This window comes from Brumimicrobium sp. (genome assembly GCF_048268645.1).
Taxonomy (GTDB): domain Bacteria; phylum Bacteroidota; class Bacteroidia; order Flavobacteriales_D; family Crocinitomicaceae; genus Brumimicrobium; species Brumimicrobium ulvae.
Map to the genome: position 1 here is coordinate 288,358 of NZ_JBLWVE010000001.1, position 230,686 is coordinate 519,043.

The following is a 230,686-nucleotide window of genomic DNA, read 5'->3' on the forward strand; positions in this document are numbered from 1 at the left end:
CAATAGCTTATAAGCAATATTTCCAGCAGACAAATTAGGGAAAATAAATGTGTTCACCTTTTTGTTGGCCAATTCAGAGAATGAAAACTTATCCATCATCAGGTCATTGTTAAGCGCAAAATTGGCTTGAACCTCACCATCTACCGTCAATGTCGGGTACTTATCGTGAATAATTTCTACAGCTTTGGCCATTTTTTTAGCATCTTTACCTTCGGCAGAACCAAAGTTAGAATAAGAAAGCAAAGCAATTTTTGGATTCACTTTGAACTTACGAATCGTTTTGGCAACATGATGTGTAAGGTCGGCAATTTCTTCAGCAGTTGGATCAAAATTAACCGTTGTATCGGCTAAGAAAATCGGACCGCGTTTTGTTACCAAAATATACATTCCCGCAACCCTGTCAACATCTTTTTGTGTTCCTACAACCTGAAGAGCAGGTCGCAACACGTCACTATATTTTCTAGTTGCTCCAGAAATCATTGCATCCGCATCGCCAGACTGAACCATCATTGCTCCAAAATAATTTCGTTCCCTCATTATTTTTGATGCTTCATACTCTGTAAACCCTTTACGTTTTCTCAATTCAAAAAACTCTTTTGCATAACGCTCTAATCGTTCTTTTTCTCCTTCGTCTTTTGGATCTACGATTTCAACATCTGGAAAATCCATATTGTACTCTTCGATCATGTTGAGTACTTTGTCTTTTCTTCCCAACAAGATTGGAATAGCAACACCTTCTTCAAATGCTGTTTGTGCCGCTTTAAGAATTTTATAATTATCTGCTTCAGCAAAAACTACACGTTTAGGATTACGTTCTGCTTTTTCAGTAATGGTTCTCACCAATTTATTGTCAATCCCTAAACGATTTTTCAAATTGGCTTCATAAGCATCCCAATCTTCAATTGGGTTTCTCGCCACACCGGAATCCATCGCTGCTTTAGCTACTGCTGGGGCAACATGATAGATCAATCTTGAATCAAGTGGTTTAGGAATAAATTGATCACGTCCGAAAGTAATCCCTCTTTCTCCATAAGCTTCGCTTACTTCTTCTGGAACAGTTTCTTTCGCTAAATTAGCAATGGCATAAACCGCTGCCAACTTCATTTCTTCGTTGATGCATTTTGCACGAACATCAAGGGCACCTCTAAAAATAAATGGGAATCCCAAAACGTTATTCACTTGGTTAGGATGATCAGATCGTCCTGTTGCCATGATCAAATCTTTACGTACAGACATTGCATCTTTGTAGGCAATCTCTGGGTCTGGATTGGCCAAAGCAAATACAATAGGGTTGTCTGCCATAGATTTCACCATTGCTTTAGAAACGACACCACCTCTTGATAAACCAACAAGTACATCTGCCCCTTTGAGCTCTGTCGCTAGATCAGCCGTTTTCTCATGGTGTTCTGCAAAAAACGCTTTATTTCCTTCTAGATTCTCTCTGTCTTTACTCAGCAATCCTTTACTGTCGAACATGAAAATATTTTCCATTTTCGCACCTAGAGAATTATAAAGTTTAGCGCAGCTCATGGCAGAAGCACCTGCACCAGAGATCACAATCTTTACCTCTTCAATTTTCTTATCTGCTAATTCCAAAGCATTCAACAAACCAGCAGCAGAAATAATTGCTGTTCCATGCTGATCGTCGTGCATTACTGGAATATCTAACTCTGCTTTTAATCGCTCTTCTATTTCAAAAGCTTCTGGAGCTTTTATGTCTTCCAAGTTAATTCCCCCAAAAGTTGGAGCTATTGCTTTTACCGTTTGGATAAATAATTCTGGATCATTGGCATCAACTTCAATATCAAAAACATCGATATCGGCGAATATTTTAAACAACAATCCTTTTCCTTCCATTACTGGTTTAGAAGCAGCAGGACCAATATCGCCCAGCCCTAAAACCGCTGTACCATTTGATATTACAGCAACTAAATTTGATTTTGCGGTATATTTATAGACATCGTCTGGATTTTTTGAAATTTTCAAACAAGGTTCTGCGACCCCTGGAGAATATGCCAATGATAAATCACGTTGCGAACTGTAAGGTTTTGTAGGAACAACTTCTATTTTCCCTGGTTTACCTTGTGAGTGATAGTCAAGTGCATCTTGTTTTCTTATCTTAGCCATATGAATATGTTTTTGTAAATCTTTGCAAGGCTGTAAATTTAACAAAAACCAACACATCAAAAGAATTAAAGAGTTCAAAGTATGGCAAAACAGAAAATAATTGTTTTTTCAGGTGCTGGAATAAGCGCTGAATCAGGGCTAGGTACCTTTCGCAATAGTGGAGGCTTATGGGAAAAATACAACATAGAAGAAGTCGCCACCCCCGAAGCATGGGAAAGAGACCCAGCAATGGTGACGGAATTTTACAATATGCGACGCAAACAGTGTTATGAAACAAGTCCTAATGCTGCGCATTATGCAATTGCCGAATTAGAGAAGCAATATCGGGTTGAAGTGATTACCCAAAACATTGATGATTTACACGAAAGAGCAGGAAGCTCCAATGTGACCCATCTTCATGGTGAAATCAGTAAGGTCAAAAGTTCTGGTCCAAATGCGGAAAAACAATATTTCCCACAAGAAAATTGGGAAGTAAAAATGGGCGATGTATGTCCGGAAGGTTATCAACTGCGCCCACATGTGGTTTGGTTTGGCGAGGCTGTTCCTATGTTGGACAAGGCCATTGCTCAAATCGAGGAAGCAGACATTGTAATTGTTGTAGGTACTTCGTTAAATGTATACCCAGCTGCGGGAATTATTTCTTACGCTCCAAGTCAAGCACAGTACTACCTTATCGACCCAAGCGAAGTGAATGTTCCTCTATATTTTAATGTGATTCAAGAAAATGCTTCTATAGGTGTACCTTATTTAGTTGAAAAATTACTCAGCAAAAAACCCTGATCTTTTTTAGACCAGGGTTTTCAATATTACTGTGCGCAATTAACGCAGCAAATTCCTTATTGTTTAATTAATCTTTGAACGGTACTTTTTGAACCACTTTGATCGATGATATTTACAAAGTAAACACCTCTTTTTAGAGCGCTTACATTGACTTGATGGTTTGAACTAGAAATAGAAGCACGTTTAACCTCCTTTCCTAAAGCATCCATAAAGACTACAGTACCACCATTCTTAAGCGCTTCTCCTTCAAAAGAAACAAGATCTTGCGTTGGATTAGGATAAACACTAAATGATAAACTCTTTTCTTTTTGTGTGGAAGCCGTTGAAGAGAACATTACTGTTAGTGAGTCAATTTTATCTTGATTTGCATCCAAAACAAAATACCTCACTGTAGCTGTTCCTGCTCCTCCACCAGTAGTGATTTGAGGCTTAAACAAAACAGAATCTCCATTTTCAATTGTTTTTTCAGGACCAATCCAAGAATCATTAGGAATTGGATAACAAATAAAATCATCACACAACTGAAAAGTAAACCCCTGATTTGTAGAGCTCACCACTTTTCTACTCCAGAAAAAAGTATTGGTTGTACCAACATTTTTAAAATATAATGTTTTCGTCATGATATTATCGTACCCTGAAACGTAAACAGTGTCGCCTGCATAATCGATATTGTCTTCTTGTGCTACAATTTCTATAGCCTGACCAAAACTCAAACTCGCACAGGTGAATAAAGCAATAATTGTGTATAGTATTTTCATTTGTTTTATTTTATTTCTACCAAATATAGGCAAAAGCTGTGAAAGCATCAAAAATAATTGAACAAGGAATATAAGGTGAACATATTAGCATTCCAATAGTGATGTTAAATACATTTAAGAAAATTTAAGAGAATTGTTTATTTTTACCCAAATCAAATTTTAAATTAAAACTATACAATTATGAACAAAATTTTACTCGGAGCTGCTTTATTGTTCGCATCTGGAGTAAGTGCACAAACTTACTTTAATGACGACTTTTCAACAGCTATTACAGACAACTGGACACTTGTTGATAGCGACGGTGACGGTAACAACTGGGGGCTTTTTGACAGTCAAGGACCACAAGGTCAAGTGGCTACCTCTGCTTCTTGGAATCAAGCAGCACTTACTCCAGACAACTGGATGATTTCTAATGCTATTGATTTGACATCTGCAACAGGAACTATTTTATTTACTTGGAAAGCATTTGGACAAGATCAAGATTGGGCTGATGAAAACTACTCTGTGTATGTTGGAACAAGCAACACTGTAGCGGACTTCACTACCAATGGAGCAGATTTCACCGAAGTGATCGGAAATACAAATGATGAATATGTGTCAAGAACTATTGACATTTCTACATCTGCAGGTCAAACAATTTATGTTGCGTTTCGTCACCATAATGTTACAGATCAATTCAGGTTGAATATTGATGATGTAAAGGTTGCTACTCCAGTTGCAAACGACATGGCGGTTACTGGTGTAACTGTAGACCGAAGCATTACAGGAGATAGAACATTTACAGTTTCTTTTAATAACAATGGAACAGATGCTGTTACTGCATTTGACTATGAATGGTCATTCGACGGAAGTACTGCAACAACTGTAAACGTTACAGGATTAAACCTTCAAAATGGTGACTCTCACACTGAAACATTCCAAGTAGCAGGTGTAACTGCTGGAACAAAAGCAATTAGTGTTTCGATTACTTCAACTGATGATGATTCATCAAATGATGATATCTCAGGTACAATTGAATTCTTACCTCCGGTACCACAGTATGTAGCAAATGATTCTTACGGAAACTCATTTGATTTACACTCACGTTTATCTAATGGTCAAGCAATTATCTTAGACTTTATGGCATCATGGTGTGGACCATGTGAGTCTTCAACACCAGCGTTGTCTGAATTAGTTGAGAACAATGGTTCTGGAACTGGAAACGTAGAAGCACTTGCAATAACAGTTGAACAAACTGATAATGCTTCAGTTCTTAACAACTTAAACTGGAATGGTGGATTTTACAACTACCCTAAATTCCCTTATGTTACTGCAAATAACACACAATATGTTCACTATGCATCTAACCACGGATTTAACTCAGGTGGTGGTATTCCATTCTTCGTAATGATTTGCCCTAATGTAACTGACCCGGCGAACAGTGATATCGTAAAATACGATGTTGGATATGGTGCTGGAATGTTTAGCGCATACCAAACCGCTTTGGATCAATGTCCAACGGCTACTATGGATGTAATTGAACTTTCTAACGAAGAAATTAACTTCAACGCATATCCAAACCCAGCGAGCACAGTTGTAAATGTTGAGTTTGAGTTAAACACTCAAAATGAAGTTACTGTTTCTATCATCAACACTGTTGGTCAAACTGTAGCAGTAAATAATTTAGGAACTGTTTCTGGATTGCAAACTACACAAATGGATGTTTCTGCACTTGATGCTGGAATGTACATTGTAAAAGTTAAAACTGCAAACGGAGAGCAAACAAAACGTATCTCTGTTGTTAAATAACTCAGATAATTAATGCACAGTAAAGAGAGGCGATTATTCGTCTCTCTTTCTTTTTGGAATCCAATAGTAAGTGCACGATTCCCAAAGGCTTTTTGACATTTATCTATATATTTGACGTCAACACATTATATGGTATGAATTGTGCTTTAATAATGGTGAATTATAAAACTATAAAATCATGAAAAAATTATCACTTCTTTTAGCTTCGGCTTTTGTCTTTTTAACCTTAACAACTACCGCTCAAGAAAATGACAAAGGGATTTTAGACAAAGTAATCCCCGACATGCAATTAAAAGATATTGAAGGAAAAACCATTCAAACAGGACAGTTAGAAAATGATGGCAAACCAATGATTATTTCTTTTTGGGCTACATGGTGTACACCCTGCAAAAAAGAATTAAATGCAATCCACGATTTATATATTGATTGGCAAGATGAAACTGGCGTTCGTTTAATCGCAGTTTCTGTAGATGACCAGCGTACCGCAAGTCGCGTTGTTCCTTATGTAGATTCTAGATCATGGGAATATCAAATTTTACTTGACCCGAATGGAGATTTAAAAAGAGCAATGGGCGTTAACAATGTACCGCATACTTTCTTAGTGGATGGAAACGGTAACATCGTATATTCACACAACAACTATGCACCTGGAGATGAATACGAATTGTATGATGAGATTTTAAAATTAACTGAAGAATAAAGTTAATCTGAATATTTAGTCTGTTAAAATAGCTTATGAAAACTTCAAAAATACTCACTGGTGCACTTCTGTTATTTGCAGGAGTGAATGCGTTGGCGCAAGGGTCTATTTCAGGGAACATGGAGACAAACTTCCAATACCTTTTGTCTGATGATAAAATCAATGCCATTCAACCAGATGAGAAGGCTTTGCTGAATTCTTATATCAATGTTAACTACCGACTCGCTGGATTTAAAGCAGGAGTAAGATTAGAAGGTTATCTTCCTAGAACATTAGGTTACCCGGACCGATTTGATGGGGCTGGATTAGGGTACCGATATGTTGGATACGAAAATGATTTAGTAGATATTACCGTAGGTAACTTCTATGAGCAATTCGGTTCAGGACTTATTTTTCGTTCATACGAAGATCGTGCTTTAGGTTTAGATAACATGATGAATGGAATCAGCTTAAACTTACGCCCTTACAAAGGAGTAACCCTTAAAACGGTATATGGACGCCAACGTTTTGCTTTTGTAGAGGGTAAAAATCAATATGGCGCAGGAATCGTTAGGGGAGCAGATTTAGAAGTTAACTTTAATGAGTGGTTTCCAAAACTCTCTGACCATAATGTTAGAATTACAGGGGGAGGTTCATTGGTTTCTAGGTTCCAAGAAGACAACAACTCTGAATTTGTTTTACCAGAAAACACTGGAGCATATGGAGGACGACTGGCTTTAGCGTACAAAAAGTTCTTCATTAATGGTGAATACATTATTAAAGAACAAGATCCTTCACAAGACAACGGATACATTTATAATTACGGTAAAGGAATGATTGTGAATGCCGGGTACTCTCAAAAAGGTTTGGGAATTGTTCTTTCGGCAAAATCAATTGACAATATGAGTTTTAGAAGTGATAGAGATGCTGTTCTTCAAGACCTCACCATGGGATTCATTCCTCCATTGACCAAAACACATACGTATAATTTAGTCGCAACGCTTTATCCATACGCTTCTCAACCCAATGGTGAAGTAGCTTTCCAAGCAGACATTATTTACAACATCAAAAGAGGAACTAAATTAGGAGGAAAGTACGGAACAGATATTTCTTTGAACTTCTCTACCGCTTATGAACCCTTAAAAAAGACTTCAGGAATCAACCTTTTGGACTCTTCTCGCGTTACTTATGAATCAAGCCTATTCGACAAAAGTGATTTGTTGTACTGGAGAGACATTAATGTGAGTGTGAAAAGAAAAGTACATAAACAATGGACCATTGAAGCGAGTTACTACAATATTTCGATGAACAACGACGTATTGAAACTCACCGACGAAAAAGGAATTATTGAATCTCATATTGGAGTGTTAGATGTTGAATATAAAATCAACAGAAAGCACACTGTTAGAGCAGAAGTTCAAGGATTATGGACAGTGGACAACAAAGATAGAGGAGCTTGGGCAACAGGATTGATCGAGTACACCATTTCACCCGACTGGTTCTTTAGTGCAATATTCCAATCCAATTATGGAAACCCAGTGAAAGAAGACCGCATTAATTACCCGATGTTGTTTGTAGGGAAAATTTGGGGTGCTACACGTGTTCAAGTAGGATATGGAAGACAAAAAGAAGGATTGTTTTGTGTTGGAGGAATATGTAGATTCGTTCCTGCATCAAATGGTTTATCTTTAACATTTACGCATAGTTTCTAATACATAAAGCGATGAAAAATTTATATCAAATTTTATTCTTTTTAAGCGGAACCGTTTTACTTTTCACCAGTTGTGATAAAGTAGAGCATCCATATCAAAATGTAGCAAGTATAGATCTTGATACAAGCTTATATCCAGATGGAACATGGGAGGATTATTTAGCCAATGAATATCCAGTTTTTACACAAAACACCAATACTGATGTTAACGTTTTAATTGAAGATTATACAGGACATACTTGCATTAACTGTCCAACTGCGGCTGATGTTGCACATGGTATTCATGAAAACAATCCCTCACGAATTTTTGTCGCTTCAATTCATATTGATCCAGGAGCACAAATGGTATTTCAAGAATCGTATCCAGATGACAATAAATACTCTACAGACCATACCAATCCAGATGCCGTTGCTTATGGATTAGAGTTTGCCAATGGTTTTAACTTTTTTGGTAATCCACAAGGAACGATTAATAGAAAAACAGTGAACGGAAATATGTTCGCCTTCACAGGAACTTGGCAAAGTAGAGCAACTGATATTCTCAACGAGAATAATCTAAAAGTGAATATACAGTCTGTTTTTAATTATTATCCAAGTACAAATGGGGGTTATCTTCATGTTGAGTTAGAAAAGAAAACCAGCGAAGCAATTAATATGAATTCAGTGGTTTATGTGATTCAAGATTCATTGGTGGATTGGCAAAAAATGCCAGACAATAGCGACAATGAATTTTATGTACACAGAGATAAACACCTTGGGAGCATTGACAACAACCCTTTTGGTGTGAATGCATTTACTCCTGATGCTGCATCGGGTGATAAAGTAATGTTAGATTATTCGTATAAAATTCCTAATGGGTTAGATGTATCCAATATGCATTTATTGATTTATGTTTACGATACAGATACCTACGAAATCTTACAGGTTATAAAGCAGAAAATTCAAGATTAGTAGAAGTGATGGTAGGCCATTAAAATTGAGGCAGAGTGTCACGTAAGTGCAGAGGTACGTAAAAAAGGAAAAAGAAGCCTATTGAAAGTTACACAGACTTTAGTCGGGAGATTTAAAATTTAACAGTGCATAGCTGCATACAAAACTCTTTCTTTTTCTTTTGTCCTTACTTTCTTCTTTGCGAACCTTTGTGATAACTCAGTGCATCTCTGCTTATTTTTTTCTATTTTTGACCTAATTAACTCAAAAACATCATCCATGGGCAAGATTTTAGTCATTGACGACGAAAAAAGCATTCGCAGAGCACTTAAAGAAATTTTTGAATTCGAAAACTACGAAGTTGACGAAGCAGAAGACGGAAAGGAAGGGCTTGAAAAAGCAACGTCACAATATTACGACGTTATTTTTTGTGATATAAAAATGCCCAAGATGGATGGTATGGAGGTATTGGCCGCCCTTCAAAAAGAAAAAGTAGACAGTCCGGTGATCATGATTTCTGGACATGGAAACATTGAAACAGCTGTTGAGGCAATCAAACTTGGAGCTTTCGATTTTATTGAAAAACCACTGGATTTGAACCGTATATTGGTGACCATTCGTAATGCGAGTGAGAAAAACAACTTGGTAGAAGAAAAGAAAGCGTTGAGAAAAACGGTTCAACGTTTTAAAGGCTCTTCAATCATCGGAGAAACGGATGCAATTATTCAAATCAAAGAAATGATTGAAAAAGTGGGTCCTAGTGAAGCACGTGTACTTGTTACTGGAGAAAATGGAACAGGAAAAGAACTTGTTGCTCGATCTCTGCACGACAATAGTCCACGAAAGGACGAAGCTTTTATTGAAGTAAACTGTGCCGCTATTCCAGCAGAATTAATCGAAAGTGAGTTGTTTGGACATGAAAAAGGTGCTTTTACTTCTGCCGTTAAGCAAAAGAAAGGAAAGTTCGAATTGGCCAAAAACGGAACCTTATTCTTGGACGAAATTGGTGACATGAGCGCATCCGCACAAGCCAAGGTATTGCGTGCACTGCAAGAAAATGTAATTCAAAGGGTGGGTGGAGAGAAAAACATAAAAGTTAATCCTCGCATTATCGCAGCAACCAATAAAAATCTCCGTAAGGAAATCGAAGAAGGTAACTTCAGAGAAGATTTATATCACCGTTTAAGTGTTATTTTAATCCATGTTCCAACGCTTAATGATAGACAAGATGATATTCCATTGTTGGCTGAACATTTTTTAACCATGACTTGTGCTGAACACGGAATTCCAAGAAAAAAGTTTACAAATGACGCGCTGGAGGCCCTTAAAAACACCAATTGGACAGGTAATATTCGTGAATTAAGAAACATTATCGAAAGAATGGTGATTTTATGTGACCATGAAATTACAGGATTTGATGTGAATACCTTTTCGAATCCACGAGGGTAAGCGAGCCGTTTTACAATTGTTTTTCTACCGCTTCCTTCCTTGCAGATTGAAAAGTTAATTTGCTTTATTTCTATTTTCACTTTAAAGCGAATATGTTAAAGGTATTTCGTATTCTTAAAGAAGGATTGTTATTTTTGAGTAAACACTAAGGCTTTATGAATACTATTTTAGGTGCTCAAAAAAAAGACTGGATCTATATTATTTTAGCTCCTGTTTTCGGGTTCGTCATATTGGGCCTCTATTTATTTCTTCTTCATTTTTTGGAAATTCCCAACTCTTCAACAACTTTAGCGTACATCATTTTTTTTATTGCTTATTCTGTCCTCTTTGACATCAACCATTACTTCTCGACTTATTACCGGGTGTTTTTAGACAAAAGCTATTACCAAGAGAATAAGAACTGGATGATTCCAGCATTGTTATTTATCACAATCATTCCTTTAATGGCTTTTTGGTGGATCAGTCATGAGGCCTTTTCATCCAAAGGGTATTATTTCTTTGTCTTTTTTAGAAAGTTTGTTTTAATTCTTGGTTTCTACCACTTGGTTCAGCAAAACTGGGGCTTTATGGCGCTATACAAAAAACAGGCGAATGAACGTAAAACGAAAATTAATTGGGATAAACTATCGGTGTTAAGCGGAAGCTTTATTCCATTAATTCTCCTCAATAGTATTGATCCGATATGGTTTACAGGATCTGAAGTCTATATTTTTGACCCCATTCCAGAAAGAAAAGCAGCAGTTATAGAATGGTGGCATCAAATTGCTTATTTGAACTTTGTTTTTGCCTTTATTTTAGGAAGTATAGCGCTTCTTTTCAAACGTTTTCAGTACCAAATTCCCGCTAAAAACATGGCTTTATTTTGCTTGTTTACCGGTCTTTTAATCTTTTCTATATTAAAGTGGAATGCCGAACTCGTATTAACGACACTTTTGGTCATCGTAAGTTTGATTTTTGTGGTATCCATCATTCAAGCCATTCGATTTCAAATCAGTGAAAAATCCATGAACTGGAAAAAATGGGGTGTATTAATTACGACCTTAATCCTTTATTTCGGTGTTATTCTTTTCCCCATTGAAGGCGATAAATTCATCATTGTTGCGGCCATCACACTTCCCCACAACATACAGTACTTGGCTTTTGTGCCCAGTTTTAGCAAGAAGCAATTTAGCCAAGGAAAAAAAGACCATGGCTTGGCTAAAAAATTAAGTCAAAAGATTGTTCTTCTTTTTCTTCTTGGTGTTGGTTTTTCTTTGGTCTTCGAATTTGGAAGAACTGGAGTGAATCACATCTTACCCGAATCAATGAATGCTACGAAAGTTTTTGTTTCAGTGTTTTTTATCGTTTTGATTTTACATCATTATTATCTGGATGCTGTAATATGGAAATTCAGTAAAGACAAAGACTTAGAAAACACCCGAAAAGGCTAAGCAGGTTTCCTTAAGGAATTTAGAAATAAATACTTATGTTTGTTTACACATACTACAAAGGCGTTCGCTTGCGAATTGCTTTAAAGAACCGAATTTTATATTGATGAATTTTACAAGGCATTCAAATAACTATGCGTTCCTTAAAATGCATTTATTTCCATTAATAGCTGGAGTAAGCTATGCAGTTTCTTGGCATTTTGATGTCTTGTCATTTTTACAATTGGTTTGCTTAGTTCCACTTTTTATTGCTTTTGAATCTATCCGTAATGCTCCACTTAACTGGAAAAAGAAAGGGCTTAAATTAATGCTACTTGCAGTCTTATTTAGAGCTCCAATTGTCGCCATTGATTTGGTGTGGTTATTTGATATTTCAATGGTTGCCTTACTCGTTTTAATCTTCACGGAAATTGTATTATTTACCGCTGTTTTTAGTTTAGTTCTGAATAAAAACATCTCCAATTACGCAATAATATGCCTTTTTATCTTCTATGAGCTCATCATGCAAAACGTAACGCTATTGGTACCATTTTATCAAATGGGTTATGCCTGGGGAAATCACATAGCCTTCATACAATATTATTCTTTCCTAGGAGTAGAAGGAGGTTCAGCACTATTGATTTTGGTTAACTTCGCTCTATTTAAATGGTATACAAACAAAAAACTAAAGGTTTTCTCCGCTGTTTCCATTGTTTTGTTTCTTGGATTAAGTTTATATAGTGTTATTCAATTCTACCAATCTAAAAACCCAGAACCCGATAAAAATGCAAAAATTTCCATTGTTCATAGTCAAATTGAATCAAAAAATGAAGTCTACCGAGACCAACCCATAGCGTTGATAGACAGCGTTGCTGAAGTTGCTGCACCAAATTCACTGGTGTTGTTGCCGGAGGTTTTTTTTAACGCCTTCGGTTGGGTAGAAGGACTCAATGACAATAAAATCATTCAACATATTCAAGAATTAAACAAGTCAAAAGAACAAAGCTATTTAGCTGGTGCATATATTTTTAGTGTCAACAAAACTCCTTCTGTTCAATCGCGTTTTATCGAAGAGTACAACATCCATTATGACAACAATAATATTTCCATCCTCATGGGAGAACGCACAAAAGTGAAGTCAAAAAAGCGCTTTATTCCCTTTTTTGAATACATTCCAGACAATGCGATAGCACAATGGATCAACAACCACATCACTAGTATTGGAGATGACAGAAAAGTTTCTGTTTTGAATCGGGAAGACCAATTCGTTTATCGTGGTAAACAATTGAATACATTGTTGTGTTATGAGAGCGTTTTCCCAATGCTTGTTGCTGCTGCAGCAAAGGACAAAGATTTTTTGGTCATTCATACAAATGAAGACTGGAACAAAAGTCAGATGTTGTCTGATCAATATTTAAAATTAAATAAAGCCAACGCCATTCAAGTTGGCATTCCAGTTTACCGTGTTTCTAACTATGGCTACTCCGCCATAATCAATCCCAACGGAAGTTCAAAAACCGTTTCCAATACCGGTCGATCTTTTACGCTTTTAGAAGGTTTTTTACCCCTCAAGAGTAAAACTTCATTCTACAGCAAGATCATGGGTTATAGTTATTGGTTGAGTGGTTTGTTTTTTATCTATTTTATGTTTTCAGGACTTCTACTTAACAAAGGAAAAACGGCATCACAGAACAACAAAAAGTAGGATTGAAGCTAAGGAATGCGGTACATTTCTAAGAAAAATAGTACTTTGCAAAAAAAGTAGGAAATAGATGTTTTTTAAATCATTATTCGGTAAAAAGCACAAGCCTGAACAAAATATTCCAACAGAAATGAAGTATTTGATTGTAGGATTGGGAAATCCTGGTGCAAAATATGAAAACACACGCCACAACATTGGGTTTAAAGTGGTGGAAGCATTCGCTGAAGAAAGCAACGCAGCTTTTGAGACCATTAAATTGGGCGATGTTGCCAAAGCAAAATGGAAAGGACGTCAAGTTATTCTTTTGAAGCCCTCTACATTTATGAATTTAAGCGGAAAAGCAGTAAATTATTACCTTCAAAAAGAAAAAATAAACCCCGAAAACCTTTTGGTCATAACAGATGATTTAGCGCTTCCCTTCGGGAAATTACGAATGAAAGGCAAAGGAAGTGATGGCGGTCACAACGGATTAAAAGACATTCAAGCGGTTTTAAACACCACCAACTATGCACGATTGAGGTTTGGCGTTGGTGCTGAGTTCAGCAAAGGGAAGCAAGTTGATTATGTGCTAGGTGAATGGAATGATGAAGAAAGAAAAACTTTAGAAGAACGCATCAAAACAGCCACTGAATTCATCAAAGGATTTACGACCATTGGGTTGAATCAAACCATGTCGAACTGGAACAATAAATAAACTTATGGAGGATGCACTTATTCACCTAAAAGAAGAGTGTAATTTCAAAAATCGCCCTCGTTTTATTCGGCATCTCCACGGTGGGGACATCAATACCGTTTATCTCATTGAGGCAGAAGAACAGCAATGGGTCGTCAAGCAAAATAATGCTATTCAATTTCCATTGATGCTTGAAAAAGAGTATCGTGCAATGCAGTTTTTGCATCAAAATAGTCCCTTGTATTATCCAAAAATGTTGTGTCATTTCACAAAAAACGAGCAACAGTTTTTGGTCATGGAATATATTGAAGAAGGTCTGAGCAACAATAAAGCACAACAACATTTAGGGAAAGGGTTAGCGCAACAACACCGTTTGAGCAATTCATCCTTTGGTTGGAAAGAAGACAATTATATTGGGAGCTTAAAACAAGTCAATACATTCAAAGAGAGTTGGAATGACTTTTTTGCTGAAAATCGTTTGCTGTTCCAAGCAGAACAAGCTTTTAATAAAAGATTGTTGGTAGCACAAGACCTCAAACAACTGGAAAGACTGTGTTTGCGCTTAAATGAAATGATACCAACAGAACCCGCTGCTTTACTCCATGGAGATCTTTGGGCAGGAAACTATTTTATTGGACAGAAAAATCAACCTGTTTTATACGACCCAGCAATTTATTTTGGTCACCGTGAAATGGACCTTGCAATGACCCTATTGTTTGGTGGATTTAGCACAGATTTCTACATGACTTATCAGGAAGTATATCCATTGGTTAAAGACTGGGAAGAAAGAGTCAAACTTTTTCAATTGTACCCCAATTTGGTCCACCTTAATTTATTTGGAGCAAGTTATCTAGATGTGGTGAGAAAGACGCTTAAAAAGCATTAAAAACTCCTTAAAACTCCTTAAAGGTAATCTTGATAGAAGTATTCCATTCCTGATCTTCAACCAACTTCATTTCTCCTTCGTAGTTTTCAAAAATGGTTTCTATTAAATCCATACCAAAATTAGAAGTGTAAGTTTCTTTACTGATTCCTATTCCATTGTCTTTATAGTTGATTTCATACTCTTTTTCCCCAATAGCATGAAACGAAATAAAGATTTTAGGTTGAATATTATCTTGATTAAAGGCGTGCTTAAAGGAATTGGTAATCATTTCATTGAGTGCAATCCCAAGATTTATCAAGGTTTCAATTTTAAATGGAATTTCTTCTGAATCCACTTCAAACAACACCCGATGATCTCCAGTATTCTTTAGTTGTTCAATAAGTTTTTCAAGATAAGTTTTAGAATCGATGTCTTTAAATTTTTCTTGTCGGTAAATAGCATCATGTACAATGGCCATGGCATTAATTCTATTCACAGCTTCATCAAAGTTCAACCTCAGTTCTTCATTGTCAAAATTATAAGACTGAAGTCTAAGCATACTGGAAACAATTTGGAAGTTGTTCTTCACCCTGTGGTGAACTTCTTTGAGCAATAGTTTTCGTTCTTCACTTTGTCTGGTGATGTATTTATTTCTTTCTCTAGAAGAACGCAAGCGCAAATAAATAATAAAAAGCGCCACCAGCAATAGCACGAATAACACTCCAAGAAGAATGTAGAGTATAGATTGTCTTTGGTTCTTTTTTTCAATAGCTATAGTTTGTTTAGCCAGTTCTGTTTCTGCCAAAAAACGATCATTTTCGAGTTTTAATCGAATTAATTCTTGTTGCGCTACTTGATCAATCGCATTCTTTTCAATTGCTTGATTTTGTTTCATCAAAAGTTCTTGATAAATAAACGCTTCTTTCCAATTTTCTTGACTTTGGTAAATTTCAAAAATCAACGCTGTAGATTTTCGTATGATCTCATCATTTTTTATCGTCTTTCCAATTTTTAAAGCCTCCTTTGCATAGTCTAATGCCTTTTCAGTATTGTTGTTTTTAGTGTAGTATTTCGCCAGGTTGTTTAAGGTATGGCCTTTTCCAGGTTCAGAGTTGATTGAATTGGCTATTTCATAAGACTCCTCAAAATACTTTAATGCTTCTTTGTAATCTTCTTTTTCAAGGTATACTACACCAATATTATTGAGTATCTGCGCAGTCAATACTTGGTTCCCAGCAGACTTTGTTAATGCAAGGGCTTCACGGTATAAAGACAATGCTAGTTCCAGCTCCCCCATTTCTCTCTTTATTCCACCTAATCCATTAATGATACGACTCAACAATAAAGGCTTATTCATATTTCGAACAATATCCCCAGCTTTTTCTAGATAATTTTGCGCACTTTGAAAGTCTTTTTGCTGCCTATAAATTTTCGCAATATTGCTATAACCTGTAACTATTCCTGTTGAATCGCCCAAGTCTAAAAATATATTTATGGTCTTGTGAAAGTTCTTTAAAGACTCAATTTTGTTTCCTAAAGTAGAATAAATTACCGCTTTGTTATTTAATGCTGTTGCTTCGCTTCTTTTGTTTCCTGTATGAAGATAAATCTCATGCGCATGCGTAAAATCGACCAAAGCATCTGTTAATTGATTGTTTTTATAATGCCAATAGGCAATGTAATCATATACATCTCCAACCGCATTTAATAGTTCAAAGTCTTTAGTTTTAAACTTATTAATTCTTCCACAAAGAGCTTTTGCTTTAGGGATATATTGAATTAAACTATCTATTTCTTGAATAGAATCAAGATAAACTAAACGGGTTAAAGCTTGTTCAAAATGATCTATATTAAGTACTTCTTCTTCCGAATTATTAAAACCAAATAGGGGAACTTTAGCAATGGCTAAATGAGAGCATTGAAAAAATACGAAAAGAAGAAACAACCTGCATTTGTAATGTTTCATATATTTAGTTTCATGTAATCAAGTAGTGAGAAACAAACTTATGTTCTTCGTTAATTAATCATCAATTTCAGGCGCTTCTTCGGGCTTTACCTTCTTAATGCTCAATTTAGTTTTCACATCCCAATTCGCTCTAATTGTAGAAACATCAGTAAACCAAATTATTTCCTCTGGTGTTTCATCTTTAAAAATTGAACCGGTTGACCATTTTCCGTTCCTGTCTTGATCATAAAGATAATAGAAATTATATTTTCCTGCTTGTAAAAAATCAATGCGGTGACTGTTCTTTTCTACGCCATCAAACACAACTTCAATTTTCTTATTAGTGTTTTGATTTTCAATATACAAAATTCCGTATTCAGGAATGGTATCAAATTCAACAATCATGTTTCCTGTTTCTTTTACACCTTGAAGTGTAAAGTCAAGTTTTAAACTATCCACCAAACTAAAATTCTGTCCAGCGATGCCATCGGGAGGAATACTTAAGAACAATTTTTCCTGATTTGTCCTTTCAAAAACAAAAGCAATTTCAGTTGGGGAAATAGTATCCAATTGGAAAATCAAGGGTTTTCTCAAAGAATCTCCTTCTGCAATTGCTTCCATTTGAATTTTATCGTAGTCAACTTTTTGGATTGGCTCATTGAAGCTTAGTTTCAAAGTGTCGTTAGGAGCCAATTGTTTATTCACAAGATTGGTTTCCACATTCAACTTTAATTCTTCCTTAAAAAAGTACTTTTTTGAAATGGTGTCTTTCAATTCACTTGAATGAACTACGGCTTTAAATGTTCCTGATTTTTTTGTCGTTTCATAGAAAGCGGTTAAAGAATCACCTCTTTTATTCCATACCACGTGATTTGGAAAAGGAGACAAAAACTCAAATCGTTCTTCAGATTGCAAAGCACGATTGAAACCTATACACCAACTTGCTGTGGGCAAAACATCATTATTTACAATCACAAGCGCATTGCTTTTCGGTGGCATTAGGCGAATAATTGGACCAACCGTAATTGCCGTATCTAGAGTTGCAGGACCTTTTAAAGCGGCTCTTTTTTCAGTAGCGTCTAAACGGTTGTTTCTGTTTTCATCATCAAAGGCATAAATGTAGAAATCCGCATCTTTTATGTTATGAAAAGTTGCAATTCCTTCAGTGTTTGTTGCTGCATAATACCTTGGTTCGGATTTACTCGTATCGTCCATCAAAGGTGAATTGTATAAGCCTACAGTTATTCCCTCAAGTGGCTTTCCTGTATAGGCGTCATTGACCTGAACAGCAGTTTGCAAAGAATCCAAAAAGTTTCCTGTAGAAAATACATAAGCAATAATAGAATCATTGGATTCTGTAATGTCTTTTACCGCATGATTTAAATAAACAGTATAAGTGGTGTTCTCTGCCCACTTTCCTTCTTTTACAGTTAAAACGAGTGTTTTCTTTTTAATGACGTAGTCTAATTTAACATCGGAAGGTGTTACTTTGATATTTTCTGCGGGTTTATTTAACTCTATAAACTCATCAAAAGGAATACTGATTTGTTGTGGAAAAGTGTTTGTACTTCCCATCGGTGGCTGAACCTTATCTATAATTATTCTTGGGGCAGTGATGTCTTTTTCGCCACCTGTAATAGATCCTACCTGACCACATGAAGTCAATAATAGGGCGACTATTGATATAATTATAAAATAGATACGAGCCATGAACAAATCTTATTTAAGTATTTGGAATCGATCTCATCGAAGGTATTGAGTTCATCATGATCTACATCTAGAACACCTATCACCTCGTTGTTTTGGATTAAAGGAACGACAATTTCAGATTTTGACAAGCTACTGCAGGCGATATGACCTGGAAATTCATCAACATTATCTACTAAAATAGTTTCTGTTTTTTCCCAAGCACTTCCGCAAACGCCTTTACCTTTTTTAATTCGGGTACAAGCAATTGGACCTTGAAAGGGACCAAGCACCAATTCGTCATTAATTACCCAATAAAAACCTACCCAGTAGTAATCAAAGCTTTGTTTTATAGCTGCAGCAACATTGGCAAGGTTCGCAATTGAATTAGGCTCTCCTTCACATAGCGCTTTAAGTTGAGGAAGGAGTGTTTTGTACTTTTCCTCTTTTGTTCCTTTATGAATGTTGAGATCCTCTGCCATTTTTTACCTTTTTCTAGGCATTTTTTTTCTGCCTTTGTGCATTTGTGCCATACGCATTTGGTTACGTGAAGCCACCATTCCCATTTGTTTATTCATGGTACTGATTTGCTCTTTTAGCATATTGTTGGCGTCTAGTTTCTTTGCTTCAGCCAGTAACATTTTCGCTTCATTCTTACGTCCTGTTTGCATGCAAATACCAGCCAACTGCATATTTGCAACCGCTTGGTCTTGTTTAGTTCTCAACCCCATACTCAATCCTTTACGGATCAACTGCTCACATTGTGCAAATCCAAGGTCTTGTTGTAAACCCAACATTCCTTTCAAATAAAGTACGTAGGCATGCTGCTTTTTGGGTAAGAATTGTGGCGATTTAATTCGGTTTAAAGCTTTCCATGCTTTTTCTTGGTTACCCAAACGCATTTGGTACAAAGCAATGATAACATTCTCATTACGCCAAAAGCTCAACCAGATAATTGCTAAAGGAAATATCATGGTGATTCCCCATCCCCAAGATCCGGTGTAAAATAAATAAACATTAAATGCTAATGCCGCTAGGGCAACGATAACTCTGATAATAAATCCAATCATAATTTTAATTAATCAATTGTTGCAATACATTTTAATTCGATGGCGATAGGTGTCGGCAATGACGAAACCTCCACTGTTGTTCTACACGGTTGATTGTCTTTGAAATACTCCGCATAAATCTTGTTATAGGTATGAAAGTCTCTTTTCATGTTGACCAAGAAAACCTGAACATCAATCAGTTGGTCCCAGCTAGAACCAGAAGCATCTAAAATGGCGCGTACGTTTTCAAAAACCTGACGGCATTGTGCTTCGAAGTCGAACTGAATGAAATTTCCGTTTTTATCTAACTCCAATCCTGGAACTTGTGAGTCTGAAGCATCTGATCCAGCTGTTCGTGGTCCTACACCTGATAAAAAAAGTAAATTTCCTGCCCTTCTCGCGTGTGGGTATAATCCAACAGGTTTAGGCGCTTTATTCGTACTAAATTTCTCTTGATTTGACATATCCATTTTCTTTAATTGCACAAATATACGGAATTGTAGTGGCTTGAGTGAAATTTATTGAAATGATAAATCATTAAAGCTTTATGTCACTACGCCATTTCCTTTTATTAATGGTTTTGAATATAATTCTCCACCACCTCTGAAAAATATTGATGTTCTAAAGCCAGCACCTTTTTTTGAATGGTTTCTGCATTGTCTTCTGGAGCTATTTCCACTTTATATTGGGCCAAAATTTTACCGTCATCGTAAACTTCATTCACCAAATGAACCGTCATTCCTGATTCTTTTTCCTTATTGGCAAACACCGCATGATGAACATTCATTCCATACATTCCTTTACCGCCATATTTTGGCAATAAAGCGGGGTGAATATTGATGATGCGTTCAGGATATGCTTGAATCAATTCATTGGGGATTTTCCTTAGGTAACCAGCCAAAACAATGAAATCAACACCCAATTCTTTCATTGATTCAACCAAGAATTCACCATCGTTTGCTCCTTCGTTGTTGATGATCATTTGATCTACGCGATCTACTGTTTTATCCAAGACTCCAGCCCTTTCATTGTTGGTCAATAAAACCACTACTTCTGCATTTTTTGAGTCCTCAAAATAATCAAGTAGTTTAATGGCGTTACTTCCTCCACCAGAAGCAAAAATTGCGATGCGTTTTGTGTTCATGTTGTAAAATTAAGCTTATTTCATGATTCAGAAAGTCCTAAAGAATCAATTTATAAATACATCCAATGGAATACTACACTACTTCAACAGGTTCTTTGTTGTCATCTACAGCAACCATGGTAAAGGTACCATGAACAGCTTTTTCTCTTTTTTGAGAATACATTTCCTCAACAAAAATATCTACTCCAACAACGATACTTGTTCTTCCTACTTTAGCCACATTGGCAATCAATTCTACTAAAGTTCCACTGGGAATTGGCTTTTTAAAATCCACACGATCAGAACTAACAGTCACCACTTTCTGACGACTAAAGCGCGTTGCGCAAATGAAGGCTACCTCATCCATTAACTGAAGGGCTGTTCCTCCAAAAAGTGTATCGTAGTGGTTGGTCGTGTTGGGAAAAACAGCTTTAAAAATTCTTGTTTCTGCTGCCGATTTACGTTCTTCTAGTGTTTTACTCATTTCCTAATATTTCCGAAGCAGCGACTTGCGGTGCTTCAATTTTACTTTTCTTCGGATACTTGGGGTGACTCAATTTATAATAAATAAAACTCACCAAAGCAGCCCCTAAGTCAGCTATGGGGAAAGCCATCCAAATCCCATGGATTCCAAAATACAAAGGCAATACAAGTACCAATGGAATTAAGAATATACCTTGCTTTGTTAATGCTAAAAAAAGTGCTGGCCCGGCTTTTCCAATGGCTTGAAAATAGGCACTAATAATTAAACTCACGGCCAATAAAGGCGTAGCTAAAAATACGGTTCTTATTACTGGAATTGTTTCATTGATCAACTCTTGGTCGGAGGTGAAAAGCCAAGCTATGGTAGGGGCAAATGTCATTAACAGAATGAACAAGAGCATAGAGATTCCAGAAGCCCAAGCGATAGAAATCTTGAGTATTTTTTGTACTCTGTCTTTTAGTCTTGCACCAAAATTATACCCCACAATAGGCACAAATCCTTGGGTAATTCCAAGCACAGGGAAATTAGCGAACATCAAAACACGATTGATTATACCGTAAATAGATAATCCTTGTTCTCCGCCATAGAAATAAAGTGAATTGTTTAAAACAACAGCCAAAACACTAATGACTCCTTGCCTCGCCAAAGTCACAGAACCTAAAGCGCTAATTTCTTTAATAATAGGTAAAGAAGGTTTGCAATATTCTACTGAAATTCTTAAGACTGATTTACCATAAATAAAGTGGCGCAAAGTAAATGCAGCACTTCCCATGTAAGAAATTGTTGTGGCCCATGCCGCTCCTTCTATTCCCATGTCTAATGCTACAATAAATATGGGGTCTAAAATGATGTTTAAAAGCGCTGGAATAATCATGGCAAACATGGCTACACGTGGGTAACCTTCTGCACGAATTACATTGTTACTCATCATTGACCAAGCCAAGAAAGGAACACCTATAAGTAAGATTTTAAAATAATCTCTTGCAGGTGCTTCAATGGCTCCTTTTCCTCCAAAAGCATGGATAATGTCGTCGGTAAAGAATGAACCAATCATGACAAAGAAAATGGCTAAACTAATGGTCATCATAACCTGGTTTCCAAAAGTTTTGAATGCTTTGGGATGGTTTTTATCACCTAATGCTCGCGATAAAACGGAGGAACCCCCAACACCGATAGCCATTCCAATGCTAGAGATTAGAAAAGTAATGGGCAAAACAACTGTAATGGCTCCAATTCCTTCAGGACCAACAAAATGACCAACGTAAATAGTGTCTACAATTGCATATATCGACATCGTTAGGATTCCAACAGCAGCAGGAATCGCTTGTTCAGCCAATAATTTGCTCAAAGGTGCAGTACCAAATTTTTCAGTAGACTTCATTCTCGTATGCTAACACATGTAAGTGAAAAATGTTGACGAATATAATCGATTTTTTGGTGAATTGCGTTTAAAATACTGCTTGACCCGCAATTAATAGGTTTAATTATTGGTGGGAAAATAAGCCTCATACAATTGATCTATAAAACCAAAAGCAAATTTATTTAGGTTTCCTTCTGTGGCTAAAATCATCACGACATCATTTTTCTCTACTTCTTTAATGATGTTAATGTCTTCTATATTTTTGGGAGTGTCAATACTAACTGGATAAACTTGTTGGTTATAATACCAGAACTGCCCATTATCGAATGCATGTCTGGAGACGCCAATATTAAACAATCCCCAATAAAAACTATCAGCAATAGTCAACACACGAGGAGTTGCTGTAGAGGGTTTTTCAGAAAATTTGTATTCAGGATAAGCCATCTCATGGTTTCTGATCCTAAAAAGTAAATTCATTGCTTTTTCAATATCCCCATCAGTATCCCACATTTTTGTTGAGGTTTTCACTTCTCCAATCAATAGTTTTGGGGCCTGAAATTCAACATTGAGGGTATTCACATAATTGATTATAGAATCTGCAACAAGTAATTCTGCATATTTACTCCAATGAATTCCTGTTTTGGCCATCAACGGATAGGCTGAGGTATTTTTATTTTCAATGAAGTATTGATTAAAATCGATGAAGTGCAAGTCTGTTTTTAAAATCTCACTCCTGTAAACTTCATAATTTGTGGTTGTTCTTTCAGTAAACTGGTAACTATCGGGAATAAATTCTGGGTAAAAACTTCCTTTTCCAGGAGCTAAAACAAGCAAAATATTGATCTCTTTTTGTGCTAAAGTATCTTTGATTTTGTTGAGTTTTCTGATCTTTTCCTCAATTTGGTGTGTTCCAATAAAATCTTCTCCTAAATACGATTTAATGTATTGTTCTTCAAACAAATAGTTTTCCTTTCCGATGATCACACCACTGGCCCTAGGATTATTGAATAAAGAAAAATGGAGTTGATTATACGTCCTTACAAATAGAGGTTGGAAGCCCATTTTTTGATTGACATAGGCTTGGTATTCCTCTTGGAATTTTCCATTCCACCAATCTGCTTTTGTGAATGAGGGTTTTTCTAATTGCTTAAAGTCACCTGATAAAGGTTTAACTTCAAAGAAACGAAAGTTTTGCTGCAGCATCGGAATAAACAGCAAAGTCACTATTCCGATAAAGAGGACTTTTTTCAGGACAATATGTTGTTTCTTTTCCCTCATTCCTAAAATCTAAAATAAATAAATGGATTGAATCCTGAGGCGGTAATTGAGCTCAAGGAAAGGGCAAACAAAAAGATGGCTAAAAAAGTAAAAGCAATATTGTATTTAACAGTGTATGATTCTTTCGAAAAAACAAACAACTCTAGCTTTTTCCCAGCTTTGAATGCAGTAAGAAATGAAAAGACAAAGGCAGTTAAAACCCAGAAAACAAAAGAGGGGATTGTATCAATGGCAAAAGAAGAATTGAAGTCGAAGAGTTTAGATAAATAAACACCAACATCATGCATGTTTTCTAAACGGAAAATTACCCATCCAAGCATAACCACTAAAAAAGTAAAAAGGACAGCAGGGACTTTACCTAATTTATTCAAAACGTTAATTAAAAACACACGGTCGAGAATTAAAAACGCTCCATGATATGCTCCCCAGACGACAAAGTTCCATGATGCGCCATGCCATAATCCTGAAAGCAAAAAGACCATCCACAAATTAAAGTACAATCGCGATTTTGAATTTACTTTATTTCCTCCAAGCGGAATATATAAATAATCTCGCATGAAAGCTCCTAAGGTAATGTGCCAGCGTCTCCAAAATTCACTAATGTTTTTTGACACATAAGGAGAGTCAAAATTCTCCGGAAATCTAAAACCCATCATCCTTCCCAAACCAATGGCCATATCCGAGTATCCTGAAAAGTCGAAGTAAATTTGGAAAGTATAGGCGATCATTCCTAGCCAAGCACTCCCCATATTTAGTCCTGATAAATCGCTATTGAAAATCAAATCTGCTTGTTCTCCCATCACATTGGCAATCAATACTTTTTTTGCCAGTCCTATGGTAAACCGATAAAAACCAATCAGTTTATCGTCTATTGTTTCTACGCGATGGGTAATCTGATCGGCGATTGCGCTAAATCGAACAATAGGACCAGCAATCATTTGCGGAAACGACATAATATAAAGCAAGTAATCGCTCACTTTTTCTAGTGGTGGGTGCACTCTTCTGTACACATCTATTGAATAGGTTAAAGTTTGGAAGGTATAAAATGAGATTCCAATAGGTAAGGCTACGGAAGTCCAAGCCAATTGCGTAGCGCCAAGTGATTCAAGCAGTGCATTAACATTTTCTACAAAGAAGTTAGCATACTTGAAATAGAGCAGTAATCCTAAATTAATAAAAATAGACAAGGATAAAAAAAGCTTACGTTGAGGAGGTTTTTTACTTAAATGAATTTTTTTTACCAGGTAAAAATCAATGATTGTAGAGCTGATGATTACGTACACGAAAAGTGGCGCGCCCCAACTGTAGAACGCAATACTCGCAATTAGAATAATATAGTTTTTATATCCTTTTGGGATAAAGTGATACACCACCAAGAACAAAGGCAGGAAGTAGACTAGAAATAAGCTACTGCTAAAAACCATGAGACAATTTTAACAAAAAAAATCAATAAAGCAGCTATTCTACTCTACGGGCTCTTTCTTGAGTGTGAAATAATAATACGTCCCTTCATCATTAGATTTCCGTTCATAAGAACCATCCAATTGTTCAGTGAATATCTCTATCAATTGGGTGCCAAAAGTACTCGAATCATTTTCAATCCAACGCCCATTGTCATAGTAGGTCATTTTGAATCCATCTTCTCCATCTGGAGTTAGGGTTAACTCTATTTTACCAGATGTTTTAAAAGCGTGTTTTAGTGAGTTACTCACCAATTCATTAATGATTAAACCCAAGGGAACAATCCCTTTAGTACCTACACTTTTCAAACTAGAAGTCACTACGTATTCAACATTTCCTTGAGTAGACCCGGTTTCAATAAGATTTTTAATTAATGTAGAGATGTAGTCTTTAATGTCAAGATTCATCAAGGAGTCTTTTTCATAAAGTTTTTGATGGATCAAAGACATGGTCAAAATACGAGTAATGGCATCTTGAAAACTGTTTTTTGCTTCTTCAGATTTTAAATCTCGAGACTGTATCCTTAATAAACTCACAATCACCTGTAAGTTGTTTTTTACACGATGATGTATTTCTTGGAGTAAAACCGTTTTCTCTTTATTCTGATGTTCAACAAGTTGCTTTTCTTTAATTAGATTTTCATAGGCTTCCGTAGAGTGCTTTAAAGCGTAACGATTGATTAAGCTGTATTGGTACATAACAAAGCCGATAAGAAACATGGAAATAGTAAACTCAATTGACATAAAGAATAGAACATCTGGGGTGATTGTTAACCTCAGGTTTGCGGTTCCTGCAAACAAAAAGTTATAATAAATGGCATAAAGTATAGTATTGACGATCAAATAAAATGTTCCCCAAGCATTCCCAAGGGTGAAAAATGCGGTTAAAATTATAACGACCATCCATAAAGCTTCTTGGATATGAAGAGCGTCAGGAATAGTATAAATAGAGATATTCAAAACAACACAAGTTGTTAGAAGGAGTACTTTAACTACTGGTTTATACTTTTTGAAGTAATGCAATAAAACCAAACACGAGCTGGTGATGATCCCAACGGTTAAATAAAATAAAAAAAACCTGTCTTCAGTTAGAAAGGTGTACAATGCCATTGACGAAACAGTCAAGGAAAAGACAATAGTTATACGCCATACAAAACTGAATTTCGCTTTTTCCTGAAAATCAGACAGTACGTTTTTCGGCATTTCTGCGCTATAGGACTCCATAGCTAGTAGTTGTTAAATTGTAACATCTCCCAAAGATAAACTTTTCAGTAAAAAAACCCTTATAATTTATTCAATTTCAATGGTAAGAATTAAAATTAATAATTTGTGCTAGGTCAAAATAACAGGAGAAGACTAAAATAAATAATTTAACAATGAGGACATCTTAATGCCAAGAACTACACCTCTAGCTCATCACCATGACTTTCTCTTCTATTTTTCTTACATTTGTATGTGTTTCACAATTATCTAACATCATAGATGCAAGAAAGAAAGTACAAGTTCGGAACAAAGGCAATTCACGCCGGAGTGGAACCCGACCCTGCAACAGGAGCCATAATGACTCCAATTTATCAAACCAGTACATATGTCCAAGAAAAAGTAGGACAGCATAAAGGTTATGGGTACTCCCGAACTTTGAATCCAACCCGCCATGCCTTAGAAAAAGCCATTGCTGAATTGGAAAATGCCAAATATGGTGCTTGTTTCGGAAGTGGAGTTGCAGCCATTGATGCCTTATTAAAAATGCTTAATCCTGGTGATGAGGTAATCACTACAGACGATCTTTATGGCGGTTCCTACAGGATATTTACAGGTGTTTATGCCAAATATGGTATAAAATTCCACTTTGTGTCCATGAATGATTTGAAGAATTTAAGCCAGACGATCAATAAAAACACTAAACTGATTTGGATTGAAACACCGACCAACCCAATGATGAACATTATTGATATTGAAGCGGTAGCTAAAATTGCGAAAAAAGCGAATATCATGTTGGGGGTAGACAATACCTTTGCTACACCCTATCTTCAATCGCCTATGGATTTAGGTGCAGACCTTGTGATGCATTCAGCGACGAAATATTTGGGTGGCCACTCAGATGTAGTGATGGGTGCTTTGGTAATGAATGATCAATCCATAGCGGATGAAATCTATAGAATTCAAAACAGTTCTGGTGGAATAACTGGTCCTATGGATTCTTTTTTAGTTTTACGCGGATTAAAAACACTTCATTTGCGCATGCAAAGACATTGTGAAAACGGTGAGAAAATCGCTCGTTTTCTCAAAGGTCATCCAAAAGTAGACAAAGTCTATTGGCCAGGTTTTGAAGACCATCCGAGTCATGCCATAGCCAAACAGCAAATGCGTGGATTTGGAGGTATGATTTCTTTTTCAGTAAAAGGGAACGATTTAAAAGAAGCCCATTCCATAATGGAAAGGTTTAAAGTGTTCTCTTTAGCAGAATCATTGGGTGGGGTAGAATCTTTAACCTGTCATCCAGCGACCATGACACATGCTGCTATTCCAGCAAAAGAACGTCAAAAAGTTGGGATTGTGGATTCTTTAATTAGATTAAGTGTGGGTGTTGAAGATGCTGAAGACTTGATCAACGATTTAAAACAGGCCTTAGTTTGATACTTAACATTGATAATAAATATATAATATACAAAAATGGGGTTTAATAAATTTGCAGTAATTGGGGTTGGAAAGTACGGATCTAACATCGCCAGACGTCTTGCTGAAAAAGGAGCTCAGGTTTTCGCCTTCGATAACAACGAAGAGAAAATCGAGAGCATCAAAGATGATGTGGCCTTTGCTGTAACATTAAACAGTACAGATTTCAAAGTGCTTTCTTCTCAAAACTTAGAAGACATGGATGCAGCAGTTGTGGCCATTGGTGAAAATTTTGAAGCCACAGTCCTCACCGCCGTTCATTTAATGGACCTTGGTGTAAAAAGAATTATTGCACGTGCCAATGGAGCAGATCAACGACTGATTCTTGAAAAAATCGGAATCAAAGAAATTCTTACCCCAGAGGATGAGGTAGCTTTTGTAATTCGAGAAAAACTTTTGAACCCCTCCATTTTATCCTTTCTTCAACTCTCTGAAGAATATGAAATTGCTGAAATTAAGCCTCCGAAAGGAACGCTGAACAGAACCATAGAAGATATCGATTTTAGAAATAAATATCAATTGACATTAGTAACCATGAGGCGCGAATACGACATAAAAAAGAAAGGTCAATACGAAGTCGAGCAACATGTAATTGGGGTTCCAAAAGGAGATACCGTGATTGAATCACGTGATACACTAGTTGTTTTTGGAACAGCAAAACATGTACAGCGCTTTATTGATGTAAACGAATCATGATTTATATAATAACCGGAACCTCATCAGGGATAGGGAAAGCCCTGGCAAAATTTTATTTAAAGAATGGAGACCATGTGATCGGAATTTCTCGAAACAACTCCATTTCGCATGAGCATTTCACGCATGTTAAATGCGATTTATCAGATAAAACGCAATTGCATGAGATCGCATTGCTGGAACATGTGGATAAAAGCAATTATCCTATTCGCTTAATTAATAATGCTGGAATTATTGGTGATATTCATCGTTCGCATGAATTAACCCTAACCCATTACGTTGATATGGCAATGGTGAATCTAGTAGCTCCACAATTCCTGTGTAGTTATGTTCTTCAAACCTTTGGTTTTGAAAATGTGGATACAATTATTAACATCACATCTGGCGCTGGTCAACGTCCTGTTCCTTCCTGGGGTGCATATTGTGCTTCCAAAGCCGGAATCGATCTATTTGCAGAGACTTTACACGAAGAAATAAAAGAACTCGGTAAGTCGACGAAAATTTATAATATTGCCCCTGGTGTTGTGGACACCAAAATGCAAACAAACATTCGTGGAAGTGAAGATGAAAACTTTTCTCGACGTCAAGATTTTGTTCAGTTAAAAGAAAACAACGAATTAAGAACACCTGAAGAGGTTGCCCTATTATTAGATGAATTTCTTAACACCGAACACCCAGAGGAAGAAGGGATTATTCACAGAATTTAATCCTTACTTTTCGTATTCATAATGAAATTGAATCCGTTTTATTGGGGTAGATTTTAAGGTATCTTCTTCGTTAAAGAAAAGCAAACTATTTGGAAGGTCATTGTGATAATTAACCTTGGCTATTTCTAAATGCAAAAAGTCCTTGGCAGAAGTTTTTAAACTGTCTAAAAAACCTGTAAATCTTCCCGTGGAATCATATGTATAATGACGCTCGGTAACAAAATCATTCATATAAAAAGATTGACTTTTTAGAACTTTTGTAGGATAATACGTTTTTTCTTCATTCATTGATTTTTCGACTAAGTTTACCAACGCAAAAGAGGAAATATAATCTTTTGGTGATCCATAATAAAATATGTTTTTACCTTTTGGAGTGTAGGATTGATCAATAAATGAAACATTCCAATATGAAGAGTCAAGGATGAAATAATGATGTACTTCTTCTTTACTGCTTTTGTCAAGATAATTTAGAAATGAACTGTCTGATTCCACCAAAACCAATCTTTGATACTGTTGGAGTTCTTGGAAAGTATTGAACAGTGAAAGCATGCTTCTTTTTCTGTACTTCACATTGCTCGAAACTGCAGGGGCTGAATACCCAAAAGAATCCATGTGTGCTTGATAACTAAAAATGAACTCTCCGATTTCTACGCCAGAACTCATTTCTTTCATGACAACCTTTTGAACCTCTCCTTTTGGTCTAAAATCGATAAGGATTTTTCGGTAAGGTAGGGTATCGCTCACTGTGAGAGAAGTATCAGTGAAGTTAAAATTCGTAAACTCTAAAACAACATGGTCAATTCCTAAAGAATCAATCAGTTTGGGAGAGAACCAAACCGGAAAACTCATGTTTTTCCAACCAGATCTATTCATTGCACTCCAATTCACAAGTTGTTCTTTCATCGGTGGAGTTTGAACCTCCGTTATTTGAGTCTTTTCTTCGTTTTGACAAGCTCCTGCAATAAAAAGCAGAGCCATTAAATGGTATATAATATGTTTTTTCATGTACTAAACGTCCAGTTTTTATCGGGAATAACCACATTGTGGTATCCATTGTCTTTTAAATGTTCTTTGAATTTTTCACTTACTTTTTCTTCTCCATGAACTAAAAATAAACGCTTAACTTTCCCCGAATCATTTCCTGATAAATACTGAATCATTTCCTTGTAATCAGCATGTGCACTCAATGATTTAATGTATTGAATTTCTGCTTTTACTTTTCGTTCATCTCCATAAATGGTTACTTTTTTATCACCATTTTGTAGGCGTCCCGCCAATGAATTCGGCTCAGCATATCCCACAAATAAAATAGTGTTTTTTGCTTCCTCGATACCATGATAAATATGGTGCTTGACACGTCCTGCATCAGCCATTCCAGAGGCAGAAATAATAATACATGGTGTATCTAAAGTGTTGATGCGTTGAGAATGGTGTTTCTCTTTTACATAAATCAACTTTTTGAATCCAAACGGATCGCTTCGGGTTCCACTTTTAAAACGTTCTACCTCTCTATTCAACAAGTTAGAATACCTTCGCATGATATCGGTAGCATCAATGGCGAGGGGACTATCGACAAATATTCTAACCTCAGGAAGTAAACCATGCAAATCGAGTTTATTTAATGCGAAAACCAATTCTTGAGTTCGTCCTAGACTAAATGCAGGAATAATTAACTTTCCTCGTTTTTCTTTTAAAGTATGAAGTGCAGTGTTCAATAGCTCTTGCTCTGCATCAATAGTATGGTCATGCAAACGATCACCATAAGTTGATTCACAAATAATATAATCGGCTTGTGGTGGACGTTCAGGGTCTTTCATCAAGGTCGCATTATACCTTCCGATATCAGCGGTGTACAACAAGGTATGTTGTTCGCTAATTTCATCAATTTCTAAGAAAATTGCTGCGCTTCCAAGAATGTGTCCATTGGGAATGAAGCGGGCTTTAATTCCGTCAATAATAGGTACAACTTCATTTTCTTCAATGATAATGAATTGTTCTAATGCCTGTATAGCATCCTCGTGTGTATACAAAGGTTCATAAGCTTCTTTACCTTCTCGACTGTTTCTTTTGTTAGAATACCGAACATCTGCTTCTTGAATATAGGCACTATCACGCAGCATAATTTCACATAAAGCATGTGTTGCCTCAGTACAAAATATAGCTCCTTTAAATCCATCTTTTACAAATTTTGGAAGGAGTCCGGAGTGATCAATATGCGCATGCGATAATAAGATGGCGGAAATAGATTCAGGATCAGCAAAGTCTTCAGAATTCAAAGCGTGGGTTTCTTTTCCCATTCCTTGATACATTCCACAATCTAACATTACTTGTTTATTGTCCCACAACTGAATAATGTGTTTACTTCCTGTAACTGTTTTAGCTGCTCCTGCAAATTTGATCTTCATGTATAGTCCTTTTAGTTCTATATTCCTAAAAGTAAAACAATTGGTTGATTAAAAGAAGAAGAGGGAGACTTTATATTTTAGAACTTTGAGCAGTATTAAAAAGAAAGCAACTGTCTCAAAAAACGAGAGAAATGCAAAGCGTTGAGAATAAGAACAACAGGAGCACACCAAAGTATGTGACTTGGTTCTAAATTTGAAAACAACGCGGCAGTTACCCATTTTTTGAGACACCTACTTCAACCGTTCAATAAAATTAAAACTGTTCGGAGCTCATCTTAATTTTCCATGCTCTCCATAAATCGTAATAACTTTTTGTTTCCATGATAATCACCCCCCCTGTGGTGTCTCCATAAGAAGCTGGAATAGCACTTGTATATACTGTAATTCCACCAATTGCGGAGCTAGGAATGGTTTGTACTTCCCCCGTTTTTACTCCATCAATGTAATGAATAAGGTCATTTCCTCGTGATCCTCTGATCATCATTTGACCATCAGCATCTACCTTTATGTCAGAGTTATGACTAGAAATCAATGTTTTTAAATCATTTTTCGCTGCACTTTTCATTATATCGAGAGCATCTATTCGAGTTTGTCCAACATCATGACTAATTAATGGACGTGTAAGTCCAATAATGTCCACCACTTCTGTTTCAGTCACGTCTTCATGGAGGTTCACCCTTCCTAAATGTGCTACTCCGTCTGTTAGTACGTTGGCATATACAGTATGTGAAATGGTATCACCAAGGTAATTGGCTTTGAGCACATATATTCCAGAAGGAACAGAATTGATGATAAAACGTCCTGATTCATCAGTATCGGCACCAAATTTAGATGCACCTCTTTCTACCCAAACTTTAGCAAAAATTGCAGGGGTGTTTTTTTCAGCTACTTCGAATAACTGTCCTTGGATATCTCCAAAAGACCCTTGTGCCATTCCTAAGTTGGCCATCAAAACTATTGCGATTAAATTTATTACTTTTTTCATGTTTTCTATGTTTTGGTTCGCTATTGTGATGCAGGGTGAGTTGATATTCCATAAACAATTTATAAAAATGTGATAAAAAGAAAAGAGACCCTCTTTTCAGACAGTCTCTTTCGCTAGTAAAATCGATAGGTTTCGATAATTATTTATCGTCTTTCTTTTTTTTGTTTTTGCTCTCCTCCTCTGCTCTTTTCATTGCTTCACCAATTTGATTTGATGCAGTAAATGAGGCCACCATATTGTTCAGCATATCACTTCCCGCTTGCGGAGAGTTGGGCAATAAAATAAGGTTAGTATTGGTTTCTTCACCTATAGACTGTAATGTGTCATAATGTTGAGTAACGACAATTAACGCGGATGCTTCTTGTGAATTGATTCCTACATTATTTAACACATCAACACTCTCCTCCAGTCCGCGCGCAATTTCTCTACGCTGATCGGCAATACCTTGACCTTGCAGTCGTTTGCTTTCTGCTTCTGCCCTCGCTTTAGCAACAATTTTAATGCGTTCTGCTTCAGCTTCAAATTCAGCCGCCACTTTTTCACGCTCTGAAGCATTAATTCTGTTCATTGCTTCTTTTACTTGCTCATCTGGATCAATGTCAGTAACTAAAGTTTTAATGATGTCATAACCATAATCTTGCATTGCTTCATTGAGCTCAGATTTTACGGCGTTTGCAACATCATCTTTGCGTTCAAATACGTTGTCCAAAATCATTTTAGGTACTTCCGCACGCACTACGTCAAAAACATAAGAGGTAATTTGAGACTGTGGATTTTCTAGTTTATAAAATGCATCATAAACCTTGTCGTTTACCACTTGAAATTGAACAGATACTTTTAGTCGAACAAAAACATCATCTTTTGTTTTCGTTTCAACAATCACATCTAATTGTTGGATTTTAAGGTTGATGCGCCCTGCTACTCTATCCACCAAAGGAATTTTGAGTTGTAGTCCAGAGGCTCTAACAGATTGGAACCTTCCAAATCGTTCAATAATAGCAGCTGTTTGTTGTTTAACAAGGAAGAAAATACCATACACTAAAAATACAGCAATGGCAATGAGTACAAAGTTGGAAATTGGGAATTCATTCATAGTTATAAGTTTTAACTCAAATTTACAATAAAAGAAGTCAAAACCCTATATGAAACATAAAATTGATTGATAAAAGGGACTCTAATCATTAGAATAGTGAAGATACATCCACAACAAAGCTAATCAGATGCTTGAAGTACTTATTGAACTATCTTATCCTTAAACTTTCCGTTGGAAACGATCACCTTATTTTCTTTTTTTATGATATGTTTTACTTCAAAATTGAAAACTCCCTCTATTTGGTTCTCTCTTAAGGAAGTGATTTTTAATTCTCCACTTCCTTGTTTTATACCATCATTATCTGCCATATAAAGTTCTGGATCCTTCCAAGAGCTATTGATAGATACTATTAATCCTTTTTCAGCAGGGTCGTCCGAAAAAGAATAAGTCTGACCTTCATCAAATCCATTTGGGTTTTTAAGGGTAATTTGTATTATTGGTCCATCTGGTTTTGTTCCATCTTTATTCACTGTTCTAAATCTTAAATACATAACATTTTCATTTTGAATGCTTATCTCTCCATATATTTCTTCCTTGTAGCACTCAAAATCAACCAGTTTATTATTTTTTGTAAAATTCAAACTTGCACTAGCAACTATAGGTTGAGAACGAGTTTCTCTTTTATTTACTTTAGTTTTTGTGGATTGCTTTGAATCAGTCTTATCGCTTTCACAGGAAACATTGAACAGCATTAACAATGAAACTATTGTTAAGCTCAAGAATTTAAAAAGGACTTTAAAATTGGCTTGCATAATCTTGTGTTTTAGGTTGAATAATTCCTTGAAATTAAAAAATTAAACATAGAAATCACTCGAATTCATCAATAGATTCTAGGAGGCAAGGAAACTCAATAATTACAATCCTTGCATTGTGCTCAATTTGTAATACAGGCCTCTCATTAGAAACAGTTCATCATGGGTTCCTTGTTCTTTGATTTCACCTTTACTTATCACCAAAATTAAATCGGCATTCATGATGGTACTTAACCTGTGTGCGATAACCAATGAAGTTCTGTTCTTCATGAGTTTGTCTAGGGCATCTTGCACCAATTTTTCGCTTTCGGTATCCAGTGCTGAAGTGGCTTCATCTAGAATCATAATTGGTGGATTCTTCAATACAGCTCTGGCAATACTCACACGTTGTTTTTGTCCTCCCGATAACTTATTTCCACGTTCACCAATATTGGAATAATAACCGTCTTCCATGGCTGAAATGAAATCGTGTGCATTGGCAATTTTTGCGGCTTGAATCACATCTTCCTCGGATACATTGTCCATTCCAAATGCGATGTTGTTGAAGATGGTATCGTTGAAGAGGATTGATTCTTGACTTACAATTCCTACTTGATCACGTAAATCGTGTAGTGAAAATTGATTGATGTTAATGCCATCGTAAGTAATCTCCCCTGTGTTAACATCGTAAAAACGTGGTAAAAGATCTGCAATTGTAGATTTCCCACTACCAGACTCTCCTACAAGAGCAACGGTCTTTCCTTTCAACAATTCAAAGTTCAGGTTTTTCAATACCATTTCAGATTGGTAAGCGAACGACACATTTTTAAATTCAATACCTTTTTTCAAAGGTTGGATTTTCACCGGATTTTCAGGGTCAAGTATTTTGTCGTCTGCAGATAAAATTTCTTCAATTCTTTCCTGACTTGCTTTAGCCTTACTTAAGTTGGCACTGTTTTTTGCAATACTCTGCACAGGAACTAAAAGTTGAGAAAAAACAATGATAAAGCCGATGAATTCTTTTCCTGTGAATCCGCTTCCTGCTTCTCCATCCAAAATCATAGAACCACCATACCACACAATGGCAATCATTACCACAGCACCTAAAAACTCATTCAGCGGAGAGGAAATATCTCGTTTTCTAAATGCACGAGTGGATAATCTTTGATGATGTAAATTAATGGCAGCAAATTTTCTTACCGACTCATCAGTAGCATTGAATGCCTTTACAATTCTAATTCCCCCTAAGTATTCATCTAAAAATGAAAACAATACGCCCAATTGTTTTTGACCTTTACTAGCTGTACGCTTTAGACTCTTTCCGATTTGAGAAATAATCAGTGCAGAAAGCGGCAATAAAATAAAGGAAAACAATGTTAAGGCAGGACTCCAATACACCAGAACACTTACGGTGATAATTACGGATAACGGATCTCTAAACACCAACTCCAACACAGCTATAACCGCTACTTCAATTTCATTCACATCATTGTTCATGCGTGACATTAAGTCTCCTTTTTTCTCTTCCGTAAAGAAAGAAATTGGTAAACCCATTGATTTTTTAAACAACTTATCGCGGTAATCTCTCACCACTGCCATTCTCAATTGAGATTGGTGATAAATGGCCAAATAACGAAACAAACTTTTAAAGAAAAACGCAATCACTACAGTAACACATACAAATAGCAAAGCATATTTTGGATCCTCCTGGGCCATTGAAGTCATGAAGTAATTGTATGAATCGCTTAAAAACTCAATGTATGCATTTATTCCCTCTCCTTCTAAGGTAGGTTTGCTCACTATTTCAACTTCCTCCGAAGGAAAAATAACTTGTAAAAATGGAACAAAGAGCACAAGAGAAAGGAGGTTGAAAATTACATAAAGAAGGTTGAAAACAATGGTTGCAATTGCTCTCCCTTTGTATAAAAATGTGGCCTTAAATATTGTTGATAATTGTTTCATCCTTGGCAAATATAGGATTATTTCAAGTTTAAATGAGTGGTAGTTTAATAAATTGTGCAGCAGAAACCGGTCTTAAATATCAACCCGTGGTTTAATGTAAGTCAACAATAATAAATAAACACTGTTCAAGTGTTTACGATTATCATTACTTTTGTAGTATGGGATCAATAAGACAAAACAAAATTGAGAAGGTTATTCAGGAGGAAGTTTCCAAAGTATTCCAACAGAATGCCCGTGAACTGTGCTTAGGCGCAATGGTTACAGCTACTGTAGTGCGTGTCACACCTGACTTAAGCTTGGCACGTGTTTACTTAAGCATTTTTGCTGGTCCACCAAAAGAAGAAGTATTACACAACATTCAAGTCAACAAAGGGAAAATCCGTGGCGATGTTGGACGCAGATTAAAAAATATGCGCCACATTCCAGATTTGGCTTTTCACATTGATGATTCATTAGATTACGCTGAAAAAATCGATGAATTGTTAAAAAAGTAAGCCATGAATGTTGCTCGATTCATAGCGCGAAGGTATTTTAAAGCAAAGAAGTCTCGAAATGTAATTAATCTCATCACTAAAATTAGTGTTGTTGGAATTGCCATTTCGACTGCTGCTTTAGTGATTCTTCTTTCAGCGTTTAATGGGATTGAGCAAATGGTGGTAAAACTATACAGCGATTTTGACCCTTCGATTAGTGTGCGGTCTGCGAAAGCAAAAACCTTTAATCAAGGGTTTATAGATTTAGAGAAGATTCGTGCTGCTGAAGGTGTTCAAAACACCTCTCGTGCCATTGAAGAAGTCATTATTTTAAAACACGAAGACAAGTGGGTACATGCCCAAATGATAGGTGTTGACACAACATTTCTATCGATGTCTAAAATGAGCGAGCACTTGGTCGATGGAGTTCCGCAACTGTATAATGAAGAAGGTGTTCCTCAAGCAATTTTCGGGGCTTATTTATTGGATAAACTAGGTGGATACATTCCTGTTTCTAATAATTTCCAAGAACAGATTACTTTTAACGTTCCACTGCGTGAAGGTAAATTAAGACCTGGAAAAAACCCTTTGAACGTTCGTATTTTAAATGTTTCTGCACGCATGAACTTTAACCGTGAAGTGAATGCTGAAAAAGTGGTCATTCCTTATGATTTGGCCAATGAATTATTAGAATATGGTGAAGACATCACAGCTCTTTATATTGAGGTAAATGAAAAACACAAGCTCAACACAGTAAAGCGTGAAATCCAATCAATAGTGGGTGAAGATTTTGAGGTTAAAACCAACTTTGAAAAAAATGAATTGATTTTCAAAACCAGTCAATCAGAGCGTTTGATTGTTTATTTCATTTTGGTCTTTATTTTCATCTTGGCTTCCTTTAATCTAATTGCATCAATCACCATGTTGTTTGTAGAAAAGAAAGCAGACATCACGACTTTATATAGTTTAGGAGCCGATAAACGTACACTCTTTAACATTTTCTTCTTTGAAGGATTAATGATCGTAAGTCGTGGGGTAATTATCGGACTCATTATCGGATACACCGTTTCCTTTGCTCAAATTTATCTTGGTATAGTGGCCATGCCTAGTGCTCCAGGCGAAAGTTTTCCTATGCAAACCACATGGAGTGATGCATTTATGATCATCGCTTCAGTCTCTGTACTTGGGTTTTTCGTTTCCTATTTCCCAACCAAAATATTGGTCCATAGACACGAGAAGTTGAATCAATAAAAGAATTCTTAGGCAAGAACGAGTTATTCGAGCAATAACTCTTAAATTTGCACTTTCTAAATAGATACATTATGTTGGAAATTACAAGGATTAGAGCTGAAAAAGACATCCTTATCGAAGGATTGAAAAAACGTGGCGTGGATTTTAGTCCACAACTTAACGAGATTACTGCGCTTGATGAGTCATGGCGTGCAAAAAAATCTGAGATGGAATCCGTTCAATCCGAAAGTAATAAGATTTCAAAGGAAATCGGAAAACTAATGGGTGCTGGGAAAATAGAAGAAGCAAATGCAGCAAAAGAACAAACAGCACAGTTTAAGCTTAAAGAGCAAACGCTTAAAGACGAAGTTTCGAAGTTAGAAGAGCAAATTCAAGAGTTGCTTTACGATATTCCAAACGTTCCTCAAAACATCGTACCTGCAGGGAAATCTGAAGACGATAACGAAATTGTTGAAGAGGTCGGACAAAAAGTACAGTTTTCAGGGACACCTTTACCACACTGGGAGTTGGCCAAAAAATATGACATCATTGATTTTGAATTAGGAGTTAAAGTAACTGGTGCTGGATTTCCATTTTACAAAGGGAAAGGAGCAAAACTACAACGCGCATTGATCAACTTCTTCTTAATGGAGGCAGACAAAGCAGGTTATACTGAGTATATTCCGCCATTGATGGTGAATGAAGCAAGTGGGATTGGAACTGGACAATTGCCAGACAAAGAAGGTCAAATGTACCATGCCACAAAAGATAACTTATTTTTAATTCCAACTTCAGAAGTTCCATTAACCAACATCTACCGTGATGTTATTCTACCAGGCGAAGACTTTTCAATTAAAATGACAGGCTATACGCCTAACTTTAGAAGAGAAGCAGGTTCATATGGAAGTGACGTACGTGGATTAAACCGTTTACATCAATTTGATAAAGTGGAATTGGTTCGCATAGAACACCCTGACAATTCTGAAAAAGCTTTAGAAGAAATGGTAAACCATGTAAAAGGTTTACTTGAAAAACTAGGATTACAATACCGTATTTTACGTTTGTGTGGTGGAGATTTAGGATTTACTTCTGCAATTACCTATGATTTTGAAGTATTCTCTGCAGCGCAAGAAAAGTGGTTGGAAGTAAGCTCAGTTTCTCTTTTCGAAACCTTCCAAGCCAACCGTTTGAAATTGCGTTTCAGAAATGCAAACAAGAAAACCCAGCTTTGTCATACCTTAAATGGAAGTGCACTTGCATTGCCAAGAATTTTAGCTGCTTTACTTGAGAATTATCAAACTCCAGAAGGAATTGAAATTCCAGAGGTATTAGAAAAGTACCTTAACTTTAAGATCATTAACTAAGCAAAAAAATCTTTGCTTTCAAAATACTGTCCAGGCCACATCGGTCTGGACTTTTTTGTTTAATCTTCTGAGGCTAAATAGAAAAGACTGCAGTAATAAAATCCTTTATGTGACAAAAGTAACTGTAAAAGCATGTGCTAGTCCTTAACTTTGTAACAGAATTGAAATTAAAAACTAAAGATATGAGCAATAATAGAGTAATTATAGATGTACGGTCCGAAATGGAATTTATGGGAGGAAATGTAGCGGGAAGTATCAATATTCCATTACAAGAGGTTCCAAACCGATTAGAAGAATTTAAAGCTATGGAAAATCCTATTCTTTGCTGTGCATCAGGTAACAGAAGTGGTCAGGCAGTTCAATTTTTAAAGTCCCATGGCATCGAATGTGAAAACGGCGGGGGCTGGATGGAAGTAAATTACAAAATGGCGCAACAACAATAAATATGGGATTTTTCAGTAGATTATTTGGAGGAGGACCAAAAGTAGACTTCGCAGAATTAAAAAAGAACGGTGCCATCATCTTGGATGTTCGTTCGCCAGGGGAATTCAAAAGCGGACATATAAAAGGTGCTAAGAACATTCCATTACAAGAACTCAATAGAAAGTTAAGTGGTTTGAAAAAAGACAGAGTAATTATTACATGTTGTGCTTCTGGAAATCGAAGTGGAAGCGCAAAGAACATTCTTAAAAACGCTGGTTATGAAGTTTATAACGGTGGTGGATGGAGAAGTCTGAACAATAAATTATAGTCGTGTTTATAATATAGAACTCAGCCAGGTCATAGAGATCTGGCTTTTTTGTTTTCTTCCTTTAAGTGATTAAAATTTATTGTATTTTCGATCTTTTATAGCACCTCTTAATACAGTATTGTCTACACAAAAATGAAAAGTATAAAGGAATTACATGATGAATTCGAAAGCATTGACGGAGACCGCGTTAAATCAATGATTTCATTTTATGAAAACAATATATCTTCAATTGACGCCATAGACACGACAATTGAGGAAAATTACAGCCTTAAGTTAAGATGGCTTTCTGAATATGGATTAAGTTTGGGTGCTGATGGATATTATACAGAGGCAACAGTAGCTTTAAAAAATGCAATAGAGATGTTTAAAAAGCTACCTGGGATGGACCAGAAAAAGCTTTACGAAAATCATTATTACGAAACCTTACTCTTTCATTATGCCGCTGCCCTTTGGGAAATAAGAAAAGTCAAGAAGTCAATTGAGGTATTTAAAACCTTGGTCCTTCATTATCCAAAAAACGAAAAATACAATACTTGGTTAATTGGTTTGAAGGTCGAGACTCTTAGAAAAGTAACCAATCCCATTTGGATTACTGCAGGTATTTGGTTGATCGGTAATTACACTTTTTTCAATCAGTTAAACCCTGACTCGCAGTTAATTTTAAACTATTTTGGAGTTCTTTTGTTGTTGGTAGGAGGAGCATTAGAGTTATATGTTTATTTACTTAATCGAAAAAAAAGAGCAGCTTAAATTAAGCTTTATTAAAGCCACTCGATCGCCGAAACCAGTTATAAAGAATTACCTTTGTCTTTTGTAAATAAATTTCAATTATGGAAGAATACACCTTACATCTCATTGAATCACTAGTTGTAATTATTGCTTATTTTATATTAAAATACGTAACTAAAAAAGCAACGATTAGAGCCGCTAAAAAGTTTTCCAAATCGAAAACCCGAGTAAAAATCATAAAGAAGATTATCCAACTGATTTTAATTACCATCAGTTTAACTTTACTTTTCTTTATTTGGGGAGTTGAGCAATCTGAACTCTTGTTTTTTGTGTCTTCTTTACTGACGGTTTTAGGTATTGCGTTTTTTGCACAATGGTCAATTATTTCAAACATTACAGCAACCCTCATCATCTTCTTTAATCACCCTGCAAAAATTGGAGATGAGATAGAGATATTTGATGTAGATCACCCTGTAAAAGGAAAAATAAGCGATGTCGGTATTTTTTTTGTCACCGTAAAAAGTAAAGAAGGAGGAATGATCACAATTCCAAGTAACTTATTCATTCAAAAAATGATTACGAAAAAGGGAAGTAAAAGACCTAATAAGACTGATATTGATATTTAAACTAGACTTTTCGTGTTGTACTGAACCTTAACGTAAAAAAACCCCGTCAATTGACGAGGTTTTAAAACTATTAAATAGTGTAATTGCTTATTCTGACTTATCCCCTTTGGGTTTTAGATCATTCGACTCAGCACCACTTTGATCACTTTCGCCGTTTTCTTCATCTATTTCTTCACCTTTTAGGTAATTCGGCAATTGCATTCCTGCCATATTGAACATTTCTTGAAGCGGTGGAACAGACTTATACATTCCTGAAATGAAGTTAGAAGTAGAGGTTTGCCCCTCTTTTCCTCCTCCATTTTCCCATACTGTAATCTTATCAATCTTAATGTTTTTAATGGCTTCAGCTTGTGTTTTTACTAACTCTGGTAGTTTATCTGCAACTAAAAGTAAAACCGCATCCTTAGAATTATTACCCGCAGCTTTCACAATCTGATCTAAACCTTCTGCTTGTTTAGTAAGAATTTCATAAAGTCCTTTCGCTTCTGCCTCTTTCTTCATGAAAATAGCGTCTGCTTCCCCTTTTGCAATTCTTCTGATCTGTTCTGCTTGCGCCTCCGCATCAATCTCTATTTTTTGTTTATCAATTCTTGCCGGAACAATAATATCAGCTCCTTGCTCAGCTTCTTTACGTTTTGCTCTGGCTTCCTCTGCAATTTTCTCCGCTGCATAGGCCTCTTCTAATGCTTTCGCCGCTTGAACTTTCTCTGAAGCAATGGCAATTTTCTCTGCCTCTGCTTCTTTAGATCTTCTGGCTGCATCTGAATTTGCAATTTGAATTTTCGCTGTATTCTCTCCTTCCACGGCATGAGCATTGGCTGCCGCTACTTGAATACGTTGATCTTGTACGGCCTGTGCTTCCCCGATAGAACCATCCCTGTCTTTTTGAGATACAGAAATCTTCGCATCGTTGATTGCTTTGGCTGCGGCTTCTTTCCCAAGTGCTTCGATATATCCTGACTCATCGTGAATGTCAGTAATGTTCACGTTGATCAATTTCAAACCTACTTTTTTCAACTCGGCTTCAACACCATGCGTAATGTGAGATAAAAACACATCTCTGTCAGAATTAATTTCTTCAATATCCATCGAAGCTACAACCATACGCAGTTGACCAAAAATGATCTCTTGTGCTAAATCCTTAACCGATTCTAAAGTAAGTCCTAATAATCTTTCTGCTGCATTTTGCATTACACTTGGTTCTGTAGAAATACCAATTGTAAATCTTGAAGGAACGTTCACTCGAATGTTTTGCTTGGATAATGCATTGGTTAAATTCACCTCGATTGACATGGGTGTTAAATCCAAAAATTCATAATCTTGAATGATAGGCCAAATGAATGCCGCACCACCATGAATACATTTTGCAGATTGTCCGCCACCTGTTTTTCCGTAAACCACAAGAATCCTATCCGATGGACAACGCTTGTACCTTCTCATCATAGAGAAGAAGAAGACAAATAAAATCAATACTACCGCGGCAACTAAATAGATTCCGTTGAATAGCTCCACTTGAGCAATTAATAAGTTCATAGGTTATTTGGTTTTTGAAAGGGTTTCTACTAATAATAGTTCGGCACTTACTATATCGATTACTTTTACCACAGTACCGGTGGTCAACATTATATTTTCATCTGTAATAGCGTCTAATTCTCTAAAAGAACCTTGAACACTAATTTGTACTTTTCCTGTTTTAGAGCGATTCGGTCCAATGGGTAAATAAACTTCTCCTACTACACCAATGGCGTTTTTAATCTTTAAAGTTCCGCTTTCTGCAAGCTTATTCATAAAGTAAAATAGTGAAGAAGTAATCACCATCATGATTAATCCAGCAATGGAAGAAATCATTAAAACAATTCCATTGGATAAACCAGACCCAATCAATATCACACCTGTCCAGCCAAAAATAGTGAAAAAGGCAATTAAATTTTTAAACGTAAAAAACTGAAAACCAACTCCTCCATCGTCGGCTTCAAAGTCTGTAGCATCCGCTGCCATATCACTGTCCATATCTCCACCAACAAAGGTCATGACCAGAATAATACCCAATATTAAGGAGCCAATTATGGCGATGATCCAATAGGTTTGTTCATAGAGGGTTAGTCCCTTAAAAAGCTCTTGCATAAGTAGTCATTTTCATTTTTAATGAATTTAAACAACCAAAATAGTCAATTTATTGAATATCTGTTGTGATTTATACGTGACATTTAATATAAAAAAATAGTCCTTACTGTTTCCTTCTGCAAATTGAAGTGTTGTAATTTGAATTACAAATATGGATAAACGATGAATCGTGTTTTATTAATTTTGCTTGAATTCACTTATTTAGAAAAAGATAAATTACCTATCACAGGGTTTTCTAGCCAAATAAGTACCAAAATTTGTCAAATCCATCTATTTGTACTATTTTCTATGCTTAAAAATTTAAACAAAACAGATGTCGATAAAAGTTACAAGAAAGGACAATACTTCAAAATTTTTCGGGTTGGTTGTTAACAAAACAGTGTTTTTTACTGCCATTGCTGTTATTATTTTTAGTGTTGGTTTTACCCTTGTTTTTCAAGAACAAGCAGATCACTATTTTGGAATCGCACAAACCTATGTGTCGGAACATGGCGGATGGATTTACACTTTAGCGGTAAACCTCTTCATTGTTTTTTGTCTCTACATGGCCTTTAGTAAATTTGGCTCCATACGAATAGGAGGAAGAAAAGCCACACCAGAATTTAGCCGTTGGGCATGGTTCGCAATGCTCTTTAGTGCAGGAGTAGGAAATGGATTGGTGCTGTTTAGTATAGCCGATCCTGTTCGCGACTTTTTAAATCCACCCCGATTAGCGGGAGAAGATCCTGTAAACATTGCACAAGAAGCCATCAATTTTTCTTTCCTTCACCATGGAATTCATGGATGGGCTATTTATTCAGTAGTGGGATTATCCTTAGCGTATTTTACATTCAATCGAAAGATGCCTTTGACCTTGCGTTCCGCTTTTTACCCTATTCTTGGGAATAAAATTTACGGATGGATGGGTGACCTAATCGACATTATGGCGGTAATCACCACTCTTTTTGGGTTGGCCACCACCATAGGGTTTGGTGTAGGTCAAATTAACCAAGGATTCACTCACGTCTTTGGTATTCCAAGTACATTATTCTATCAAATGCTGATTATTCTTGCCGTTACATTGGCCGCCACATTATCTGCATTTACAGGGTTGAATAAAGGAGTTCAATTTTTGAGTAAACTTAACATTCGCGTTGCCTCCGCTATCTTTTTATTGGTACTGATTTTAGGACCTACCACTTATATTTTAAGTGCATACATTCAGAACGTGGGAAGTTACTTGGTCAACTTTATTGATATGGCCACCTGGACAGAATCTTTACGTGGTACCGATTGGCAAAAAACCAGAACCATTATGTATTGGGGATGGTGGATTTCATGGTCTCCTTTTGTGGGAACATTTATCGCTAGAATTTCAAAAGGAAGAACGGTAAAAGAATTTATTCTGGGGGTGTTAATTCTACCTTCTGTAGTTACTTTCTTATGGTTTAGTGCATTTGGAGGAATTACAATGAGAGACATCATCAATGGAGATACTGCGATGATTGCAGCTGTTGGAGAAGATATTTCAACCGCTATTTACGTCTTCTTTGATAAGTTCCCACTGGCAATGGTGTTGAAAGTGCTCGGCCTAATCCTCATCAGTAGTTTTATTATTACTTCTGCCGATTCAGGAGCTTTAGTGATTGACAGTATTACTTCAGGTGGAAAAGAAAAAACACCAAAATATCAAAGGGTAATTTGGGCCGCAGCAACTGGAGTGGTTGCAGGAGTTCTAATGTATGGTGGAGGATTAAATGCCTTACAAACCGCAGTTACAATTTCAGGACTCCCTTTTGCAATAATGCTCGTGGTCATGTGTTTCTCCTTGTTTTCTGGAATGAAAGAAGACTATAGTAAAGCTGAACGGAAAGAAAAATTAATTGAACGAGAAGATTACAGAAAGAATATCCTTCAATTAATAAATAAGGACCGTGAAGAACGTAACCTAGACAAAATCAATCCTAGCGACAAAAAAGGTATACAGCAGATTGATGAACAAAAGTTAGACGATAAAACCGAAGAAAATGACTAGAAAGAAAAATTTAAAAACAGACTTAAGAATTATGGTGGCCATGGATTTATCGGAAATGGATGCCATTTTGCTCAATTACGTTAGTTTTCTGAGCAAGGTTTGGGGAATGGAACACATCTACTTCATTCACAACATCAAACACTATAAATTAGACAGTTTACAGGACAGCTTTTTGGAAGAAGAAATTTCAATTGAAAACATCATTGACAAGGAACTCACCCGATCGATAGAAAAACATTATTCTGGTGCAGTTCCACATACTGTTTTACTGACCACGGATGATTATACAGAAAGTATTCTCACGCATTTATCTAAAGAATATAAAATAGATATTCTACTCACTGGAAACAAAAACGAATTACAAGGAACTGGAGCATTGAACCAAAAACTTGTACGTATGATGGATGCGAATGTCCTCTTGGTGCCAGAAAAAACAAGACATCAACTAAAAAGAGTGCTCATTCCTACTGACTTCAGTTCTGAATCTGCTCAATCTTTCGCTGAAACACAAACCTTAATTGCTAGTTCTCAAGGAGAAATAGAAGCTTTGCATGTCTATAATATTCCTTCGTTTTTCTTTCCTTATATCAATACAGAAAAGGCTATTGATAAAACTAAAAAGAACCTCAAAGAAAAGGTAAAACAGTTCAAAAAAAGATATAAGATTGCAGAAGAAATTCCTTTTAAATCCATCGATAGAAAAGATTTGTCGGTCGTTGAAGCCATTGAACTGCATGCAGAAAAAGAAGACTTTGACATCATTGTCGTTTCAGCACGAGGAAGCAGTAAAATTGCCTCGTTGTTTATTGGAAGTGTGACCAATGATTTATTGATTCGAAATAGAAATATGCCGTTGTTGGTGATTAATTAAAACACCTTTGCTTCGAGAGCCTCAGCCAGCGGTGTTCCGTAATAAGTAAAAGCATAGGTTAAAATTTACTGTTTGTTATCTCCAATTTTATTCAGTGCAAGCAGCTACTGAGGTGACTGAGGCTCTCGAAGTCCCGAAGTCCCCTTTATAAAGCTCTCCTAGTTACGATTTACTGCTCACGATTTGCAAGCCAACAATGGAAATAACCAAAGTCATCAGAAAAAACATGCGCCAAAAAGTAATTGGCTCCTTAAATAAAATGATTCCTCCGATTACTGTTCCGATTGCTCCGATTGCTCCCCATACAGCATAGGCTGTTCCTACAGGAATGGCATGTTCGCCTCCCATGGCTTTAAACAATAAATACATACTGATGCTCACACAGACGGCAAAGGCAATCAGCCACATCCATAATTCTTTTCCAGATGATTGCTGTGCTTTACCTAAGCTTATAGCAAATCCGGTTTCAAATAAACCTCCTATAATCAATATAATCCAATTGATGCTCATGTTGTATTTTCTGTCGTTGTTTAATGTGGAAAAGATAGTAAATTATAATAACACTTCGCTAACTAAACCACTATGAACCAAAAGTACCATAGGTTTACATGAGAAAAAATTCTATAGTTAACAAAATAGATTAGATGTTAGATGTTAAACATTTTTGTCTAACGTCTACTGTCTGATAAGTTTTTAGAAGCCAAAGCGAGATGCACTAATCCCGAGGCCTTTTGGGAGCATAGTTTTAACTCTTTCTGAGAGCGATAAAAAGTTATTTTCTTTTCAAACGGATAGTTTGTGGCGTTTTCTTTAATTTCTCAATTTACAAAAAGACTATTTTGGTAAAAATTCTAAAAAATTGACGTTTTCGGTCATATTTTCATCAAAAAATGCGATATTATAGGTATCAGTTTAAAACACTGACCAAAATCATAAAAATCCAATAGATGAAAATTAAAAAAGTACTTGTCGCCAATAGAGGTGAAATTGCAATTCGAATTTTTCGTTCATGCACAGAAATAGGTTTAAGAACGGTAGGAATTTACACTTTTGAAGACAGGTATTCTTTGCACCGATACAAAGCGGATGAAGCGTATCAAATTGGAGAAGATGATGACCCAATTAAACCTTATCTTGATATTGACAAGATTATCCAAGTGGCCAAAGAAAATAAGATCGATGCCATTCATCCAGGATATGGATTCTTATCTGAAAATGCAGATTTTGCTCAAGCCTGTGAAGACAATGGAATCATCTTTATTGGTCCTGATGTTTCTGTTTTGAGGTCATTGGGAGATAAAGTCATGGCGAAAAAAGTAGCCATTGATAACGGAATTCCAATTATTGAAAGCAATAAAAAAGACCTAACTTCGGTTGATATTGCAATTGAAGAAGCTGAAAAAATTGGATATCCTGTCATGTTAAAGGCAGCATCTGGTGGTGGTGGACGTGGAATGCGGGTAATTCACACCAAAGCAGACTTAAAGCAAGCTTATCCAGATTCGAAACGTGAAGCCAAAAGTGCATTTGGAGACGATACCGTATTTATTGAGAAATATGTGCAAAATCCAAAACACATCGAAATTCAAATTCTCGGGGATGAACACGGAAATTTAGTGCACATGTACGAACGCGATTGTTCGGTACAGCGCCGTTATCAAAAGGTAATTGAATTTGCACCATCCGTTCATTTGAGTGAAGAAGTAAAAGAAAATCTGTATAAATATGCCTTGGCCATCGGTAAAGCGGTAAATTATAGCAACGCTGGAACGGTAGAGTTTTTAGTAGACGAAGACCAAAGCATCTATTTTATTGAGGTCAACCCTCGAATTCAAGTAGAGCATACAGTAACTGAAGTGGTAACGGGAATTGACATTGTAAAATCACAAATATTCATTGCAGGAGGCTATAAATTATCGGATGAACAAATCAAAATTTACAGTCAGGATGCCATTAAAATCAACGGTTTCGCTGTTCAATGTAGAATTACAACAGAAGATCCTAAAAACAATTTTAAACCTGATTACGGAACCATTACAACCTACAGAAGTGGGAGTGGATTTGGAATTCGATTAGATGCTGGTAGTGTTTACCAAGGCGTAACGGTTTCTCCTTTCTTTGATTCTATGTTGACGAAAATTACTGCCAACAGTAGAACTTTGGACGGAGCGTGTCGTAAAATGAGACGTGCTTTGGCTGAATTTAGAGTACGTGGTGTAAAAACCAACATGGCGTTTTTAGACAATATTCTAAATGACCCCACATTCCGCGAAGGAAAAGTAACGGTAAATTACATTGCCAATACGCCTGCGCTTTTCAACATCAAAGAACCCCGAAACAGAGCAACAAAAATGCTTAATTTCTTAGGAGATGTCATTGTGAATGGAAATCCTGATGTTAAAATCATTAATCCCAACAAAAAACTCATCAAACCACAAATTCCAAAATTTGATGGGCAAGCTGCTTATCCAAAAGGAACCAAGGACTTATTGACAGAATTAGGTCCAGAAGAGTTTTCAAAATGGTTGAGCAAGGAAAAGAAAATTCACTATACCGATACCACCATGCGTGATGCTCACCAAAGTTTGTTGGCCACGCGTATGCGAACTTACGATTTAGAAAAAGTAGCGAAAGGTTTTGCAATGAATCACCCAGAGGTCTTCAGTATGGAAGTTTGGGGTGGAGCAACTTTCGATGTGTGTATGCGCTTCTTGAAAGAAAATCCGTGGGAACGTTTACGTATTTTACGTGAAGCCATGCCCAATGTACTTTTACAAATGTTGTTGCGGGGTTCAAATGGTGTTGGCTATACGGCTTATCCTGATAATCTAATCGAGCGCTTCGTAAAAGAAGCTTGGGAAAACGGAGTAGATATTTTTAGAATTTTTGATTCTCAAAACTGGATGAAATCGATTGGACCAGCAATCGAACACGTACGAAAAAACACCCAAGGATTGGCAGAAGGTTCTATGTGTTATACTGGCGATATTTTGGATCCAAAAGCAGATAAATATACTTTGAAGTACTATTTAGACCTTGCCATAGAGATTGAAAATGCTGGAGCGCATATTTTGGCCATAAAAGATATGGCAGGATTGTTAAAGCCTTATGCAGCAAAAGAATTAATTACTGCTTTGAAGTCAGAAATCAAGATCCCAATTCATTTACATACACATGACACCTCATCGGTGCAATCTGCAACTTATCTCAAAGCCATTGAAGCAGGTGTAGATGTTGTTGATGTTGCATTGGGTGGATTAAGCGGCTTGACTTCACAACCGAATTTCAACTCTATGGTTGAAGCCATGCGTTTTCAAGAACGTGAAAACAAAATGGACATTCAAAAACTAAATGAATATTCAACCTACTGGTCAGATGTACGTGATTACTATTATCCATTCGAATCTGGATTGAAATCTGGAACTGGAGAGGTTTACAAACACGAAATTCCTGGTGGACAATATTCCAACTTGATTCCACAAGCGGAGTCTTTAGGATTAAGGGATCGATTCACAGAAATTACAGATATGTATGCAAAAGTGAATGCACTTTTTGGAAATGTAATTAAAGTAACCCCAAGTTCGAAAGTTGTTGGAGATATGGCGCAATACTTAGTGAGTAACAACATCACTATTGAAGAATTTATGGAAAAAGGAGAAACATTATCCTTCCCAGAATCGGTAAAAAGCTTTTTCAAAGGAGATTTAGGTCAACCCGTTAGTGGATTTCCAAAAGACATTCAGAAAATTATTTTGCGGGATGAACAACCGTATACTGATCGTCCGAATGCACACCTAGAACCCATCGATTTTGGTAAAGAGTTTGCAGAATTTAAAAAAGAATTTGGTGATGGAATGGACAGAGCTCTTGAAATCACCGACTTCTTATCGTATAAATTGTATCCTAAAGTATTTACTGATTTGTATGATCATTACCTCAAATTTGGAAAAGTGATGCAAATTCCAACGAAAAACTTCTTCTATGGTATAAAACCAGGTGAAGAAATTATTGTGGAACTAGATAGAGGAAAAACACTCTTGATTCAATTAATTTCTATTACAGAAGCTGATGATGAAGGTGAAAAGAAGGTGTTTTTCAAAGTAAATGGACAAACGCGTAGTACGAACATTAAAGACAATTCTATTGCTGTTGAAAAAATCGTGCATCAAAAAGTAGATAAAAGCAATCCGAATGAGGTTGGTGCGCCACTTCAAGGTTCTTTGTCTACAATTTTGGTAAAAGAAGGCGATACCGTTGAAAAAAATCAAGGTTTGTTTGTCATCGAAGCCATGAAAATGGGAACTACAATTTGCGCCAATACCGATGGGAAAGTCAAAAAGATATACCTTAAAGAAGGAACCATGGTACACAGTGATGATTTAGTTGTGGAAATGGAGTGAATCTAATATTTACGATGAATCGTAAATATTAGATAGGGAGAGGTTGGAGTATTAAGGTAGATCGTTAACCCTAAAAGCTAAATACCAACTGTACTATTTTCGGGTAATTGAACCGTTCGAAAGCACACGGAAAACATTTTGTTATCTTTGCACAAGGTCTGAAACATTTAATTAATGCAAAATATGTCTTTCACTTTGTTTACGTCAAAAGCTACCCTCCTTTTATTTATTGGTTTTTTAATATCGGGTGCTATCAACGCTCAAGAGCTCTATCAACCGCGTAGTGTTCAAAATGCTTATAAAAACGGTACACGAGCTTACGACGGAAATCCAGGAGAGAAATACTGGCAAAATCGTGGAATATATGAAATGCACATTCAAATTGATCCTCCCAATAGGAAAATAATAGGTGAACAAAAAATCACGTACACCAACAACAGTCCTGATACTTTAAAAAGACTGAATTATAAACTAATTTTAAATCACCATAAACCTGCAGCGCCAAGGTTGAGGACAGTTACCAATGACTACTTAACATCAGGAATGCACATCAATTCATACACAGAAAACGGTGTTCAACGCAAGTGGGAAAATAATGAACGTGACGGGATCAATAAAGTCATTCAATTGGCAGAGCCACTTGCACCAAACTCAAGTATTGAACTTACGTTTGACTGGCATTTTGATGTTTCCAAGCAAAGTGGACGAGAAGGAGCAATTGATTCAACCACTTTCTTCTTGGCTTATTTTTATCCTCGCGTAGCCGTGTATGATGATTATGAAGGTTGGGATTTTATGCCTTATGCAGGATCTCAAGAGTTTTACAATAACTTTAACGACTATTCATTTGAAGTGACTGTTCCCAAAAACTATATTGTTTGGGCAACGGGAGACCTCATGAACCCAAGAGAAGTACTTCAAAAGAAATACGCTGATTTATTAGAACAATCAATGACTTCAGATGAGGTGATTCGTATCATGACGCAAGAGGATGTAAAAAACAAAGCTGTAACCATGCAAAACGAAACCAATACGTGGAAGTGGAAGGCAGACAATATTACAGATATCACTATAGCTACAAGTAACCAATACAATTGGGATGCAGGAAGTGTGGTTGTCGATTCAGCAACTGGAAGGAGGGCTAGTTTCCAAGCGGCCTACGATGCACCTTCGAAGGACTTTAAAAACATGGTCAAATACGGAATGAATACCCTGTCTTGGTTTTCAAATCACATTCCTGGAGTTCCTTACCCATTTTCAAAGATGACTGTTGTTAGGGGTTTTGCCAATATGGAATATCCTATGATGGCCAATGACAGTTCAAATGATGATGAAAAATTTACACGTTTTGTGATGCAACACGAAGTGGCTCATACCTATTTTCCTTTCTATATGGGAATCAATGAAACCCGTTTTGCCTTTATGGATGAAGGTTGGGCAACGGCATTTGAATATTTTATAGGCATCGAAGATTTAGGGTATGAACAGGCAACAGAAAACTTTAAACGTTTCCGAGTAGAAAGATGGAGCAATAATACTTCGTTGGAATTAGACCTTCCCATCATTACCCCTTCAAATATAATGAGTGGACTAGGTGCAGGAACAAACAGCTATGGAAAAGCAGCCTTGGGTTACTTGGCCTTACGTGATTACTTAGGTGACGAAATGTTTTTGACGGCCCTTCATGGATTTATGGACCGATGGAACGGAAAACATCCTATTCCTTGGGATATGTTTTACTCTTTTAATGACATCACAGGAGAAAATCTGAACTGGTTCTGGAACAATTGGTTTTTCAGTAATAACTATATGGATATTGCGATTTGTAAGGTGAAAGTTGGTGGTAACTCTGCAAAAATCCAAATCAATAACATTGGAGGAATGGCTGTGCCATTTGATGTTGTTGTTGAATTGAAAAATGGTGATACGAAAACCTTCCACCAAACTCCAGAAGTATGGAAAGATGATTTAAGCGCTGCCACAATAAAGCTAAAAGACGTAAAAGACATTGTTCAAATTAAATTGGACGGAGGAGTCTGGATGGATGCGGATCTAGAAAATAATGTTTGGGAAAAGAAAGACTAAGGTCTTTCTCAGTATTGAGTTTGAGATGCGAGTTTGAAATGTTACGAACTATCATTTGCATAAAAACCATACTCTTTTGTGTTGTTCTACCAATATTTGTAAGATTGAATTTTAAATCAAAATAAAGTTCTCATTTTATTGATTATTATCTGTCGAAAAGATTTCTCGGCGTTAAGCGCCATCGAAATGACAAGTTTCAAGAGAAGTCAAGGGACAAAAAGTTAAAGGCTGAGAATCCCAAGATGAATACGATTGATTTTAGGGTGTTGCAGTATGGTGAGTTTTTGAGGGGGTGATTTCTTTCCTCATTCTCACACTGTTTCTCGCTCTTTTTTAAAACAATATTACACAGAGATACACGGAGGGTTTTCACAGAGCTACGCTGAGTGTTCACACTTGTGCCGAGTTTGCCGAAGTAGAGATTCGCAGAGGAAAAAGAGAAATGTTGGGATATGGATGATTATCCTCATTCTTGTTTCTCGTGCTTATTCAATTATTCAACACATCCCACTCATCAATAATTTTATTTCCTCTGGTGATCATCAATTTACCAAATTGCAAGAATACAAATTCACTTTGGTGAGGACGTAAAAACACAAAATCATCAACGTCTAAGGTTGCAGTCATAGGAGCATTAACCATTGTTTGATTAGTGGATGCTCCAAAAAACGAGTTCAGTTGTAATTCTTCTGGAAAAACATAATCCGCTTTCCAAAAGCCTCCATAAATAAAAAAGGATTGAGCGTTTTTTCTATTGATGAAACGCAATATCGTTTTAAATTTTTCTAAACCTGGAATAGTGGTGTCTTTCATTTTTTTCAGCACAGGAGTTGCAATAAAACATGCTGGACTATAATTGTTTAATGTTGGAACATCAAAGGTGGTTGGCTTGACAAAACATGAACCTGAGGCAATATCATTTAAAGGTGAGGATGAGGTGTTATGTAAACGAACCGTTGGACTTCCTGCACCGTTAAAAGTCAGATGATCATTCCAAAGTTCTGGAAATTGTTCTTCAACCATCTTTTTGCAATCATTATAGAAATCATTGCTCGCGCTCAAAGATTTTTTTTGAGAACGAAGAATTTTTGGAACCTTCACTACATGTGGATCATAGCCCATAAAGCCACTAAATTCTACTTTTCCGCCTTTAGCTTTTATAATTTCTAAAACATCTTGTACTTCACTTATTGTTTGAAATCCTCCGCGATGTAACCCGACATCAATTTCTAAGTTTAGTCGGAGCGGTTGATTTAACTCTTCTGCTAATTTCAAGTATTCCAAAGCACGTTCCTTCGTATCAACTAGCCATTGAATTTGAGTAAATGGATTAAATTCAGTTTCGCTTTTTGAGAAATTATTAAAGAAGAAGGCCGCAGTTTTTATCGGCATGGGTTTTCCTAAAAGAATGTCAGCATTACGATCTAAAACTGTACTCAAATGACTTAAAAAAGGTTGATGGAAAACCATAAAACGATTCGTGGACATCTTATCTGCCACATAGTTCAATAAGTTGGGTGAAGGCAATGACTTAACCACCACGCGGAACTGCGCATTCGATTTTAAGTCAGTTTTAAATAATTCAATATTTTTATCTACCCTGTCAAGATCAACCATTAAAAACGGTATAGCTCGATGATGTTTTTTTAACGTTACATTAAGCTGTTCAAAATAGTCCTTATTGCTCTCCTTTTTCATCATCCAATCAATTGCTTTATATAAGGGCTTGTGAAAATTCCATCTGGGTCTTGCTCTTTTCTGATCTTATTAAACTCAGGATATTTTGGGTAAAGGTCTATGACATCTTGCTGCGTTAATGTATGTGATTTCCCCCAATGCGGACGACCTCCATAAGCCCTGAAAATTGCTTCTAAAGCTTTAAAATACTCGGTATTGTCTTTTTTATTGTAAACATGACAAGCAATATAAGCAGAATCGCGGCCATAAGCTGGGCTCATGTAAATATCGTCTGCTTTTACCCACCGACTCTCTATTGGAAAATGAATAGCGAATTTTTCAGAATTAACTAACTGCACAATTTCTTTCATCACGTCTTGATAGGCTTCAGCAGGCACATTATATTCCATTTCTGTAAATTTAACCAAACGCATGGTTGCATATACTCTGTGACTATAATTTAACTTTTTCATGGTCGGTACGGCCTTAGCTACGATTTTAGAGACCATTTTATTTTTAGATGGGAAAGTTTTGGCAAATGCACACAGCGCTTTGAAGGTATAATTCTCTAAAAATAATTCTGATGCATAATTCAAGTAAGTATCCTTATCAGGCTCTCCACTTTCTGCAATATTTGTCGTTTTGGTCCAAACCGTTTGGGTGTATGGAAACCAATAATATTCAAAATTTCTATTTTGACGGTTTCTTTCCGATATGCTTGACATTACTTCCTCAAGTTCTTCCTTTCTATTCGTAACCAGTAATTTGTAACTCGGAACACATTGTAAGGTAATTTCTGTGATTACTCCCAAAACCCCCAGAGAAACTTGCGCTGCTTTAAATAGTTCAGGGTTTTCTGTTGGAGAACAAGATTTGATTTCTCCTTTTCCGTTGATCAATCTTAAAGCAATTATTTGGGTGCTAATTGTTCCAAAATCCGTCCCCGTTCCATGGGTTCCAGTACAAATTGTTCCTGCAATGGATTGGGCGTCAATATCACCAAGGTTTTCCATGGCAAGACCTTCTTTCCATAAAAGCTCTCCCAGTAATTTCAATTTAGTTCCCCCTTTTACCGTGACCTGACATTTCTTCTTATCAACACTAACCAATCCTTGGTATTCATCCAGGCTTAATAATATTTGTTCTGTTTTACACAACTCCGTAAATGAATGCCCGGTTCCTATTACCCTAATTTTATTCCTATCATTGGCCGCTTTTAAAACCAAGTTTTGAATATCAAGCTCTGTGGACGGAAACGCAATTTGATTTGGCGTCCATTCCACATTTTCTGCCCAATTTTTTCTGTGGTTTTTTGTCATGTTTTTTTGGGTTTAGGGTGATGGTTTTCAGCTAATAAATTCGCTACTATCCTATAAAGTTAAGCAATAATTTGAAATGAGATTGATTGAGTTGAGGATGATTTATTCTTCGAGGCGCATGCAATCGTTGCAGTGTTTTTTAGGTGATGTTATAAACCTTTAATACTTAAGCTGTATAGTTCGAGCTAATTCCTTAAACTCACTAATTTCTAGTTTTAGGTCGTTTTTCGCAATACCCATAAGAGTAAATGAATTGTCCCCCTTAGCTAATGTTAAAAGATATACTATTACATCTTTTTCATTCATTTTACCTGCAACTTCTAATTCAAACGCCTGTATATTATTTAGTACCAAACTTCTCTCCGATAACAATTTTTCATATTCAAAGCCATTATTTGTTAGACCAATTATTGCTTGTTGAGCTAGACCTTCGACAGTAAATCCCACTTCAAAAGGTAATTCAGAGACTACAAGAGATAATTCATCCCATTCTGATGTTTGTTCACCATATTTTGTAAATATATACATGCTCGATGAATGCTGAGCAAATTTGTAAGGACTTTTGTCAGTGTTAAGCTTAAACTTAGCAATTTTCAAAGAATTTATCTTTAGTGTTTTATCATATTTAACACTATTCAATGCCTGCTCAATTTGTTTAATTGAAGATTTATCTCCTATTGGAGCCATTCCAGTCATCATTGCTGAAAAAGTTGAATCTCCGAATATCAATGCTGTGAAGTTCATTCCAGAACTTTGAATTTGCACCTTTTTTGCTGAAAATCCTTGAATTTTATACTCCTTGAAACATAAAACGGTATCTGCTTTACTCTTCCAGTTGGCTTCAGTGAAAGTAGCGGCATTTGAAGAAAAATTGCCACCTCTTAAATCCATTACGATAATTCCAACGTTTTCGCTTTTTTCTATCCCTGTTGTTGACTTAGAAATTTTGAAACCACCAGGGATTACCAAGAAAACTCTTGAACCAGGTATATTCTTAAGTTCTGATTCTTGCGATAGAACTAGCTGCAAGAGAAAAACTAATGATAAAGTTAAAGTGTATTTTGTCATTCTTAGTGGCTTCTAACGTTTGAGGCTTTGCAGCAGCCTGTTTTTAAATGTTAACTCGAAGATACAAACATTTCTTTTACATGAATATAAAAATCGTAGGGTTGCACAGGCTGGCGATAAGGGCTGTTTTATAGCTGGACCTTCATTTTTTCATTCATCATAAATTCTATACCAATTCTTTTTAATCTTCCAGTTGTTTTCTGGTTTATTTATTATTCGTTTTTCATATATATTTATAGCTTCTGGATTGTCGGTATAAATAAAGTGTATTGAAGGGGAGTCGAAGTAATTTCGAAAAACCCAAAATGTCACAGTGATATCATTAGTCTCTTGGTTTCTAACAATCCCAATCTCGTTACCACCATTAGAAACAACTGGAAATTTATATGGTAATTCATAGACCCATCCGTTTGCTTTCACATTAAGATTTAGTTGATCATTTTTTACAAGATTGATAATTTCTGTTCTTCTATTCTCGAGTAAAAACCAATCGATTTTTTCAATTACATTACTTGTTGTTGTATGAAAAAAAGTCAAAAGAAAAAGTGTTGCAAATGTCAAGAATTTTAAAACTCTAAACTCAGTTAAGCGCTTTATCTCGTATAATAACTTTCCGAGTTGAAATAGTGCCACTATAAGTAAAATGAAACTAAGTCCGAACCAAATTAATGCTAAAAAAAAGTATGGTATGAAATAATAGTTTACAATGGTCAAGATTATCCATGCAACCACTGTCCATATAAGTCCTTTTTTAGTCATTGGTTTGTCTCTCTGTGGTTAGCCTACAACGTTTTGCAGCTACCCGAAGGTGGCGATTTCGAAGCGATTCACTGTCAACCAAGCATAAACTTTGATAGAAGCACAAAGCTTGATTTAACCATTGAACCGCCACTTTTGGGTAGGTGCTGTTAGCGGTAGTGGTTCTCTTTTCGTCCATGCGTCTATCGTTAAATTTGTCCACCAAAGTTGTTTTTTATTTCAGGAAATTCTGCCAAGCAAGGTTTAATCCGTTCATAAACTACTTGGTCTGTAAAGTCTTTGCATTCATTATGTGTTGCTAGACACAAATAGTAATTGACATTGTCCTTTTGAGCAAATACAATCCACTCGCCAGTCTGCTTTTGGGGTTTTCTGAATTTACTTTCGTATAAAATTTTTGTCAAGAGAACTGTTAATGATTTCTTTTGAGCAATCTCTTTTGGGAAGTCATTTAATAGTCCAGTGAAAATTTCTTCAAGTAATCTGTTTTGAAAAGACACTTCGTCATTTTTGCCATACTTTTCTTTCCAACAGTTCACCATATTTTGCGCAATAAAAGTGTTGGAGTTATGATGAATGTGTTTTAATCCAGCAAGAGTTCCATTTTTATTAAATGGTCTCACATTCATTTTGTGTCCTTGGTCAACAAGTTCAATTATGTCAAGCATTGTCGGGAAATGGTAATGATGTATTTCATTGCCAAATTTTTCAAATATCTGTAAGCTGTGTCTTGTTAACTGATGAACTAATACAGAACTACACTTGCCAAATTTCACTTTTACTTTTAGTCGCTGTTCTACATCTTCTTTTGCTTTTTGAAAAACATCTGGTGAGATTACATTTTGCTCAAGACGGTCTTCTACAAATACACCGTTTACTGTGTGTTTATTTATAATTTCTGAGACTGGTGTCGTGATTGGAATGAAACTCATATTGTTTATGTAGATTCTGTATAAATAAATGTTGGTTCAGTTTTTTTTAGTCCGAAATACCAACGCTTTCTTTCTATATTGTCTAACGCTGAAAGCAGTTCAATATATCCCTGTGTCTTTGAAAGTGATTCAAATTTTAAATTTTTCCCTTTAAGATTTCCTAAATCACCACAAATACCATTGTAAAAATTTAAAATCGCTTTGTCTTTAAAATCTGGTTGCTTTATTTTTTCTTTTGAGCCAACCTCACAATACCAAACATCAAAAGTCCGTTCATAAATTTTTCCATAGCCGGGAAACAATTCACCGTCTCCAAATCCATTCTTAAACCATTCGTCTGATTTCCTTCTAACCAAAGTCCAACCTTTAGGAACATTTATAACCTCCTCAACTTCTTCAATTTCTTCTTCTGTTTCTAAAGCTCTATCAGTTTCTATTCCTGTTGGTGTAAATTTGGTTAACGCAAAATACCATCGTTTTCTATTCTTATTGTCTAATCCTGTATAGAGGGCTTCATATTCTTTGGTGTTATGCAATCTTTCTAAATACACCCCTTCCCCAGTTATTTCAGAGCGCATTTTGTTTATGTTGTTTTGGATAGAAGTTTGGGTCATATCTCTTTGTCTATCCTTAGGTTCGTAGTGCAAAGGGTTTCGGTCGTAGAATTTTTGAATATCTTTTTTGTCTTTAAAACCGATGTCGCAATACCATACATCAAATTCTCTATCGTATAGTTTTCCATAACCTGGAAATGTTTCACCTTCACCAAAACCAAGTTCTTTCCACCTGTCCGATTTTCTTCGCACAAGTTCCCACTTTGTGGTGTCGCTACTTTCTACATTGTCTGTTTTCGCATTTGTCGTAACGGTAAACTGAACCGCTCTTTGCGATGGTCTGCTGTTTGGCGTTTTGTCTCCGCCCTTTTGTCGGGCAGTATAGGCAAACAAAATTATTGCCGCTAAAATTAACACTATGTAAATCATCTATACTCTTTTCTGTTTGTCAAAAGTCTGATTGGTTTATGAACCAATGTTTGGGTTTGCACTGTCTCCTACCATTACCGCTAACAATCGGCTATCGACCATGGTCTATTTCCAACCTATACGTTTCATTCCAAATATAATAATTCCTGTCTACTTAATTCAAGGTAAACAAATCTAAACCTTAGATTTATAGGATATATATTTAAAAATACAGCGAACTTTAACCGTATAATTATACGAATAATCTATGCTTAAGTATTCTTCTATTGAATCACCGATTTAGTTTTATAAGCATAAAGCCTATGGCTTATGGCCTATAGCTTATAGCTTATAGCTTATGGCCTATAGCCTATGGCTTATAGCTTTTAGCCCAAAATTAAAACCCTTATCTTTGCCCATTACCAAAGCGTCATATCTTTTATGAAAATCGATAAGTTTGTCATTGCCATCATCATCAGTATCGTCATCGCGTACTTTTTTCCGCAACTCGGTGCAACAGACAGTCCCGTTCCTTTGGACACGATTGCAGGTTGGGGAATTTCACTCATCTTCTTTTTCTACGGATTAAAGCTCTCTACTGAAGCCATTAAAAGTGGGTTGAAAAATTGGAGACTACACATCGTTGTGCAAGCAAGTACATTTGTCTTATTTCCGTTGATTGTGGTAGTGTTTTATCCATTGGTCAAAGACACCAACCATGAAATCTTATGGCTTTCCTTACTTTTTATGGCGGCCTTACCTTCTACCGTTTCTTCGTCTGTGGTAATGGTTTCCTTGGCCAAAGGGAATATTCCAGCAGCGATTTTTAATGCGAGTATTTCTGGAATTATTGGAATCATCATCACGCCCTTATGGATGACCTCTTTTATTCAACAAGCGGACATTGCTTACGATTTCTCAGCGATTTATATCCAACTTGGAACAGAAATTCTATTGCCGCTTATCTTAGGACTATTGCTTCGTAGATACCTTGGGACATTCGCCCGTAAGCATGGACGATCTTTGGGTCTTTTCGATAAAACCGTAATTCTGCTTATCATCTATAAAAGCTTTGTTCATTCTTTTGAAGAAAACGTTTTTACAAGTGTTAGTCTCGTAGATTTACTCTTGATGACTGCACTCGTTATCGCATTGTTTTTCCTTGTTTACTTCATTACTGGCTGGATTGGAAAGCGTTTAAACTTTAACCGAGAAGACAGAATTACTGCACAGTTTTGTGGAACCAAAAAGTCACTTGTACATGGAACCGTTTTTTCTGAAGCTTTATTTGGTCATACCAGTATTATGGGATTGATGTTATTGCCTTTGATGCTATTTCATGCCATTCAAATTCTCATCATTAGTGTAATCGCCACAAAAATGGGTGTGGAAGAAACAAAAAGGCAGATTGAAAAAGGAAGAATTTTATAAAATTCTATACTAGAAACTTGTTTTGATTAAAAAAAAGAGCACTTTTACTAAATAAATCCCGTAAAAATGAAAAACTTAACTTTTACCCTCTCGTTTCTCCTCTTAACTACCTTTTCTTTTACACAAGAATGGAAGACCCTCGATGAAGAAAATTACCTTATTGAATATCCTGAAAATTGGGAAGTCAATACCTCAGGAGCAATGAATACACAAGTCATTTTATTTAGCCCTATCGTTTCTAAAGAAGACTTATTCCGTGAAAATGTAAATTACATTATACAAGATTTATCTGAGTATAAAGTGAATCTAGATCAATATGTTGAGGCTTCAGAAAAACAAGTCGAGACTTTAGTCGTAAATGGAAAAATTCTTGAAAGCGAAAGACTAGAAAATAAAAACGGAACTTATCATAAACTCATCTATACAGGGACTCAGGGATTGTTTGATTTACAGTTTATGCAGTATTTCTTTGTCAAAGACAACATCGCTTATGTACTGACATTCACATGTGAAATTGATCAAGTTGAGTCTTATCAAAAAACTGGAGAACGAATATTGAATAGTTTTTTGCTAAAATAATTTTAGATTGAAAAGATTATCATTAAATCATATTTTTACACTTATTTCTTAATTTTGCACACCAAATAACACTTCTTATGAAAATAAAAAATCTATTACTGATTGCATGTCTATGTTTTAACGTTTCATTTTTTGCTCAAACTCCGAGTGAAGATTTTGAGATTGCTTGGTCAAACCATAAAAAATATAAAAACACCTTAAAGCTTATTGGCGCTAAAAAAACAGATGAAGGGTACTTGGTATTCAATAAAGAAACCATAAAAGGTCCTGGAGGATGGAGGTATTTTATTGAGTCTTATGATAACAAGATGAATTTCATTCGAAAGTTTGATATTTCTGAGCAAGTAGATGAGAAGAATTATAGGATTCAAGACATAATCAACTATGGAGATGATTTTTTATTGATTTCTACACGTGTTTTTAAAAAGGAAAAAAGAAAAGAAACCTATATTCAAAAAATAGGTGAATCTCAAAGCAATATAATTGGAAAAAGGGTCAAAATAAATAATGAAGTTCTGTACAAAAAGAAGGGGCATTCTTCATATCATTTGACCACTTCTCCAAACGACAAATATCTTTTGTTTCAAATCATTCCTTATTACACCAAAAAACGTCCAGAAAACATGAGTTTAATTCTACTCGATGAAGATTTAAAAATCTATTGGGAAGAGGAGAAAGTGGAAGTTTTAGGAGTATCTCCAGATGGAAAGCTAAGGTTTCAGATTAAGAACATTGTTTTAAATGATCTAGGTGAAGTTTTTATCATTGGTAAGGAAGGTGCAAAAACACCATATTCAAGACATCTGCATACGGGCAGTCGAATTAATCTGTATGAAGATAAAGACCAATTCTATAAAATATACAAATTGGTTGAAGGAAACTATACAGGTGAATCGATCACCTTAGACAAACAAGGATTAAAAAGAATGGACATTCAAGTATCTAAGAACAATACACTTCATTGTTTGGGGTATTTTACTGAAAACCCAAAGGAAGCAGAGATAGAAGGGGTGGCTTCTTACATTATTGATTCTGATTTATCTGAAATAATAACAGAGCAGTTTTATTTGTTTGATGAAGATTTTTACTCAATTGATGTTTCAGGGAAGTCTGATAGAAAAGCGGATAAAATGCGTAAGTCAGAAATCAATCGTTTTGATGATTTGGTCAATGAAGAAATCGTACAAAACGAAGATGGTTCAATGGCTTTAATCGGTGAAATACAATATTCGTATACTTACACCAGTGGGTCTGGAGACAATCAAACAACAAAAACTAAATATGTTTACGGATCAATTGTTGTTTCAAATATTGATGTGAATGGTGAAGTCACTTCTAATACACAAATTAAGAAATCAACTACGTTCTCTAGACCAAGTCCAAAACACAACCTCATGATTAGCTTAAATGAGGATTTTTACCGTATAACCTCATGTAGAAGATCAGATTTTGACGATGCTGACCCCAATAAAAACCAAAAAGACAAATTTTTAAAAGTCATTAAAATCGATGCCAATGGAGATCAAATCGAAGAAGCATTAGTTGAAATACAAAAGGCTCCTAATCATAATAAAACTGTAATTAAAGGTGTTGATACAGATGGAATAGTGTTACCTAACAACGACATATTACTCCTTGTAAATCACAGCAAAAAAGAATATAAAATACTTTTAATCAAACCATTGTAAGACCATTAGTCTAACATAAACATACTGTGAAATGCCCTAAATAAGTTTATTTTAGGGCATTTCTTGTAGGCTACATTTGATATAGAGAATTACAAACGATTAAAAATAAATATTAACTTTAATCACTTAATGAAGGAAACAGAGTTCATCAATCAGAATAAGAACAAGTGGAACAGATATGAAAAACACTTGACTTCCTCTTCGACTAATCCCGAGGAGATTCGTGAATTGTACACTGAACTCAATAATGACCTAAGTTATGCGCAAACTTTTTATGAAAAAAGAACAGTACGTGCTTACCTCAATTATCTTGCGCAAAGCGTCCACCGACAATTGTACAAACAGAAAAAAGAGCCTTTTTCTGTTATTTGGCAAGCATGGACTATAGACTTACCGCTTGAAATATATAGGGCTCGCAAAAATCTACTTTTCGCACTCATTTTATTTCTTATTTATGCAGTAATTGGTGCTTTTTCAACACATCAAGACATTAATTTCGCAAAAACAATTTTGGGGCGTCATTATATTCAATTAACTGAAGATAATATTGCTTCTGGAAATCCATTGGGAATTTATGGTGACACCTCTCAAGGAACTATGTTTGTTCAAATCACACTGAACAATATCCGGGTTGCACTGATGTGTTTTTTTGGCGGAATTTTATTCTCCTTAGGAACTCACGTTATCTTGTTTAATAATGCCATAATGGTGGGTGTATTTCAATACTTTTTTAAAATGAAAGGGTTATTGCTCACTTCTTTTTTAACTATTTGGATCCACGGAGCGTTTGAAATTTCTGCCATCGTAATTGCTTCTGGTGCTGGTTTTACACTTGGTCATGGAATTTTATTTCCAGGAAGTTACACGCGTCTACAAGCCCTTCAAATGAGCGGCATGAGAGGAATACGTATTATGTTGTCGCTAATTCCTATTTTTATCATCGCAGGATTCTTAGAAAGTTATGTAACAAGAAACTACCAAGTTCTGCCCGATTGGTCAAAATGGATGATTGTCCTTTTTTCTTTTGCAATGATCTTGTTTTATTATGTTATTTATCCCCTTCTAGTTGCACGTAAATACCCTGAAAAAGTACATGCTGCACCACAGGTTAATGCCTTCGAAAAAGTTGATTTTAAGCCTTATAAAATCAGAAAAAACATTCAAATTTTTCGTGAAAGTTTTCAATTGTTCTTTGTCAAGTTTAGCTTTTTCTGGAAAGGAATAATCCGCACAGCTTTTCCTCTAATTGCAATTATTCTTGTGTATCAGTTTTTTTCGCATTACTCAGACCTAACTGTTCTATACGCTTATGATTGGTCTGGTCAACTTTCAATACTGTTTGGAAATCCGTGGGGTGTTGCTTACAATGGTTTATCAGATACATTGGTTGCTGTTTTTTGGCTGTTTCCCATTACTTTTATTGCATTATCAGTGTTTTTTAGTCTTTATTCTACGGAAAATGAATTTTCAACTCCACTTTTCACTCATTATGTAAGACAACGGTTTTTTAAAATGTTTATCGCGCTGTTGCCCATTTACTTCTTATTGATAGTACTTCCGTATTTCATAATTATTCCATCAATTTTAATTTTCCCCTTTTTTATTCTTGCACCTGCAAGCGTTGGTTTAGAAGAAAAACCAGTTTTAAAAAATGGATATGTTGTCTCTTCTAAAAAATGGAACTCGAGCATAGTTATGTTAATTGTACTCTGTTTAACTACCTTCTTCTTTGCACAACCTTTTGCTTTTGTTGTTGGTGATATGGGAGATTTATTGGATTGGTTCATTGATTTTTTACTGCCTATTTTTGCTGAATTTACAGCAGACCCTATTGTTTGGACGAATGTCATCAGGCAATTGGTTTATGTTAGCTTTATCGTGGTAATTCTTCCCCTCTTTTTTATCGTTTTTGCCTTACTTTTTTATTCTGTCAAAGAAGAAAATGAAGCTATAGGATTAAAAGCAGCATTCCAACAATTTGGTCAACGCAGTAGAATTAAAGAAACAAACGCCGATTTTGAATAGCTTTTCAATAAAATATCGTTTCCTCTGGGTGATTCTTGCACTGCTGCCTTTATTCATTATGGGTCAAGACGAAACGTTTGATCAACGTTGGGAAGAATTGAATGAAGGAATTCAATACAAACCTTCGAAGCGTCCAAAAGGACCAGAAAAGGATTATATTTCTCCGCAACAATTCAATGAAAGTAAAGCCCTTCAAAATAAGGTAAACAAATCTGCTACAGACGACGAAATAATCACTTCGAGAGAAAAGCGTTTTGCAAATGGGTCTGACAAAGGAGTAAAAAAACACATCAAAGATGAAAACGATCAAGGAATAGAAGATTTATCTACTCCTGATACAGACGCACCTAAAGTAAACCCTCCAGATTATGACGGTCCTGACTGGGATTGGGGAGATGGTTCATTGATAAAGTTCTTTTTAATCAGCATTGCAATCCTTTTGCTCGTCTTTTTAATTTATCATTTCTTCTTTAAGAACGCCTCAAAACCTGATCAAAAAATTGGCGCTTATATTTATGATGAAGACAATGAAATTAATCCTGAAACCATTCAAAAAAGCAAGTTAGAAATAGACCTTGATCAAGCTATTGCTGCAGAAGATTATCGTACGGCTATACGAATTTACTACATTATGCTTTTGAAGGCATTGATAGAACGCAACTGGATTAAATGGGCAAAAAGAAAAACAAACTCACATTATAGTATAGAAATGAGTACGCAAGAAGAAGCTACTAATTTCAATAAAGCTGTTTTAATGTACGAATGGAGTTGGTATGGAAAAAACTTACCCAACAAAGCCACTTTTGAACGTTTCTCCACATTTTATTCTGATTTTTTAAACCGTCTGAAGGATGAATAGAAACCGAATGCTCTACCTCATATTTGCGGTTGTGCTTGTGGGCGCATTGTTGGTGGTATTTCTTAATGCTGGAAGTAAATCAACGCCTTCAACTCAACAGCAGCATAAGAAAGCATTTACTTCTTCTAACTGGAAAGTTGATTTAGCTCTTGAGGACAAAAATCCTTATGGTTTATACGCATTTAGAGAGTTGGCCGTTGCTGATGGCCGTTTTACCGTCTTTAATGATTATTCTAGTTACCAGTTACTGGATTCTATTACGAGGCTTGATTCCTCAATTATGATGTATATTGGTTTAGAATTCATGCTTACAGATGAAGAAACTGACCTATTACTTCAAGGTATAGAATATGGAAGTAGCTTTTTTTTGTCAAGTGAAAAACTACCTCCTTATTTGCTCGAAAAATTGTTTGACGAAAATCCGCTTACCTTCATACCAAAGAAGAAAGCACCACATAAAATCAATGATCAGTTGTACAACATGTACTATTATTATGAAAATGATACCCTAACAGAAATATGGGATATGTTTCATAAGCATGAGTTGGATGCGCATACACAAATCCATAGTACCATTTTTGGACGTCCAAATTTTATTGAAATTCCTTATGGTTTAGGTAAAATCTATTTACACTTGAATCCCCTTGTTTTTACCAATGTACAAGTCCTGAAAAAAGAGGGTAAAGCTTACCTTAAAGAGGTTTTTTCAAAAATAGATCAACCTCATATTCAGTGGTTGTCCTTTGCAAAATATGAACCTATTGAATACGACCCTTCATCCGGAGAATTTGAAGAAGACCATAGTTTGCTCAGTGAGTTATTTAAACACCCTGCCTTTCGTTGGGGCTTTATTCTTGCTGTTTTCGGACTGTTATTATACCTTTTGTTCAGAAGTAAACGAAGACGTCCTATTATTCCAGCAAAGGAAGACAATAAAAACACAGGATTCAGCTATGTCGATACATTAGCGGGAATTTATTTCAATAAAAATCATGGAGATAAGATGTTGAAAATCATGAGGCGGAATTTCTATAGTGCTGTTTACGAGCATTTTTATATCGATTTAGCCAAACGTGAAGACCATAAAGCGTTGATTAGTTTATCTAAAAAATCCAATGTGCCACTTGAAGAAATAGATCAATTGCTCAAGTTTTTAGAAGCAACTACAAAGGTGAGCGATATTTACTTAGGTAACACCTATAAAGTGCAACGAGAATTTTATTTTAAGTCTGGTATTTGGAACAAAGAGGTAAGGAATAAATTAGCGAGCGGCCCCGTTACCCTATACAGACAAAAGAGTCAAGCAATAGGAACAATATTCTTAGGTGCTTTTATTATTCTGCTTGGATTTATATTCTTGTCTCTCTCCTTAGGTGTGGGCGTTTTGTTTTGGCCTATTGGAATAGTAGCAATTGCTATCGGGACGCGCATGCTCAACACACCTGCTTTGGTATTGAATCGCGATCTTATCGAAATCAATCCTTTATGGAGGAGAAAAAGCCTTATTTTACATGAAAACATTAAGTTTATTGAAGAAAATAGACAAAACCTCATCATTTATTTAAAAAATGGTGAGCAATCAACCCTAAACATTTCATCACTTGATACAAAGAATAAAAAAGCATTAGACAATTTAATAAAACGATTTAAACCGACTTAGACATGGAAGAAAACGAAAAATATATGCCGCAAAATGAAGATGCTTCTTCAAACAAAAAGGAAGAAGTAACTCCACAAACAGAAAACAGAGAAAACAATCCGCTCGAAAAAATGCCTTACGAAGAAGAAAACCAAGAAATGATTTGGCTTTCTCAAAAGGTCAATGAAATTCGCGCAAAAATGGGTGAATTTATCATTGGTCAGCAAGTTATGGTCGACCTATTAATGACCGGAATTTTCTCCGCAGGACACCTACTTTTGGAGGGTGTACCTGGTGTAGCCAAAACACTTTCTGCAAAGGTCTTGTCAAAGTCTTTGGATATTGATTTTTCAAGAATACAATTTACGCCAGACCTAATGCCGTCAGACGTATTGGGAACTTCTGTTTTCAACATGAAGAATTCTGAGTTTTTCTTTAAGAAAGGGCCAATATTTTCTAATATGGTATTAATTGATGAGATAAACCGTGCTCCAGCAAAAACCCAAGCGGCTTTGTTTGAAGTGATGGAAGAGCGACAAATCACCTATGACGGTGAGCTTTATCAAATGGAGTTTCCTTTTATTGTAATTGCTACACAAAACCCAATAGAGCAAGAAGGAACTTATGCTCTACCTGAAGCACAATTGGATCGTTTTTTATTTAAAATCACCATGGATTATCCCGATTTAGATGATGAAGTAAAAATACTTCACCGCTATAGAAATAACATTAAGCCACCAAATTTAGAGGAAATTAAAGCGGTCATTTCAAGTGCTGATATTCAAAAGATTCAAGATTTAATTAAAAAGGTGGTCATTACTGATGAACTGCTTCGCTATGTTGCAACTATAATCGATCAAACAAGAAACCATGGTAAAATTTACCTTGGTGCTTCTCCCCGAGCTTCACTTTCTATTCTTAAAAGTGCAAAAGCAGTTGCAGGAATTAGAGGAAGAGCATTTGTAACCCCTGATGACATTCAATTTGTGGCTCCCTATGTCTTAAGTCACCGATTAATTCTGACGCCGGATGCAGAAATGGAAGGAATATCACCCAACGAAGTAGTAGCTTCAATTATTCAAGAAATAGAAGTGCCAAGATAACAGATGCTAAAGTCTCTTTACATATCGCAGTTCTTTTTTATCGCCTTTGGGGTTGGTGTAATTCTTATCGTGACCGGTTTTTATCTTCCTGTATTGTTTTACATAGGACAGTTTTCTTTGGTTGTTTTAATTATCCTCACTCTATTAGATGCTTTGTTGCTTTTTGCCAATAAACAAGCTGTTTATGCTGAAAGAATCATAGAGCCACGCCTTAATTTAGGAGATGAAACCACCATTCAACTCACTCTAAAAAACACTGGAAACCAACCTTATAAAATTACTGTTTTTGATGAACCTCCTTATGAAATGCAGGCCAGGGATTTGGCTTTTTATGGTTTTGTGAAATCTGGACAAAAGGAAAGTTTTAATTATTCTTTCAAACCCACCAAAAGAGGTGCTTATCACTGGAAGAATATCCATGTTTTTTTACGCTCTTTTTTAAGTTTACTCGAACGAAGAGTAATTATTGAAACACCACAAAGTGTTTTGGTTTATCCTTCGGTCTTGCAAATGAAAAACTTCGAGTTTTTAATGTTTAGTCAACAAACTCAACAAAGAGGAATAAAAAAAATCCGTCGTTTGGGTCACAACAATGAATTTGAGCAAATCAAAAATTACATCCAAGGGGATGACATTCGTACCATAAATTGGAAAGCAACATCACGGCGTTCAGAATTAATGGTCAATCAATATCAAGAAGAGCGTTCACAATCGGTTTTTGCGGTCATTGATAAATCGCGTTCTATGGAACATAAATTTGAAGGCCTTACCTTATTGGACCATGCCATAAACAGCACCCTTGTTTTTTCAAATATTGCATTGCGTAAAGGCGATAAAATTGGTTTGGTTACATTTTCGCATAAAATAGGAACTCAAATTGCTCCTGATGCTGGAAAACGACAACTTCAAAGAATATTGGATGCACTTTATGCTCAAAAAACTGAGTTTAAAGAGGCGAATTACTCACTTTTATATCAATCCTTACGAAAAACTATCCCTTTTCGTTCACTTTTGATGCTTTATACCAATTTTGAAACAGAATTGGCAATGCATCGTGCTTTACCTATGCTAAAAAGCATCAATAAGAAACATGTTTTGGTGGTTGTTTTCTTTAAGAACACAGATTTGAATGACGAATTGACTAAAAATCCAGCCTCTGCTAGAGAACTGTATGTTTCTACTTTGGCAGAAGATGTCATCAATACCAAAAAAAGAATTGCCAAAGAGTTGAACCGACATGGAATTCAAACTGTGCTTACGGCGCCCAATGAATTGAATATAGATACTTTGAATAAATATTTAGAATTGAAGTCAAAAGGATTGGTTTAAGTAGCTTTTACAAAACGTGCTTCCAAATACCCTCATCAAAACAGCCCTCATTATTTTATATTTATTGATTACCTTTATGTTTTAAAATTATGCAAAAGCTAAAGCTCACAACAGATCAAAATGTGCCCATCGAAGTCGAGTTGGCCAGTATTGGACAGAGGTTGCTTGCCGTGCTTTTAGATGTCGTAATTCTTGTGTCGTATTTTTTCATCATGATGATACTCATTATGATCATTTTCTCTACTAACTTTTCCATTTTTGATCAACACTCTTATGATTTTTGGGTCATCTTTTTTAGCATAATGGTTTATTTGCCCTTTGTTTTGTATACTCCTATGATGGAATACTTTACAAAAGGTCAGACCATTGGAAAAATGGCGCTTGGTATTCGGGTGACCAAAGTCAACGGAGAAAATGCAAAATTTAAAGATTACTTCACGCGTTGGTTATTTAGACCCTACGAAATGTATATTTTTATGATTGCCTTCGGAGGAATAATGGCTTTAATTGCATCGTTTTTCTTTGATACTTTGATCAGTTCTATTTCAAGTAAAAATCAAAGAATTGGAGATTTTATGGCCAATACAGTGGTGGTGAGAAAAAGGCCTAAAAAAGTTTATTCTATCCGGGACATTTTAGCCATTCGTAGCAATCAAAACTATACTCCTCAATACCTAGGTGTTTCCATGTATACTGATGAAGATATGATGTTGGTAAAAAATGTAATTTCTCGTGTTGAAGCCTACAAAAATAAAGCAACAAAAGAACTAGCTATAGAGCTAGCTGATAAGATTGCAGATGATTTAAAAATGGAAGAAACACCAAAGAAAAAATTGAAATTTTTAAAAACAATTCTGAACGATTATATCGTTTTAACAAGATAAAATATGAGTGTATTATACGTAGTGCCTACACCAATTGGTAACTTAGAAGACATCACCTTGCGTGCCCTTCGCATATTGAAGGAGGCAGATTTCATTTTGGCTGAAGACACCCGTACGACTGGTCAATTGCTGAAGCATTATGAAATTTCAAACCAATTAATTGCCTACCATATTCACAATGAGCACAAAACTGTTGAACGCATCATCGATCAAATTAAAGCTGCTGGGTCTGCCGCTATAGTTTCTGATGCAGGTACACCATCCATTTCTGATCCTGGTTTTTTATTGGTTAGGGCGTGTATAGAAAACGAAATCAACGTTGTTTGTTTGCCTGGACCCTCCGCAATTATTCCGGCGATTGTTGGTTCTGGATTTCCTTGCGATAGCTTTATTTTTGAAGGTTTTTTACCCCATAAAAAAGGCCGTCAAACCAAATGGAAAACCATTGCAGATGAATCTAGATCAGTGGTTCTCTATGAATCCCCACACCGCTTGGTTAAAGCATTGAAAGAAATGGTGGAATATTTAGAACCCAACCGTCAAGTTTGTGTTGCACGAGAAATTTCTAAAATGTATGAAACTTTTCACCGTGGAACAGCAGAAGAATTACTTGCATATTTTGAAGAAACACCTCCAAAAGGTGAAATTGTTATCGTAATCAGCGCTAAAACAAAAGAGAAAAAAAATGACTAAACTATCCATACAACTTGTAAAATACGGAGCATCTAAAGATGCTTTTGCTTTTAAAGAGCTTTCCATTAGCGAACCTTTAGAGGATGAAGTTCAAATTGAAGTAGAACGATTTGGTGTAAACTATGCCGATGTAATGTCTAGGGAAGGAAACTACCGAGAAGCTCCTCCTCTGCCTTGTGTTTTGGGCTACGAAGTCGTGGGAAAAGTAACAAAAGTAGGAAAAAACAGTCCTGCCAATTTAATGGGTAAACGGGTAGTTGCTTTTACCCGATTTGGTGGATATAGTCAGCTGGTAAATACCAAGCATTTCGCTGTTGCCATAATTGGAGATTACGACGGAAATAAAGCCTTAGCTTTAGCTACGCAATATGTTACGGCCTACTATATGGCTTTTGTTGCTACGACAATTCAAAAGGGAGACAATGTATTAATTCATGCCGCAGCTGGTGGAGTTGGAACGGCTTTGATTCAGTTACTGCGCAATAAAGGAGTTAATATTATTGCGAAAACAAGAAATACGGATAAAACGAAATACTTAAAAGACCAAGGTGTAAGTCATATTGTAAATTATACTGAAAGTGATTATTACAGGCAAGTAAAAGCAATACTTAAAGATCAACGTGTAGACGTTTCATTTAATCCTGTTGGAGGTTCAACCTTTAAAAAAGATTGGCAGTTATTGGGCTGTACTGGTGCACTAGTACTTTTTGGAGGCAGTGAACGTTCGGGTAAAAAATGGGGAACACTTTCTACTTTGAACTTTGTTCGAAAAATGGGCATTATTATTCCGATTACTTTAATGATGCGTTCGAAAAGCATTATTGGGATTAATATGCTAAAAGTAGCCGATTTTAAGCCTTTAACGTTACAATTCTGTTTAGAAGAGGTGGTGAAACTAGCTATCGAAGGTCAATTGGATCCACAAGTGGGCGCTGTGTATAACGCTAAAGAAATTAGTGAAGCCCATGAGTTTATAGGCTCTGGAAAATCGACTGGAAAGGTAGTGCTTGAATGGTAATATTTTGAAACCAAGAATTGTCATATTCGCCCCTTATCCAAAAGGAACAGCTCCTTCTCAACGTTTTCGTTTTGAGCAGTATTTGCCATTGTTGGAAAAAGACGGGTATGAAATCGTTTATGAAAGCTTTCTAACTAAAAAAACATGGAAACTACTGTATCAAGAAGGTGCATATCTACGCAAAGCTTTCGGTGTTTTAGGTAGTTTTTTTCGACGTTGGAAGTCTGTTTTTAATCTTCAAAAATCTGATGTAATTTTTGTTCACAGAGAAATGGCGCATATCGGTCCACCTATTTTTGAGTGGATCCTAGCCAAAGTACTCAAGCGAAAATACATCTATGATTTCGACGATGCGATCTGGCTGCCCAACTATAGTGAAAGTAACGCCAAAGTTCACCGACTAAAAGCGTATTGGAAAGTGAAGTTCTGCATCAAATGGGCGCAACAGTTAACCGTAGGAAATGAGTACTTAGCTGAATATGCGCGACCTTTCAATTCAAATATTACCCTTATTCCCACTACAATAGATTTAGAAAACCACCACAATTTAACGACAGAATACGAGCAAACACCAGTTGTTATTGGTTGGACAGGAACCCAAACAACTTTGCGCTATTTAGATGAAATTATTCCTGTATTAGTTGAGCTTGAAGAAGAATATGATTTTGTTTTCCGCGTCATTTCAAATGAAAAACCACAATTTGATTTAAAGTCTTTGGAGTTTGTTCCATGGAATAAAGCAACAGAAATTAAAGATTTAGCCAAAATTCAAATTGGGGTTATGCCACTTGTAGAAGATCAATGGTCGAAAGGAAAATGTGGATTTAAAGCATTGCAGTACATGGCGCTCGGTATCCCCACTGTTTTATCTCCTGTGGGAGTTAACACTAAAATAGTTAAAAATGGCGAAAACGGCTATCTGTGTTCTTCTGATGATGAATGGAAAGCACGCTTGGTAGACTTAATTACAAATTCTGACCTACGCAAGTCAATTGGACAAGCTGGAAGAAAAACAGTGGAGGAGGAATATTCTGTGAAGAGTACTTATAGAAAGTACCTAAGCGTTCTTGAAGGGCAATCACAGTAATTTAGAAGTCACATCAGTATTTAGGAGATTATTTTCGCAAACAATAATGCATTTTCTTGCTTGTTTTTAACTTAATTCTGCAAGTAAAAACAACTGCAAAAGCGACTATACATTACTAGCGTCTAGGTTTATTTTTAATTGAACACAAGCGCCTTCATCATCGTACAATTTTATTGAACCGTCCAGTTGCTCAATTAATCCATCTATAATAGCAATACCAAAAGAGTCACCCGCTCGAATTGTTTCCAAATCCTTTCCATAACCAACGCCATCGTCACAGTAAGTTAAGTTTAATGCATTTTTCTCTTTCTCTATTTCAATGCTTATATTCATTGGTTTTTCTTCCTTTCGGCCATGCTTCATGGAATTATTTACCAATTCTGTAATAATTAATCCTATTGGTATTAAAAAATCAATATTTTGTTCATAAACTACCGATTCTATACTTAATTCAATATTTCTACCTAAAATTAAAGGTCGAACAATTTGATCTAAATAAGTTTTAATCGAAATTTTATCAAAATCTTCTGTTCTATAAATAGCTTCATAAGCCATTCCAATTGAGTTGATTGCGTCTTCAATTTCATGGGTTTCAATCATTCCATTTTTATCTTTTAACCTAGATAAACTAAGCAAGAGCTGAAGGTTGTTTTTCACCCTATGATGAACTTCTTTTAAAAGCACATCACGTTCTTTGATGGCTTTTTTAAGTTGCATTTCAACCTTTTTTTCTTCTGTGATATCAACATGGCAACCTATGGCTCTAAGAGGTCTACCTTTTTCATCCCATTCAACAACTTTCCCGTTACATCTCACCCATACTGTACTACCATTTTTATGGTGATAACGCAATATAATATGGAAAGGAATTTTTCCTTTAGACCGAATATGGGCTTTGAATAAATCAAACATCCCTGGTAAGTCTTCTTTATAAACAATTTTTTGCCAAGCTTCGGGTCTATTTTCCATCTCCGATTCAGAATACCCGAACATTTCTTTGAATCGTGGACTAAGATACTCCTCATTCGTGACCATATTCCAATCCCAATAACCCGCTAAGGAACTTTCTAAGGCACTTTCACTAAGTAACCTAAGGTCTTCTGTTGAATTATATCTTTTCATTTAATTTAGCTATATCACTGTAATAGTCCTGGCGTTCTAAAAACTATTCCGCTATTACAAAACTTCTTTTATTGTTTAAATTTATTCCTTTTTTTTCTGATATAAAAAAATACAGAGGTATTTATGGTTCATTCGGAAAAATTTGTAAGCCCGATAAACACTATATTCACAATAAAAAAAACTTGTCAATAAGTACTTAAACGTAAATTTACTTTTCTGATATTTTTTATAACTGTTCGGCCACTATTGAAGGGTCCCATTCAACTTTTGCACACAATATTTTTCCTTGATCATTAATTTGAAATATTTCAACTCCTTGATATTTGATTGATTTATCGTTGTAACTCGTTCCTTCTGCCTTCCAATAGACATTCACGAAATCTTTTTCAATTTCAATGCTTTCCATGGTCATCGTTAAGTTTTTGAAAAAACGAACCACTCCTTTAAAGAAAATAGCCAATTGATCATGACCAACATAAGGGCGACTTCCAACAGGATCTTCGATGTAACCATTTTCGTCAAACAAATCTATCCACCCTTCTTGGTCTAATTGACTAATGGTCAAAAAGTAATTATCTATTGTAGTTTCTAAAATCTGATGATTTTCGGTATGCTTTTGATTACTTTGAGGAATAAAGTTTTCCTTTTCCATAATTAAAACACCTGCTTGTTTACTGTATTGGTAATTCGTTTTTAAGGTTAAATCATATTTTGCCTGATCAATTTCTTTAAATATAGGCTGAATGAATTTTCCTACAAGTGAAATTAAATCGTGACCTATTGAACCAAATGACTCAGCCCCAATAATACTTGATGTGAGCACATAATGCTGAAAGAAAAAATTCTTTAATGCCCGTTCAAATGTGGTAAAATGATTTACAATAGGCAGTAAAACTTTGTTTTCGTAGGGAAATTCTAATATTTGAACAATACTGTTGTTCTTGTTTTCAACAACCTTTAAAAATTTTTCAAATAATTTTTTTGATAAGCCAAACAACATATAAGCTTGTTGAGATTGTCCTCCACTTGCTCCTCTTAAGGCGACACGTAAAGGATGGTAATCTGCCAACACCATGTGCTCTAAAAGTAAGACATGATCTGCAAGATACATCAGTACATCATAGACCGCATTAAAATGTTGTTCAATCTCTACCCCCTTATTTTCAGGTTCTTCTAAAAATCGATCAATAACCTTAATTTCGTTTATTCCTATGTTGAACCATAACTCAGAAATTTGATGAACAATCATAAATAATTCATCTTCAGAATTAAAGTGATTTAATTCATTTAACTGAAGTAAACGAACAACATTTGGATAATCTATTAAGTCTTTTGATTCGCAAGGTTGATGTGTCAATTTTGATAAATTAAAATGCGCTCTTAGGTCATGGAATTGCTCATCAAGTCCAAGCTTAATTTTTTTGCTCAGATCAAAATAAGATGTACTGATCCTATCAATTGTTCTGGCGTGGTTTTTATCTAATAGCTTGAGGTATTCAATATTTTCAGAATAACCATCTTTAAATCCTTTATGATCTTCTGAAAAGCTACAACTGTTCAATAATTCGAACTGCATTTCTATTCCTTTAAGAATATGCGCTATCTTAACAGTATTTAGTGCTTCTTTCTTTTTAAGAAAACTACCTAATAAGTAGCTTGATAATTCTACAGAAGCAAATCCTGTTCGTAAACTGTTTGTATTCTCGATGAACAATGAACTTAATTCTTCAAAGTAGATATATAAATTATACGGTATTTTTTTCATTCAAATATAATTAACATTGTATCAGTGTATTATTTATTTTTTAAACTATTATTTATTTTCATTACCACTTTTCAAAAGAAATGAATGTGGTTTTAATTAAAATAAAATTCAAAGGATAAATAATTCTAATCTATTGATAAATAATTACATACGTAAATAAAATTATCTATCAATAGTTGAGTAGTTTCCGGATAAATATAATAAAGTTTCTTTAATACATGAGGTGATAAATACCTATATAAAAGCTAATGATGATAGTCGTTTCACTATCAAAGCAATATATTAATTATTTATTTCAATCAAGATCTTATCTATCTTTAAAGTCAGGAAGCATAAACAAACAAGCAAAACTTTAAATCAAAAAGTGAAAATCTTGTATTGATATTATTTAAAACTCCAATCAAATCCATCAATCTCCGAAACACAAGCAATCAACAAATCAATGCTTCTTTGAATATCTTCTTTATGTGCCATTTCAATGACTTGGTGTAAGTGACGTGTTGGAATAGAAATCGCTCCTGCGATAGATCCTCCTTCGGTCATACGCTGGATACCAGCAGTATCAGTTCCTCCAGCGGTAAGAATTTCAGGTTGCCATTTAATCTTGTGCTTGTCTGCCGTTTGCTTCATGTATTCAACCATTCGGTAGTCTGCAATCGTGGAAGCATCCATAATTTTAATGGCTGTTCCTTCGCCGAGTGAAGTGATTTTCTCATGGGCTGATGCTCCGGGTAAATCATAGGCGATTGTGGTGTCTAACCCAAATCCAAAGTCTGGATTGATGCGCAATGCCGCAACATTGGCCCCTCTGATTCCAACCTCTTCTTGAACGGTAAACACACCATAAACATCATACGGAACTTCCTTATTTTGGAGTTTTTTTAAAGTCTCAATCAAAATAAAAACGGCTAAACGGTTGTCCAAAGACTTTGAGTTAACACAATCTCCCATTTCAATAAAAGAACGTTCCCTTGTAATTGGATCTCCAATGCGAATTAATTTTTCAACTTCTTCTTTTGAACGTCCTGTATCAATGAAAAAATCTGTTGTTTTTGGATTTTTGGTGCGCTCTTCGGGTGACATTACATGAATTGGTTTAGCAGCCATTACGCCCACTATATCTTCTCTTCCATGAATAATTACACGTTGCGCAGTGAGTGTTTTTGGATCAAAGCCACCCAAGGTATGAAAGCGTAGAAAACCTTTGTCATCGATGTGTGTCACAATAAACCCTATTTCGTCCATGTGTGCACCAATCAGAACTCTTTTGTTAGATTTACCGCGTTTTATAGCGTAGATATTTCCCATGTTGTCGAGTTCTACCTCATCTACTAGTGGACGGACTTCATCTAGAATTAAATTTCTGATTTTTTGTTCATATCCTGGTGCTCCAGGGGCTTGACAAATGGCTTCTAAAAGTTTTAGGTTTAAACTCATGGTATTAAATGCTTGAATAAAAAAATGAATAAGTAGTTTAAAAGAACTTCGACTTCTTCTCTTCTCTGATTACTCTTTTCGGCAACGGATCAGAATTAATTTCTTTAATAAACTTACGTGTTCTATAAATATCAACAGCCAAGTATATTGCACTTCTCATAGATTGCTCATTGGCATCTCCTTTCCCCGCAATATCGAATGCTGTTCCATGGTCTGGTGAAGTTCTAACGATGGGTAGTCCTGCTGTAAAGTTTACACCATCTTCGAATGCTAAAGATTTGAAGCCTGTTAAACCTTGGTCATGATACATTGCTAAAACACCGTCAAAATTAGAGTATTGTCGACTTCCAAAGAATCCATCAGCTGGATAAGGTCCAAAAGTGATAATTCCCTCATCCATTGCTTTTTGAATTGCTGGATTAATTACCTCTGATTCTTCTGTTCCCATTTCACCTTTTTCTCCTGCATGTGGATTTAATCCCAATACAGCAATACGCGGACGAACAATTCCAAAATCCTTCTTTAAACTCTTGTTGAATTCTTTAATTTTCGCTAAAATTCGTTCTTCAGTAACATCTTCTATCACCTGTTTTAAAGGAATATGACTTGTTACTAAAGCCACACGAAGATTTCCAGATACCATCATCATCAAAGCATCTTCTTTACCTGATAAATCTGCTAAATACTCTGTATGTCCTGGAAATTTGAATCCAGCTTGATGAATGGTTTCTTTAGAAATAGGTGCTGTTACCAAAACATCTATTTTTCCATTCGCTAAATCTTGTGTTGCTTTTTCTAAAGAAAGAAAGGCATATTTTCCTCCTGTTTCATTGGCTTTTCCCAATTGAATATCAACCACTTCATTCCAACATGAAACAATGTTTACTTTTTTATCTAAAGCATCGGTTGCATCTGTAACCCTTTGATAATTGAATAAATCATCGTTTATGGCTTTTTTATGAAATGACAATGTTTTTGTAGACCCATAAATAATCGGCGTACAATCCATTAAAATTTCAGTATTACGCAATGCTTTAATAATTACCTCTGGTCCAATTCCATTAATATCACCTACAGATATCCCTACGCGTATAGGTTTTCTGTCTGTTTTTAAAATCAAACTTTCTTTTGGTCTCTTTTTCTGCATACTGTTTATTTTTACACCATATTCAAAAGGTGCTTATACAAAAATAACAATTGTTTGGAGAATAAAACCAGCTTATCAAAGTCTACATTCCTTTTGTCCTACGATATCGTGGTTTTTTGAAAAGATGTTGGTGTTTTTTCTTACCAAAATTATTCTTCTTTTTTGGTTCTGGAAATTTATAAATCAATCCAAAATGATGATGCAAATAGTCATATTCTACATCAAATACCTCTGGTAATAACCCTATTTTTCCTGTGGTTCTCCATTGAACACCTAGTCCTCCAACAATCATAATATTGAATCCTGCGCCTACATTTCCACTCAGCATATTTTGTGGCCATAAAGCCTCTCTTCCAGTATAGCCAACTCCGAGATAGACAAAGGGATCAAAAATTTGTTGTCGCATTAAAAAACCAAAACTGTATTTGAAGCTAGCATCTAAAGCAAATGCTTTTCCATGTAATGTTGTATCTTGATTTATAACTTTCCCTAATTGATATTCATTATAAGAGGCTAAAAAATCCAGACTCATTCCTTTTTTTAAGTAGATATCAAGGTTAATGGAAGATGGAAAAACAGGTAAGTTCCAAGAATCTTTATAGTTAATGATATGCTCTGTACGGTAGCCATCATCATCCATTATATTCCATTGTATACCTATCATCCATGCATATGGTTTTTTCTTCTTAAAGTTCTTTTGCGAAAACCCTATTGAACAGGTAAAAATAAACAGTAAAGTGAGTAGTATAATTCTCATATAGTTATGCCTTAGGTTATGTCTCTTCCTATGTAGTTAGCCAAATTAATAAAAAATAAGATAAGAACGAGAAGTGATAAAATGATTCCAATAAATATGAGCAAATTACCAATGTATTTACTTTTATTGGCCTGTTTTTCTCCTGAATGAGAGTAGGTCTTTATACCGGGCTGAGGTACTTCTTCTATCCATTGTTGATCAAAAGAATTAATTGCATCACTATTTACCCTTACCCAACTGTTTTGCTTATTTGTTAATAATGGCAATTCTTCAGTGTTGAATTGAAGCACTAAATATCCATCTTCATTATAAAGTCTGATTTTATCTTTTCGTTCATTAAAACCAAATGGAAAGTCTCCAATTACGTAAAAATCATTTCCAAATTCTTCGATAAACTTGTCCTTCTTTTTTGTTAATATCAAATAACTGTGAGGTAAAATAACAGTTCCTTTATTAATTTTAAAACTATGGTGGTCTTTGTCATCTTTTAAAATCCAGTGTGATAAATCTAAAGTATCCTCTGAAAGATTATATATTTCAATCCAATCTTCATATTTGGTTGTTTTAGATTGTGTAATATTTATTTCACTTAAAATGATTTTATTGAAGTAATAAGGTGCAGGTTTAGCTTTAAAAATAGGAGTGATTTCAATCGTGTTTGCAGTGCTGATCAATAACTGATTTGTTGATTCACTGGTATTGTTTTTCCAACCTACAAATTCGTAGTTTTCATCTGGAATTGCTTCGTAATAAAGGGGTATATTTTTAAAATATTGCCCTGAAAATTTTTCCGATATTTCAATTGAATTAAACTTTACTTTTCCTCCTTCTCCAACATTGATTTTCACTTCGAATGTTTCCCCTAAATCAAAATATTCCTTTAAATGATTTAATATGATATCGGGTCGTTTTTGAATAAAAGTTTGAAGTCTATCTATACTCCTATTGTACCGCAATTCTGTAATGTTCCACCTTTTTCTGTGATGTGTTATTTCAGTTGACCATTCATTGGTCATTTCAAATAATAATTTTTCAGCCTTTTCTGTCTTGAAATAAGTATTTATGGCGTCTGAAAAATAATTGATGTATTGATTTTTAATACTGTCATTGCTCAATAGTTGACGCAATAAAAGGGTGTATTCTGTTGGATATTGAATATTTGTATCAAGGTCCGAAGTGAACAGTTGGATTGAATTTTCCTTGTGTTTATTTTCATCAAAAATATTCAAACCCATATCGAGATCAAATAACACTGTTTTAAATGGTGTTTTTTTATTTACATCCTTGTATAGTCGTATGTTTGAAGCTGCATCTGAATTTCCAAAATAAGTTTGGATAATACTGTATTTTAGATAATCTTCAATATCAATTTCTTGTTGAACTTTAGCAATATCTTCCTTACTCAACTTTTCTTTTGAACCTATAAAACGAATTAGGTTTTGATAATCTTCTAAAGCACTTTTCGGTCCTTCTTTTACAACATTGGGTGGACGAATAATAGAAATATCTTTCTTGTTTATTCCATAATGGTCATGAATAAAATGTTCGTTTATTTTTTCTCTTAAACTATAAATTCCCCAGTATTTTCCATTGATATAAACTACAACAGGTCTATATTCTTGAAAAGCCACACCACTTTCTTTGGTCAATTGGGTAGAATAAGCGTCCCGAATATGAGCTCCTTGCATATCTCCACCTGCATTTCTCAAAACAAAATTTTTGTATTCGTAAAAAGGCAATTGCGGAAATAAAGGATATTGAAATCTATTGTTACCATATTTTTTTCTTGCATGAATAGCAAAGGATTTTTGCGGCATGCTTACGCTATATCCCCCAAATATTTTGATTCCTGCAGCTTGAGAAAATGCTTTTTTATTGTTTTCTATAAACTCAACTTGAATGGGTTTCTCTATTTTTTTCCAAAAATTAGCTCCTTTAAAAGGCAATTCTGTTTCTGCACAACACCCCATTTCATAAATTCCATCCAGGGAATCAAATAAATGAACAGGGTCTGTAATAATGGAAAATATGGGTAGGTTTTGCTGGCGTGATGTGATATATGTATGTGTGGTATAAATTGGTGCTTGGTCACCTTTATAAATGGCAAAAAATAGCGCAACATCACCATTGATTTGAATATTTCCATTGACTTTTGTTGAGGCTTTATTGGGTGTAGTTCCATCTTGAGTGTAATAAACCGAATACTCTTTGGGAATATCAACAGCAATACTTTTCAAATCAGGATAATTTCCTCCTACTGGCGAAAATACCACTTCATCTTGCCCAAAAGCTAAGCAATGAAAAAAAAGAAATAAAGTGAGAAATACCCGCAATTTTTATAACATTAGTGCAAAAGCAATTTGTTTATAAAAATAGTAAAATTGACTAGCGTTGAATGAGTAGACGTTGATATTTATTGATCAAATTCCCCGCCTCATCTTCTGCAACAATGATGTAGAAGTAATCTCCTTCTTTTACAGGTACACCTTGTTGATCTAAACCATTCCATCTAAAGTTAGCATCGTTGGTTGAATAAACGATGTTTTGTTGATTGTCCATCACTGTCAATTGGAAAGACTTAAGGTGTTTACACTCAATGAAAAGTTCATCATTTCGACCATCTCCATTTGGGGTAAACACATTCGGTAAGCTTCCTATCTCTCCTGTAATTTGAATATTCACTTCAATATTTCTTTTACTTTCTTTTTGACCAGATTGAACCGTTAAAACAACATTATAAACACCAGCTTCAATATAGAAATGTTCCGGATTTAAAGTTCTGTCATAAGTTCCATCTCCGAAATCCCATAAAACTTCAGCAGCATTAGGAACATCATGAGCAGCGAACTTCACATATTGATTTTCTTGTTTAGTGATTTCTATATTCACCTTACTTAAATCAACATTTTTCTCTTCTTTTGAAAAAGTATTTTCTTCTATTTGATCAGAATCTGTTTCTTTAGGTTGTGTATATTCAACAATTTGCTCTTTATCTTGGTCTTGTATATAGGCCATTTCTTCTTCCTCAACAATAATAGTAGATTGCTTATTTGAATTAGGTGTATTGTTGTTCTGAGCTTCATCAATAAATTGATTTTCTATTGTTGAATCATCAATCGTTCTATTTTGCGTGTTTTTTTCAACAAAGTTACGCGCTGAAATTGTAGAATCAATAGTGTTTTCTTCTGTTTCAATAACTTTTTCAATATTATTCTGTTCTAAACTATCTTTCGTGTTGATTTCTGAAACAGCTTTATTTTCTTTTTGAACCTTGTTATTATTTACAATTAATACTGTACCCACAGTAATTGCTGCAGCTACTGAAGCTCCAATAATAATTTTACCCACAAGACCGATAGAAGACCCCACGCCAGTTGCAGTACCCACGCCACTAATACCAGCTTGGATACCATTCCATAGGTTAGGATCTACCTTTGCTTGGTAGTTTCCTAATTCCTTTTGGAATAACTCTTCTATTTGATCTTTATCTTTCAATATTGTATTTTTTTAATGTCTTTCTCAGCACAGATTTAGCTCTTGAATATTGCGATTTTGAAGTACTTTCGGTGATGTTTAATTGTTCTGCTATTTCTTTATGACTGTAACCTTCAATTGCAAACATGTTAAACACAATTCTATATCCATCAGGCAATTCTTGAACAATTTCCATCAGGACTTCTGCTTGTAAACGTTCTACTGCATCGCTTTTTTGAACAATTTCAAAAGGGGAATCATCCAATTCAACATTAGTTTGTTCCTTTTTATACTTTCTGATTTGATCTAACGCAGTGTTTACTATTATTCGTCTAATCCATCCTTCCAAAGAACCTTTGTGTTCAAATCGATGAAGATTTTTAAATACCTTAATAAATCCGTCTTGAAGAACATCTTCTGAACGTTCTTTATCTTTGATATACCTCATTGCTACCCCCAACATTAAAGGGGAAAAACGATCAAACAACTTTCGTTGTGCTTCAGCGTTTCCAGAAATACATTTCTGTACAAGAGTTTCATCATCCATTTTTACATCTCGAATAATAGACTACAATATTACATAAAAGGTTGCAGCAATAAAAAAAGCCTGTTATTTTTGAACAACCAAATAACATACATGAAATTATCCCAGCTTAGTATTCTGTTTATTCTTCTTTTCATTCACTCATTTGTTCAAGCAAATCCCCTTAAGGTGGGTTCGTGGATGGGGAACCTAAATTTACAAAACACACATGAATTAATTTTTCAATTTGAAGTTGATCCCAATCAAAAAATAACCATTAAAAATGGTGGAGAAATAGTCGAAATGAAAGATTATCAAATTGAAAATGATAGCATTAAATTTTACTTTACTAATTTTCCTAACTATTTAATTTTTAAGGTTGATCCTTTAAATGAGAATAAATTATCTGGCTATTTTGTAAATCCAGACAGGAAAAAACATTCACGAATAGAGTTTAAAGCTTTTTTTGTTGATGATACTCCTGTAATAGATATTAGGTATAAACATGAAAATTTCGATGGTAAATGGCAGGTTACTTTTAATCCCAATACTGAAGATCAATATCCTGCAATTGGAAAATTTGAACAAGTAAACAATAAGATAACAGGAACATTTTTAACCGAAACAGGTGATTATCGTTTTCTGAAAGGAACAGTAATAAATAATGAATTAAAGCTCACCAGTTTTGATGGAGCCCATGTGTTTTTATTTACAGCTCACTTAATTAATGACACTTTAAGAGGAGAGTTTTTATCTGGAAATCACTGGAAAACCGATTGGATTGGTGTGAGAAATAATGATTTTACATTAAAAGATCCAGATTCATTAACTTATATGGTAAAGGATGACTTTAAATTTCAATTCAAAAATTTAAATGGACAAAACTATGTTTATCCAAATCAGCAGTTAAAAGGTAAAGTGGTGATCGTGCAAATTCTTGGAACATGGTGTCCTAACTGCCTAGATGAAACTAAATTTTATAATGAATTATATGATCAATTTCATAATGATGGATTAGAAATTATAGGCGTTGCCTATGAATCTCCTGAAAATTTTGAAGATCAAGTAGAACGTATACAACGCTATATTGACAATAAATCAGTTCCTTATCCAATCCTTGTGGGTGGAAGAGCTTCTAAGACAATTACTTCAAAAGATTTCGATATGTTAAACAAAGTAAGTTCGTTTCCTACCTCTATTTTTATCAACAAAGACGGTGAGGTAGTTAAAATACATACTGGATTTAACGGACCAGGAACAGGAGAAATTTATGAGGAATACAAAATAGAAACCATTCAAATGATCAATAGATTATTGATTGAATAACAGATAGAAAAGTACAGAAGAATGTTTTCTATTCTCGATTAAACCAAATTGATTTTATTGACTAATTGTTCTTTATAAGAACCTCCGATAGGAATGAGCTTTTTATCTTTTTCTAATTGAAGATTTGGATATTCAATAGAAGCTATTTTATCTAACCTAACGATAAATGAACGGTGAACACGAATGAAATTTGTATCTCCTAATTTTTTATCAATATCCTTCATTGTTGAATGAATGGTATATCTTTTATCTAAGGTATTGATGACCACATAATCTTTTAAAGCCTCAACAAAATAAATATCCTTTGTATTTAATTTTACGAGTCTTGAGTTTGATTTCACAAAAATAAAATCTTGTGTATCCTTACCTTCTACGATTGAATAAAGTAAATCACGTTCTTTCTCCACTTCTTTTTCTTTTTTATGCTTGTATAAAGCCATTTCAATAGAAGTGTGTAAATCTATTTCTTTAAAAGGTTTAATAATGTATCCATAAGGTTCTGTGATTTTAGCTTTGGCTAAAGTAGCTTCATCTGCGTAAGCAGTTATGAAAATCACTGGTATATTATGTTCTCTCCTGATGATCTCAGCAGCCTCAATACCGTTCATATCTCCTTTAAGCATGATATCCATCAAAACAATACTTGGTCGCTCCTCAGAAGCCAATTGTATAGCTTTTTCTCCAGTGGCAGATGCACCAGAAATTACATATCCTAATCTTTTGAGACTGTGTTGAATATCTTTTGAGACAATAGACTCATCTTCAACGACTAATACCTTAATTTTTGACATACTCTTATATTGCGTGGTTACAAATTTAAGTAATTCTAACAAATGAATATCCTTTATTCAGCTATGAAATTACAAATTACTTCGATAAAGCCCTAATAATTTAGGATAAAATGATTAGTGGTCAAGCCATTACAGCATTTTAAAAGCCTGTTTAAAGAAAGTAGGATTTTTCTTTTTAAATTCCTAATTCAACTTTTTTATTCAAGAGTTTAAATAAAAATAAGAAAAGAAATTTTTTAAAAAAGCCTTTACTATTATTATAGTACTGTTAATACGGTGCATTACTTTCTTCACTTTTTCTTGTTATCCAAGTTGTAAACATTTTCTGTATGCTTATGAACATTTAATATTTTCTTAAACTGTTCTTTTATAAGCTTTTTGCAGGGTTATAAACAATGTTGTTAATAACCAATAACTGAATAAGTTTATTTCATTTTAAAAAATTTTAAGCTCATTTTCATTGTTGATATCTAGATGTAAAATGTAATAACTTACTATTGTTTTTCTCATTTGTATTTTGGCTTGTAAAAAATTATGTGATAAGCAAGACAAACTTATTGAATTCAATTAACATTTATTTTTCGAATTGTTCATAACCCTGTCAATAAGTATATTTTAAAAAGCAATGGTATCAAGGCTTTAAGAATTGCTAAAAAAGTAGATGTTCATAATTCAAACCGATTGTTAATTACGTAAATTTGTAAAAAACTAATATTATGACAACAACTGAAATTATCCCAATTGGTGCTGATCATGCTGGTTTTCAGATGAAAGAAGCAATTAAAACGTATTTCACAGAACGTGGCTATAATTTTAAAGATTATGGAACTTATTCGGAGGACAGTATAGATTATCCAGATTATGGTCATCCAGTTGCCCAACACGTAAGCGAAAATAAGGATACTTTAGGGATTGTAATCTGTGGAAGTGGGAATGGTATTAACATGACTGTTAACAAACACCAAGGAATTAGAGGTGCACTTTGTTGGAAAGAAGAACTTGCAGAATTGGCCAGGCAACATAACGATGCCAATATCATTGCACTCCCTGCTCGATTTGTGTCTATTGAAGATGGAATTAAAATGGTTGAAAAATTCTTAACAACTAAATTTGAAGGGGGTAGGCATCAAAACAGAGTGGAGAAAATTTCTTGTGGACGCTAATGAAATAAAGATAAAAGCTTGTAGGATATTTACTCTACAAGCTCTAAATCCACCTGTTTTTTAAACATATCAACACCGATAACTTTAACCTTAACCTGATCTCCGAAATTAAATTTATCACCCGTTTGACGACCTACAATTTGAAATTTATCATTATCAAAATAATAATTATCATCGGGTAAAGATGACATTGTTATCATTCCTTCACAATAGTTGTCATTCATTCTTACAAACATTCCAAAGTCCGCTAATCCTGATACTGTTCCTTCAAACTCCTCTCCTACTTTGTCTTCTAAGAATTTTGCTTGAAAATATTTATTAGATTCTCTTTCAGCGTCTATGGCTTTTCTTTCTTGTGCAGAAATATGTTCACTAATTTCATTGAGCTTATTACCGTAACTTTTCTGACGATGATTTAATTTGTCTTGTAAAATTCTGTGTACCATTAAATCGGCATACCTACGAATAGGTGAAGTAAAATGACCGTAATAATCAAAAGCCAATCCGTAATGTCCTATGTTATTGGTTTGATAATTTGCTTTAGCCATAGAACGAATAGCCATGGATTGAATTAATCCATATTCAGGAGTGTCTTTAATTTTCTCTAATAAACCATTGATTTTTTTTGCAACATTTTCAATATTTTCAAACTCCAAATCATAATCAAACTTATTGATAAAAACAGAGAAGGTTTTTAATTTTTCTATGGCTGGTTTATCATGACAACGATAAATAAACTGGTTATTAGAACCTTTATCACCAGGAAGTTTACCCACAAATAATGCAACCCTTTTATTGGCCAACAACATAAATTCTTCAATCAGTTTATTGGCGTCTTTTGATGTTTTTTTAACCACTCCTGTTGGGTAACCTTCATCGTTAATTAAAAAACTTACCTCCTCAGATTCAATAGAAAGTGCACCATTTTTCATCCTGTCTTTTCGGATGATCTTGGCCAACTTATCTAATCCTAATATGGCTTCTTTTTGGACCTCACTTTTTCCTTCAATTACTGCTTGTGCTTCTTCGTAGGCAAAACGCTGATCCGAATGAATAACCGTTTTACCAAACCATTCTTTTATCACCTTTCCTTTTTCATTCAGTTCAAAAACAGCTGAAAAGGCATATTTATCTTCGTTTGGTCTTAAGGAACAAGCCATATTAGATAGCTGTTCTGGCAACATAGGAATTACGCGGTCTTCTAGGTAAACAGAATTTCCTCGCTTGTATGCTTCATCATCCATCGGTGTTCCAGGACGTACATAATGACTAACATCAGCAATATGAACTCCTACTTCAATGTTTCCATTTTCCAAGACCTCATAAGACAAAGCATCATCAAAATCTTTTGCATCAAATGGGTCAATAGTTAAAGTCAGTTTATTACGTAAATCCCTACGTTTTTTTATTTCTTCAGGATCTAAATCCATTCCCACTTTTTCCGCTGCTTCAATTACTTCTTGAGGAAATTTAATTTCAAATTCATTTTTAAAGAGAATGGACAACATTTCTGTGTCGTTGTTTCCTGGCATTCCTATTACCTCAACTATTTCACCAAAAGGATTAGCAACCCCCTTAGGCCAATTGGTAAGTCTACCAATAGCTTTTTCTCCAGATTTAGCCCCCTTTAATTTTTCCAAGGGGATGTACAGGTCTACGTTAATTTTATTATTGTCGAGGATTAAAAAAGCAAATTTATTTCTCACATCTAATGTTCCAACAAATTGTGTTGTTTTACGATTGATGATTTTAGTAATTGCTCCTTCTGTTTTATTCTTTTTTTGACGGATAATCTCTACCTCAACAGTATCGCCATGTAAGGCATTTGCAAGGTTTTCGGGTTGTACATAAATATCACCGTTTAATTCTGGTACCATGATATATGCTGCTCCTCTTGCTGTTGAATCTACAGTTCCTATAAATGTAGTAGAATAATTTTCATTAATGATAAAGTACCCATTCTGAAATTCATTTAAGAATTTATCGTTTTTAAGATCTTTAAGTATTGATAAAACAAGTTTTCGCATGTTTTTATCTGTGATTTGTAGGATAGCACTTATTTCTTTGGCTGTATATTTTTGATCAGGTTGTCTTTCAAATATCTTTCTTATGGCTCTTTCTATTCCTTTTTTTTTGAATTTCTTTTTTGACATGTATTACATTTTCGTTCAAAGATATATTAATTTAAACTCTAATTTTAATTCTAATATTATCTATAAGTTTAATAAACGATTTTATTTCTAAGAATTACAATTTTTCTTAGACTTTTTTAGAATGGTTATTAATTCGTAGTTTTGTTTAAAACATTAATAAAATGAATAAGAATATAGAAAAATTATTGAATGAACAGATTGAGAAAGAATATTCCTCAAGTCAACTCTATTTATCAATGGCTTCTTGGTCAGAAAATCAAGGGTTTAATGGAACTGCTTCATTTTTATATAAGCACAGTGATGAAGAGCGTGAACACATGTTGAAATTGGTTAAATTTATCAATGAAAGAGGTGGTGTGGCTGTTATTCCGGCAATTTATAAGCCAGATGTAAGTTTTGATTCAATGGAGAAAATTTTTAAAGCCTTATTGGAGCACGAAATGTTGGTTACTGAAAGTATCAATAATATTGTTGATGCATGCTTGAAAGAAAAAGACTACAGTACACATAATTTTATTCAATGGTATGTCTCTGAGCAACTTGAAGAAGAAGCACTTGCACGTCATATCTTAGATAAATTAAGATTGATCGGTAATGATAAAGGTGGGTTATATCTTTTTGATAGAGATATGGAAAACGCAAGTATTTCCGCTGATACCATTAACAACGTGCAATAATTGTTCTGCTACTACTACTACTATTTGAGACATTATTTAAATGAATAAAAACTTCTTTTTAAAAAGATTTTTACTGTATGTGATTTTTGTTAGCACCAGTTTTATATTGCATGCTCAAGATCACATACAGTTTAAGAATTATACCATTAACGATGGTTTATCCCAAAGTTCAGTTTCTTGTATTATTCAAGATCAACTGGGTGCACTTTGGTTAGGTACACAAGATGGAATCAATAGGTTTAATGGAAAAAATTTCGAGGTTTTCTCAGCTGACCAAGGCTATGATATTTCTAATGGATACATCAATACCAGTTTTACAGATAGAAATGGAAATATGTGGTTTGGAACTTATAATGGATTAACTAAATATAATCCACGTTCGGTTAAATTTTCATCTTTTCAAGTAAAATCACAACAACGCCTCGAAATTCAATCTATTGCTGAAGATACTTATGGTCATCTTTGGATAGGTACTGCTTTTGGTAGAATTTTTAAATTTGATACAGACAGTCTTAAGTTTGAATTGATAGATGATACAATATTTGATTCTAGAATAATTGACATTAGAAGTAAGGATAATGAACTTATTATTGTAAGTGAATTTGAAGGAGTATTAATTACGGACTTTGCTTTTAGAAATAAAAAAGTTATTCTACCAAATATTAATAATAAAGAAGACTTTATTACTAACGGACTGATAGAATCACCTGAACATGAGATTGTTATTTCTACAAATGAAGGTGTTTTTTATTATGATAAAAACAGCAATTCCTTTCATATATTAGACCATCTATTCTCTCATTTGAGAGATGTGAATATTATTGATGCTATTTATCTTTCTCCTGATCGTTTATTTATTGCCAGTGAAAATTCGGGATTATTTCAAATTTCTAAAGATGAAAAGGATAGTGTAGTGGTATTGAATTATTCGGCAGATATTTTTCAAAAAGGTTCTTTAATCTCGAATAAATTAAGTGGATTATTTAAAGATAATCAAGGCGTTATTTGGATAACTTCACAACGTGGATTGAGTAGTTTTAATCCTGAATTTATTGGTTTTAAAGGTGTAGGAACTTCTGCAGATCTAAGTAAAGGTCTACCATCACAAAATATTTGGGGATTTGCTGAATCTAAAAACCAAAGGTATTTATACATCGCAGCAGACCATGGTGTTTCTAGTTTTGACCGAACAACACATCATTATTATCATTATTATCGTAGTTCTCAAGAAAACGATGATCATACCACATTAACTATTGAGGTTATTGATGAAAACATATTGTTGGTGGGGTGTATCGATGGTTTATATGAATTGGTTATTGATTCCGATGATCCAAATCAATATACATTTACCAAATTAATTCATGCTGCAGATATTCAGCGCGGATTTGACCTTATTTATACTATTCAACCTTATACGGAAGAACATACGTACCTCATTGGTACAAGAGCAGGTGTTATGTTATTTAATTACAAAGAGCGTTCATTCCATTATTTATTTCATCGACCACAAACTGAAAACACCATTAGTCCAGGACCCTGTCGTTTTGTGTTTAGAAAAGATGATAATTTTTATACCTCACCTTCTTCGGGAGGTTTGTTTCAAATTAAGTTTGAAAACGATGAATTAAAAGCATTTGCGCAACACGAATTTTCACCACTTAGTAAAGCTACAAGCGCTTATTTTTCCGATGTTTTTCAAGCCAATAATAAAGAGTTTTGGTTTGGTACAATGGGCGATGGTTTGTTTAAATATAGTATTGAAACAAAAAAAGTAATTAGGTATGATAAATCTAAAGGCTTACCCAATAATGTTATTTATGGTGTTGAAGCAGTCGAATTAAATCCTTTATATATATGGTTATCAACAAATAAGGGTGTAGTAGCACTGAATACTAAAGAAAACTTATTTTATACCTTTTCGGAGAAAGATGGATTAATGAGTAATGAACTAAATCTAGGCGCTAGTTTTTTATCCCAGAATGGCGAAATCTACTTTGGAGGAATCCAAGGTTTTAATTATGTTAAACCTTCTGAAGCTTTTCAAATCAATAAAAATATAAGGGTTTATTTCTCTGGTATAGAAGTAGAAAATGTACCTGTATTTCCTGAACAAGATGGTATTTTATCACAAAGTATTGCGTTTACAGATCGAATCACCCTTCCTTATAATAAACGAAGTTTAAAATTGCGGTTTTTCGCCAATGATTTAAGTAATCCAGACCGAATTGAGTATAAATATGTAATGTCTGGAGATGATGAAGTTGAAGAAGTTTTAGGTTCTACTAATGAACTACGATTTACCAGCATAGCACCCGGAGTTTATGAATTATATATTTATGCCAGAACAACGAATGGTAACTGGAATAAGTATCCTGCTCGTCTTACTATAGAAGTTGAAAGACCTTTCTGGATGAAATGGTGGTTTTATGCGATCTTTATTGTGGTGGTGACATTGTTTGTTATTTATCGTGTACGAAAAAGTATAGACAAAGAAAGAAGACAACAAGTACGTTTGGAAATGAAAATTGCTGAAAGAACTAGAGAACTAAGAAAGAAAAATGAGAAAATTCAACAACAAAAAAGTCGCTTAATATTGCAAACGGAAGAACTAGAAAGAGAAAAAGAAAAATCTGAACGACTATTGAATAATATTTTACCTAAAGAAACAGCCAGTCAATTAAAAAAAGATGGACGGTCTGCAGCACGTAGCTTTAGTAAAGTATCGATTATGTTTACAGATTTTGTTGGTTTTTCAAAAATAGCAGAAGAAATGTCTGCAAAAGATTTGGTCTCTATTTTAGATAGGCATTTTAGAAAATTTGATGAGATCATTGAAATAAATGACCTTGAAAAAATCAAAACAATAGGAGATGCCTATATGGCCGCGGGTGGGGTTCCCATTCGTAACAAAACTAACCCTATCAACACGGCTTTGGCTGCTGTGCAGATTAAATCTTATATGTTAGAACATAAGAATGCACAAATTAAAGCAGACCTACCATATTGGAAATTACGCATCGGAATTAATACAGGTCCTGTATCCGCTGGAGTAATTGGTACAAAACGTTATGCATATGATGTTTGGGGAAATACAGTAAACCGTGCACAACGTATGGAAGAATTGTGTGAACCCGGAAAAATAACCATCACTCAAGATACTTTTGACCATATTGAACCTTATTTTTTATGTAATAAAATTGGTAAAGTAAGGGCCAAAAGTGGAATCAAAATTATGACTTACGAAGTGGTTTCCATAAAACCTGAGCTTTCGGTGGATGGCAAAGGTATAGAACCTAATGAATCTTTTCATAAATTGGTTAACCTTCACCACTTTAGTAAAATTAATTACTACAAAGCAGAACGATTTATTCTTTCAAAACTTAAAAAAGAATTAAGTCCAAAGTTACATTATCATTCTCTTGAACATTCAATTGATGTAACACGACAGGCGGAAAGAATTGCAATTGGTGAGGGAATTACTGATGAAGATTTGTTTTTATTGAAATCAGCAGCTTCATATCATGATGCAGGATTTGTAGAACAATATGAGAAAAATGAGCCCATTGGGGCTAGGATGGCTGCAGAAATTCTTCCTAAATTCGGATATACAGAAGCACATATTGAGCGTATTAAGGAGTTAATCTACGTGACTTCTGTTCCGCATAAACCAAAAAACAATTTGGAAGAAATTATTTGTGACGCTGATTTAGATTATTTAGGGCGTGATGATTTCCATGAAATTGCAGATCGACTGCGCATGGAGCTTCGAGAACATGGAAAAATTGATAGTGATCGAATGTGGGATGAAATGCAAGTTAAATTCTTGTCGCAGCACAGGTATTTTACCAAAACATCTATAGATACACGTTTGGCTAAAAAACTTCAAAATTTAGAAGAGATAAAAGAAAAACTTAAGACTTATGATTACAAAGATTAAAACCTTTGTATCTAGAGTATTTTAACTGCGTTTAAACGAGGTATTAAATACTTTTTTGGTAACTAGTATACACATGATCAAAGGAAGTGCGTATAGCTTATTTTCTTCCCTTATTTAAGTTTTTTAAATTTATTGAAACAAAAAAAAGACCGTATTGAACGGTCTTTAATTTTTTGAATGTTATTTATTTATGAAAACAAAATACTACTTCCGTAAGGTGTTTCAATTGGATTCACCACGAGTGTAGGAATTTGAGCATCATTAGTAATCATATATTGTTCATAGTTTGAACCGAAAGCTCCTAGATAGTTACTTTTGTTTTGGTTCATAATAGCGATTAAATCAGCGTCTTTTTCAACCGCCAATTTCACTACTTCTTTATCAAAACCATTGCTTGGGGCTAAAGTTGCAGTCATTTCAATTCCACGTTCTTCAAAGAAACGTTTAGAAAATAAAATATTGGCGGTTACTTTATTTTTCAAGAATTCATCGGTTTCATTTGGTGTAATGACATGAACTCTAGATTTAAAGTATTTAGCCATAGAAGCAACAATCGCTAACTTTTGTTTGGTTTCTCTATGTAAGTCTAAAGGAACTACGATATCATCATATCCACTTTCACCAACTGATTTCAATTGTACAATAATGAATGGAACTGTTGAATGGGTAACTACTTTCAAAGCATGTGATCCAGCAATGTGTTGCCATCCTGAAGCACCATGAGTTCCCATGAAAATTAATTCTGCGTGATGTTCTGCAGCAAAATCTCCAATATCCTCAAAGATATTTCCTACTCTAACTTTAGGAATCAACTCAATTTTAGAACTTTTATGTGCTTCGACAATTTCTTTTAGTTTACTTTCTGCTTGAGAAATGTCTTTGTTTTTTGAAACAACATGAAGAACGTAGATCTTAGCACCTACTACTTTTGCAGTAATAATCGCATGGTTTAAAGCGGAATCTGCAACCTCTGAAAAATCGTGAGGAACGATAAAACTTTTGTCGGACATAATTAGTATATGGTTTATATAGTCTACTGCAAAAATACACAATTGTTTCAAGCAGTTACAATTTTTAGCAGTTCAATATAATTATTTATTTTGAAATAGACTTATAATCAAGAATTAAATTTAGGCATAAAAAAACCCTTAACTTTAATCGTCAAGGGTTCTTTGAGGTCCCGAGCGGATTCGAACCGCTGTAGATGGTTTTGCAGACCACTGCCTAGCCACTCGGCCACAGGACCATTTTATAGGACCGCAAATATACTAATTATTTTTCTTCTAAAAGGAATAATCTTTAAAAACAATAAGTGTCCTATAAAAATTGAAATCTAATTCGTTAGTTCTCAATGATAATTGCTACATCATCGACATCTCCACCTATAGGGGGACAATGTTTAATAACTTTAACTTTTGATGAATGTATACCTTTGATCTCTTGTTTCAAACGTTGCGAAATACGGTACCCAACATGTTCAATTAACTTTGACCGAATGGCCATTTCTTCCCGAACAATCGAGTTAATAGCAACATAATCTATAGTGTCTTCTAATTCATCAGAAGAAAAAGAAGCTGTAAAATCAGTTGTAATTGAAACATCAACCGTGTAGTGTCCACCGATTTTTCCTTCCTCATCTAAACAGCCATGAAAAGCATATAGCTTTATCCCGTTTACTTCAATTGTATGTTTCATTCTCAATTGTTCTTTTGAAAGTTATGCCTTTAGTCCTTTGATTGTTGGAATGTTATTTTTCATTCTAGATAAACTTTCCTCTTTTCCTAAAAGAGCTGCTATTTCAAACATACTCGGTCCCATTCCTTTTCCTGTTAAAACTAAACGAAAGGCAGGAAGAACTTTACCAATTTTTTGTTCCTTCTCTTCCAAGAAAGCTTTAAAACTCTTTTCAATGTTTTCAGCATCAAAAGTGTTTAGAGCTTCTAGTTTATTGGACCACTCCAACATTAATTCTTCGGCCAGTTCATTCCATTTTTTAGCTACTGTTTTTGCATCAAATTCTATTGGATTTTCAAAAAGGTATTTTCCTTCTGTATAGATATCTTCAACAAATGTAGCGCGTTCCTTCATTAATACACACGCTTGCTCTAAATAAGCATCTGCTACATTTTGCAATTCAGAACCTGTTTTTTCACGCAACATTTTTGCCAATGTAGTAGGAGACTCTGCACGCAAATATTGTTGTTGAAACCAATTGGTCTTGTCAGCATCAAATTTTGCTCCTGCCTTACTTACTCTTTCTAATGAGAAAGCTTCAATCATTTGCTCTAGTGAAAATATTTCTTGTGTCGTTCCTGGGTTCCATCCTAAGAACGCTAGCATATTAATAAATGCACCTGATAGATATCCTTTCTCTCGGTATCCTGAATACTTCTCTCCATCGGCTGCAATCCAGTCAATTGGAAAAACGGGAAAGCCTAAACGGTCTCCATCCCTTTTAGAAAGTTTACCATTCCCGTCAGGGCGTAACAAAAGAGGACAATGTGCAAATGTAGGAGCTTCCCATTCAAAAGCTTCATACAATAAAACGTGTAAAGGAGCTGATGGCAACCACTCTTCCCCACGAATTACATGCGTAATTTTCATGGTATGGTCATCTACAATGTTGGCCAAATGATAAGTAGGCATCCCATCACTTTTATACAATACTTTATCATCCAAATTATTGGTGTTGACCACAACCCAACCTCTAATTTTATCTTCAAAACGAACATCTTCATTACGTGGCATTTTGAAACGAATCACGTAAGGATCTCCATTTTCTAATCTTTTTTGAACTTCATCTTCTGGTAAAGTCAATGAGTTTTGCATCGATGACCTTGTTACAGAATTGTATTGCCAGTTCGGCATTTTCATTTGTTGCGCTTGCTTACGCATTTTGTCTAAATCTTCTCCCGTGTCGAAAGCATAATATGCTTTTCCGTTCTTAACCAGTTGCTCAGCATAAGGCTTGTACATTTCCTTTCTCTCGGATTGTTTGTACGGACCATAATCTCCACCAACACCCTGGCCTTCATCAGGAGTAATTCCGCACCATTTTAGCGCTTCTAAAATGTACTCCTCTGCTCCTTCTACAAAACGATTTTGGTCTGTATCTTCAATACGAATAATGAACGTACCATTATGTTTTTTAGCAAATAAATAATTGTATAAAGCGGTACGTACTCCACCCATATGAAGTGGTCCTGTTGGAGATGGTGCGAACCTAACGCGAACTGACTTATCTGACATAATCTTCTTAATTTTTAGGCAAAGATAATTGATTCCTTAGCCTTTATCCATTCTTCCTTCAAAAAAGAGTCTTATTTTATGTTTTTTTCTTTTTTTATACCTTAAAATGCCTAACGCCTATTTTGTTTTTTGATTTTTCGACGGTCCAATAGCAACATATCTCGCTTTTATCCGTTGATTATACCTGTATTAGTCCTACAATTCGTAATTTTATAGTTACATTATCTTTTGGTATTAATTACAGTGTAGAATGGGAACTTTTGATGATTTATTAACTCAGGTAGATGCGTTTATTCGTAAATACTACAAAAACTTAATGATTAAAGGGCTTTTGCTCTTTTTTATCATTTTCCTTTTTACTTTTTTAATTGTTTCAGGCCTTGAATATTTGGGACATTTTAACTCATTGATACGTGCGGTTTTATTCTTTTCCTTTCTTGCTTTGAACTCATACGTGTTGATTAAATATTTTATTCTTCCCGTCGCTAAATTGTTTTCTTTTGGCAAACGAATAAACAGATACCAAGCAGCCCAAATTATTGGTGATTTTTTTCCTCAAGTTAATGACAAACTATTGAACACGCTCCAGCTTCGTGATGCTACCGAAACAAATCCTCAGAATATTGAACTTATTCAAGCAAGTATACAGCAAAATGCGAGTCAACTGAATAATCTTACCTTTTCTTCTGCCATAGATTATTCTGCGAATAAAAAATTCTTAAAGTATTTTGTTCCGATTTTGTTGACCGTTGTTTTAATCGGAATTATGGTACCCAATTATTTTACTGAAGGTACTCAAAGATTAATCAAATACAATCAGGTTTTCGAAATCGCACCAGATTTTACTTTTGAATTGCAAAACGAAAATTTAGTCATAGAAGAAGGAAACGAAATAGAAATTAAAGTTTTACTCACCCCTCTTCCTGGGAAAGCATTACCTGACCGTGTTTATTTAGAAAGTGATGAAGGTACTTTTCTAATGAATAAAACAAGCAATAATGAAGCTGCTTATACCCTTAAAAACTTAAATAAAGATTTATCGTTTAACTTTAAAGCGACAAGAGCACAATCAGAACAACATTTAATTAAAGTTGTTAAACGTAGCTCTTTAGGTCATCTAAAAGTTGATATAACTTATCCCCAATACCTAAATCGTGCTAATGAAACAATAGAGAATCCTGGAGATTTAATTTTACCTGATGGAGCAAAACTTACATGGAATGGTTTAACGAAGAATTCTAAATCATTATCTGTTGTGCTTTCAGATTCCATCTATGAATTCATCGATAATCCTGGGTTTAGGTTTTCACATGTTGCAAGACAATCCTCAGATGTTCTTTTTATTTTAGAGAACAATGAACTTTTAAGTCTAGACACTAACTTATATCATATCGATATTATTAAAGATGAATATCCAAATATTACGGTGCAAAGTCGAACAGATTCCTTATCAAAAAACAAAATATATTTTAATGGTAATGTAAGTGATGACCATGGTTTGTCTCGTTTAGTATTTACCTATTCTATAGAAAAAGCTTCTGGAGAAAAAATCAACAAGAGCATTTCAGTTCCTGGAATTGATGGAAAACAATCTCCTTTTTCTATGACTTTTAATTTGGATGAACTAGGTTTAGAATTGAAAGATAGGGTTACGTATTTCTTTACTGTTTATGACAATGATGGGGTGAATGGATCGAAAGCTACGAAATCTAATGTGTTTCAATATGCAAGCCCTTCTTTAGAAGAATTACAAGAAAAACGCAGTGAAGAAAAAGATAAAGCAAGGGAAGATTTAAAAGATTTGATTCGCGAAAGTCAAGAATTTAAAGAACAAATGGAGCGTCTTAAAAAAGAGATTGCGAATTCTAAAAACACTTCATGGCAACAGCAGAAACAAGTCGAAAGTTTACAAGCACAGCAAAAGTCTTTAGAAGATAGAATTAAACAGATCAAGGATCAAATGAAATCTTCTTTTGAAGAGAAGTCTAAGTTGAGTCCAATGGATGAAAAGTTACTCGAAAAACAGAAGCAATTAGAAGAGTTACTCGACTCGGTAATGGATGAAGAATTAAAAAAATTACTGGAAGAACTTGAAGAGATGTTGAAAAACAATACAGATAAAAATGTATTGGAAAAAATGGAAAACGCTGAAATGTCTGCCGAAGATATGGAACGCCAATTGGATCGGACCATGGAAATGTTAAAGAAGATGGATGTTGAAGAGCGTGTTGAAGATTTACAGAAGTCACTTGAACAATTAGCTAATGATCAAGACCGTTTAAAAGAAGATTTAGACAATGGTTTAAATAAAGAAGAAGCTCAAGATAAACAAAAAGACCTAAACGAAAAGTTTGAAAAAGTAAAAGAAGACCTTCAAGAAATGTTGGATAAAAACAATGAATTAAAACGTCCTTTGTCTTTCGAAGGCATGGATGAAATGAGTGAAGAAATATCTGAAGATATGGAAGGCGCCAAAGAAGATATTCAAGAAGGTGATAATGAATCTGCCAAAGACAAACAGAAAAAGGCAAGTGAAAAAATGGAAGAAGCAGCTGCTCAACTACAAGCTCAAATGAAAAAAAGTCAGGAAGAGCAAGATGGTGAAGATTTAAAAGCAATGCGTGCCTTACTGGAAAACTTAATGCGACTTAGTTTTAATCAAGAAGAAAACATGTTGGCTTTTCAAAACACAGATATTTATGATCCATACTTCGTAACACTTGGACAACAACAACGAGGTATAATTGACAACTTGAATCCAGTGAAGGATAGTTTAAGAGCCCTTGCAGATCGTGTGCCTAAAATCTCCTCTTTTATAGAACAAGAATTAGGTGATATAGAAAAACAATACAGGTATATTCCATCTCATATTGGTGAACGAGAACATAGGCAATTGGCCACTAAACAACAATTTGCCATGACCGGAATCAATAATTTAGCCTTGTTTTTAAACGAGACTTTGGAAAGTGCACAACAAGCAATGAAGAGTCAGCAAGAAGGAAATGGTAGTTGCAGTAAACCTGGAGAGGGTAAACCCGGTCAAGGGAAACCTGGGAGTATGGAAGGAATGAAAGAGATGCTTAAAAAGCAGCTAGAACAAATGAAAAAAGGTCAAAATCCTGGAGGTCAGCAACCGGGACAAAAACCAGGTGGAATGTTACCAATGAATTCACAACAAGCCGCAAAAATGGCTGCTGAACAAAGTGCTATTCAGAAGAAGCTTCAAGAACTTAGAGAGCAAATGAATAAAGACGGAAGTGGTGACGGAAACAAACTCAACGACCTAATCAAGGAACTCGAAAAACAAGAAGAAGATTTGATTAATAAAAAATGGAGTCCTGAACTAATCGATCGTCAACAAGAAATTTTAACACGACTTTTAGAAAGTGAAAATGCAATGCGTGAAAGGGGACTTGATGAAGAAAGAGAAAGTAATTCAGGAAAAGATCAAAATATTGGTAACCAAATTGAGTTTTTGGAGTATAAGAAGCAGAAAGAAAAACAGATTGAGTTATTACGTACGCTAGATCCGTCATTTAGTAAGTATTACAAAGAGAAAGCAAACGCTTATTTTTTGAATGTTAATTAACTTTTGGTACGTCCTCAATCTCTGATAATATACTTTGATGGAAACAAGCTATAAAGAAATTGAGTCCGTATCATTCCCGTCGGACCTTAAAAATTTAAGGATTGCAGAAACATTAATAGACGATGTTTGCAAAAACTATGATGTACATGAAGATCATTATGGCAATATTTTGATTTCTGTAACAGAAGCAGTAAACAATGCGATTCAACATGGGAACTTAGAAGACAACTCTAAATCAGTAAGGATAAGTATTTTTGAAAATGAAAAAGAATTAAGGTTCACCATCTCCGATGATGGAGAAGGGTTTTCTTATGATAACCTCCCCGACCCTACTGCGCCAGAAAACATAGAAAAAGAAAGTGGTCGTGGAATATTCCTTATGAAGTCGCTTGCCGATGAAGTCGCTTTTGAAAACAATGGAGCTAAAGTGATCCTTACCTTTGTTACTAAGAAATGATTGAATTCGAATTCATAGAGGTTCCAGAAATAAACCTGGATTATATACAAGAATGGTTTATTAAGGTCGTGGAAAACGAAGGCAAAACTCTAAGTAATATAACTGTCGTTTTAGGATCGGATGATTGGTTATTGGAACAAAACAAATCCTTTTTAAAACACGATTATTATACCGATATTATCACTTTCGATTATTGTGAAATGGATTTTATTAGTGGAGATTTGTTGATTAGTATTGATCGTGTTAACGACAATGCGAAAAATTATAATGTTTCACGTGAAACAGAATTGAATCGTGTTTTAGTGCACGGATTGTTGCATTTGTGTGGTTATGGCGATAAAACTGAAAAAGAAATCGAAATAATGCGAAAAAAGGAGGATTACTATCTAACACTGTTGTAATTTTGTTCCACGTGAAACAAATGTGTTATGCTGAGAGATTATGATGTTATTGTTGTAGGTGCTGGACATGCAGGTTGTGAAGCTGCAAATTCAGCTGGGAAGCTTGGTGCTTCTACCCTTGTAGTTACAATGAATATGAATACTATTGCCCAAATGTCTTGTAATCCTGCAATGGGAGGTGTGGCAAAAGGGCAGATTTTACGAGAAATTGATGCTTTAGGAGGTGGGTCCGGAATTGTTTCAGATAAAACCGCTATTCAATTCCGTATGTTAAATATGAGTAAGGGTCCTGCGATGTGGTCTCCACGTACACAAAATGACCGTATGCGTTTTGCTGAGGAATGGAGGTTGATGTTGGAGTCTAATCCAAATGTTGATTTTTGGCAAGATATGGTTGTGGGTATAACAACAAAGGATGGTGTTGTGACGGGTGTTAAAACCAGAATGGGTATGGAGATTACAGGTAAAACTGTAATCTTAACCAGTGGTACTTTCTTAAATGGCGTTATTCATTTAGGTGAGAAACAATATGGAGGAGGTCGTGCTGGAGAAGGTGCATCAACAGGAATTACTGAAGATTTAGTTCGGTTAGGTTTTGAATCTGGAAGAATGAAAACAGGAACTCCACCACGTGTAGATGGAAGGTCTCTTGATTATTCTAAAATGGAATTACAGGGCGGTGATGAAATAACCAGTAAGTTTAGTTTTACTGATGAAACTGAAGCCTTAACGACTCAACGACCTTGTCATGTTACTTATACCAATCAAAAAACGCATGATATTCTAAGAACTGGTTTTGACCGTAGTCCAATGTTTAATGGAGCCATTAAATCTAAAGGTCCGCGTTACTGTCCGAGTATTGAAGATAAAATATCGCGTTTTGCCGAACGTGAACGTCACCAAATTTTTGTTGAACCAGAAGGATGGAATACCATAGAAATATATGTAAACGGTTTCAGTACAAGTCTACCTGAAGAGGTGCAAATGGAAGCTTTAAAAACAATTCCTGGCTTCGAGAAAGTAAAGATGTTTAGACCAGGTTATGCCATTGAGTATGATTACTTCCCTCCTACTCAATTAAAACATACTTTAGAAACAAAGTTGATTTCAGGATTGTATTTTGCGGGTCAAATTAATGGAACAACGGGATACGAAGAAGCAGCTTGTCAAGGTTTGATGGCTGGTATTAATGCCGCCCGTAAAGTTCAAGGTAAAGAGGTGTTTACTTTAAATCGCTCAGATGCATATATTGCCGTGCTAATCGATGATTTAATCACAAAAGGAACGGAAGAGCCGTATAGAATGTTTACTTCTCGTGCGGAGTATAGGATATTATTACGTCAAGATAATGCCGATTTAAGACTTTCTCCTATCGCTCACGCTATCGGAATGATAGGTCATGAACGTATGGAAAAAGTGAAGCAGAAGATAAACGATATCGAGTATGTAAAAAAGAAGTTGCTAAAAACTGGTGTAACACCTGATGAAGCAAATCCTGTATTAGAAGAACATGGTTCCTCGCCTATTAAACAACAAGTAAAGTTGACTCAACTCATTACGCGACCAAATCTTGGAATGAAACAAATGTTGAAAATGAGTTCGAAGCTTCGTGAACTAACAGATGGACTTTCTAAAGAAGTTTTAGAACAAGCCGAAATTCAGCTTAAATACGATGGGTACATTAGCCGGGAACAGGATGTTGCAAATAAGTTAAACCGTTTAGAAGATGTTACAATTCCAGAAGATATCGAATTTTCTAAGCTAAGTAGTTTGTCTTCCGAAGCTGTGAACAAACTCTCAGAAATTTCTCCTAAAACAATTGGACAAGCTTCACGTATTAGTGGAGTTTCTCCTAGTGATGTGAATGTTCTTTTGATATATTTGGGACGATAGTTTCACGTGAAACAGTTTAAATCATAGAAAATGAATTCCATTAAAAGTTGTCCGGTTTGTGAAAAGAACGATTTTAGTCCTTTTTTAGAAGTAACAGACCATATGATTACCAAAGAAAAATTCAATATTGTTGAATGTGATTCTTGTGGTTTTCATTTTACCAATCCTATTCCAGCAGCAGAAAAGATTGGTCAGTACTATAAATCTGAAGATTACATTTCTCATAGCTCTAGTAATAAAGGACTGATTAACTACCTCTATAATATTGTACGGGGAATCACTTTAAAACAAAAAGTCAAGTGGATTAAAAACGCTACTGATGGAAGAGAATTGTTAGATATAGGGTCTGGAACCGGTCATTTTCTAAAAGCCGTAAATAAAAAAGGATTTAAAGGAATAGGTTTAGAGCCCGATGCAGACGCTAGAGATTATGCGCATAAAAACAATGAAGTACGCAGTAGTTCACAAGAGGAACTGTACAATATTGAAAAGGATAGTTTTGACGTTGTTACTATGTGGCACGTCTTAGAGCATGTTTATGATCTTAGAAAAGATGTGCAAAGAATCAATGATATTCTAAGAACCGGAGGAAAGTTATTTATTGCTGTTCCGAATATGAATGCTCATGATGCAAGATTCTATAAAGAGTATTGGGCAGCCTATGATGTGCCTCGTCACCTCTACCATTTTAAACAAAACGATATTTCAAGATTGCTTTTAGATTTTGACTTTGATCTTAAAAAAGTCATTCCTATGAAATACGATGCGTACTATGTCTCTATGCTTTCTGAAAAATATAAAAAAAGAATAGCATTGCTTGGAGTGATACGTGGATTTATCTCTAATCGAAAAGCGAAAAAATATGGTTACTCAAGTCAAGTGTATGTTTTTGAAAAAAGGAATTAAAAATTATCCATTTTTTGAAATTATATTTTTTGAGATCCATTAAAGAGAATATGATGTTAAAAAACCAAGCGCGAGCTTGGTTTTTGCATTTTAAGGTTGTTTTTAGCGTGTTTTTTGTTTGTTCTGAAGGTTGGTGTTTAAAAAATAGAGATCAGAGATTTTTGATGGGTGTTTTTTTTGGGTTTTTCTCTCTTTTTTGAAAAATTAGATGCTTAACTTAACTTTTTGAGGCTTGCCTCATCAGACTCCAAAATTCAATTTGTACCTTTGAACATTATTTTATGGTTTCAAAATTACTATATGCTCAACCTATCTTCTATATCATTAATATTTTAAATTTTAAAAATTGATGTTAAGTCAAAATGAAATCATAATTGATCAACTGAGGCAGTATATTAATAAGAATGCACGATTTGAAGTTATTGGAAGAGCTTTTGGATATTATCCATCGCTTATCTCTAATAACGCCAACAAGTTATTGTTTGAATGCAGCGGGTCACAAATTGATCCCTATGATGTATTCTTGGATTTACATAATTATTATAACATCAAATCTTCATGTTCCTGCCCTTATAATGGTGCTGGAATTTGTAAACATCAGGTGGCTTCACTCAATAAGTTAATTGAATTAATAGAAAGTGAAGACATTGATTTGATTCGAATGATTGAAAAAAAAACCTTCATCTCCCCTACTACAACCATCCCACATGATCACGGAATTATTGATGTAGATGAACTCAATAAAATGGAATTTTCTTCCAGAACGAACTATTATAGTCCCCTTACTTTTACTTCAATTAATAAAAATAGAATTGAAGGGGTTTATCAAGATTACCGTGATGATTATCAACTATCGATGACGTACAATAGAGCCAATGATCTTTTGGCTTTAAAGTGTTCCTGTAAAACAATGACAAATTGTTCCCATAAGATGGTTTTTCTTAAAGAATTCTTTAAGAAATTCGGTAAAGATTATTTCACAGAGAATTTTGAAGAACGCTTTAAACAAAGGACAATGAATAGTTCAGAGTTTGATGGACTTCTGGAATTCGAAGATATTTTTGAAATGGAAATCTCTACTAGTGGCGTTAAGGTGAAAGAGAAAATTAGCAACATTGTGGGCTCCAATGATTCTTTATTCGGACTTTTTAAGGAGGATAGAAAGGAGTTTTTTCTTCCAGAACATTCAGAAGACAACGCGGTCTATGGAGTAGCTATTGGTTTAGAAAAATCTAAAAATAGAATTAAAGAGGTGTTCCCTTTTATGGGGAAAATGGATAAAACGAATACAAAAGTGAACACTAAGTTTAAGGTGATTTCTGACTATAATTTTGCTGATGCCTTGTCACAAGTTGATAAGAACCGATACAAAGATTTGATTTTAAATGGGATTCAACTATCTGAAAATCATAGTAATAACCGCCATTTAAACTATAGAATTGATGTGGTAAAAGAACAGATAAAAATGTTCTCTGCTATTGTAGAAAGTAATCCTGAGCAAACTATATACCTTCATAAAGGACATAAGTCTTTCGTTAAAAAACATTGTACTGAATTAACAATAAGAAAGGATGAAGTAGGGCCTGTTTTAAAAATTACCGACAAAAAACCCTTCTATCAGCTCGATTTTAAAATTAGAATTGAAAATCAAACCTATAGTGTTTCTTCTAATAAATTGTTGATTGCTCCTTTCGGAATTGCATTCAATGAATTCTTTTTTCCTTTTAAAAACGCAGAAATTGCTTTCTCTATTTTAAAAGCAATGGAGAAACCTCAAATGAATGTTGTTCACAAAGGGATAGATGACCTTATGAATTCCGTAATTGAACCTTTATCTCGGGTTTTTGAGGTTGATTTTTCGGGGATAAAAGCTGCTAAAATGCAAGAGGAGGCTGAAATTGAAAAACACGTTTATTTGTCGGATGAGGAGGGACAATACGTCGTTTTACAACCCCTTGTCAAATATGATGAATCCCTGGTTTCTCCTGGAACTAAAGAAAAATTATGGGAGGATAAAAAGGCCTTAACTTATAAAGAACGAGACGAAGATTTTGAAGCTGAATTTTTAGCTGAATTTAAAGCGCTGCATCCGCAGTTTGAACGACAATCAAACTATTTTTATTTAACGGTTGAAGAGGCTTTAGAATCTATGTGGTTGATGGAAACCTTAGATAAGTTAAAGAATAAAAAGATACGAATATTTGGGTTAAATGATTTAAAATCAATTAAATACAATTTGAATAAACCTTCTTTTTCAATTGGCTTAAGCTCTGGCACTGACTGGTTTGACATGGATATAAAGGTTGATTTTGGTGGTCAAACTGCGGACTTAAAACAAATTCAAAAATCCATAATTAAGCAAACGAATTACGTTGAATTGAAGGATGGAACTATTGGAATATTACCGAAAGAATGGATTGAAAAGTATAAGAAGTATTTCAAACTTGGAAATGTAAAGAAGGACAAGATTGAGATTTCTAATTTTCAATTTAATATCATAGATGAATTGTATGAAGAAGAAACAAATACACCTAAATTTTTACAAGAATTACACGAGAAGAAAAAACGTTTGTTAAATCTCAAAGATTTAAAAGCCATTCCGAAACCAAAAGGAATTAAGGCCACTTTGCGAGATTATCAAAAAGAAGGACTAAACTGGCTGGTTTTCTTACATGAAAATCAATTGGGAGGCTGTTTAGCGGACGATATGGGATTAGGAAAAACGCTTCAAACCATTGCTTTTATACAATACCTGAAAAATTTACCAAAAAAGGACAGCTCTCCTCTGCCCCATTTGGTTGTCGCTCCAACTTCTTTGATGTTTAATTGGCTTGCTGAATTGGAAAAATTCGCTCCAGGTTTAAAAGTACTGAGTTTTATCGGTCCAAATAGAGCAGAACTAGTTAATGAAATCCCTAAACATGATGTAGTCTTAACAACTTATGGTTCTATGATCAAGGATATAGAAACACATATTAAAATTGAGTACAATTATGTGATTTTGGATGAAAGTCAAGCCATTAAAAATCCGCAATCTCAACGGTTTAAAGCGGTTCGTTTGTTGAAAAGCAAGAACAGACTAGCGTTAACAGGAACACCCATTGAAAACAATACTTTCGATTTATACAGTCAGTTTAGCTTTTTGAATCCAGGAATTTTTGGAAGTATCAAGCATTTTAAATCCACATTTTCAGAGGCTATTGACAAAGATCAAGATGAATACACTTCTGATTTATTGGCCAGAATGATTCATCCATTTCTTTTACGCAGAACAAAAACGCAAGTAGCCAAAGAACTGCCAACGAAAACGGAAGTGGTGATTTACTGCGAAATGGGAAAAGCCCAACGTAAAGTATATGACTATTACAAAGAGTATTTCAGACAAAAATTAAATGAGCAAATTGAACAAGATGGTATCAATAAATCGCAAATGTATATTTTGCAAGGATTAACAAAATTGCGTCAGATTTGTAATTCAACAGCTCTTGCCGACAAGGAAAAAGACTACGGAAATGAATCGGCAAAACTGGATGAATTGGTGCGTCATTTAACCGAAAAAGTAAATAACCATAAGATTTTGGTCTTTTCTCAATTCGTTGGAATGCTGCACCTCGTTAAAGCCCGTTTAGAGCAAGAAGGAATCGTTTTTGAATACTTGGATGGTCAGACCCGTAATCGTGAGGAAAAGGTCAATAACTTTCAAAATAACGATAAGATTCGCGTCTTTTTGATCAGTTTAAAAGCTGGGGGAACAGGTTTGAACCTCACAGGTGCAGATTATGTCTATTTAATCGACCCGTGGTGGAACCCTGCCGTAGAAAGTCAGGCAATCGATCGCTGTTACAGAATTGGTCAAGACAAAAAAGTAATGGCATATCGTATGATTTGTAAAGACACGATAGAAGAGAAAATTGTTCAATTGCAAGACAAAAAGAAAACCGTTGCCGCGGATGTGATTCGTGTGGATAAAGAGAAAAAATCGTTTGATAAGGGTGATGTGGAGATGTTTTTTGGGATGTCGTAGGGACGATTTGCAAATCGTCCGTACAACACCCAAAACGCAGCAAACCTCAACTAAGGTAATAAGGCTTAACAACATTGAAACTCACTAAACCGAGCTTTTATTTTGATTTATAAACAATTCTATTTAGATTCTTCTAAACTAACTGACTATGAAAGCAATAGATAAACCTGTATATTTAATCATCATCACTCTTCTTTTTCTTTTTTCTTCGTGTGGAGAAAGCGTCAATAATTCCAAAGGAGAGTTTAATGGTACTGACTTCTGTTTAATGATCGGCACAGATGATATTCGTTCAGTATTTAACCTTAATAGTGGGGTAGAAATTGAACAAGACAAAAATCTTGATCAGATTTGTTATTACAAATGGACAGCCGACGATATCAATTATACCATAAGGTTAACAAAAGCAAAATGGGATCAGAAAAGTTCCGCTGAGGTAAATAAAACATGGGAAAAACAGAATGAATCAAATTATAATAAATACGATCTTGAAACTGTTCAAGGAGTTGGAGACAAGGCGTCATGGAGTGATTATGAAAAAGGTCAACTTCGTTTTGTTGCTGATGGTTATTTTTTCTACCTTTCTTTATACAACGATTCTAGTAGTGAAAGTCCAGAAGGTAAGCAAGACAGAATCGATAAAGCTGCTCAATTGGCGAATGTGATAATTGATAAAATGTAAAAATTTGATGTGAGCGGATTAATTACTAATTATTTCACCTAATCATATTTTGAACTTATTCATTAGCTATAAGTTAAGAGATGAATTTTCACATTTTAATCAATGAAAAGACTTGTTTTAATATTGCTTTTTTTTGCTCCACTCATACTCATTTCACAAAGTGGAAATCCTGTTATTTCTGAAACTATTGGTAATTGCGACACGATTTCTATTCAAAAAGACACTTCGCATATTGTAAAGTTTATTAGCTATCCAGAAGCTTCTTTTCCAGGAGGACCGGAAGAAATGAACAAATATATCAAGGAGAATTTTCAATTTCCCAAATCACTTACAAGTGAATCACCTTACGGAAGAGCCTTCGTTGAAATTACAGTGGATACTGATGGTTCAATAAAGGATGCAAAAATTTTAAAAGGAATATCGGAGGAGTTAGATGAAGAGTTATTAAGAGTAGTTAATAACATGCCTGATTGGATTCCCGCAGAAAATAAGGATGGAAAAACGAAATCTATAGTTCGTTTTCCAGTTAACTTTAGACCTTATTGATTGTTTTTTTATATTTACCACCAATTTACATTTCAACATTTACTACTCATGAAAACAATTTTAGCAATCATCTTCATTCTGCCATTTTTTATTTTTTCACAGGAAAAAGCAAATTCATCAGAAAAAAAGACTAACAATATTCCAGAAATTAATGCAATGTTTCCAGGTGGTAATGATGAAATGAGAAAGTTTACCAAAGAGAACTTAATATATCCAGAGCTAGCTGAATTACTTGGAAATCAAGGTAGAGTTTATGTCGATTTTATTGTAACCAAGGAGGGCGAAATCAAAGATGTTGAGGTTGTCAGAGGCGTTTCAGCCGAATTGGATGAAGAAGCTGTTAGGTTTGTTAAAAGCATGCCGAATTGGACTCCTGCAGTATTGAACGGAGAAAAAATAGATATAAAATGTAGGATTCCAGTTGTATTTGAATTCTCGAAAGAGAAGTAATTTGATGCGCATTTTTTAACTATCAGTCATGAAAACAATATTAACATTTTGCCTCCTGATTCCATTTTTGCTCTTTTCGCAAGAAGAAATCGATACAACAATTGTACTTTATCCTGACATTGAGGCTGAATTTCCTGGAGGGCCAACTGAAATGAAGAGATTCATTATTGATAATTTAGAGTACCCAAAAATTGAATTTGAAACTGTTCCAAATGGAAGAATATTTGTTGAATTTATTATCAATATTGATGGCTCAATTGAACAAGTAATAGTTAGAAAAGAAGGTCTTAAAGAATTAGACAATGCATACATTGAATTAGTAAAAAACATGCCGAATTGGATTCCCGCAGAAGTTGAGGGAAAAAAGGTAAGGTCTAGAGCTTTATTGCCCTTCTCGATACATTTTCAATAAATTTTTTTATCTATATTTGAAGCATATAACACTACAAAAAATATTATTTTGAAATCAGTTTTTATTCTTTTTTGTCTTCTACCATTTTTTATTTTTTCTCAAAAAAAACCAGTGTCTGAAAGAAATGCTGAATTTCCTGGTGGAGTGAAGGCAATGAAAGAATTCTTAATGGATAACATCGAATACCCTGAAATATCAATGGAACTAGGCGATTATGGTCAAGTTGTTTTAGAGTTTGTGGTAAACAAAGATGGTTCATTGGAGCAGATCAAAGTTTTAAGTGGTGTTTCACGTGAAATAGATAAAGAAGCAATCAGGGTAATTGGTGAAATGCCGAATTGGATTCCCGCTATTCATAAAGGCGAATTAGTTAGAGCACGGTGCAAAATTCCAATTAATTTTATTTTAGAAGATGATTCTAATATTGTTGAAAACCCTGAGAAGCTTGCTTTCTTTAAAAAGGGTGAAAAAGGCATAAATAAGTTAATTCGTAAAAAGTTAAATTCACCTTTAGTGATTTCAACTAATTATAAACAAGCAGATATCATCGTTGAATTTGTTGTGAATATTAATGGTACCACAGAACAAATTAATATAACAGGAGTTATTTCAGAAAAGTTGAAAAGAGATTTAACGCGTTTAATTAGGGAAATGGAAAACTGGATACCAGCAATGAATGAGGGAAAGCAAGTAAGATCAAGGTTTGTTCTACCCCTTAGTTTCAAGTAGAAAAGGGTATACATCTGAAGATATTTAATGAATCAATTACTGTCTTAAAATCAATAGTTTTTGTCTGTTGGAGTCATTCGCTTAATTAATTATATATTTGTTTCCTATTAATACCAAGCCAAGCAAAAGAAATCAAGGCTAAAAACACTACACAATGAATATCAAAAAAGCCACTCTCTCTGTCCTAACTTTATTAGTTATTAGCTCTTTAATATTAGTTTCATGCAATAAAGAAGAGCCAGTAAAGCTTCCTTCAAACTATATCGTAGGGTCCTCATGTACCAATGGTGTTTTAGATGCCAATGAAGAGGGAGTTGATTGCGGAGGGGTTTGTGATCCTTGTTTTCTAACTAGCCCAGGTTGTTCTTTTTATTCAAATAATCAAATTGCTGGTGCCAACTCAAACATTGTATTCACTAACAATAAAACATTTGTATCCAATGGAAATTTTGTTTTTTTAGCTACCAATAACCAAAATGATACGATGAGGTTTGTTTTTTTAAATCAAACTCCCGAGTTCTTCAAAGTCTACTATCCATCAACCTTTAATTCCATTGATCACAATAAAGTATTCGTTGAAGCAAGATTAAATTCATTGCCTTATCCAGTTAATTATGACACTTATTATGATTACAAATCTGAAAACTATACCGGACCTGCTGACTATAACGAAAGACTCGTCCATTTAAATAAGGTGAATGGAAAAGTACAAATATCATTTTGTGAGTTAAAGCTACAAGAACAATCCCAATCAGGAATGATAGAGTTTAAAGGTAAACTCATCGAAAATTAAGGCTTAATTGTAATCTTTTTTTATGGCTCCTACCTCGGCTCTACCCAATCACCATTCTCTTTAATCAATTCAATCAAAGCCTCCACCGCTTCTGCTTCGGGTACATTCTTTTTGACAACAGTTTTCTCTTTGTACAAATGAATTTTCCCAGGGCGTGTTCCCACATACCCATAATCGGCATCGGCCATTTCTCCTGGACCATTCACAATACAACCCATAATTCCAATCTTTAATCCTTTCAGATGAGAAGTGTGTTTTCTAATTTTTGCAGTTGTTTCTTGTAAATCAAATAAGGTTCTACCGCAAGAAGGACAAGAAATATATTCTGTTTTAGAAATTCGTGTTCGCGTGGCTTGAAGAATTCCAAAACTAGTTGTATTCACCAATTGTGGAGAGATTTTTTCTGTAGAATTCACCCAAATACCATCACCAAATCCATCAATTAAAACACTTCCAATTTTAGCAGATTGCCACAGTTGAAATGCTTCTAAGTCTTGAGTTGAGGTGGTGTGTTTTAAAATTACCGGTAAATCAATGTTGTGCAACACCAATGTACGGTAGAAATTACGCATCACTTGCGTGAAATTCTCACTTGGTGCTTCAAGAATTAAAACGACGTCATTTAAGAATTGAATTTGATCAATTTCTGCTGTGTTTTTTGGATTCCATTCTAAAAAGTTCAACGTTTTATGTTTGAATCCACCTTCTGGAATCGCATTATATAAAGGGTAAAAGTGTTTTTTATTTGAATAGTTTTTCTCCCAATTTTCAGCATTTGCAACAACACCCAACATTCCTGGAATTTCAAAATCAACTGATTTGTCGCCGATAAAAACATAATCGACGGCCAAATCTTGCATTGTCCATTTGTCTAAAGTTTTTGAATAATTATATCCAAAACCGAAGAAATTCGCTTGAGAAATCGTTTCTTTTTCGCTTAAATCAGAAAAGACAATAGGAGGATTTTTCTCACCAATGTTCGCAATCTCCATCGCCTCTCTTCTTTTGTATTCTAATGGGTTATAAGGCAATTGGTGGTCGCCCTTAAACTCTTGAATTCCATCTTCTTTGTAGTTTTGCGCTAATTTTTCAGCTACAGGAATCTCCGCTTCTGGCGCTTCGGTCAATGAAACACGAATAGTGTCCCCTAATCCATCTTCTAACAAGGCTCCTATTCCAACAGCAGATTTTATTCTACCGTCTTCACCATCTCCAGCTTCTGTAACTCCCAAATGCAAAGGATAAACTTTACCTTCGTCCAACATTCTCGCGACTAAAAAACGGTATGCCTGCACCATCACCAAAGTGTTACTTGCTTTCATTGAAATAACAAAATCATGGAAATCGTTTTTCTGACAAATATGAATAAACTCCATTGCAGATTCTACCATTCCTTCCGGCGTATCACCAAAACGACTCAAAATTCGATCAGAAAGTGAACCGTGATTGGTTCCAATACGCATTGCCGTTCCGTTTTCCTTACACAACTTCACCAAAGGCGTAAATTTATCTTCAATACGCTCTAGTTCGGCTTGGTAACTATCATCGGTGTATTCAATTTCTTCGAATTTCTTTTTATCTGCATAGTTTCCAGGATTCACCCTTACCTTTTCTACAATTCCAGCAGCAATTTCTGCCGCATTTGGTGTAAAATGAATATCAGCCACCAAAGGTGTATCGTAGCCTTTTTCTTTCAGTCCTTTCTTGATTTCAGCTAGATTGTAGGCCTCTTTCTTCGAAGGTGCTGTTAAACGCACCAACTCACAACCCACATCAATCATTCGAATGGCTTCCTCAATAGAACCTTCGGTATCCATGGTGTCTTTTGTGGTCATCGATTGAATTCGAATCGGGTTCTCCCCTCCTATTCCTAGTTTTCCTACGTTAACCTCTTGAGTTTTTAATCGCGTACGATTAAACGGATCATTGCAATATTTCATTTTAAATGCGTTTGAAACAAAAATAGTATATTCTTTACTCTTTAGAAGACAAATAAAACAAAGAATTGTTGGCTTCGGATCTGCTCAGCCAACTCAGAGGCTCCGCTCAATAATCCGCTCAGCCGCCATAGTTTTGTCTTTGTTGAAAAGATTATTGTGTGGAGTCAAAGTTCGTATGATTCGTATTATTTTTACACTTCGCTTCGGAATGTAATTTATTGAAATCCTTTTTTATCAACGCCTCTTTTTTATTTTTACTCCAACCTGTACTTGTTTCTCTCGGTAAAAAGCATGATCAATTCGATTAATCTCTTCAAAGTAAACCAATTTTACAGGTAAAAACTTTGAAGTATGATTTGCTCCTTCTCCATTTTGATGTTGCCTTATTCTTAAATCTAAATATTTTGTACTACCAGTGTAGTAACTTCCGTTGGAACACTCTAAAATATACATATATCCTTTACTCATTTAGTGGTTAGTTTTTGATTTTATAATTCAGTGAATTTTCGATAATCAAATCAATTTCACATTTAAGATAATAAGAATTTTTATCTTTAGTTATAGTATTTCTTTCATTATCGTAAATTGCCGCTCACTGAGCAGAACCGAAGTGGAGGCTCTCGAAGTCAAGAGTCACTACCGGAGCCGAAATGGAAATCTCCGAAGTTTTTAAGTCACAACGTCTTGTAAATCAACAACCCACATTTTTTTAATAAAGTATGATAAAACAAAAATTTAGAATATTTTAGTAGTAATATTTAACTAACATCAATTAATTATGAAAGAGTTTAAAAAGTTTATTGCCAAAGGAAATGTAATCGATATGGCCGTGGGTCTTATCATGGCTACTTATTTTGGAGCTATTGTAAAGTCATTAGTCAATGACATTATTATGCCTCCAATAGGAAAGCTGCTGGGAGGAGTTGATTTCGCAGAATTGAAGTATGTAATTCAAGCTGAAGTTGCTGAATCTGCTGAAGGTGTTGGTGACGGAACCGCAGAAGTTGCCATTACATACGGTGCATTTATCAATACAGTAATTACATTTATTATTGTTGCTTTTGCCATTTTTATGGTTGTGAAAATGTACAACAAAATGAAAGACAGAATGGCGAAGAAAGAAGAAGAAGCACCAGCTGCGCCGCCAGCACCATCAAAAGAAGAAGTTCTTTTGGGAGAAATTAGAGATCTATTGAAGAAACAATAATAGAAAAATACTTACAGAATAAAAAGCCTCGATTATTCGGGGCTTTTTTCGTAATAACTATTTGAAATTTAGGGAGTAGAATAGTTTTGTGGTGAATATAAAAGTTATTCTCCTTAAACTTGAGGCGAATAGATTTTATTAATTGAATTTAGTTTTAGACATCCTAAAATCCACGCTACAGCGAGATTTCATCTCGTTGTCGTGGGTTTTCATCTCGTAGTCGTGGGATTTCAATAGTTTTGTGAGAAATCATTTTAAATCAAAAATCAGAATAGAATTTCACCAAATGGAAACGACAATCTTCATTTTATCTGCCGTAGTCGTGGGAGTGTTGGAATACTGCTTCTGGGACAAACATTGAGTTGAAGTTTATAAAGAATAATCATATTCCCAACAGTTTCCTATCTTTAGAGTTATGAAAAAACACTTCTTATTTATTGGTATTCTAACTTTAACGGGGTGTGCGAATTTAAAACAAACATCACAAAGTAAAAGTCTTGATGAGGTAAAACACATCACCACGGAAGCGTCTATAAAAAGTCATGTTTCTTACTTGGCTTCAGATGAATTAACAGGACGAGATACTGGAACTGAAGGAATTAATAAAGCAGCAACTTATTTGAGCGATGAGTTTAAGTCTTATGGACTAAAACCGTTTTTTTCGAGCTATCGAGACAGTTTTAAAATTGAATCCAAGTACGGGTATAATGTTGTTGGTTTTTTAGAAGGAACTGATGAAAAACTAAAAGATGATATTTTTATCATTGGAGCGCATTATGACCATATTGGATTTAGTGGCAGAGGTAAATCAGCCAAAGACTCTATTGCCAACGGTGCAAATGACAACGCTTCTGGTGTTGCAACTGTGTTAGAGTTAGCAAAATATTTTGCTACTCATCCTCCAAAAAGAAGTATCATGTTTGTTCTTTTTTCAGCGGAAGAAATTGGTTTGTTGGGCTCAAAACATTTGGCCCAACGATTTAAAAGTATGAATCAACCAATTTATGCTGTTTTTAACATCGAAATGGTGGGCGTTCCATTAAAAAATGTAGATTATTCTGCTTTTCTAACTGGATATAAAATGAGTACTATGGCCGATAGATTCAATCATTATTCGGGTAAAAATGTTTTAGGTTTTTCCCCAGAAGCAGCAAAAATGGAGTTGTTTAAAAGAAGCGATAATTATCCTTTTTACACAGAATTAAATATTCCTTCGCAAACAATTTGTACTTTTAATTTCACAAATTATGAATACTATCATCATGTTAAAGACGAAACACAACATCAAGATTTTACACATATGAATTACCTGATTACAGATTTAAGTCTTGGATTATCTGGACTTTTAAATGAAACTGAATCCAGTATAAAGTTATTAGAATGAACGAAAAACTCCACGATTACTACATGAATAAGGAAGAACCCAATAAGAGTTGCTTATTCGTTTTGCGTGATATCATTTTAGAACAAGACGAACAGATTACCGAATCGATCAAGTGGAATTCCCCTTGTTTCTCTTATAAGAACAGAATGTTTTGTTTCTTAATGATAGATAAAAAAACCAATCAACCCTACTTACTTATGGTTGAAGGATTGCGTTTAGATTTCCCAGAGTTAGACCAAGGAAATCGCACCCGAATGAAAACACTAAACATTGATCCGACTAAAGATTTACCGATAAAAACTATCGAACGTATTTTAGACAGTGCTTTAGATCTTTATAAAAAAGGCATAATACCGACAAAAGGATAAAATTCAATACCGTTTATTCATCAAAAACTAGAATCTTGAAACAATATCAAATCGAAGGCAATAAGTTGATTTTAAAAGTTAAAAAGTCTCCTCTTTTCATTAGAATAATATTTTTTACTGTGGCTATTTTGTTTTTTATAATGCCACTCGCAGGAATGTTGATGTACATTTCACTCGGTAATGGATTTCATATTGGGTTTTTGATGGGTGTCTTTTTCTTTGGAATAATGGGGTTTTATATTTTGAGAATGGCCTTATGGAACACCTATGGAAAAGAAACAATCACTTTTAACAAAGACCAAATCAAATATATTGCTGATTATGGTTGGTTTAAAGACGGTAGTACGTCTGTTAAAACACCCGATTCAATCGATTATTCAATTCGTAATATTGGTTACGAAGACGAACATAAAGGAGCGCTAATTATAGGTGGGGGGAGAAAGACCGATTTTTTGTGTAACTAAAATGAAAAATGAAGAGATCAATGAGTTGATTGAGGTGCTGTTAAGTGATATAAGTAAATAACAGATTAGAACAAATCATAACTTTAGGAAGTTGCCTTTACTGGCGTGATATTTGGTGATCGATTATAGAACTTAAGTAGATATTTATGAAAGCACTAGTACTTTTCTTTTCAATATTATTTTTTGCAGTATCCTGTCAAAAAGAAACACTCAAAGAAAATGAGTTAACTGGAACTACATGGGAAATATGGCAATATAAAGAATCAACCACTGCAAACCCTATTCCTTTGAACGACACCTTGGTCTTCCTATCAGATGGCAATTATACTTACAATAATCATGAGCAGTTTTATTTGCTAAATGACTCAGGAAACTTTAAGAAGATCTCTTTATACGGAACAAAGTTTGGAGATATTTCAGGTAATGTTTCTCGTGACTTCAATACTTACGGTGAGATTATAGCGAAAGAGTTTTTTGAAATTAACAGCACGAGTAATCAAGCCAGTTATGTGTTGTGGATGCGAAGGGTAGACTAGAAAATTCATTTAAACAGTTCTTTTACTAAATAAGCATCGGAGATCATTAATTTTTGACAAAAAATTGGCCTACTAAATTATTGTGCATATTTCGGCTTTCTTGTTTTCAAAAACACAAAATTCTTTACATTTCCACGTTAACCATTATTCATTCAGCATCTACGATTATCATTACAGCCTTACAAACACCCAGACCGCATTAACAATTAATAATTAACCATTAATCATTATTGCTCCCATTCTAAAGAAAATTCCGATATTTAACCCCTATCTAAGAAAGCACATAAAAAAGAAACTATGGAAGACATCAATAAAAAGTTAATAGAAAAACGCGAAGAAGCAAAGTTAGGTGGAGGTCAAGCACGTATTGACAGTCAACACAAAAAAGGTAAACTAACTGCTCGTGAACGTATTACGCTTTTATTGGATGAAAACTCATTTCAAGAAATGGGAATGTTCGTAGAGCACCGCTCTAAAGATTTCGGTTTAGACAAACAAAAATACCCTGGAGATGGAGTAGTAACAGGTTACGGGACAATTCATGGTCGACCAGTTTATGTGTTTTCACAGGATTTTACCGTATTAGGAGGTTCGCTTTCTGAAACTTACGCAGAAAAGATCTGTAAAATCATGGATTTAGCCATGAAGAGTCAAACGCCAATTATTGGACTAAATGATTCTGGTGGGGCACGTATCCAAGAAGGTGTGGTTTCATTGGCGGGATATGCAGATATTTTCTACAGAAATACGCTTGCTTCAGGAGTAATTCCACAATTGAGTGTAATTATGGGACCTTGTGCCGGTGGAGCAGTTTATTCGCCAGCTTTAACAGACTTTGTTTTCATGGTAGAAGACACTTCATATATGTTCGTAACAGGACCAAACGTGGTAAAAACAGTAACCCACGAAGAAGTAACTTCAGAAGACTTAGGAGGAGCAAAAGCACATGCTGAAAAATCTGGGGTTAACCATTTTACGAGTCCAAACGATGTAACAGTTTTAAAAGAAGTACGTGATTTAATGACCTACTTGCCACAAAACTGGCAGTCTTTGGCGCCTCATAAAGAGAAGTTTGAATTTGACACAAAGAAATTAGAAACAATTGGATCTATTTTACCAGAAAACAACAACATGCCTTACGATATTCGTGAGGTGATAGACCAAGTAATTGATGATGAGTCTTTCCGTGAAGTTCACAAAGATTTTGCAACGAATATTGTTGTTGGTTTTGCACGTATCGAAGGAAGAACAATTGGTGTTGTTGCCAATCAACCGATTTCTTTAGCCGGAGTTTTAGACATCGATTCTTCAAGAAAAGGAGCGCGTTTCGTGCGTTTCTGTGATGCATTTAATATTCCATTACTAACATTCGAAGATGTACCAGGATTCTTACCCGGAACCGACCAAGAATGGAACGGAATTATTGCTCACGGAGCAAAGTTATTATTTGCATTCAGTGAAGCAACGGTTCCACGTGTGACAGTAATTACAAGAAAAGCTTACGGAGGAGCTTTCGACGTAATGAACTCTAAAAACATCGGAGCAGACTTCAACTTCGCTTGGCCAACAGCTGAAATCGCCGTTATGGGAGCCAAAGGAGCAGCCGAAATCATTTTCCGTAGAGAAATAGCAGCAGCCGAAGATCCAGCAGCAAAACTCGCCGAAAAAGAAGCAGAATACGCGGAAATGTTTGCCAATCCATACAGAGCAGCAGAACGAGGTTTTATTGATGATGTGATTTTACCATCTGAAACGAGAACCCGCGTTGCAAATGCATTCAAAATTTTAGAAAATAAAAAGGAGGAATTGCCGAAGAAAAAGCATGGGAATATTCCGATGTAAACGGCTATAGGCTTTGAGCTTTATGCCTACTGATAGTTAAGCAATCGCGTTCACTATTTGTTGATATTCTATTTTCTTTTAATGCTCTAATTAGATGTTTATGAGCGAGATGTTTTCTAATTCTGATAGTTTTTAAAAATAATCCTTTATAAGTCCCAGCGAGACGACATGTATTAGCCGGGACCGCAGCGTCTTGGATAAAAATATATGTGATTACGAATAACCCCAGAGGGGGTGACATGATTTAACATCAACCGCTGGAAACAAATAAGCTTATAGCTTAAAGCCTACAGCATTTTTTTACCGAAAAAACCCCCAACCGAAAACATTTTACTACTTTAATGCTCCACAAATGCATTAATAAATGAGTGAAATCAAATCAAAACTTCCCCATGTTGGGACAAGCATATTCAGTGTGATGTCAAAAATGGCCACACAATACAAAGCCATCAATTTATCACAAGGATTCCCCAACTTTCCTGTTGCACCTGAATTGGTGGAGAATTATGAGGAAGTCATCAAAGGAAATTATCATCAATACATGCCTATGCCTGGTTCTCATCGATTGCTGGTAGAAATTAGTCAGAAGGTTTTAACACATTACGGAAGAGATATTCATCCTGAAGAAGAGGTGTTGGTTACCGCAGGAGCTACTCAAGCGATCTTTACCGCAATTCAAGCTGTTATCCATCGAGGAGATGAAGCCATTGTTTTAGACCCTTCCTATGACAGCTATGCACCTTCTGTCGAGCTGGCTGGAGGTACACCAATCCACATCAATATGAATCCCGATTTTTCAGTCGATTGGAGTAAGGTGGAAGACGCCATTTCTAAAGACACGAAACTGCTGATTGTTAATAACCCACATAACCCTGGAGGAACAGTTTTTTCAGAAGAAGATATTCATGCCATTGAGCAAATAATGCTTCGTCATCCACATTTGTTTTTACTTTCTGATGAGGTCTATGAATTCATTCATTTTGAGCAAAAACACATATCCATCAATTCACGTGAAACCATTAGAGATAGAACTTTTATTGTTTCTTCTTTTGGGAAAACCTTTCACGTTACAGGTTGGAAAATCGGATACCTTGTTGCTCCAAAATACTTGATGGATGAGGTAAAGAAAATTCATCAGTACATTGTTTTTAGTGTAAATAGTACCGCTCAAAGAACTTTGGCCAATTATTTACCGCAGGCAGATTTGTCCGATTTAGGTCGTTTTTATCAAAAAAAGCGTGATTTCTTTCGTGGATTGATGAAAAATAGCCGTTTTGAGCTTTTAGATTGTCAAGGTACCTATTTTCAAGTGGCGCGTTACAACGAAATTAGTAACTTAGGAGATATGGACTTTGCAAAAGAGATGACACAAAAACATGGAGTAGCAGTTATTCCTGTTTCCGGATTTAATAAGGATCAGCACGACGATCATTTGATTCGTTTTTGTTTTGCAAAGGATGAAGAAACGATTATTAAAGCAACAGAAAAACTATGCAAGATTTAAAGGTGAGTTTAATACAGTGTGACCAAGTTTGGGAGGACAAAAAAACCAACTTAGCACATTATGAGTCCATGATGGAGGAGGTGCAATTGCCAACAGATATCGTTGTTTTTCCTGAAATGTTTCAAACAGCTTTTAGTATGAATGCTGCAGCAATGGCCGAAACAATGGAGGGAGAAAGCATAGCTTGGCTAAAGAAGATGGCTGTTAAATACAATTGCGCTATGGTGGCTTCATTAATTATAAAAGAAGACGAAATATTTAACAATCGAATGGTTTTTGTTCAAGCTGATGGCACAATTCATCAGTACAACAAACGCAAGTTATTTGGATTGGCCAACGAAGAAAAAACATTTACTCCAGGAACAGAAAATACTATTTTAGAATACAAAGGATGGAAGATTTTCCTACAAGTCTGTTACGACCTTCGTTTTCCAGAAATTGCACGAAATTCAGTCAAAAATGATGTTTATGAGTACGATTTACTCATCAATGTAGCCAATTGGCCCGAAAAACGCAGTTTACACTGGAGAACTTTGTTGCAAGCCAGAGCCATCGAAAACCAAGCTTATGTGATTGGTGTAAATAGAGTGGGAGAGGGAGAAAAAGGCCTTTATTACTCTGGAGATTCGTGTATCATTTCACCTTCAGGAATGGTGGTGGCGGCAGTAGCACATGATGAGCATGTAGTGAATGAAGAGTTAGAGACGGAAACCTTAAAAGAAGTGAGGAAAGTGATGCCTTTTTTGAAAGATAGATAAAGAACAAGCGTTTCGAGATGAAAAAAATGCGATAGTTTGGAAAAATCCACCCCCTTTGGAGGGGGCAGGTCTTATAAAAATATTTCTTTCTTAAACATGATAATCAATTTTACTACGTTATAAAAGTAGAAAACATATAAATGAAACTTTATTCAAACAAACAAAAGTGGAAAATTGCCTTGCTATTTATTGCAATCTTATTGGTTGGAGCTTCATTGTATGTTTCGAGTAAGATTGTAAACGAAGTAGCCAAAAGAGAACGAGAAAGGGTGACACAATGGGCAGACGCCATAAAAAAACGAGCAGAATTGGTTCGATTGACCAATAATTCTTTTGAAGAATTGCGTAAAAAAGAACTCAATGAAATGCAGTTATGGATTGACGCAACGAAAGAAATTTCACGTAAAACATCTCTAGATGCCCAGCAGTCCTACGATTTTCCTTTAAAAATAATCAATAAAAACGATGATATTCCTGTGATTGTCTTAGACCAAGACGACAATGTTTCTACCTTCATTAATCTAGAGTTTGAAAAAGAAGATTTACACCAAAGTTTTCCAACAAAAAGCACGGAGGAAATCAATCAAATCTTTTCAGATTCACTCATTAAATTGGCCTATAGTTGGGAAAAAATCAATCCATCTTTTACCGTTGAGGTTTATGATGATTTATTTATGTCTTATTTTTATAATGATTCCCGCAGTATTTTACGTTTAGAAAAGGAAAGGGACTCCCTCATTCAAGCATTCAATAAAGAGTTGATTGAAAATGCTGAGTTGGTACCTGTAGTGCTTACAGATAGTTCAATGCAAAAGGTGATTGTGTCTAACCTACTTACGCACGATGTTGATAGTTTAACGCTTGCAGAAAGCCTATTGGAATTATCCAACGCCAATGCACCTATAGAAATAAAATTTTCAGAAACAGAAGTCAATTATGTGTATTATGCAACGAGTCCAGAATTGGTTCAATTGCAGTATTTTCCTTACATCCAATTCATCATTATTGGCTTGTTTATTTTAATTGGTTATATCATCTTTAGCACCTTTAGAAAAGCAGAACAAAATAAAGTATGGGCTGGAATGGCCAAAGAAACAGCCCACCAACTTGGAACACCAATCTCATCTTTAATGGCTTGGGTTCAGTTGTTAGATGGTATGGAAAACACGAAGGACATCGCAAAAGAGATGAATAAGGATGTTGAACGTTTAACACAGGTGACAGATCGCTTTTCCAAAATTGGGGCAGATACGCAACTCAGTGATGCTGATATTGTTGAAACTACACGCCATTTTGTTGAGTATTTACGCACTCGTTTTCCGAAGAAAGTAAGCCTAGATTTTTCTTCATCAGATGAGGAAATCATTATTGCACATAATGCTCCACTCTTTGAATGGGTAATCGAAAATATCACCAAAAACGCAATCGATGCCATGGAAGGAGAAGGAAAAATAGAAGTCAAAATCTTCCGCAACAATGGTCAAGTGAACATCGATATTTCAGACAATGGAAAAGGAATGACGCCCGCTCAACAACGCAATGTTTTTAGTCCTGGGTTTACCACTAAAAAAAGAGGATGGGGATTAGGTTTGCCTCTCGCCAAACGAATTATTCACGAATACCACAATGGTAGATTGAGAATACTTTCTTCTGAAGTGGGCAAAGGAACAACGTTCAGAATTATTTTATCATCATAACCTCCAAGGACATAAGTTAAAGATGTAAAAAGAAGCGTATTGCAAACCCTTTTCTACTGCAGTGCTTCAATAGCCACATTTACCTCTTTGTCTGTCTGATTGAAAATGTAAAAAGCTCCCATTTCTAACCATTTCTGACGAGCAATTTCGGCTTTTATACTGGTTTTTATGCGATCAAGCGATGCCAAATATTCTTTTTCATTAAATGTAATGCTGTGCTTGTTTGAAGCATAAGATTTAAAGTCATTTAGGATTTTGTTGGTAATGCGAAACTCGCGATCAAAAGCCTGGACATTCGGATATTGATTCAGTTTGTTTTTCCTTACATAATGATAAGAGAACTCGTTGAAAACATTTGCATATTGTAGCCTTCTATAATACACTGAACTTCCTGTTGTGTCTAGTGGAACAAAAATATCTGGCATAATTCCACCTCCGCCATACACGATTTTTCCTTTTGGCGTAGTATACTTTAATGAGTCTACCAAAAGTGTGCTGTCTAAGTGGTACAACTCTCCGTTTTCATAACGGTTTAATTCATCCATCATGTAATCTTCGTAGTTTTCATTGTAAGGCTTTTGTATACTTCTTCCTGTAGGTGTATAATAACGCGATACAGTCAGCCTTAGATTGCTTCCATCTTTTAGTTGAATGTCTTGTTGTACCAATCCTTTCCCAAAAGAACGACGGCCTATGATTGTTCCTCTATCGTTATCTTGAAGCGCTCCGGCCACAATTTCACTTGCAGAAGCAGAACTACTGTTAATTAATACAGCAATATCAACATCACCTAGGAACGGGGCGTTTTCGGAGTAAATTACACGTTCCGGACTGTTCTTCCCTTTTGTAGAAACAATTGGAGTACCAGCCTCTAAAATCGCATCAAGGATAGATACAGCACTACCCAATACACCACCTCCGTTATAACGCAGATCAAAGACAAGTTTTTTCATTCCTTGTGACTGCAAACCAATTGCAGCAGCATAAAATTCGTTAGCAGATTGCATGCTGAATTGACTCAAACGAATATAACCAATTTCATTGGTAAGCATGTAGGAAGCGCTAATGGATTCAATAGGAACGGCTCCTCGAATAATTTCTTTTTGAATTTGTTCTCCGTTACGAAGAATAGTGACTCTTACCGGAGTTCCTTCTTCACCTTTGAGGAGTTCTCTAACATGTTCATTAGACAATCCAACATTGGCAATAGCTTCTCCATCCACATTAATGATTTGATCAAATTTTTGAATCCCAACTCTGTATGCTGGTGAACGATCGATCACATTAACCACACTCAGTGTGTCGTCGTAAATTGTAAAACGAATTCCAACCCCACCAAATTTCCCCTGAATATTTTCGCTCATCGCTACTAAATCTTCTGCGGCGATATAATTTGAATGAGGATCTAAGCCATGAAGCAAATCTGTTATGGTCTTTTCAAACAAAGCTTTTTTATCTATAGTATCAACGTATTCTTTGTCTAAAACTTCGATAATATCAGTCAGCTTTTTTTCGTATTGACCTTCTAATGTCGAATGACTTTTTTTCTCACCAGACAAACTTATTCCTAGAAGTAATCCAATGACAATTAATAAACTCCCTATCAGAGGGAAAAGTGCTTTGTTTGAGCTATTCATTCTCTATATCGTTTAATTGCTCGATGTTTATTCCAGCCGTTTTTAAAAAGTGTACTCCAGAATCATCTTTGTAATGATCCATATAAACTACACGCGTTATCCCTGCTTGTAAAATCAGTTTACTACAGTCTTTACATGGTGACATCGTAAGGTACAATGTAGCGCCTTTTGCATTGTTCGTAGATTTTGCAACTTTTAAAATGGCATTTGCTTCTGCGTGAAGTACGTACCAATGTGTCGCGCCATTTTCATCCTCACAACAATTATCAAATCCAGAAGGCGTTCCGTTGTAACCATCAGAGATGATCATATCATCTTTAACAATTAAAGCTCCTACTTGTTTACGACTACAATGAGATAATTTGGCCCAAGTTTTTGCCATTCGTAAGTAGGCTTTGTCATATCGGAGTTGCTTTGCTTTGCTCATTTTAAATGTATTGAATTGTTGAGAATATAATTTCTTTTATGAATTGGTAAACTTGTACCCAACTCCTCTCACACTATGAAAGTATTCGGGGTTTTTAGGGTCTTTCTCAAACAACTTTCTAAAAGAAAGAATATAATTATCTATAGTTCTTGTTGTTGGATAAGCATCTTTTCCCCAAACTTGATCGAGTATAAAATCACGTGAAACGACCTCTCCTTCGTGTTCGTTAAAGAGTTGAAGCAATTGAATTTCTCTTTTTGAAAGCTCGGTGATGATTTGCTCATTCTTTTTCACCTCATAAGTCAAAATATTCACATCAAAATCGCCAATCATCAACTGTTCGTTTTTAACGCCTTTTTTCTGATGCCTTAAAATCAATACTTGAACACGTAACAAAAGTTCTTCAAGATCGAATGGTTTAGCAAGAAAATCATCTGCACCTAGTTTTAACCCTTTAATCTTATCAGAAGAAGTTCCTTTAGCGGAAACAAATAAAATAGGAGTGTCGGTAACGCTTTTGTACATCGAACAAATATCCCAACCACTCACTTCTGGTAACATAACATCAAGAATCACTAAGTCATATTCACCCACTTTGTCTGCATGCTCTATAGCTGTTCGTCCGTTGGAAATACATACCACTTCAAATCCTTCAAGTTTCAAGTTGAGCTCTACGACTTTACTTAAACTTTTTTCGTCTTCAATGAGTAATATTTTTTTAGAAGTATTTGCCATATTTAATTAAAAGTCATTCAGTATGTGATGTAAAAATCATTAATAATGCGTGAAATTATCAAAATCAAAATTACTAAGATTAAAATGAATGCAGTTTTTTGTTCGTAAGGAATGCAAAAATACAAATGAATTAAACTATTCTTATGTAAAACAGAGTGATAATACAATGTTTTTAACCAAAGTTAACTGCAAAGAGTGGATTAATTAAAATTAATATGGCTACATGTAACTATATTCCTCTTTTTTTCGTTTATTTTACACAATTATAGCGCTGAATAATTGCAATACAAGATTTTGATTTAGCGTTTTCAGTTATAAACAAGATATATTAATGGATAAACTGGTTGCTCAATTTCCTAAACAGATTGCTGACGCTATTGAAATAGCGACTAAAAGCACTTTTAATTTTAATAAAAATAAAACATTTAACAACGTTGTTATTTGTGGAATGGGCGGTTCTGGAATCGGTGGGAAAATGGTTTCTCAGTTGTTCGCAGATCAGGCAAAACTTCCTATTGTGCTCAACCAAAACTATTCTATTCCGGCTTTTGTGAATGAAAACACTTTGGTTATTGGATCTTCTTATTCAGGAAATACTGAAGAAACTTTAGCGGCGGTAAATTCTGCCCATGAGAAAGGAGCAACTATTGTTTGTGTAAGTTCTGGAGGAGACCTAATTCAGTTCTGTAAGCTTAATAATTACGATTACATCAGACTTCCTGGTGGAAATCCACCTAGAAGCATGCTGGCTTTCTCCGCAGTTCAACTCATTAATATTCTTTCTGTTGCTGGAATTATTGATAATAACGCATTAGAATCTATCGCTAAATGTCGACACTTGTTGAATGCAGAATTGATTTCCATTAAAGACGAAGCTAAAAAACTAGCACAACACCTTTTTAAAAAGCAATGTGTTTTTTATGCGGATTCAGATTTAGAGTTTGTTGCCATAAGAGCACGTCAACAAATCAATGAAAACAGTAAACAACTTTGTTGGCATCATGTTATTCCTGAAATGAACCATAACGAACTTGTGGGCTGGGCAGGTGGAAATAATGATTTTGCAGCAGTGTTTTTTGTTTCGCAGTTCCTTTCAGATAGGAATATAAAACGGACAGAACTAAGCGAAGAAATTATCGGTGGTAGAACGGAAAATGTTCTGATGATCAATGGAAAGGGAAACTCTATTATTGAAGAGTCTTGTTACTTTATTCATATCATTGATTGGGCTTCGTTGTTCTTGGCCGACTTAAATGAAAAAGATGCAGTTGAAGTTAGGGTAATTGACTACCTTAAAGATTCTTTGAATAAAGCGTAAAACATGACGGCAAAAGTATTGCTTGAAGATTTAGGGCTTATTGACTATAAAGAGGCTTGGGATTATCAAGAAAAACTATTTAAAGCGAATGTCGATTTGAAAATCGCTATTCGTAAGAACGAAACAAAGGAGTTAACCAAAAATTATTTATTGTTTTGCGAACACCCGCATGTTTATACCCTAGGAAAAAGTGGTGATAAATCTCATTTGTTGTTGACCGAAGAACGGCTCGAAGAAATCAATGCTACGTATTATAAAATCAATAGAGGTGGAGATATTACTTATCATGGTCCTGGTCAGTTAGTGATGTATCCCATTTTTGATTTAGAGTCCTATTTTTTTACCGACATTCATAAATACATGCGTTCGCTCGAAGAAGCCGTGATTTTGACCTTGGAGGAATACGGAATTACAGGTGGTCGGGTAGAAGGATTTACTGGAGTATGGTTAGATGGAGGAAAAAGTACCGAAAGAAAAATCTGTGCAATGGGAGTAAAGTCATCACGATGGGTGACCATGCATGGTATTGGGTTTAATATCAATACCGACATGAACTACTTTAATTACATTGTTCCTTGTGGAATTGAGGATAAAAGCGTAACTTCCCTTGAAAAGGAGTTGGGTCGTCCTGTAGAAATGGAAGAGGTAAAGAAGAAACTCCAAAAACATATTGCTGCGATTTTTAATGCAAAATACACCAAAGAATAAAAAGAGTTTTAAAAGAAGACTTTCACGTTTCCTTTTGGTCTTACTATTGCTTTTTGTTTTTGTCAACCTGACTATTTTTATTACTGGAAAAACCTATCTCTATAAAGGAATTCAAGAAACTTATCTTAAGGGAAAATCCGGGCCTGGAATCTATGATTCAATTGTTTTTCCTGTTCGAGTGGCGAATCACGCTAATCCAACCGAAAAGTGGAAGGTAAAAAGCCCTCTTTTGAATATTAATGAGTCTTCGAAAGAGCAACTGATTGCTTTGAAAACAACTTCTTTCTTAATTGTGAAGAATGGAGAAATTATTCATGAATCTTACTATGATCAACATAATGAACACACCAAAAGCAATTCTTTTTCCATGGGTAAAAGTTTTATTGGTTTGTTGATAGGAATCGCAATTGACAATCATGAAATCAGTAGCTTTGATGCCCCAATAACCGACTATCTCCCATTTAGAATCCCGAATGACGAAGGAATAACGATCCGACATTTATTGGGGATGTCTAGTGGTCTGAACTGGTCAGAAAGTGGAAGTAACCCACTGTCAGATAACGCCGAAGCCTATTACTCTTCAGATTTAAATGAAATCATGAAAAAGAGTAGGTTCAATAAAAAACCAGGCTTGGCATTTGAATACCTCAGTGGAAATAGTCAATTGTTAGGTATAATCTTAAAAGAAGCAACAGGAGTGTCTCCTACAGAGTATTTCGAACAGCATGTTTGGTCTAAAATTGGAGCAGAACACGATTTATTTTGGAGTTTAGACCGTGAAGATGGCTTTGAAAAGACCTTTTGTTGTGCCTATGCCACAACAAGAGATTATGCAAGAATTGGTCAGTTAATCTTGAATAATGGAAAGTGGAATGGGGAAGAGGTGATTTCAAGTGAAACCTTAAATACTTTGTTGTCTCCTTTTGATTTAAAAGAAGCGCATTATGGGTTGCATTTTTGGCGCTACAATCATCCTGTACATCCTGCGGTGTATGCCAGGGGGATATTGGGTCAATATATTGTAGTTATTCCCTCCTTGAATGTTGTAATAGTTCGCACAGGCCACCAAAGAAAAGAGAAGTACTTTATTCCTCGAAAGAAAAAAAAGGATGTTAATTTTGTCCTTGAAAATGGATACAAAGAGCATCATCCCTTAGATCTTTTTGACTATTTTTCAGCGCTAGAATATGTTTTAGAGAAAGATAATTGATACAAGAAGATGAAGAAAGAATTACAAGGTCCAAAAGTTGAAAACGTTTTTATTGCCGTAGTACAGGAGTTAGGAGAAGATAATGTAAATGTATATGACGTATATTTACTTAATGAAAGTGAGGACGTATTGGAACAAATTTTAATCACTTCTAAAGGATATACAACATCAAAAGATACTGGAGAAAAAATTGAAACCACTACTTTAAGAAGAAAAATGAGTGGATTAATACCTTATTCAGCACTGAAGGTGGAGCCAATTATGGAAGATGTGATGGCATTAACAAATGAATATTGGGTGTGTTTTTGGATCGGAAATAAAATGTACGACAAGAAATTCATTGTTAAATCTGATTTATTAAAAGAAGAGAACTTCAAATTTATTCCTACTTTGAACTCGAAAGCTGTGTTGGTGGATTAGAGCGGTAATGAGTGTAAAAAAGCTGATAAAAAGACTGCTAATTTATAGTTTTGAAATGGGTTAAGTGATTTAGCTTCTACTCAACACTTTCAAAACTCACTGTTTTGACCTCTTCCTAATGGTAAAGTCGATTTGTCGAAACTACCATTGCGGACATGTTCCACAATTGTTTTTTGGACGAACAAAGAAAGAGAAGCCTAAGTTAATGGAGGGTGAAATGTAAGCTACAACTTGTTTTCCTGTTGCTGAGCCATTGCTGGTTAGTTTGAGATTGCTTTGATTTAAAACTCCACCACTTAAACCTAATTGTAAAAAAATATGTTGAATGAATTCAAAACGAATTCCAAGCTCTGCACTTGCTCCGAATCCACTTAAAGAGCTGATATTTTGCGTGGTATAGTCATCAAATGTGTAGTCTAATTGTGTGAATAAACCTCCTAGCTTAACACCATAAACCGTGTGAAATGCAAACTCAGCTTTTCTAGACTTATAGAGCATATCATTGCGTTGTACACCCAGCGCAAAATAATTAACCCCTCTGCTTTGAGCGATGTTGAATTGATTTCTTGTAAGGTTTATAGATTCATTGTAACTTCCAGAATAATCTGAATGTGAGCCTGGTGCAATTGTTCCATCAAGTATCACTTCTTGATGATTTTCAAAGAAGGTATTATACCGATCAAAACTTAGCGTTAATGCCCATTTAGGCTTGATAAAATAACCTAGTTTGATACTGATTTGTGGTGAAGAACTAGAGAAAAACTGACCCATTCCATCTGATTCCTCATTGTCTTTTAGGGCTGTTTCACGTAAAGTGAAATTATAACTGTTTCCTTGAAAAGCGACGTCTGAGGTAGTGTATGCACTTCTATTGTATCCAATTTGAGCAAATAGAGTTCCTTGACCATTGGTATTCAACTTACTTTTTCGTTGGGCCAGTGATGGATGAACACATCCAAAGATGATTAGAAAAAAAAGAAATGAATATACTCTCATACCACTTGAAAAATGAAAAAAGGTATGACCATCATACCTTTTCGATGGAATGCTTTTAAAATGCGTTGATGATCAGAATGATCACATCTATAATAACGCTGATTGCTGCAAGGTTGAGTATTTGCTTAACGGGAGCTACAGCAATAAGAAATGAAAGTGTAGCCATTGTTGAGAAAACAATTAAAAACAATTGCCAAGTATGATGAATAGCACCTACACCCACTGTTAAACCTCCCAAACAACCTACAAAAATTACAATAACGCTAATGATTCCGAAGCGATTATTTTCCAAATCTTTTCCTAATAATCTCCCCCAAATTGATGTATCTGTATCAGTCATAATCTAGTTATATTTAAATTTCTTAACAAATATAGGAATTAAAAAAGTATATTGATTTCAAGGAACATAAAAACTATTGTGAATTTATTTTAATATATTAGAGGTCAAATATCTAACCAATAAAAACAACTATGATTCATGAAGGTAATTAAACGGAAAACTTTAGGGTATGCTGATATTGTCGTTTATGATAATGGTATTTTTAATATTCATGTTTTGTCTACGGTACCAATTTCGTTGGAACAGGCTGTGGAAATTAATAAGATTAGACTGACCTTAATGGAAGATGATAAAGCACTTGTGCTTTCTACTTCCGAAGATGAATTTGTGGTTCCAACCCCAGAAACAATCAAGTATATCTTATCAGCGAATAGGATGAACAATGTGAAAGCCAATGCTTTCGTGATTTCAAGCTTCTCTCAAAGATTAGCTGCAAAAGCAGCGGACCGATTGAATAAAATGCCAGCTCCAATCTCATTCTTTAAAAGCCGAGAGGAAGCCATAGAATGGCTATTAAATCAATAGAAATCGATTTACGCCCTGTGTATATAACGCATCACTTCAAAAGTAATATTTGTAAACAGTAATTTACTGTGGGCATTGCGTTCCACATTATAATGCGCGTCATTGAATAATTGATTAAATTCTAATACATTATTCCCAGTGATAAACCGTGCAAACTTAGCCAAGAACTCTGCCTCATCAGAAGAAGTTCCCATTAACTGGCCTTCTGTATAGTTTTTCATTAAACTTTGTCTTACCATGTAAAGGGCATACTTTAAAAAATGCTTCTGTTCTTCACGACCTAATTTTGACATGGCATCTGCCCAATTAAACATAGGTAAAACTTCTTTCTTGTAGCATACCCTCATCAATTCAACAAAACGACTGAAGTTCGAATTAACATTATCTCCAGCATTCAATAGTTCTAAAGCCAAAGAAAGGTCACCTTCTGTTCTCGAAACTATACTTCGAATCAAGTCTTGACTAACGTTTTTTTTGCTTTGTAAAAACTGACTTAACTCATCATTGTTGAGTTGTTTAATCTTGGTGATTTGTGTTCGGCTTAAAATAGTAGGAAGCATATTTTCTTCCGATTCTACAATCAATATAAAGACTGTGTCTTTTGGTGGCTCTTCTATGATTTTTAAAAGTTTATTGGCGCATGCCGCATTCATTTCTTCGGCCAACCATATAACACTTACTTTATATCCTCCTTCAAAAGATTTTAAAGTCAGTTTTTTGATGATTTCCTCACTCTGATGAACAGAAATTATTGGTTTTCTTCCTTTATCATCAGATTGATTAATCCACTCATTTAAACTTATATAAGGGTTTTCCAAAACGAGTGACTTCCATAGAGCAAATTGTGGATCCGATGTTTTTGAGTTGGTTTGTACCGTAGGGAATGAAAAATGAACATCGGGGTGCTCTAACTTCTGTACTTTATTACAAGCGCTACAAACTCCGCAACTATCGCTGGCTTTTTTATCCTCACACATTAAGTACTGTACAAATGCCAACGTTAATGGAAGTCCTCCATAACCCACATTACCTAAAAACAAATGCGCATGAGAAACCTGGTTATCTCTAACATCACTGATAAACTTTTGTTTAAGGTCACTATGTCCTATTACATCTTTGAAAAGCATTGGATAAAGATAAATATTTATCGGTGGATTCATTCAAAAATAGATAGAAAGCTTATGCGAATACTTGCTTAACTTGTTTACATTGTGCTTGGAAATATGTATTTTAGCTAATCATTAGAACTAAAAACACAATTCAACTTTAATTATGAAAAATAAAAACATAGCCATTATTGCTTCTTTAACTTTTGGAGCTTTAATATCGCCTCTTACGTATGCCTCTGTAAATGAGCTACATACTTCAGGGTTTGTGTCTCAAGAAGCGACGACTGTAACCATCACAGTGATGGTGAATTACCTTGGACAACCTTTAGATGGAGTATCAGCTTCAATCATTAAAGATGGGAAAATTGTTTCTGAATCTATGAGTGATAGTAAAGGGAAAGCAGTGATCAAAGTAGATAATTATACTGTTGGAGCTGTTGATTTACAATTAAAAAAAGAAGGTTATCAAACACAAATCCTTTCAGGATTAATCCTTAAAAACGGAAGTGAATATAAGTTTTCATTGACCAAAGGAACAGGGGTCGTAACTACTGAGGTCTCTACAGGGATTAATAAAATTGAAGAAAAAAGCACGGAAGAAATTGCAAAATTAGAAGATAAGGAAGCTAAAGCGAAGGAAGCGGCAGAAGCTTCAAAATTGGAAGCAGAAAAAGCCGCAGCAAAAGCAGGGGAATATACTGAAGCAGCAAAAGCTGAGGCTGAAAAAGCTAAAGAACTAGAAGCAGCTGCAGCAAAGAAAAAAGCTGAAGCAGCAGAAACAGCAGCCGAAGCTGAAAAAATGGAAGAAAAGATTTCAAGTTCAGAAGCTGAAATCAAAGCGCGTGAAGAACAAGCTAAACAACGTGAACAACAAATCGCTGATTTAGAAGCTAAACAAGCGGCTGAGCAAGCTGAAAAAGCAAGTGAAGCAGCTAAGAAAGCAGCAGAAAAAGATGCCAAGAAAGCAGAGAAAGAAGCCAAAGCAAAAGCGAAGGAACAAGCTGCTATAGCGAAAGAAAAAGCTGCTGCAGAGAAAGAAGCTGCTAAAGCAGCTAAGGCCTTAGCAAAAGAGGAAAAGGCGAAAGCTAAAGCTGAAAAACAAGCCGCTAAAGAAGCTAAAAAAGCAACCAAAGAGGCTGAAAAAGCAGCGAAGGAAGCTGAAAAAGCAGCAAAAGCTGAAGAAAAATACAGTCAAGGCCTAGCAAAACTTGTAAGTCAACAAGAGAAAATTGAAAAGCAAAGAGCTAAATTGAATAAGTCTCAAGAAAAACTAGATGCTCAAATCGAAAAAGGAAAAATCGATGTGGAGAAAGCCCGTAAAGCACAAGAAAAAATCACGAGTGGACAAAAGAGTTTAGATGAAGACTTGAAAAAAATTCAAGAGAATGTTAAAAAACTAAAGAAGAAATACAATAAGTAATCTACATACACGAAAAAAGAGGGCTGCCAGCAATGACAGCCCTCTTTTTTATGTGTTTTTTTTACCCTCTGTTTGAATGATAGCTTAATTTTAATTACGTATTTTTGATTTTTATAATAAAACGTGGTTCATGAAATATCTTCTTATTCTTCTGTTTTTAGTTGCACAATACACTGTTGGTCAAAATACGTCTCCTTTTCAAATTTATAATAAAAAAGGTAAAAAGATCAGTGTAAATAGATTCTTAAAAGGTTTAGAGTCTTGTGATGTCGTTCTTTTTGGAGAGTTACACGACAATCCAATGGCCCACTGGTTACAGTTAAAAGCAACTCAACATTTACACAGTAAGGATACGATAGCGCTTGGAGCAGAAATGTTAGAATCTCATAATCAGAAACAATTAAATGATTATTTAAATGGCCTTATTTCACATGATGAATTTGTTGATTCATCTGATTTATGGATAAATTATAAAACAGATTATAAACCTTTAGTGGATTACGCAAAACAATATAACCTCGCTTTTATTGCCACCAATATTCCGCGGAAATATGCAAGTTTTGTTTATAGAAATGGATTAGAACCTCTAGCGCTAGAATTAAGTGATGAAGAGAAGTCTTTAGTGGCTCCTTTACCCATAGCCTATGATCCTGAACTTCCAGGATATAAATCAATGTTGAATATGATGAGTGACCATTCTAATCCTAACTTCCCTAAAGCTCAGGCTATTAAAGATGCTACAATGGCGCATTTCATTTATGCACACTATAAGAAAACCGGAAATCAGTTTATTCATTTTAATGGTGACTATCACAGTAAAAACTTTGAGGGAATTTATTGGTATTTGAGTAGAAAGGATGAAAATTTAAAAATCACCACCATTTCCACAGTTGAACAAGAGAATGTTAAAAGACTCAACGATGAATACAAAGGTTCAGCAGATTTTATTATTGTTGTAGATGAAGAAATGACCAAAACGTATTAAATGACTCCCCAACTTTTAAAAAAAGGCGATACGATTGCAATCCTAGCTCCAGCTAAAGGAATTGAAGCTGAATTTATTGATTTTGCAGTTGAGATTATTGAGAGTAGAGGGTACAAAACCATTGTTTCAAAAAACTGTTTAGGGCAATACCATTACTTTTCGGGTACAGTTAAAGAACGTGTGGAAGATTTACAATGGGCCATAGATAACGATCAAATCAAAGCAATTCTATGTGCACGCGGTGGATATGGTTGTATTCAAGTGCTAGACAGAATCAATTGGGCTGATTTTTTGGAAGAGCCAAAATGGATTATTGGATTTTCTGATGTCACGGTTTTTCATCAACACCTAGCGCGATTAGGTTCGGGCTCTTTGCATGCTTCTATGCCTTTGAATTTTAAAAACAATACTCCAGAGGCTTTGAATAGCTTATTTGAAGGAATTGAGTCTGGTCAATTGTCTTATGAATGGAAAACAGAACATCAAAACTGTGAAGGGGATACTGAAGGAGATGTTGTTGGAGGCAACCTTGCGGTTCTAACAGGATTGGTAGGGACTAAACACATGCCTGATTACCAAAACAAATTATTGTTTATAGAAGATGTAGGCGAACATTTGTATGCAGTAGATCGTGATTTATACCAACTTAGTAAAGCTGGCGTTTTCGACCAGATTCGAGGTCTTATCGTTGGTGGATTTAGTGGAATGAAAGATACAAACCCTCCTTTTGGGAGTGACCTACAAACAATTATTAAATCACACTTTACGTATCACTCCATTCCTATCGCTTTTGATTTTCCAGCGGGTCATATAGATGATAACAGGGCTTTGATTTTTGGAAAAAATGCAAGATTGACGGTTAATAAAACTGCTGCAGAACTTATTTACTGTTAGTATAAAAGTGTTTTTCTAATACTTCTTGTAACTCTCCAAATGATGAGTATTCAAGAGTGAAATCAGCTTTTAAATTGTTCTTGTGAAGAAACGATTCTGTTGTTTTTCCCCAAGCAATGATTTTTTGGTGCTCATCAATGGTATTTAAGCTTAAAAAAGAATTCAAATTCGTTGGACTTGTAAATACCAAAACAGAAGGTTTAATGTCTAGCTTTACAGGTGTAAGAGCAGTTTTGTATACGATTAAGTCAGTAATTTGCCCTTCGTACAAACGCTTTTGCATAGACTGATGAGAATAATTTGATTGTGGAAATAGCACCTTTCTTCCGGCCACAAATACAGAAAAATCAGCACTTACCTTAGCAGGGTTCCCACTGGTTATTCCAGTAAAATCAACAGAGTAACCTCGCGACTCTACATAGTCTGAGGTTGCTCTTCCTATGGTGGCAATAACAACTGATTTGGGAATTGTACACTGATCTAAATAAAAACCTGCTGAACGTGGACTTGTAAAAAAAACGACCTCATATTCTTCTTTTGGACAATCAAATGGTTCTGCCACAAACGAAATCATGGGCTGATCTATCATGTTTATATCCGCATCTTTAACGAATGATAAAAAATCTTTATCCGTTACCTTTTTGGAAATAAACAGCATAAATTATTTGCTTTGAATGTGATTGAGGATCTCCTCGACAATACCCTCATTGTTTATCGCAGAAAAAGTACTAAATTCTGCTCCATCTTCCCATTCCTGAGCAAATGCAACGTGTACAGTTTCTTCCTCATCGCAATAAACACCCAATGGCAGTTGACAACCTCCATCGAGATTACGCAAAACACTTCTTTCTATTTCAATTCTACTTTGAACAACCTCGTCATTCAAAGCTTGTAAGATTTCAGCCAATACTGTGTCATCTTCTCGAATTTGATATCCTAAAACCCCTTGCGCAGGTGCAGGAATAAACATCTTGGGGTCCAAGGTGGTGATCGTTAAATCAGATAAATCTAAATCTAATCTTTTCACTCCAGCCATGGCTAAAACAATAGCATCGTATTGACCTTCACGTAGTTTATTGATTCGAGTTGGAACATTCCCTCTTAAGTCCTTGATTTCAAAATCATCGCGGAAAGTGATTAATTGCGATTTTCTTCTTGCAGATGAGGTTCCTATTACTGGATTTTTTTTGATTCCGAAAACTTCATCATTATCCACAGAATCATTTCTAATCAACAATAATTCTGAAGGGTCCTCTCTATACGAAACAGCTGTAATTGTTAATCCTGGAGGTGATGTAGTTTCTAAATCTTTGTGTGAGTGTACAGCAAGGTCAATAGATTTATTCAATAATTCACTTTCAAGCTCTTTCGTGAAAAAACCTTTACCCTCCATTTTGTCAAAACTCAAATGTTGAATTCTATCCCCTTGCGTAGAAATTACTTTTATTTCAACAGCATGACCTAATTTTTCTAATTCGTCTTTTACGAAGTTAGCTTGCCATAAAGCCAAGTCGCTTCCGCGAGAACCAATGATTATTTTCTTCATTTTTTAAGTAATATTTCTTTGGCCATTTTCATAGGCACACTCATGTATTTTTTCTCGAAATAAGCCAAGATTTTCTCTACAGTTTCCTTAGAATTTTCATCTAAATTTTCTATCTCTTTTGCAAAAACGTGTTCAAACGCAGTTGCTTTAATTTCTTTCACAGTTTGAGGTACACTGCGCATTGCAATTTCAACCTTTCGTTCATGGGCCATTAGTTTGAATTGCTCAACAGCCTCATCAACAATCTCTTCAACGTGAATGATCTCTCGCGCACGCTTTTCTAAATTCTTTGAAGAAACTTTCTGTAAATATTCAATGGAAATATTATCCATCGGAAATTGCTTGGCTACCTCTGGGTCTAAATCGCTAGGTATAGCCAAATCAATTACTACTTTTGGATCTGTATCTCCTTGAAGTAGATGTGTATATAATGCCTTATCAATTATAGATGTATCTGCACCCGTACAGGTAATGATAATGTCGAATCCTTTTTTGTATAAAGGCAATTCATTTAATGCATAAGCCTCTCCTTTTAATTGAGTCGCCAAAACCTCAGCTTTACTTTTTGTACGGTTAAAAACCGCAAAGTTGGTAAAACCATGTTTTCTTAAAAAACGACTCATATTGGTGTTAGTCACTCCTGCTCCAATAATTAAAATACGAGCATCTAATGGAATGTCCTTCAGCCTGAGGGTGTGATAGGCTAATGAAACTACAGAAACTGGACTTTGTGCAATACTGGTTTCCGTATAAATCCTTTTTGCGGTTTCTATCGTGTGACGTATCATTAAACGTATGGCATCACCTGTAATCCCATACGCTCGGCATGCGTCAAATGATTTTCTGATTTGCGTAATGATTTCACGTTCACCTACAACCATCGAGTCAATAGATGAAGTTACTTTTATCATGTGCTCAACACTCTCAATTCCTTTGTATTGTTCAACATGTTGAGTGAATAACTTGATCTGTTCAGCGTTAAAATGAGGGAATAAATACTGCAGATACTTTTTGAATTCAGTGAGGTGAATATCCTTGTCCTTACGGATAATAAATTCAACACGATTACATGTTGAAACATACATGATTTCATCAATTTGAAATTCGTCTTTTAACCCGGTAAGTTTCTGTTTTTGATCGTCAAGGGCAATATGCAACAGCCCAATCTGATTGACTTCGAGTTGTCGATGTGTAAATGCAAATATGTGAATATCTTCCACTTGTTAATTTTCCCTTGTTAGGCCGCAAATATCGTGAATATATAGCGTTTTATTGTCATAGCATTGTCATAGTTTCTTATTTAGAACCTTTCAAAACAATAAAAGACAGGTTTGTCTTAATATATATGTGGCTGAATTGGGATTTCAATTTTCTTTTTCAATCCTCATTACAACATTTATCGCCTTAGGTTTTAGCTTTTTAGATACTCAGTGAATAACGCTCTGTCTCTAAAGACTGTTGAAGTCGTAAAGTTTATTGATGTCAGGAATCCAAGAGCTGAAGATAAAAAACCACAGTTAAAGTGTTAAATTTTTGCATTCATGGAAATCTTTTATGATTTTGTAGTGCTATTTATAAAACACAATACATAGAATTAAAATGGTGAGCGTAGAATTGATCTGCCAAGCACTTTTCTTCTATCAAAAAACACTATGATTATGAGATTTAAACTAATGATGTTTTTATCGGTTTTTTTGTTTTCTTCGCAATGGGCGAAAACTCAAAATTACTATGAACATTATCAAGATGGTTTAGTTGTTTTTCAACTCAAACTTCAAAGCAAAAAAATGCTGTCTAAAGACAAGCAGGTTAATTTTAAAGACTATCCTCTTTTCACAGAATACCTTTCTGATTTTGAAATTGTTGAGGTCAAACATTTACATCCTGAACTAGATGATGATTTGTTGAATAGAACCTATCAAATTAAACTCAATGATTGGAGCAAAGTTGATGCTTTAGTTAAAAAACTGAGCAGACACTCCATGATTGAATATGCTGAGTTAAAAGATTTGCACCGTAAGCTTTACACTCCAAATGATGCGCTTTATGGTGTCTCTAATCAATGGGGTTTGTTTACAATTGAAGCAGAACAAGCTTGGGATATCTCATTAGGAAACTCTAATGTGGTTGTTGCTGTAACCGACGATGCAATGCAATTGGACCATCCAGATTTGCAAAATGTGTTTGTCACTGGTAGAGATATGCATGATAACGACAATACTCCTTCGCCATGTGGAAGTACAGATGGTATGCATGGAACCCACGTAAGTGGAACTGTAGGTGCCCAAACAAATAACGGAATTGGACTCGCTTCAATTGGAGCTGGTGTGAGCGTAATGCCTATTAAAATTAGTGATTGTGGTGGTGGAAATTTACCTTATGGTTATGATGGAGTAGTGTGGGCAGCCAACAATGGCGCTGATATTATCAATATGTCTTGGGGAGGTCCAACCGCAGGAAGCTATGGTCAAAATGTGATGAATAATGCATGGAATCAAGGAGTTATTCTTGTAGCTGCAGCTGGAAATGATGGTGTCTCCACAATGTTTTATCCTGCAGCCTACAATAATGTAATCTCTGTTGCGAATACTACAGAAAATGACACCAAAGCAAATTCCTCTCAATATGGAACTTGGATAGATATTGCAGCGCCAGGATCTAATATTGCAAGTACAGTCCCTTCTAGTTCGTATGCTTATTTAACTGGAACTTCTATGGCATCACCGTTAGTCTCAGGTTTATTGGGATTGATGAAATCCTATGCGCCAAGTGCAACCAATACTGAATTGATCAATTGTTTACTTAGTTCTGCAGATCCGATAAACGATACCTACTATAATAATGGACAATTGGGTAGTGGTAGAATTAATGCACATGAAGCCCTTCTGTGTTTAACAGGAAGTAGTGTTCAGCTAGACGCTTCTATTTCAGATATTTATTCACCAAGCGGAACAATTTGTTCTCCTTCTTTTATGCCTCAAATTGAATTGAGTAATTACGGTACAACAACTTTAACAAGTGCGGTAATTACATATGATTGGGGAGGAGCTCCTCAAACCTTTAATTGGTCGGGTAACCTTCCTTCAGGACAAACTACCACAGTTACATTACCTACTGGTACGGCCACAAATGGGAGTTACGTGTTTTCAGCAACTGTTTCATCTCCAAACGGTCAGGTAGATGAGGATTTTTCAAACAATACTTTTAGTTCTAATTTTACAATCAATAGTGGAGGGCAGCAAGCTGTCTTATATCTTGATACAGACTGTTGGGGAAGCGAAACAACTTGGGAAATTTTAGATGGAAACAATGTTGTTGTAGCCAGCGGTGGACCGTATACAGATGTTGTGGGAGGAACTTTTAATACTCACAATTTGTGTCTTCCAGTTGGATGTTATACTTTCAATATTTTTGATCAGTACGGAGATGGAATGAGTGGAGCGCAATATCAATCTTGCTCAACAAATGGTGATTATGAAATGCATGATGCCGACGGAACAGTACTTTTCCAAATGGCAGAACCAGACGGGAACTTTGGTGCGTCTGCAAATCATTCTTTTTGTATCACTGCAAGTAATACAACTGATGCAGGAATAGAAGTGATTAATTCTCCAGCCGGAATTGTATGTGCTTCCACAATTTCACCAGAAGTTGAATTAAGAAATTATGGATCTCAAACCTTGACATCTGTAGAAATCGCTTATGAAATCAATGGGAATCAGAACACATATTCTTGGACTGGGAGTCTTGCGTCAGGACAAGCTCAAACTGTAACTTTACCTGTAATTCTTGTTGGGACAGGTCCATCTGTTTTAACGATTACAACGCAAAATCCAAATGGAGGAACAGATGATGACCCTTCAAATGATGAACAACAAAATACACTTATTCTACGTACAACTTCTGCAGCACTTCCGTTTGTAGAAGATTTTGAAAATAATGCAACAGGTTGGCTGGTTTCGAATCCTGATGGAGATATAACCTGGTCCCTTGCTTCAATTGGTGGAACAAGCCCTGGAAATACTGCGATAAAGCTAGATTATTTCAATTATCAAAATGCAAATCAGCGTGATGGTTTAATTTCACCTAAGATTGATTTAACTGGACTTTCTTCTGCGGAAATGTATTTTGAACATGCCTTTAGAAGATACGATGTGAATTCAACAGATTCCTTAATCATTTATATTTCAACAGATTGTGCAGATACTTGGACAAGGATTGCTCAATTTGGGGAGGATGGAACAGGTTCTTTTGCTACGCAAACAACAACAACTACTGAGTTCGTCCCTTCTGCGGCAAATGATTGGTGTATTCAACCCATCAATCAATCTACACCAGGTGCTTCATGTTTTACAATTAACCTAGATAGTTTTGTTGGAAATGAGGTGTTCATCATGTTTGAATCCTATAAAGGATCTACTTATGGAAACAATTTGTATCTCGATAATATCAATATCGATGGAGTAGCAGTTCAACTTGCTCCAGAACCTGGTTTAAGTGCTAGCTCATCTGTTGTTTGTGAAGGAGAGACGGTATATTATACTGATCAATCTACAAACCAACCAACGTCTTGGAATTGGACATTCCCTGGGGGATCTCCATCAACATCAACATTACAAAATCCTGTCGTTACCTACCCAACTAGTGGAACTTATAACGTTACCTTACAAGCCAGTAACGCTTACGGTACGCAAACCATGACTTTTAGTAATCAAATTACCGTTAATGGATTGCCACAAGTTAATGCAACTGCCGTTGACATGACAATTTGTAGTGGTGCTTCTACTTCGATTTCTGCTTCAGGTGCAAGCAGTTACTCTTGGAACAATGGTTTAGGTGGTGGTTCAACACATACCGTTTCTCCTACTACCACTACGACGTATCAAGTTACAGGGACAAGTGGTAACTGTTCAAACACCGCTTCTGTCGAGGTTGTAGTAAGCCCACCAATTAATGTTGGTGTGACCGCATCAGCAACAGAAGTGTGTGCAGGTAGTTCAGTCTCTCTTTCAGCAAGCGGTGCTTCTACATATACTTGGAATAATGGTTTAGGTTCTGGTAACACACAAACTGATTCTCCTACTCAAACAACAGTATATACGGTGACCGGGACTGAAGGAAACTGTTCAAACAGTGCCTCGATCACTATAGTTGTTAATGATGTTCCTGTAGTTCAAGTTTCAGCGATTAATACAACGATATGTGAAGGAGAAAACACTACGATGAATGCTTCTGGTGCCGACACTTATGCTTGGACGCCTAGTGGCTCTTTAAATACGAGTTCAGGGGCATCTGTAGTGGCTAGTCCAAGCGCTACAACTACATATAGTGTAATGGGCTCTAATAATTGTGGAATTGATACAGAAACTATTGTTATTAATGTAAATGCCTCACCAGGACAACCAACTATTAGTCAAGTAGGAAATGTATTGTCAACGAACCTCCAAACTGGGGAAACAGCACAATGGTTTTTAAATGGTGCTTTAGTTGGTTCTGGGGCAAGTATTACAATGACGCAAGATGGTAACTATGAAGTAGTAATTACTAATGCAAATGGTTGTTCTGCGTCTGCAAACGGGAACTTTGTAAGAGATACCACAGGACTCACACAAAACGAATTAAATAAACATCTAAAAGTTTATCCAAACCCAACAGAAAACACTGTTCATGTTAGTTGGGAAGGAGCAGAGTTAATTGAAAAAATTGTTGTTTATGATGCGATTGGAAGAGCTGTAATTAAACTCACTGATGTAAATGACAAGACAGAAATGTTGGATTTCACATCATTTGAAACAGGTGTTTACATTGTACGTATAGAAACGGCAAGCAACACGATAAGTAGAAAGATTACTAAGCGCTAATCAATCCAGACTACTACAAACAAAAAACCCATTCTGTATTACAGAATGGGTTTTTTAGTGTTGATATGAAACGATTAGTATAACTCTTCTTTTAAAGCAGTACGGTAATCTTTAATTTCTTCTCTATTGATTTTGTGATCAGATTTTAGCAACAAGTTAAGCAAGTTCAATAAGTTGTCTTTATCTTCAATTTCCAAAGGGTATTCTCCTCCTTCTTCATCTTCTTCCCAAAGCGCTTGAATGTCAAAAGCTTCATTTTCTTCAATGTATTCGTATGTTAAACGCGTTACTTTAGCCAATAATGGATCCTCTTCCTTAAGCGCATGCTCTCTCAATTCCTTTAATTCTTCAATTAAAGATTTTGCCAGTACACCTTCTTTTTCTACTAAAGCGATGACTTTCTCTATCTGTTTATTTGCTTTACCTGTTTTCATACGATTCTAAATAATTTATAGCACAAATTTAACACCTTAAAGGAATTAATGGTATAGAATTACTTAATTTTTAATTAAAGCGCTAAATCAAGTTAATATTGTTTACAAAAAACTGAGTCCTTATCCAGTTATTTATAAGTTTATCTGCTGCTCGATATTTAGGCTATAATTTGGGTTTTATATGACGGATTTGAACCGTTAATCTTCAAAATTAAGAACTTTACGGTATCCTGAAAATAAAAAAAGCCATCTATTAGATGGCTTTTAACATTTAAAATGAATAGTTTTTAGAATTTAAAATCTTCCATAAATTTCGTTGTGAAATCACCTTCATTGAATTTCTCATCCAACATTAATTTTTGATGGAATGGAATAGTGCTTTTTACTCCTTCAATGATATATTCATCTAGGGCACGACGCATTTTAAGAATAGCTTCTTCTCTTGTCTGTGCTACTGTGATTAATTTAGCAACCATTGAATCGTAATGAGCGGGTATTGTATAACCTGCATAAACATGCGTGTCTATACGAATTCCATGTCCACCAGGCTCATGATATTCAGTTATTTTACCAGGTGAAGGGCGGAAGTTATTGTAAGGATCCTCAGCATTAATACGACACTGAATAGCGTGCATTATAGGTTCGTAATTCTTACCACTAATTTTATGTCCTGCAGCCAATTTAATTTGTTCCTTAATTAAGTCGAAATTAATAACCTCTTCAGTAATTGTATGCTCTACCTGAATACGTGTATTCATTTCCATGAAATAGAAGTCTCTGTGCTTATCTACAAGGAATTCTACCGTTCCTACACCTTCATATTTAACTGCTTTCGCAGCTTTAATTGCAGCAGCACCCATTTCCTTACGTAACTTTTTTGTCATGAAAGGAGAAGGTGTTTCTTCAACTAATTTTTGGTGTCTTCTTTGGATTGAACAATCACGTTCTGAAAGGTGACATACATTCCCGAATTGGTCTCCTGCAATTTGAATTTCAATATGACGTGGTTCTTCGATGTACTTTTCCATGTACAATCCATCATTAGAGAAAGCTGCTTTTGATTCTTGCTTAGCTTGGTTCCAAGCATCTTCCAACTCTTCTTTTTTCCATGCCAAACGCATTCCTTTTCCACCACCACCGGCAGTTGCTTTAAGAATGACAGGATATTTTATTTTTTCAGCAGTTTTGAAGGCTTCATCGAGGTCTTTTAAAAGTCCTTTTGAACCTGGTATACAAGGAACTCCTGCTTTAATCATTGTCGCTTTCGCGTTGGCTTTATCACCCATTCCATCAATTTGTTCTGGAGTAGCTCCAATAAACTTGATGTTGTGTTCCTGGCAAACTTTAGAAAACTTAGCGTTCTCTGAAAGAAATCCATAACCAGGGTGAATTGCATCTGCATTGGTAATTTCCGCTGCAGCAATGATATTTGGTATTAGTAAATAGGATGATGAACTTGCTGCTGGACCAATACAAACAGCTTCATCGGCGAAACGAACATGTAAACTTTCTTTATCAGCTGTACTATATACAGCAACCGTTTTAATGCCCATTTCCTTACATGTTCTGATAACACGTAAGGCGATTTCGCCCCTATTGGCAATCAATATTTTTTTGAACATGCCTTTTTGGGTGTTTTAGTTCTACTTATAAATAATTAAGATGGATCAACTAAAAATAGTGGTTGATCGTATTCAACTGGTGTTGCATCATCTACAAGAACTTTAACAATTTTTCCTTGTACTTCAGATTCAATCTCATTGAATAACTTCATCGCTTCGATTATACACACAGTATCTCCTACTTTGACCTCGCTACCAACTTCAATGTATACCGGTTTATCTGGTGATGGAGAACGGTAGAAAGTACCAATCATTGGTGACTTTACTGTGATGTACTTACTGTCTGCGTCTTCTGACCCTTCAGTTGTAGCTGCTGGCGCTGCAGGTGCAGGTGCTGCAGCAGGTGCTGCTTGTGGCATTGCTGCTGGCATTTGCTGTTGCGGCATTGCTTGCATTGGCTGTTGGATGTAAACTACATTTTCTTCATTATCACGTTTACGTCTTTTTGGTTCAGACTTAATAGTGATTTTAAAATCTTTTTCTTCAATTTCTACTTCTGTTACACCAGATTTTGAAACGAATTTGATTAGTTCTTGGATTTCTTTTTGATTCATCATGTATGAATATTTATAGGATAAATGTACGTATTTTTTTTCTATTATGAATTGTAAGCCCACTTAAGGTAAATAGCTCCCCAAGTAAATCCACCACCAAAGGCTGATAATACTATGTTGTCCCCTTTTTTTAATTGTTTTTCCCAATCCCAAAGGCACAACGGTAATGTTCCAGCGGTAGTGTTACCATATTTTTGAATGTTGATCATCACTTTGTCTTTTGATAATCCCATGCGGTTGGCCGTTGCATCGATAATTCTTAAGTTGGCTTGGTGAGGCACCAACCAATCAACGGAATCAGAAGTTAAATTATTGCGCTCCATGATTTCAGCAGATACCTCTGCCATATTCGTTACTGCAAATTTAAATACTGCTTTTCCTTCTTGTTTAACAAAGTGAAGTCTTTCGTCTACCGTGGCGTGACTTGGAGGTAACTTAGAGCCTCCTGCAGGTTGAATTAAGTATTTTCTACCTTCCCCATCACTTCTCAATACACTGTCAACAACTCCGTAACCTTCTTCGTTAGGTTCTAGTAAAACAGCTCCACCACCATCTCCAAAAATCACACAAGTAGCACGATCTTCGTAGTCAATAATGGAAGACATTTTGTCTGCCCCAATAACGATTACTTTTTTGTATTTTCCTGTTTCAATAAATTGTGCACCTGTCGTTAAGGCAAAGATAAATCCTGAACATGCTGCGTTGATGTCAAAACTCCACGCGTTTTTCATTCCTGTTCGGTCTGAAATAACATTTGCAGTTGCAGGAAATGGATAATCAGGTGTAACTGTAGCACAGATCACCAAATCAATCTCTTCTGGAGAAATTCCTTTTTTAGCCAATAAAGCATTTACAGCCTCAACTCCGATGTCGGATGTTGGGTTACCATCTCCAAGCATACGCCTTTCTTTGATTCCTGTTCGCGTGGTAATCCACTCGTCAGTTGTATCAATCATTTTCTCAAGGTCCTTATTACTAAGAACGGTCTCAGGAACATATCCATGAACCCCAGTAATTGCTGCTGTAATTTTTTTCATTATTTAAAAGCTTCTTTTATCTTTCTTGTTAACTCTGACTTTGCAACATCATGTGCAAGACACATCATGTTCTTCACAGCTACGTCATTAGAGATTCCGTGACCGATAATTACATCAGAATTGACGCCCAATATAGGAGTTCCGCCGTAATTTTCATAATTAAAGCGGTCAAAGTAGGTATCTTTCATACCCAGCTGCTTTGCAATAGAGTATATTCCTTCTGCTTGTTTTAAAACAATATTTCCTGTAAATCCATCGCAAACCACAACATCTGCTTTTCCATTAAATAAATCACGCCCTTCAATATTCCCTATAAAATTGAAATCTTCAGTACCTTTCATTAATTTATATGCAGATTGAGTAAGCAAGTTTCCTTTTCCTTCTTCCTCGCCAATGTTTAATAAACCCACTTTAGGGCTTTTAATCCCCATAACATTTTGAGCATAAAGTGAACCTAAACTCGCAAATTGATATAAAACGTCTGGTTTACAATCTGCATTTGAACCTACATCTAAAATGATGGAGTTACCTCCTTCAACTTTAGGGAGTACAGAAGTAATACATGGGCGAATTACTCCAGGAATAGAATTGATTTTATAGATTGACCCCACCAACATTGCACCGGTGTTACCCGTGCTCGCAAATGAATCAATTTTTTTCTGAGCCAAAAGCTCAAAACCAACGGAAATTGAACTGTTGGGTTTTTGTGGAATTGCACGTGTAGGATGATCCTCCATTGTAATAACATCTGGAGCATTAACCACAGAAAGACGGTTTGAGACCACCCCTTTTTCTTTCAAAATTGAGGTAATATCATCTTCACGACCGATGAGCACAATCTCTACATCGTCGGGCAGTTTCTCGAGGGCTAAAATTGCGCCAAGAACGTTTGCTCTTGGCGCAAAATCGCCACCACTAATATCTAATCCAAGTTTCATAAGTGTATAAACACTTTTATTGATGGATGAGCAAAATTATACTGCTACTTCTTTCTCAGCAATTACTTGACCTTTGTAGTAAAGTTTCCCCTCGTACCAATGTGCGCGGTGGAACAAGTGAGGCTGTCCTGTTGTTGGACATGTCGCTACATTCGCAGCAACTGCTTTTTTGTGTGTACGTCTTTTGTCTCTTCTTGTTGTCGACGTTCTTCTTTTTGGATGTGCCATTTTACTTTATATTTAAGTTTTTAATTCAAATTTTTTAATGCGTTCCAACGGGGATCTATATCTTCCTCGTCAGAATCTTCTTCTTCATTTTCTGATGAATCAACGTATTGGTCTATTAAATCTAGCATTTCTTCATTGCACTCATCTTCTTTATGTACTGTCCGGCTAGGCAAAGCTACCGTTAGTAATTCATACAAGTCTGATGCAACATCAATTGTAAATGCGGAAGGGGGAAGGACAATCAAATTTTCATCTTCGCTTTCTTCTTCACCAAACTTATATATGATTTGATGAGTAATGTCCACAGGGATGTCCATTAAATCTGTACAACGATCACATGGCTTTTGAATTGTACCAGACATTTCAATTTCACCAATCATCATTGTCTCCTTCTTATTCAACTCGAAGTCAACTTTTACGTCTCCTCCTTGAATAATAGAATACGCTAACTCTTCAAAGAACGCTGCCGTTATATGAAACTTGAAGGAATGTTTTCCATTTTTCAAGCCCTCAAACGGGATAATAAATTCTTTATTCGAACTCATAATGTTCAAAATTTTGGAGTGCAAATGTATAAAAATTAATAGACAACGCACCTCTTCTTACAAAAGAATCTACAAAGTTAGTCTTTTTTGAGCAAAACAAGTTATGAACACCTGTTAACTTTTATTTTTATTCAAAGTGAAAACCTGATTTTTCAACCGTGAATGTTACTTTTATACTCATGTTTCACACGGAAAGTATAAAATATGGGCCTGTTACGGTTTTTTTACTGTATTACGATGATTTTGTAACGGAGGAACACCTTCATAATTTACTGCCCAACGAACAGGTAAAATTACAAAGTTTAAACCATCCCTCCAGAAGAAGAGAGTTTGTGGCCACTCGTGTATTGCGTACAATGCATTTCGGAAATGAACCTATCCTTTATTCTAAAATCGGTGCGCCTTATGTCGAAGGGGAGGGGTTTATTTCTATTTCTCATGCAAATCATGTTGTTGGAATGGCTTATTGCCAATCTTTTCATGTTGGACTCGATCTCGAGCCTATACATGAAAAAGTGATGAAGGTGAAACATAAGTTTCTAAGTGATGAGGAAAAAATATTGACCGATACCGATTCTGTCGAAGAAATGATAAAAGTTTGGTCAGGAAAGGAGGCTTTATATAAATTGGCTGGTAGAAAGGAGATTGTTTTTGCAGAAAACTTGTTGCTGACAAAAATTGATGAACTTCACTGGAAAGGAAGAATTTACTTTCCAAACAATAAAAAAGAAGTTGAATTAACGATCGATAGAAAAGATAATTTTGTAATTTCAATTAATGCATCACCAGTCTATGAGGTCAAATAAAGATATATATCGCAAGTTTAGTTCAAAAACAGGTCAAATTGCTGTGCTCATTGACCCTGAAGTAACAAATACTGAAGAGCGCTTGCGTCAAGTGGTTGAAAAAGCTGAGTTTTCTAAAATTGACTATTTTTTTATTGGTGGAAGTACAGTTACACGAAGTGATTTTCAAAAAGCAACTGTTATTTTGAAAAAACTCACGAAGATTCCTTTGGTTATTTTTCCAGGAGACCATCAACAATTGTCAAATGAAGCTGATGCTTTACTTTATTTAAGTTTGCTTTCAGGAAGAAATCCAGAATACTTAATTGGTCAACATGTTAAAAGTGCGCAAGAGGTCTTTGCTTTAGATTTAGAAATTATTCCAACAGCATATATATTAATTGAGGGTGGAAATTTATCAACCGTAGCTTATGTTAGTCAAACCACCCCCATTCCAAGAGATAAGTCTGCTATTGCCTTAAATACGGCAATAGCTGGTGTGTTACAAGGAAAGCGTGTAGTGTATTTTGATGCAGGAAGTGGTGCTCATCATCCTGTAGGTGGAGCGCTTGTTCAACAAGTAAAAAATCAACTAAACACAACTGTTGTTGTTGGAGGAGGAGTGCGTTCTATCGAACAAATAGAAACGCTGAAATCTGCTGGAGCCAACGTAATTGTGATTGGGAATAAGATTGAAGAAGATATTGATTTTTTGCTTGATATTCAACGCTATAAATCTAAAGTTGAGGCATGAAATTCATTAACGCAATACGATTAGCGGCTTTTTTCGAGCTAGACTACTCACACGTTGATGATGAGTTGGTGGCTCAATTGAGGGAGTTAATCAACTCACACTTTGCCTACGAAGAACATTTGAATATTTTAGGTGACCGTTTTGTTTTACAAGAACTGACCCTCATTTTAGACCAGCTCAAAGAGGATAAAATTAAAGTTTTTCATGGCTGGATTGAACAAGATGTTCTATTGGCCGAATATTTAATCAGTAATGGAAATAAGGTAGTTCCAAATAAAGAACTTGTTTTACCTGATGAACACCAGTTGTTTAAGGCTTACCAAGTTTTTGTTTCAACTTATCTATTACCAATACTTACCCAAAAGATAAGGAAGGCCATCGAGGAACGCGATGTGGGTGGAATTGCCGTTCATTTGAAATTCGCCCCCTTACTTCTCAAGAAAAAAAGAATTGAGATTCAAGGTCCTGTAAGTCAGTTTTTAAATCAGCGATTAGGACAGTTGAAAGTGAGTCAGAATGATGATTTAAAGCGTCTAGTACATGAGGTGTTTTCGTATTCTTTTGTCGAGGTGTTGAATGCTTTGGATGAAGAGTATTACAGCGATGCAATTGCTTACATTGATACTGCAAAATTACTGGTTTTAAACACCACGCTTTCTTCATCGCAGTTAAATAAAATCAAAACGGCTATCTCAAATGTTTCTTTAAATAATAACCATCGTAAACAAGTCTTGACTTTCGTTCAATCGGAAGCTTTTTCTGTTCATACTAAGCATCCACGAACAACATTTGGAAATATGATTCGATCTCCATTGTTTTTCATCACCCTTATTATTGTGATCATTAACTTTTTATTTTTCTTTCCTAGCAGTAATTCGATTGTTGAACAGGACCTTGAAGAAACAACGGGTCTGGACGGGTTGAGTGCCGACGAATTGAAGGTGGTTGATACAATGCTAGGTTTTCAACAAGATTCAGTTCCTTTGGTATCTGAAAAACTTCCTAGCGCCATTCCACCAAAGTATATTTTAACTGCAAACTGGGAAAGTATTGAAAACAGTTTAGCCAAGGAAATATACTCCAGTATGATTGCTGATTATGAAATTCAGAAAAGTTTAAACTTAATGGGAAACTGCTCAGAAACGAAAACTCAGCTTTATGGAAAGTCACTGTATTCAGGGGTAGCTTCTTTTTCTGATTTCACTCGTTTTAATCATGAAGTAATCAATAATTCGAATGAAGATCTCTATGTTTTACTTTTTGAACCTTCGAAAAACGGAAAGGTATATGGAGAGTTAATTGCCTCAGGGAGGACTTCAAAAGTTTATTTAAAAAAGGGAGATCAGATGATATTTTATAGTGGAAAACAAATGAATTCATTCCACCCGATGCGACGTGAAAACAATGGGTACGGCACAGTAGATGACGCCCAAAAAATAAGTTCAAACTTCAAATATCATTTTTGCAATCAGTCGATTTATCATTTCCAACAGTTAAATAGTATTCATACAGTTGATACACTAGGGGATGTAATATTCGAAGATGTATCGAATGGATTTGGAGTTGTGATTCAATAATTTCTTTAGATAAAAAAATAAAAAAATTATAAAAATCACAGCATTATTTATTTTACTTTTGAAATAAATATATGTCGATAGAACGAAGAGTACAGCTAGTTGAAATGTTATTTTACGATTTAGAACTAGAAGCCACTCAATTTGAAAAGTCATCGGGTTTAACATGTGTTTCAGGATGTGGAAACTGTTGTAAACATCCAGATTTAGACGCTTCACCTTTAGAGTTTTTACCTTGGGCTTTTCATTTGTTCTTGAATGGAGAGGCCGAAAACACACTAACTACCCTTACTGAAATAGACAGTAAAACCTGTCACATCTACAAATCATTATCTGTTTTTGGACAAGGTCGTTGCAGCGATTATAAGTACCGTGGTTTAATCTGCCGTTTGTTTGGTTTTGCAGCAAGTAAAGACAAGTATGGAAATTTAAGACTCGCAACATGCAAAATTATAAAAGAAGGTCAAGCTGAACAATACAATTCTACTTTTGAAGCGATATCAAAAGGACTATATGTTCCAATTTTCACAGACTACTATATGAAATTGAGTCAAATTGACCATCAAATGGGCAACAGAATATTGCCCATCAACAAAGCGCTTAAAGTTGCTTTAGAAGAGGTGTTACAATATTATTCTTATCGAGATTTCCCCAATGCAGGACAAAATTGTGGTTAAAATGGATGGATAATTATTGGTTAAGAAATCATTATCTTTGCTTTTTAGTCAACATTATTCTCCATGAGAAACACTACATTACTAGTCGCTTTACTAATTGTTTTTTTTCATTAAAATCTGTCAAGTCGCAGGAAAGGTCCTTTTACATTAGTGATAATTTATTGCTGTTCATTCCAAATGAAGTAAAATATGTTGGTGCTACTGATATGGATCGTTATTACAGTGGTGTTACTGTATCAAAGTTGTTTTTGGGATGGTCTGGAAAAAATGGATTGTCTGGGGATGGCTTGAATCGTATTTATCAACTTGGAACGTCTTATACTTATTTAAATAGTGAACATTATGTGTCCATTTATCCTCAACTAGGATATGTAAGTTGGTGGATGGCGTATCTCTATTTTCGTCCTGAACCAATGTTTAATGTTTCAAAAGGCAAATTTGACTACATCAACCTTGAAGTAGGTGCAGGACTATTGGGAAATTTATCTTTATTCTGTTTTTTTCCTATAGGTCAAGAAAATGTATTTATGGCAGGATTCAAATTTGGATTTGCCATACCTTATCATCCGTTTTTTAAAGAAGGAAAAAATGGATGGCGATAGTCATGAGGCTGTATCAAAAGCGTAAAAAATTCTTATTGAGAAATATGTTTCCCATCTCAGTGGCTAAGTCCTTCGCTTTTTTTAAATGGGCTAAATCTCCATTGTTCAAATAGTGAGCGTAATAATAATAGCTCGAAAAGTATTTTTGTGAGATGAAATAAAACCCATCAGGATCGATTTCTGCTAAGTAAGCCCCCAGATCAAATTTAGGGTTTAGCTTTTTATGTGCAATTAATCCTATCAATTGCATTTGTCTGTAATAACCTTTTCGAGCAAATTCCATTTTTAAAGGGAACTCTTCTGCGGCAAGCTCTAAAATCTCAATACATTTTGAATAAGCGCCAATGTGTAAAAGACAATCAACCATTATGTATTCTGAAGCAGGAAAATCTAAAAATCGTTTTCCACTTTTAGGTAACTGCTTTCTGATTTCTAAATAATCATCAAAATATTTGTAGGCTTTTGTTTCTTTGCCATAATATGTTTCATAAAGCATGTTGTATGCAAAGTACCTACCCACCAAATACGGATAGACCTCTTTACTGATATTTGCTCCCCTCATTTCAGCTATATGATGCTTACAATCTTGTTCATTCTCTAACCAAAAAGACTTTATAAATAACATCGCATGTCCGAATATTTTTCCGTTGTTTTCAGTGTTGTACTTTAAATATTCTTCATACAATAAATAATAGTATTTGCATAAATTATCGTAATCAGGGAAGTGTTCTATAAAAAACACTTGTGCGTATTTCTTTTGAGCCAAAAGAGTAGTTGCGCGTTTGAATGTTGTTACGTCTTCTCTAAATCGAAGTGCTATCTTCCTTGACATTGACTGTATCCCACCATCATGAAACTCAATATTGTTGATTAGGTCAAAATCATAGAAAGAAACCAAAATGTCTAACTCACGGTTAGAAATCGGTTGGCTATCATTAAAAGACATTTCTAATTCATACCAGTTGTTGTAACCAAGAAATTGACTCAGAATATTTAAAGTTTGAATTGAAGGATTAAAAGGATATTTCGTAAAACCGTAAAGGCGTTTAAAAGTGATGCCATTGATATGGGTTTGTGTTTGTTCTGAAACGACTCGGCCAAGCCTGTCACAGTCTACCGACCTCAATAGTTTGAAGTCGATACTCTCAAGTACCATTTCCTTGATCCTTTCTAAGTTTTCTTTGTTAACTATTGTAGGTTTCCGAGCCATTTTTCTTGGATGAATATCGAAATATAAGAATAACTGTACATTAATGTACTTTTTTATTTCTTTTAAAATAAATTACTTAGTTAAAAATAGTGAGGGGCATTCTTTCAAGAAGTTAATCACATTTTACGAAAAAAGAAAAAAGAACATTAGCATGAGTATTTCAGAAAGACGAAAATTCATTCGCGCACTGAAGAGAGATATCTTCATTAGAAAAAAGGAGTTAAGAAGCCTACGCTTTCAATTGTTTTTGAAAAATGATAAAGCTTTTTATCAACATAAAATTGAATTTTGTTTGGAGGAGATTGAGGAATTACAAAGTCGAGTTTTTATTCATCAAGAGATTTTACAAAAAGCATCCTTTATTAAAGGATAAAGATCTAGGATGACTACAAAACAAATGTTCCCTCCCAACGATTCATTTTTTGTTTCTTTTAGCTTAAAAAAAACAATTGGTGCAAAAGATATACCTTATAACCGCTACAGAATCAGAAAAAAGTCCAATATTATACTATTGGGCTTTTTTCCATTTATTGAGCCTAAAAAACGAACACTGATTAGTCGCGAGGTGGTTTTCTTTTTATTGTCAAAAGACTTCCTTACTTTTGCATGAAACAAAAAATCAAAGAATACATGTCAGAAATTGATATCAATAAAGTACTAAGTCAACTAGGAGTTAAAAACGAAGTCAACAGAGGAGCATCAACAGGAAAAAACTGGATCGATACAAAAGGCGAAGTGATTGATTCACATACACCAGTAGATGGTTCAAAAATTGGACAAGTACAACTAGCGTCTGTAGAAGATTATAACGAAGCAGTTGAAGTAGCATCAAAAGCATTTTATGAATGGAGACAATGGACAGCACCAGCGCGTGGAGAAGTTGTTCGTCAGTTAGGAAATGCATTAAGAGAATATAAAGAGCCTCTTGGAGCACTTGTTTCTTATGAAATGGGTAAATCTTACCAAGAAGGTTTAGGTGAAGTTCAAGAAATGATCGATATCTGTGATTTTGCAGTAGGACTTTCTCGTCAACTTTACGGATTAACAATGCACTCTGAGCGTCCAGGACACAGAATGTATGAGCAATATCATCCACTAGGAGTTGTTGGAGTAATTTCAGCATTTAACTTCCCAGTTGCAGTTTGGAGCTGGAACACTGCTTTGGCATGGGTTTGTGGAGATTCATGCGTATGGAAACCATCAGAAAAAACACCTTTAACATCTATTGCTTGTCAAAATATTGCACAAGAAGTATTTGCTAAGAATAATGTTCCAGAAGGAGTTTCTACAATGGTAATTGGTGGTCCAGAGGTTGGAAAAGCAATGGCTAACGATAAGAAAATCGCATTGGTTTCTGCAACAGGATCTACAAGAATGGGTCGTTCTGTTAACGAAGCAGTAGCAAAACGTTTAGGAAAAGTATTGTTAGAATTAGGTGGAAATAATGCAATGATCATTACTCCTGATGCTGACTTGAAAATTGTAGTTCCAGGCGCTGTATTTGGTGCTGTAGGAACAGCAGGACAACGTTGTACATCTACACGTCGTTTGATTATTCATGATAGCATTTACGACAAGGTTATGAAGATTATCGTTGATGCATACGGACAAATTAAAATTGGTAACCCATTGGATGAAAACAATCACGTTGGGCCACTTATCGATAAGGATGCAGTAAACAATTACTTAAACGCTATCGAATCTGCAAAGAAAGAAGGTGCTAAAGTATTGGTTGAAGGTGGAGTTCTTGAAGGAGAAGGATATGAGTCAGGATGCTACGTTAAACCAGCGATTCTAGAAGTTGAGAATCACTACGAAACGGTTCAAAACGAAACATTCGCACCTATTCTTTATGTAATGAAATACTCTGGAGATGTTACCAATGCTATTGAATTACAAAATGGTGTGGTTCAAGGTTTATCTTCTGCAATCATGACGACTAACTTACGTGAAGCAGAACAATTCTTGTCAGCACAAGGTTCTGACTGTGGAATTGCAAACGTTAATATTGGTACTTCAGGTGCTGAGATTGGTGGAGCTTTCGGAGGTGAAAAAGAAACAGGAGGTGGACGTGAGTCTGGTTCTGATGCTTGGAAAGTTTACATGAGAAGACAAACAAATACAATTAACTATACTACTGAGTTGCCATTGGCACAAGGGATTAAGTTTGACTTGTAAGTCTTTAGATCTTAATAGATAAATAAAAGGCCGATTCAATATTCATGAATCGGCCTTTTTAAATAGATACCTGATCTATATCATGTTTTTCTCAGCCTTTAAGTCCTAATTTTGATTAAACACTAAAGGTTTAGCCATGAAAACTACGAATTCAACTTGTTTTAGAATACAAAATGTACTTATTCTTTTCAGTGGCTTGCTCTTCGTTTTCTCACCTTTATTCTCCTGTAAAAAGGATAATCTAGACCCAAACTCTTCATCACCTAACCCAGCTTTAGTGTCTTATTTAAGATTTAATCATTATGTCGATGATCTTACTGTAAGCTACGATACGGTAATGTACGTTAATGATTTTGGAAATAACTTCAGCATAGAAACCATTCGCTATTTTATCTCGAATGTAGCTTTTGTACATTCCAACGGACAAGCCATAAACATTGCAGACGCAGTGTATGTTGATCCACGTTTAGAGGGCTACGACCAGTTGAAAATTACCTCTTCTATTCCGAATGGTGATTATATTGGGATTAAGTTCACTTTTGGTTTAGATTCCATCATGAACCAAACAGGGGTATTCAACAATTTTCCTGAAGTTGCAATGGAGTGGCCTCAAATGATGGGCGGTGGTTACCATTATATGAAATTAGAAGGTCGTTATGAACACCAAGGAAATTATAATCACTTTAATTTTCATACTGGGCCACTAAACAACAACAAAAATTACTTTCAGGTAGAATTACCAATGTCGATGAATGTAAACAATGGTGTGTTTGATATTACACTTGCAATGGAAATCCAGAATTGGTTTAAAAATCCAAACTCATTTGACTTAACAACAATTGCTCAAGGAATGATGGGGAGTCAAACCAAACAAGAATTAGTCAAAAACAACGGAATTGACGTGTTTTCTGTTGAATAAACACCAAATGCAATGAGTAAGCTCTTTAAAACTATGTTTTTTTATCTGTTAATGGTACTTTTCTTTGGTAGCTGTAAAAAGGATGAGGTGAGTAGCTATGGAGATTTTCAAACCACTCCAGTTGTGATTAATTATCCCTCTAACTTTCCAGATATGATTATTCCAGAAGATAATATGCCCACAAAAGAAGGAATTGCGTTAGGGAGAGCATTGTATTATGACAAAATATTGTCGAGCAACCAAACCAAATCCTGCTCTTCTTGTCATGACCAAAGCAAGGCATTTACCACTTTTGAATCCAATAGTTTAGCCCATATTAACTTGGCTTGGAACAATCAGTATTTATGGAATGGTGCAGTTCAGGGAACCCTAGAAGACGTGATGCTTTTTGAGGTGGAGGACTTTTTTGGAACAAATATACAAGAAGTCAATACTAACTCTAATTATAGATACTTGTTTAAGAAAGCTTATGGAGTTGACGAAATTACTTCGAAAGACATTGCTTATGCTTTAGCGCAATTCTTTAGGACATTGAATTCAACAGACTCTAAGTTTGATCGATTCATGAGGGGAGAGGGTAATCTTACACCAGAAGAATGGGATGGGTACGACATTTTCTTTACTGAACGAGGGGACTGCTTCCATTGTCATGGCACTGTATTGTTTCACGATAATGCTTTTGGGAATAATGGGTTAGATTTAGATCCAGATGCTGGACTTTATAACATTACTGGAAATATGAATGATTATGGTAAGTTTAAGACGCCAACATTGAGAAATATTGAATTGACAGCTCCCTATATGCATGATGGTCGTTTTGAAACACTTGAAGAAGTAATTTCATTTTATAGCTTTGGAGTGAAACATGACTCTCCTAACTTATCTCCCTTAATGAAGTATTCAGCCGATGGTGGCGTTCAGCTTTCACAACAAGAAGCAGAGCATTTAATTGCCTTTTTAAAAACGCTCACAGACTATACCTTCATAAATAATACCTCATTGTCTGATCCTAATTAGTGTTTTTTATAAATCAGCCCCATTTATGATATGCATCATGTTTTTTGGTATGAAAGCCCTTTATATTTGTACTGTTTTAGAGTTGCTATTGTTTACAAAGGAAATTGAAACGATTCTCAATTCAACATTTTCTCATCTCTCTAAGTGTCCTTGAGAATTGTTTCTTTCCTTAAATAAAGACAAATAAGTCTTAATGCTTTAAAAGATGATTTTGGTCATTTTTTTTCATAGGTCCTATTTCTAAATTTGAAACAGTTGATTGAATATTAAAATTTTTCAATCTGTTAATTATTGGAACAATAGTCCACGTCATTTATCGAAAAACTAACCATGGAAATGTTAAATAAAGAGGATTTAAAATCAGCGATTCTAAAGCTGAAAACAGAAAAGAATGCAGTAATATTAGCACATTATTATCAAGAAAAAGACATACAAGATGTTGCCGACTACATTGGAGATAGTCTAGGCTTGGCCATCGAAGCTTCAAAAACGGATGCGGAAATAATTGTTTTTGCTGGAGTTCACTTTATGGCTGAAACAGCAAAATTATTAAATCCCACACGTAAAGTAGTTTTGCCAGATTTAAAAGCGGGTTGTTCACTTGCCGATTCTTGTCCGCCCGACCAATTCAAAGCCTTCATTGATGCTCATCCAGACCATAAGGTGGTAACTTATGTGAACTGCACTGCCGAAGTCAAGGCGTTGAGCGATATTGTGTGTACCTCTTCAAATGCTGTGGATATTATTAATTCTTTTCCCATTGACCAGAAAATAATTTTTGCACCTGATCATAACTTAGGGAAATACCTTCAAAAAGAAACTGGTCGCGATTTAGTATTATGGAAAGGTGCTTGTGTTGTACATGAGGCGTTTTCATTTGATAAACTACTGAAATTAAAGCTTGAATATCCTGAGGCAAAGCTTGTTGCTCATCCAGAATCTGAACCTCATATTTTAGATGTGGCCGATTATGTAGGGTCAACAAGTAAAATGATCAATTTCATTAAGAATTCTGATGCACAAACATTTGTTGTAGGAACAGAGGCCGGGATTTTACATGAATTAAGTAAGCAAGCTCCAGGAAAAAACCTAATTCCCTTGCCTATTCACGAAGACAATACTTGTGCTTGTAGCGAATGTGCTTTCATGAAAGTAAATACACTCGAAAAAGTTTACAATTGTCTGCTCAATGAAACACCAGAAATCAATATTGATCCTGCGATTTTCGATAAAGCTAAAGCACCAATTGTTAAAATGATTGAATTCTCTAGCCTGGTAAAGAATGAAAACTAAGTTTGATGTATTAATCGTTGGTGCTGGTATTGCCGGACTTTCCCAAGCCATTGCTTTGGCGGAAAAAGACAGCACCCTTTCAATTGGCGTGGTGACTAAATCTCAATTAAAAGAAACCAATACGCGATTGGCGCAAGGTGGAATCGCCGCTGTAATATCAACACAAAACGATAGTTATTTAGCACATATAGAAGACACCATAAACGCTTCTCAAAACCAAGCCGACAGAAATGTTGTTTCCTTTGTTGTTGAAAACGCACATCAGGGAATTCACCAGCTTGAAAATTGGGGCGTACGCTTCGATAAAGTGCACAATGATTACCACCTAGGGTTGGAAGGTGGACATTCTCATGCGAGAATTCTTCATGTGAAAGATCAAACTGGTGCAGCCGTGCATGATGAACTGATAAACCAAATTAAAAAACATCATTCCATTGCTGTTTTAGAATTCAGCGAAGTCATAGAATTGCTCATGAATAAGGATTGTGAAGTTGGGGGAGCTTTGATTTATGACCATAAGAAAAACTCCACAATATACATTTATTCAAAAATGGTTGTCCTAGCCACTGGTGGAATAGGTCAGCTCTTTCAATACACGACCAATTCAACTATTGCTACAGGTGATGGAATTGCTTTGGCCCATGCTATTGGAGCGAAAATTAATAACCTTCAATCCATCCAATTTCATCCTACTGCTTTTAGAGCGCAGGGAAAAAGCAAGTTGTTCCTGATTTCTGAGGCCGTAAGAGGAGCAGGGGCACACATCATCAATAAAGTAGGAGAACGCTTTCTTTTTGCGTATGATGAAAGAGGAGAGTTGGCTACACGTGACGTAATTTCCTCTGCAATTTATCAAGAAATGAAAACATCAAGAGAAGAAGAGGTTTATCTTGATTGTCGACATATTTCTAAAGAAGTATTGAAGCGGGAGTTTCCTTATATTTTAGATCATTGCTTAAAAGGAGGTTTTGATTTAACCCAAGAAGTTGTACCCATCATTCCTGCAGCGCATTATAGTTGTGGTGGGATTCAAGTGAATCTGCAAGGTGAAAGTGATGTTTCAAATCTGTATGCAATTGGGGAATGCGCAAATACGGGCCTACATGGAAACAACCGATTAGCATCAAATTCTTTGCTGGAAGCGATTGTTTTTACAGAAAATGTAGCCAATAGCATCTTGAATAATCTAAAAAGTATTGACTTCAAGCCATTGTTTCCGAATAAGTCTTTACATCATTTCATCGGCAATGATAAGAAGTTGTTTACAAAGGAAGAAAATCATCTGAAAGTATTGCTTACTTCTTATTTTATTACAAAAAATGAGGGCGATAAGGAGAACTTATTGAATGCAATAAATCAATACAAAATTCAACAGGAGAAAGTCCCCTTAATGGAGCTTTCGGTTATTCATTTTAAGAGGAGGTTAACCTTGATAGAATTAATACTTGAGAAGATTAACATGGAGTTTCCTCAAGAAAAATTGAATTCTAGAACGCATATATTTTAGGGGGGACATTAGATTAAACATACAAATACGCCCAATAAATAAGTACCAATTGCAAAGGTAGTCTAACAAAGGCTATCCATCGATTTTTACTTTGTTTTTCATGCATTCGCTTGGCCATATAAATATTCGCAGGAAATACAGCAATTAATAACAATACAATACCAAGTGCTGCATAAGACCGTGTTACATCAAAAAGTAGGGCGATTCCAAACAGCAATTCGAAAAACCCTGAAATGTATACCATCATTTTTGGAAAAGGAATAACTGGCGGCATAATTTTCATGTAAGGTTTAGGCTTAATGAAATGCATTATTCCTGCTAGACAATAAATTGTTGCCATTATGTAAAGTGATATATCTGCCATTGGGTCATATTTATAGTTAAGGAAAATGAGTTTTGAGAATGCGAAATGTTAACATTGTTCAATTCATTCCGTGGTTTTATTCAAGCGCTCTCACTTTTAGCTTTCCTTCTACTAATTCTTCTGTATTTAGTCTCATTTTTACAAGTCCAGGCTGAAAACCAATCTTTTTATATGCTTTAACGGCACTTTTGTTTTCAGAATAAACCTCCAACACAATTTCAGTAAGCCCTTTCGAATTGGCCCAATCAATTAAATATTGAATTACCATCGCATTTACGCCTTTCCCCCTTTGCTTTGGAATAACATACATAAATCCTAAGTATGCATGGTGCCGTTCTTTCTTGGTTGGTTTAGATTTTTGAATAATACCATAACCACAGCCGATCGGACGATCGTTTAATTCGGCAATAACAAAGCAAGCGTCTTTATTTTGAATTAAATCTTCTATGGCATAATAATGAATAGGGTCAGGTTTTAGTTGAGGTGCAAATGGACGTTCGTATTGAATAATGCCTTGTTCAAATATTTCTAAAGCTTCAATGTCTTCTAATGTTGCTGTTCTTAGTTTTATTTCCTGCATATAATTAAGTAGGGTTTGCTCAGTAAAAATAACAAAATAAAAAGGATGTGCTCTGATAATACACGAATTAGTCTCCAAGCCCTATAACTGTTGTTGCTTCTCTTAAGCTTAAAACTGACAAAAGTCATTTAATATAAAAAGATAAAAAGGTCTTTTATTCAAAATCCTTCCGTAGATTTGTTCTAAATAAGTAAAGTTAGAATTATGGAAACATTAGATGTAACGAAGTTGGAGCCAAGATTAAAGCATCCAACCATATTTGAAAAATTTGCTGAAGTAGAGCAAGGAGACTATTTTGTAATTCACAATGATCACGACCCAAAACCTCTATATTATCAAATGTTGGCAGAGTTAGGAGAGGTTTTTACTTGGGAATACTTGCTTAGTGGTCCAGAAATTTGGGAGGTAAAAATTACCAGAGTTACAAAAGAAGAAAAAGTAGCTACAATGGGTGAGATGGTAGCCGAAGATTTTCGTAAGGCTGAAGTCTTCAGAAAATACGGACTAGATTTCTGCTGTGGAGGTAAAATAACTGTTCAAAAAGCATGTGAGAAAAAAGGTATCGACTATAAAGCAGTTGAGAGAGACCTTGAAGTGTTAAATAAAAATACAGGCTCAAGAAATGAAAACTTTAATGAGTGGGAACTTGATTTTCTTTGTGATTTTATTGTAAATAATCACCATAAGTACGTCAGCGATTCTCTACCAATGCTCTTGGAGTATAGTGCGAAAGTAGCACGTGTTCATGGAGAAGCACATCCAGAGACAATCGATATTGCACATTTCTTTAAAAATGTAGCGGAAGAATTAATGAGTCACATGCCAAAAGAGGAGAATGTTTTATTTCCTTACATCAAACAATTAGTTACCGCCAAGAAATCAGGCACAAAAGTCCAAAGGCCAGCATTTGGATCAATCGTAAATCCAATCAACACTATGGAAGCCGAACATTTAGCCGCTGGAGATGATTTAGAAAGAGTGCATGAGTTGAGTGATAACTATCAACCTCCTGCAAGTGCTTGTAACACTTATCGCGTTTTGTATGCAAAATTAGCAGAGTTTGAAAAGGATTTGCATCAGCATATTCATTTGGAAAACAACATTCTCTTCAAAAAGGCAATTGAACTTGAAAAAGAGGTGATGGCATAAAACAGTATTCAATGAAAATCAACGGAAATACCAAAGTATCTAAGGTGATTAAGGAAAATAAGGAGGCGATTGAAGCAATTGTCTCCTTAAATCCTCATTTTACAAAGTTGAGAAATCCCGTATTGCGGCGCTTATTGGCTCCTCGTGTTAACTTAGCTGAAGCGGCTAAAATAGGAAAATGTGATGTGGAGGAAATGCTCAATGCCTTGGTGGCTATCGGTTTTGAGTTGGAGGACGACCTTTCTACTGAAAAACCTAAGAATAAACCATTGGAAAATGAGCAGAAAGAAAGGTTCTTAGAAAACAAAAAAATTATTTCCTTAGATGTTCGTCCTATACTTGCAAAAGGAGAAGACCCATTCAATAGCCTGCAAAAAGCTTTGAAAAAGCTCGGAAAAGAAGAGGTTTTGGAAATTTTAATTGATTTTGAACCGATTCCTTTGATTCGAATTCAAGAGAAAAAGGGGTATGTGACCCTAACTGTAGCTGAAGATGGTGTTTATCATACTTATTTTAAAGCTGCAGCAACGAATACTTCAGCAACTCCTTTAAACGATATTGCTATTCAAACAGTGAGTCAACCTGAATATGATGAATTAGTAAAAACTTTTCCAGGAAAAATTATCACTATAGATGTGCGTGATTTAGAAATGCCCGGGCCGTTGGTTAAAATTCTTGAAGCGATTGAAAAACTAGACGACAATACTGGATTAAAAATTTTTCATAAACGTATTCCACAGCATCTATTACCCGAATTAGAAACTAAAAAGCTAAGTACTTTTATTTGCCCGATTTCAGAAGGGAATGTAATGCTGTTTATTACTCGAAACAATGTTCAATCAAGGAACAAATAACGCACCTTCGGCAGAATCTGTAATCCCTTATTTTGTGCTATCTGCCATAAGCTGGTTGGTTGCGCTTGTATTTATAGCGTTTCACCCCAATTCTATTCTTAGTACAGTTTATTTTAATGAAATAATGCTGACCATTACCCACATTTTGGTCTTGGGTTTTGTGACTTCTGTGATTTTTGGTGCTCTTTTTCAGCTTCTTCCTGTAATATTTTTACAAAAAATCTATTCTGAAAGTATTACTAAAGCAATATTTTACTTACTGTTATTTGGAACCGTTGGACTCTGTTCGTCTTTTTATTTCGGTGGCAATGGAATTGGACTTACTTTTTTTGGTAGTCTATTAAATTTAGCTGTATTTTTATTCATCATTAATGTTTGGAAAACAATTGGGAAGTCAAAGGAAAACAAAGTTGCTAGGTTATTTATCAAAACAAGTGCAGTCTGGTTGAGTCTAACAACAATTGCAGGATTACTTTTAGCCATTAATTTTATAAGACCATTTCTTCCTTTCGTTCATATAGAACTACTTAAAATACACGCCCACTTCGGAATAATTGGTTGGTTTTTGTTTTTAATTATTGGGGTTTCAAGTGTTTTAATTCCGATGTTTCTATTGGTCCATAAACCCGATTGTAGACCTTTGTATTTCTCCTACGTGACACTTATTACCGCGCTCATTTTGGGTGGAGTAAGTAAGTTGATGGGAGTGGATATGCTGATGTACCTCGCTTATGGTTTTGGCGGTTTAGGAATTGTCTATTTTTTGAATTTCATTTATGTGGTGTATAAAACCAGGCCTAGAAAAAAACTAGATTATGGATTGAAGAAAACAATGTTGGCTTTTCCAGTATTAATAATTGTAATTATAAGTGGTGTATTTTTTATCTCGGGATTTAAAACTGATTTTAACCTTTCTGCTTTTTATGTGATTGTTTTAATTTTTGGCTTTATCGCCACTTTAATTCTTGGCCAATTATATAAAACACTGCCCTTTATTGTTTGGTTAAAAACCTACAAACCGTTTGTTGGTAAAGAAAAAACTTTACTTCCCAAAGATTTATACAATTACACACTTTTAAAATTTCAATTTTACACTCATGTTAGTGGTTTTATGTTGTTTTTTAGTGGCATATTGTTCCAACTTAAGGTGCTTTTCTTTTTAGGTATTTCACTTTTAATTATTGGAGCAGTCTTGTTTTTAATTAACGTAATGCTTGTTGTTTTACATAAAAGAAAAGTTCCTATGACAAATTTGAGCACAGTAAATATTACTGAAATGGATGTTTATAAAAGCCTGAAAAATGTTATTGATCCTGAATTATACGTCAACATCGTGGATTTAGGGTTGGTGTATGGTGTAAAACTCACCAAAAACCCATTAATGGCAAATGTGAAAATGACATTAACTTCAAAAGGGTGTCCGATGGGTGATGCCATTATTCAAGATGTAAAAGAAACCTTAATGCGGACCTACTCTGGATTACAAGTTAGCGTCGAGTTGGTTTGGGATCCTGGTTGGAGCATGGAAATGGTAAGCGATGAAGGTCAGCGTGAGTTGAATGGTATGTAAGGGTTTTCGTCTCCTATTGTTTGATATGATGTATATCTGGATTTTACTGAGAATAATTCAATGCGTTTCCATTTTATCTACCTATGGATGTAAAATTTTGTATTTTCGTTAATTAATATTCTACTGTTATGAAACACTTTACATTATTTTTCCTGTCCATTACTTTTCTACTCACTTCCTGCGGGACTATTAAAGTAAGTAATAGCGATGCTATTGTTGAATATCCAGATGTTGAAGCTCAATATCCGGGTGGTGCAAAAGCAATGAGTAAATACCTCGCCAACAACATAAAGTATCCTGAAATAGCTATGGAACTTGGTGATCAAGGTCGAGTTTTCGTTGAATTCGTAATAGAAAAGGATGGAAGCATTTCTAATGTGAGGGTTTTGCGTGGAGTTTCAAATGAAATTGATGCTGAATCAGTTAGGGTTGTTTCAAATATGAAAAATTGGACCCCCGCTATTTATAAAAGAAAATATGTTCGTGCAAGGGCAAGAATCCCCATCAATTATATCCTTGAATGAAATACCTTTGGTTCGTCTTGAATCAAAAAGTAACATTTGTAACACTCTTCTCATTCTTGCCTTCCTTCATCTCTAAAAATGATTTACATCATGTATTAAAGACTGATTTATCTTTTTCTTTGTTGTCGTACTGGGTTTTAATGTAAATCCAATCATTTTTAAAATGTAAAGACAATGAAATACATAATTATTGGTGCCGTGGCAGGTGGAGCAAGTACTGCTGCTAGAATTAGAAGATTAGATGAAACAGCAGAAATCATAATGGTAGAAAAAGGAGATTATGTTTCCTATGCCAATTGTGGTTTGCCCTATTATATTGGCGATGTCATCAAAGATAGAAATAAGCTTTTTATTCAAGATGCTGCATCATTCAAGAAAAGATTCAATATAGATGTGAAGGTTAGAACAGAAGCTGTTGGGATTCATCCTATTAAGAAGAAGGTGACTTTATTGGATTTGGATACTCAAAAAACATACGAAGAAACGTATGACAAATTAGTGCTTTCAACAGGAGCAGTTCCCATTAAACCACCAATCCCAGGCATTCATTCTACAAACGTTTTTACGCTAAGAAATGTTCACGATACCGATTTAGTAAAAGCTGTTATCCAAAACCAAAAGGTTAAACACGCTACAGTTGTTGGGGGTGGATTCATAGGTATTGAAATGATGGAAAACCTTACACATTTAGGAATTGAAACCAGATTAATTGAACGTGCACCACAAGTTTTGGCTTTCCTCGATGAAGACATGGCTAAAATTGCAAAAACTGAAATGGAAGCTCATGGAGTAACAGTAGACGTCAACAATGGTTTGTCAGAAATAAGTGATAACCCAGATGGTTCTAAAACGATTAAATTAGAAAACGGGGAGAAGTTTCAAACAGATCTGGTCATTTTGTCTATTGGCGTTAAACCCAATAACTTCTTAGCAAAATCAGCAGGTTTGGATATCGGTGATAAAGGAGGCGTGTTAGTGAACGAATTTATGCAAACTTCTGATCCTAATATTTATGCCGTTGGAGACGTGATTCAGTTTCAGCATCCAGTTTGCGAAGCTTCTTATCCCATCTATCTGGCTGGTCCAGCCAATAAACAAGGAAGAATTTGCGCCAATAATATCGTAAACGGCAATACAAAGCGCTTCAAGGGTTCAGTTTCTACAACCATTGTCAAAGTTTTTGGAAAAACCATTGCAGCAACGGGAGTCAACAGCCGCATGCTCACGAATCACAGCATTAAACACATTACCTCCATTACACACAGCGCTTCCAATGCGGGATATTATCCTGGGGCAACACAAATGGTGATAAAAATCGCCTTCAATCCAGAAACAGGTGTTTTATTAGGTGCTCAAATTATCGGGGAACAAGGTGTCGATAAACGCATTGATGTCTTTTCAACCTTTGTACAAAACAAACAAACTGTTGAAGATTTAATGGAGTTTGAACAGGCGTATGCGCCACCATTTTCTTCTGCTAAAGACCCTGTAAACATGGCTGGATTTGTAGCCAACAACATAATGGATAAAGTGATGGAAATCTTTAATCCGGAAGAAATAGAGCATCTAGGCGCTGATAAGTTCTTATTGGATGTGCGTACTCCTACGGAGTTTGAAGCAGGAACAATACCCAATGCTATAAACATCGAATTAGATGAATTGCGCAATCGATTGGAGAGTTTACCCAAAGACAAAACGATTTATTTATTTTGTGAAGTTGGATTGAGAGGGTATCTCGCAACACGAATTTTAGTTCAAAATGGCTTTGAAGTGAAGAACCTGACAGGAGGATATAGGTTTTGGAAAAGCACCTATGGACTTCTTGTTAACACTTCAGAGAAAATATTTATTTAAGCACCACAAATCAATCCACAATAAGTGAAAACTTGTTGTGGATTACTCATGAACTTTGTAAAAACTGATTTTACTCATGTCTTAAAAAGTGGGGCTTCACTCAATCTTTGCATAACTTACCATTAATTAATATTAATGTAAAGAGATGAAAGATATAGCGTTTCCAAGTTGCGAAGAATGTGAAATCCAATCGGGTTTTTTTTGTGCATTTTCTAAAGGCCTAAAAAAAGAGATAGGACAAGACAAGCGTCACTTGAAGATCAAAAAAGGAGAGAATTTGTTTACCCAAGGAAGTCATTCGATTGGACTATACTGTCTCTATAAAGGAAAAGTAAAGCTTACCAAAATGGGTAAAGATGGAAAGGAGCAAATTCTACGTTTTTCTAAACCTGGAGACATCATCGGTTATCGTTCTCTTTTGAACCAGGAAGCCTATCAAGCGAGTGCTACAGCGATCGAAGATGTATATGTGTGCTTGATATTAAAAGAAACGTTTTTGGATATGGTAGACAAGAACCGTTCTTTCTCGAAAAACATCATCAATCTTTTGGGGGATGATTTAAGATCAGCTGAAGAAAGTATAGTTGGTTTATCTCAGAAATCCGTACACGAACGCATTGCTGAATCTTTAGTTTTACTCATCAACAAGTACGGATATAAAAAGGATGGTGAAACTATTAACTTAAAGCTATCTCGCTCAGATATAGCTAACCTTGCCGCAACAACACAAGAAACTGCAATACGAACACTGTCTAAAATGGAGAAAGAAGGATATATAATGTTGAATAAAAAGGAGATTCTTGTTCCTAACTTTAAAAAGTTAATGTCTGGAACGACCTTATTTGATTAAATCTAACACTTATGAATTCTCCACCATAATTATTTAAAGGGAGAGCTCACCGTTCCACAGTTCATTCCGCTTAGCTTTTAAATAGAAGTTGAAAAACCTTATTTTTACTTTTTTATTCAAGACCTATACTTACTATTTGAAAGGTTGGTAGTTTTTAAAAGGCTTTACAACCACCATAAGGTATGCCCAATTACTTGTTGTTTGGTTGTTTGTTCCTTTGACTTCGCGCATGGTTGAAGTGTCAAACAAATGAGAATACCCCGCCTCTATAGTTACTTCATCCGCAAATTGATATTTAACGGTAAAGTCAATTTCATACCCTAAAAAAGGATCCATTTGAACAGGCTCAGGACTGAATGAGTCTTCGTTTATTACCGCTGCGTTTGCAAAGAATAGATGGTTCGCTAAACCAAAAGTAAACTTATTCATTTTGTATTTACCTTTTAAATAAACATCATTTAAACCAACGTTCTTTTCATGATTTCCAACATAGAAATAGTCCATATATCCATTGAATTTATGATTGGTACCATACAAAGGAGAAAATGATCGATTGTATTCATCAGCAGAAGGATCTTGAGAAGTTCCTGATAATATTTCTCCTCCAAGAGATAGTTTTAATTTGTCGCTTGGTTTATATGCCGCCTCTAGACTTGCATTATATGCTATAATACCTCTTTTTGATTGATCAAACCCTGTTTGATAGTAACCAAACCCAGTGAGTTCAACCTTTTCTTTTTTGTATTCTAAGTGGGTACCAAAGGTCTGTGAATAATAAATGGCTCCATATTCTGTGCTGTCAACTGTATAGATGTACTCCATTCCATTGTTTAAAAATAGAAGGCTAGCTTTGAAGTCTGTCCATTTTTTTTCTGCCCATACATATTGAAAGGTTTTGTAGTTATTCAGTGTATAAGTTGGATGACTATAAGTTGGCTTTTCATTATTGTAAGTTAACCCTACGTCAACCTTCCATTGATTGTCTCTAAACTTTACTAGTGCAGCATCATGTCTACGTCCCTGCATTGCCCAATCTAACTCCCCAAATATTCTTTGATTATCATAAGATATAGGTTGGCGCCCCATCTTTACACTCCATTTTTTTCCAAAAAACAAGGAAACATTTGCTTCGTAAACGGACAAATATCCATTGTCGTCAATAGCAATATTTGAAGTATTACCCCATGTTCTAACATCTTGCAACGACAATTTAAACTTGAACAATTTATGAGTGTAATTAGCACCTAAACGTGCCCTTTGAGAAACATGAAAAGAAGGCAGTTCTGATGCTAACAAGGGTTGTTGGTAACCATTTCTGAATTCTGGTTTCACTCTGTATTGCCCGGTTATGTCTAATTGTGCCATTGTAGCAGAAACGCTTAGGGCTATCGTGATGCTGGTCATTAAACCTTTGAGATATTTCATAGAATAAATGTTTTTTGTAAAAGTAAAGTTTTATCCTTCAGTAATATATGATAAAGTTCATTTTTCAAACTCTATTTAATCATTTTCTTCTCTGAAGTGAAGTTCAGTTTATTATTGTGTAATCCTTTTTTTTGGAATTAAATAATGGGTTGGAATTGTTGATAACCTATTTTTCAAAAATTGAAAAGTTAATAATTGCAATAGGTCTGTGTGGAAAAAAGATATTCACAATGATTCTTCCCAATCACACATTCTAATTTTTTTTTGTTTTTTATTCAAATTGAAGTTTAAAGCCTATAAATGTTTAGCTTTTAACATACTTTTGTAAATTGATAATGAATAAACTGTATACTTTTTTATCACCCAACTTTACGTGTCAGACACTTTCAACCCTTGTTTAGAATCATTCTAAATTGATTTTAAAAGGGGTATTATTGTCATGAAACTGTCATTGAGTATGGATATTCTGCTAATTTTGCTTCCAATAAGTATTGCGAATTAGCACGTAAATTTGTGAAATTATAAATCAAAATATCTAAGAATCAGATGTTTAACAAGGGAAATAAAGGATTGTTTGCGTTTATATTAACGCTATTCATGTTGACGACATATGTGTCTAATGCACAGGAAGGTGAGTCAATATTTAATTCAAAATGTGCTACTTGTCACTCTCCTCATAAGGATATGACTGGGCCGAAATTGTTTGAAGTTCGCCAGAAATGGGAAGAAGGGGGTGCCTTAGAAGGTTCCTTGCACCAGTGGGTGAAGAATTGGCAAGTTGCTGCGGCAAATGACCCGTATGCAAAAGAAGCTTCCAATTGGTCGCCTTCTGCAATGACGACTTTCGCAGATTTAAATGATGAGCAGATCGAATCAATTTTTGATTATATTGACGCACAGCCGGTTCCAGGTGCAGGTGGTGATGCCGCTGCTGCTGGTGGGGGAGTTGCTGTGGCTACAAACGTAGAAGAAAATGATTTGGGTTGGATCTGGTACATACTGGGTGCTGTCTTTTTAGTGATTATTTTCTCTGTTGGTGGTGTTAAACGTCAGTTAGAAGAACTAGACGAAGACAATGATAAGCAAATTAAAGTTGGCTCTAAAGCATGGATCTTCAAGAATAGAAAGTATGTTGGAATGGGAGTTTTGGTGATTGTTATTGCTGCAACTACATGGTTGTTCTTAGGATTGAACCAAATTGGTGTAGTAACAGGGTATCAGCCGAGTCAACCAATTGCTTTTCCGCATGATATTCATGCTGGTATCAATGGTATTGATTGTAAGTACTGTCACAACTCTGCTAATAAATCAAAGACCGCTGGTCTACCAACAACGAACCTTTGTATGAATTGTCATAAGCAAATTCAAGGTGCGGGAGATCAAGTTGAGAAAATTAAAAATATTTATAAGTCTGCTGGATTCTCGCCAGAAGGAGGGGGTACATACAGTGGTGAAACTGAAAACATTGTTTGGAATAAAGTTCATAACTTGCCAGACCACGTTTACTTTAACCACTCTCAGCACGTTGAAATCGGAGGAATTGACTGTAAGCAATGTCACGGTGATATGACAAAGCAAAATGATGTTGCACGTGTTGTTCCTATCGAGGAGTTGAATAAAATCGAAGGAAATATCCAATTGACAAAAGAAACCTTAACAATGGGGTGGTGTATAGAATGTCACGGAGTTAAAGAAGTTTCTAGTGGGCCTTTAGAAGGAAAAGGAGGATATTACGATGAAATACATAAACGTCTTCTTGAAAATGACGAATCTTTATATGAGCAGTATTTAGAGGACGGTAAAGTTACAGTAGATGAGCTTGGCGGATGGGAATGTGCTAAGTGTCACTACTAAATTAATTGAAAGTTGATAGCTAAATAAGATATGGCAATGAGCAGAAAATATTGGAAAGGTCTTGAGGAGTTGAATGAAACGCCTGAGTTTATCGCAAACAGAGACCAAGAGTTTAGTCAGGATGTAAGTGTTGATGAGTTTTTATCTGACGAAAAGTTAAGTGAGTCATCTACACCAAGAAGGGATTTCTTAAAATTCCTAGGGTTTAGTGTCGCGGCAGCTACTATTGCAGCTTGTGAGGCTCCCGTAACAAAGGCGATTCCTTATGTAAACAAGCCAGTGGATGTTACTCCTGGTGTTGCTACTTGGTATGCTTCTACTTATTATGATGGTAACTCTTATGCTAACATTCTTGTAAAAACAAGAGAGGGACGTCCTATATATATAAAAGGAAATAAAGATTTCGGATTCACTAATGGAGGTGCGAACCCACAAATTATTGCTTCTGTTCTTTCTTTATATAACGAAGCACGTCTTCAATATGCGTTTAAAGATGGTCAAGGTATTGCTACAGCAGATGCTGATAGCGAAATCATGGCTGAACTAGAAAAGATCAAAGCGAAGAATGGTAAAGTTGTTCTTCTGTCAAATACGCTTGCTTCACCTTCTAGCTATAAAGCAGTGAATGAATTGAGAAATTCAATTACAGGTGGTGCAACAACAACTGAAGAAGGAGAAGAAGTTGCTTCAACTTCAGGTGCTCAATTTGAACACATTCAATACGATTCGGTTTCTTATGCTGGAATCAGAAAAGCAAACGAACTTTCATTTGGTGAGGCTGTAATCCCTGATTACGATTTCTCTAAAGCAAAGACGATAGTAAGTTTTGGTGCTGATTTCTTAAGTACTTGGCTGTTGGCAACACAATATGCTGGTCAATATGCTGAAAAACGTAATCCAGACGGAAAATGGGTAAGCAAGCATTACCAGATTGAATCGAATATGTCAATTACGGGTTCTTCTGCTGACGTTCGTTTGATGATTAAGCCTTCAGAAGAAGCTGGAATTTTAGCAGCTTTAGTTAAAGAATTAGGTGGATCAACGAATGGAGTTTCTGCCTCAATTCCTGACACTGTTGGTGCGGAGAACGTGAAGAGAATCGCAAAAGACTTAAAGAAAGGAAATGGATTGGTTGTTTCTGGATCTAACAACGTTGGAATCCAAGTATTGGTTAATAAAGTAAACGCATTAACAAATGCATACCAAACAACAATCAACTTAAATAATCCTGTCAATTTATTTGCATCTGAGGATGATAAAATGATGGCGTTTGTTAAAGATCTTACTCAAGGTAAAGGACCAGACGCAGTTATCTTTTATGGAGTAAACCCCGTTTATTCTGCTCCTAATGGCGCGGCCTTAGCTGAAGCATTAGCAAAAACAACACTTACAGTTTCTTTAGCGAGCGTAATGGATGAAACAGCTACTCATTGTAAGTATGTTGTTCCAGATCACCATGCTTTAGAGGCTTGGAATGACTTCTCGCCTAAAGCAAATGAATACGCATTAGCTCAACCAACAATTCGTCCTTTATACGATACAGTTGCAGCTCAAGAATCATTTTTGGTTTGGGCTGGTAAAGCGAAGCGTGAAGGGAAAGACAGTAAAGTTTTCCACAACTATATTAAAGAAAATTGGTCAGCAAAAGAATTTGCAGGTTCAACAAACTTTGATACTTTCTGGAATACAACTATTCATAATTCAGTATTTTCTAAGAATGCAGTAGCACCTTCAGCAAAAGAATTTAATGATGCTGCTATTGCAAGTACAGCTAAACATCTACCAAAAGGTGGTGATTTAGAAGTTGTTCTTTACCAAAAAGCTGGTATTGGTCGTGGAGATCAAGCCGCTAACCCATGGTTACAAGAATTACCAGACCCAATTACTAAAGTTACTTGGGACAACTATATTACGATGAACCCAACGGTGATGATCGAACAAGGGTATAATGAGCACATCGATCAAGAACATGGTTGTACACTTGCATCTATTACGGTTGGTGATGTAACTTATGAATTGCCAGTTTATCCGTCTCCAGGTCAAGCGCCAGGAACTGTTGGACTAGCGTTGGGTTACGGACGTGGAGAAGGTGGAGCCAACATTGGTAAAGCTGCTTTCCAAACGAAAGAATATGGCGGAAACGTTTTAGATGCTAATGGTAATCCAAAACCAATTGGAGCGAATGCATTTAAAATGATCCAAACTGCTAGCGGTGTTATGGAATACACAGCAGCAGCAATAATTGAGAATAAGAAAACAAAATATCCAATCGCAACAACTCAAATTCACAGAACTGTGATGGCGAGAAACTCTATTGTTAGAGAGACCACTTTAGATACGTATATTAACCATTCTAAAGATGCCTACAATCCAGATTGGACACTACAGAAAATTGACGAAAATGGAAATCACGTTCAAGCTCCTTTAGCTGAGTTTAACTTGTGGGATGACCATCCAGTTGAGAATGTAGGACACAGATGGGGAATGACCATTGACCTTAACGCATGTTTCGGTTGTGGTTCTTGTTTAGTCGCTTGTCAATCTGAAAATAACGTTCCAGTTGTTGGAAAAGATGAAGTAAGAAGAGGACGTGAGATGCACTGGTTGCGTATAGACCGTTACTATTCTTCAGATGATGAAGCAACAGTAGGTACACGTAAGGACAAAGACAATTTTACTTATAAGGAGTTAGAAAAAGCGGCTGTGAATCCTAAAGTGATTCACCAACCAATGATGTGTCACCACTGTAACCATGCACCTTGTGAGACTGTTTGTCCTGTAACTGCGACAACTCACTCTAATGAAGGGCTTAACCAAATGGTGTACAACCGTTGTATCGGTACACGTTACTGTGCAAATAACTGTCCTTACAAAGTAAGACGTTTCAACTGGTTCAATTATCCTTCTTACAAGAAGTTTGGTGAGGTTAACCCAGCACAAGACGACTTAGGACGTATGGTTCTTAACCCAGATGTTACAGTTAGAACGCGTGGGGTTATGGAGAAATGTTCATTCTGTGTACAGCGTATCCAAGATGGTAAATTAACTGCCAAGAAAGAACAACGACCAGTAGCTGATGGAGACATCAACACTGCTTGTGGAGACGCTTGTCCTGCAAACGCAATTATCGTTGGAGATTGGAATGACCCTAATTCTAAAATTAGAAAGTCAGCTGATCACAAACGTTCTTACCAAGCACTAGAGGAAATTGGTATGAAACCAAACATGTGGTACAAGGTAAAAGTACGTAATGAAGAGAATGCTGATCTTGCAAAAGTTCAAATCGAAGATAAAAAAGCAACGAGCAGTCATTAATAGAATTTAGAAGTATTAAACAATAAATATATTGTAATGCATAAGGAAGCAACAATTAGAGAACCCTTAGTTTTAGGTCACAAGACCTTTCATCAAGTAACTGAGGATGTTTGTAAACCAATTGAAGGTAAAGCGCCAAAAACATGGTATGTATTATTTGCTATAGCTGCAATAATCGGACTATATGGTGTCGGATGTATTTTGTACTTACTAGGTACTGGTATCGGTACTTGGGGATTGAACAAGACCATTAACTGGGCTTGGGATATTACCAACTTCGTTTGGTGGGTAGGTATTGGTCACGCAGGAACACTTATTTCTGCAGTACTGCTACTCTTCCGTCAGAAATGGAGAATGGCGATTAACCGTTCTGCTGAGGCGATGACTATTTTCGCAGTATTTATGGCAGGTCTTTTCCCATTAATTCACATGGGACGTATTTGGGTTGCTTACTGGGTGATGCCATTACCAAATCAATTTGGTTCGCTTTGGCCTAACTTTAACTCTCCGTTACTTTGGGACGTTTTCGCGATATCAACTTACCTTTCGGTTTCATTGGTGTTCTGGTATATTGGATTGATTCCTGACTTTGCAACAATTAGAGACCGTGCTAAAAAACCGGTGGCTAAGAAAATGTATACGATGTTATCATTTGGATGGTCAGGGCGTGCAAAGCAATGGAGCCGTTTTGAAATGATTTCTTTGATCCTTGCTGGTCTTGCTACTCCTCTTGTATTCTCGGTTCACTCTATTGTATCTTTTGACTTCGCTACTTCAGTGATTCCAGGATGGCATACTACAATTTTCCCTCCTTATTTCGTTGCAGGTGCGGTATTCTCTGGATTCGCAATGGTACAAACCTTAATGCTTGTGATGAGAAAAGCATACAGATTAGAAGCGTATATTCACACAAAGCACATTGAGTACATGAATATTGTAATCATGGCTACTGGTTCTATCGTTGGTGTGGCTTACTTAACTGAGCTTTTCGTTTCATGGTACTCTGGAGTTGAATATGAAGCTTATGCTTTTATTAACAGAGCAACAGGACCTTACTGGTGGGCTTATTGGGCAATGATGACATGTAACGTTGTTTCTCCACAATTAATGTGGTTCAAAAAGCTAAGAACGAGCTTAACATTTACTTTCCTTATTGCAATTGTAGTAAATATTGGAATGTGGTTCGAACGTTTCGTAATTATTGGAACAACACTGCACAGAGATTACCTTCCATCTTCTTGGAGTATGTTCTACCCAACGCACATTGATATCGGGATTTTCGTAGGTACAATCGGATTGTTCTTTGTATTCTTCCTATTGTTTACAAGATACTTCCCTGTACTCTCATTGAACGAGATCAAATCTATTTTGAAGTCTTCAGGTCAATCTTACAAAGATGGAGATGCTACAACACCTGCATTCTCAATCGAAGAACAACATTTGGCCAATGTTAAATTATCTCCTTCAGCAACCTCTTCTTCAGAGGCCACTACTCATGAAGATTCTGTAACATCAGGTGCTGAATTAGATGTTTTAGTTAAAGGACTAGGTGCCGCTGATGAAAGTCAAAAAGATGACTTAAAAGAGTTGGCTGGATTAGGACCTGCAATTGAAAATAAATTGAACGAGATTGGTATTTATTCTTTCGCTCAGCTCGCAAAACTTGATACTACTGCAGATTTAAGTCCACTTACGACTTACCTCGGATCGGCAGGAAATCAAGCTAAATTAGAAGCTTGGAAAATAGAAGCAGAAGAGAAATTAAAAAACGATAATAATTAAGACATGGGATCGAACGTAGTTTTTTATGCAATGTATAACGATGACGATGTGCTGAAAGATGGTGCAAAGAAGTTAGTTGCAAAAGGAGTTAAAGTATCAGAGGTTTTCTCACCATTTCCAGTGCATGGAATTGATCCAATTATTGGAATTAAGGAAACAAGATTAGGAATTATGTCATTCTTATACGGATTGACGGGATTGGCCCTTGCTTTATTAGGTATGTGGTATATCATGATTTCGGATTGGCCAATGAACATTGGGGGTAAACCAAGTTTTTCTTTCTTGGAGAACATGCTTGCTTTCGTTCCAATCGGTTTTGAAATGACGGTATTGTTTGCGGCACATGCAATGTGTATTACTTATTTCTTGGCAAATAAGACTATTCCTGGAATGCCAGCAGAAAATCCTGATCCACGTACAACAGATGACCGTTTTGTTATGGAGTTGAGATTAAGCGAAAACCAAAAGTTCTCAGAAAAAGAACTTGAGGCAATGCTAATGGAAACAGGTATTGTAGAATTAGATCAAAAAAACATTAAATAATTTGCCATGAAGAAGAAAATTAAGGCAATATCAACAAAAGCTTTAGTGCTAACATTTGGAATTGGGACACTTGTTTCATGTATTTCAGATCCTGACTCTCCAGGTTTAGAATGGATGCCAGATATGTACCGCTCTCCAGCAATTGAAACTTATGTAGATTATGGTTGGGTAAAAGAACAAGTGAATGTAGAAGCAATGATGACAGCTTCAGCTAAGCACCCTCCAGTTTATACAATTCCTTATCAAGGAAAAGTTGAAAACTTAGACATTAATTTACCGTATCATCGTCAAGCAAGTAGTTTTGCTAATGTTACACATGGTTTACAAGAAAAGCATGGTTGGAACTTAAGTACTGAAGCTGCTGGAGATTACGAAGCTGCTGCTGCAGATAAGAATCCAATTGCTTTAACTGAAGATAACGAAAAAGCAATCTTCGACCAAGGAAAAGAACTGTTCAACATTAATTGTGCGCACTGTCACGGACCGAAAGGTGATGGAAAAGGGCCAATGGTTGAAAGTGGTGCTTATATGGGGGTTCCTGATTTCGCAAATCTTAAAAATCTTCCTGATGGACAAGTGTTTTATTCGATTTACTATGGTAAAGGTATGATGGGAGCTCACGCACCATTATTGAAAAACAATGAAATTTGGACTGTAGTTCACTATATCAATAAGCTTAGGTTAGACGATTACGGTGCATCAACTATAGTAGAGGAAGAAGTTGTTTCGGATTCAACTAACGTTACTGAAGAACAACAATAAAAGAGTTTTATAATTAAGAAAATTAGTAGATAAAATGGATTATCAAGTTTCAAATAAGGCTAAAATATGGACCACAATCTTAATGGTTGTAGGGATTGTATTTACAGGAATCGGAATTATTGCGGCCATGGGTGATGGAAATCTAGGCCAAAAGTTCATGGGAAACCTATTATCAAATAGTTTCTTCTTCTTCTCTATTGCTATTAGTGCAATGTTCTTTTTAGCACTGCAATATGCTACAGAGGCAGGATGGTTTGTGTACATAAAAAGAGTAATTGAGGCAATTACAGGATTCTTACCAGTTGGTATGGGCTTGTTGTTAATTACTTTCATCACACTATCTTTTATGAATGGAGCACACATATATATGTGGATGGATCCGGAAGTAATGAAAGAAGGTGGGTCGCATTACGATGAACTTTCTTCAATGAAAGGAGCTTATTTAAATCAACCTTTCTTCTGGGTAAGAACGCTTTCTTATTTAGCGATTTATTACATAATGTGGAATGGATTCATGAAGCGTTCAGTTTTACAAGATGAAAATCCAGCTGACGCAATTGATATTCACTTTAAGAATTATCGCCGTGGTGCATTATTCTTAGTTTTCTTTGCTGTGTTTAGCTCTACAAGTTCTTGGGATTGGTTAATGTCTATCGATATCCACTGGTTCTCTACTTTGTTTGGATGGTATGTATTCGCTGGTTCTTGGACAAGCGCAATGGTTGTTATCATTATGTTGTTATTGTATCTGAAGAAATTAGGATACTTACCAAAAGTAAACGAAAGTCACATTCACGATATTGGAAAGTGGGTATTCGCAACTTCATTCTTATGGGCTTACCTTTGGTTCTCTCAATACATGTTGATCTGGTATGCCAATATTCCTGAAGAAACAACTTACTACCTCATGCGTGTTGAACATTACAAATTACTTTACTTTGGAATGTTTGTCATTAACTTTGCATTCCCAATGTTGATTTTAATGTCAAGAGATGCAAAAAGACATGCAGGTATTCTTACTTTTGTCGGGCTAGTAATTTTAGCAGGACACTGGTTAGATGTTTGGATTATGGTTATGGGTGGATCTATGGGACCAACTGCTAGTATCGGTGCAATGGAAATCGGGATGGCTGTATTGTTCTTAGGTTTATTTGTTCGCGTAGTTTTGGTTAAATTATCACAGTCTCCTCTGGTTGCTAAAAACCATCCTTTCATGGATGAGTCTTTACATCACGAGATATAAGTTTTAAATTTAGAATTAGTTAATATTTAGAGAGATGGGTAATAAGTTAGTTATAATATTGGTGATCATTTTTGGCGTTTTGGCCATTGCACAACTCGTGCGTGTAAGTGAACTAACAGCAAAAGCCACCAAGCGAAAAGAAGAAGAAATTCCTGAAAATGAGAATAAGTTTAATGGTAACATGATGATTATTTTCATGATTGCACTTTATGCTTCATTCATTTGGTTAATGCTAAAATATGGATATGTTGATTTAGGTCCTGCGGCTTCAGCACACGGTCAAGAAATTGATTGGTTGTTTGACTTGAACTGGATCATTATTATTACTGTGTTTTTCCTTACCAATACATTGTTGTTTGTTTTTGCCTACAAATACCAAAGAAAAGAAGGTGTGAAGGCGTTTTACTATGCACACAATAACAAACTTGAAATGGTTTGGACAGTTATTCCAGCAGCAGTACTTTCAGTGATTATTATTTTTGGTTTGCAAACGTGGAACGAAACAACTGCAAAAGCTGGTTCTGAATACGAAGATATTGAGATATTTGCCTACCAGTTTGCCTGGACTGCACGATACTCTGGAATGAATAACCAATTAGGTAAGTTTGATTATAAACTAACTACTGCTGAGAATCCTTATGGGATTATGACCAAAGATAATATTGAACGTTCTTTAGCTTTAATGAAAGTTGGAGAACCTGGAAATAGTGGGGTGGAAATGATTGAAGCTCAATTGAACGATCGTTCTGTCGCTATGTCTTCTAAAGACCGAAAGGCTTTAGAAACTGAATTGGGTAGAAAAGAGCGTATGTCTAGACTTTTAGAGGCTATGTCGATCACTTATGATGCAGATTCACTAGATCCATTGGCATTTGATGATGTTATTGTAGAGGACAGTTTAGTTCTTTTGAAAGGTCAAAAATACAATTTCCATTTCCGATCAAAGGATGTTATTCACAGTGCTTATTTCCCACATTTCCGTGCGCAAATGAATACTGTTCCTGGTTTAACAACATATTTTAAGTTTCAACCTATTTATTCAACTGACGATATGAAAAGAAAGTTGAATAATCCTGAATTTGAATACGCCTTACTATGTAACAAAATTTGTGGAGGTTCTCATTATAAGATGAAAATGTCAATCAAAGTTCTTGAACCAAAAGAATACTTGGAATGGCAAAAAACAAAATCTACATATGAAGGAACTCCTTGGATTACCGGAAATGAAGATAAATTACTCGAATACTACGAGTCAATCGCAAATAGAGTAAAAGAAAATTAATAGTATTATCAATTAGTAAATATTTTTAAACATGGCAGCTGCAGCTCAAGAAGCAATTCACGAACATGATCATCACGAAGAAAGCTTTGTATCAAAGTATATCTTTAGCTACGACCATAAAACAATCGGGAAACAATTTTTAATTGCCGCTATTTTTATGGGATTAGTGGGAATGATGTTGTCTGTATTTTTTAGAATACAATTAGCATGGCCCGGAGAATCATCAGACTTTTTAAATATGTTCTTAGGAGACCGTTGGGCTCCAGATGGAATCTTAAATCAAGATATGTATCTAGGATTAGTAACCATCCACGGTACAATTATGGTTTTCTTTGTGCTTACAGGTGGACTTAGTGGTACTTTCTCAAACGTACTTATTCCATTACAACTTGGTGCCCGTGATATGGCCTCAGGATTCATCAACATGATGTCTGCATGGTTATTCAATATTTCATCAGTAATAATGTTGGTTTCATTGTTTGTAGAATCAGGACCTGCAATGTCTGGATGGACGGTTTACCCTCCTTTATCGGCATTGCCTCAAGCGGTTTCTGGATCAGGATTAGGAATGACACTTTGGTTGATTTCGTTGACTATTTTCATCGCTTCTTCTTTGATTGGTTCGTTGAACTACATTACAACAATCATTAACCTTAGAACAACAGGAATGAAAATGACTAGAATGCCATTAACTATTTGGGCGTTCCTAGTTACAGCAATCGTTGGTGTATTGGCTTTCCCAGTACTTTTATCAGCAGCATTGTTGTTATTCATGGATAGAGTGCTTGGAACTTCTTTCTACTTAAGTGAAATTATTGTCGGAGGTGAAATGCTCGATAATGTTGGTGGTTCACCAATTCTTTACCAACACTTGTTCTGGTTCCTTGGGCACCCTGAAGTTTACATCGTTTTACTTCCAGCATTAGGTATTTCCTCAGAAGTTATATCTACAAACGCCCGTAAACCAATTTTCGGTTACCGTGCGATGATCGGTTCATTATTAGCGATTGGATTCCTTTCGTTTATCGTATGGGCGCATCACATGTTCGTGTCAGGTATGGACCCCTTCCTTGGAAGTGTCTTCGTATTTACGACCCTATTAATTGCGATTCCTTCTGCAGTAAAGGTGTTTAACTACCTAACTACACTTTGGAAAGGATCAATTGTTTTCACTCCAGCAATGTTATTTGCAATCGGACTAGTGTCTACATTTATCTCCGGAGGTGTTACAGGAATCATTCTTGCCGATTCAGCATTGGATATTCAAGTACACGATACTTACTTCGTTGTGGCCCACTTCCACGTTGTAATGGGGCTGTCAGCTATCTTCGGAATGTTTGCAGGGGTTTACCATTGGTTCCCTAAAATGTTCGGTAGAATGATGAACAACAGGTTAGGATATGCTCACTTCTGGACAACAATAGTGAGTGGTTATGGTGTTTTCCTTCCAATGCACTTTGTTGGTATCGGAGGTACGCCAAGAAGATATTATGATAACTCAATCTTTGACACATTTAACCCTACAGCAGGAGAAATGATTCTAGATTTGAATATTATCATTACGGTATTCGCTATAATTGGAGCCTTTGGTCAGGTGTTCTTCTTCTTTAATTTCTTCTATAGTATTTTCAGAGGACCAAAAGCACCGCTTAATCCATGGAGATCAAACACATTAGAATGGACAACACCAACAGCAGTGCCTGGTCACGGAAACTGGCCTGGTGAATTGCCTGTGGTACACCGTTGGCCTTATGATTACTCTAAGCCAGGAGCAGATGAAGATTTCATTCCTCAAACTGTTCCATTAAAAGAAGGTGAAGAGGAGCATTAAGCTTTAAAAACAAGAATATTTATGAGCCCAGTACATTGAGTGTGCTGGGCTTTTCTTATATTTGAAAGACAAATTATTTAGCGTGGAAGAAGAAGATTTTGATTACAGATTAGAAAGTGAAGGAGCTGACACCGACTTTGATAGGGTTTTGCGACCAAAGTCATTAGAAGACTTTACTGGTCAACAAAAGATCGTTGAAAATCTTCAAATATTTGTTCAGGCCACCAAACAAAGGAATGAACCCCTCGATCATGTTTTACTTCATGGACCACCAGGACTTGGAAAAACAACCCTTGCCAATATTATTGCCAACGAATTAAATGTTGGATTTAAGGTCACTTCAGGGCCCGTACTCGATAAACCAGGTGATTTAGCAGGATTATTAACCAGTTTAGATGAAGGAGATGTTCTTTTTATAGATGAAATCCATAGGTTATCTCCTGTTATCGAGGAATACCTTTATTCAGCGATGGAAGATTTTGTAATCGATATAATGATTGATTCTGGTCCGAATGCGCGTACTGTTCAAATTGCGTTGAATCCTTTCACCCTAATTGGTGCTACAACGCGTTCAGGACTTCTTACAGCTCCTTTAAGAGCAAGGTTTGGCATCAACTCACGATTACAGTATTATAATGCTAAAACGTTAACGATGATTGTTAACCGATCTTCTGATTTGTTAAATATCCCGATTACACATGAAGCTGCTTACGAAATTGCGAGCAGAAGTAGAGGAACACCTAGAATCGCCAATGCATTATTAAGACGTGTTAGGGATTTTGCACAGATTAAAGGAGATGGAACCATTAATATTGAAATTACGCACATAGCATTAACCGCTTTGAATGTTGATCAAAATGGTTTAGATGAAATGGACAATCGTTTACTAACTGCTTTAATAGATAAGTTTAATGGAGGTCCAGTCGGAATAACAACCCTTGCAACTGCTGTTGGTGAAAATGCTGGAACGATAGAAGAAGTATATGAACCTTTCTTAATTCAAGAAGGATTTTTGGTCAGAACTCAAAGGGGAAGAAAGGTTACTCCAAAAGCCTATGAACACCTTGGTAAAACTCCTAATGCTACTCAAACAGGGCTGTTTTAATAAAAAAAGAGGAGCCAATTGGCTCCTCGGGGTTATTTTTTGTAGAATACTTTTTTTAATACCGTAGGGTAAAGGTGCCCAAATTCAATCATACACCACTCTTTAAAGGACTGTAGGTCTTCTGACTTACTAATCCATTGAACAGATTTCTCAAGTTCTTTTTGAAACAGTTGACGGTCAAAACTAACCTTTGTCAAAATGTTTTTACTTAACTCAATCATAACTTTATTCTATTTGGTTCACCACAATATAGCAATTAACCACCTTATAAAACAAGAATAAATTGTTAAATGTATGATTTTGTCAAAATATTTAAATCCCGTTAACAAATAGGAAATATTGTTTTAAACCCTTTTAATTAATTTTAGATTAAACAATGTAAACACGTATTTTTTGACTCTATTTCAAAAAATATTAAGTATGTTTAAGTATATGAAACCATTTCGTTTAGTACTCTTCTTAATATGCATATCCAGTTTTACTCTCTTGAGTCAAAACGAATCGGAATATGAACGTCTTTTACTAGAAATCGAAAACAGTACCTATTATGATTCTACTAAAGTTTATGAACGCGGTAGAAGAGCTATACAAATTGCGAAAGAGAACAATGACTTATCCAAGGTTGCAAAAGTGTATCAGTATTATGGCAATTATAATTATTTACTGGGTAAAATAGATTTGTCTTTCGCTTATTACGACACCAGTATTGTTTATGCGAGCGAAGTGCATGATTCTACTCTTATATATGCAACTAAAATTCGACGAAATTTCTTAAATGTAGAAACAAGAGCAAATGAAGCGTCAAGAAAATTCAAAAACTATTTTGAAAAAGTTAAAGAAAGAGGAGATACGAACAGCATGGTAATAAGTTTGAATGGATTAGCTACGTGTAGTGAGTTAACCAACAAACCTAATCAAGCTTTAAAATATTACTTAGATGCATACGAGATTGCTGTCGCTGCAGATGATACATTCCTGAAAGCAATGCTGTTGAGTAATATTGGGCTGATTAAATTTAGTAATAAACAATATGACAAAGCATTACAAGATTTTCAGTTGGGAATTGAGTTGGCTGAAAATCTAGAAAATTACCGCCTTAAATTTTATTTAAATACCAATATTGGTCTCGTCTATGATCGGCTTGACATGTTAGAAGAGTCTATCATTTATTTTAGGAAATCTTTAGATAAGGCGAATGAGCTTGGTTTTCCTTATACAAAAGCGATAACACATTTAAACCTTAGTGCAGCTTATCAAAAGTCGAATGAACCGAATCTGGCTTTTTTACATGCTGACTCTTCTTATCATTTGTTTATTCAACAAAATTACCTTCAGCATATCGCTAAACCTTTTATTATTAAAGTCGATTCATACCTTACAAAAGGGGATTTCGATCAAGCCTTAACACTTATCGATTCTGCCATTTATTATTCTAAACTCAACGAAAACTTGGATGATGTATTGGAGTCATATAAATTGAAATCTAAGATTTATCGAAAGATGGAATTGTTTGAAGAAGCATTAGAAACCTACATGATGTATTCAGAAACAAAAGACAGCACAGAGGAGGTCAAGAACCAAAAACAATTTGCTGAGCTTCAAGTGATTTATGATACCGAAAAGAAAGAAGCTGAACTAGAACACGAAAGAGCTCGTATATCTATTCTAGAAAAAGACAACAAGCTTTATCAATCACGTGTTTTTAACGTAGTTTTCTTTAGTGTGATCATCTTGTTAATCGGTGTGGTCTTCTTTTATTTGCGTTATATACAATCCAGAAGAAAGCAACAAGCCTTGTTTAGCCAACAATTAATTAGTCGAATAGATGATGAAAGATCAAGAATTTCTAAAGACCTTCATGATGACATAGGACAGTCTTTATCTGTTGCTAAATCAAAAATTAACCTCTACAACAAAGGTCAGTTAGACAGTGTTGAAGACATGGAAGAGTCATTAGGAGAGTTAATTCAACAAGTTCGTGTCCTTTCTCATGAATTGCACCCTTCCTTTTTGGAGAAGATAGGCCTTAAAAGAAGTATTATTTCATTGCTTGATAAAATTGAGAAAAGTACGCAGTTGATCACCAGTTATAAATTGTTTGATGAAATTGATAAATTGGATTTGCATATACAAAATCAATTGTATAGAATTACTCAAGAAAGTATCAATAATACCATTAAACATGCAGAAGCAAAATCGATAAAGGTTACGCTTAAAACTGTTGGTAACTCTTTTGTTTATATTTATAGAGACAATGGAAAGGGCTTTGATTCTTCTCTTGAGTTAGGTTTTGGAATTTCAGCAATGAAAGAACGAAGCAATAAGATAGGAGGTAAATTCTCCTTGTTTTCAGAGCCTGGAAAAGGTGTTAAAATGATTATTAAGTTCCCAAAAAAATAAGATATGCTTTTTATTATTGCAGACGATCATCCGATTTTCAGAAGTGGACTTAAAGCACTTCTCCAAAATGCTTATCCCAATGCGGAAATATTGGATTTTAACAATGGAATTGATGCTGAAAAGGCCATTTTAGAAAAAGCTCCCGATTTCAGTTTATTGGACATTGATATGCCCGGCAAAAACGGCCTTGAGGTATGCGAGTCCGTAAGCGAAATTAGCTCTTCAAAATTGATTATACTAACCATGTATAATGATGGAGAAATGTTGAAAAAAGCATTAGACAGTGGAGCAAATGCATATTTAGTAAAAGACAATACCTCCGATGAACTTGTTGAGTGCATTGAAAGTTTAAAACGTGGAGAGTCTTATATTGCTAAGTCTATGCGTAAGTCGCCAAAAGTACAACAGGAGTTGAAGCACTACAATGAAGTAATGAGCAAGTTACAAGAGTTAACAGAAGCAGAATTTAAAACCTTAGCCTTGGTTTCTCAAAAATATTCTTCTAAAGAAATTGCAGAATTACTGTTCATCTCTTCAAAATCTGTTGAAAATTATAGATCACGTATCTGTAAAAAACTGGATATTGATACAAGTAAAAAACGATTAATTGTTTGGGCTATAGAAAATAAAAATATTATTGACGAACTGGAGAAGTAATGATGAGTGCAGTTTTTGTGTTTTAAGAGAATGCCCTGACCAAAAATGCGTAACTTTGCCAAAAAAAAACATGAACTTTTCAAGTAATTTAGGAGTACTCAGACTTCTGGCGCTAATAGAAGGAATATCCTACCTAGCGCTCGGTTTAACAATGCCATTAAAGTATTATTACGAAATGCCTATGCCAAATAAAATTGTTGGAATGGCGCATGGATTTCTATTTATTGCATACTGTATTATGGTATTTCTTGTGAATCAAGATAAAAAATGGAACCTTAAGATTAACTTCTATGCTTATCTCGCTTCACTTATTCCTTTCGGAACCTTCGTTGCAGACGCAAAAATCTTCAAAAAAGAACAAGAAAAAGAGGTAACAGCATAAATTGAGGGGTTACCCCCCTATTTTAGTGGGGTAATCTAGAGTAAGTTTGTAATGCATTAATTGTATAGTACAACACTACACTACTTAATTTAACTTAGTACTACAAGTAATCGCCGAGTTTCGCACAAAGCTCGGCGATTTTGTTTTTATACTGCTTTATGTTTGGACCAAAAAAAAATTCATTTGGTCATCGAAGATAGGACATTAAAATTCCCGGAAATATTCAGATGAAGGATAAAAGTCGTTGTAAAAAAGATAAATCCCTGCTATGCGCTTAATTTTGAGGGGGTAGCCCTCTATTTTAAAGGGTTAAACTGTTTTATATTTGTAATGCATTAATTATAAAACGCTTTACTACTTTATTTAACCTAGTATTACAAAAAAACGCCGAGTTTCGCACAAAACTCGGCGTTTTGTATTCATATATATCTCATTATCTTTCAAATCGGAGTTTTTTAGGATTAAGACGGATCAAGACTAATTGTTGGGGATTAGGCATTCAAGTTACAATTCATATTATTTATGAGATTGCTTTTCACGCGTTGGGTTTACACCAAGGACTCAGTCCTTGGTTAATACATGTCGTTCCTCTGGAGCTAATAGAATAAATACACTTTTTCATACATTTGTTTTATTAGATTCTTATAAAATCAATTGAGAAAGGAACCAATCCCTCCCCAACTTTTGAGACTGATTCGTTTTTTACATCTAAAACAGAAAAAACTCAAAGTTCTTTCACCTCTTATTTAAACGTTAATTTCTTATAAAATACCCTAAAAAGGGGATGTTGAATTCATTTCAAAAGTCATAAGTTTGTACCCGAAAACATTCGTTATTTTAATTGAGTCTAAATAAGGATAGGGTTATGAAAATTATAAAATATCTTCAAAGGAATATAACAGTATTTATTTCAGTACTGTTTATAGGTTTAACAAATCTATCCATCAGTCAAGTTGGAGCAGTTTATGGAAGAGTAACTTCGGTAAAAGTTAAGCCTGTTGCAAATACTAATGTATCGATAGTAAGCTTAAATAAAGAAACTGTTACAGATGCCAATGGTAATTTTATATTAACTGAATTACCTTATGGTAAATACATCATTGATTTCATGAGTGAGGAATATGTTCCTGAACAACTCGAAGTTTTGGTGGACAAAAAAAGTACAGAAGTAAATAAAACGCTTTCTTTTCCAGTAAAGGTATTGGACCAATTAGAAGTTTTCGGAAATAAGGAAACTCCACCGGAAAAACTGGACGCAATCACGAGGTTGCCATTACTTCCAACAGAACAAATTCAGAGTATCTCTATAATATCTGAGAAACTAATTGAACAACAAGGAAACTTAAGTATTTCAGAGGCGACACGAAACGTTGCTGGAGTATATACTTATGCAACTTTTGGTGGTGTTCGTGAAAGTATGTCCTCAAGAGGGTTTAGAGGTATTCCAGTATTGAAAAACGGTGTACGTATTCATACAGATTTTAGGGGAAGTGGGTTTTCCACAGATTTCTCAGGAGTAGAGTCTATTCAAGTATTAAAAGGAGCGAACTCCGTTACAATGGGAGCTGCAACAGATTTAGGAAGTCCTGGAGGAATAATTAATGTCGTTACGAAATCTCCAAAATTCCAAAACAGAGGAAACGTAACAATGCGTATTGGTTCATTTAATCAATTCAGACCTACTTTTGATGTTGAAAATGTACTTGGAAAAGAAGGAAGGGTTGCATTTAGAGTAAATGGAGCTTATGAAAACGTAAGAACTTTTCACAATATTAAAGGTTTAGGACAAGAGAAATTCTATATCAATCCATCTTTGGCATGGAGACCAGACAGCAAAACAGAAGTTATTTTCGAAATGGATTACCTTGATGATGTCAGGGCTTTCGATCCTGGAACGGTAAACTTGTCTGCTGGAAATACAGAAAACGATATTTATGAATTGCCATTGGATAGGTTCTTAGGATTTAAAGGCAACAACGCAATTCAAAAAACTACAACCTATACGGCAAGATTTAGAAGAGACATTGCTCCAAAACTGTATTTAAGAGGTGCTGTTTATTTGTCAAACTATAGCTCAGATGCTGTTGTTTCATCTCTCAGTGCTATAAATAGGAATGATAGTTTAGGAATAAACATGTTTGAAAACACAATGTATAAAAGATCAATTGGTAAGAACAACTCAAGACATGATAAAAGCTTAGTTGTTCAAATGGACCTTGTGGGACATAAGATTGAGACTGGAATTTTTAAACATACTTTCCAAGCAGGTATTGATTACCGTACAACAAACCTAACAACAGAAACTTACAACTCTATCCTTGTAGATACAATTGATGTTACTGAAGATGTGAGAAATAACTTAGCAGGTGATGTTGGAGACTTTTCTTTAACAGATACACAAGAAACATCAACTAGTTCAGTAGGCGTTTCGGCGCAAGAAGTTTTGCAAATTGGTGAAAGGGTGAGGTTATTTGGTGGGGTACGTTTTGGAACTTCAAATAGCTACGCACCTTTTGCAACTTCAAATGTAACTGAAACATTTGTTAATCCGATTGCTGGGGCAATGGTCAATGTGTGGAAAGAGGTAAGTGTTTTTGGATCTTATACCAACAGCACGAATCCCCGGACTGCAGATAGGATTGATGTGGATGGAAATCCGCTGGGGAATGAAACAATATCCCAATATGAAGCAGGAATTAAATCTTCTTGGTTTGGCGATAGGTTAAGGTTTAACGCTACTTATTATTTCATCACTAATAAAGGAATGAATATTCAAGCAGCAATTGAAAACCCAAACACTGGAGTAATCGAATTACAAAACTATTATTTCAAAGGAGGGAATGACGAAAGACAAGGTGTAGAAATTGAATTAGTTGGACGTGTTTTAGAAAACCTTGAGTTGATTGTTGGTTACTCATACATCGATGCGCAATTTAAAGAGCACACAACATTTGTTCCAGGTTCTTCACCAAACAATACCCCTTCTCATACTTTGAATGCATACATTAACTATTCATTTGCCAATGAAGCTTTGAAAGGATTATCAGTAGGAGCAGGTTTCTACTATTTAGGAGAAAGACCGTATAACGATTGGACACAAGGAAATGTTGCTTTCCACGGAATTACTCCGAATCTTGAGCCGTGGAATAACAAAGCTTATTCTTTATTAAATGCTCAAGTTAACTATGACTTTAAACACATTTCAAATCCAACACTTAAAAACTTTAATGTTCGTTTACTCGCGAACAACATCATGAATACAGTAGGCTATGATGCTTATAGAACAAGATTTATCAATAGAGTAAATCCAAGAAACTTCTCTGTAGTTATTGGATATAGATTTTAATCAGTGGTTATCATAAAAAGCAGGTCTCTAAAAAGTCATGCTTTGTTATAGAAATGTTAGGTGTCTCAAAAATGAGTGTAGTGCATGATGTTGAAAACAACGCCGCATTTTCCCAGTCTTGAGACACCTATTTTTTATGATGTTTTTTTACTTAAACAGTTCCTACCAATTGCCATGCAATTTCACGGGCTTCACCATCAACCTTTACATAATCTTCATATTTTGGCTTCAGAATATTCTCTATCGCCATCATTGTTTTCTCATTGATGCTTGCAATATCTAAGAAACCAATTTTCTTATCTAAGAAAGCTTGAACGGTAATTTCATTTGCCGCATTTAAAGCACAAGCTGCAGTTCCTTCCATTTCCATCGCTTTATAGGCAAGGTTTAGGTTTTTAAAAACCTCTCTGTTCGGTTGTTCGAAAGTTAAATTGGGGTAATCCATGAAATTAAATCTTGGATAATCTGTTTTTAAACGTTCTGGATACGTCAATGCATATTGAATAGGCAACTTCATATCTGGTAAACCCATTTGAGCTTTCATACTTCCATCCTCAAATTGTACTACAGAATGAATGATTGATTGCGGATGTACAATCACATCAATTTGTTCAGGTTTCAAAGCAAAAAGCCATTTCGCTTCGATCACTTCCAAACCTTTGTTCATTAATGTGGCAGAATCAATTGTGATTTTAGCACCCATTTCCCAGTTCGGATGTTTTAAAGCTTGTTCTGGGCTAACTTCTTTCAGTTGCTCAGTTGTCCAACCTCTAAAAGGCCCTCCCGAGGCTGTAAGGTATATTTTTTCAATTTTGTTGTGGAATTCACCTGTTAAACACTGAAAAATGGCTGAGTGCTCAGAATCTACAGGGTAAATATTAACCCCATTTTCTCTGGCCATTTTGGTGATCATTTCCCCAGCAACAACCAAGGTTTCTTTATTGGCCAAAGCAATTGTTTTCTTTGCTTCTATGGCATGCATGGTCGGTTTTAGTCCTGCATATCCCATAAGGGCAGTCAGTACAATATCAACATCACCAAATTCAACCACTTGACATAAGGATTCTTTACCTCCGTATACGTGAATATCATGATCTTCAAGCGCATCCTTTACCTTCAATAGGTGATCTTTGTTTACAATTACAACAGTGTTGGGTTGAAATTTTAGGGCCTGTTCAATTAATAAATCAGCATTGTTATTCGCTGTGATTACCTCCAAATCGAACAAATCAGGATAAGCTTCAATAACTTCTAAAGCCTGTGTACCAATAGATCCTGTGCAACCTAAAATGGCAATTCCTTTTGTCTTTTTCTCCTCTTCTTGATAGCCTGTATTCACGATAAAATAGTTTAGATGACGAAAATAGTCAATTACGAATGAATCAATTGTGAATTATGAATGTTTGTTCGGATAAACTCGAGAAAACTAGTGCATAATTGAGGTGGATTTGGATAGGTTCAGACGACTACAAGATGAAATCTCTCATTAGCTGTGAATACCCTCAGTGTAGCTCTGTGTAAAAAAAACAATAAAAATCTGCGTCATCTGCCTACTATTACAGCGCATCCATAGTTCTTTCTAATTATCCAAAAAAAGGACTGCCAATTGACAGTCCTTCTTCTAAATTAACTTTTTCCGATTCCTAAAAATTAGCCGTCAAAGACAAAACAAAGTTTCTACCCGCTCCAGAAAGTCCAGAGCTATAAGTACGGTATCTTTGGTCAGTAATGTTTTCTAATCCACCACTTACAGAAAAATTCTCATGGAATTGATACATCGCTTTTAAGTTGAGGGTATACCAACTTGGAGCGTATGTATCTCCATTGGAATCAAGTGCATAGATGTCTGTCTTTCCTTGTTCACTTACCGATAAATCAGCATGTGATTTTTCTCCTTGGTAAATGGCATTTACTTCTAAACGCATCTTGCGGTAAGTATAACTCAATCGCGTTACTCCAAACCAAGGCGCAGCATGGCGTGAAGGACTTAAAGTTCCATCATCCATTTCTTCTTCTCCAACTTGATAGTTAAATTTGGAAGTCAACATAAAACCTTTGGAAAGATTAATGTCAACTCCAGCTTGAATTCCATATACATTTGCAGTTGCAGCGTTTTGGATGGCTTGAACTTGACTTAATGAACCATCATACATTATACTGTCCATTCCATTTAATTGAAAGTTACGACGTACGAGTGCATTTTCTAACAAGGTGTAATATCCTGTTAAATCCAGTTTCAAAAAGTTTCCAAACACACGTGTTACGCCAACATCCACATTGTAAGCATATTCAGCTTTTAAATTTGGATTTGGAATTACTACAGCTCCTGGTTCTGAATCAAAAATTTTCCCGATATCGTCCACATTCGGAGAACGGAAAGCAGTCGAAGCATTCATTCGAAGCGCAGTTTTAGAATTGATACTGTAGACAGCACCTAAACCTCCAGTTAAGGCTCCGCTGTTTAAATTGGCCTCCTCAAAAGGAAGTGCATAGAATGAATTATCAAATTCAGCATCCAACATGTAATGCGTATAGCGCAGACCTCCTTGAAGGGTTAACTTCTCAGTAATTTTGTGCTCATCATTAATGTAAGCGCCAAAGGATTGCCAATTGGATTGTGGATAACGGGCTGCGGTTGGATTCACTACATTCGTTGTGATGTTTTCACTGAAACCCGTTGAAACCACATCGTTAATGATGTATTCCAATCCATAAAACAGATTGTTTTTCGCTCCTAAACGTTTCGAAAAATCAAGGTTTGCTGAATATGCAGTTACCTCTTCTTCACGTGTTCGGCGGTTGTCATTATTAAACTTTCTGTCGATTCGACTTTCCACAAAATTTTGATGTGCAATTTTGATGCTCATTTGATCATAAATTACATTTGAAGAATAGTTGTTAATTGACAACTGATTCATCATCCATTTTTGTGGGCCGTAGTTCCATTCAGCAAATTTAGGAGCTCCATCTTTTAACTCTCCATGCCGATCATAGCGCCCGTAAGGACTGGTTTCAGAATAATGAAATCCATATTCGATGTCCCAGTTTTCATTCGGAGCATAACGTACTTTTTGCATCAAATTGATCTGATTGTAAGCAGTGGCCACTTGCAATAGTTCATCTTCTTGAGCAACTACAACATCGATACTGTCTATACGCTGAACATGATATGCTTTCAAGTAATCTTCTGGTCCATTACTTCCTTGTCGAAGATGGTCGTACTTACTTGCAGTAACACTGGTGAGAATGGCCCATTTTTTCCACCCAACATTGATGTCGAAATGACCGGTGTTTTCTTTGTTAGCAGTTGAGTACCGCATCAAGGCCTTCCCCTTCACCAAAGGTTTTTCGTCCTCTGAAAAAGCTGGTTTCATGGTCTGGAAACTCATTACACCACCTACTGCATCACTTCCGTAAATGGTAGAACTTGATCCAAACAAAACCTCAGCACTTTCCATGGCAAATGCATCTAAAGAAATCACGTTTTGAACGTTTCCTCCTCTAAAAATTGCTGTGTTCATTCGCACACCGTCAATGGTATACAGTAAACGGTTGGTTGAAAACCCTCTAATCATTGGGCTACCTCCACCTTGTTGACTTTTTTGAACAAAGACGTCTCCAGAAACAGCAAGTAAGTCTGCCGCGGTTTGCGGATTATGAAAAGCAATGTCCTTGGCTTTTAAACTGCTTACTTTATACGGAACATCAGAAGAAATTTGGCTCCATTTATTCGCTGAAATCACAACTTCTTTCATCATGAAAAAGCTTGGTTCCATTTCTACTTGAAAGTTTCGGGCCTCTAACTCTGAATAATCAAACTCTAGAGCTTCGTATCCATAAAGTCTAAATATAATGTCACTTAACCCTACAAATGGAGTAATGTCAACTTTCCCATTTGCATCAGTGATCAACATTTTTGTTGAACCTTTGCTTCCTACTTGAGCAAATTCAACAGGGTCTTTTGTTGTTTTATCAATGACGGTAAGTTCTTGTGCCATCGATAAAGAGATACTCAAAAGCATCCCAATTAATATGATTAATCTCATACAATATCTTTTTTATTAAAAAATAAGAATTTATTACGCTGTTTTTCTCTCCAAAGTTTTGAAGTGAAAAAGGCGTTTATTCATTTGAAATAACTAGGCTGCTTTTTGAGGAGGAGGAGATATTGGTTCTGTTTCTCTCGAGGTATAAATACCTATGTTTGCAACCAATGGCCTTATCTTTTCATTGTTTTGGAATGGTGGATTAATTCCTACAGCTAAGTGCTCAAAAAGCATAGATTTATTGACAAAAACGATGTAGTTTGTTTTGGATTGTTCTACCGGATTTTGATTAATTAAACCATTGGTGAGTCTTGCTAGCTTTTTATTGAGTTCAGTTTCCTCATGGTCCCACCAAAGATCATATTTCACAGAGTCTTTACTGTAGTATCGGGTTACGATATCGTACATTTCCCCTTGGTATTCAAATTCTTTGCTGTGAATCCAATTTAAAACCTTTGCGGTGTCTTCTAGAGCGAAAGTAAATTGAATCAACTCGTCTTTGGGAATTCCCTCCATTAAACGGTGCTTGACAGACTTACGAACTGCGGCTTTTTCAAATTTCAACCATCCATATACTCCTATAAACGGCAGTGTAAGCGCGAGTATAAAAAGTAATGGAATGTGTTTTCTCATATCTACAAAGATAGTAGACAAAAAATTAAATCTACCATACAGGATAATCTAATCGGATATTTTGAACACGTGTTGTCGGGACTTGCTTACCATGCGACAATTTACCAACCTTATTGATTAGGTAATGTTGTAATTCCGAAAGCATAATTGTTCCATCATTGTTCAAATCTGCTGTTCTGTTGGTTAAACCGTTTAACAAACAATAGGTGAACAAACCATTTTTCCAATCTTCACCTTCCATGGCAAACTCAACTCCCCCAGCACTAGAAATAACAGTTGCACCAGTTCCTTTACGAATGTCAGCAAAGAGTAATCTGGCCATTTTCCCTGCAGATGCTTTGGTATCTGATCCTTCTCGTAGGTTTGGACCAACAGCTCTAAATGTTACATCTTCAAAGGCAAGGTCCTCTTCACTGTTGTCTGCCAACATTACTTCGTCTTCTGAAACCTCACCAGAGTGACAGGTGTCCATGAGTAACAATTTCTTTACAGCATCAATGCCTGAAAGTATATCTTCCAAATTAGCATAAGCAAGTCCTCTGTTACCAGGTTGTAAAAAGTTGATGTCATACGTTCCGTAGTAATATGCATATTCACTGTCTAACAATCCATGTCCAGCGATGTAAAATATGACTTGATCGTTACGGCCTGCTCCTTTTAAAAATGCTTTGAGTTGATCAAAGGCCTCTTTTTTTACTTCCTCATCGGTGAGCATATAAGTGTGGACTTCTCCATAAATTGAATTTTCAGCAGCGCCGTTGAACAGTTTATTCAGGTCTTTTGCGTCTTTTGCAGCATAATTTAAACTGAATCTACTGTCTTTATATTTAGACGTTCCAACCGTGATGAGGTATAAATTGGGTTGGTCAGACCTTAAGCAATTGACTGAAAAACTCTCTGCTAAACTTTCTTGATTCTTGCTGTCAATAGCGTAAACATTAATTTTGTTTATTCCTCCAATCAGTTCTAAATCGACTTCTCCTTCATAAGATTTCCCTGCAATAGATTGGATATGAATAGGTACATTGTTGATGGTTATTTTTAGTGTTTTTAATGGATGCGTACTTGCATTAGCGTTTATCTTTAGTTTAATTACACTTTCTTCTTGAGTATAGGGAAGAGCGGATTTGTTGAGGATTTTAAGTTGTGGTAATGCAGCAAAATCTGGGTTTTTAGTCCCTGTTAAATGCAGTTTCGCTAAACGCCTGTCATGGGCTTGTTTGTATAAATCAATATACTCTGCATCTGGGCATTTTAATGACTTTAACACAAGGTCTGGTCGATTATAATAAGCATCAAACTGCTCAAATGGGTAGGCATTTCTACCAATTCTGAATGAAACCAAATCAAATCCTTCTTTGTCTACTTTGTAGAAATTGTCTTCTGTTTTGATTAAGGTGTTCTCATCTTCACCAATGAAAGTGGCAAGTAGTTTTCCGGTTTTTGCATCAATGATTCTAAATTCCCCGTTTTTTAAAGCAATTCCAATGTAGTCCCTAAGTGATGCATCTACAGCATTAATTAGGCTAGATTGTACACTGAAGGTATTGATTTTATTGGTTTTTAAATCTTCAATATAACCTGTATTGTCTTTAAACCCGACCATGTAGTCTTGCGGTGTGCCTAAAGCACGAGGTTGACCTTCCATTTTTAGCTTTGTAGTTCCAAAAACAGTAAAGTTGTTGATGTCATAACCACGTACAGCATCATGACCGTTTAAATACACCACATTTCCATCCTTCGAATAGCTCACAAATGCATTTCCCCAAGCCCTATGAAGATTAGAACCATCTGTTTTAAACTCTGTTCCAAAGTTTTTATTCCAAACAAAAATTTGACCTCTACCTGTACAAACTACAAAATTATCTCCTTTTGGATGATAAGCTACAGAAATGGCATTGTTTAAAAATTCATGTGAAGCGTCTTCATTTTCTGTTTCTAATTTCTTGATGAGTTCTCCGGTGGTTAAATCAACAATGGATACCGCTTCATTTCCTGCACCTAAACAGATTAAATATTTCTCTTCTGGATCGGTGATGAAATCATTGATTCTTTCTTGTTGATGCATCGCGAAGTATTCATACTTTAAGCTTTTATCTTTTACACTGTAAATCCGCACTTCGTCCTTTTGTAGTTTAGTAATGAGGTAGTTTCCTTTTGAAGAAAACTTCACTAAAGTTGGCTCTTTTCTAAAGACTTGATTGACTGTTCTACGAACTGTTTTTTCTATTAATTTATCTTTGAAGTTGCCTTTACTAAAAGGATTAATGGCCTTGGCATCCTCACCTGTAATCAAGTCAATTTTTTGTTCTTTTTTAGGTTCTTGAAGCTCATAATCCATGATTTTTTCTGCAAAATCCATGTCCCACAAACCTAAAGTTGTTCCTTCTCCGATGATGGCTACCCAGTTCTTTTCTGGATGGAAAGAAAAACTTGTTACCGGATTTACAGAACCTTTTAATTCACTCATCAATCCTTTTCTTTGCACATCCCAAACTTTTATGCTGTGCTCATTGAAAATGTTTTTGTCGTTGAATCGCTTATAGCTAGATGAAGCCATAATACTTCCATCATGATTGAATTCTAAAACCTTGATTTCCTCTTTGGCAACGGTGTCAACAAGATGAGTAACAAGATTTCCTTCTAAGTTGTAAATCGATACTTGATTGCGTTCTGAAATGTATGCAACGAGCCCTTTTCCTGCGAATGGCTTGCCGTATTGTGTACCAAAACTAAAGCCTTTAAGGATTTTTATAGGTCCTGTTGCGCTGAGTTCACTCAACATTATTTCTGTTACAGAACCATTGGTGTTCACACTTAAGAGTAAATCTTTATCGAGGTCTATATCTATGTTCTGAAAATAGGTTCTGTTAAACGATTTCTGAAGAATGTCTTCAGGATTATCCCAGTCAATTATGCTGAGTTGCCCGCTTGTAGAACCAATATAAGCTTTGTTTCCAGCTGTTTCTCCGCAGGTGATGCTTCCCGAAATTGAATGTGTTTTTATGTGTTTGAATTGGGCATCAAATAAACTTAATTTGTTTCCTAAAGAAATCAATATTTTATCATTGTGCAACAAAACCAAGTCACCAGTTTTTTCTAATGTTGTTGAATCAATAATACTCCATGTGTTTAAGTCCCATCGAATGACCTTGTTGTCCTTGTGTACACTTACTATTTGACTACCATCAGCATTGAATGCAAAGGCATTTACTCCTTCTTCATGGTCCTGTAGACTTCCGATTATTTTTTCAGAAGCCAAATGCCAAACATGAATACTGGGATCTTCTTTTGATATGTTGGCGATGTATTGTCCATCAGGACTGAATTTAAAATCTGTAATTTCCCCTCGTATCCTTTGCTGTGTAATTAATTCAGCTTGTTGTCCGAAAACAATAGTTGCACAAAAAATAAACGTTAGAAAGGTCATTATATGTCTCATAACAAATAGGTTTTAATCAAAGTTATTTATTTTTTTTAGAATTAAAGACTATCAACTAGGTGTTTATGTATTTATAATCATTGTAAACAAGTGGAAAACAGTAAATATTTTTCAAGTTTTATTCGAAATATTTATTTTAAAAAACAGTACATTTGGTTTGAATAAATGAAATAAAATTATGGGTAGAGCATTTGAGGTAAGAAGAGCTGCGAAAGAAAAAAGAAGTGGTAAAGTGTCTAAGCTTTTCCCTAAGTTGTTGAAAATAATAACAATGGCGGCAAAGGAAGGAGGTGAGGATCCTGATATGAACGCCTCGTTGAGGACAGCCATTCAAAATGCGAAATCACAGAATGTACCTAAAGACAATATTCAAAATGCAATAAAAAGAGCAACTTCAAAGGATGTTGAAAGCTATGAACTGGTCAATTATGAAGGTAAAGCCCCTCATGGAGTTTTGATTTTTGTTGAATGCGCAACCGATAATACAACGCGAACTGTGGCCAACGTAAAATCCTATTTCAATAAAGCAGGTGGTCAACTCGTACCTAATGGTTCTATCGAATTTATGTTTAACCGTAAAGCGGTGTTTGAAATTGAAGAAACAGAAGGTCTTGATATCGAAGAACTAGAACTTGAGTTGATTGATGCAGGTCTAGAAGAAATTGAACAAGAAGAAGACGGTATGATTATCATATATGGAGATTATACTAGCTTTGGTACGCTTCAAGAGGCTTTAGAAGAAAGAAAAATTGAAGTTTCAAAATCAAGTTTGAAGCGCTTTGCAACTGCTCCTATTCACCTTAATGAAGAACAAACTGAAGAAATCGAAAAGCTCCTCGATAAAATTGAAGAAGATGACGATATTCAACAAGTGTTTACTAATATTGAGTAGTTTGTAGACTTTTAGCAGTAGAGTTAATTAGATTTACTCAACAAATCAAAGGTGTATTGTTAGCAACATTTTTATTGTGCTTTACTTGCTGTTTTATTGTGTTGTAAATTAGCCTTATGAATTTTGTTGATATTGTCATTATTGTTCCACTTTTGTACGCCGCTTGGGTTGGTTTTCGTAAGGGATTGATTGTTGAGGTCTTCACTCTTTTGGCCCTGTTGGTTGGAATCTATGCTGGAATTCATTTTTCTGATTGGACTTCTAATCTAATCAAAGAAAACATTGATATAGAAGGGAAGTACCTTCCTGTTGTTGCTTTTACTGTTACTTTTCTTGCAGTTGGAGCTATGGTTTACTTTGCAGGAAAAATGATTGAACGCATGTTGAAAGTAGTTAACCTTAGTCCTGTCAACAAAATTATGGGCTTGTTTTTCGGAGTGATAAAAATGGTCTACACCCTTTCAATTTTGATTATTTTGATTGAAACCTATGACGAAAGAGGGCATTTTATTCCTTTAGAGGTAAAAGAAGATTCCATTTTGTATCATCCCGTAAAAGTAACAGCTTCCGCTACCATCCCAGCCATTAAAGAAAGTTCTATTTGGTTAAAGAACAACGTGAATACCACAATTTTTGACGAATATGACGTTAGTATAGAAGATCTTCAAGAGTTGAAGAAAGCAGCTGATAGTCTTGGATATTCGCTCGAAGATTTAAAAGAACTAAAGCAACAACATGATTCATTAAAGGGGGTTGAACAGAACATTGAATAAAATAATCGAATACATATTTCTAATGGGCTTGATTTTTTCGAGCACAATTGGTTATGCCCAAAATAAAAAACCATTAATAGATCCACACGTTCGAAAAATGGGACCTTACTTTGGAATTCAACAGGGTGAATTTACAGTAGGTGAAATTGGAATGGAACTTCAATTTAAAGATATTCGATGGGTGAAAACAAAAACCAATTCATTTCATGCAGGACTAGAGTACAACATCCCCAACAATGTACTTGGACTGAATGCAGGATACTTTCACAAACCCAGCAGGGTCGACTTAACTTATGGTGTGGATGTGGCCTTACGCTCAAACTTCAATGAAGAACGGTACGGAATCTCTCCCGTTTTGGGCTATAAATTATTCGGCTTTCACTTACGTGTAGGCTACATGTTTTTAACGCCTTCAAAAACATTTACCGAAACCAATCAACTGTTTATTAATTTGAGGTTTATTCTGGTAAATAACCGAAAATTTGAATGGAATAAACGAAAGAATAAAAAATAGACTAATTGTCTTTGCTACTTTTCTTAATGCGTTCTATTTAACACTTTCTTTCAGAGCTAACCCATACAACCGTAAAATGTTATTGCTCCACTCCTCCATCACTATCTTGATTTAATACAATAAGAAAATTATCACCTTTCTTTTCTTCTATTTTAGATGGAAATTGAGCGAAGCAAGCCATAGACTCTAAAAACTCCATTAAACGTTCGGAAGGCGTTAAGGCTAAAAAGCGTTCTTCCTCTATTCTTTTGGACTCTTTTTTTGTGGTAAATGAAATTTTCATAACTTTAAATACACAAACTTTAAGATTAAAAAAAGAAACAATTTTACCTTGATTAATGAATATAAATTGGTAGCAGACTCCTATGAGTGTGCAGAATTGCAACATAAGGAAACCAAAGTTAAGGTTTCAGGTACCGATATATATATGACGGTGAGCAAATTTGTCCTGACCATTCCTTATAAAAATCACATTATTCGTATTGAAAATGAATATGGAGCCTCGAATCCCGGTAAGTTAGAAATGAAATTAAAAAAAGGTTTTCTTCCAAATTTTGAGGTTAGAAGCCAAAGTCATTTGAAGAATATTTTTCTAATAAAGAAAAAGAGGTTTGTAATTGATTGCAGTAACTTGCAATATAAGCTCTTGATTGAAGAGTGGATAGCCAACTCAGGTATGGAAACAATTGCTAAAGAAAATCTGTTTGAGCCTCACATTAGACTTGAAAAAAGAGATGGCTCACAGTCTATTGTTACAGAATACCATTTACAACTCAAAGATAAAATAGGAGGTTTAAAAGCCATGGTTCAGTTTTATAAAAACTGTGTGGATGGATTGTGATGTGAAATTCATTAACGGAAATTCAAACAAACTTTCTTAACTTTGAGCAAAGCCATTTTATGTCGCAATTCAAATTTATACATGCTGCTGACTTACATATTGAAAGCCCATACAAGGGGGTGAGTCAAATGAATGAATCCCTTGGAAAATCATTGGTTGAACATGGGGTGAAAGCCTATGATTCACTAATTCAAGCCGCACTAGACGAAGCTGTTGATTTTATGCTCATTGCTGGAGATAGCTTTGATAGTGAATCTGGAAGTTTAAGCGCACAATACCGATTTGTACGTGGGCTCGAACGATTAAATAAAGCGGCTATTCCCGTTTTTATTATTTGTGGTAATCATGATCCGCTGATGAGTTGGTCTAAGCATCTACAATTACCCGATAATGTTACCCTTTTCGCAGCCGATGAGGTACAACAACACACAGTAGTAAAAAACAATCATGCTTTGGCTGAAGTTTATGGTGTAAGTTTTGGCGAAAAAGAAGAATTCAATCCACTTGCAAAACAATTTAAAAGAAACGACAAGGCTTCATTTTCTATTGGGTTGTTGCATGGTACAATTGCGGGAAATAATGCGCATACACCATACTGTCCATTTGATTTGGATACCTTGCGTGCCTCAAATTTAGATTATTGGGCACTGGGCCATATTCATAAGAGAGAAGTCATCTCAGCACAACATCCTATGGTGGTTTATCCAGGTAATATTCAAGGTCGTCATTTTAATGAAACTGGAGAGAAAGGATGCTCGTTAGTTACTGTTGAACACGGAAAGGTAGTGAAACATGATTTTATTTCTCTTTCGGATGTTGTATATGATTACTATGATTTAGATGTTAGCGGAATGGAAGGAATAGGTGATTTTCAAAACGCCATTCATACACTCAAAACTGAATTAACTGCTTCAAATAAATCTTATTTGCTTCGTATTCGATTAAAAGGTAGAACCGGCCTGCATAATGTTTTCTCAAATTATGCTGAAATGGAAGCGCTCACCAATGAATTAAACGGTGAAAATGTCTACCACGATCGCTTTGTGTTTATTGATAAATTCATCAATGAAAGCCATCCTGAAATAGACCTCGAATCGAGAAAGCAATCTTCCGATTTTATCGCAGATTTACTTCAACGATATGAAGAACTGGAAGGGGACGAAAAAGCAGCAGAAAAATTACTTATCGACCTTTTGGATGAAATTTCAACTACCAAAGTCGGTCGTGAATTAAAGAACACAGATTTTGAAGAGGAAATTAAAGATGAGCTGCAACAGATTTTGACTACAGCAAAATGGAAATGCATTGATGGTCTAATAAAAAATGAACGATAATCATGAAGATAGATAAGTTACATATTGATGGGTTTGGTGTTTTTCATGATAAAAACATTCAAGGCTTTTCAAAAGGAATAAATGTTCTTTATGGTCCTAATGAAGCGGGGAAATCAACACTGTTGGACTTTATTCGTTTTACCTTGTTTGAATATCCTCGTTTCCAAAAAGACCGTCGTTCACCTTTGATGGGAGGAACGCATGGAGGCCGAATCTGGTTAAGCAACAGTACAGGAGAAGCACTTTCTGTGTATCGCCATGGGAATGCAAGAGGTTTTAAGTTAGAGTACAAAGGAGAAGTTTCAGAAAATCAGACATTGTATCAAAATTTAATTGGAAACGCTTCAATTGATCTATACAAGAACATTTATGCCATTACCCTTGATGAACTCACTGACGTCGAACAACTGAGTGAGTCAGGTATGGAAGACCGTATATTTAGTATGGGAATGGGACTTTCAGGAGTTGATTTTGGGGGTTTTGAAAAGTCTTTAATCAGTCACTCAGAAGAATATTTCAAATCAAGAGGGTTTGTTCAAGTTCTTCCTAAGTTGGTAAGTGAAATTGCTACAAAAGAAGAAGCAATCAACAAATTACGTAGCAAACTAGGTGAATACAACTTACTTTCTGATCAAAAAGAACAATTAGAAGAAGAGCTGAATAAACTGAAAGAGTTACGCACAAAATTGGGGCAGGAGAAGAATGATTTTTCAGATTTGGCAAAAGCTTATCCAGATTTTGTGAGGTATAAAGAGGCAGAAGCGAAAATCAATAAAATTGGTGCAATTGCTATTTACCCTGTTCAACAGCTAGAGAAGTATGAACAATTAAAGCGGAAAACTTCCTCAGAAGAAAATGAATTAATCGAATTAAATCAGAAAATTGAGCAGTTACAAGAAGAACTCTCTAATTTGAAATGGGATGAATCTCTTTCTGCTCAAGTAGGTTTGTTGGATTTCTTTAAGACGAATGTTAAACTCTATGATGAAGCCAAAAGCAAACGCAATCAAGAAAAAGAAAAGTTGGCCAAATCAAATCAGTTGATTGAGAGTGTTTTGAGTCGTTTAGGAGATGGACTCAATGCGCAACAGTTAATCGGATTAGAAGGGACTTTTGAGTTGCAGTCTAAAGCTACGCAAGTTGTTGAGGACCAGCAAAAAATAGATGGAAAGGTTGGAACTAAATCTGAAGTAGTCTCAAGACTAAAGCAAGAGATTTCCGAATTGGAAATGAAGAAGAAAAAGTTTGTTCAAGCCTTAAATGAACACTCAATTCAAGATGAAGAGCAAAAGGGAGGTGCATTTAAAAAGAAAGTTGCGCTAGACACTGCTTTTAAATCTGCATTAGAAATGAGCGGAAGGAGACCCCAAAACAACATTAAACTGGCATTGATTTTAGTTCTTGTTTTTGCGGTCGTAGGAGTAGGGTTGTTGTTTTTAAACCTTCTTTCTGGTGCAATCGTATTAGGAATAGCTTTGGTTGGGCTCTTCCTGGTGCTTGTGCAAAGAAACAACCTTCCTCTGGAAGAACTCAATGGTAAGAGTGCCAATGAAATCAATAAGGAGTTAACAGCTTTACAAGAAGCATTGACAACCTATGATCAGTATATTCAACAAATTGATGAAGTAAAGCATGAACTTCAATTAAAAGAGGATGAGCTTACAAAAACAACTTTGGAGTTAGAGCATTTCAATACGGATTCCTTGAACCTTCAAAAGGAATGGAAATCTTTACTTGAAGATCTAAACTTACCCACCTCAATTTTACCTGCTCGAATGAATGATTTTCTTTCTAATGTAGAAGAATTGAAAAGACAACATTCAAATAGCATGGAAGCCGAAGCGGCCATCCAGAACATTGAAAAATTGATTGCTGATTTTGAGCAGAAACTTGAGGGAATTGTTCCATTAGGTACAGCCTTAGACACTTCTTTTGTGTATTCTTTGATTTCAAAAATAGAAGAGAATGAAAAAGTGAACTCCGAGCGCAAACGCCACCTTGAAGGGTTGAGTTTATTGTCAAAACAAGTCGAACAAAAAAAGGATGACCTTGAAAGATTAAAACGTGATTTAACCGCACTTTTTCAAGCTGTAAAAGTAGAAGATGAGACTTCTTTTTACCAGGTTTTTGAACGTCAAGAAGTATTGAATAAAGCCAAGGAAGAAAAAGAAAACTCGGCCAATACCATTAAAACCCTCTGCGGTGCAGGTCAATTAGAATCAACACTCGCTAAATTGTCTGAGTATACTCCATCTGAGCTAAACGTCAAGAGAGACGAAACCGAATCTGAATATGAGGACGTCAAGAACCGTTACGATGAATTAAACAAAGACTTGGCAGCAACGAGTACAGAAATTCGACATATTTTAGAATTAGACGATATGTATGGATTTCAAAACGAAAAAGAAAGTTTACAAACACAGCTAAAAGAAGCCACCAAAGAGTGGTTGGCTACGCAATTGGCTTTAGAAGTGCTGAATCAGAGTAAACAAAAGTATGAAAAAGAGCGTCAACCAGAAGTGATTACACAAACCCGTGATTTCTTCAGGGCCATAACCGAAAACGCTTACGAAGATTTACGAATTTCTATAAGTGAAAAACACGTAGGCATTATTGATGCGGCTGGAAATTCAAAAACTGTTCAGGAATTGAGTCGAGGTACAAGAGAGCAACTTTTATTGGCCTTGAGATTGGGTTTAATCGAGGAATATGAAAAGAATGCTGAACCTTTGCCTGTAGCCTTTGATGACATCATGGTGAATTTTGATGCAGAAAGAACATCGAATTTGGCTGAAATCCTTACTGATTTTGCTAGTGAGCGACAAGTGCTGTATTTTACCTGTCATGAGCATACCAAAGACCTGTTTGAATCGCATGGAGCGAACATAATTACATGGTAATTGTGTATTGTTTTTCATGAGTATTAGGTGTTCATGAGTTTGATCATTCGGATCCTTTTCCTGATGTTTTAAAAGTAGGGCTGCATTTCTTTCGATATTGTATCTCTTAATTTTGTTAGTCTTTGTGCATATTCAGACAGTTTTTCTTGTCTTTCAGTCATGGGTGTCCAAGGCCGAACAGCTTGTGGGTTTCCATCTTGGTCTACGGAGACAAATACGATCACACAATGTGTTGTTTTTTGAAAGGAAGCATCAGCTAAGTTTTTTGAATAAACATCAACCGCAATGTGAATACTTGAATTTCCTGTATGAATCACATAAGCATCAACTTTTACAAGGTCTCCAATACTAACGGGCTTTAGAAAACGAATTCCTCCAACATAAACGGTTACACAATAGGTTCCTGACCATGTTCTAGCACAAGTATAAGCAGTTTGGTCGATCCACTTCATTACTGCGCCACCATGTACTTTGCCACCAAAGTTTACATCTGAAGGTTCACTGATAAATTGAAAGGTAACTTTATTGTCTTCCATAAGTGTTGATTTTCTACTAATTTAAGCATTTATTGGATAAAAAAAGGGAAGTCAATTGACTTCCCTTTTTAACATTTTATATGGTTTTAATTTATTCTTTCTTTCCACTAACCAACTGAACGAATCCGTGTCCTTCTGTTGATTGTTCTCCTGCTGTAGCAGTGAACTTGTAGAAATATGTTCCGTCTGTACATTCAGCACCATCATTGTTGATTTTACCGTTCCAACCGAAGTTTGGATCAGTACTTTCGAATACCACATTCCCCCAACGGTTAAGAATAACAAGCTCTATAGAGGTTGCGTTTTCAATATTCAAAGTAAATACGTCGTTATCATTATCTCCGTTTGGCGTAAATACGTTCACTGGTTCATATGTAATAGGATTAAACACTGTTACAGTTTGAGTAGCTTGATCCGTACAAGCCCCTTCAGTAAGTACCAAAGTAACAAGGTAAGTTCCTTCTTCAGTATAAACTGAAGATTGGTCACTTAAATCATTCACTGTGTTTCCACTTCCGTTTCCAAAGTCCCAATCGTATTGAGATGCTGGGTCAGATGTGTTGACAAAAGTAACTGCTAAAGGTGAAGGTCCTGTCATAGGATTTGCTGTAAACGAAGCCGTTGGTGGTGGGTTTTGCTCAAGGAAAATACTATCCTCTGCATAACAAACCGCATCTTGAACAGAGAAATAATACCATCCTGATGGTTTTTCAAGCCAAGCTGTTGAGTTGGTGTTGTTTGGACTGTTTGCACCTGGACCAGTCCACTCATAAGTTGGTGTTCCAGTAATTCCGCTTGGATAAGCAACCAAGTTACCATTGTCCATTCCACAATCAGCAGGGAATTGGACCAAAGAGTCTAAATTCAGTGTTTGATTGACGGTAAGAACTACAGTGTCTGGTCGTTCAATTCCACAAGCATCAGAAACGGTGACAATGTATTCAAAAGTACCATTTTGTAGCCCAGGGAAATAAGCTGTATCACCAACCTGACCATCAGGCCAAGTAAAAGTAAATGGAGCAACTGTTCCAGTAGCACTTGAAGTTAACATTACACTGTCTTCAAAACAAAAGATTGATTTATCGGGAGATATAACGTTGATTACTGTATCTAATACGTGTAATTGAACAATAGTATCATAGCTACATCCGAAATCATCAACAACATTAAATACGTAAGAGTAATCTCCAGGTCCATCAGGAGAAATAACAATTAATGTATCGTTTGTAGTATCAGATACAATTGTAGGGTGTTGTGACCAGTAAGCATCTGTAATAGTGTTTTGGTAATACTCATTGTCTGGGTATAAAGAAGGATCGAAGTAAATTCCCCATTGGAATATATACCCGTCATCTGAAGCCCAGTTGTCTTGAACGTGAAGTGTCCAGTCACCATTTAACGGACAACCTGCGAAGTCAGCAAAGGTTTGCTCTGGTGCATAAACTCCGTTTGGATTCATTGTATTTCCAGAAGTTGGTGCAGATGGCGGTGTAGGGATCGTATTGGTTTGGTATTCAGAAGCAAAGTCCCCCCAGTTATTGTTTACTGATGAGAAACAGTATTCATATCCATTACCTGGACCTGATCCTCCCGAATCCTCAGGCTCTCCTAAGAAAACACCTCCTCCACCAAATCCACCTGGTATATAACCACCAGAAGAATAAGAATTGAAAATCGTTATTTCAGTTCCATCAGGACATTCTAACCACATTTCCAAGTCACCTAAGAAACTGTGCTCCATATCAACACACATTTGAACGATGTCTCCTGCAGATTGAATTGTAGATCCTGGAGGAAATCCAGACATGTTAATAGAAGTTGTATATTCATTATTACTTCCATCGGGTAAGAAAGTTAATCCTGCGAACTCACCTCCTAACTGAAAACTACCTTGTGGTACATTTACCCCAACTGTATCTGAGGAAGTAACACCACCAAATAACTCAGTGTTTTGATTAAAACAAACGGTGTCCTCTAATGGCCCCGTACCTGTAAACAAAGGTGTTGTACTTGTTCTTATTTTAAATTTAATTGTTGCATTACTCGGGTAACTGTCTTCAATAGTTAGATTGACATAATAACCTCCTTGATTCGAGGGGTTAAACCACACACTATCATTGTCTGGACCTACTGATCCATCACTGAATTCCCAAAGATAAGTCACGTTATCTATATTTTGAGAATATCCAGATCCTGATGTTTCTAAAGAATACGGAAACAATGGCTTTGCAACTATTAGGACAGAGTCACCCTGACAAATGTCAACATATCCTGTGTCTAAAGGAAATATATCATTTCCAGCAGTTCCATTGATGAATGCTTCAACATGCATATCAATGTCTTGTGGTGGAGAGAAACATTGAACATTCGCTTCCCATCCAGTTCCGTTGTTGGCTCCATCTGAAACAAACACAAAAGTTAAACAACCAGAGGTGTTTGCCCAAGAAGCGGTATGAGCGAAACCTCCCGGAGCATTGGCATTGTTGTACGATCCTAATAATGGAGCCGTGGCATCTGGTCCATCATAAACATAAAGCATGTCACTTGAATGAACATCCCAAGTAAACCCTGGACTGTTAGCAAAAGAAGCTCTTATTTTTGGACCTGATGCTGAAAGATCAGGACATATTGTAAAGGTATGGTTTTGACCAGGTAAGTAATCTGCTCCTGCCCCACCATCGTCAAAAAAGTTGGCTACACTAGGATCGCTGTAGTTAGCACAATCTACGGGATTCCCAGGATTATGACTTGGCGAGGTAATGGTCAATTGCCCAAATGCTATCGAAGAGGACAATATGATTGTAAATAAACTGAGTAACTTTTTCATATTATCGAATTTGTGTAATTAAATTTTTAGGACGAATGATAACCATTTTATTGGTTCCTTTGAATTTATAATATTGGTATCTATTGATTAATTCAACTCCTAAGCTTATATATGTATGGTCTAAACTTGGATCTGCATCCAGTTCTCCATCAAAAACAAGGTCTTTTCCTTTTCCCTCTTGAATATCACCGATACTAATTCCAACTTCTAATGCATGAACAAGGATTTCATATTCCTCAGGGTTTTCCATTTGAATTGTAGTGAGTTCCTCCGATGTATACCTTTCAAGTAATCGTGCATCGTGTTTCTCTTGCGAATAGCTTATTGCAGCTAAAGAGAGGAAACATATTGTAATTATTTTCTTTATCATAATGACTTATTTTTTTTAAAGACGCTAAGTATAAGAAAATAGTTGCATTTAATTTGGACTATCATTGATTATTTGATGAAATACAGTAGGTGATTGAATAAAAAAGGAGGTCATTGACCTCCTTTCATTTAGTTGTTTTTTCTTACGATTTGGACCAGTGTTAAATCACCTTCTGTTCCTATTCATATGTGTTTATGTACTTTCAAATACTTATCTTCCGCCACTTGGATTTCTGATCTCACCGCCACTGTTCCTAGCAGGTTTTTCCCTTCTTGCTGGCACTTCTTGTGTGTCTGGCTTGTCTTTTATTATGGGCACTCTAGGTTTTTTCTGTACAGGCTTTGTTTGTACTAAGCAAGGACTAAGTGGTCTTGCTCTTCCTTTTCCAAACTTTGGAGGTCTTGGAGACTCAACACAGATTACCCATTGACCAACACTTCCTGGTTTATTGCGGCTAATGTCTACAGTAAGATTACCACCAAAATAATAATAGTTGTCTTTAACGATTGGGAATTCACTTCCGTTTACTGTTGCTAAACCATTTTCTTTTGCTTTGAAGTACAGCTCTTTTGCTGTTCCCTTGTAAACAAAGTTAGGGTTAGCAATTAAATTCGCTCTGGTATAACTTGCAGAAGAAGTGTTTAAACAGAAATCCGAATCTATGGTTCCTAGGTCGACCTTAGCGCCACAAGTTTCTGGAGCTTGAAAGTGAATGGTGAACTCTTTTTGTACACTTCCACAATCATTAGTCAACTCTATTATATAAGTGTTGCTCCCTTCCGTTAAGTCAAATTTTTGAGAGAAAGACTTTGTGGTGCTGTTGAACACGAAGCGGTCGTTTCTCTGTCCATTTACGTAAGCTTTAATTTCTTTCGCTGAACTAATGTTTTGAAGCAATCCAAGCGCTGTAAAACTCCCCTCAGTTACTGTAATTACATCAATAGCAGGAGACGTAAAAGTAAATGTTGGAAGGTCACATGGCCTAGGTTTTACTGTTTCTTCAAGGTTAGGACTTTCTTCAATTACCGGTCTTTTCATTTGCACTTTAGCAGTTGCTTGATCTGTACCGTATAGGTTTTCACCGATAACTTTAAAAGTATTTTCTCCTGAACGTAGTTTACTGTAATATTCAACATTTTTTGAAGTTGAATTAAAAGTATAATTCATTGGGTCAACAGTGCTTCCGTTGAAAAACAATTGGATATCACTTTTCCTTCTCACATTCTCAACTTTTGCAATCATTTTAAAGTTTGACGTATTCACTGTGTTTTGCCCTGCAGAAGGAGTGATAAATGAAACTACCGGTGGGTTTCCAGAAGGCTCAATGATTTTTCTGAAAATTATTTGAGTCTCATCAGTATCACTACCATACGTGTTTGATGCCTTCACATATACAATGTTGCTTAAAGAAGTCAAGCTTGCAGTAAACTGTACCGTCTTTGTAACATTGTTGTAGGTGAAATCATTGGTGTTGCTACCATTTACTTTCACTTCTATTTGTGACTTACTGTTCACGTTTTCAACTTTTGCCATTACACTAATGGTCGACTCAGTTGTTGTGTACGGATTTACGCTCGGACTCGTAATATTTACTTTTGGTGGAGTTCCAACACTTCCTGAGTCTGAAGCAACTCTTCTGTAAATGATCTGAACATGATCTTCATCACTTCCGTATGGATTGGTTGCTTTTATGCTCACACTGTTGTTTCCTGAAATTAATCCAGTTGTCAATTCCACACGTTTTGTTGTAGGGTTGAAATTAAAGTTAGAAGTTGCAACACCATTTACTTTAACAATAATTTGAGACTTGTGGTCAACATTATTTACACTTGCAGTGATATTTGCGGTTGATTCCGAGCTTGTAAATGGATTGATGGCTGGACTTAAAATATTAACAGTTGGAGGGTTTCCTCTCTTGTTGTAATTGATTTGAATATTGTCCATATCATTTCCATAGGCATTCGTAGCATTGATACTCACATTGTTGCTGCCAACATTTAAGTTCAGGTCTAGCTGAACAACTTTTGTTGCATTATTATAGGTGAAGTTATTTGTGGTTACACCATTCACCCATACTTCAACTTGATTTTTAGTTTCAATGTTTTCCACTTGTGCAATAACATAAGTAGAAGCAGACTCTGTTTCAAATGGATTTGTATTCGGAGATAAAATCATCACTTGTGGAGGTGTACCTACATCGTTGTTACCTCGGCGATAAATTATTTGTGTTTGGTCCATATCATTACCATATGGGTTTCTTGCACTTATTGCTATGGTGTTTGTTCCTGATAACAAGGCTGCATTTAACTGTACACGCTTTGTCGCAGTGTTGTAAGAGAAGTTTGAAGTACTTACCCCATTGATTTTTACATCAACTTGTGATTTCGTTGTTATGTGTTGAATTTTAGCCTCAACAAATTCTGTAGCCAATGTTGTTGTATATGGAGTTTGACTTGGAGTAACGATCTCAACCACTGGTGGATATCCAGTGTTGTCTGTTGCTTCTCGAGTATAAATAATTACTGTTTCATCAACGTCCATTCCAGCATTGTTTGTACCCACAATTTTTAAGGTGTTAACACCTGCTTTTAAAGTTAAGTTGGCATTAAAGTTAATGTTACCATTTGGTGTAAAACTGAAGTTTGTAAAAGGTGCCTCGTTGAAAGTTACCGTCAAATGGTTTCTAGCAACAACGTTTTCAATATCAGCTTTTACAATGTAGTTCAATTGATTTACAGTATGTGGTCTAACTGCAGGGTCAACAATGTTTACAACCGGAGGTAAAACTTCACCTTCTGCTTTTCTTTCGTAAATAATAACTACCTTGTCATCGTCGCTTCCATCAGGGTTAACACCTCTTAAGTAGAAAGTGTTTTCTCCAGGATCAAGGTTAACTCTACTTTCAAACACACGTGTCATAGGGTTGAAGATAAACGAACTGTGTACTTCACCGTTACGTGTAAAGCTTAAATTATTGGCGCTATTTACATACTGAACGTTTGCTCTAATGATAAAGTCAGGGCTATTTGTTCTGAAAGGAGAGCTGCCCGGATTGTTGAAAGTTACAATCGGTGGACGTTTACGCGTAGGCTCTTCTGGTGTGTTTTCAATAATTTGATCTGTAGGAGGGGTTGGAGGAATATACGCCTCTTTTCTTGGGCGATGATTATCGCTTTTATGAGATTTAAAATACCATTTAAGGTAAATACCAGAATAGTGGTAAATATCATTTTTAAATAAATTACTTGGTGCTCCATCTTGGTTGGTTGTTGTACCATCAAAGTAATCACTTAGAAAGAATGTAGATTTATGTTCTATACCTAAAGAAATTCGGCTATTAAAGTAGTAACCAATCCCAACTCCAAGGCTCGGCATAATGTTCGCTTCAAATCTTGTCTTTTCATAGGCATCACCATCGTCATTCTTGTCAAGTACTTCGTTATAGTCTTGGTTTATAATGTTTCCATTTGGACTTTGGTCGTAAGGATAGATGGTACCGGTTGAAGAAATACCAGTGTTTTTTAAAAGGTCTCCTTTAGTTCTAGTTCCTGTCACACCGATTCCAGCAAATATATATGGATCAAATCCTGTTCTTTCTTTAAACCTATTGGCATGAATAGCCAATTCTAAAGCCAAACGGTGTTGAGAGGCTTTAAAGTTTTGAACCGTATAACCTAAAGAGTCATAATGTGCATTTACAGCGAGGTTGTTTTGAATGGCATGTGTAGTGTCAGTATCTTGACCGTACCAATTTCCACCTAAGTACCTTAAACGGAGATCAAAAGAAACTGCATTACCATAATCTTGGTTGATAGAACCCCCAATTATGAAACCGGCTCCTAATGGAAAACGCTTTTTAACATTTTGAACATCTGAAGTGTGCCATGTTCTTCCGACATTTACCCCAAAAAATAATTTTGAAGTGTTATCGTAATCAAACCTTTGTGTGTTTCCTGTGAAAAAGAAACTCAATAAAACGAGTGTTAGTAATAATCTTTTCATAGCTGTAATTTTATACTCTAAGACAGAATTTGTGCCAAACTTAATTCTTCTTAATTTCTCACAAAAATAACTCAATATTACAGTCATTCAACTTTTTAGTAGATAATGACGATTTGTTTAAGACAAAAAAGACTTTTTTATGTTATTTGTTTCTCCCTGAGTAGCTTGATGGGGCTTTGTTCTTGTCGTTTTGGGTGAGGGGTAGCAGCGGCATCCTTTTTTGTAAAAAAAGATATAGCGTAAAACCCGACCCTGAGACACCATTAAAATTTGTTTAAAAGCGTCTTCAGGGACACCCCCAAATTTTATTTACTTAAATACTGTAGAATTATAACATAAATTAATTTTATCTTCGTTGTTAATATGTAAATGCAATAGACTGCCTTGATGCAAAAATTAAAACAGATTTTCTTTTTTCTGATCCTTACTAATGCTTTGTTGGTTCGAGGACAAGAGCCGTATAACAATTGCTCAAATGCGATTGAGATCTGTCCTAATACAACGTTTAGTCTGAATAATATTAATGCAAATGCAACGGTTTGTGCTAATTGTGAAGATGATTTTACTTTTTGTTTTTCTGGAGTGAATTCTATTTGGATGGAGTTTACTACTAATGATTTAGGAGGAAATGTTGCCCTTGACTTTAGTAATTTGGTTTTTGAAAACTTGGCGGGTCAAGGAAATGCTTTGCAAGCTGTGATAATAGAAGCTACAGTTCCATGCGTGTCTTCATCTTATAGTTTAATTTCTAATTGCGTAGCGAATGGTACGGGAAACTTTACTTTAAACGCCAATGGACTTGCACCAAATACTACATATTATGTGGTGGTTAATGGAGCGATGGGGGCTACTGATCCTGCAGAAGCAAGCTTTGATGTGTTTTTAAATGGGCCAGGTGTAGATCGTAACCCCAATTTTTCGATTGGAACAAATTCAACTACAATATGTACAGGAAACACAGTGGTGTTTAACGCCTACACACAGTTTTGTGATGATCAATCTGTGTTCAGTTGGTTTGTGAATGGTGTTTTAGTAGGACAAACTTTAGACTCCTCTTTTGTTTATTCTGGGCTTTCAAACAATGACGTGGTAACTGCCGAGGTGTCGTGCTTTACGCAGTGTAGAGACACCTTGCAAAGCAATAGCGTTACTTTTACCGTGATGGATTTTTTAGTTGATGCAGGTCCAGATTTCACTATTCAAAACGGTCAGAGTGTTCAACTACAAGGGCAAACAACCGAAACTGACATTACTTGGACACCTTCTTATAATATGAGTGATCCAAATGCGATTAGTCCTGTGGTTAATCCAAACGAAACAACCACTTATTTTTTAACTGTAGACAACGGCACTTGTTCTATTTCGGATGAAGTGACTGTGTTTGTAGAAGAGGGCTTAGAGATTCCCAATACTTTTTCTCCCAATGGAGATGGAATCAATGATACTTGGGATATTTTGGGGATTGAGAACTTTCCTGATTGTAGTATTCAAATCTTTACACGATGGGGACAGATTGTTTATCAGGCCACAGGTTATTCCAAGGAAAAACGTTGGGATGGTCGATCAAAGTCGGGGAAGGAATTGGCTTCAGGCGCCTATTATTATGTCATTAACTTACGTGATGATGCTTATGAACAACCGATAAAAGGGACAGTGTCATTAATCAGATGAGAAAAATTACAACGGTCATATTGCTCTTTTTATCCTTTTCAGGGTTAAGTCAACAAATTGCTCAATATTCGCAATGGTCATTCAACCAATTTGCGATCAATCCTGCATTGGCAGGAGTGAAAAGATGCTTGGACGTTAGAACAGCGGTTCGTGCTCAATGGGCAGGATTTGAAGGAGCTCCACAAAGTGGTTTATTTACGATTAATGCTCCGTTAAATAAAAAGAAAAAAAGGTATAATGATTCGTTCCATGGATTAGGAGGGAAAATCGAGCGTGATGTATTTGGTTCATTCAGCAATTTTTCCTTGAGTATGGCCTATGCCATTCACTTTCCGATAGGTAGGGACAATCGATTAAGTTTTGGAGCTTCTGCAGGGATTCAGCAGTTTGGATTTGACCATACGAAGGCGACAACGATTGAAGCAGATCCAGCAGTGGCTCAGTCGACCAACCAAATGCTTTTTCCACTTTTAGGATTGGGTGCATGGTATAATTCGAAGAACTATTATGTAGGAGCAGCCATTGATCAAATTGCGAAAAATAAATGGGAGGACGTAGGGTTTACGTCTCGATTTAGGTTGCATACCAAAATACAAGCGGGGACTAAATTTACTTTTGATAATGATAATTCAATCTTGCCAGGAATTTTATTCAGAATACCACCAGCAGGACCAATTAGTTTTGATGTAAATGCAATGTTCGACTTTAAGAATAAGTTTGTTTTGGGAATTGGTTACCGAAACGTAGATGCATTTATCGGCTTTTTTAAAGTCAACATAAAACAGTTCACCATAGGGTATAGTTTCGATTATGTGACATCTGCCCTACGTGGTGGAAACTTTCATACCCATGAAATTTCTTTGCAATTCAGCGGTTGCCGAAGAGGATCACGTTCTCAAACTTCTTGTCCACTCTTCGAGTAGTCTGTTTGTCAGTGAGTAAGGGAGTTTTTTTTGTGGGTGCATAACATTGACTATGCTGGCGTCTCTTATCTAAATCCATTCTAAATAGGGCTGAAATGTAATTAAAGTCAATCCAATCTTTATTTTTGCTTAATACAATTGAAATTTATAAAAAATTATGAGCAAATCTGGTTTATTTAAATCATCGATAGGTAGAAAATTAGCAATGGCTTTATCGGCCTTGTTTTTAATGATCTTCCTTTTACAGCATCTCTTTATTAACTTAACAGCGGTTTTTAGCGAAGATGCTTTTAATGAGTTATCTCATTTTATGGGCACAAATCCATTGGTACAATTTGTTGCTCAGCCAATCTTAATTTTCGCAGTGGTTTTTCACTTCGTGATGGGAATGTATCTCGAAATGAAGAATAGAGCAGCTCGCCCAATCGCTTACAAAAAAGTGAATGGAGCAGCCAACTCTACTTGGATGTCAAGAAACATGGCAATTTCAGGATTAGTAATCTTGGCTTTCTTGGTACTTCACTTTATTGATTTCTGGGTTCCAGAAATTAATCACAAGTACATTGCTATGGCTCCAGAAGACCCAACAAGGTATTACGGAGAGCTATTGCATAAATTTTCTAACCCTGCAAGAGTAGTAGCGTATATCGTTGCTTTTGGACTTTTAGCATTGCATTTACTCCATGGTTTTGGATCTGCATTTCAGTCAATGGGGCAAAACAACAAGTACATTGATGGCTTAAAGAAATTTGGAGTGTTTTATTCGATTGTAGTTCCTTTAGGATTTATCCTAATTGCGATTGCACTTTATGTAACAGGATTAAAATAGTAGGTTATGACAAAATTAGATTCAAAAATACCAAGTGGTGCTTTAAAAGATAAATGGACCAACTATAAGAATAATATTAATTTGGTAAACCCTGCAAATAAGCGTTTAATTGACGTGATTGTTGTAGGAACAGGATTAGCAGGAGGGTCTGCAGCTGCTACTTTAGCAGAGCTAGGGTATAACGTTAAGGCGTTTGCTTTCCAAGATTCACCAAGACGTGCGCATTCTATTGCAGCACAAGGGGGGATTAACGCAGCGAAAAATTATCAAGGAGATGGAGATTCAATCTATCGTTTGTTTTATGATACAGTTAAAGGAGGTGACTACCGAGCAAGAGAGGCCAACGTTTATCGTTTAGCTGAGGTTTCGGCAAACATCATTGACCAATGCGTGGCTCAAGGGGTTCCTTTTGCACGTGACTACGGAGGACTTTTAGATAACCGTTCATTTGGAGGAGTATTGGTCTCTCGAACTTTCTACGCAAAAGGTCAAACTGGTCAACAATTGTTGCTTGGAGCATATTCAGCAATGAATCGTCAAATTAGCCGTGGTAAAATCAAAATGTACAACCGTCACGAAATGATGGATGTTGTAATTGTTGATGGAAAAGCACGTGGAATTATAACACGTGATTTGGTTACAGGAAAGATTGAACGTCATGGAGCACACGCAGTGGTTGTTGGTTCAGGAGGATATGGAAACATATTCTTTTTATCAACAAACGCTATGGGAAGTAATGCTTCTGCAGCTTGGAAAATTCACAAGAAAGGAGCTTATTTTGCGAATCCATGTTTCACTCAAATTCACCCAACTTGTATTCCAGTTGCAGGTGAGTTACAAGCGAAATTAACCTTGATGTCGGAATCGTTAAGAAATGATGGTCGTATATGGGTTCCTAAAAACATGGACGATGTTAAGGCCATTCGAGCGGGGCAATTAAAACCGACTCAGATTCCAGAAGAAAACAGAGATTATTATTTAGAGCGTCGTTATCCTGCATTTGGTAACTTAGTACCACGTGACGTTGCTTCACGTGCAGCCAAAGAGCGTTGTGATGCTGGATATGGTGTTAATGCAACTGGACAAGCAGTATATTTAGATTTCGCATCAGCAATTGAACGTTATGGTAAAGAAACAGCACATGTTCAAGGTTTAGATGAAAACGATAAAGCACTTGTAACCAAATTAGGAAAGCAAGTTATCGAGAACAAATACGGTAACCTTTTCCAAATGTATGAGAAAATCGTTGATGAGAATCCATACGAAACACCAATGATGATTTACCCAGCAGTTCACTATACAATGGGTGGAATTTGGGTAGATTACAATCTAATGACAACCGTGCCTGGTTTGTATGCGATTGGAGAAGCAAACTTCTCAGATCACGGAGCAAACCGTTTAGGAGCTTCTGCATTGATGCAAGGATTGGCGGATGGATACTTCGTATTGCCTTATACAATTGGAGATTACTTAGCTGATGATATTCGTACTGGACCAATTTCTACCGATCACCCCGCTTTTGCTGAGGCAGAAAAAGAAGTAGTCGATCGCTTAGAACACTTCATCAATAACAAAGGAACCAAGTCTGTAGATACTTTCCATAGAAAACTTGGTCTTATCATGTGGAACAAGTGTGGTATGGCCCGTAACAAAGAAGGTTTGACTTCTGCAATTGAAGAAATAAAAGCGTTACGTGAGGAGTTTTGGAAAGAAGTGAGAGTTCCTGGAGGAATGAACGAATTCAACGATGAATTAGCAAAAGCAGGACGTGTAGCTGACTATTTGGAGCTTGCAGAGTTGTTCGCAAAAGATGCATTGCACAGAGAAGAATCTTGTGGAGGTCACTTCCGTGAAGAATCACAATCAGAAGAAGGTGAAGCAAAACGTGATGATGAAAACTTCAAGTATGCAGCAGTTTGGGAGTACACTGGGAATCCGGGAGAAGCTATTCTTCATAAAGAAGATCTAGTTTATGAGAACATTGAATTGAAAACTAGAAGCTATAAATAAGAGGTAGATTGAAAGTGTGTATACGCTTTCAAAGAATCATAAAAAATTTAGAGATATGAATTTGACATTAAAAATATGGAGACAGAAAAACGCCAACGATAAAGGATCAATGGTGGATTATCAGATCAGTGATGTCTCACCAGATATGTCTTTCCTTGAAATGCTTGACGTTTTAAATGAAGACCTAATTACAAAAGATGAAGAGCCTGTAGCATTTGACCACGATTGTCGTGAAGGTATTTGTGGAATGTGTTCTTTACATATCAATGGAGAACCACACGGTCCAGATAAAGGAATCACGACTTGTCAATTGCACATGCGTAGTTTTAAAAATGGAGATACAATTTATATTGAGCCATTTAGAGCTAAAGCATTTCCTATCATTAAAGATTTAGTTGTCGATAGAAGTGCGTTTGAACGTATTCAGCAATCAGGAGGATATGTTTCTGTAAATACTTCTGGAAACACACAAGATGCGAACGCTATTCCAGTTCCTAAAGAGGATGCTGATATGGCTTTTGATGCTGCAACTTGTATTGGATGTGGAGCATGTGTAGCGGCGTGTAAAAACAGTTCTGCAATGCTATTTACATCTGCAAAAGTTTCACAATTTGCTTTGTTGCCACAAGGTAAGGTGGAAGCGAAGAAACGTGTACAAGATATGGTTGCACAAATGGATGCCGAAGGTTTCGGAAACTGTTCGAATACTGGAGCATGTGAAGCAGAGTGCCCTAAAGGAATTTCTTTAGAAAACATCGCGCGTTTAAACCGTGAGTTAATCAAAGCAAAAACTGCTGTTAAGCACTAGAAGCAAGACAGAATGTTATATTGAAAGTGGAGGTCGAAAGGCTTCCACTTTTTTTATGGTGTGTCGTTGTAGGGGCGGTTTGTGTAAGGACGGTTTGCAAATCGTCCCTACTACACAACCTTCGGAATCAAAATATAAAACACTGTACCTTCTCCTTCTTCTGATTCAAACCAGATTTGGCCATTGTGATTGGTGATAATTTGTTTCACCATTGCCAATCCTAGTCCCGAACCTGTTGTTTTGGTAGTGAAGTTTGGAGAGAACATCTTTTCTTTAATTTCATCAGATATTCCTGTTCCATTATCTTTAACAGCAATAATGTAGTTTTGATCTTCTTGGGTTACAGAAATAGTAATGTGGGTTTCATCATTTTCTATACCTGCTTGTATAGCGTTTTTGATAAGGTTATTGAAAACTCGTAAAATCAAATCTTTGTCGGCAAAAACAACAATTTCCTCATTTTCATTTAGCGCCAAGTCAATTTGTACATCTTTGGAAGAGTAGAGATCTACAATGTTATTTAACATCGGAACCAAGTTCAAACGCTCCTCATTTGCTTTGGGCATCTTAGCAAAGTTAGAGAACTCGTTGGCGATTTTACTTAAGGCATCAATTTGTTCGACCAAGGAATTTACAATACGTTGAATTTTTTCTTTGGCGTTCGGGTCATTAACATCAAAAGCACGTTGGAAATGTTGTACACTTAATTTCATTGGTGTTAAAGGATTCTTGATTTCATGTGCCACTTGTTTGGCCATTTCCCTCCATGCAGTTTCACGTTCGCTTTGTGCCAACTGCATTGCTTTTAATTCTAACTCAACTAACTTATTGTTGTAATCTTTGACCAGCGCACCAATTTCATCATCACCTTCATAGGCAATGGGCTTATTCTCTTTTCCAAATTCTACTTTGCTAAAGCTTTGCTGTATGAGTCTTAAAGGCGCTGTAATCCATCCTGAAACAATAATGGCTAGCAACACAGTAACCACTAGTAGAAGTACAGCAATATTGATGACGGCAACGATGAACTCATTCATTTGGCGTTCGAAAGTGTTTTGTTTTGAGAAATGCTGTAGATTAATGTACCCCAACAATTGACCTTCATGGTTTTTATACGGCAAATAAGCAGAAAGGAAGGAAAGCTCTCCGAACTTCTCTAGGTGTATATATTCGCTGCGTTGATTATAATTCATTGCGTAAAAGGCACGGCTGTTCATTTGTGGAGTACTGATGCCTTTGTCGTATAGTTTGGTTTGGGAAGTGGCAAATAAATCTCCATTTGTAGAATAAAAATTAATGTCAGTAACAAATACATTGGAGAATTTCTTCAACAAATAGTTCATGTAATCTCTATGTTCAGACGGAATAAGTTTTTCTTTATTTCCAATCTTCTGTTCTATTTCTGTTTCTACTGAATATATCTTTTCTTTTAAATTGTCGTTAGTGTATACATTGTATTGACGTGTAACGTTTTGAATGGCAACAATAGCAAACAATACAAAAGCACCGACCACCATTCCAATTAAAACAATCTGAACTTTTAAAGAGAGCTGTAGAGATTTTAGTGGGAATATTGATGACCAGTTAAAGAAGAATAATGCCAATAAAGAGAATATCCCAAAGAACAACACCAAGTATGAAAAAGTACTCAGTTGCTCAATAAATCGTTTTTCAGGTTTAGAAATCACAACTGATTGGCCATCCTCTTGATGATAAACCAAATGGTTGATATTGTTAAGGGTAATAAATCCTGATTTTTCTCCAGCTTTGTTATTGAAAAAATCTATGGTTGTAGGATAATTATATCCACCAAAGCGCATAACTAATTTGCCATTAGAATAACGGGCAATAGAATAATCCTCAAGATTTTGTAAAGCATATGACTTTTCATTCATCAATAACCTGGGGAAGCCAATTTGTTCTGGAATCTTTTTTGATTTGAAAAGAATAAAGAAATCTAGCTGTGTTGAATCTGCCCTTAGTATTTTTCTATGTCCGATGTAACTTAATTGATCAAAATAATCAGTTACGAAGTATAGATTCTCAGCAATAGAGGAAGGGGCAGAATGATGTTCTACTAAATGCACAAGATCTTCTTTGGTTTTCGATTGATTACTGATATAATCCAATAAGGCAGTTCCATCGGCTTGAAAAAAGAAAAAGCTCATTTCATAACGTTCCCAAAATTCACCAAAACAACAATTTTCAATTTGTAATGATAAGTTTGGCGCGGTGAAATCATTTTCTCCTCCAATCAATTGATGAAACTCAGGATTATTAACAAGTTTTTCTATCGTAGCAGCATATTCAATTTCCATGGTAGGATCTTGATCTGTTATCAACTGATTAGCATAAAGTTCTCTTTTTTGATGTTCGTTGGATTCGTTGTTTTCAAAAAGAATAATTGCACCGTAAAAACCAATAACAATTACAATTGCAATGTGGTATTTTAAAGAATTAAGATTGAGTTTTTTTGAGGCCAAATAAAAGAACAAAGCGTTTAGTAAAACAGGCCATAGTGAATTGAAAATATTGTTCTGAAGGTAAACCAATTCAATGGTAGCAAACAAAACCCCACTTACAAACCAAATCAATGCTAAATAATTTAAAGGAATAGTGGATTGAATAAGCTTTAAACTCAACTGTCGAATTAAAAGATAGTAGGACAAGAAAAGTGAAGATATGATGACCAGTGCAATGATTGAATAAAGAGATAGGGAGAATACCTCATCAATAACCAATGAAATGGAACTGTTTACGATCAGAGATTCGAATAAATGACTGATAAAAATGGAGTAAAGTAATAATGCTAGGTAGCAAAAGACCAAAAGGATAGAGCTGTACTTTTTCTGTGGGTTTATACGGTGAAAAAAATACAAAAACCACCAAATCACAATAAAAACAATTATTAAGCTTAGGATTAAACTTCCTAAACTCGGAATTAAACTGCTGTTTGCGTATAGAATAGGGTCGTATATTTCGAATTCATTAAACAGTTTTATCCATGCAAATCGAATAGAATAATACCTAAACGCCAGCAGAAGCAATGGAAAGAGCAACACCAACCAACTTTTTCTTTTTGCAATGGGCTTAATAATTAAAGTTAAAGAAATAAGTAAACTAAGGAATCCAAAGGCATAAAGACTGAAAATGATCAATTGCTGATATTTTCCGATTGACTTTTCGTTGAGAATCGATAAGTAGAATAGTGTTTCATTCTCTAACGATATAATTGGAATACTGTTTTCGACTTGTTCCCAATGGATTTCAACATCGTTGGTAGTCTGGAAATGATTGGTTATGGTGTTTTGTAAAGCATTGTTTTGATAAAAGAAATCGTGTTTTATTTTACTGCTTACTATGACGTGAAGGTCATGAACGTTAAAAATGTCAACCAGGTAATATCCATTTGAAAACCGACCTACAAAATGGGTGAAACTGCCCAAGAAGTCATTTTTTATATTGATTTGATTAGAATTCCAATAAACAAGAGAATCGCTTTTATATATATGTACTGAAAAATCATTTTCTTGTAGTTCTTTCATTGCCCATAATTCGTCTATAGAATTATTTTTCACGACTTTTGAGACTACATTCTTGAATACGCCTTGTCTTTTTTCTAAAGCTGTAAAGTCTTTTTGGAACCGTTCCTGTTCATGTTCAACATTCGTATTATAGAAAACCGTATAGGCAATCCACGAAAGGATTATACTTAAAAAAGCTACAATTAGCCAACGGAGTTTGTTTGAAACGGACTTCATTACAAACAAATCTAATTATTTTCAGGGATTTTAGTCAACTTTTTCTTGAGGAAGCAATTCTTCAAGAACATTTGTTAATCGGACAAAATCATTTTCTGATCGGCTGTCGTTGTGGTAGATAAAATCAGACTTGGTTTCGTGTGGTGCAAGGAAGGCATTATAACACGGAATTACATGGTTCTCCCACTGGTAAAGAATGTCAGCACGTGAATAACCTCTAGACTCTTGGTCGCGGTAAATTCTTCTGTCTAATTGAATCGCTGGGTCAACATCAACAAAAATGCTAAAGTCTAAGAGTTGACGGACTTTTTCGTATTCAAACACAAATAAACCTTCAACAATAAGTAATTCAGATGGCTCAATAGTGATTAATACATTTCTGTTGTTTCCAGCATTGAATTGATATTCAAAAACTTCAATACTTTTCCCGTTGATTAAACGTGTAAGGTCTTTTAGTAGTCTTTCCTTGTCTAATGCGGTAGGAAGGTCAAAGTTAACCTTACCGTTTTGATCGACTTGTTGCTCTTCAATAGGCTTATAGTAATTGTCCATTGAGAACACAGAAGGTTTAAGATAGCTGTACTTTTCAGCCAATCGGTTCAACAATGTTGTTTTTCCAGAACCACTTCCTCCACAAATCCCAATAACCATAATTTCTATTGCTTAAAAATAACTTTATTGCCATCCTTAATGTTTTTCAAATCGAAAAAGTAAGGAAGACCTTCTTTAAAGTGCACAAAATTAGCAGATTTATTTTCTACTTTGAAAGAACTTGGGTTTTTTTGAAGGATTTCGAAGTTAAGCGTTTCAGAAGCGACCTTTTCAAGTTTGTTATCAGTCAATTCATAAGCGATTGAATTATCGTTTATATTGCTGACAATTACTGCCTTATCTCTAAAAGGAATGATGGCCAACGAAGCTTTATATTTTCTTGAAGCTTCAGCAACATTTTCACATTTATTGAGTAAAACGTACTTTCCATTATCATCTCTTCCGTAAATTTTCAAACACCTGTCTTTTGCATCATTGACCGCATAAAAATATTTTCCACCCATATATATACCTTTCCCTTCTGCAATAACGGTGGATTTATTTTCTTTCTCTATGTAGTGACTTCCATGAAGACTGACCTCTTGAATTGTAGAAAGAATAGGCGAGAAATCTGGAATTATCATTGTGTTTCTACTGATGGGCTCAGCCTTTGGCGAAAAAGGATAAAATCTAGCGTTCTGCTTCTTATCAGAATATTCATACCTCGAAAAGCAAATGGTGTTTTCGTCAGCACCAGCAAAAACAAGTGGACCTTCCTTGCCTTCTTTCATGAGTGTCATGTCAGAAGCCGGACCTTGATAATGATAAACCCTGTTGTTGTGGTGTGTAATTGTAACAAAAAAGTTTTCAATTATTCCTTTGTCTTTAACAGGTAATTGAAAGTAAAAAACAAGTGCTTTTGGAGTGTTAACAATCTCCTTTAGTTCCAAGTCATTAGGAGTGGTGTAGCGATAGCTTCGAATAACTTTGAGCAGATCAAATTTTGTTGGAACAATACTACCGCTTTGATTTACTTGATTGTAACGAATATGGTTGTTTACCGGTTTTAGATCATCTACAAAGTAGAGATAGTCCGACATCCCTGAAACAATTAAGCTTGTATTATTACTTTTCGGATAAACCGATCTGTTCCATGAAACTTCTCCTTGGTGATTCAATAAGTTGAAATTAATCTCATCTGTTCTTCCTGTAGGATCATTCCCTAACAACAAAGTACCTTTCCCAGGCCATTCAATAATCTGGTTAAAAGGAAACTTACCTTCAGTAACCTCTATTTGTCCAAAGGAAATAAAGGAAATGAAAAAGACAATTTGAATAAAAAAGATTTGCTTCATCGTTTGATAATTATGGTATAAGTTTTAAAAATAATGATTCTAGCTTTAAAGCGAGGTGTTCGATGAGAATATTTAGAATATAAAGTTGGTGTTTTAAATTACACTTATGATAATTTCATGGTGATCAGACAAATACTTTTTAATTTTTTGCGTAAATTGCCTGATAGATTATCGCTAAATAATATACTATAAAAAATTAATGATGAAAAGATTAGTACTAACCTTCTCATTTTTTGCTGTTTGTGCACTTATTTTTGGACAGCAAGGAGATGGAGGGACGCCAACAGGGTTGGATTATTTTACAAAAACAGGAACAGAAGTACCAAGGTACAATTTTGCCCAACCTGATGTTGAGAAATTAAGGGCAGAAGATGAAGTTAACGATGCGCTTAAAAATGGACCTTGGAGATTCGGATTTAACTACTCTACAGCTTTAGATATTTATAATGCTGGAAGTTGGACAACAAAACCAAATGGAGACCAGGTATGGTTGATGGAAGTTTCTTCAGATCGCGCAAAAACAATTAATTTAACATTCTCAAACACTGCAATACCAGAAGGAAATGAGTTGTATGTTTATAACCCAGAACAAACTTTTATTCTTGGAAAGTTTACTCAAAACCATATCTATAAAGGCGAGTTAGGAGCAGAGTTAGTTCCAGGAAACACCGTAATTGTTGAGTATTTTGTACCTGCTAAAAACACCAACAACCTTGGCCATGTAGAGGTTTCTAGAGTAACTCACGGTTATAGAACTGCAGAAGAATTTCAAGAAAAAGCTTTAGGCTCTTCGGGAAGTTGTAATATGAATGTGAATTGTCCTGATGGTGCAGCTTACATGAACCAAAGAAACAGTGTAGTTATGCTCGTTTCAGGAAGTTCAGGTTTTTGTACTGGGGCACTCATTAATAATACTCAATTTGATGGAACACCATATGTGTTGACGGCTAATCATTGCGGAAGTAACGTTACCAATTGGATTTTTAGGTTCAACTGGCAATCGGATAACTGTAACAATCCACCAAGTTCTCCTCCGTTTGAATCTCTTTCAGGTGCTGTACAACGTGCCAGTAGACAACCTTCTGATTTTTCATTAGTGGAAATAACAGGAGGGTTAACAGGCGGAGCAATTCCACAATCTCACAATCCTTACTTTGCGGGATGGAATAACGGAAATGCCGCACCAAGTTCTACAATTGGTATTCACCACCCTAGTGGAGATATAAAAAAGATTTCCTTTGATGATGATCCAGCAGTTGCTGTTCAAGCAATGGGTTCTTCAGAAGCAAATAGTTCTTGGTCTGTAGAATGGGATAGAAATACTACAACTGAAGGAGGTTCTTCAGGTTCGCCTTTGTTTAACCAAGATGGGTTGATTATCGGTCAACTTTGGGGAGGAAATGCCGGATGTGTTGGAACTTCATCTTCAGGTCAAGATTTTTACGGTAGACTTTATAACTCTTGGGAGCCTTCTGGAAGTTCAAACAGTGGTCAATTAAAATATTGGTTAGATCCAACTAATTCAGGTTCGGTATCTATTGGAGGTTACGACCCTTATAATTCACCAACAGATTATAACGCTTCTGTTCAAACCATTTCAGGACAAGAAGGGAAAGAGTGTTTGTCGTCATTTACACCAAGTGTTGATATCCTCAATAAAGGAGTTCAAACCATTACTTCAATGTCAATTAAGTACACTTATAACGGAACTTCTCAAAATATAAATTGGACAGGAAATATAGCATCTTATGTAACCGAAACGATTACCTTGCCTATATTTAATCAAATCGGTGGAAATAATGCCATAGAAGTAGAGGTGCTGAGTGTTAATGGTCAGACAGATCAGGATATTGTAGACAACATTCGTTCAATTAATTTTTATGCAGCACCTCAAGGTGTGGAAGTAGCACTCGACTTTTACTTGGGTTGTTACGCCGCTGAGGTTTCTTGGGAAATTAGAAATGACAATAGCGATGTGATTTACAGTGGAAGTGGTTATGGGCCAAATTCCAATTCAAGCAACTTAGTGTCAGAAACAATGTGTTTCACCAATGGTTGCTATGAATTGATACTAATGGATGCTTATGGTGATGGAGTTGAAGGAGCGGCCTATAATTCTTGTGACTATTCAGGAAGTATGACCTTGACACAAACAATGAACAATCAGGTCTTAGCGGAATTGTTAGAAGCTGATGCTAACTTTGGATCGTCAATAACATACAACTTCTGTATTACAACAGCATCTTTATCTGTAAATGAATTAGAAAACAAAATCAATGTTTATCCTAATCCATCAAAAGGAATCTTGAATATTACAATGGATTTCGAAGGTGATAAAACTGTGACACTAACTAGTCTTACAGGACAAGTAATTGGAGCATATCAAGTGAAAGGAAATCAATTGAAAATTGATGAATCAGATCTTGCATCCGGCCTCTATATGTTAACAATTTCGAATGAAAACAATAGTGTAACACGTAAAATCATTGTTGAGTAATGAAAGGTGTTTACTTTAGATAAACAACGAATTTTTTAAATTATAATTTCAAAATAGACTGTTCAATAGTGAGCAGTCTATTTTTTTGTTTTGTAACTTTGATCTATGGCAGGAATATACATTCATATCCCTTTTTGTAAACAGAAGTGTTCCTATTGTGATTTTCATTTTAGTACAACATTCAGTGCATATCGCAGTAAAATGATTGATGCGTTGGTACGAGAAATAGAAACCCGAATTGGGTATCTAAAAAATCAAACTATTGAGACCTTATATTTTGGTGGTGGAACCCCTTCTTTATTGACCAGCGAAGAGTTGAAAACCCTTGTTGATGCAGTTGATAAGAACTATAAATTAGCACCTCAAATAGAGTTTACATTGGAGGCTAATCCAGACGATATCACCGATGCTCAATTGTTGACTTGGAAAGCAATCGGAGTGAATAGACTGAGCATAGGCCTACAGTCCTTTCTACAAGAAGATTTAGATTGGATGAATCGTGCACACACAGCAGAGGAATCTACAAATGCTGTAAAAATGGCAAAGTCGCACGGTTTTTCTTTAACAGTTGATTTAATTTATGGTTTGCCTAACCGAACGATTTCAGATTGGGAAAGTAATATCGATCAACTGGTGGCTTTAGGCCCCGATCATATTTCGGCCTATTGTTTAACCATAGAGAAACGTACGGCTTTGTATCAATTGGTTCAAAAAGGAGAACTTCCTGAAGTAGGTGAGGATGATCAATCGGATCAATTTGAAATTTTGGTAAAGAAATTAAACGCTTCGGGCTACCAACAATATGAAATTTCAAACTTTGCAAAAGAAGAGAATTACTCAAAACACAATTCAAATTATTGGAAAGGTGTAGATTATATTGGAATAGGTCCTTCTGCACATTCTTTTGATAGAGAAAGCCGCAGATGGAATGTTGCAAGTAATCCTGTTTATATCAAAGGTGTATTGTCTAATAACAGTTATTTCGAAGAGGAAATTCTAACACCAAAAGACAGGTTTAACGAATTGCTTTTAACTGGGTTAAGAACCAAATGGGGAGTCGACTTAGAAGACCTTTCTTTTAAACATTGTCCGACTAAATATTTTAATGAGCAATTAATAGCCTTTATCAATGATGATTTAATCTTTAAATCTGAAGGTAAGATATTTCTAACAGAGAAAGGAAA

189 protein-coding genes and 1 tRNA gene (2 of these 190 running past the window's edge) are annotated in these 230,686 nt (G+C 35.5%); 112 read left to right on the plus strand and 78 right to left on the minus strand.

All coding sequences use genetic code 11. The features are described 5' to 3' along the window. Positions 1–2,127, minus strand: partial view of an NADP-dependent malic enzyme gene (locus ACN0U3_RS01240; RefSeq protein WP_417264829.1) — the 5' portion only. Its footprint begins 141 nt before the window's first position; only the first 2,127 of its 2,268 coding nucleotides appear in the window; the start codon lies at positions 2,125–2,127; its stop codon lies off the left edge, out of view. 81 nt (positions 2,128–2,208) lie between these two features. Here ACN0U3_RS01240 and ACN0U3_RS01245 point away from each other — a divergent pair, with 81 nt between their 5' ends. Next, entirely contained in the window at positions 2,209–2,907 is a 699-nt protein-coding gene (locus tag ACN0U3_RS01245) for an SIR2 family NAD-dependent protein deacylase (RefSeq protein WP_417264830.1), read from the plus strand. Positions 2,908–2,963: 56 nt separating this feature from the next. Here ACN0U3_RS01245 and ACN0U3_RS01250 read toward each other — a convergent pair whose 3' ends face one another. Further along, positions 2,964–3,665, minus strand: coding sequence for a T9SS type A sorting domain-containing protein (locus ACN0U3_RS01250; RefSeq protein ID WP_417264831.1), 702 nt, complete (start codon positions 3,663–3,665; stop codon positions 2,964–2,966). A 180-nt stretch (positions 3,666–3,845) separates the two neighbouring features. Between ACN0U3_RS01250 and ACN0U3_RS01255 the strand changes: the two genes are divergently transcribed. The 9 genes from ACN0U3_RS01255 (at position 3,846) to ACN0U3_RS01295 (ending at position 14,889) form a co-directional block, all read left to right on the plus strand. Continuing rightward, entirely contained in the window at positions 3,846–5,453 is a 1,608-nt protein-coding gene (locus ACN0U3_RS01255; protein ID WP_417264832.1) for a choice-of-anchor J domain-containing protein, read from the plus strand. Positions 5,454–5,631: 178 nt separating this feature from the next. Next, positions 5,632–6,153 (plus strand): TlpA family protein disulfide reductase, encoded by a 522-nt coding sequence (locus tag ACN0U3_RS01260; RefSeq protein WP_299202689.1) that lies wholly within the window; start codon positions 5,632–5,634, stop codon positions 6,151–6,153. Between the two features lie 35 nt (positions 6,154–6,188). Then, positions 6,189–7,844, plus strand: coding sequence for a DUF6029 family protein (locus ACN0U3_RS01265; protein WP_417264833.1), 1,656 nt, complete (start codon positions 6,189–6,191; stop codon positions 7,842–7,844). Between the two features lie 11 nt (positions 7,845–7,855). Continuing rightward, positions 7,856–8,794, plus strand: coding sequence for an Omp28-related outer membrane protein (locus ACN0U3_RS01270; protein ID WP_417264834.1), 939 nt, complete (start codon positions 7,856–7,858; stop codon positions 8,792–8,794). A 258-nt stretch (positions 8,795–9,052) separates the two neighbouring features. Further along, positions 9,053–10,222, plus strand: coding sequence for a sigma-54-dependent transcriptional regulator (locus ACN0U3_RS01275; RefSeq protein ID WP_417264835.1), 1,170 nt, complete (start codon positions 9,053–9,055; stop codon positions 10,220–10,222). 155 nt (positions 10,223–10,377) lie between these two features. Further along, on the plus strand, positions 10,378–11,652 hold the full coding sequence (locus ACN0U3_RS01280) for a hypothetical protein (protein ID WP_417264836.1): 1,275 nt from the start codon (positions 10,378–10,380) through the stop codon (positions 11,650–11,652). A 145-nt stretch (positions 11,653–11,797) separates the two neighbouring features. Beyond that, on the plus strand, positions 11,798–13,333 hold the full coding sequence (lnt, locus tag ACN0U3_RS01285; RefSeq protein WP_417264837.1) for an apolipoprotein N-acyltransferase: 1,536 nt from the start codon (positions 11,798–11,800) through the stop codon (positions 13,331–13,333). Positions 13,334–13,400: 67 nt separating this feature from the next. Continuing rightward, positions 13,401–14,024 (plus strand): aminoacyl-tRNA hydrolase, encoded by a 624-nt coding sequence (gene pth, locus ACN0U3_RS01290; protein ID WP_299202672.1) that lies wholly within the window; start codon positions 13,401–13,403, stop codon positions 14,022–14,024. Positions 14,025–14,028: 4 nt separating this feature from the next. Beyond that, on the plus strand, positions 14,029–14,889 hold the full coding sequence (locus ACN0U3_RS01295; RefSeq protein ID WP_417264838.1) for a fructosamine kinase family protein: 861 nt from the start codon (positions 14,029–14,031) through the stop codon (positions 14,887–14,889). Positions 14,890–14,896: 7 nt separating this feature from the next. On the opposite strand, the gene ACN0U3_RS01300 is transcribed toward ACN0U3_RS01295, so the two are convergent. The 11 genes from ACN0U3_RS01300 to ACN0U3_RS01350 form a co-directional block, all read right to left on the minus strand. Next, positions 14,897–16,834 (minus strand): tetratricopeptide repeat protein, encoded by a 1,938-nt coding sequence (locus ACN0U3_RS01300; RefSeq protein WP_417264839.1) that lies wholly within the window; start codon positions 16,832–16,834, stop codon positions 14,897–14,899. A 54-nt stretch (positions 16,835–16,888) separates the two neighbouring features. Beyond that, a complete protein-coding gene (locus ACN0U3_RS01305) occupies positions 16,889–18,523 on the minus strand; it encodes an Ig-like domain-containing protein (RefSeq protein WP_417264840.1) in 1,635 nt (544 codons plus the stop codon). Continuing rightward, a complete protein-coding gene (locus tag ACN0U3_RS01310) occupies positions 18,502–18,981 on the minus strand; it encodes a GAF domain-containing protein (RefSeq protein ID WP_417264841.1) in 480 nt (159 codons plus the stop codon). Before ACN0U3_RS01310 ends, ACN0U3_RS01305 begins: the two co-directional genes overlap by 22 nt. A 3-nt stretch (positions 18,982–18,984) precedes the next feature. After that, entirely contained in the window at positions 18,985–19,569 is a 585-nt protein-coding gene (locus ACN0U3_RS01315) for a DUF2892 domain-containing protein (protein WP_299202658.1), read from the minus strand. Positions 19,570–19,577: 8 nt separating this feature from the next. After that, complete coding sequence (locus ACN0U3_RS01320; protein ID WP_417264842.1) at positions 19,578–20,012, minus strand: RidA family protein; 435 nt, start codon at positions 20,010–20,012, stop codon at positions 19,578–19,580. A gap of 107 nt (positions 20,013–20,119) precedes the next feature. Then, positions 20,120–20,692 carry a phosphoribosylglycinamide formyltransferase gene (locus ACN0U3_RS01325; protein WP_299202652.1) on the minus strand — a complete coding sequence of 191 codons (573 nt, stop codon included), beginning with the start codon at positions 20,690–20,692 and terminating at the stop codon, positions 20,120–20,122. 73 nt (positions 20,693–20,765) lie between these two features. Next, entirely contained in the window at positions 20,766–21,155 is a 390-nt protein-coding gene (locus tag ACN0U3_RS01330) for an acyl-CoA thioesterase (protein ID WP_417264843.1), read from the minus strand. After that, positions 21,148–22,536, minus strand: coding sequence for an MATE family efflux transporter (locus ACN0U3_RS01335; RefSeq protein WP_417264844.1), 1,389 nt, complete (start codon positions 22,534–22,536; stop codon positions 21,148–21,150). The genes ACN0U3_RS01330 and ACN0U3_RS01335 overlap by 8 nt, the downstream gene beginning before the upstream one ends. A gap of 99 nt (positions 22,537–22,635) precedes the next feature. Beyond that, positions 22,636–23,793, minus strand: coding sequence for an alginate O-acetyltransferase AlgX-related protein (locus ACN0U3_RS01340; RefSeq protein ID WP_417264845.1), 1,158 nt, complete (start codon positions 23,791–23,793; stop codon positions 22,636–22,638). Positions 23,794–23,795: 2 nt separating this feature from the next. Then, positions 23,796–25,217, minus strand: a complete 1,422-nt coding sequence (locus ACN0U3_RS01345; RefSeq protein ID WP_417264846.1) for an MBOAT family O-acyltransferase — start codon at positions 25,215–25,217, stop codon at positions 23,796–23,798. A 39-nt stretch (positions 25,218–25,256) separates the two neighbouring features. Next, on the minus strand, positions 25,257–26,477 hold the full coding sequence (locus tag ACN0U3_RS01350) for a sensor histidine kinase (RefSeq protein WP_417264847.1): 1,221 nt from the start codon (positions 26,475–26,477) through the stop codon (positions 25,257–25,259). Positions 26,478–26,735: 258 nt separating this feature from the next. On the opposite strand from ACN0U3_RS01350, the gene ACN0U3_RS01355 reads away from it, so the two are divergent. The 3 genes from ACN0U3_RS01355 to ACN0U3_RS01365 are packed head-to-tail and all read left to right on the plus strand — an operon-like array spanning position 26,736 to position 29,329. Further along, entirely contained in the window at positions 26,736–27,890 is a 1,155-nt protein-coding gene (locus tag ACN0U3_RS01355) for a cystathionine gamma-synthase (RefSeq protein ID WP_299202635.1), read from the plus strand. Positions 27,891–27,926: 36 nt separating this feature from the next. Then, complete coding sequence (locus ACN0U3_RS01360; RefSeq protein WP_299202633.1) at positions 27,927–28,625, plus strand: potassium channel family protein; 699 nt, start codon at positions 27,927–27,929, stop codon at positions 28,623–28,625. Further along, positions 28,622–29,329: an SDR family NAD(P)-dependent oxidoreductase gene (locus ACN0U3_RS01365; RefSeq protein ID WP_417264848.1), complete on the plus strand. Its 708-nt coding sequence runs from the start codon at positions 28,622–28,624 to the stop codon at positions 29,327–29,329. The genes ACN0U3_RS01360 and ACN0U3_RS01365 overlap by 4 nt, the downstream gene beginning before the upstream one ends. A 3-nt stretch (positions 29,330–29,332) precedes the next feature. On the opposite strand, the gene ACN0U3_RS01370 is transcribed toward ACN0U3_RS01365, so the two are convergent. The 6 genes from ACN0U3_RS01370 to ACN0U3_RS01395 all read right to left on the minus strand — a co-directional run bounded on the left by ACN0U3_RS01370 (position 29,333) and on the right by ACN0U3_RS01395 (position 36,505). After that, positions 29,333–30,334 carry a hypothetical protein gene (locus tag ACN0U3_RS01370; protein WP_417264849.1) on the minus strand — a complete coding sequence of 334 codons (1,002 nt, stop codon included), beginning with the start codon at positions 30,332–30,334 and terminating at the stop codon, positions 29,333–29,335. Continuing rightward, positions 30,331–31,734: an MBL fold metallo-hydrolase RNA specificity domain-containing protein gene (locus ACN0U3_RS01375; protein WP_417264850.1), complete on the minus strand. Its 1,404-nt coding sequence runs from the start codon at positions 31,732–31,734 to the stop codon at positions 30,331–30,333. The genes ACN0U3_RS01370 and ACN0U3_RS01375 overlap by 4 nt, the downstream gene beginning before the upstream one ends. A 253-nt stretch (positions 31,735–31,987) precedes the next feature. Then, positions 31,988–32,719, minus strand: a complete 732-nt coding sequence (locus ACN0U3_RS01380) for a TonB-dependent receptor plug domain-containing protein (protein ID WP_299202622.1) — start codon at positions 32,717–32,719, stop codon at positions 31,988–31,990. Between the two features lie 139 nt (positions 32,720–32,858). Beyond that, positions 32,859–33,812: an SPFH domain-containing protein gene (locus tag ACN0U3_RS01385; protein WP_299202619.1), complete on the minus strand. Its 954-nt coding sequence runs from the start codon at positions 33,810–33,812 to the stop codon at positions 32,859–32,861. A 140-nt stretch (positions 33,813–33,952) separates the two neighbouring features. After that, on the minus strand, positions 33,953–34,564 hold the full coding sequence (locus ACN0U3_RS01390) for a hypothetical protein (protein ID WP_417264851.1): 612 nt from the start codon (positions 34,562–34,564) through the stop codon (positions 33,953–33,955). 102 nt (positions 34,565–34,666) lie between these two features. Beyond that, entirely contained in the window at positions 34,667–36,505 is a 1,839-nt protein-coding gene (locus tag ACN0U3_RS01395) for an ABC transporter ATP-binding protein (RefSeq protein WP_299202614.1), read from the minus strand. A 158-nt stretch (positions 36,506–36,663) separates the two neighbouring features. Between ACN0U3_RS01395 and rbfA the strand changes: the two genes are divergently transcribed. The 7 genes from rbfA (at position 36,664) to ACN0U3_RS01430 (ending at position 41,678) form a co-directional block, all read left to right on the plus strand. After that, positions 36,664–36,999 (plus strand): 30S ribosome-binding factor RbfA, encoded by a 336-nt coding sequence (gene rbfA, locus ACN0U3_RS01400; protein WP_299202611.1) that lies wholly within the window; start codon positions 36,664–36,666, stop codon positions 36,997–36,999. A gap of 3 nt (positions 37,000–37,002) precedes the next feature. Continuing rightward, positions 37,003–38,229 carry an ABC transporter permease gene (locus ACN0U3_RS01405; protein ID WP_299202608.1) on the plus strand — a complete coding sequence of 409 codons (1,227 nt, stop codon included), beginning with the start codon at positions 37,003–37,005 and terminating at the stop codon, positions 38,227–38,229. A gap of 71 nt (positions 38,230–38,300) precedes the next feature. After that, on the plus strand, positions 38,301–39,572 hold the full coding sequence (gene serS, locus ACN0U3_RS01410) for a serine--tRNA ligase (protein ID WP_299202606.1): 1,272 nt from the start codon (positions 38,301–38,303) through the stop codon (positions 39,570–39,572). Positions 39,573–39,754: 182 nt separating this feature from the next. Beyond that, positions 39,755–40,015 (plus strand): rhodanese-like domain-containing protein, encoded by a 261-nt coding sequence (locus ACN0U3_RS01415; protein ID WP_299202603.1) that lies wholly within the window; start codon positions 39,755–39,757, stop codon positions 40,013–40,015. Positions 40,016–40,017: 2 nt separating this feature from the next. Beyond that, complete coding sequence (locus ACN0U3_RS01420) at positions 40,018–40,323, plus strand: rhodanese-like domain-containing protein (protein ID WP_417264852.1); 306 nt, start codon at positions 40,018–40,020, stop codon at positions 40,321–40,323. A gap of 132 nt (positions 40,324–40,455) precedes the next feature. Beyond that, complete coding sequence (locus tag ACN0U3_RS01425) at positions 40,456–41,073, plus strand: hypothetical protein (protein WP_417264853.1); 618 nt, start codon at positions 40,456–40,458, stop codon at positions 41,071–41,073. Between the two features lie 80 nt (positions 41,074–41,153). Then, complete coding sequence (locus tag ACN0U3_RS01430; protein WP_417264854.1) at positions 41,154–41,678, plus strand: mechanosensitive ion channel domain-containing protein; 525 nt, start codon at positions 41,154–41,156, stop codon at positions 41,676–41,678. 87 nt (positions 41,679–41,765) lie between these two features. Here the strand turns inward: ACN0U3_RS01430 and ACN0U3_RS01435 are convergent, their stop codons facing one another. After that, complete coding sequence (locus ACN0U3_RS01435) at positions 41,766–43,211, minus strand: flotillin family protein (RefSeq protein WP_417264855.1); 1,446 nt, start codon at positions 43,209–43,211, stop codon at positions 41,766–41,768. A gap of 3 nt (positions 43,212–43,214) precedes the next feature. Next, entirely contained in the window at positions 43,215–43,802 is a 588-nt protein-coding gene (locus ACN0U3_RS01440; RefSeq protein ID WP_299202591.1) for a hypothetical protein, read from the minus strand. 313 nt (positions 43,803–44,115) lie between these two features. Between ACN0U3_RS01440 and ACN0U3_RS01445 the strand changes: the two genes are divergently transcribed. Then, the gene (locus ACN0U3_RS01445; protein ID WP_417264856.1) at positions 44,116–45,816 is read left to right on the plus strand and encodes a BCCT family transporter; all 1,701 of its coding nucleotides are present in this window, start codon (positions 44,116–44,118) and stop codon (positions 45,814–45,816) included. Continuing rightward, entirely contained in the window at positions 45,809–46,687 is an 879-nt protein-coding gene (locus tag ACN0U3_RS01450) for a universal stress protein (RefSeq protein ID WP_299202587.1), read from the plus strand. The genes ACN0U3_RS01445 and ACN0U3_RS01450 overlap by 8 nt, the downstream gene beginning before the upstream one ends. Positions 46,688–46,849: 162 nt before the next feature. Here ACN0U3_RS01450 and ACN0U3_RS01455 read toward each other — a convergent pair whose 3' ends face one another. Then, on the minus strand, positions 46,850–47,197 hold the full coding sequence (locus tag ACN0U3_RS01455) for a DMT family transporter (RefSeq protein WP_417264857.1): 348 nt from the start codon (positions 47,195–47,197) through the stop codon (positions 46,850–46,852). A gap of 437 nt (positions 47,198–47,634) precedes the next feature. On the opposite strand from ACN0U3_RS01455, the gene ACN0U3_RS01460 reads away from it, so the two are divergent. Then, positions 47,635–51,087 (plus strand): pyruvate carboxylase, encoded by a 3,453-nt coding sequence (locus ACN0U3_RS01460; RefSeq protein WP_417264858.1) that lies wholly within the window; start codon positions 47,635–47,637, stop codon positions 51,085–51,087. 174 nt (positions 51,088–51,261) lie between these two features. After that, positions 51,262–53,172, plus strand: coding sequence for a M1 family metallopeptidase (locus tag ACN0U3_RS01465; protein WP_417264859.1), 1,911 nt, complete (start codon positions 51,262–51,264; stop codon positions 53,170–53,172). A gap of 489 nt (positions 53,173–53,661) precedes the next feature. Here the strand turns inward: ACN0U3_RS01465 and ACN0U3_RS01470 are convergent, their stop codons facing one another. From ACN0U3_RS01470 to ACN0U3_RS01500, 7 genes are all read right to left on the minus strand, one after another. After that, positions 53,662–54,873, minus strand: a complete 1,212-nt coding sequence (locus ACN0U3_RS01470) for an alanine racemase (protein ID WP_417264860.1) — start codon at positions 54,871–54,873, stop codon at positions 53,662–53,664. Then, on the minus strand, positions 54,870–56,168 hold the full coding sequence (locus ACN0U3_RS01475) for a D-arabinono-1,4-lactone oxidase (protein WP_417264861.1): 1,299 nt from the start codon (positions 56,166–56,168) through the stop codon (positions 54,870–54,872). The genes ACN0U3_RS01470 and ACN0U3_RS01475 overlap by 4 nt, the downstream gene beginning before the upstream one ends. Positions 56,169–56,327: 159 nt before the next feature. Further along, the gene (locus tag ACN0U3_RS01480; RefSeq protein WP_417264862.1) at positions 56,328–57,236 is read right to left on the minus strand and encodes a hypothetical protein; all 909 of its coding nucleotides are present in this window, start codon (positions 57,234–57,236) and stop codon (positions 56,328–56,330) included. 150 nt (positions 57,237–57,386) lie between these two features. After that, positions 57,387–57,995: a hypothetical protein gene (locus tag ACN0U3_RS01485; protein ID WP_417264863.1), complete on the minus strand. Its 609-nt coding sequence runs from the start codon at positions 57,993–57,995 to the stop codon at positions 57,387–57,389. Further along, complete coding sequence (locus ACN0U3_RS01490) at positions 57,988–58,173, minus strand: hypothetical protein (protein WP_417264864.1); 186 nt, start codon at positions 58,171–58,173, stop codon at positions 57,988–57,990. The genes ACN0U3_RS01485 and ACN0U3_RS01490 overlap by 8 nt, the downstream gene beginning before the upstream one ends. Before the next feature lie 10 nt (positions 58,174–58,183). Then, on the minus strand, positions 58,184–58,927 hold the full coding sequence (locus tag ACN0U3_RS01495) for a hypothetical protein (protein ID WP_417264865.1): 744 nt from the start codon (positions 58,925–58,927) through the stop codon (positions 58,184–58,186). Between the two features lie 5 nt (positions 58,928–58,932). Next, positions 58,933–59,910, minus strand: coding sequence for a hypothetical protein (locus ACN0U3_RS01500; RefSeq protein ID WP_417264866.1), 978 nt, complete (start codon positions 59,908–59,910; stop codon positions 58,933–58,935). 420 nt (positions 59,911–60,330) lie between these two features. On the opposite strand from ACN0U3_RS01500, the gene ACN0U3_RS01505 reads away from it, so the two are divergent. The 12 genes from ACN0U3_RS01505 to ACN0U3_RS01560 all read left to right on the plus strand — a co-directional run bounded on the left by ACN0U3_RS01505 (position 60,331) and on the right by ACN0U3_RS01560 (position 74,224). Continuing rightward, on the plus strand, positions 60,331–61,320 hold the full coding sequence (locus tag ACN0U3_RS01505) for a bile acid:sodium symporter (protein WP_417264867.1): 990 nt from the start codon (positions 60,331–60,333) through the stop codon (positions 61,318–61,320). 66 nt (positions 61,321–61,386) lie between these two features. Beyond that, complete coding sequence (locus tag ACN0U3_RS01510; protein WP_417264868.1) at positions 61,387–61,899, plus strand: PsbP-related protein; 513 nt, start codon at positions 61,387–61,389, stop codon at positions 61,897–61,899. A gap of 77 nt (positions 61,900–61,976) precedes the next feature. After that, positions 61,977–63,587, plus strand: coding sequence for a hypothetical protein (locus ACN0U3_RS01515; RefSeq protein ID WP_417264869.1), 1,611 nt, complete (start codon positions 61,977–61,979; stop codon positions 63,585–63,587). A gap of 129 nt (positions 63,588–63,716) precedes the next feature. Next, entirely contained in the window at positions 63,717–65,612 is a 1,896-nt protein-coding gene (locus ACN0U3_RS01520; RefSeq protein ID WP_417264870.1) for a stage II sporulation protein M, read from the plus strand. Then, complete coding sequence (locus tag ACN0U3_RS01525; protein WP_417264871.1) at positions 65,605–66,471, plus strand: hypothetical protein; 867 nt, start codon at positions 65,605–65,607, stop codon at positions 66,469–66,471. The genes ACN0U3_RS01520 and ACN0U3_RS01525 overlap by 8 nt, the downstream gene beginning before the upstream one ends. Continuing rightward, positions 66,464–68,131, plus strand: a complete 1,668-nt coding sequence (locus tag ACN0U3_RS01530; RefSeq protein WP_417264872.1) for a hypothetical protein — start codon at positions 66,464–66,466, stop codon at positions 68,129–68,131. Before ACN0U3_RS01525 ends, ACN0U3_RS01530 begins: the two co-directional genes overlap by 8 nt. A 2-nt stretch (positions 68,132–68,133) precedes the next feature. After that, positions 68,134–69,213, plus strand: a complete 1,080-nt coding sequence (locus ACN0U3_RS01535; protein WP_417264873.1) for an AAA family ATPase — start codon at positions 68,134–68,136, stop codon at positions 69,211–69,213. Positions 69,214–69,216: 3 nt separating this feature from the next. Continuing rightward, positions 69,217–70,542 carry a DUF58 domain-containing protein gene (locus tag ACN0U3_RS01540; RefSeq protein WP_417264874.1) on the plus strand — a complete coding sequence of 442 codons (1,326 nt, stop codon included), beginning with the start codon at positions 69,217–69,219 and terminating at the stop codon, positions 70,540–70,542. Positions 70,543–70,631: 89 nt separating this feature from the next. After that, on the plus strand, positions 70,632–71,426 hold the full coding sequence (locus ACN0U3_RS01545) for an RDD family protein (RefSeq protein WP_299202562.1): 795 nt from the start codon (positions 70,632–70,634) through the stop codon (positions 71,424–71,426). 3 nt (positions 71,427–71,429) lie between these two features. Continuing rightward, a complete protein-coding gene (gene rsmI / locus ACN0U3_RS01550) occupies positions 71,430–72,119 on the plus strand; it encodes a 16S rRNA (cytidine(1402)-2'-O)-methyltransferase (RefSeq protein ID WP_299202560.1) in 690 nt (229 codons plus the stop codon). Beyond that, entirely contained in the window at positions 72,112–73,137 is a 1,026-nt protein-coding gene (locus ACN0U3_RS01555; protein WP_417264875.1) for a zinc-binding dehydrogenase, read from the plus strand. Before rsmI ends, ACN0U3_RS01555 begins: the two co-directional genes overlap by 8 nt. 4 nt (positions 73,138–73,141) lie before the next feature. Beyond that, positions 73,142–74,224 carry a glycosyltransferase family 4 protein gene (locus ACN0U3_RS01560; protein ID WP_417264876.1) on the plus strand — a complete coding sequence of 361 codons (1,083 nt, stop codon included), beginning with the start codon at positions 73,142–73,144 and terminating at the stop codon, positions 74,222–74,224. Between the two features lie 105 nt (positions 74,225–74,329). On the opposite strand, the gene ACN0U3_RS01565 is transcribed toward ACN0U3_RS01560, so the two are convergent. The 8 genes from ACN0U3_RS01565 to ACN0U3_RS01600 form a co-directional block, all read right to left on the minus strand. Next, the gene (locus ACN0U3_RS01565; protein ID WP_417264877.1) at positions 74,330–75,346 is read right to left on the minus strand and encodes a sensor histidine kinase; all 1,017 of its coding nucleotides are present in this window, start codon (positions 75,344–75,346) and stop codon (positions 74,330–74,332) included. 226 nt (positions 75,347–75,572) lie between these two features. Continuing rightward, positions 75,573–77,111 (minus strand): tryptophan 2,3-dioxygenase family protein, encoded by a 1,539-nt coding sequence (locus tag ACN0U3_RS01570; RefSeq protein WP_299202549.1) that lies wholly within the window; start codon positions 77,109–77,111, stop codon positions 75,573–75,575. Positions 77,112–77,495: 384 nt separating this feature from the next. Then, positions 77,496–78,548, minus strand: a complete 1,053-nt coding sequence (locus ACN0U3_RS01575; protein WP_417264878.1) for a M42 family metallopeptidase — start codon at positions 78,546–78,548, stop codon at positions 77,496–77,498. A 37-nt stretch (positions 78,549–78,585) separates the two neighbouring features. Beyond that, positions 78,586–79,695 carry a 4-hydroxythreonine-4-phosphate dehydrogenase PdxA gene (gene pdxA / locus ACN0U3_RS01580; RefSeq protein ID WP_417264879.1) on the minus strand — a complete coding sequence of 370 codons (1,110 nt, stop codon included), beginning with the start codon at positions 79,693–79,695 and terminating at the stop codon, positions 78,586–78,588. 82 nt (positions 79,696–79,777) lie between these two features. Then, positions 79,778–80,452: a hypothetical protein gene (locus tag ACN0U3_RS01585; RefSeq protein ID WP_299202540.1), complete on the minus strand. Its 675-nt coding sequence runs from the start codon at positions 80,450–80,452 to the stop codon at positions 79,778–79,780. A gap of 11 nt (positions 80,453–80,463) precedes the next feature. Further along, positions 80,464–82,785, minus strand: a complete 2,322-nt coding sequence (locus ACN0U3_RS01590; RefSeq protein ID WP_417264880.1) for a CotH kinase family protein — start codon at positions 82,783–82,785, stop codon at positions 80,464–80,466. A 52-nt stretch (positions 82,786–82,837) separates the two neighbouring features. Beyond that, entirely contained in the window at positions 82,838–83,947 is a 1,110-nt protein-coding gene (locus ACN0U3_RS01595) for a gliding motility-associated C-terminal domain-containing protein (RefSeq protein WP_417264881.1), read from the minus strand. After that, complete coding sequence (locus ACN0U3_RS01600; RefSeq protein WP_299202532.1) at positions 83,937–84,473, minus strand: RNA polymerase sigma factor; 537 nt, start codon at positions 84,471–84,473, stop codon at positions 83,937–83,939. Before ACN0U3_RS01600 ends, ACN0U3_RS01595 begins: the two co-directional genes overlap by 11 nt. Before the next feature lie 90 nt (positions 84,474–84,563). Here ACN0U3_RS01600 and ACN0U3_RS01605 point away from each other — a divergent pair, with 90 nt between their 5' ends. After that, positions 84,564–85,775 (plus strand): TlpA disulfide reductase family protein, encoded by a 1,212-nt coding sequence (locus ACN0U3_RS01605; RefSeq protein WP_417264882.1) that lies wholly within the window; start codon positions 84,564–84,566, stop codon positions 85,773–85,775. 38 nt (positions 85,776–85,813) lie between these two features. On the opposite strand, the gene ACN0U3_RS01610 is transcribed toward ACN0U3_RS01605, so the two are convergent. Continuing rightward, on the minus strand, positions 85,814–86,566 hold the full coding sequence (locus tag ACN0U3_RS01610; protein WP_417264883.1) for a response regulator: 753 nt from the start codon (positions 86,564–86,566) through the stop codon (positions 85,814–85,816). A 716-nt stretch (positions 86,567–87,282) separates the two neighbouring features. On the opposite strand from ACN0U3_RS01610, the gene rpiB reads away from it, so the two are divergent. After that, positions 87,283–87,729 (plus strand): ribose 5-phosphate isomerase B, encoded by a 447-nt coding sequence (gene rpiB, locus ACN0U3_RS01615; protein WP_299202523.1) that lies wholly within the window; start codon positions 87,283–87,285, stop codon positions 87,727–87,729. A gap of 29 nt (positions 87,730–87,758) precedes the next feature. On the opposite strand, the gene rnr is transcribed toward rpiB, so the two are convergent. Further along, complete coding sequence (rnr, locus tag ACN0U3_RS01620; RefSeq protein ID WP_417264884.1) at positions 87,759–89,882, minus strand: ribonuclease R; 2,124 nt, start codon at positions 89,880–89,882, stop codon at positions 87,759–87,761. A gap of 161 nt (positions 89,883–90,043) precedes the next feature. On the opposite strand from rnr, the gene ACN0U3_RS01625 reads away from it, so the two are divergent. Further along, the gene (locus tag ACN0U3_RS01625) at positions 90,044–90,559 is read left to right on the plus strand and encodes a ferritin (protein WP_299202517.1); all 516 of its coding nucleotides are present in this window, start codon (positions 90,044–90,046) and stop codon (positions 90,557–90,559) included. A 40-nt stretch (positions 90,560–90,599) separates the two neighbouring features. Next, the gene (locus ACN0U3_RS01630; protein ID WP_417264885.1) at positions 90,600–94,499 is read left to right on the plus strand and encodes an adenylate/guanylate cyclase domain-containing protein; all 3,900 of its coding nucleotides are present in this window, start codon (positions 90,600–90,602) and stop codon (positions 94,497–94,499) included. A 188-nt stretch (positions 94,500–94,687) separates the two neighbouring features. Here the strand turns inward: ACN0U3_RS01630 and ACN0U3_RS01635 are convergent, their stop codons facing one another. The 4 genes from ACN0U3_RS01635 to gltX all read right to left on the minus strand — a co-directional run bounded on the left by ACN0U3_RS01635 (position 94,688) and on the right by gltX (position 97,748). Further along, the gene (locus tag ACN0U3_RS01635) at positions 94,688–95,509 is read right to left on the minus strand and encodes a universal stress protein (RefSeq protein ID WP_299202512.1); all 822 of its coding nucleotides are present in this window, start codon (positions 95,507–95,509) and stop codon (positions 94,688–94,690) included. 165 nt (positions 95,510–95,674) lie between these two features. Further along, positions 95,675–95,745 (minus strand) — tRNA-Cys (locus ACN0U3_RS01640). A gap of 95 nt (positions 95,746–95,840) precedes the next feature. After that, positions 95,841–96,194, minus strand: coding sequence for a dihydroneopterin aldolase (gene folB, locus ACN0U3_RS01645; RefSeq protein WP_417264886.1), 354 nt, complete (start codon positions 96,192–96,194; stop codon positions 95,841–95,843). A 21-nt stretch (positions 96,195–96,215) separates the two neighbouring features. After that, positions 96,216–97,748, minus strand: coding sequence for a glutamate--tRNA ligase (gltX, locus tag ACN0U3_RS01650; RefSeq protein WP_417264887.1), 1,533 nt, complete (start codon positions 97,746–97,748; stop codon positions 96,216–96,218). Between the two features lie 250 nt (positions 97,749–97,998). Here gltX and ACN0U3_RS01655 point away from each other — a divergent pair, with 250 nt between their 5' ends. From ACN0U3_RS01655 to ACN0U3_RS01710, 12 genes are all read left to right on the plus strand, one after another. Further along, positions 97,999–101,337: a hypothetical protein gene (locus ACN0U3_RS01655; protein WP_417264888.1), complete on the plus strand. Its 3,339-nt coding sequence runs from the start codon at positions 97,999–98,001 to the stop codon at positions 101,335–101,337. A gap of 37 nt (positions 101,338–101,374) precedes the next feature. Continuing rightward, positions 101,375–101,794 (plus strand): ATP-binding protein, encoded by a 420-nt coding sequence (locus ACN0U3_RS01660; RefSeq protein ID WP_417264889.1) that lies wholly within the window; start codon positions 101,375–101,377, stop codon positions 101,792–101,794. Next, positions 101,791–102,195: an rRNA maturation RNase YbeY gene (gene ybeY, locus ACN0U3_RS01665; protein WP_417264890.1), complete on the plus strand. Its 405-nt coding sequence runs from the start codon at positions 101,791–101,793 to the stop codon at positions 102,193–102,195. The genes ACN0U3_RS01660 and ybeY overlap by 4 nt, the downstream gene beginning before the upstream one ends. A gap of 27 nt (positions 102,196–102,222) precedes the next feature. Then, positions 102,223–104,088, plus strand: coding sequence for a tRNA uridine-5-carboxymethylaminomethyl(34) synthesis enzyme MnmG (gene mnmG, locus ACN0U3_RS01670; RefSeq protein ID WP_417264891.1), 1,866 nt, complete (start codon positions 102,223–102,225; stop codon positions 104,086–104,088). A 30-nt stretch (positions 104,089–104,118) separates the two neighbouring features. Beyond that, positions 104,119–104,994 carry a class I SAM-dependent methyltransferase gene (locus ACN0U3_RS01675; protein WP_299202474.1) on the plus strand — a complete coding sequence of 292 codons (876 nt, stop codon included), beginning with the start codon at positions 104,119–104,121 and terminating at the stop codon, positions 104,992–104,994. 349 nt (positions 104,995–105,343) lie between these two features. Then, positions 105,344–109,018: an SNF2-related protein gene (locus ACN0U3_RS01680; RefSeq protein ID WP_417265102.1), complete on the plus strand. Its 3,675-nt coding sequence runs from the start codon at positions 105,344–105,346 to the stop codon at positions 109,016–109,018. A gap of 148 nt (positions 109,019–109,166) precedes the next feature. Continuing rightward, entirely contained in the window at positions 109,167–109,700 is a 534-nt protein-coding gene (locus ACN0U3_RS01685) for a hypothetical protein (protein ID WP_417264892.1), read from the plus strand. A 102-nt stretch (positions 109,701–109,802) separates the two neighbouring features. Further along, a complete protein-coding gene (locus tag ACN0U3_RS01690; protein WP_417264893.1) occupies positions 109,803–110,246 on the plus strand; it encodes an energy transducer TonB in 444 nt (147 codons plus the stop codon). A gap of 48 nt (positions 110,247–110,294) precedes the next feature. Then, positions 110,295–110,696: an energy transducer TonB gene (locus tag ACN0U3_RS01695; RefSeq protein ID WP_417264894.1), complete on the plus strand. Its 402-nt coding sequence runs from the start codon at positions 110,295–110,297 to the stop codon at positions 110,694–110,696. A 28-nt stretch (positions 110,697–110,724) separates the two neighbouring features. Further along, positions 110,725–111,108, plus strand: coding sequence for an energy transducer TonB (locus ACN0U3_RS01700; protein WP_417264895.1), 384 nt, complete (start codon positions 110,725–110,727; stop codon positions 111,106–111,108). A gap of 48 nt (positions 111,109–111,156) precedes the next feature. Then, complete coding sequence (locus ACN0U3_RS01705; protein WP_417264896.1) at positions 111,157–111,837, plus strand: energy transducer TonB; 681 nt, start codon at positions 111,157–111,159, stop codon at positions 111,835–111,837. Between the two features lie 154 nt (positions 111,838–111,991). Then, positions 111,992–112,630, plus strand: a complete 639-nt coding sequence (locus ACN0U3_RS01710) for a hypothetical protein (RefSeq protein ID WP_417264897.1) — start codon at positions 111,992–111,994, stop codon at positions 112,628–112,630. A gap of 29 nt (positions 112,631–112,659) precedes the next feature. On the opposite strand, the gene ispG is transcribed toward ACN0U3_RS01710, so the two are convergent. Beyond that, positions 112,660–114,570 carry a (E)-4-hydroxy-3-methylbut-2-enyl-diphosphate synthase gene (gene ispG, locus ACN0U3_RS01715; RefSeq protein ID WP_417264898.1) on the minus strand — a complete coding sequence of 637 codons (1,911 nt, stop codon included), beginning with the start codon at positions 114,568–114,570 and terminating at the stop codon, positions 112,660–112,662. A 234-nt stretch (positions 114,571–114,804) separates the two neighbouring features. Further along, a complete protein-coding gene (locus tag ACN0U3_RS01720) occupies positions 114,805–115,038 on the minus strand; it encodes a GIY-YIG nuclease family protein (RefSeq protein ID WP_417264899.1) in 234 nt (77 codons plus the stop codon). 310 nt (positions 115,039–115,348) lie between these two features. On the opposite strand from ACN0U3_RS01720, the gene mscL reads away from it, so the two are divergent. From mscL to ACN0U3_RS01765, 9 genes are all read left to right on the plus strand, one after another. After that, positions 115,349–115,777, plus strand: coding sequence for a large-conductance mechanosensitive channel protein MscL (gene mscL / locus ACN0U3_RS01725; RefSeq protein WP_417264900.1), 429 nt, complete (start codon positions 115,349–115,351; stop codon positions 115,775–115,777). A 415-nt stretch (positions 115,778–116,192) separates the two neighbouring features. Continuing rightward, the gene (locus ACN0U3_RS01730) at positions 116,193–117,161 is read left to right on the plus strand and encodes a M20/M25/M40 family metallo-hydrolase (RefSeq protein WP_417264901.1); all 969 of its coding nucleotides are present in this window, start codon (positions 116,193–116,195) and stop codon (positions 117,159–117,161) included. After that, on the plus strand, positions 117,158–117,529 hold the full coding sequence (locus ACN0U3_RS01735) for a DUF1801 domain-containing protein (protein WP_299202436.1): 372 nt from the start codon (positions 117,158–117,160) through the stop codon (positions 117,527–117,529). Before ACN0U3_RS01730 ends, ACN0U3_RS01735 begins: the two co-directional genes overlap by 4 nt. Before the next feature lie 35 nt (positions 117,530–117,564). Continuing rightward, positions 117,565–117,993 (plus strand): hypothetical protein, encoded by a 429-nt coding sequence (locus tag ACN0U3_RS01740; protein WP_417264902.1) that lies wholly within the window; start codon positions 117,565–117,567, stop codon positions 117,991–117,993. A gap of 146 nt (positions 117,994–118,139) precedes the next feature. Continuing rightward, positions 118,140–118,529 (plus strand): hypothetical protein, encoded by a 390-nt coding sequence (locus tag ACN0U3_RS01745; RefSeq protein WP_299202431.1) that lies wholly within the window; start codon positions 118,140–118,142, stop codon positions 118,527–118,529. A gap of 297 nt (positions 118,530–118,826) precedes the next feature. Further along, positions 118,827–120,371, plus strand: coding sequence for an acyl-CoA carboxylase subunit beta (locus tag ACN0U3_RS01750; protein ID WP_417264903.1), 1,545 nt, complete (start codon positions 118,827–118,829; stop codon positions 120,369–120,371). A 364-nt stretch (positions 120,372–120,735) separates the two neighbouring features. After that, on the plus strand, positions 120,736–121,875 hold the full coding sequence (locus ACN0U3_RS01755; RefSeq protein WP_417264904.1) for a methionine aminotransferase: 1,140 nt from the start codon (positions 120,736–120,738) through the stop codon (positions 121,873–121,875). Further along, a complete protein-coding gene (locus ACN0U3_RS01760; protein ID WP_299202425.1) occupies positions 121,863–122,633 on the plus strand; it encodes an amidohydrolase in 771 nt (256 codons plus the stop codon). Before ACN0U3_RS01755 ends, ACN0U3_RS01760 begins: the two co-directional genes overlap by 13 nt. A gap of 140 nt (positions 122,634–122,773) precedes the next feature. After that, positions 122,774–124,330: a sensor histidine kinase gene (locus ACN0U3_RS01765; protein ID WP_417264905.1), complete on the plus strand. Its 1,557-nt coding sequence runs from the start codon at positions 122,774–122,776 to the stop codon at positions 124,328–124,330. Positions 124,331–124,383: 53 nt separating this feature from the next. Here the strand turns inward: ACN0U3_RS01765 and ACN0U3_RS01770 are convergent, their stop codons facing one another. From ACN0U3_RS01770 to ACN0U3_RS01780, 3 genes are read right to left on the minus strand one after another with little or no spacing between them, the layout of a single operon-like run. After that, positions 124,384–125,967, minus strand: coding sequence for a S41 family peptidase (locus ACN0U3_RS01770; protein ID WP_417264906.1), 1,584 nt, complete (start codon positions 125,965–125,967; stop codon positions 124,384–124,386). Continuing rightward, a complete protein-coding gene (locus tag ACN0U3_RS01775; RefSeq protein WP_299202414.1) occupies positions 125,960–126,394 on the minus strand; it encodes a dCMP deaminase family protein in 435 nt (144 codons plus the stop codon). The genes ACN0U3_RS01770 and ACN0U3_RS01775 overlap by 8 nt, the downstream gene beginning before the upstream one ends. A gap of 36 nt (positions 126,395–126,430) precedes the next feature. After that, positions 126,431–127,129 carry a response regulator transcription factor gene (locus tag ACN0U3_RS01780; RefSeq protein WP_299202411.1) on the minus strand — a complete coding sequence of 233 codons (699 nt, stop codon included), beginning with the start codon at positions 127,127–127,129 and terminating at the stop codon, positions 126,431–126,433. Positions 127,130–127,460: 331 nt separating this feature from the next. On the opposite strand from ACN0U3_RS01780, the gene ACN0U3_RS01785 reads away from it, so the two are divergent. The 4 genes from ACN0U3_RS01785 to ACN0U3_RS01800 are packed head-to-tail and all read left to right on the plus strand — an operon-like array spanning position 127,461 to position 130,785. Continuing rightward, positions 127,461–128,447, plus strand: coding sequence for a bifunctional phosphoglucose/phosphomannose isomerase (locus ACN0U3_RS01785; protein WP_417264907.1), 987 nt, complete (start codon positions 127,461–127,463; stop codon positions 128,445–128,447). 3 nt (positions 128,448–128,450) lie between these two features. Next, positions 128,451–129,155 carry a lipoyl(octanoyl) transferase LipB gene (gene lipB, locus ACN0U3_RS01790; protein WP_417264908.1) on the plus strand — a complete coding sequence of 235 codons (705 nt, stop codon included), beginning with the start codon at positions 128,451–128,453 and terminating at the stop codon, positions 129,153–129,155. Continuing rightward, complete coding sequence (locus tag ACN0U3_RS01795; RefSeq protein ID WP_417264909.1) at positions 129,133–130,365, plus strand: serine hydrolase domain-containing protein; 1,233 nt, start codon at positions 129,133–129,135, stop codon at positions 130,363–130,365. Before lipB ends, ACN0U3_RS01795 begins: the two co-directional genes overlap by 23 nt. A gap of 9 nt (positions 130,366–130,374) precedes the next feature. Next, positions 130,375–130,785, plus strand: coding sequence for a hypothetical protein (locus tag ACN0U3_RS01800; protein WP_417264910.1), 411 nt, complete (start codon positions 130,375–130,377; stop codon positions 130,783–130,785). A 141-nt stretch (positions 130,786–130,926) separates the two neighbouring features. On the opposite strand, the gene ACN0U3_RS01805 is transcribed toward ACN0U3_RS01800, so the two are convergent. Together ACN0U3_RS01805 and ACN0U3_RS01810 are read right to left on the minus strand one after the other, a co-directional pair. After that, the gene (locus tag ACN0U3_RS01805; protein WP_417264911.1) at positions 130,927–131,781 is read right to left on the minus strand and encodes a hypothetical protein; all 855 of its coding nucleotides are present in this window, start codon (positions 131,779–131,781) and stop codon (positions 130,927–130,929) included. Positions 131,782–131,836: 55 nt separating this feature from the next. Then, positions 131,837–132,121 (minus strand): hypothetical protein, encoded by a 285-nt coding sequence (locus tag ACN0U3_RS01810; protein ID WP_417264912.1) that lies wholly within the window; start codon positions 132,119–132,121, stop codon positions 131,837–131,839. A 138-nt stretch (positions 132,122–132,259) separates the two neighbouring features. Here ACN0U3_RS01810 and ACN0U3_RS01815 point away from each other — a divergent pair, with 138 nt between their 5' ends. Continuing rightward, positions 132,260–132,646: a hypothetical protein gene (locus tag ACN0U3_RS01815; RefSeq protein ID WP_417264913.1), complete on the plus strand. Its 387-nt coding sequence runs from the start codon at positions 132,260–132,262 to the stop codon at positions 132,644–132,646. Positions 132,647–132,654: 8 nt separating this feature from the next. Here ACN0U3_RS01815 and ACN0U3_RS01820 read toward each other — a convergent pair whose 3' ends face one another. Further along, complete coding sequence (locus ACN0U3_RS01820; protein WP_417264914.1) at positions 132,655–133,806, minus strand: ATP-binding protein; 1,152 nt, start codon at positions 133,804–133,806, stop codon at positions 132,655–132,657. Between the two features lie 112 nt (positions 133,807–133,918). Here ACN0U3_RS01820 and ACN0U3_RS01825 point away from each other — a divergent pair, with 112 nt between their 5' ends. The 3 genes from ACN0U3_RS01825 to ACN0U3_RS01835 all read left to right on the plus strand — a co-directional run bounded on the left by ACN0U3_RS01825 (position 133,919) and on the right by ACN0U3_RS01835 (position 137,054). Next, positions 133,919–135,175 (plus strand): hypothetical protein, encoded by a 1,257-nt coding sequence (locus ACN0U3_RS01825; protein WP_417264915.1) that lies wholly within the window; start codon positions 133,919–133,921, stop codon positions 135,173–135,175. Positions 135,176–135,305: 130 nt separating this feature from the next. After that, complete coding sequence (locus tag ACN0U3_RS01830; RefSeq protein ID WP_417264916.1) at positions 135,306–136,160, plus strand: ChaN family lipoprotein; 855 nt, start codon at positions 135,306–135,308, stop codon at positions 136,158–136,160. After that, a complete protein-coding gene (locus ACN0U3_RS01835; protein ID WP_417264917.1) occupies positions 136,161–137,054 on the plus strand; it encodes a S66 peptidase family protein in 894 nt (297 codons plus the stop codon). Here ACN0U3_RS01835 and ACN0U3_RS01840 read toward each other — a convergent pair. Genes ACN0U3_RS01840 through hemA form a run of 3 tightly spaced genes read right to left on the minus strand, consistent with a single transcriptional unit; the run spans position 137,041 to position 139,820 of the window. After that, complete coding sequence (locus tag ACN0U3_RS01840; protein WP_417264918.1) at positions 137,041–137,712, minus strand: uroporphyrinogen-III synthase; 672 nt, start codon at positions 137,710–137,712, stop codon at positions 137,041–137,043. The genes ACN0U3_RS01835 and ACN0U3_RS01840 overlap by 14 nt on opposite strands. A gap of 3 nt (positions 137,713–137,715) precedes the next feature. Next, positions 137,716–138,600 carry a hydroxymethylbilane synthase gene (gene hemC, locus ACN0U3_RS01845; protein WP_299202372.1) on the minus strand — a complete coding sequence of 295 codons (885 nt, stop codon included), beginning with the start codon at positions 138,598–138,600 and terminating at the stop codon, positions 137,716–137,718. Then, positions 138,597–139,820, minus strand: coding sequence for a glutamyl-tRNA reductase (hemA, locus tag ACN0U3_RS01850; protein ID WP_417264919.1), 1,224 nt, complete (start codon positions 139,818–139,820; stop codon positions 138,597–138,599). The genes hemC and hemA overlap by 4 nt, the downstream gene beginning before the upstream one ends. 438 nt (positions 139,821–140,258) lie before the next feature. Between hemA and ACN0U3_RS01855 the strand changes: the two genes are divergently transcribed. Beyond that, entirely contained in the window at positions 140,259–144,461 is a 4,203-nt protein-coding gene (locus ACN0U3_RS01855) for a S8 family serine peptidase (RefSeq protein WP_417264920.1), read from the plus strand. 74 nt (positions 144,462–144,535) lie between these two features. On the opposite strand, the gene ACN0U3_RS01860 is transcribed toward ACN0U3_RS01855, so the two are convergent. From ACN0U3_RS01860 to ACN0U3_RS01890, 7 genes are all read right to left on the minus strand, one after another. Beyond that, positions 144,536–144,895 carry a hypothetical protein gene (locus ACN0U3_RS01860; protein ID WP_417264921.1) on the minus strand — a complete coding sequence of 120 codons (360 nt, stop codon included), beginning with the start codon at positions 144,893–144,895 and terminating at the stop codon, positions 144,536–144,538. Positions 144,896–145,182: 287 nt separating this feature from the next. After that, complete coding sequence (accC, locus tag ACN0U3_RS01865; protein WP_299202351.1) at positions 145,183–146,517, minus strand: acetyl-CoA carboxylase biotin carboxylase subunit; 1,335 nt, start codon at positions 146,515–146,517, stop codon at positions 145,183–145,185. A gap of 35 nt (positions 146,518–146,552) precedes the next feature. Next, on the minus strand, positions 146,553–147,071 hold the full coding sequence (gene accB, locus ACN0U3_RS01870; RefSeq protein WP_299203138.1) for an acetyl-CoA carboxylase biotin carboxyl carrier protein: 519 nt from the start codon (positions 147,069–147,071) through the stop codon (positions 146,553–146,555). Between the two features lie 44 nt (positions 147,072–147,115). Next, complete coding sequence (locus ACN0U3_RS01875) at positions 147,116–148,108, minus strand: beta-ketoacyl-ACP synthase III (RefSeq protein ID WP_299202348.1); 993 nt, start codon at positions 148,106–148,108, stop codon at positions 147,116–147,118. Further along, positions 148,108–149,046 carry a phosphate acyltransferase PlsX gene (gene plsX / locus ACN0U3_RS01880; RefSeq protein WP_417264922.1) on the minus strand — a complete coding sequence of 313 codons (939 nt, stop codon included), beginning with the start codon at positions 149,044–149,046 and terminating at the stop codon, positions 148,108–148,110. The genes ACN0U3_RS01875 and plsX overlap by 1 nt, the downstream gene beginning before the upstream one ends. A 36-nt stretch (positions 149,047–149,082) precedes the next feature. Further along, on the minus strand, positions 149,083–149,274 hold the full coding sequence (gene rpmF / locus ACN0U3_RS01885) for a 50S ribosomal protein L32 (RefSeq protein WP_299202342.1): 192 nt from the start codon (positions 149,272–149,274) through the stop codon (positions 149,083–149,085). Positions 149,275–149,294: 20 nt separating this feature from the next. Then, a complete protein-coding gene (locus tag ACN0U3_RS01890) occupies positions 149,295–149,819 on the minus strand; it encodes a YceD family protein (RefSeq protein WP_299202339.1) in 525 nt (174 codons plus the stop codon). A 179-nt stretch (positions 149,820–149,998) separates the two neighbouring features. Between ACN0U3_RS01890 and ACN0U3_RS01895 the strand changes: the two genes are divergently transcribed. The 5 genes from ACN0U3_RS01895 (at position 149,999) to ACN0U3_RS01915 (ending at position 154,211) form a co-directional block, all read left to right on the plus strand. Next, on the plus strand, positions 149,999–150,625 hold the full coding sequence (locus ACN0U3_RS01895; protein ID WP_299202336.1) for a 4'-phosphopantetheinyl transferase family protein: 627 nt from the start codon (positions 149,999–150,001) through the stop codon (positions 150,623–150,625). Next, on the plus strand, positions 150,612–151,358 hold the full coding sequence (locus ACN0U3_RS01900; protein ID WP_417264923.1) for a geranylgeranylglyceryl/heptaprenylglyceryl phosphate synthase: 747 nt from the start codon (positions 150,612–150,614) through the stop codon (positions 151,356–151,358). The genes ACN0U3_RS01895 and ACN0U3_RS01900 overlap by 14 nt, the downstream gene beginning before the upstream one ends. Beyond that, positions 151,355–152,935 carry a hypothetical protein gene (locus ACN0U3_RS01905; protein WP_417264924.1) on the plus strand — a complete coding sequence of 527 codons (1,581 nt, stop codon included), beginning with the start codon at positions 151,355–151,357 and terminating at the stop codon, positions 152,933–152,935. The genes ACN0U3_RS01900 and ACN0U3_RS01905 overlap by 4 nt, the downstream gene beginning before the upstream one ends. A 71-nt stretch (positions 152,936–153,006) precedes the next feature. Further along, positions 153,007–153,609: a YkgJ family cysteine cluster protein gene (locus ACN0U3_RS01910; protein WP_417264925.1), complete on the plus strand. Its 603-nt coding sequence runs from the start codon at positions 153,007–153,009 to the stop codon at positions 153,607–153,609. A 5-nt stretch (positions 153,610–153,614) separates the two neighbouring features. After that, complete coding sequence (locus tag ACN0U3_RS01915) at positions 153,615–154,211, plus strand: hypothetical protein (protein ID WP_417264926.1); 597 nt, start codon at positions 153,615–153,617, stop codon at positions 154,209–154,211. 13 nt (positions 154,212–154,224) lie between these two features. On the opposite strand, the gene ACN0U3_RS01920 is transcribed toward ACN0U3_RS01915, so the two are convergent. Next, positions 154,225–155,421: a hypothetical protein gene (locus ACN0U3_RS01920; protein ID WP_417264927.1), complete on the minus strand. Its 1,197-nt coding sequence runs from the start codon at positions 155,419–155,421 to the stop codon at positions 154,225–154,227. 630 nt (positions 155,422–156,051) lie between these two features. Here ACN0U3_RS01920 and ACN0U3_RS01925 point away from each other — a divergent pair. The 5 genes from ACN0U3_RS01925 (at position 156,052) to nadB (ending at position 162,335) form a co-directional block, all read left to right on the plus strand. Continuing rightward, positions 156,052–157,599, plus strand: coding sequence for an aldehyde dehydrogenase family protein (locus ACN0U3_RS01925; RefSeq protein ID WP_417265103.1), 1,548 nt, complete (start codon positions 156,052–156,054; stop codon positions 157,597–157,599). A gap of 136 nt (positions 157,600–157,735) precedes the next feature. Continuing rightward, the gene (locus ACN0U3_RS01930) at positions 157,736–158,518 is read left to right on the plus strand and encodes an MbnP family protein (RefSeq protein WP_417264928.1); all 783 of its coding nucleotides are present in this window, start codon (positions 157,736–157,738) and stop codon (positions 158,516–158,518) included. A gap of 33 nt (positions 158,519–158,551) precedes the next feature. Beyond that, the gene (locus ACN0U3_RS01935; RefSeq protein ID WP_299202313.1) at positions 158,552–159,535 is read left to right on the plus strand and encodes a cytochrome-c peroxidase; all 984 of its coding nucleotides are present in this window, start codon (positions 158,552–158,554) and stop codon (positions 159,533–159,535) included. Positions 159,536–159,865: 330 nt separating this feature from the next. Next, complete coding sequence (nadA, locus tag ACN0U3_RS01940) at positions 159,866–160,828, plus strand: quinolinate synthase NadA (RefSeq protein WP_417264929.1); 963 nt, start codon at positions 159,866–159,868, stop codon at positions 160,826–160,828. Next, positions 160,818–162,335, plus strand: coding sequence for an L-aspartate oxidase (gene nadB, locus ACN0U3_RS01945; protein ID WP_417264930.1), 1,518 nt, complete (start codon positions 160,818–160,820; stop codon positions 162,333–162,335). The genes nadA and nadB overlap by 11 nt, the downstream gene beginning before the upstream one ends. Positions 162,336–162,348: 13 nt before the next feature. On the opposite strand, the gene ACN0U3_RS01950 is transcribed toward nadB, so the two are convergent. Together ACN0U3_RS01950 and ACN0U3_RS01955 are read right to left on the minus strand one after the other, a co-directional pair. Next, positions 162,349–162,699 carry a DoxX family membrane protein gene (locus ACN0U3_RS01950; RefSeq protein ID WP_417264931.1) on the minus strand — a complete coding sequence of 117 codons (351 nt, stop codon included), beginning with the start codon at positions 162,697–162,699 and terminating at the stop codon, positions 162,349–162,351. A gap of 76 nt (positions 162,700–162,775) precedes the next feature. Beyond that, positions 162,776–163,279 carry a GNAT family N-acetyltransferase gene (locus tag ACN0U3_RS01955; protein WP_417264932.1) on the minus strand — a complete coding sequence of 168 codons (504 nt, stop codon included), beginning with the start codon at positions 163,277–163,279 and terminating at the stop codon, positions 162,776–162,778. Between the two features lie 204 nt (positions 163,280–163,483). On the opposite strand from ACN0U3_RS01955, the gene ric reads away from it, so the two are divergent. The 6 genes from ric to ACN0U3_RS01985 all read left to right on the plus strand — a co-directional run bounded on the left by ric (position 163,484) and on the right by ACN0U3_RS01985 (position 170,080). Next, on the plus strand, positions 163,484–164,428 hold the full coding sequence (ric, locus tag ACN0U3_RS01960) for an iron-sulfur cluster repair di-iron protein (protein WP_417264933.1): 945 nt from the start codon (positions 163,484–163,486) through the stop codon (positions 164,426–164,428). A gap of 11 nt (positions 164,429–164,439) precedes the next feature. After that, complete coding sequence (locus ACN0U3_RS01965) at positions 164,440–165,282, plus strand: DUF2249 domain-containing protein (RefSeq protein WP_417264934.1); 843 nt, start codon at positions 164,440–164,442, stop codon at positions 165,280–165,282. Beyond that, positions 165,260–166,852: an iron-sulfur cluster assembly protein gene (locus ACN0U3_RS01970; RefSeq protein ID WP_417264935.1), complete on the plus strand. Its 1,593-nt coding sequence runs from the start codon at positions 165,260–165,262 to the stop codon at positions 166,850–166,852. The genes ACN0U3_RS01965 and ACN0U3_RS01970 overlap by 23 nt, the downstream gene beginning before the upstream one ends. 128 nt (positions 166,853–166,980) lie before the next feature. After that, entirely contained in the window at positions 166,981–167,376 is a 396-nt protein-coding gene (locus ACN0U3_RS01975) for an energy transducer TonB (RefSeq protein ID WP_417264936.1), read from the plus strand. A 174-nt stretch (positions 167,377–167,550) separates the two neighbouring features. Beyond that, the gene (locus ACN0U3_RS01980) at positions 167,551–169,230 is read left to right on the plus strand and encodes an FAD-dependent oxidoreductase (RefSeq protein WP_417264937.1); all 1,680 of its coding nucleotides are present in this window, start codon (positions 167,551–167,553) and stop codon (positions 169,228–169,230) included. A 145-nt stretch (positions 169,231–169,375) separates the two neighbouring features. Further along, positions 169,376–170,080: a Crp/Fnr family transcriptional regulator gene (locus tag ACN0U3_RS01985; protein WP_417264938.1), complete on the plus strand. Its 705-nt coding sequence runs from the start codon at positions 169,376–169,378 to the stop codon at positions 170,078–170,080. A 132-nt stretch (positions 170,081–170,212) separates the two neighbouring features. Here ACN0U3_RS01985 and ACN0U3_RS01990 read toward each other — a convergent pair whose 3' ends face one another. Continuing rightward, positions 170,213–171,505, minus strand: coding sequence for a hypothetical protein (locus ACN0U3_RS01990; RefSeq protein WP_417264939.1), 1,293 nt, complete (start codon positions 171,503–171,505; stop codon positions 170,213–170,215). 546 nt (positions 171,506–172,051) lie between these two features. On the opposite strand from ACN0U3_RS01990, the gene ACN0U3_RS01995 reads away from it, so the two are divergent. The 9 genes from ACN0U3_RS01995 (at position 172,052) to ruvB (ending at position 185,222) form a co-directional block, all read left to right on the plus strand. Further along, a complete protein-coding gene (locus tag ACN0U3_RS01995; protein ID WP_417264940.1) occupies positions 172,052–173,359 on the plus strand; it encodes a cytochrome c3 family protein in 1,308 nt (435 codons plus the stop codon). 36 nt (positions 173,360–173,395) lie between these two features. Beyond that, positions 173,396–176,674, plus strand: a complete 3,279-nt coding sequence (locus tag ACN0U3_RS02000; protein WP_417264941.1) for a TAT-variant-translocated molybdopterin oxidoreductase — start codon at positions 173,396–173,398, stop codon at positions 176,672–176,674. A gap of 30 nt (positions 176,675–176,704) precedes the next feature. After that, on the plus strand, positions 176,705–178,456 hold the full coding sequence (gene nrfD, locus ACN0U3_RS02005) for an NrfD/PsrC family molybdoenzyme membrane anchor subunit (RefSeq protein ID WP_417265104.1): 1,752 nt from the start codon (positions 176,705–176,707) through the stop codon (positions 178,454–178,456). Positions 178,457–178,459: 3 nt separating this feature from the next. After that, the gene (locus ACN0U3_RS02010) at positions 178,460–178,999 is read left to right on the plus strand and encodes a DUF3341 domain-containing protein (RefSeq protein WP_299202271.1); all 540 of its coding nucleotides are present in this window, start codon (positions 178,460–178,462) and stop codon (positions 178,997–178,999) included. A gap of 6 nt (positions 179,000–179,005) precedes the next feature. Beyond that, positions 179,006–179,761 (plus strand): c-type cytochrome, encoded by a 756-nt coding sequence (locus ACN0U3_RS02015; protein ID WP_417264942.1) that lies wholly within the window; start codon positions 179,006–179,008, stop codon positions 179,759–179,761. Positions 179,762–179,795: 34 nt separating this feature from the next. Next, positions 179,796–181,004 carry a quinol:cytochrome C oxidoreductase gene (locus ACN0U3_RS02020; RefSeq protein ID WP_417264943.1) on the plus strand — a complete coding sequence of 403 codons (1,209 nt, stop codon included), beginning with the start codon at positions 179,796–179,798 and terminating at the stop codon, positions 181,002–181,004. 34 nt (positions 181,005–181,038) lie between these two features. Continuing rightward, complete coding sequence (locus tag ACN0U3_RS02025) at positions 181,039–182,286, plus strand: cytochrome c oxidase subunit II (RefSeq protein WP_299202262.1); 1,248 nt, start codon at positions 181,039–181,041, stop codon at positions 182,284–182,286. A 31-nt stretch (positions 182,287–182,317) separates the two neighbouring features. Continuing rightward, positions 182,318–184,117, plus strand: a complete 1,800-nt coding sequence (locus ACN0U3_RS02030) for a cytochrome c oxidase subunit I (protein ID WP_299202260.1) — start codon at positions 182,318–182,320, stop codon at positions 184,115–184,117. Positions 184,118–184,199: 82 nt separating this feature from the next. Further along, on the plus strand, positions 184,200–185,222 hold the full coding sequence (gene ruvB, locus ACN0U3_RS02035) for a Holliday junction branch migration DNA helicase RuvB (RefSeq protein WP_417264944.1): 1,023 nt from the start codon (positions 184,200–184,202) through the stop codon (positions 185,220–185,222). 32 nt (positions 185,223–185,254) lie between these two features. Here the strand turns inward: ruvB and ACN0U3_RS02040 are convergent, their stop codons facing one another. Beyond that, a complete protein-coding gene (locus tag ACN0U3_RS02040; RefSeq protein ID WP_299202257.1) occupies positions 185,255–185,443 on the minus strand; it encodes a hypothetical protein in 189 nt (62 codons plus the stop codon). A 265-nt stretch (positions 185,444–185,708) separates the two neighbouring features. Between ACN0U3_RS02040 and ACN0U3_RS02045 the strand changes: the two genes are divergently transcribed. The 4 genes from ACN0U3_RS02045 (at position 185,709) to ACN0U3_RS02060 (ending at position 192,007) form a co-directional block, all read left to right on the plus strand. Then, on the plus strand, positions 185,709–187,622 hold the full coding sequence (locus ACN0U3_RS02045; protein WP_417264945.1) for an ATP-binding protein: 1,914 nt from the start codon (positions 185,709–185,711) through the stop codon (positions 187,620–187,622). 3 nt (positions 187,623–187,625) lie between these two features. Next, complete coding sequence (locus ACN0U3_RS02050; protein WP_299202250.1) at positions 187,626–188,279, plus strand: response regulator transcription factor; 654 nt, start codon at positions 187,626–187,628, stop codon at positions 188,277–188,279. 70 nt (positions 188,280–188,349) lie between these two features. Further along, the gene (locus ACN0U3_RS02055) at positions 188,350–188,661 is read left to right on the plus strand and encodes a DUF3817 domain-containing protein (protein WP_299202247.1); all 312 of its coding nucleotides are present in this window, start codon (positions 188,350–188,352) and stop codon (positions 188,659–188,661) included. A gap of 865 nt (positions 188,662–189,526) precedes the next feature. Further along, a complete protein-coding gene (locus ACN0U3_RS02060; RefSeq protein WP_417264946.1) occupies positions 189,527–192,007 on the plus strand; it encodes a TonB-dependent siderophore receptor in 2,481 nt (826 codons plus the stop codon). A gap of 151 nt (positions 192,008–192,158) precedes the next feature. Here ACN0U3_RS02060 and ACN0U3_RS02065 read toward each other — a convergent pair whose 3' ends face one another. From ACN0U3_RS02065 to ACN0U3_RS02080, 4 genes are all read right to left on the minus strand, one after another. Further along, the gene (locus tag ACN0U3_RS02065) at positions 192,159–193,346 is read right to left on the minus strand and encodes a 1-deoxy-D-xylulose-5-phosphate reductoisomerase (RefSeq protein WP_417264947.1); all 1,188 of its coding nucleotides are present in this window, start codon (positions 193,344–193,346) and stop codon (positions 192,159–192,161) included. A gap of 304 nt (positions 193,347–193,650) precedes the next feature. Continuing rightward, positions 193,651–196,053 carry a TonB-dependent receptor domain-containing protein gene (locus ACN0U3_RS02070; RefSeq protein WP_417264948.1) on the minus strand — a complete coding sequence of 801 codons (2,403 nt, stop codon included), beginning with the start codon at positions 196,051–196,053 and terminating at the stop codon, positions 193,651–193,653. Positions 196,054–196,146: 93 nt separating this feature from the next. Continuing rightward, positions 196,147–196,686: a hypothetical protein gene (locus ACN0U3_RS02075; protein ID WP_417264949.1), complete on the minus strand. Its 540-nt coding sequence runs from the start codon at positions 196,684–196,686 to the stop codon at positions 196,147–196,149. Between the two features lie 31 nt (positions 196,687–196,717). Then, entirely contained in the window at positions 196,718–200,128 is a 3,411-nt protein-coding gene (locus ACN0U3_RS02080; protein ID WP_417264950.1) for a caspase family protein, read from the minus strand. 178 nt (positions 200,129–200,306) lie between these two features. On the opposite strand from ACN0U3_RS02080, the gene ACN0U3_RS02085 reads away from it, so the two are divergent. From ACN0U3_RS02085 to ACN0U3_RS02095, 3 genes are all read left to right on the plus strand, one after another. Then, positions 200,307–201,020 carry a YebC/PmpR family DNA-binding transcriptional regulator gene (locus tag ACN0U3_RS02085; protein WP_417264951.1) on the plus strand — a complete coding sequence of 238 codons (714 nt, stop codon included), beginning with the start codon at positions 200,307–200,309 and terminating at the stop codon, positions 201,018–201,020. A 116-nt stretch (positions 201,021–201,136) separates the two neighbouring features. Then, a complete protein-coding gene (locus ACN0U3_RS02090; protein ID WP_417264952.1) occupies positions 201,137–201,793 on the plus strand; it encodes a CvpA family protein in 657 nt (218 codons plus the stop codon). Further along, entirely contained in the window at positions 201,786–202,307 is a 522-nt protein-coding gene (locus tag ACN0U3_RS02095; protein ID WP_417264953.1) for a hypothetical protein, read from the plus strand. The genes ACN0U3_RS02090 and ACN0U3_RS02095 overlap by 8 nt, the downstream gene beginning before the upstream one ends. A gap of 79 nt (positions 202,308–202,386) precedes the next feature. Here ACN0U3_RS02095 and ACN0U3_RS02100 read toward each other — a convergent pair whose 3' ends face one another. Then, complete coding sequence (locus ACN0U3_RS02100; protein ID WP_417264954.1) at positions 202,387–202,590, minus strand: hypothetical protein; 204 nt, start codon at positions 202,588–202,590, stop codon at positions 202,387–202,389. A 48-nt stretch (positions 202,591–202,638) separates the two neighbouring features. Between ACN0U3_RS02100 and ACN0U3_RS02105 the strand changes: the two genes are divergently transcribed. From ACN0U3_RS02105 to ACN0U3_RS02115, 3 genes are read left to right on the plus strand one after another with little or no spacing between them, the layout of a single operon-like run. Then, positions 202,639–203,148: a hypothetical protein gene (locus ACN0U3_RS02105; RefSeq protein ID WP_417264955.1), complete on the plus strand. Its 510-nt coding sequence runs from the start codon at positions 202,639–202,641 to the stop codon at positions 203,146–203,148. A 59-nt stretch (positions 203,149–203,207) separates the two neighbouring features. After that, entirely contained in the window at positions 203,208–204,482 is a 1,275-nt protein-coding gene (locus tag ACN0U3_RS02110) for a metallophosphoesterase family protein (RefSeq protein ID WP_417264956.1), read from the plus strand. A 2-nt stretch (positions 204,483–204,484) separates the two neighbouring features. Continuing rightward, a complete protein-coding gene (locus ACN0U3_RS02115; RefSeq protein WP_417264957.1) occupies positions 204,485–207,382 on the plus strand; it encodes an ATP-binding protein in 2,898 nt (965 codons plus the stop codon). 68 nt (positions 207,383–207,450) lie between these two features. On the opposite strand, the gene ACN0U3_RS02120 is transcribed toward ACN0U3_RS02115, so the two are convergent. From ACN0U3_RS02120 to ACN0U3_RS02135, 4 genes are all read right to left on the minus strand, one after another. Further along, positions 207,451–207,918, minus strand: a complete 468-nt coding sequence (locus tag ACN0U3_RS02120) for an acyl-CoA thioesterase (protein WP_417264958.1) — start codon at positions 207,916–207,918, stop codon at positions 207,451–207,453. A 91-nt stretch (positions 207,919–208,009) separates the two neighbouring features. Then, complete coding sequence (locus ACN0U3_RS02125; RefSeq protein ID WP_299202201.1) at positions 208,010–210,745, minus strand: gliding motility-associated C-terminal domain-containing protein; 2,736 nt, start codon at positions 210,743–210,745, stop codon at positions 208,010–208,012. A gap of 1 nt (position 210,746) precedes the next feature. Beyond that, positions 210,747–211,115, minus strand: coding sequence for a hypothetical protein (locus tag ACN0U3_RS02130; RefSeq protein WP_417264959.1), 369 nt, complete (start codon positions 211,113–211,115; stop codon positions 210,747–210,749). Between the two features lie 210 nt (positions 211,116–211,325). Beyond that, positions 211,326–215,117 carry a hypothetical protein gene (locus ACN0U3_RS02135; protein ID WP_417264960.1) on the minus strand — a complete coding sequence of 1,264 codons (3,792 nt, stop codon included), beginning with the start codon at positions 215,115–215,117 and terminating at the stop codon, positions 211,326–211,328. 387 nt (positions 215,118–215,504) lie between these two features. Here ACN0U3_RS02135 and ACN0U3_RS02140 point away from each other — a divergent pair, with 387 nt between their 5' ends. The 5 genes from ACN0U3_RS02140 (at position 215,505) to ACN0U3_RS02160 (ending at position 221,358) form a co-directional block, all read left to right on the plus strand. Beyond that, complete coding sequence (locus ACN0U3_RS02140; RefSeq protein ID WP_417264961.1) at positions 215,505–216,788, plus strand: gliding motility-associated C-terminal domain-containing protein; 1,284 nt, start codon at positions 215,505–215,507, stop codon at positions 216,786–216,788. Beyond that, positions 216,785–217,711, plus strand: a complete 927-nt coding sequence (locus tag ACN0U3_RS02145) for a type IX secretion system membrane protein PorP/SprF (protein ID WP_417264962.1) — start codon at positions 216,785–216,787, stop codon at positions 217,709–217,711. The genes ACN0U3_RS02140 and ACN0U3_RS02145 overlap by 4 nt, the downstream gene beginning before the upstream one ends. Before the next feature lie 157 nt (positions 217,712–217,868). Further along, positions 217,869–218,540, plus strand: a complete 672-nt coding sequence (locus ACN0U3_RS02150) for a succinate dehydrogenase cytochrome b subunit (protein ID WP_299202186.1) — start codon at positions 217,869–217,871, stop codon at positions 218,538–218,540. Between the two features lie 6 nt (positions 218,541–218,546). After that, positions 218,547–220,550, plus strand: a complete 2,004-nt coding sequence (locus ACN0U3_RS02155; RefSeq protein WP_417264963.1) for a fumarate reductase/succinate dehydrogenase flavoprotein subunit — start codon at positions 218,547–218,549, stop codon at positions 220,548–220,550. 55 nt (positions 220,551–220,605) lie between these two features. Next, a complete protein-coding gene (locus ACN0U3_RS02160) occupies positions 220,606–221,358 on the plus strand; it encodes a succinate dehydrogenase/fumarate reductase iron-sulfur subunit (RefSeq protein ID WP_417264964.1) in 753 nt (250 codons plus the stop codon). 110 nt (positions 221,359–221,468) lie between these two features. On the opposite strand, the gene ACN0U3_RS02165 is transcribed toward ACN0U3_RS02160, so the two are convergent. Genes ACN0U3_RS02165 through ACN0U3_RS02175 form a run of 3 tightly spaced genes read right to left on the minus strand, consistent with a single transcriptional unit; the run spans position 221,469 to position 227,005 of the window. Then, the gene (locus ACN0U3_RS02165) at positions 221,469–225,119 is read right to left on the minus strand and encodes an ATP-binding protein (protein WP_417264965.1); all 3,651 of its coding nucleotides are present in this window, start codon (positions 225,117–225,119) and stop codon (positions 221,469–221,471) included. 30 nt (positions 225,120–225,149) lie between these two features. Continuing rightward, positions 225,150–225,770 (minus strand): uridine kinase family protein, encoded by a 621-nt coding sequence (locus ACN0U3_RS02170; protein WP_299202174.1) that lies wholly within the window; start codon positions 225,768–225,770, stop codon positions 225,150–225,152. 5 nt (positions 225,771–225,775) lie between these two features. After that, positions 225,776–227,005 carry a hypothetical protein gene (locus ACN0U3_RS02175; RefSeq protein WP_299202170.1) on the minus strand — a complete coding sequence of 410 codons (1,230 nt, stop codon included), beginning with the start codon at positions 227,003–227,005 and terminating at the stop codon, positions 225,776–225,778. Between the two features lie 202 nt (positions 227,006–227,207). On the opposite strand from ACN0U3_RS02175, the gene ACN0U3_RS02180 reads away from it, so the two are divergent. Further along, a complete protein-coding gene (locus ACN0U3_RS02180) occupies positions 227,208–229,502 on the plus strand; it encodes a T9SS type A sorting domain-containing protein (protein ID WP_417264966.1) in 2,295 nt (764 codons plus the stop codon). A 105-nt stretch (positions 229,503–229,607) separates the two neighbouring features. Beyond that, on the plus strand, positions 229,608–230,686 hold the 5' portion of the coding sequence (gene hemW / locus ACN0U3_RS02185; RefSeq protein WP_417264967.1) for a radical SAM family heme chaperone HemW. Its footprint extends 43 nt past the window's final position; only the first 1,079 of its 1,122 coding nucleotides appear in the window; the start codon lies at positions 229,608–229,610; the stop codon falls past the right edge of the window.

Bases quoted from the DNA above. Each gene is read 5' to 3' on its own strand.
- ACN0U3_RS02010 (WP_299202271.1), top strand. From the start codon at position 178,460: ATGGGATCGAACGTAGTTTTTTATGCAATGTATAACGATGACGATGTG.
- ACN0U3_RS01815 (WP_417264913.1), top strand. From the start codon at position 132,260: ATGAAGGTAATTAAACGGAAAACTTTAGGGTATGCTGATATTGTCGTT.
- ACN0U3_RS01905 (WP_417264924.1), top strand. From the start codon at position 151,355: ATGAAATTCATTAACGCAATACGATTAGCGGCTTTTTTCGAGCTAGAC.
- ACN0U3_RS01345 (WP_417264846.1), bottom strand. From the start codon at position 25,217: ATGGTTTTTAGCAGTAGCTTATTTCTAGTCTACTTCCTGCCTTTGTTC.
- ACN0U3_RS02130 (WP_417264959.1), bottom strand. From the start codon at position 211,115: ATGATAAAGAAAATAATTACAATATGTTTCCTCTCTTTAGCTGCAATA.
- ACN0U3_RS01565 (WP_417264877.1), bottom strand. From the start codon at position 75,346: ATGAAAAGATATAATTCAACAGAAGACCTTAGGTTACTTAGTGAAAGT.
- ACN0U3_RS01450 (WP_299202587.1), top strand. From the start codon at position 45,809: ATGACTAGAAAGAAAAATTTAAAAACAGACTTAAGAATTATGGTGGCC.
- ACN0U3_RS01625 (WP_299202517.1), top strand. From the start codon at position 90,044: ATGAATAAGAATATAGAAAAATTATTGAATGAACAGATTGAGAAAGAA.
- ACN0U3_RS01540 (WP_417264874.1), top strand. From the start codon at position 69,217: ATGCTAAAGTCTCTTTACATATCGCAGTTCTTTTTTATCGCCTTTGGG.
- ACN0U3_RS01485 (WP_417264863.1), bottom strand. From the start codon at position 57,995: ATGACTAAAAAAGGACTTATATGGACAGTGGTTGCATGGATAATCTTG.
- ACN0U3_RS01425 (WP_417264853.1), top strand. From the start codon at position 40,456: ATGAAAAGTATAAAGGAATTACATGATGAATTCGAAAGCATTGACGGA.
- ACN0U3_RS02120 (WP_417264958.1), bottom strand. From the start codon at position 207,918: ATGGAAGACAATAAAGTTACCTTTCAATTTATCAGTGAACCTTCAGAT.
- ACN0U3_RS01730 (WP_417264901.1), top strand. From the start codon at position 116,193: ATGAAAAAACACTTCTTATTTATTGGTATTCTAACTTTAACGGGGTGT.
- ACN0U3_RS01690 (WP_417264893.1), top strand. From the start codon at position 109,803: ATGAAAAGACTTGTTTTAATATTGCTTTTTTTTGCTCCACTCATACTC.
- plsX (WP_417264922.1), bottom strand. From the start codon at position 149,046: ATGAAACTTGGATTAGATATTAGTGGTGGCGATTTTGCGCCAAGAGCA.
- ACN0U3_RS01460 (WP_417264858.1), top strand. From the start codon at position 47,635: ATGAAAATTAAAAAAGTACTTGTCGCCAATAGAGGTGAAATTGCAATT.
- ACN0U3_RS01480 (WP_417264862.1), bottom strand. From the start codon at position 57,236: ATGACAAAATACACTTTAACTTTATCATTAGTTTTTCTCTTGCAGCTA.
- ACN0U3_RS02030 (WP_299202260.1), top strand. From the start codon at position 182,318: ATGGCAGCTGCAGCTCAAGAAGCAATTCACGAACATGATCATCACGAA.
- ACN0U3_RS01995 (WP_417264940.1), top strand. From the start codon at position 172,052: ATGTTTAACAAGGGAAATAAAGGATTGTTTGCGTTTATATTAACGCTA.
- ACN0U3_RS01700 (WP_417264895.1), top strand. From the start codon at position 110,725: ATGAAAACAATATTAACATTTTGCCTCCTGATTCCATTTTTGCTCTTT.
- hemC (WP_299202372.1), bottom strand. From the start codon at position 138,600: ATGAAGAAAATAATCATTGGTTCTCGCGGAAGCGACTTGGCTTTATGG.
- ACN0U3_RS01360 (WP_299202633.1), top strand. From the start codon at position 27,927: ATGGGGTTTAATAAATTTGCAGTAATTGGGGTTGGAAAGTACGGATCT.
- rpmF (WP_299202342.1), bottom strand. From the start codon at position 149,274: ATGGCACATCCAAAAAGAAGAACGTCGACAACAAGAAGAGACAAAAGA.
- ACN0U3_RS02015 (WP_417264942.1), top strand. From the start codon at position 179,006: ATGAAGAAGAAAATTAAGGCAATATCAACAAAAGCTTTAGTGCTAACA.
- ACN0U3_RS02135 (WP_417264960.1), bottom strand. From the start codon at position 215,117: ATGAAAAGATTATTACTAACACTCGTTTTATTGAGTTTCTTTTTCACA.
- accB (WP_299203138.1), bottom strand. From the start codon at position 147,071: ATGAATCAAAAAGAAATCCAAGAACTAATCAAATTCGTTTCAAAATCT.
- ACN0U3_RS01395 (WP_299202614.1), bottom strand. From the start codon at position 36,505: ATGAAACAATTATCAACAATATTTAAGGCCACATTTTTATACAAAGGG.
- ACN0U3_RS01910 (WP_417264925.1), top strand. From the start codon at position 153,007: ATGTCGATAGAACGAAGAGTACAGCTAGTTGAAATGTTATTTTACGAT.
- ACN0U3_RS01265 (WP_417264833.1), top strand. From the start codon at position 6,189: ATGAAAACTTCAAAAATACTCACTGGTGCACTTCTGTTATTTGCAGGA.
- ACN0U3_RS01965 (WP_417264934.1), top strand. From the start codon at position 164,440: ATGAAAATCAACGGAAATACCAAAGTATCTAAGGTGATTAAGGAAAAT.
- ACN0U3_RS02090 (WP_417264952.1), top strand. From the start codon at position 201,137: ATGAATTTTGTTGATATTGTCATTATTGTTCCACTTTTGTACGCCGCT.
- ACN0U3_RS02085 (WP_417264951.1), top strand. From the start codon at position 200,307: ATGGGTAGAGCATTTGAGGTAAGAAGAGCTGCGAAAGAAAAAAGAAGT.
- ACN0U3_RS02070 (WP_417264948.1), bottom strand. From the start codon at position 196,053: ATGAGATTAATCATATTAATTGGGATGCTTTTGAGTATCTCTTTATCG.
- ACN0U3_RS01805 (WP_417264911.1), bottom strand. From the start codon at position 131,781: ATGAGAGTATATTCATTTCTTTTTTTTCTAATCATCTTTGGATGTGTT.
- nadB (WP_417264930.1), top strand. From the start codon at position 160,818: ATGAAAACTAAGTTTGATGTATTAATCGTTGGTGCTGGTATTGCCGGA.
- ACN0U3_RS01390 (WP_417264851.1), bottom strand. From the start codon at position 34,564: ATGCAAGCCAATTTTAAAGTCCTTTTTAAATTCTTGAGCTTAACAATA.
- ACN0U3_RS01930 (WP_417264928.1), top strand. From the start codon at position 157,736: ATGAAAACTACGAATTCAACTTGTTTTAGAATACAAAATGTACTTATT.
- ACN0U3_RS01770 (WP_417264906.1), bottom strand. From the start codon at position 125,967: ATGAATAGCTCAAACAAAGCACTTTTCCCTCTGATAGGGAGTTTATTA.
- ACN0U3_RS02075 (WP_417264949.1), bottom strand. From the start codon at position 196,686: ATGAGAAAACACATTCCATTACTTTTTATACTCGCGCTTACACTGCCG.
- ACN0U3_RS02055 (WP_299202247.1), top strand. From the start codon at position 188,350: ATGAACTTTTCAAGTAATTTAGGAGTACTCAGACTTCTGGCGCTAATA.
- ACN0U3_RS02160 (WP_417264964.1), top strand. From the start codon at position 220,606: ATGAATTTGACATTAAAAATATGGAGACAGAAAAACGCCAACGATAAA.
- ACN0U3_RS01830 (WP_417264916.1), top strand. From the start codon at position 135,306: ATGAAATATCTTCTTATTCTTCTGTTTTTAGTTGCACAATACACTGTT.
- ACN0U3_RS01325 (WP_299202652.1), bottom strand. From the start codon at position 20,692: ATGAACACAAAACGCATCGCAATTTTTGCTTCTGGTGGAGGAAGTAAC.
- ACN0U3_RS01855 (WP_417264920.1), top strand. From the start codon at position 140,259: ATGAGATTTAAACTAATGATGTTTTTATCGGTTTTTTTGTTTTCTTCG.
- ACN0U3_RS02025 (WP_299202262.1), top strand. From the start codon at position 181,039: ATGGGTAATAAGTTAGTTATAATATTGGTGATCATTTTTGGCGTTTTG.
- ACN0U3_RS01890 (WP_299202339.1), bottom strand. From the start codon at position 149,819: ATGAGTTCGAATAAAGAATTTATTATCCCGTTTGAGGGCTTGAAAAAT.
- ACN0U3_RS01440 (WP_299202591.1), bottom strand. From the start codon at position 43,802: ATGCAAGAGCTTTTTAAGGGACTAACCCTCTATGAACAAACCTATTGG.
- ACN0U3_RS01585 (WP_299202540.1), bottom strand. From the start codon at position 80,452: ATGAGAATTATACTACTCACTTTACTGTTTATTTTTACCTGTTCAATA.
- ACN0U3_RS01275 (WP_417264835.1), top strand. From the start codon at position 9,053: ATGGGCAAGATTTTAGTCATTGACGACGAAAAAAGCATTCGCAGAGCA.
- pth (WP_299202672.1), top strand. From the start codon at position 13,401: ATGTTTTTTAAATCATTATTCGGTAAAAAGCACAAGCCTGAACAAAAT.
- ACN0U3_RS02040 (WP_299202257.1), bottom strand. From the start codon at position 185,443: ATGATTGAGTTAAGTAAAAACATTTTGACAAAGGTTAGTTTTGACCGT.
- ACN0U3_RS01515 (WP_417264869.1), top strand. From the start codon at position 61,977: ATGAAAATAAAAAATCTATTACTGATTGCATGTCTATGTTTTAACGTT.
- ACN0U3_RS02175 (WP_299202170.1), bottom strand. From the start codon at position 227,005: ATGAAGCAAATCTTTTTTATTCAAATTGTCTTTTTCATTTCCTTTATT.
- mscL (WP_417264900.1), top strand. From the start codon at position 115,349: ATGAAAGAGTTTAAAAAGTTTATTGCCAAAGGAAATGTAATCGATATG.
- ACN0U3_RS01800 (WP_417264910.1), top strand. From the start codon at position 130,375: ATGAAGAAAGAATTACAAGGTCCAAAAGTTGAAAACGTTTTTATTGCC.
- ACN0U3_RS02165 (WP_417264965.1), bottom strand. From the start codon at position 225,119: ATGAAGTCCGTTTCAAACAAACTCCGTTGGCTAATTGTAGCTTTTTTA.
- ACN0U3_RS01660 (WP_417264889.1), top strand. From the start codon at position 101,375: ATGGAAACAAGCTATAAAGAAATTGAGTCCGTATCATTCCCGTCGGAC.
- ACN0U3_RS01555 (WP_417264875.1), top strand. From the start codon at position 72,112: ATGACTAAACTATCCATACAACTTGTAAAATACGGAGCATCTAAAGAT.
- ACN0U3_RS01455 (WP_417264857.1), bottom strand. From the start codon at position 47,197: ATGAGCATCAATTGGATTATATTGATTATAGGAGGTTTATTTGAAACC.
- ACN0U3_RS01505 (WP_417264867.1), top strand. From the start codon at position 60,331: ATGAAAATCGATAAGTTTGTCATTGCCATCATCATCAGTATCGTCATC.
- ACN0U3_RS01610 (WP_417264883.1), bottom strand. From the start codon at position 86,566: ATGTCAAAAATTAAGGTATTAGTCGTTGAAGATGAGTCTATTGTCTCA.
- ACN0U3_RS02125 (WP_299202201.1), bottom strand. From the start codon at position 210,745: ATGAAAAAGTTACTCAGTTTATTTACAATCATATTGTCCTCTTCGATA.
- ACN0U3_RS01445 (WP_417264856.1), top strand. From the start codon at position 44,116: ATGTCGATAAAAGTTACAAGAAAGGACAATACTTCAAAATTTTTCGGG.
- ACN0U3_RS02060 (WP_417264946.1), top strand. From the start codon at position 189,527: ATGAAAATTATAAAATATCTTCAAAGGAATATAACAGTATTTATTTCA.
- folB (WP_417264886.1), bottom strand. From the start codon at position 96,194: ATGAAACATACAATTGAAGTAAACGGGATAAAGCTATATGCTTTTCAT.
- ACN0U3_RS01530 (WP_417264872.1), top strand. From the start codon at position 66,464: ATGAATAGAAACCGAATGCTCTACCTCATATTTGCGGTTGTGCTTGTG.
- ACN0U3_RS01300 (WP_417264839.1), bottom strand. From the start codon at position 16,834: ATGAAACATTACAAATGCAGGTTGTTTCTTCTTTTCGTATTTTTTCAA.
- ACN0U3_RS01270 (WP_417264834.1), top strand. From the start codon at position 7,856: ATGAAAAATTTATATCAAATTTTATTCTTTTTAAGCGGAACCGTTTTA.
- ACN0U3_RS01350 (WP_417264847.1), bottom strand. From the start codon at position 26,477: ATGGAGTCCTATAGCGCAGAAATGCCGAAAAACGTACTGTCTGATTTT.
- ACN0U3_RS01840 (WP_417264918.1), bottom strand. From the start codon at position 137,712: ATGCTGTTTATTTCCAAAAAGGTAACGGATAAAGATTTTTTATCATTC.
- ACN0U3_RS02020 (WP_417264943.1), top strand. From the start codon at position 179,796: ATGGATTATCAAGTTTCAAATAAGGCTAAAATATGGACCACAATCTTA.
- ACN0U3_RS01575 (WP_417264878.1), bottom strand. From the start codon at position 78,548: ATGAGTTTAAACCTAAAACTTTTAGAAGCCATTTGTCAAGCCCCTGGA.
- ACN0U3_RS01985 (WP_417264938.1), top strand. From the start codon at position 169,376: ATGAAAGATATAGCGTTTCCAAGTTGCGAAGAATGTGAAATCCAATCG.
- ACN0U3_RS01695 (WP_417264894.1), top strand. From the start codon at position 110,295: ATGAAAACAATTTTAGCAATCATCTTCATTCTGCCATTTTTTATTTTT.
- ACN0U3_RS01330 (WP_417264843.1), bottom strand. From the start codon at position 21,155: ATGAGTAAAACACTAGAAGAACGTAAATCGGCAGCAGAAACAAGAATT.
- ACN0U3_RS01495 (WP_417264865.1), bottom strand. From the start codon at position 58,927: ATGAGTTTCATTCCAATCACGACACCAGTCTCAGAAATTATAAATAAA.
- ACN0U3_RS01775 (WP_299202414.1), bottom strand. From the start codon at position 126,394: ATGAGCAAAGCAAAGCAACTCCGATATGACAAAGCCTACTTACGAATG.
- ACN0U3_RS01420 (WP_417264852.1), top strand. From the start codon at position 40,018: ATGGGATTTTTCAGTAGATTATTTGGAGGAGGACCAAAAGTAGACTTC.
- ACN0U3_RS01435 (WP_417264855.1), bottom strand. From the start codon at position 43,211: ATGAACTTATTAATTGCTCAAGTGGAGCTATTCAACGGAATCTATTTA.
- ACN0U3_RS01810 (WP_417264912.1), bottom strand. From the start codon at position 132,121: ATGACTGATACAGATACATCAATTTGGGGGAGATTATTAGGAAAAGAT.
- ACN0U3_RS01915 (WP_417264926.1), top strand. From the start codon at position 153,615: ATGGATAATTATTGGTTAAGAAATCATTATCTTTGCTTTTTAGTCAAC.
- ACN0U3_RS01970 (WP_417264935.1), top strand. From the start codon at position 165,260: ATGTTCAATCAAGGAACAAATAACGCACCTTCGGCAGAATCTGTAATC.
- ACN0U3_RS01760 (WP_299202425.1), top strand. From the start codon at position 121,863: ATGCAAGATTTAAAGGTGAGTTTAATACAGTGTGACCAAGTTTGGGAG.
- ACN0U3_RS01675 (WP_299202474.1), top strand. From the start codon at position 104,119: ATGAATTCCATTAAAAGTTGTCCGGTTTGTGAAAAGAACGATTTTAGT.
- ACN0U3_RS01375 (WP_417264850.1), bottom strand. From the start codon at position 31,734: ATGAAGATCAAATTTGCAGGAGCAGCTAAAACAGTTACAGGAAGTAAA.
- ACN0U3_RS01380 (WP_299202622.1), bottom strand. From the start codon at position 32,719: ATGAAAAAAGTAATAAATTTAATCGCAATAGTTTTGATGGCCAACTTA.
- ACN0U3_RS01755 (WP_417264904.1), top strand. From the start codon at position 120,736: ATGAGTGAAATCAAATCAAAACTTCCCCATGTTGGGACAAGCATATTC.
- ACN0U3_RS01600 (WP_299202532.1), bottom strand. From the start codon at position 84,473: ATGGATGATGAAACTCTTGTACAGAAATGTATTTCTGGAAACGCTGAA.
- ACN0U3_RS02050 (WP_299202250.1), top strand. From the start codon at position 187,626: ATGCTTTTTATTATTGCAGACGATCATCCGATTTTCAGAAGTGGACTT.
- ACN0U3_RS01295 (WP_417264838.1), top strand. From the start codon at position 14,029: ATGGAGGATGCACTTATTCACCTAAAAGAAGAGTGTAATTTCAAAAAT.
- ACN0U3_RS01860 (WP_417264921.1), bottom strand. From the start codon at position 144,895: ATGAAAACAGGTAAAGCAAATAAACAGATAGAGAAAGTCATCGCTTTA.
- ACN0U3_RS01535 (WP_417264873.1), top strand. From the start codon at position 68,134: ATGGAAGAAAACGAAAAATATATGCCGCAAAATGAAGATGCTTCTTCA.
- ACN0U3_RS01950 (WP_417264931.1), bottom strand. From the start codon at position 162,699: ATGGCAGATATATCACTTTACATAATGGCAACAATTTATTGTCTAGCA.
- ACN0U3_RS01975 (WP_417264936.1), top strand. From the start codon at position 166,981: ATGAAACACTTTACATTATTTTTCCTGTCCATTACTTTTCTACTCACT.
- ACN0U3_RS02170 (WP_299202174.1), bottom strand. From the start codon at position 225,770: ATGGTTATTGGGATTTGTGGAGGAAGTGGTTCTGGAAAAACAACATTG.
- ACN0U3_RS01735 (WP_299202436.1), top strand. From the start codon at position 117,158: ATGAACGAAAAACTCCACGATTACTACATGAATAAGGAAGAACCCAAT.
- ACN0U3_RS01875 (WP_299202348.1), bottom strand. From the start codon at position 148,108: ATGAAAAAAATTACAGCAGCAATTACTGGGGTTCATGGATATGTTCCT.
- ACN0U3_RS01785 (WP_417264907.1), top strand. From the start codon at position 127,461: ATGGATAAACTGGTTGCTCAATTTCCTAAACAGATTGCTGACGCTATT.
- mnmG (WP_417264891.1), top strand. From the start codon at position 102,223: ATGCTGAGAGATTATGATGTTATTGTTGTAGGTGCTGGACATGCAGGT.
- ACN0U3_RS01510 (WP_417264868.1), top strand. From the start codon at position 61,387: ATGAAAAACTTAACTTTTACCCTCTCGTTTCTCCTCTTAACTACCTTT.
- ACN0U3_RS01780 (WP_299202411.1), bottom strand. From the start codon at position 127,129: ATGGCAAATACTTCTAAAAAAATATTACTCATTGAAGACGAAAAAAGT.
- ACN0U3_RS01990 (WP_417264939.1), bottom strand. From the start codon at position 171,505: ATGAAATATCTCAAAGGTTTAATGACCAGCATCACGATAGCCCTAAGC.
- ACN0U3_RS01465 (WP_417264859.1), top strand. From the start codon at position 51,262: ATGCAAAATATGTCTTTCACTTTGTTTACGTCAAAAGCTACCCTCCTT.
- ACN0U3_RS01720 (WP_417264899.1), bottom strand. From the start codon at position 115,038: ATGAGTAAAGGATATATGTATATTTTAGAGTGTTCCAACGGAAGTTAC.
- ACN0U3_RS01605 (WP_417264882.1), top strand. From the start codon at position 84,564: ATGAAATTATCCCAGCTTAGTATTCTGTTTATTCTTCTTTTCATTCAC.
- ACN0U3_RS01630 (WP_417264885.1), top strand. From the start codon at position 90,600: ATGAATAAAAACTTCTTTTTAAAAAGATTTTTACTGTATGTGATTTTT.
- rpiB (WP_299202523.1), top strand. From the start codon at position 87,283: ATGACAACAACTGAAATTATCCCAATTGGTGCTGATCATGCTGGTTTT.
- ACN0U3_RS01920 (WP_417264927.1), bottom strand. From the start codon at position 155,421: ATGGCTCGGAAACCTACAATAGTTAACAAAGAAAACTTAGAAAGGATC.
- ACN0U3_RS01825 (WP_417264915.1), top strand. From the start codon at position 133,919: ATGAAAAATAAAAACATAGCCATTATTGCTTCTTTAACTTTTGGAGCT.
- ACN0U3_RS02150 (WP_299202186.1), top strand. From the start codon at position 217,869: ATGAGCAAATCTGGTTTATTTAAATCATCGATAGGTAGAAAATTAGCA.
- pdxA (WP_417264879.1), bottom strand. From the start codon at position 79,695: ATGCAGAAAAAGAGACCAAAAGAAAGTTTGATTTTAAAAACAGACAGA.
- ACN0U3_RS01570 (WP_299202549.1), bottom strand. From the start codon at position 77,111: ATGAAAAAAATACCGTATAATTTATATATCTACTTTGAAGAATTAAGT.
- ACN0U3_RS01500 (WP_417264866.1), bottom strand. From the start codon at position 59,910: ATGATTTACATAGTGTTAATTTTAGCGGCAATAATTTTGTTTGCCTAT.
- ACN0U3_RS01980 (WP_417264937.1), top strand. From the start codon at position 167,551: ATGAAATACATAATTATTGGTGCCGTGGCAGGTGGAGCAAGTACTGCT.
- ACN0U3_RS01255 (WP_417264832.1), top strand. From the start codon at position 3,846: ATGAACAAAATTTTACTCGGAGCTGCTTTATTGTTCGCATCTGGAGTA.
- ACN0U3_RS01340 (WP_417264845.1), bottom strand. From the start codon at position 23,793: ATGAGGGAAAAGAAACAACATATTGTCCTGAAAAAAGTCCTCTTTATC.
- ACN0U3_RS01415 (WP_299202603.1), top strand. From the start codon at position 39,755: ATGAGCAATAATAGAGTAATTATAGATGTACGGTCCGAAATGGAATTT.
- ACN0U3_RS01365 (WP_417264848.1), top strand. From the start codon at position 28,622: ATGATTTATATAATAACCGGAACCTCATCAGGGATAGGGAAAGCCCTG.
- ACN0U3_RS01355 (WP_299202635.1), top strand. From the start codon at position 26,736: ATGCAAGAAAGAAAGTACAAGTTCGGAACAAAGGCAATTCACGCCGGA.
- ACN0U3_RS01370 (WP_417264849.1), bottom strand. From the start codon at position 30,334: ATGAAAAAACATATTATATACCATTTAATGGCTCTGCTTTTTATTGCA.
- ACN0U3_RS01895 (WP_299202336.1), top strand. From the start codon at position 149,999: ATGTTTCACACGGAAAGTATAAAATATGGGCCTGTTACGGTTTTTTTA.
- ACN0U3_RS01820 (WP_417264914.1), bottom strand. From the start codon at position 133,806: ATGAATCCACCGATAAATATTTATCTTTATCCAATGCTTTTCAAAGAT.
- ACN0U3_RS01470 (WP_417264860.1), bottom strand. From the start codon at position 54,873: ATGATGAAAAAGGAGAGCAATAAGGACTATTTTGAACAGCTTAATGTA.
- ACN0U3_RS01520 (WP_417264870.1), top strand. From the start codon at position 63,717: ATGAAGGAAACAGAGTTCATCAATCAGAATAAGAACAAGTGGAACAGA.
- ACN0U3_RS02140 (WP_417264961.1), top strand. From the start codon at position 215,505: ATGCAAAAATTAAAACAGATTTTCTTTTTTCTGATCCTTACTAATGCT.
- ACN0U3_RS02080 (WP_417264950.1), bottom strand. From the start codon at position 200,128: ATGAGACATATAATGACCTTTCTAACGTTTATTTTTTGTGCAACTATT.
- ACN0U3_RS01320 (WP_417264842.1), bottom strand. From the start codon at position 20,012: ATGTCAAATCAAGAGAAATTTAGTACGAATAAAGCGCCTAAACCTGTT.
- ACN0U3_RS01260 (WP_299202689.1), top strand. From the start codon at position 5,632: ATGAAAAAATTATCACTTCTTTTAGCTTCGGCTTTTGTCTTTTTAACC.
- ACN0U3_RS02180 (WP_417264966.1), top strand. From the start codon at position 227,208: ATGAAAAGATTAGTACTAACCTTCTCATTTTTTGCTGTTTGTGCACTT.
- ACN0U3_RS02145 (WP_417264962.1), top strand. From the start codon at position 216,785: ATGAGAAAAATTACAACGGTCATATTGCTCTTTTTATCCTTTTCAGGG.
- ACN0U3_RS01935 (WP_299202313.1), top strand. From the start codon at position 158,552: ATGTTTTTTTATCTGTTAATGGTACTTTTCTTTGGTAGCTGTAAAAAG.
- ACN0U3_RS02155 (WP_417264963.1), top strand. From the start codon at position 218,547: ATGACAAAATTAGATTCAAAAATACCAAGTGGTGCTTTAAAAGATAAA.
- ACN0U3_RS01430 (WP_417264854.1), top strand. From the start codon at position 41,154: ATGGAAGAATACACCTTACATCTCATTGAATCACTAGTTGTAATTATT.
- ACN0U3_RS02000 (WP_417264941.1), top strand. From the start codon at position 173,396: ATGAGCAGAAAATATTGGAAAGGTCTTGAGGAGTTGAATGAAACGCCT.
- ybeY (WP_417264890.1), top strand. From the start codon at position 101,791: ATGATTGAATTCGAATTCATAGAGGTTCCAGAAATAAACCTGGATTAT.
- ACN0U3_RS01245 (WP_417264830.1), top strand. From the start codon at position 2,209: ATGGCAAAACAGAAAATAATTGTTTTTTCAGGTGCTGGAATAAGCGCT.
- ACN0U3_RS01680 (WP_417265102.1), top strand. From the start codon at position 105,344: ATGTTAAGTCAAAATGAAATCATAATTGATCAACTGAGGCAGTATATT.
- ACN0U3_RS01250 (WP_417264831.1), bottom strand. From the start codon at position 3,665: ATGAAAATACTATACACAATTATTGCTTTATTCACCTGTGCGAGTTTG.
- rnr (WP_417264884.1), bottom strand. From the start codon at position 89,882: ATGTCAAAAAAGAAATTCAAAAAAAAAGGAATAGAAAGAGCCATAAGA.
- ACN0U3_RS01335 (WP_417264844.1), bottom strand. From the start codon at position 22,536: ATGAAGTCTACTGAAAAATTTGGTACTGCACCTTTGAGCAAATTATTG.
- ACN0U3_RS01900 (WP_417264923.1), top strand. From the start codon at position 150,612: ATGAGGTCAAATAAAGATATATATCGCAAGTTTAGTTCAAAAACAGGT.
- rbfA (WP_299202611.1), top strand. From the start codon at position 36,664: ATGGGATCAATAAGACAAAACAAAATTGAGAAGGTTATTCAGGAGGAA.
- lipB (WP_417264908.1), top strand. From the start codon at position 128,451: ATGACGGCAAAAGTATTGCTTGAAGATTTAGGGCTTATTGACTATAAA.
- ACN0U3_RS01795 (WP_417264909.1), top strand. From the start codon at position 129,133: ATGCAAAATACACCAAAGAATAAAAAGAGTTTTAAAAGAAGACTTTCA.
- serS (WP_299202606.1), top strand. From the start codon at position 38,301: ATGTTGGAAATTACAAGGATTAGAGCTGAAAAAGACATCCTTATCGAA.
- ACN0U3_RS01310 (WP_417264841.1), bottom strand. From the start codon at position 18,981: ATGGCAGAGGATCTCAACATTCATAAAGGAACAAAAGAGGAAAAGTAC.
- ACN0U3_RS01315 (WP_299202658.1), bottom strand. From the start codon at position 19,569: ATGATTGGATTTATTATCAGAGTTATCGTTGCCCTAGCGGCATTAGCA.
- rsmI (WP_299202560.1), top strand. From the start codon at position 71,430: ATGAGTGTATTATACGTAGTGCCTACACCAATTGGTAACTTAGAAGAC.
- ACN0U3_RS01685 (WP_417264892.1), top strand. From the start codon at position 109,167: ATGAAAGCAATAGATAAACCTGTATATTTAATCATCATCACTCTTCTT.
- ACN0U3_RS01655 (WP_417264888.1), top strand. From the start codon at position 97,999: ATGGGAACTTTTGATGATTTATTAACTCAGGTAGATGCGTTTATTCGT.
- ACN0U3_RS01745 (WP_299202431.1), top strand. From the start codon at position 118,140: ATGAAAGCACTAGTACTTTTCTTTTCAATATTATTTTTTGCAGTATCC.
- ACN0U3_RS01925 (WP_417265103.1), top strand. From the start codon at position 156,052: ATGTCAGAAATTGATATCAATAAAGTACTAAGTCAACTAGGAGTTAAA.
- ric (WP_417264933.1), top strand. From the start codon at position 163,484: ATGGAAACATTAGATGTAACGAAGTTGGAGCCAAGATTAAAGCATCCA.
- ACN0U3_RS01750 (WP_417264903.1), top strand. From the start codon at position 118,827: ATGGAAGACATCAATAAAAAGTTAATAGAAAAACGCGAAGAAGCAAAG.
- ACN0U3_RS01835 (WP_417264917.1), top strand. From the start codon at position 136,161: ATGACTCCCCAACTTTTAAAAAAAGGCGATACGATTGCAATCCTAGCT.
- ACN0U3_RS01405 (WP_299202608.1), top strand. From the start codon at position 37,003: ATGAATGTTGCTCGATTCATAGCGCGAAGGTATTTTAAAGCAAAGAAG.
- ACN0U3_RS01545 (WP_299202562.1), top strand. From the start codon at position 70,632: ATGCAAAAGCTAAAGCTCACAACAGATCAAAATGTGCCCATCGAAGTC.
- lnt (WP_417264837.1), top strand. From the start codon at position 11,798: ATGCATTTATTTCCATTAATAGCTGGAGTAAGCTATGCAGTTTCTTGG.
- ACN0U3_RS01385 (WP_299202619.1), bottom strand. From the start codon at position 33,812: ATGAATGAATTCCCAATTTCCAACTTTGTACTCATTGCCATTGCTGTA.
- ACN0U3_RS01710 (WP_417264897.1), top strand. From the start codon at position 111,992: ATGAATATCAAAAAAGCCACTCTCTCTGTCCTAACTTTATTAGTTATT.
- ACN0U3_RS01305 (WP_417264840.1), bottom strand. From the start codon at position 18,523: ATGGCTCGTATCTATTTTATAATTATATCAATAGTCGCCCTATTATTG.
- gltX (WP_417264887.1), bottom strand. From the start codon at position 97,748: ATGTCAGATAAGTCAGTTCGCGTTAGGTTCGCACCATCTCCAACAGGA.
- ACN0U3_RS01490 (WP_417264864.1), bottom strand. From the start codon at position 58,173: ATGGACGAAAAGAGAACCACTACCGCTAACAGCACCTACCCAAAAGTG.
- accC (WP_299202351.1), bottom strand. From the start codon at position 146,517: ATGTTCAAAAAAATATTGATTGCCAATAGGGGCGAAATCGCCTTACGT.
- ispG (WP_417264898.1), bottom strand. From the start codon at position 114,570: ATGAAATATTGCAATGATCCGTTTAATCGTACGCGATTAAAAACTCAA.
- ACN0U3_RS01635 (WP_299202512.1), bottom strand. From the start codon at position 95,509: ATGTCCGACAAAAGTTTTATCGTTCCTCACGATTTTTCAGAGGTTGCA.
- ACN0U3_RS02115 (WP_417264957.1), top strand. From the start codon at position 204,485: ATGAAGATAGATAAGTTACATATTGATGGGTTTGGTGTTTTTCATGAT.
- ACN0U3_RS02110 (WP_417264956.1), top strand. From the start codon at position 203,208: ATGTCGCAATTCAAATTTATACATGCTGCTGACTTACATATTGAAAGC.
- ACN0U3_RS01475 (WP_417264861.1), bottom strand. From the start codon at position 56,168: ATGACAAAAAACCACAGAAAAAATTGGGCAGAAAATGTGGAATGGACG.
- ACN0U3_RS02100 (WP_417264954.1), bottom strand. From the start codon at position 202,590: ATGAAAATTTCATTTACCACAAAAAAAGAGTCCAAAAGAATAGAGGAA.
- ACN0U3_RS01955 (WP_417264932.1), bottom strand. From the start codon at position 163,279: ATGCAGGAAATAAAACTAAGAACAGCAACATTAGAAGACATTGAAGCT.
- ACN0U3_RS01280 (WP_417264836.1), top strand. From the start codon at position 10,378: ATGAATACTATTTTAGGTGCTCAAAAAAAAGACTGGATCTATATTATT.
- ACN0U3_RS01765 (WP_417264905.1), top strand. From the start codon at position 122,774: ATGAAACTTTATTCAAACAAACAAAAGTGGAAAATTGCCTTGCTATTT.
- nadA (WP_417264929.1), top strand. From the start codon at position 159,866: ATGGAAATGTTAAATAAAGAGGATTTAAAATCAGCGATTCTAAAGCTG.